The organism is Mediterraneibacter sp. HA8405 (assembly GCF_056148955.1).
In genome coordinates this window covers 173,015-403,700 of sequence record NZ_CM148758.1, presented here as the reverse complement: position 1 = coordinate 403,700, position 230,686 = coordinate 173,015, and the positions used below count along the sequence as shown (strand labels likewise).

The following is a 230,686-nucleotide window of genomic DNA, read 5'->3' as shown; positions in this document are numbered from 1 at the left end:
AGAGGTAATTGCCATGCTGAATCCCATGAAGAAAAAACTGCTCTGTGTACGGGGAAACTGTGACACAGAGGTGGATCAGATGGTGCTGGAATTTCCTATTCTGGCGGACTATTGTTTCCTGGAACTGGCAGACGGAGAGGGAAAGTCCGGCCCGGTTATATTCGCCACCCATGGGCATATATACAACCCCCATCATCTGCCGCCCCTTTCGGACGGAGATATTCTTCTGAACGGCCATACCCATATTCCGGCCTGTGAAGAAATTCTGGATATGGAGGGAAACCGGTATCAGTATCTGAATCCGGGATCTGTATCCATACCGAAGGAAGAATCTCAGCGCAGTTATATGGTTTATGAGAAAGGATGTTTTATCTGGAAAAATCTTGAGGGGGAGGAGTATCTGACATGGAAGACCGAATCGCGCTGCTGATTGACGCCGACAATGTATCGGCCAAATATATTAAGCCGATTCTGGACGAGCTGTCCAAATACGGCAATGTAACATATAAGAGGATTTATGGAGACTGGACAAGATCCAACAGCGCCGGATGGAAAGAAGAGCTGCTGCAGAATTCCATTACTCCGATTCAGCAGTTCAGTTATACCCATGGGAAAAATGCCACGGATTCCGCAATGATTATTGACGCTATGGATATGCTGTATACAAGCGAGCTGGAAGGATTCTGTCTGGTATCCAGCGACAGTGATTTTACAAAGCTTGCCAGCAGACTCAGAGAAAGCGGGAAACTGGTGATCGGGATGGGCGAGGATAAAACGCCGTCTCCATTTCGGAAAGCCTGTGATATTTTTACAGTGCTGGAACTTCTTCTTGAAGATAATACAATGGAGAAAGACGAGAAGAGCGGATCCCATCAGCAGCAGGATAAAGGACAGAAAAAAGAAACTGCGCCGACAAAAGACCAGATTGAAGAGGCAGTGGTCAAGATTATTACGGAAAATCAGAATAATGACAAAGAAACCGGGCTGGGAGAAGTGGGAAGCCGCCTGGTTAAGCTGTATCCGGACTTTGATGTGCGGCGGTACGGTTACAGTCTTCTGTCAAAATTTCTGGAAACACTGCCAAAACTGCGGCTGATACAGGAGGGAACCAAGGTCTGGGTAACTCTTTATGAGGATAAGAGCAGGAAAGAAAGACTGGAAGAATATATTATGCAGCAGATCAGAAGCAACGGAAGATATGGCATCTCACTGGGAGCTCTGGGCAACCGGATCCGGCTGAAATTCGGAGATTTCAAAGTCCGCGATTTCGGATATTCACAGTTCAAGCAGTATATTGAGAGCTTTCCGGATGTAGTGCTGGAAGATGACGGTGAGAGAACAAGAGCTGTGTATATGGCGGATAAATAAAAAAGTGATATTGCTATATGAGAAAAGGACGGGCAGCCGTCCTTTTCTCTTTTCCGGATCGGATAAGTGAATTGAACAATCTGTCAAAAAAATAACGAAAAGCTGTTAAATTTTTGTAAATTCATCTGTCTTGTCACATGTAAATTACAGTGATATACTGACCAGGATGGCGGAATATAAAACCGCAGGATAAAAATAAGCCTGTAATGTAAGAAAAAAGCAAAGCAGATATGCGCCTTTTACCGGCGGCTGCCTCTGCTTTGCAGGGAGAGGTATTGTGATATGACAGTCAGAGAAGAAATTGAACAGCTGAAAAAAGAAAAAAATGCAGTGATTCTGGCCCATTATTATGTACGGCCGGAGATTCAGGAGATTGCAGATTATACAGGGGATTCATTTTATCTCAGTAAAATTGCGGTGGGCCTGAAAGAGCAGATCATTGTTTTCTGCGGAGTTTCATTTATGGGAGAAAGCGCGAAAGTACTGAATCCGGAAAAGACCGTGCTGATGCCGGATGCGGCGGCAGACTGCCCCATGGCTCATATGGCTGATGCAGGAACCATTGAACGGATCCGCGGTACATACGAAGATCTGGCTGTTGTATGCTACATCAATTCCACGGCAGAGCTGAAGCGTTATTCAGATGTATGTGTAACGTCGGCAAATGCTGTGGAGATTGTAAAGGCGCTTCCAAATAAAAATATCTTTTTTATTCCGGACAGGAACCTGGCGCGGCATGTAGCTTCCCAGGTTCCGGAAAAGAATTTTATTTTCAATGAAGGCTTCTGTCCCGTTCATGAAAAGATGAGTATGGAGGAAATTCTGAAAGCAAAAACAGCCCATCCGGACGCGCTGGTTCTGACCCATCCGGAATGCCCGGATGCGGTATGCCGGATTTCCGACTATATCGGAAGTACATCCGGAATTATCCGCTATGCGGGAGAAAGCAGCGCCCGGGAGTTTATTGTCTGTACAGAAAGCGGAGTCCGGTATGAACTGGAGAAAAAATGTCCGGACAAAAAATTCTGGTTCCCGGAGACAGAACCATTGTGTATGGATATGAAAACCATAACTCTGGAAAAGGTACTTCATGTGCTGAAAACCGGAGAAAATGAAGTGCTTCTCGATGACAGCCTCCGGCTGGAATCAAAAAAGCCGCTGGAGCGGATGCTGGAACTGGCGAAATAGGAAACAGAATCAGGAAGACCGCAGAAAAGGAGAGAAAATATTATGGATATGTATGCAGATGTGGTAATAGCGGGAACCGGTGCAGGCGGACTGTTCAGCGCGCTGAGCCTGTCCGGAGACAGAAAGATTATTATGATCACAAAGTCTGATCTTGAGAGCAGCGATTCCTTTCTGGCGCAGGGCGGTATCTGTGTCCTGAGAAATGAGGAAGATTATGACAGTTATTTTGAAGACACCATGCGTGCCGGACACTATGAAAACAGGAAAGAATCCGTAGATATTATGATACGGAATTCCCAGGATATTATCCGACGTCTGATCGGATACGGCGTAGAGTTTCAGAAAGCCCCGGAAGAAGAGGATAGCGGGGATAAGGCGGAACTTCTGAAGGAATACGCATTTACCAGGGAGGGCGCCCACTCAAAACCCAGAATTCTTTTCCACGAGGATGTTACGGGGAAGGAAATTACGGGCAAACTTCTGGCCCAGGTAAAAAAACTTGAAAATGTTGCCATATATGAGTATACTGCAATGACAGACATCCTTGTAAAGGACGGAAAATGCGCGGGCATCCTGGCTTCGGGGCCGGACGGGGAGGAGATCCGGATTCATGCGGACGACACCATCTTTGCCACCGGCGGTATCGGTGGACGGTACCGGCATTCCACCAATTTTCCGCATCTTACGGGGGACGCCATTGACATAGCGAAGAAGCACGGCATACGGCTGGAGCATCTGGATTATGTCCAGATTCATCCGACCACACTGTATTCTGAAAAACCGGGGCGGAGATTCCTGATCTCGGAGTCCGTCAGAGGTGAGGGAGCCGTACTTCTGGATAAAAACATGAACCGGTTTGTCAATGAACTGCTTCCCCGGGATGTGGTAACAAAAGCGATAAAAAAACAGATGGAGAAGGACGGCACGGATCATGTGTGGCTTTCTATGAAAAATATAGACAGAGAAACAATTATGAAGCACTTTCCGAACATCTACAGCCACTGCCTGGAAGAGGGATATGATGTGACACGGGAATGTATCCCGGTAGTTCCGGCACAGCATTACTTTATGGGCGGAATCTGGGTGGATTCCGACAGCCGGACTTCCATGGATCATCTGTTTGCCGTGGGAGAAACCAGCTGCAACGGCGTTCACGGAGCCAACCGTCTGGCCAGCAACTCCCTTCTGGAGAGTCTGGTATTTGCAGAAAGAGCAGCACGGAAGATCGACAGCGGGTATGCCGGCGCTGAGACAGGGAAGGAAGCGTATGCCGGAAGCGTGCGTACGGCATAACCGGAATCTGTGTGCCGCGGGACAGCAGAGAAACAAAGCCGTTCCTGCCGGTACGCTTTGAAGGACAGATACAGGAAAAGAGAGGAAAAAATCATGAATAAAATTACAATGACGCTCCAGGCAGATCATCTGATCCGGGAGGCTTTAAAAGAAGATATATCCAGTGAGGACGTAAGCACCAACGCCGTAATGAAAGACTATGTGAAAGGGCAGGTAGACCTGATCTGCAAGCAGGACGGAATTATAGCCGGCCTGGATGTATTCCGCAGAGTATTTGAACTGCTGGATGAAAATACAGAGGCTGAATTTTTCTGTAAAGATGGAGATAAAGTAAAATGCGGACAGCTTATGGGCAGTGTAACAGGAGATATCCGCGTACTGCTGTCAGGAGAGAGGGTCGCGCTGAATTATCTCCAGAGAATGAGCGGTATTGCCACGTATACCCACTCTGTGGCGGAGCTTCTGAAGGGCAGCAGGACAAAGCTGCTGGATACAAGAAAAACGACGCCGAATATGCGGATATTTGAGAAATATGCTGTCCGGGTCGGGGGAGGATATAATCACAGATACAATCTGTCCGACGGCGTGCTTCTGAAAGATAACCATATCGGAGCGGCCGGAAGCGTTGCCAGAGCCGTTGCCCTGGCCAGAGAGTATGCCCCCTTTGTACGCAAGATTGAAATAGAAGTAGAGAATCTGGATATGGTAAAAGAGGCTGTGGAAGCCGGGGCGGATATTATTATGCTGGATAATATGACGCCGGATGAGATGAAAGAAGCTGTCCGGATCATAGACGGAAGAGCAGAGACAGAGTGCTCAGGCAATGTAACAAAGGAAAATATCGCCCGTCTGACAGAGATTGGCGTAGATTATATTTCCAGCGGAGCTCTGACACATTCTGCGCCCATACTTGACATTTCCATGAAAAACCTTCATGCTATAGGATGAGCATTGTCAGAGAAAGGATGAGACCGGATGACCGGAACGGAGAGAAGAGACGCCATTCTGAACAGGATAAAAAACAGCAAAACACCTGTGGCAGGCAGAACTCTTGCAGAGGCCTGTGACGTCAGCCGGCAGGTGATTGTACAGGATATTGCCCTTATCCGCGCTTCGGGATATGACATCATATCCACGAACAGAGGGTATATACTTAGTGAGCCATCCACTGTCAGCCGGACATTTAAGGTGCGGCATACAGACGCACAGCTGGAAGAAGAACTTAATTCCATTGTTGATCTGGGTGGAACGGTGAGAAATGTCATGGTGAATCACAAAGTTTACGGACAGATGGAGGCGCCGCTGAATATTACATCCCGCAGGAAAGCAGCAGAATTTATTGAGGATATCCGCAGCGGAAAATCCAGTCCGCTCAAAAATATTACCTCAGATTACCATTATCATACTGTTGATGCAGACAGTGAAGAAACGCTGGATATGATTGAAGATATGCTGTCGGAAAAGGGATTTCTTGTAAAGAAAATCTGAAAACAGGAATGAAGAAGAGAAAAATATATAAAAAGACAGAGGGGACTGCTTTGCAGCGTAATTTGTTCCGTGGGAAAATCCGGATGTAATTACAGGCATAAGCGGTCTTCTTACGTCTTGCTTTGCCTGAGATTTTGCTTTACAATGGAGACTGAATAAAAGCAGGCTGCCGGAAAAGCAGCCGTATATATGAGGAAGGAGCGAGGCGGATCAGGATCCGGGCGTGCTGGAAGGAGTCCTGTACGGACGCTGGACAAATTCGTTTTACAGAATATGGAAGAATTAATGAACGTGCTGGAGAGCACGCTGAATATAGACTTTATCCGCGGAACGATAAGCGGACCGCGGAACAGGGACGGTATTATAAAAGTAAAGATACGTCCGCTGGAGAAAAAGGGAGAACTGTATTTTCAGCTGGAATCATTTACAAAGACACAGGCATTCCACGAAAATGCCGGATGCGGAGAGGCAAAAGAGATAATTGCAGAATATATGAAAACTTTCCGCCAGATGCAGATTGAAACGGTAACGGAAAATATATCCGTTCTGACAAGCAAAAAGGGCAAGGTCACGATACAGAGGAAGAAACGGCAGACGCCGGGAAAGGCGGCGGATCTGTCTCACAACAGGAAGAAAAAATACATACTGGAGGAAGGAGTATATGTCCCGTTTCTTAAAGATCTGGGTGTCATGACGGAAGAGGGAAAGGTCATTGCATCCAAAATGGACAAATTCCGACAGATTAACAGATTTCTGGAGTTTATCCGGGATATTCTTCCGGAGCTTGACCGGGACCGGGAACTTACAATTCTGGATTTTGGCTGCGGGAAATCTTACCTTACTTTTGCAATGTATTATTATCTGCATGAATTGAAAAACTATGACATACAGATAATCGGACTGGATCTGAAAGAAGATGTGATCCGGCACTGCAGCAGTCTGGGAGAGAAATACGGGTATGAAAAACTGAAATTTCTTCAGGGGGATATTGCCGATTATGACGGGGTAAGTGCAGTTGATATGGTTGTGACACTGCACGCCTGCGATACGGCTACAGATTATGCCCTGGCCAAAGCCGTGGGCTGGAATGCAAAGATAATCCTGTCAGTGCCCTGCTGTCAGCATGAGCTGAATGGTCAGCTGTCAGCAGAAAAGGAAAGCGTTCCGGATGGAAACGGTCCGGATGGACGTTGTGTTCTGAGACCGGTTATGGATTACGGCCTTCTGAAAGAAAGATTTGCAGCTCTTCTGACAGACGGGCTTCGGGCAAAATATTTGGAAGACTGCGGGTATGAGACGCAGATTCTTGAGTTTATTGATATGGAGCATACTCCGAAAAATATTCTCATACGCGCAGTGAATAAGGGGGAAATAAACGGAAAAGCAGCACGGGAAATTAAGCAATGTGAAGAGTTTCTGCGGGTGAAGCCTGCGCTGGGCGCTTTGCTTGCGGGTCAAGGGGAGATGACACATAATGAAGAAAAAACTGATTAAGGCAGGGGTTCTGCTGGTTGTTTTTGCAGCGGCGCTGGTCGTCAGCAGCTTTATTATTAACAGGGGAAGCGAGGATCAGATTGCGGATATGGGAGCGCCCGCCATTCCACGGGTGTGGTTTACGGTAAACGGTCAAAAGGTGAATATCCTTTCCGGATATGTCAGAGATATGGATATTCCGGCGATGCGCGATACGATAACGCCTCTGGAGGCAGACGGCACACTGGATATGACAGTGGAAGAAGACGGGAATGCCATAAGCGGCGTGAAGTACACGGTCTATTCTATGGACGGGGAAGAAGTGTACGGTGAAGGAGAAGCTTCTGAACTTTCCGGTGAAGAAACCGTGACCTTGTCGCTGGCAGACAGTCTGGAGGAATCTGTGCGGGAAGCGGTACTGAAAATCGTACTGACAGTGGATGACAGAGAGGTGAGTTATTACACGCGGATTGAGCGGTCTGACAATATTAACGCGGCAGACTGTCTGGCGTATGCTCAGGACTTTCATACAAATGCTCTGGAAAAGACGAATGCAGAAGAGATGGAGCTTCGTCTTGAGCCGAATGAAGAGAGTGATAATACAACATATCAGACAGTAAATATTCATTCAGATATTACACATATTCAGTGGGGCAGTCTGGATCCCCAGCTGATAGGGGAAGTGGAATGGAGTATTAAAGAGAGCAACAGTGTGTATACATCCATTCTGGCAAAATATCAGGTTTCCTGCGCCGATGATAATGAAGAAACAGGCGTATATAATGTAAAAGAATTTTTCCGTGTGCGGAAAATGGGAGATACGATTTACCTTCTGGATTATAACAGAGATATGCAGAAAGTATTTTCCGGAAGCCCGGAGGCGATTGATGAAAATGGCGTTCTGCTGGGTATTGCTTCCGACGATCTTCAGTATGAGACAAATGCGGATGAAGATATTGTGGCTTTTGTACAGGAGCGGGATCTCTGGCTTTACAGCAGAAAGTCCGGGGAATTATATCAGGTATTCAGCTTTTCTGATGCCGAGGGAAGCGATGCGAGAAGCAGAAATGACCAGCATGCCGTCCGTATTATCAGTATGGATAACAGCGGTAATCTGGCATTTGCCGTATACGGATATATGAACCGGGGAACTCATGAAGGTGAAGTCGGCGTAGGTATTTATTATTTTAATGCTGCAGATAATGTAATTGAAGAAAAAGCATTTATTCCCAGTACAAAATCATTTGCAATCGCAGAAGATGAACTGGGGAAAATGGTATATTACAATCACAGTGAGAAGATGTTGTATGTTCTGGCGGAAGGAACTCTTTACCGGATCGATCTGGATAGAAACGAGCAGGAAGTTCTGGCGGGAAATCTGACGGAAGATCAGTATACCGTATCAGATGACGGACGCCAGATGGCATATCAGACGGATGATTCCGCGGCGGAGATTCAGGTAATGAATCTGGAAAGCGGAGACAGTTATCAGATTAAGGCAGAAAACCAGGAAACGGTACGTCCGCTGGGATTTATCAACAGCGATTTTATTTTCGGCAAGATAAAGGCGGAGGATGCAGGACAGACGGTATCCGGTGAAGCGGTTACTCCGATGTATGCGGTGGAAATCGTGAATTCAAAGAATGAACAGGTGGCGGAGTATTCATTTACGGATTCAGGAATTTACACGACAGATATTCTGATCGACGGCAATCTGCTGACGCTGAACCGGGTGCAGAAGGACGGCAGCGTATACAGTGCAACAGATCAGGAATATATTACCAACAACGAAGAGCGCCGGGAGACAACGGTCAGTCTGGCGGTTTACAGTACGGACAGGATGCAGAAACAGGTGCGCATTACTTTTGAAGATGCGGCAGATAACATGGATATAAAAGTAATGAAGCCGCACCAGTTGACGGCAGGAGAACCGCTGACGATTACACTGAGCGGTACAGACGATACAGAGAAATTTTACGTGTACGGAATGGGAGAACTGACAGCGGTTTATGACAAAGCAGCGTATGCAATCCAGAAGGCAGAGCAGGTGTCCGGAGTTGTTATTTCATCCAGTCAGGCTTATGTGTGGGAAAAGGGAAACAGGGATCTGGTATACTCTACTGGGGCAGAAGCATTCCGGCAGGGAAATGATGAGACATCGCTGGAGGCATGTGAGAATTATATGGAGCAGTACAATGCCCACAGGGTAGATCTGACAGGATGTAAACTGGATCAGATTCTGTATGTCATCAACAAAGGACTTCCGGTTATCGCTGTAACAGACGGAAACCATGCAGTGCTGCTGACCGGATATACAACCAGCGATATTACCTATATAGATCCGGAAAACGGCAGTGAAACAACGGTTTCCATCGGTCAGATGGAAAAAATGGCCGAACAGGGAGGAAATACTTTTATCGGATATATTTAGAAAGTTTTTTCGGAAGAAGCTGCATACAGTGAAAGAAAAAACAGAATAAGTCAAAAAGAAAAAGTGCACCGGTTTCGTACGGTGCACTTTTCTGCTACTGTTTTAAAAGTGTATCGATTAATTTTGAAGCTTCACTTCTGGTGATTGTGTCCGGATTCCATTCCACAGTAAGTTTCTTTTTATAAATAAGATTGTTTATAAAAGAAATCTGTTTTGGCGTTGCCGGCTGAGGCGGCTTTATTTTAAATATAAGCCGGGCCGGCACAAAAAGTTTTGGGGCGGTTGGTTCAAAGTAGTGCGCAAGTGTCTGATAGAGCTTTGCCGTGGCAAGAGCGTCGTGATAGGCGCGGTGAGCAGAGTTATTCAGGATCCCGTAATATTCGCACAGACTTTCCAGACTTTTGGAGCCGAGTCCGGGAAGAGCCTGGCGGGCAATTTTAAGGGTGTCTATTCCTTTTTTTTCAAAATCCATGCCGCTGGCGGCGGCGTCTGTTTTAACAAAGCTGTAATCAAATGAAATGTTGTGGCCGACCAGAACGTCATCCTCGCAGAAAGCAAGAAAGTCTCTGATCACATCTTTCCTGGGGCGGGCCTCGGCAACCATTGCATCAGTAATTCCGGTCAGCTCTGATACAAAGGAGGAAATAGAAGATGAAGGTCGGATGAATTCAATAAAACGTTCTGCTACCCGGCCTTCGCGGACTTTTAAAGCGCCGATTTCTATAATCTCGTCCTGAACCGGATTGAGTCCGGTAGTCTCAACGTCAAAAGCAATGTATGATTTTAACATGATCTGATCCTTTTAAACCTCACTTTCCGGCGGCCTGTCTGGTTTTACTGTTCCCGGCTGCTGCCGGATTTCCTTTGGGAATACAGCCGTTCAGCATCCGCCATACAAGGAAATTTTTATCCGTTCTGCAAACAAGCATATAGATTCCAACAGGAATCAGAATTAACAGGCTGATCCACTGGGAAGTTGATAAAATCCATACTCCCCGTGCAGAATCCCCTCTGAGAAATTCGAGAAAGAACCGTTCTGTTCCGTATATGATTGCATAGACTCCAAAATTCTGAAGAGGTTTTTTCAGCCTTTTGTCCAGCGCAAGAAGAAGGAAAAATACCAGCAGGTTCAACCCTGCTTCCGCCAGCTGTACAGGGAAAAGATTTACACCATCCGGCGCGCCCAGAGATTCTGTAAAGGTAACGGCCAGCGGTCCGTCGAATTTGATTCCGTAACAGCAGCCGGCCAGAAAGCATCCTATTCTGCCGCAGCAGTGAAAAAGCGGAATAATAAGGACAAAATTCTCAGCTTCAGCAACTCCGTTAATCCGGAAGAATTTTGCGTAGCAGAAGGCGCCGATACATCCGCCGATCAGCCCGCCGTAAAAGACGAAGCCCCCTCCCAGATAATTCAGAAAAGAGCTCCAGCTCTCAAATATTATGTCGGCATTTTCCCAGAGCTGGGGAAGATTCTGAATAAGATACAGAAGTTTGGCTCCCAGCAGTGTAAACATCAGAATAAAGGCTGTAAAATATAACTGATTATCTAACGGAATCTTCCGTTTCGGACAGCGGAGCAGAACAACGGCGATAGATAACAGCGATCCGATTACTACCATCATTCCATAGCTGGGGATTGCATATCCTGCTATATTAATAAAAGGCTGCATAAATGACTCTCCTTCCTCTTTCATTTTTCTGTCAGGTATTATAATTTTTGTACTGTCCGGCAGACGGTATAAAAAAGACTGCCGTTCTGCTTAAGACGGCAGTCTTTTTTAGTGTTGAATACTCTCTTCCTCTTAGTTGTTGAATGCTGTTTTTATAATGCTGCGCCTGCGCATGCAGCTCCGCCAACACATACGGTACATGCCAGTGTAACTGCACCGAATACTACAGCGAGAATGCTTAATACCAGACCTGCAGTAGCCAGTCCGCTTCCGCCATTGTTCTTTTTAGCTGTGGAAGCCATTACAAGACCGATAATACCAAGTATGCATCCAAGTCCATATAACCATCCTGTACAGATACCGACGATGCCGAGAACTAAGGAAGCAACTGCAGCACCGTTTGAATTGTTGTCCATGATGCTCTCCTCCTATGTAATTAAATAATTTCCAACGCTCTTCTATCACTCTTGGTAGGGCATGTCAAATGTTTTTATAGGATATTGCACTGCCGCGTCGCAGGAGCGCAACAGAAAAGCGAAAGATGGAGCAAAAGTCTGCGGGGATATAGATATTGCTTTTTCCGTCCTGCTACAATATAATAAAGCGGAACCGGAGCAATCCCGCCGAAACATTTTCTGAGCTTCCATGCGGGATGTTCACACAATATCGGAAACGGTTCGAAAGAACACAGAAAGGGGGAAATCATATGCTGACAGGAAAGACAGTTCTTCTGGGTGTGTCAGGAAGTATTGCGGCTTACAAGACAGCGTCTCTTGCCAGCGCGCTGAAAAAGCTCCATGCGGACGTTCATGTTCTGATGACGGAAAATGCGGTGAATTTTATCAATCCTATTACTTTTGAGACACTTACCGGAAATAAATGTCTGGTTGATACTTTTGACCGGAACTTTGAGTACAGTGTAGAGCATGTCTCATTGGCCAAGCAGGCGGACGTAGTGATGGTGGCGCCGGCCAGCGCCGATGTAATCGGAAAGATTGCTCACGGAATTGCGGATGACATGCTGACGACTACAATTATGGCGTGCAGGTGTAAAAAGATCGTTGCTCCGGCAATGAACACGAACATGTTTCAAAATCCCATTGTCCAGGATAATATGAAGATTCTGGAAAAGTACGGATATGAAGTGATCAGTCCGGCCTGCGGCTATCTGGCCTGCGGAGATATCGGGGAAGGGAAGATGCCGGAGCCGGAGCTGCTGCTGGAGTATATTTTACGGGAAATTGCCAGAGAAAAGGACATGCAGGGCATGAATGTGCTTGTCACAGCGGGACCGACTCAGGAGAGTATTGATCCGGTGCGTTATATCACCAATCACTCTACAGGGAAAATGGGTTACGCCGCTGCCAGAGTGTGCATGCAGAGAGGCGCCCGGGTCACTCTGGTAAGCGGCCCGGTAAATCTTCAGCCGCCGCAGTTTGTCACCGTAGTTCCGGTGAAGACTGCCAGAGAAATGTTTGAGGCCGTAACGGAGAGAAGTGCGGAGCAGGATATTATTATCAAGGCTGCCGCTGTGGCGGATTACAGGCCCGGACATATCAGCTCTGAAAAGGTGAAAAAACAGGACGGGGATCTTTCCATAGAACTGGAACGCACAGATGATATTCTTGCATATCTGGGCGCGAATAAAGGGCAGGATCAGTTCCTGTGCGGTTTTTCCATGGAAACGGAAAATATGCTTGAAAATTCCCGCAGAAAGCTTCAGAAGAAAAATCTGGATATGATTGTGGCAAATAATGTAAAGGTGGAAGGCGCCGGCTTCGGCGTGGACACCAATGTAGTGACCATAATTACCGGGGAAGAAGAAATATCTCTGGGAATGCTGTCCAAGGAAGAGACGGCGGCAAGGATACTGGATCAGATTCTGAAGATGAAGAACGGAAAAAAAGAAACTCATAAAAACATGTAATTTAAAAACTGAACAGAACCTTTTACCCGGTTCGCGCATATCTGACATGTGCCAAAAAGTATTGTATCTCTTGGAAAGAGAATGATAACTGAGGAGGAAAAACATGAAAACAAAGGTAAAAACAACACAGATAACTACGCTGGGACTTATGATGGCGATTTTGCTGCTGATGGCATATACGCCTCTGGGCTATCTGAATATCGGCCCTCTGGCAATCACATTTAATGTCATTCCGGTAGCGATAAGCGCAATTGCTCTTGGCCCGGCAGGAGGAGCGGCTGCAGGATCCATTTTCGGACTTACAAGCTTTCTACAGTGCGTTGGAATCGGCGGCCAGAGTCTTATGGGAGTCGCGCTTTTCAACATTAACCCGGTACTGGCCTTTATCCAGAGGTTCGTCCCCCGTCTTCTGGACGGTTTGCTGCTGGGGTATATTTTCAGAGGAATGAGGAAGAGAACCAACACTTATATTTCCTGCGCTGTTACAGGATTTTTTTCAGCATTTCTCAATACGGCGTTTTTTATGGCGGCTCTGGTTCTGCTTTTCGGAAATACAGAGTATATTCGGGAAATGATCGGAGGCAGAAATATAATTGTATTTATCTGCACATTTGTAGGAATTAATGCAGTGTGTGAGATGATCGTTTCAACTGTAGTTACGGCTGCGGTAGGAACACCGCTGTCCCGGTATGTATGTCCGCCTGAGCAGACATATACAAGAAGCGGACGGCATGCGGAATAAGAAACGGGAAATCAGATTTCAGAGTTAATGATGAGGAATTGTAAAAAATGATTCTGGCAATTGATATAGGAAATACGAATATTGTTCTGGGATGTATGGATCAGGGGAAATGTGTATTTGTGGAGCGCCTTTCTACAGTCCGTACCAAGACAGAACTGGAGTATGCAATTGATATTAAAAATGTTCTGGATATCTATCATATCAAACGGGAGAGCCTCCGGGGCGGAATAATCTCCTCTGTGGTGCCGCAGATTACAACGATTGTGAAACTTGCCGCGGAGAAGATACTCCGGGGAGAAGTCCTTGTGGTCGGAGCGGGAATACGGACAGGTCTTAATATTCGCATTGATAATCCCGCCCAGCTGGGCAGCGATCTGGTTGTGGATTCGGTGGCGGCAATTGCCGGGTATCCTGTTCCCATGCTTATATTTGATATGGGAACAGCAAATACAGTTTGTGTGATTGACAAGAATAAGAATTATATCGGCGGCATGATCTATCCCGGGGTAGGAGTATCGCTGGACTCTCTTACTGCGAATGCGTCCCAGCTGGGAGGAATCAGTCTGGAAGCTCCGGAGCATATGATCGGAAAAAATACGGTGGAATGTATGAAGAGCGGGATCATTTACAGCAGCGCCGCGGCCATAGACGGCATCATCGACCGGTTAAGTGAAGAACTGGAGGGGAATGTAACCGTCATTGCAACCGGCGGCCTGGCAAAGAAAATTATACCGTTCTGCAGAAGAGACATTATATTGGATGATAATCTTCTGTTGAAAGGACTGGAGATCATTTACTGTAAGAACCGGAAGTGAATTCGGATTTGTCGGAGAGCTGCGAGTGGAGAGGCGTCCGAAAACACCTGGATACCAGGAGATTGGATAATCGGATCTGGAAATGAGGGATGTGTGCTTTTGTTTCCGTTCCGCAGATAAAGAAAAACTAAAAAACCTGACGACAGGCTAAGAGCAAAATTTACAGCAGAAAACTCGCATTCGCTCAGACAATTCTGCTGTAAATTTTAACGCCTGCCGCCAGGTTTTCTGTTTTTCTAATATCTGCTCCAAAGTCACCAAAAGCACACATCCCTCATTTCCAAAAGTCGCATCCAATCGGCGGTATCCCGCTGTTTTCTGCGCACATCCAGTCAGCAGTATCCCCAACAATTCCGAATTTCAGAAAACAGGAAAAACCGGAGTTGTTCCGACTGCAGTTGCCCGGATATAAAGCATCACTACTGCCTGGATCACCTGCCGTCTTCGCCGTTAAAGCTCCCCGCTGTTTTTGTCTTATGAGGATCTGCGAAGGGAATTTCCGGACTGAGGAACAGAAAAACGGAAGTCCGGAGAGTTTTTGGATGTGCCTTTCAGAAGAGGGGGACAGGGAATTCTGATGACTCTGGAATGAGTTTAGAAAAATAGGAACCTGGGAATCAGCGTCAGGATTTACAGCGGGCTCTGTCCGAGCGCATGCGAGTTAGCCCGCTGTAAATCCTGACGCTGATTCCCAGGTTCCGTTATTTTTCTTAACTCATGGAACGGAAACAGAATTCCCTGTCCCCCTCTTCTGAATCCGTCTTATAAAAACTTCTTCGTCCTCTGTTTTCCTTTTTCAATACCGGAAGTTCACTTCGACAAATCCGAATTACAGTGTATCGCCGCGTTCTATGTATCCGGGTTTGTCCGGGGAAGCGATGATTCTCTTGCCGCGGATCAGTTTTGCGTGTTTGTCTACGACCAGATTTTCTGCGTGAACGCCCTTTCCGATTACAACGCCGGATGAGATGACGCAGTTTTTAATAACAGCGCCTTCCTTGATTACGCAGCCTCTTCCGATTACGGAATTCTCAATCCTGCCTTCGATCAGACATCCGTTGGATACAACAGAGGATTTTACAGAACTTCCTGTAAAATACTGAGTCGGACAGGAATCATTGGTACGTGTATAAATCGGCCAGTCATTTACGAAAAGATTTGTAGCGTTTTTCAGGTCGATCAATGACATGTTTGCATCGTAATAGCTCTTGAAATCCGTAATGGAAGCAAAGTATCCGCGGTGTGGTACGGCGCGTACATCCAGTTCCTGGCATGCCTCATCCACAATGTCAACAAGGGAATACATAGCGGACATCTTGTGAGCTTTGCTTACCAGGTCAAGGAAGAGCTCTTTTTTCATTACATATGTATCCATGAAAATATTTTTATTTTTCGCATTACCGCGGTTCGGCTGAATGGCATCTACGCCTTTCTGACGGTTGATGTCCAGTGTGTAGCAGCTTAAGAATTCCTCTTTTGCATTGTCCACGGAATGGTACATCAGAGTAATATCAGCACCGGATTCAATATGAGTTTTGAGAAGCGTGCTGTAGTCAGCGGTATAAACCATATAGCTTGGAGCGATTACTACATAAGGATAAGGTACGCTGTTAAGTATATCGATATTTTCGATGTAAGCGGCAATATCTGTATTGTAGATATCGCTGACCATGTTGGACTCTGTATATAATATATGAAGTTTTCCGCGTTTTGAGTTGATATTATAATGGCGTCCGGTTCCCAGATGCTCTGTGAGGGAACGCGGTTTCCTTCTGATATATACCTGGATTGTATCAATGCCGCTGTTGCTCATATTAGAGATCGGGAAATCAATTACGCGATATCTTCCGAGGAAAGAAAATGCTCCTACAGGACGATACGCCTGAAGGCCGTCCACCTGAATGTGGTTGCCGGCAAAATTAACAATTCCAAATGCCCTACTCATATTATTCTTCCCCCTTTACACGTTTTGCAACAAGTTCAATGTGTTCACTGTCCGGGCTTCCTACAACAGCGTTCTTGCCGATTTTAATATCGTCTGCTACAAGAGCGCGCTGGACAACTGCTCCTTCTTCCACCTCTGCTCCGGGCATCAGCACAGTATCAATGACTTTAGCTCCGGCTCCGACTTTAGCTCCGGTGAAAAGAACGGAATTTTTAACTTCTCCATCGATCTGGCATCCCTGTGTGATAAAAGCATTTTCGATATCAGCATCAGCGCCGATATACTGCGGAAGAGAAGTTACATCTTCCGTATAGATCTTCCAGGTGGGATCGTTAAGGTCAAGCTCATTATTCTTATCCAGAAGATCCATATTTGCTTCCCAGAGAGAATCAATAGTTCCAACGTCTTTCCAGTAACCTTTATATTTATATGCATACAGGCTCTTACCATCATTTAAAAGGGTAGGAATAATATCTTTTCCAAAGTCATGTGAAGAATCCGGATCCTTCATATCTGCCATGAGAAGTTTGCGAAGAAGCTTCCAGTTAAAAATATAGATTCCCATAGACGCCAGATTGCTCTTGGGTTTCTCGGGTTTCTCTTCGAATTCAACAATCCGGCCGGTATCATCTGTATTCATAATACCGAAGCGGCTTGCTTCTTTCATGGGAACCTCAATAACTGCAATTGTAGCATCTGCATTATGCTCTTTATGATAAGCAAGCATTTTTGCATAATTCATTTTATAGATGTGGTCTCCGGAAAGAATAAGGAGATATTCCGGAGAATATGTATCGATAAAATCAATGTTCTGTGAAATCGCATCAGCAGTTCCCCTGTAAACGTCAAGATTGGCGTCTGCCTTCTCGCGGGGCGGAAGTACATACACTCCACTGTCTTTTGCGTCAAGACCCCAGCGGCGTCCTGCGGCAACATAGCTGTTAAGGAGGATGGATTCGTATTGTGTAAGAACCCCGACAACATCAATACCACTGTTTGCACAGTTGCTGAGCGGGAAATCGATGATGCGGTATTTCCCGCCATATGAAACGGCAGGTTTAGCTACCTTTTTTGTCAGTTCATGCAGACGAGTTCCCCGACCACCAGCCAAAATCATAGCTAACATATTATTTTGCTTCATAGTGAGCCCTCTCTTTCATATTACTGCTCTATATTATACAATTTTTTGTTGGGTTTTTCCACATTTTTGTGCGAAAAAACCAGTAATATAGAAAGAATATGTTGTAATCCTTATGCAAAACATCCGGTTTTTTAAAATTTTTGTTAAGTTGTATTAAAGATGGGTACAGCTGGAGGCCGCTTTTCAGTACTGCGCGGCAGACAGCGCCATGTTTTATTTCATCGGGAAGAATTAAAAACATACTATATTTTGTTTTGGAAGGATTTTTTCTTTTGTGCATTTTGATGATTGACAATAATTTTAATTCTTTATACTATATTGTTAGTTACCGAACAAATTATATTTGAATGGGGAATACCTCTTGGATACGGCCTCCGGCGGATTTGCGGGCGGCACGGGCAGAACTGTCGGCATGGCAGGTACCCGCGCAGCAGTGAAAATGCCGGCGGCATTCTTTAAGTTTAGAAAGGATGTGCGGGAAGGATGTGCGTCAGTGAAAACACGGAGATTTTTGACAGCGGCCATGATGTGGGCAGGCTGATTAATACACTCTCCCATCAGTTGAAGCGGCGGTTATGTATTCAGAAGGGGGAGGACTGTCTGACCACAAATATGCAGAGACTGGTGCTGCATTATATTCTGTTTCAGTCCCCGGAGAGGGATATTTACCAGAAGGATGTGGAAAAAGAGTTTCAGATCCGGAGGTCTACGGCAACGGGGACGCTCCAGATTCTGGAAAAAAACGGCTTTATTATAAGAGAGCCGGTGAAACAGGATGCAAGGCTTAAAAAGCTGGTTCCTACAGAAAAAGCCATAGGAGTGAGACAGCATATACTGGGGAACATTCGTTATATTGAAGAGCTCCTTTCCAGGGGTATTCCGGAAGAAAAGCTTTCTATATGCAGGGAAGTGCTGGAGCAGATGTCTGTGAATTTGTCAGGTGATGAAAAAGGAGAGAGGAGATAACAGACCATGAATAGAAAATTACTTCGTTCTGTCAGAGAATACAAGCGGGAATCATTCCTGACACCTGTGCTGGTTTGTCTGGAAGTGCTGATGGAAGTACTGATTCCGCTGCTGATGGCAAGAATCATTGATGTGGGAATCATGGAAGGGGATATGGCCTACATCATAAAAATGGGCCTTCTGCTTATAGCTATGGCAATGCTGGCGCTTGTATTCGGGGCAAAGGCAGGACAGCTTGGCGCGATTGCGTCTTCGGGGTATGCGAAGAATCTGCGCCATGATATTTTTTACAAAGTACAGGATTTTTCATTTGGAAATATTGACCATTTTTCTACTTCCAGTCTTGTAACAAGAATGACTACAGATATTACAAATGTACAGATGGCATATATGTTTACCATCCGCCTGCTGGCACGAGCTCCGATCATGATTATACTTTCATTGATTATGACTCTGACGATCAATGTGACGATTGCTGTTATTATGCTGATCACTGTGCCTGTTCTGGGGGGCACGCTGATTTTTATCGCCAAGAAGGCTCACCCGCATTTTGTTCAGGTGTTTGATGAATATGATGTGCTCAATAATACAGTGCAGGAAAATGTAAACGCTGCAAGAGTGGTAAAGGCATACGTCCGTGCAGATCATGAAGTGGAGAAATTCGGCAAAGTTTCAACGATTGTATTTAAACTCTTTACAAAAGCGGAAAAAATTGTCGCATGGAATTCACCGGTCATGCAGTTTACGGTATATGCGGTTGTCATTATTATGGTGCTGATCGGCGGGGAAAATATTATCAGCGGTTCTATGCAGACCGGAGAGCTGACAAGTGTAATTGTTTATGCGCTTCAGATCCTTATGTCGCTGATGATGGTAACATTCGTGTTTACAATGATCATGATCGCGGAAGCATCTACAGACCGTATCACAGAAGTACTGGATGAAGTGCCGGAGATGGAAGATGCTGCGGATGCTGTTACCGAGGTGGCAAACGGAGATATTGATTTTGAACATGTGAATTTCAGCTATGCGGGGGAGGGCGGAAATCTTTCTCTGAAAGATGTAGACCTTCATATCAAAAGCGGTCAGATTGTGGGAATTATCGGAGGAACGGGAAGTGCCAAGTCTACGCTTGTACAGCTGATTCCCAGACTTTATGACGTGACAGAGGGCTGTGTGAAAGTCGGCGGCGTGGATGTCCGCAGATACAGCCTGGAATCTTTAAGAGACCAGGTGTCTATGGTGCTGCAGAAAAATGTACTCTTTACCGGAACTATTTATGAGAATGTCCGCTGGGGCGATGAAAACGCCAGCGATGAAGAAGTGCGGAGAGTATGTAAACTGGCACAGGCCGACGGATTTATTCGGGAGTTCCCGGCCGGATATAATACGATGATTGTGGAAGGTGGAAATAACGTGTCCGGAGGCCAGAAGCAGAGGCTCTGTATTGCAAGAGCGCTGCTGAAAAAACCGAAGATTCTGATTCTGGACGACTCCACCAGTGCTGTGGATACAAGGACAGATGCTCTGATCCGCCAGGCATTCCGCGAGGAAATTCCGGATACAACCAAAATTATTATTGCACAGAGAATTTCTTCCGTAGAAGACGCGGATGTAATTATTGTTATGGATAACGGAGAGATAAATGGAATCGGCACTTCCGGTGAGCTTCTTCAGACGAACAAGATCTACAGAGAAGTATATGAATCTCAGATGAAGGGAGGCGCTGAAAATGAGTGAACAGAAAAATAACAGCAATGCCCAGGCAAACAGACGTAATGATCAGACCAGGCCCGGCGGACAGAAAAAAGGCCAGGGCGGTCCGGCGGTTACCAGGGGAACCATTCAGACAGCAAAAAGGCTTCTGGGATATGTGACAAAAACATACAAGGTGCAGTTCATTGTCGTACTGTTCTGTATTCTGATCAGCTCTATCGCGTCAATTTCCGTATCGCTGTCGCTGAAATTCCTGCTGGATGATTTTATTATTCCGCTGATCGGACAGAAAAATCCGGATTATACAGAGCTGTACACAGCGCTGACTGTACTGGGAAGCATTTTCCTGTGCGGAGTTATTGCTACTTTTATATACAGCCGGATGATGGTTGTTATCGGCCAGGGGGTATTAAAGCGTGTCCGTGATGAAATGTTTGAGCATATGCAGACACTTCCGATCCGGTACTTTGATCAGAATACAAACGGTTCTATCATGAGCCTTTATACGAATGATACAGATACCCTGCGTCAGATGATTAATCAGTCCATTCCGCAGGTATTGATGTCGGCATTTACTATCGTGGTTACCTTCATCTCCATGCTGGTACTGAGCCCGATTCTGACAGCTCTGGCGGTGCTGATGATTCTGGTAATGATTCTGGTATCCAGGAAAGTAGCGGGCAACAGTGGAAAATATTTCATCCGCCAGCAGCTGGATCTGGCTGATATTACCGGATTTGTCGAGGAACGGATGAATGGGCAGAGAGTTATAAAGGTATTCAATCACGAAAAGATTTCTGAGCAGGAATTCGATGAACTGAATGAGAAATTGTTTACAAGCGCGTCAAACGCGCATACATTTGCCAGTATGATGGGACCGATTATCGGAAATCTGGGCAATCTTCAGTTTGTACTTACTGCTGTATTCGGAGGATTCCTTTCGGTAGTGGGAATCGGAAATATTACGCTGGGAGTTATGGCATCCTATCTGCAGTTCACAAAGAGCTTTACACAGCCTTTTATGCAGATTGCCCAGCAGTTTAACTCTATTATTATGGCTCTTGCCGGCGCTGAACGTATCTTCAATATGATGGATGAGGAACCGGAGGTTGACGATGGTTATGTAACTCTCGTTAATGCCAAAAAAGATGCCAATGGCAATCTTACAGAGTGTGAAGAGCGCACCGGTCTGTGGGCGTGGAAACACCCTCATCAGGCGGACGGTACAATCACTTATCAGGAGCTCAGAGGAGATGTGCGGTTTTATGATATGACATTCGGATACACTCCGGATCATATGGTGCTGCATGATCTGACTCTGTACGCGAAACCAGGACAGAAACTGGCCTTTGTCGGTTCTACCGGCGCAGGAAAAACTACAATTACCAACTTGATTAATCGTTTCTACGATGTGGCAGACGGAAAGATCCGGTATGATGATATTAATATTAATAAAATCAAGAAAGCCGACCTGAGACGTTCCCTGGGAATCGTGCTGCAGGATACTCATCTGTTTACCGGAACAATTAAGGAAAATATCCGGTACGGTAAGCTGGATGCTACAGACGAGGAAGTAATACAGGCGGCAAAACTTGCTCATGCAGACGGATTTATCCGTATGCTGCCTCAGGGATATGATACCCACTTAAGCGGCGATGGCGAAGAACTGTCACAGGGTCAGAGACAGCTGCTTGCCATTGCAAGAGCGGCCATTGCGGATCCGCCGGTACTGATTCTGGATGAAGCGACCTCGTCTATTGATACCCGGACAGAAAGCATTGTTCAGAAAGGTATGGATAACCTGATGAAAGGGCGTACCGTATTTGTTATCGCCCACAGACTGTCCACGATCCGCAACAGCGATGCAATCATGGTACTCGAACACGGACGTATCATAGAAAGAGGGACTCACGAAGAACTGCTCAAGCTGAAAGGAACATACTATCAGCTGTATACCGGAAAGCTGGAGCTGTCTTAAATTCAATTCGGATTTGTCGGAGAGCTGTGAGTGGAGAGACGTCCGAAAACACCTGGATACCAGGAGATTGGATAATCGGATCTGGAAATGAGGGATGTGTGCTTTTGTTTCCGTTCCGCAGATAAAGAAAAACTAAAAAACCTGACGACAGGCTAAGAGCAAAATTTACAGCAGAAAACTCGCATTCGCTCAGACAATTCTGCTGTAAATTTTAACGCCTGCCGCCAGGTTTTCTGTTTTTCTAATATCTGCTCCAAAGTCACCAAAAGCACACATCCCTCATTTCCAAAAGTCGCATCCAATCGGCGGTATCCCGCTGTTTTCTGCGCACATCCAGTCAGCAGTATCCCCGACAATTCCGAATTTCAGAAAACAGGAAAAAACCGGAGCTGTTCTGGCTGCAGTTGCCCGGATCTAAAGCATCACTACTGCCTGGATCACCTGCCGTCTCCGCCGTTAAAGCACCCCTTTCTTTTTTAGTTTATGAGGATCTGCGAAGGGAATTTCCGGACTGAGGAACAGAAAAACGGAAGTCCGGAGAGTTTTTGGATGCGCCTTTCAGAAGAGGGGGACAGGGAATTCTGATGACTTTGGAATGAGTTTAGAAAAATAGGAACCTGGGAATCAGCGTCAGGATTTACAGCGGGCTCTGTCCGAGCGCATGCGAGTTAGCCCGCTGTAAATCCTGTTTTTAGCTGATTCCCAGGTTCCGTTATTTTTCTTAACTCATGGAACGGAATCAGAATTCCCTGTCCCCCTCTTCTGAATCCGTCTTATAAAAACTTCCTTCCCTTCCGGTTTGTGTCTGCTGTCCGGAGATTCCCTTCGACAAATCCGAATTGATGAAACATTTCATGAAGTGTAAGTGTTTTTTCGCAGCCTCCGGTGGTATGCTTTTAGCAGAAAGCAATGAGGAGGTTTTTTTGATGGAACGTATTCTGGAGATAGAGGATTTAAGGAAATACTACGGCAGACAGCCGAATCAGACGAAAGCTCTGGACGGCATGAGTTTTCAGGTGCTTAAGGGAGAGTTCCTGGGGATTATGGGAAGCAGCGGCTCAGGTAAGTCTACACTGCTGAACTGCATAGCATCTGTGACGCGCCCTACAGGCGGGAGAATCGTTATGCGGGAGCAGGAAATCCAGCGGCTCAGAGGCGCCGCCCTGGCGCAGTACCGGGGCAGGAAGATCGGCTATCTTTTTCAGAATTTTGAACTGCTGGACAATCTGACCGGACGGGAAAATATTCTGCTTCCGCTGTCCATTCAGCGTGTGCCGGGGGCAGAGGGGGAAAAGAGACTGAGACGTCTGACAGAGTATCTGGAGATTACGGATGTGCTGGATAAATTTCCGGCCCAGATGTCCGGCGGCCAGAAACAGAGAACTGCGGCGGCCCGGGCGCTGATTCTGAATCCGGAAATCATTCTGTGCGATGAACCTACGGGCGCCCTGGATTCCAAAAACGCAAAGGGGCTTATGGAGAAACTGAAGGGCCTGAATGAAGAGGAAGAGGCCACGATTCTTATGGTAACTCATGATTCCAATGCGGCCAGCTACTGCAGCCGGATTCTGTTTATACAGGACGGAGCAATCTTCCATGAAATACGGAGAGATGCACCGGGGGAATCAAGGCGTGAGTTTTATGAGAGAATTCTGAAGGTAATGGCACAGCTGGGAGGGGGAAGTGAGTATGTTTTTTAAACTTGCATTCCGGAATGGCCGGAGAAGCAGAAAAGAGAACGGACTGTTTTTCAGCACTCTGCTGATCACGGTTATTGCCTTTTATATTATTCTGTCACTGCCGAATCAGGATGTTATGATTTTTCTGCAGCAGATGGAAAGTGATGCTGTAAAACGGCTGATTTCCATGCTGCCGCTGTTCTTTGGCGCAGCATTGGTGATTTTGTTTTTTCTTGTCTATTATGCGGGAAAATATCAGATGCAGAGACGCAGACATGAGTTCGGGCTGTATCTGATGATGGGGATGCGCCGCAGGACTTTGTTCCTGCTTTTGCTCGCTGAGGATCTGTACAGCAGTATCTTTCCTCTTATAATCGGGCTGCCTGTGGCTGTACTTCTCTCGGAGCTGATCAGCCTGGTTACGGCCAGAATTGCGGGGATGGGAGTGATTGGCCATCGGTTTTCGTTCTCTCCTGAAGCGGCGCTTCTGACAGCGGCGGGTTTTCTTCTGATCAAACTGGCGGCATTTCTTATCTTAAGCGGACGGGTTGCCCGGCAGGAAATCGGGAGTCTTCTTGTTGAAATGCCGGAGGGAGTGAAAAGACAGCTCCCCGGACCGGTGTATGGCGCAGCGGCGGCAGCAGGTCTGATCTGTCTGGGAGTTGTCTGGTGGATGGCGTCCACGGGCATATCCTGGTTGAATCTGAGAAGGATGGGTGTTACGCTCCTGCTGGGATTGTGTGGTACCTGGCTTCTCTTTTTCGGACTCCGGTTCGTTATGAACATTTTCGCGAAACGGGGAGACAAGGGGGGAAGGCTTCAGGTCTTCCATTTCCGTCAGCTGGAAGAGACGGTGATCCGCTGCTACGGTACACTGGCGGTCAGCTCTCTGCTGATTCTGGCTTCCCTGTGCTGTTTCGGAGCAGGGGCGGCAATTATGCGGTTTTACGGGGATTCGGAGCCTCATGTTCTGGACTATACATTTGACGGGGATATGCAGGATATTTCGGAAGTCGAAAAGAAACTGTCCGCTCAGAGACTGGATACTGCGTTTTTTTCTCTGTTTGAAATGAGAGTGGGGTATATTCGGACCACGGAGGATTATGATAATGCGTTTCGTATGGATTCAGTGCTGGAAGCCATATCCGGCATGGCGGATTCCGAAGAAAAGCAGCAGCTTGAAAATATATTGATGTATGCGGATTATCCTTATATTATTTCATTGAGCGGCTATAATCAGCTGCTGGAAGCGGCGGGACTTCCGCAGATTTCCCTTGAGAAAGGAGAAGCAGGGGTCTACATGGACGGAACGTTTGCCAGAGAGGAAGAGCGGAAGATTATGGATGAGCTTCTGGCGTCGGAACCGGCAGCAGATCTGGACGGGACGATGTACCGGCTGGCGGGAAATGTGCAGTCCGTAAATCTGGTTACAGATGATTCGATTACGCTTTCCTTTGCATTGATTTTGCCGGATGAAGACTTTGAGTACTATACACAGGGGGAATATACGGTATATCTGGACGGCGTTCTGAAGAAAGGAGAAGGGGAAAGCCTGATGTCGGCTATTATGGATATGAACAGCAGACTGGACCAGAACGGCATAATTTACGAAAGTTATCTTCAGAACATGGGACGGCAGATGTTCTATATAGCGGCAGCGGGATATATTACAATTTATCTGGCGGTTGTTTTCCTGATTATCGCAAATACCGTAATCGGAGTACAGTTCCTTATGAGCCAGAGGAGAACCGGCAGACGGTATCAGACGCTGAGCCGTCTGGGGGCATCCTACCGGGAACTCTGCCGGGCAGCCGGAAGGCAGGTAAACTGGTACTTCGGCATCCCGGCGTTCGTAGCGGCTGTCAGCAGTATGTTCGGTGTCCGCGCGCTTCTGATGGGAATTCTGTCATCCAGAACCCGTTCGGCTATCGGTGAAGTGATGTGGATATCTGTGCTTATGATTTTATTCCTTTGTGTGATAGAATGTATTTATATGGCTGTGGTGAAACGATCCTGCAACCGGTATCTGCTGGCCGTGATGGAGCCGGAGAGGGAAGAATAACCGGCATGCTGTAAGACCTGAGCGGGAGGCAGACCGGAGACAGGAGATACGGGAACAGATCCGGCAAAGGAGGGGTAACAGAGAATGAAACAGATTGCAATTGTAGAAGATGAGCCGCTGATGAGGGAAGAACTGGAGACAATGCTGAAAAAGGCGGGATATGAGACAATGGAAGTATGTGATTTTGAAACAGCGGCGGAACATCTGCTTCAGCTTTCCCCGGATCTGATTCTTCTGGATCTGAATCTGCCGGGCACCAGCGGGTTTCAGATCTGCAGGTTTGTAAAGCAGAAAAGCTCTATCCCCGTATTCGTGCTGACATCCCGGGAACAGATGAAGGATGAACTCTTTGCCCTGGAACTGGGGGCAGATGAGTATCTGACCAAGCCTTGCAGGAAAGAGCGGCTTCTGGCACGGATTTCCAATATACTGAAACGATACGAGGGCCGTTCGAATCTGCTGGAAGGCGACGGCTTTCTTCTGGACCGTCAGACATATACGCTGTATATTAACGGGCGGTCCGTTATTCTGCCGAAGAATCAGGGGAAAATTCTGGAGACTCTGCTGATACAGGACGGGAGGATGGCGACAAAGCAGGAACTATGCCGGGCGCTATGGGGAACGGAAGAGTATATTGATGAGAATGCTCTTCAGGTCAATCTGACACGGCTGAAGAAGACGATAGCGGGGCTGGATATGAATCTGCAGATCGAGACGGTCCGGGGTGTCGGGCACAGACTTGTACGGAAGGGAAAGGAGGCCGGTCATGAAGGGTAGCTGGAATATTGTGAAACAGTATGCGCCCTGGCTGGGGCTGCTGCTGTGTATTGACGGGTTTGCGGCGCTGCTGCTGTGGCTGGCGGATGTCCGGGCCTTCCGGGCCCTGACAGGAGTGATCCTGCTGGCAACTGTACTGGTAGCGGCGGGGGCGCTTGCGGCAGCCGGGTACCGTGCTTTCAGGCGGGAGCAGGCTTTTATGGAATTTCTGAATACTCCGGATGAGAAACATGAGGAAATGCTGGTAAAACTGGCAGGCCCGGCTCAGACAGTTTCTGTCAGAAGGCTGGGTGAAACCCTGCGGGACAGGGAGCGGCTCTGTGCCCGGGCCACTGCCCGCGCGGAAGACTATGAGGAATATGTTGAGACATGGGCGCACGAAATCAAGACGCCCCTTTCGCTTCTGACACTTCTTCTGGACAACCGGAGGGAGGAGTTTCCGGAGAGTGTGGGATATAAGCTGGATGTCATCCGGAACCGGATGCATGAATATGTGGAGCAGATGCTGTACTATGCCCGCCTGAAAAGTACTCATAAGGATTACCTCTTTGAACAGCTCGATATCCGGGAGTGTGTGGATGAGGTTCTGGAGGATTACAGGATTCTGCTGGATGAAAAGAAATTTGATGTTACATTTCCGGCGGCCGCCGGTCCGGCGGACGAAAAAGCTTATGTGGACCGAAGAGGGCTTTATTTTATTCTCTCTCAGATAATCAGCAATGCAGTGAAGTATAGCGGAGAAGATCCGACGCTGGAAATCAGTTTCTCCCGTTCAGGCTATGAATTGATGCTGCGGATCAGGAACAGCGGTATGGGAGTGCGGTCCTGTGATCTGCCCCATATTTTTGAAAAAGGGTTTACCGGAGGGACGGGAGATGGCAGGAAGAATGCTACCGGAATGGGTCTGTACCTGGCAAAGGGGGTCGCCGGAGAGATGAATCTGAAACTGGAAGCGGCATCAGAGTGGGGAAAAGGATTCGAAATACGGGTTTCATTTCCCGGTGTAGATTAATCGTTGCTTATGCCGCTGTGCCGGCGGAAAAGTAACGATTAATCTGCCGCCGGAATGGGAAATGTTTCAGTTATATTTCATTGTTTACGGAAGTTTCAACGGATTTGATAATATCCGGACTAAGCCCTGTCAGCCGGGAGATTAATTCCGGTTCTGCGCCATTTTCAAGCATTTTCCGGATAAGTAATTTTTTCTCTTCTTCTCTGCCCTGTTCTCTGCCCTGTTCTATCCCCTGCTCTATCCCCTGCTCTATTCCCTGTTTTCTGCCCTGTTCTATCCCCTGTTCAATTCCCTGCCGCAATCCCTGTCTGATGGCACTGTTCACCAAAGCATTATGATCCCGTATTGCTTTTTCCCGCGCTTCATACTCCAGCTTTGCCCGTTCGTCTGCGCTGAGTTTTTCCAGTTCCTTGTAGGCTTCATTGATATATGCGTCTGTTTTTGCCATGGCCTCAAACTCCCTTCGGGTTTTCCCGCCGAGGAAACGCATCCAGTTCAGAATATCGCTGTCGTTTTTCAGATTTTCCGGCAGTTTTCTGAGTTCCAGAATCTGTATTTCCATTAAATCGGTATATTTTCTGCCTGTTTTTTCATCGCAGAAGCAGATTGTACGGTGACATTTGTCATCCTCTTTAAAGTGAATAAAATCAAGAATGCTTACATGGATACATTTCTTCAGATTCTCATACGATTCGCCTTTTCTCAGCTGATCTGTAAAGATTCTGCTCAGATAGAACAGGACTCTTGCGTCCCAGTATTCGAAATAGGCTACCTGCATTTCCATGTCAATCTGAGTCCCGTTTTCCATTAATACGCGTACATCCAGAATCCCCAGCTTGTCATCCGGATAGTCCTGGTGAAGTATGGTGGGAAGCAGGGTTGTTTCTGCGATTGTTTCCGGATCGGCTTTTAAGAGCGCTGCAATAAATCCTTTTCGTACTATAGGATTGTTCATCAGCCCCTTAAAGCATACGTCCACGGTGGGAAGCATTATAAATCTGTTGTCTGTGTAACGGTTTTCTGTCTGGCTGCTCTCTGAGATTTTCATTGTATTTCTCCTTTCCTGTCAATGCAGGAAGGAAACGTGTCAGCCTTATAAGTTCAGTTTAACATATCCCGGTGAAGTGTCAAAGGCATAACCCGTATTTCCTGCATTTCTGTATTGTTCATTGTCGGGTTTATGCCTGGAGTTCAGGTTCCGAAAATGAGAAATGTACCGCATCTGCGGAGTTTATAGATACTTGGGACGATCAGAATGCCGTCCCGGTGAAAAAAGGATAGCATAAGTAAAGTGAAATGGCAATTCAGGATTTTGAAGTTATTATAATTGGAGATGAAGAACGGCTGCTACATTACGATGTTCTTACAATTTATGAGGAGACGATATTATTGGGTGTTAATATATTTATTTCTTAATAAATTATGATATAATGCGATTGCCACGCTGTAAAAGCAAAGCAGATATTAACAGGGCTAAGTCGCACAGTTTGTACGATGTTTATGCTTATGCATACGCCCGGGAATGAGAGGGAAAAAGAATGAAAAGAAAAATCGTGATGGTATTGGCAATGTCTCTGATGCTGGGAGTAACGGCATGCGGACAAAAGAACGCAGAGGAAAAACAAGAACCGGCGGCCGAAAAATCAGCAGAAGATGAGACGGAAGAAACGTCTGAGGGATCAGAAGACACAGCAGATGCTGAGGCGGAGGATGTGAAAAAAGGGAAAATGGACGAGGGATTTCTCGAAGAATACTGGGAGCCGTCAAAACAGGATGCTGAGACAGTAAGCCTGGGAGAGGAAGTAACGGTAGAGGACGGGATTTCTTTTGTGTTGGAAGATATTTATTGGGCAGCGGATCTTCTGCCTGAAAAAACAGACAGCAGTTATAATTATATAAAGGGAGCAGCGAATAAAGAGTATCTGATTTTAAAAGGAAAGGTGACAAATCTGTCATCGGATACCATTTTTTATAATTCTAGCCTGGGCGCTTTATGGGATGCAGTAGGAACCGTATTTTTGTTTGATGATTCCTATGCTTGGTACGGAGGCTGGTATGTAGGTACAGACAGTATATCATACAGACAAGAGCCTGGTGCGGAAGATACGTTATATGTTGCGGTACTTGTTCCTGAGGAACTGAAAGAAGAATGTCAGAAGGTTCAGATTCTTACCGGATTTTCGGATTTGCACGATGAGATTGACGGACAGAAGGCAGGGGAGAATGCCGGAATAGACTGGAGTACGGTTGCACATAAATATATATATGACGTGATGCTGCCATAAAGGAATAAATCAAAACCCAGGCAGCAATGCAGAAACTATGGATGAATTGCGGATTTACTCCTTTTGTGAAATATGCTAAAATAACACTGTTGAGCGCACAAAAGCCGGCGCACCGGCATGTCCGGGCAGCGGATCTGCCAGTGTGCGGGAGCGTGCGATTTGAGTATATGTCACTACAGAGCAAGGATTGAAGAAGGAGGATACACATGATCAAATTATATGACAACGGCGTCTATCTCTTAAACGGTGCCGAGATAGTGGAAGATACAGGAAATGTACAGGTTCCCCTTTCGAAGGAAGAAGCTGCGCGCAATACCATGGCCTACGGTATTTTAAAAGCGCATAATACCTCTGACAATATGGAGAACCTTCAGATTAAATTTGACAAACTTACATCTCATGACATTACATTCGTGGGAATTATTCAGACGGCAAGAGCTTCAGGCCTTGAGAAGTTCCCGGTGCCCTATGTGCTGACAAACTGTCATAACAGTCTCTGCGCGGTAGGCGGAACAATTAATGAAGATGACCACATGTTCGGACTTACCTGCGCAAAGAAATACGGCGGTGTCTATGTTCCGCCTCATCAGGCAGTTATCCATCAGTTCGCCCGCGAGATGCTGGCAGGCGGCGGCCGGATGATTCTCGGATCTGACAGCCATACCCGCTACGGCGCTCTTGGAACAATGGCCATGGGTGAAGGCGGACCGGAGCTGGTAAAACAGCTGCTGAACAAAACATATGATATTAAGATGCCGGGTGTAATTGCCATTTATCTGGACGGCGAGCCGATGAAAGGCGTCGGTCCCCAGGACGTTGCACTTGCTATTATCGGCGCGGTATTTAAAAACGGCTACGTAAATAATAAAGTAATGGAATTCGTGGGACCGGGCGTGAAGAAGCTGAGCGCCGATTTCCGTATCGGCGTTGATGTTATGACAACGGAGACTACATGCCTGTCCTCTATCTGGACGACAGATGAGAAGATCGAAGAGTTCTATGAGATCCACGGAAGAAAAGAGGACTACAAAGAACTGAATCCGGGTGCGGTTACATATTACGACGGCTGTGTATATGTAAACTTAAGCGAGATCAGACCTATGATCGCGATGCCTTTCCATCCAAGCAACGTGTATACAATCGATGAAGTAAATGCGAATTTAAAAGATATTCTTCATGATGTAGAGCAGAAAGCTCTCGTCAGCCTGGACGGCGCTGTAGAGTATTCTCTGCAGGATAAGATCAGAGACGGAAAACTGTATGTAGAGCAGGGGATTATTGCCGGCTGCGCAGGCGGAGGCTTTGAAAATATCTGCGCTGCCGCGGATATTATCAAGGGCAGAAATATCGGTTCTGACGCGTTTACATTCAGCGTTTATCCTGCAAGTATGCCGGTTTATATGGAACTGGTGAAAAACGGTGCGGTAGCTGACCTGATGGAGGCGGGAACTGTTGTGAAGACCGCATTCTGCGGACCCTGCTTCGGAGCGGGTGATACCCCGGCAAATAATGCGTTCTCCATCCGTCATACGACAAGAAACTTCCCGAACCGTGAGGGAAGCAAGCTCCAGAGCGGCCAGATTTCTTCTGTTGCTCTTATGGATGCCCGTTCCATTGCTGCGACTGCGGCAAACAAAGGATTCCTTACACCTGCCACAGCTGTGGATGTGGAATACAAAGGACAGAAATATCACTTTGACAGCAATATTTATGCAAACCGTGTATTTGACAGCCACGGCGTGGCTGATCCCAGTGTGGAGATTCAGTTCGGCCCGAATATCAAGGATTGGCCGGAGATGTCAGCGCTGCCGGAAAATCTGATTGTCAAAGTGGTTTCCGAGATCCATGATCCGGTTACTACGACAGACGAGCTGATCCCTTCCGGAGAGACTTCATCCTACCGTTCCAATCCGCTGGGACTTGCAGAGTTCGCGCTTTCAAGAAAGGATCCGGCATATGTGGGACGTGCAAAAGAAGTACAGAAGGCGCAGAAAGCGATCGAAGCCGGTACATGTCCGCTGGATGCGCTGGAAGAGCTGAAACCGGTGATGGAGACGATCCGGAAGACTTATCCGGAAGTGGGCGAAGGAAATATCGGTGTCGGCAGTACAATTTTTGCCGTGAAGCCGGGCGACGGTTCTGCCCGCGAGCAGGCGGCTTCCTGTCAGAAAGTGCTGGGCGGCTGGGCGAATATTGCCATTGAGTACGCTACAAAGCGGTACCGCTCCAATCTGATCAACTGGGGCATGCTGCCGTTCCTGACAGATGCGGATCATGAGAAGCTTCCGTTTAAAAACGGAGACTATATCTTTGTTCCGGATGTGAGAAGAGCGGTGGAAGAGAAAGCGGACGTGATCAAAGCTTACGTAGTGGGAGATGACCTGAAGGAAATCGATCTTCGTCTGGGTGATCTGACAGACGCAGAGAGACAGATCATTCTGGACGGATGTCTGATCAACTACTATAAAGCAGGAAGAAAATAATATAAAACAAGTAATATGACCATATCGGGAGGACAGATTCTGCATAAGGCCGGGTATCCGCGGATTACTTTTCCGCGGATAAAAAAAATGGGAGCCCGCCTTGCGGAAATTTCTGTCCTCCTTTTTTCTTTTACAGGAACTTCTCGCCTTTAGGAAAAGGACATCAGAAAACGCATTTTAATAAAGGAACAGAATAAAAATACAGAAATACAAAAAACGGCGCAACAAAAAGTATTTCCGATGGCTCTAATATATATCAGCAGGCTGATGTAAACCTGCATTTTGCAGGGAAATACGCGGGAGGAGGGGGAAAATGTATGATTATGAAAACAGTTCCGGTTCCGAGCTGATCCGGCGGGCAAAACGGGGAGATCCGAAAGCATTTTCCATGCTGTATTCCCGGAATTATACCGATATGTACAGGTTCGCTCTGTATATGCTGGGCAGCCCTCATGATGCAGAGGATGCGGTCAGTGATACGGTAATATCGGCATATGAGGGGATCGCCCGTCTGAGAAAGGACGAGTCATTTCGAAGCTGGATTTTTACCATTTTAAGCAACCGTTGTCTGAAGATTCTGCGGGGACGCAGCCGGGATGCGGCTGCATTGACGGCGGAAGATGTGCTGCAGGAAGGGAAAAGGAAGGAAAGAGCGAAGGAGTCAGAGCCTGACTTTGCCCAGAAATATGCACGGCATCAGGATGTAAGAGACGCTTTCTTAAAGCTTGAGGAAGAGGAACGGCTGATTGTTTCCTTTTCTGTATTCGGGGGATACAGCAGCGAGGAGATCGGCGGGATGTTGAAGATGAACGCGGCTACCGTACGATCAAGGAAAAGCCGGGCGCTTGGCAAGATGCGCAGGATGCTGGAAGAAGAACTGTAAAAGAGAGGAGGATGGATATGGAAGAAAGAGACAGCCGGGAAGAAGAGGAAAAACTCAGCCGGTCTGAAGAAGAGAAAATAGAAAAAACAATTCGGAGTATGACAGAAGATATAGAAGTGCCGGAAAGTCTGAAGCCGGAAAACGTGGAACAGATGCTGGCCGGAAAGCGGCATGCCGGGAAGAAGCGGATAAGGTGGAAATATGCGGCGGGCGCTGCCGCGGCGTGTATCTGTCTGATCGTGGGGATTGCCGCGGGATACGGGGCATTTTATACGGACAGGCAAGACAGACAGTCACCAGGCGCTTCAGTGACGGCAGAAACAGAAAAAACACCGCAGAAGGATGACAGAGCAGACATAGAGGGGCTTGTCGGCGCCGGAGATTATGATGAAATATACAGCTATATCAGGGCTGATTCACAGAAATTTAAATGGAATTCTGAAAATTTCGGGGCGATTATGGAAGACTCGGCTGCCTTGGCCGCACCGGGATCTGATATGGCGATGAAGGAAGAAAGTTCCGGGGATTATTCGGATACGAATGTCCGTGAGGAAGGTGTAGGAGAAGGAGATATTGTCAAGACAGACGGAAAATATCTGTATGTGATGAGTCAGCAGAAGATAAATATTGTAGGAATTGAAGCCGCCGGGATGGAGAAAACTGCGGAAATCATTCCGAACGGAGAGGGAGTTTTTTCTGAACTGTATGTGGAAGGAGACCTTCTGGCTGCGGTATACAGTACACAGTGCTATGCCATAGCGGAAGACAGCGCCGGTCAGAGCGGCACGGAAAGAGACGGCAATTCTGTCAGTGTACTTGTCTATGATGTAAGCGATCACGCGGATCCGCGTCAGATCGGAACGTTTACACAGAGCGGCTACTATAATACAATGCGCATCCATAACGGATATGTATATCTGATCAGCAATTTCTATGCGGGAATGCCGGCTGAGCCGACAGACAGGACAGCTTATATTCCCCGGGTTCAGGGTGAACTGGTGGAAGCCGGAGATATTTACATCCCGGCCGCTGACTCAGGAAGCGAGTATACGTTGATTTCGGCATTTCCGCTGGACAATCCGGACAAAGAGACAGACAGCGCGGCGGTGCTGGGAAACAGTGGTCTGTGTTATGTAAGCGAAGAAAATATTTACGTTACAGAAGGCATCTATGACGGAAGCGGCGGCGTAACACAGACTTCCATCCGCAGACTTTCCTACAGTGATGGAGAAATTGCGGTGGAAGCTCAGACGAAAGTGGAAGGAACACTGAAGGATTCCTTCTGTATCGACGAATATGAGGGATATCTGAGACTTGTTACAACTGTGTCGCCGGTCTATATTACCGGGGGCGGTGTGCAGCCCATGACGGGAACAGAAGAGATTCAGAATTCTTCTGCTGAAGAAGATACAAATTCGCTGTATGTGCTGGATGAGAACCTGGAAACTGTGGGTGAAATCCGTGATCTGGCGCCGGACGAATCGGTTTATTCGGCCAGATTTATGGGGGACGCGGGGTATTTTGTTACATTCCGTCAGATTGATCCGCTTTTCTCTGTAGATCTGTCAGATCCGGAGAACCCGAAAGTTATCGGAGAACTGAAAATACCGGGATTTTCCGAGTATCTCCATCCTTATGGGGACGGACGGCTGCTGGGAATCGGTATGGCTGTGGATGAGGAAGCCATTACCACAGACGGAGTGAAACTGTCTATGTTTGACATATCTGATCCGACGGATGTACAGGAGATGACCATTTACGTGATAGAGAATACGTATGGCACAGATGTGGCATCAAATTATAAAGCCGCCTTTGTGGATACAGAAAAGAATCTGTTCGGGTTCACGGCCTGGGCCGAAAATAAAAACTCGTATTATATCTTTACATTTGATGAGACAGAAGGCTTTCATAAGGTATTTGAAAGAGAGCTTTCCGACTGGGGGGAGACCCGGGGGCTGTACGCAGGAGACCGGTTCTATCTTATCTGCGGCAGTTCAGTGGAATCATATACATTGGACGGGTTCGAAAAGATTGACGATCTGGTACTGTAAAAAACAATGGCAAAGGATGCCGGGGGGAGCTGCGCGGCCATCTGAGCAGAAAAACGTTGAAATTTTCCGCTGATGGGCATAAAATGAAGAGTAACATTCCGGCAGAAAGAGAAGCCGTCAGGCTTCTCTTTTTCCGGCTTTAATGCAAGAGGTGAACAGAGTTTATGATTTTTGATACACATGCACATTATGATGATGAACAGTTTGACATCGACCGGGAAGAGCTGCTGGGAAAGATGGAAACAGAGGGGATCGGTATGATTGTAAACGCCGGTTCTACCATTGAATCCTGGGACAGGATAAAGAAACTGACGGAAGAATATTCTTTTATGTATGGATCTGTCGGCGTGCATCCGGATGAAGTGGGAACGCTGAATGAACAATCGTTTCAGAGAATGGGAGAACTGCTGGATTGTGAAAAAATCGTGGCTGTCGGAGAGATCGGTCTGGATTACTACTGGGACAAAGAAGGACATGATCTGCAGAGGCAGTGGTTTATCCGCCAGCTGGAACTGGCCCGTGAAAAAAATATGCCGGTGATCATCCACAGCAGAGAGGCTGCCGCAGATACTATGGAAATTATGAAGCAGTATGCCGGAGGCATGAAAGCCGTTATCCACTGCTACTCCTATTCTCCGGAGATGGCCCGGGAATATGTGAAAATGGGATATTATATCGGCGTGGGCGGCGTGGTTACCTTTAAAAACGCCCGCAGACTGAAAGATACTGTAAAAGAGATCCCTCTGGAGTCTATTGTACTGGAGACGGACTGTCCGTATCTGGCTCCGGAACCTTTCCGGGGAAAACGGAATTCTTCACTGAATCTTCCCTGTATAGCCAAAGAAATTGCAGAGATAAAAGAGATATCTTGCGAAAAAGTCGTACAACAGACAGAGATAAACGCAAGAAAACTGTATAATCTGGAAAAAGGGGACTGACCCTTTTTCAAAGGGGTCTGTCCCCCTTTTAAGGAGGAATGATATGAAACAGCCAACACTCGGCAATCCGCAGAATACGATTGCGGTTTTGCAGAAATATAATTTCACTTTTCAGAAGAAGTTCGGCCAGAATTTTCTGATTGATCCCCATGTGCTGGATAAAATTATCCGGGCGGCAGAGATCGGGCCGGAGGATTGTGTACTGGAGATCGGGCCGGGAATCGGAACTATGACTCAGTATCTGGCATGCGCTGCAGGGCGTGTGATCGCAGTGGAAATCGACCGTGCTCTGATTCCCATTCTGGAGGATACACTTGATGGTTATGAGAATGTGAAAATAATTAATGAAGATGTGCTGCGGCTGGATCTCGCGGCGCTTGCCCGGGAGGAAAACGGAGGAAAACCGCTGAAAGTAGTGGCAAATCTGCCGTATTATATTACCACGCCTATTATTATGGGCCTTTTCGAGAACCATGTTCCTGTTGCGAGTATCACAGTTATGGTTCAGAAAGAAGTAGCAGACCGGATGCAGGTGGGGCCGGGAACAAAAGAATACGGCGCCCTTTCCCTGGCGGTTCAGTATTATGCGAAACCGTATATTGTGGCAAATGTGCCGCCAAACTGTTTTATGCCCAGGCCGAAGGTCGGCTCTGCGGTGATTCGCCTGGACCGGTATGAGAGGCCTCCGGTGGAAGTAAAAGATGAAAAACTGATGTTCCGGATTATCAGGGCGTCCTTTAATCAGAGGCGGAAAACTCTTGTAAACGGGCTGAAAAATTCCGCTGATCTTTCGTTTTCAAAAGAGGAAATCGAATCAGCTGTTAAACTGTTGGGGAAAGATCTGAACGTAAGAGGAGAGGCTTTGACCCTGGAAGAATTCGCGTTTTTGTCAAATAAGCTGTGTTAATAAATATTTAATATTGAGTTCATTGTATATTATTTACATTTTTAGTATAATAAATAAGTCATACAGAAAAAAAGTGAAGAAAAAAGAGAGAAGGAGGAAGGTCAAATGGCAAAAGATATTGACAGCATTTTTTTCGATATTACTCCAGACATTGAAGAATTAGCTCTCAAATGTGAAAAGAATAATGCGATTGACAAGGAACTGTATACAAAGTATGAAGTAAAGAGAGGACTGCGTGATCTCAATGGAAAAGGGGTTCTTGCAGGACTGACAAACATCTCTGATGTCTGCGCTTCAAAGGTTGTAAATGGAGAGACTGTGCCGTGTGCGGGAAATCTCTATTACCGGGGATATAATATTAAGGATCTTGTAAAAGGCTTTCTGGATGCAAAACACCCGGGTTATGAAGAAACGGCATACCTTCTTCTTTTCGGCGAACTTCCCACTAAAGAAGAATTAAAGAATTTCCAGGAAATGATCGGAGAGCGGCGTACGCTTCCGCCGAATTTTGTACGTGATGTGATTCTGAAGGCGCCCAGCCGCGATATGATGAACAGTATCGCAAGGAGTATTCTGCAGCTGTATTCCTATGATGACAAGGCAGACGATACCAGCATACCAAATGTACTGCGTCAGTGCCTTAATCTGATCAGCCAGTTCCCTATGCTGATGGTATACGGCTATCATGCATATAATTACAGACGGGGAGAAGATTTGTATATTTATGCGCCGGATCCGAACCTTTCCACTGCAGAAAATATTCTTATGATGCTGCGTGAGGATCGGAAGTATACGAAACTTGAAGCAAAGATCCTGGATATGGCGCTTGTGCTCCATATGGATCACGGTGGCGGAAATAATTCTACGTTTACGACTCACGTCGTTACATCTTCAGGAACAGATACATATTCTACTATCGCGGCTGCTATGGCCTCATTGAAAGGACCGAAACACGGCGGAGCCAATATTAAGGTGACGCAGATGTTTGAAGATATGAAAGCGCATCTGACAGACTGGACAGATGATGACCAGATCAGAGCTTATCTGGAAGCGCTTCTGGATAAGAAAGCATTTGATAAAAAAGGCCTTATTTATGGAATGGGCCATGCTGTATATTCTATTTCCGACCCCCGTGCGGATATTTTCAAGAAATTTGTTAAGCAGCTTGCAAGAGAAAAGGGATGTCAGGAAGAATACGCACTGTACGAAAAAGTTGAGCATATGGCGCCGGAGATTATCGGACAAAAGCGCCGTATGTATAAAGGCGTTAATGCAAATGTTGATTTTTACAGCGGCCTGGTGTACAGCATGCTGGATCTTCCGTCATCACTGTACACGCCGATCTTTGCGGCAGCACGTATTGTAGGATGGAGCGCACACAGACTGGAAGAGCTCGAGAATGTAGATAAGATTATACGTCCGGCGTACAGACCTCTTGCTCCATACCGTGATTACATAAAATTAGATGACAGGTAAGGAAGTAACATGAGAGATGAGTTCTATTTCCCATCTAAGGATGGAAACACTGAGATTCATACGATAGAATGGAAGCCTGAGGGAGAAGTCAGGGCTGTTCTGCAGATCTGCCACGGAATGGTGGAATATATCAAAAGGTATGATGAGTTTGCACAGTTCCTTTGTGAAAAAGGATTTTATGTGGTGGGAAATGATCATCTCGGACATGGAAAATCTGTACAGTCCAAATCCGAATACGGTTTTTTTGAAAAAAAATACGGCAATGCATGCGTTCTGGGAGACATTCATACACTTCGCCAGCGAACTGTGAAAAAATACCCGGAGACGCCTTATTTTATGCTGGGACACAGCATGGGCTCTTCTCTGCTGCGTCAGTATATTCAGATGTATGGAAACGGACTCAGCGGTGTGGTGCTGATGGGTGTGGTTACAGATCACAGAAGATCTTCCCTGCTGTTTGTAAAACAGCTTTGCCGCCTGATGGCGGCGGTCCGGGGATGGCATTACCGAAGCCGGATGGTGGATGAGCTTGTGACGGGTTCCTTTAATAAGAAGTTTAAACCGTCAGTAACCCGGGCGGACTGGATTACCAGTGACAAAGAACATCTTGATGCATATGTAACGGATCCGCTTTGTTCCTTTATGTTTACAGTGAATGCCTATTACAGTATGATGGCCGGAATGCTGGGCATGCAGAAGAAAGAAAATATAAGTATGATTCCGAAAAGCCTGCCGGTCCTTTTCGTATCAGGTGCGGAGGATCCTGTGGGGAATTTCGGAAAAGGCGTACGTAAAGTCTGCGAAATCTATAAATCAGCGGGTCTGAGGGATGTCTCACTTAAATTATATGAGGGAGACAGGCACGAAATATTAAACGAGACAAACCGGGAGCAGGTGTATCAGGAACTGTATGAGTGGTTTGAGGAAAAATTAAGCAACAGAGATTAACAGAAACCCGTCAGTTTTTCAACTGACGGGTTTCTGCCGGTTTTATAAGTTATATCTAAAGGAATGAGAGTAAAGTGCGACGCTCTGAGCGTCTGAACTTTATGAGGGGGAGATAGTTGTTTATCAACTATCTGATACATAGTATAAAGAGAAAATGTGTCAGAAGTATGAGTGAAGTATAAAAGGATAAGAAAATTTATAAAGAGAAAATAAAACCGGCATTCCCGTTTCAGAAGAATAAGGAATACCGGTTCTGTCAGGCCCGGGTATTGGGGAGATAGGTCCTGCCGCCGTTTTACTGCCGGGGGATCAGCTGAATGTTAAGATCTGCTCTGCCCTCTATACCGGGGACGTCTCCTTCATTGGTATACTGCCAGAAATCAAAATGATAGGGTGTCTGGGGGTAAGGTTCATAGTCTGCATACCAGAGCGGATATTCTGACAGATATTCCAGATCCAGCTCAAAGGCTTCCCAGAGCATATTGGCGTAGATCATGGGAGAATAGCCTGCATTTGCCATGGCGGCACAGAATATCTGTGTATTCTTTGTAAACTGTTCGCCTGTAACATTATCTGTTCTTGCCTCATCATCCAGAATACTTTCCGGATCGTATACGACAGGAAGCTGCAGGCTGTATCCTGCCAGATTTTCAAGGACGAAGTCTGCTTCTTCCTGCGCTTCTTCTTCATTGACGGCCTGTGCGAAAAAATAGACTCCAACATCAAACCCTGCTGCCTGGGCGTTTTCCATATTCCGGTGGAATTCCTGATCAAGACGAATGTTGCCTTCCTGGCCGTAGCCGCGGTAGCCCAGCCGGATAAATGCAAAAGAGAAACCGCTGTCCTTTAACTGCTGCCAGTCCACATAACCCTGGTGTTCAGATACATCTACACCAAGGCGGTATGTATAATTGTCATCTCCGGTATAGGAGAGAAGATCGCCGCTGCGGATAAAACATTCATTTTTATAGTTGTGTTTTTCCACATTTGGATTAATTTTAACCTGATAGGGATTCTGGTATACATCTACAAAATGAAGAATTTCCGGTTTCTGCGTATCTTCTTCCGCCGCATCAGGTTCCGGATCTATTTCCAGATCAGCAGCTTCTTTGGCTTCCTCTTTTATTTTTTCTTCTGAAGCAGCCTCTGTACAGCCGGTCAGCAGAAACGCGGCCATTGCTGTCAGGACTATAAAATTCATTAAATATTTTTTCATAATTAACCGGCCTCTCTTACAAAGTCTTCATAGGTTCTCCAGGGATCGGCGTTGGAAAAACCACACATGCGGTAGAAGCATTCTGTCAGATAGCTTTTGCGAAGCTGATCTGCCTCATCCGTATAGTCGGGAAACAGAACCGTCATCTGCAGGATTACATCAGACTTTATTTTGGTCAGACAGTAAACCGTATTATCTGTGTGCTCGGAATCCCAGCCGGTTACGACAATTTTGCCGCTTCCGTTCTTGACGTTGTTCAGAATGACTTCTGCGGAAGTCAGACGTCCCATCTCAGATGTATAGACATAGTCGCTCATCTCCTCCAGATTCATGGAATCCGTGCGCTGAACAGCCTGAAAGATAAGCTGCGATCCGTCATCTGCGGAAAAGGAAATTTCTTCTATGTTTGTCCCGTAAGAAATTGTATCAAGCCGTGTGTTGTATGTAACATCATTATAAAAATCAGTCGGATACCAGAAGCTGAATTCATCTATGGAAGAAGAATAGAATTCATATTCAGAGGGGTCCAGAGCTGCTGTATAGTCGGCATCTGCATTTGGATCGATGTTAAAAGGCGTATCTTTTTTTGCGGTTTCTGTACTGCTGTCAGAAGAAGTTTTATCAGCACCTGTCTGTATATCGGATTCCGGATCCGCAGCTGTATTGTCTTCCGTTTCGCTTCCGGAAACGAGGGCATCCGGATTCTCCTGTGAATCATTGGAATCATTGTTTTCCCGTGCTACTGTCTGGGGCGTACCTTTTCCGGAAGAATTATTTGACAGATACCAGACAGTCAATCCGGTTCCCGCAGAGACGATCAGCACGGCGGCGACAGCAATGGCAACATAAAGAGCTGTCCTTGATTTTTTCGGAGCGTTGTCCGGAGACTGGGCCGGAAAAGTGTCCGTGTAGTTGATCGGGGCACTGTCCTGGAAGTTATTCTGAAAGTCCGGCTGATAATCCGGCTGAATATTTCCGTCGGGGCCGGGGGCAACGCGGGCGCCGCACTGTTCACAGAAAATGGCATTGTCCGGCAGCTGATAACCGCAGTTTTGACATATCATTTTTATTCCTCCCATATTGTAAAATACTGAATCAGTGGGTAATTGCTATCCAGAATTATTATATATTCAAAAAAGGGACACGTCCAGAGCAGATATGGTTTTACAGACAACAGAAACCCGTCAGCCGCGCGGCTGACGGGTTTCTGTTGTTTTATAAGTTATCTAAAGGAATGAGAGTAAAGTGCGACGCTCTGCAGCGTCTAAACTTTATGAGGGGGGAGATAGTTGTTTATCAACTATCTGATATATAGTATAGCCGGAAAATATGTCAAAAATATGAGTGAATTCTAAAAGAAAAAGAAAATATCTAAAACAGTAATAAAGAAAGTATAATGAAAATGAAAGGCCAGTTTTGTAATAAAAAAGTAGACAGAGTATGCAGTATATAAGAGATGGCAGATTTGGAGATATTAAGTTTTTCCCACATCTCACACTCCGGAGAGAGAAGGGATTCCAGTCTTCTGAAATGAACGATTGTTAAAAAAAACTGTTCTCTTAATTCACTGTCTATAATTAACCCCTTAATTAGTAAATCTTTAATAAATTATATATCGGTAAATTTTGTGTTTCAGAGAAAAATGTACGCATGAATGAAATGTTGAGGATACAGGGAAAACATTATATAATAAATAAAATAGTTCGGATGCTATTGAATGAAAGAAGGGAGAGAAAGGACGTGAGATAAAGTATGTTTTGCGGCAATTGCGGAAAAACAGCGTTATCAGAACGCGCTGGCGTCGGGTGACAGATATCTGGAAGAAATGGATTACGAGAAGGCAGAGGATGCCTATCTTGAAGCGATATCCATTGATCCGAAACAGAAAGAACCTTATCTGGGACTGGTCGATACATATGTTGCCATGGAAGATTATGACCGGGCAGTGGAGACGGCTGAAGAAGCAAAAGCAGTGCTTCCGGAGGAAGACCAGCAGGAGTTTGACGATATTATCCAAAAATGGAGTAATGTAATTGAATATACATGGGCAGTGGAGCCGGAGATAGAGGCGGAGGATATCACTTATATACAGTCAGGTGATTTGCTCAGTTTTTCTGCGAATGAAAGAGAAAAACAAAAAGATTCAGAGTATGCCGTTATCGTGCAGGACGGACTTTTTGGAATAATCCGCAGTGACGGTACTGTTGTGGTGGAACCGGAGTATACAGATATCAGTGAGTATTATGGCGGTGCGTATCTGATGCGCAGGGCGGTACCACAGTATGAGTCTTCTGTAAATTCCGACTGGGATTTGTATTTTTTTGATGAAAAAACAGAAGAAATTACGATGGCGGAAGGCCTGGGATCCGGTCCGGATCCGATGGGAGCCTATTATTACTGCGGCGGTCTTCATAATATAAATGAAGCGTATACATATCTGGACTATCAGTTTGAAGAACCGGATTTCCCCGTGCCGGTACAGCGGTCGGATGATATATTTGAAAGCTCTGACGGATATTATGGTTACTGGCTGCAGGGAATGTATGCGGTCTACAGCGACGGAGCTCTTACTACGGACTTTATTTATGAAGAATGCGGTTCTGAATCGAATGGTGTTCTGGCAGCGAAAAAGGACGGAAAATGGGGGTATATAGCGGCCGATGGAACAGAAGTTATCCCCTTTGAATATGATTCATCCTGGCAGATCTTCAGCGGAGATGAAGAGATTTCATATTGTTATGCTGCTTCGGAAGGCTATATTCCCCTGGTTAAAGACGGTATGTGGGAGATGCGGGATACTGCCGGCAATGTGGTGATTCCCGCAGGCGTATTTGAAGCCATACGTCCGGTAAACGAAGGAAAGTGCTGGGTTCAGAAGAATGGAAAATGGGGCGTAATACAGCTTGAAACGGGAGACGTCCGGACAGACGAACCGGAAGACGGCGCAGATGGTGAAGCTGATCAAGAACCCCGGACAGAGGCAAAGTCTGAAGAAGAACTGCGGGCAGTTCTAGAGGAGAACATCTCCGATCTGATTGTGAATTTTGAATATGATGATTATGACGGAGACGGGGTCAGCGAGGCTTTCGGAATTACCTCACCGGAAGATTATGATGAGCTGGGGCTCTGCGGAGACGTGGGAGTCTGGTTTATAGACTGTGAAGGAAACTGTACACAGCTTATGTCGGATACATACGGATATCTTCATCAGCAGAAGGTCACGGCAGGACAGCAGAAATTTATTGTGTGGGAAATGTCAGGAGGCGGCTCCGGAAGTCTGTCCTATATTTTCGGAATAAGGGACGGAAGTCCTTACGAACCGCTGATTTCAGGACAGTATATGCAGTTTGAAACCGCGAAATATGATGATGCGGTGTATGTAGGCCAGACGTCTGATTTCAGTATGGGTTACCACAATTACACAATTACCGAATTTGTGTTTGATTCTGACAGCGGGGAATTTATTGAAATGTAAATTTACAGATACATTTACAAATGAGGGGAAAATGAAGCGGTGAAATGAGATGTTTGAACCGAACAGCCGTCTGATATCTTAATATCAGGTTCTGCTTCAGCTCTTTTCGGGGGGGGAATAAAACAGCGAAAACCCGTCAACCTTTCAGCTGACGGGTTTCCGTTGTTTTTATAGTTATTAAAGGAATGAGAGTAAAGTGCGACATCCCGGTTCCCCCGGGATGCCTTTACTTTATGAGGGGGGAGATAGTTGTTTTATCAACTATCTGTGTCTCAGTATAATGAGAAAATGTGTCAAAAATATGATTAAACTCTAAAAGAAATCGAAAGAAAATTATGATTTTATTAAGATCAGTTTTCTTCAGGAATACGAATGGTCTCACCGGCATAGATTTGGTCCGGATTGGAAATATGGTTCAGTTCTGTCAGGACGGACACGTTTGTTTTAAATCTTGCCGCAATTCCGCTTAAAGTATCGCCGGGACGGATAACGTAGGTGACATAGTCGGATTCAGGGCGGGAAGAACCGATGGAAAGATGATTCAGGCCGGCTCTCCTGATCAGAGAAGGATAGTCTGTAAATCCGCGGTCCAGATCCACATCTCCCCGGATACCCGGTATCCGGCCCTGATTTGTGAACTGCCAGATACCGCAGTTTGTGCCGTCGAAGTTTTCGCTGTACCGGGCATACCAGAGTGCGTAGCGTTTCCGCAGGTCATTGCCCAGATAAGTATCTATAAAATTCCGGTTGCTGTAAAACATGGAGAAATATCCTCTATCTTCTATGCGGCCGCAGAAGCTTCGGACAAGACTTCGGGCAAGGGCGCCGGTAAAAGGAATACCCTGTCTGCGTATATAGTCGGCAGAGGCTTCCTCAATATCGTAACAGACCGGGTATTCCAGACGAAATGAGGAAATGGCTTTTACGCAGCTGTCGGCTTCTTCTGCGGCTTCGGAAGGAGAGGTGGCATAGCAGAACCAGTATACGCCGAAAGGGATTCCGACCCGGCTGCATTCAGACGCATTTCGCCGGAATCTCCGGTCTATAGTGCCGGAACCATATCCGGCCCGCAGCATGGCAAAACGGTAACCGGCGTTTTTTACACGTTCCCAGTCGATCTCGCCCTGGAATTCACTTACATCAAGACCTTGTGTGCTCATAGAAAAACTCCTTTTTTGAATAAACAGCATCACATTTGGAAAAAGATAGTGTATAATAATTAACGACGCAGCGTTCGGACTGCTATATTGGAAGAGATTACGCTGAAGATGCTGAATTTTTCTAATATATTATATTGTATGAAAATCAGAGGGGAAAGGTGATTATATGCGAAGATGGAAAATAATTCTGACGGCTGCGGCTCTGGCGCTGGCTGCGGCAGGCTGTTCTCCGGGAAATGAAAAAGAAGAGGAGCCGGTGAAAAAGGTAGAAGATCTTGTGATTGAAGTTGATCAGCCGGAAGCCGCACAGGAGACAGAGCAGGAAGAAGATAAGGAGAAAGAAGAGACGCCGGAGCAGAAGACAAGGACACAGACCGTTGTTCTTGATCCGGGGCATTCGTCGGTAGTGGCAAGCGGGACAGAACCGCTGGGACCCGGGTCTACGGAGAACAAAGCGGCGGATACATCCGGAACGTCAGGGACGGTCAGCGGACTCACCGAATATGAGCTGAATCTTACCGTCAGTCAGAAACTGAGAACGGAGCTTCAGAACCGGGGATATACGGTACTTATGACCAGGGAGTCAAATGATGTTCCGGTAAGCTGCATCGAAAGAGCAGATGTGGCGAATAATTCTGATGCAGACGCATTTGTCCGGATTCACGCGAACGGCTCAGAGGATTCTTCGGCAAAAGGAGCGATGACGATCTGTATTACATCGGATAATCCATTTTATCCGGCACTCTATGAACAGGCAAGGGCGCTGTCAGACTGCATTATCAATAATCTCAGCGAAGTGACAGGATGCGAGAACGATGGAGTGTGGGAGACGGATTCAATGAGCGGCAATAACTGGAGCCAGGTCCCGGCAACGATTGTTGAGATGGGATACATGACAAATCCGGATGAAGACGCGCTTATGGCCACAGATGATTACCAGAATAAAATTGTCAAGGGAATTGCGGATGGAATTGACCAGTATTTCGGCTACAGATAGCGTGGGAGACTGCCGCAGAAACACAATATATCCGGCGGATCCGGGAAATGAATAACGGCGAAAAAGGAGATAATCTGTCTGAAGCAGTTCAGAAAGAACATCTCCTTTTTTTAACTATGAGGAAAAGCCGCTATGTATAAAAAATCATAAAAACTCAGGAGTTTTTTCTATTGTCTGCCTTTTGATTTCCCCATATAATAATTGTTAACGGTATTTTTTTAAAATCAAAATTATAAAAAAGGAGGTATTTCATGTTAGAACAGACCTACTATGACAAGGCTGATGAAATTATTGCAGAACACGGGTCACAACAGGCAGCACTTATTCCTATTATTCAGGATATTCAGGCGGAATATCGGTACCTGCCTCCGGAACTTCTCAGTTATGTTGCTGAGAAACTGGGAATCAACGAGGCGAAAGCTTACAGTGTGGCTACTTTTTATGAGAATTTTTCCTTTGAGCCAAAGGGAAAATACATCATTAAAGTCTGTGACGGCACGGCCTGTCATGTGCGTAAGTCTATTCCGATTCTGGAAAGATTGTACAGTGAACTGGGCCTTTCTGAGGAAAAAGCGACCACGGATGATATGCTGTTTACGCTGGAGACAGTTTCCTGTCTGGGAGCCTGCGGGCTTGCGCCGGTTCTTACGGTAAATGACAAGGTATATCCGGCCATGACCCCGGACGCTGCAGCGGAGTTGATTCGAGAGTTGAGAGGAGCATAAGCGTATGGAGAGAATTGCAGACAGAGAAGCTCTCGGACAGGTACGGGAAGCTTCGAAAGCACAGGTTGCAGACAGCAGATGCAGGATTCTGATCTGTGCCGGGACAGGATGCCTGGCAGGCGGATCGGGCGAAATATATGAGAGAATGTGTGAACTGGTGAAAGATCATCCGGATGTGGAAGTACATTTCGGGCCGGAGATCGCCCATGGAAACGGGGAGATCAGCGTAAAAAAAAGCGGATGCCACGGATTCTGTGAGATGGGGCCTCTTATGCGGATTGAACCTCAGGGGATTCTGTACACGAAAGTACAGCCGGAAGACTGCGACGAGATCTTTCACAGAACTATAGAAAAAGGCGATATTATCCGTCATCTGCTGTTCAAGCAGGACGGAATCGAATACCAGAAGCAGGAAGAGATCCCTTTTTATAAAAAGCAGACCAGAAACGTGCTGAAAAACTGCGGACATATTGACGCAGAGCACATTCAGGAATACATATCAACCGGAGGATACCAGGCACTGGAAAAGGCGCTGTTTGAAATGACTCCGGAGGAAATCATTCAGGAGATTTCCGATTCCCGCTTAAGAGGAAGAGGCGGCGGCGGATTCCCCACCGGTTATAAATGGTCCCAGGTGGCAAGGCAGGCCGAGAAAAAACGATATGTTGTCTGTAACGGAGATGAGGGCGATCCGGGCGCGTTTATGGACCGGAGCATCATGGAGGGGGATCCTCACAAGATGATCGAGGGCATGATGATCGCGGCTTATGCGGTGGGAGCTCAGGAAGGCTATATTTATGTAAGGGCAGAGTATCCGCTGGCCATCAGCCGTCTGAAGCTGGCAATTGCCCAGGCGGAGGAGTGCGGACTTCTGGGAGATCATATTCTGGGAACAGATTTTTCTTTCCGGCTGCACATCAACCGGGGAGCCGGCGCGTTTGTGTGCGGGGAAGGAAGCGCTCTGACCGCGTCCATTGAAGGCAACCGGGGAATGCCCAGAGTCAAACCTCCGCGTACCGTGGAACAGGGTTTGTTCGGTAAGCCTACTGTTTTGAATAATGTGGAAACATTTGCCAATGTTCCCATGATTATCATGGACGGCGCGGAGTGGTTTAAGAGTATCGGACCGGAGAACAGCCCGGGGACAAAGGCATTTGCCCTGACGGGAAGCGTGAAGCATACCGGACTGATCGAAGTGCCTATGGGAACAACCCTGCGTGAAGTTATTTATGATATCGGCGGCGGCATCAAAGGAGACGGGAAATTTAAGGCAGTACAGATCGGAGGTCCGTCAGGAGGATGTCTTGTTACGCCTCATCTGGATGTAAGCCTTGATTTTGACTCTCTGAAAAAAATGGGAGCCATGATCGGTTCCGGCGGTCTGGTTGTTATGGACAATCATACCTGTATGGTTGAGGTTGCCCGGTTCTTTATGAATTTCACACAGAATGAAAGCTGCGGCAAATGTGTGCCCTGCCGGGAAGGCACAAAGCGGATGCTGGAGATTCTGGAACGGATTGTTGCCGGAAACGGAAAGGTGGAAGACCTGGATCTTCTGGAAGAACTGGCCAATACAATTACGGAGACAGCGCTGTGCGGTCTTGGAAAAAGCGCGGCTCTTCCGGTTATGAGTACACTGAAGCTGTTCCGGGATGAATATATGGAACATGTTGTGGACAAGAAATGCGCGTCCCACACCTGTACGGCGCTGCGGCGCTTTATCATAAGTCCGGAGCGGTGCAAGGGATGTTCCAAGTGCGCAAGGAACTGTCCGGTGGGAGCCATCAGCGGTCAGCTCAGGGAACCATATGTAATTGACACGGAAAAATGCATCAAGTGCGGCGCGTGCGAGAGCGCCTGTGCATTCGGCGCAATACATGTAGAAGGGTAGGAGGAGTCGAGCATGAGTTATATGACAATCAATAACCGCAGGGTTGCGTTTACAAACGAGAGAAATGTCCTTTCTGTAATCCGGAAATCAGGAATCGACCTGCCTACATTCTGCTATCACTCGGAACTGTCTACATACGGAGCCTGCCGTATGTGCGTAGTGGAGGACGAACGGGGAAGAATTTTCGCGTCATGTTCTGAGGTGCCCAGAGACGGCATGGTGATCTATACCAATACTCCCCGGCTGCAGCATCACAGAAGAATGATTATCGAGCTGCTGCTGGCTTCCCATTGCAGAGACTGTACGACCTGCGCGAAGAACGGCGTCTGTACGCTGCAGAAACTGTCCCGTCAGCTGGGTATTACCGAGGTCCGTTTTGAAAACAACAAGAAACAGCTTCCGCTGGATACCTCTTCGGAATGTGTTATCCGGGATCCGAACAAATGCATTCTGTGCGGAGACTGTGTGCGTACCTGTGAAGAGATTCAGGGACTGGGAATTCTGGATTTTGCCTTCCGCGGCTCCAGGATGCAGGTAATGCCGGCATTTAACAGGGATCTGGCGCAGACAGACTGTGTGGGCTGCGGACAGTGCCGTGCGGTCTGCCCTACCGGCGCAATCAGTATTAAACAGGATGTGGCTCCGGTGTGGGCGGCTCTGGCGGACAGAAATATCCGTGTAGTAGCCCAGATCGCTCCTGCGGTCCGTGTGGCAGTAGGAGACAAGTTCGGCATTAAGAAGGGCGAAAATACGCTGGGACGTCTGGCGGCTGCCCTTAGAAGAATCGGATTTGACGAAGTGTACGATACAAATTTCGGCGCCGACCTGACGGTAATGGAAGAGTCAAAAGAACTGGTAGAACGGCTGAAATCCGGAGAAAATCTGCCGCTGTTTACCTCCTGCTGTCCGGCCTGGGTGAAATTCTGCGAGAACCGGTATCCTCAGTTCCGGAAGAATATATCAAGCTGCAAATCGCCCCAGGAGATGTTCGGCGCTCTGATAAAAGAGGAAGCGCGGATGAATGCTGCGAAAGCGGCGGAAAACGGGGAAGAGAATGTGAAAAAGACCGTAGTGGTTTCCATCATGCCCTGTACGGCAAAGAAAGCCGAGATCCGCAGACCGGAACATTTTACCGAGGGTGAGCAGGACGTGGATTATGTTCTTACTACCACAGAGATTACCCGCATGATTCAGGAGGCAGGCATCGACCTGTCCCAGGTAAAGCCGGAGTCGCTGGATATGCCCTTCGGACTGGCGTCCGGAGCCGGAGCGATTTTCGGAGTAACCGGAGGCGTGACGGAAGCGGTGCTCCGCCGGCTTGTGGGCAGCAACCGGGAGGAAGATCTGGAAGCCATCAGTTTTACGGGAATCCGCGGCGTAGACGGAATCAAGGAGGCTCAGATTGAGCTTGGAGACCGGATCGTAAAGATTGCGGTTGTAAACGGACTGCACTGTGCAAAAATCATTCTGGACAGAATGGAGGCGGGAGAGGCACACTATGATTTCGTGGAGGTTATGGCCTGCAAGAGAGGCTGCATTGCCGGAGGCGGACAGCCTGTTCCCATCGGACCGAGGACGAAAAAAGCCAGACTGGAAGGGATCTATAAGATCGACAATATGGCCCAGATCCGGCTGTCCAATGAAAATCCCATTGTGGCCAGCGTATATGACGGCATCCTGAAAGGAAAGGAACACAAGCTTCTTCATAATGAATAAACAAAAAGACGGAACTGCCGCGGTGTGGAAGACGCCGCGGCATGAAAAGAGGGAGCCTATGAGATTTTCGCATGAGCTGATTGTTCCGGAGGAGGGACTGCCGTTCAAGCTTTTTCTGTTTGAAGGCTGGAACGGAAATTATTTTCGGGAGAAGCACTGGCACCGGTCTGTTGAGATATTTGCCGTATGCCGGGGAGAACTGGGATTTTTTGTTGACGACAGAATGTGGCGGCTGAAAGCAGATGAATTTATTATTGTAAATTCCAATGAAGTTCATTCGATTGACGCGCCCCGGCCCAATGAGACAATTGTACTTCAGATTCCCCTTAATATGTTTGAGGGATATTTCACGGAAGAGCAGTTTATCTGGTTTACCCATGAGCCCGGAAAAAAAGATGAACGATTTATGGAACTGATAAAAGAGCTGTTCCGGGTTTACACAGAGAAACAAATCGGCTATAATCTGAAAGTGAAAAGTATTTTCTATAATATCATGTATTTCCTTGTAAAAGAGTACAGGCTGACACAGATCGATCAGGATTCGGTAAGGAAGAACAGAAATCTGAACCGGCTGTCGTCCATTACTTCTTACATGAAGGATAATTATGCAGGAGAGCTGACGCTTGAGACTGTGGCCCGGGTGTTCGGGTATTCGCCGACCTATCTCTCCAGAATGTTCCAGAAGTATGCCGGGATTACATTCAAAAGTTATCTTCAGAGCATCCGGCTGGGATATGCGCTGAAAGATCTGGAGAGCGGGAAATACAGTATTACAGAGACTGCTCTTCGGAACGGATTTTCGGGAAGCAAAGGCCTGGCCCGGGCATTCCGCAAAAAATACGGAATGCTGCCGGGCGAATATCGTGAAAAGACAGGAAATGGGCATTAAATGGCTAATTTTTTGGTCGAAAAGATGCCCTTAAGTTGATAAAATGACCTCACAAACCTGCAGGTGCAGGAACGCGGACCTAAGTTGCCGGACAGGCAGCTCAGGAATAAAAACACCGTATACATAAGGAGGTCAGAAAATTGGAAATTAAACAGTTGACAGATGCGTCCTTTGGCAAGTACGGAAGAGTACTGACAGTGTTTCCTTTTGAGAAAATCTTAAAGGAGATGGAGCATACGCCGCTTCCGGAGGATGTTATCTATGTGGCCTCAGTGGAAGAGCTGGAAGCTCTGCCCGAGGCTGAGGCAGTAAGCCAGAAAGGTTTTGGCGGACTGCCAATCCAGATCGGTTACTGCAACGGAGATAACTACAGTCTGAATGCGGTGGAATACCACAGAAGTTCGGAGATCGACATCGCAGTCACGGATCTGATTCTTCTGCTTGGATGCCAGCAGGATATCCAGGAAGGGGACGTGTATGACACGTCGAAGATCGAAGCATTTTTCGTGCCTGCCGCGACAGCGGTGGAACTCTATGCGACGACCCTTCACTATGCGCCGTGCACGGCCCGGAAAGGCGGATTCCGCTGCGCGATTATCCTGCCGAAGGGAACCAATGACGCGCTTTCCTTTGAGACATCCAAAGAGGGAGAAAACCGTCTGCTTGCAGCGGTAAACAAGTGGCTGATTGCCCATGAGGAAGCAGGAATCGAAGGCGCTTTCTGCGGACTGCAGGGCGAGAATCCTCACGTATAGGCTGCCGGCAGAAGGAAAAGGCGGTTTTGCCGCCTTAAAAACAAAATAGGCAGAGCGGTTCAGAAAGAAAGCCGCAGGCAGGAAAGAAAGAGAGGATAAGAATTATGAACAATATGCCTGAATTAAAAATCGGAGTTGTTGCAGTGAGCAGAGACTGCTTCCCGGAGAGCCTGTCCGTAAACAGGAGAAAAGCGCTGATTGACGCGTACACAAAGAAATACGGCGAGGGAACAGTTTATGAATGTCCGATCTGTATTGTAGAAAGCGAGATCCATATGGTACAGGCTCTCGAGGACGTTAAGAAAGCTGGATGCAATGCACTGGTTGTATATCTTGGAAACTTCGGACCGGAGATTTCCGAGACTCTGCTTGCAAAGCACTTTGAAGGACCGAAGATGTTTATCGCAGCAGCTGAAGAGTCACAGAATGATCTTCTTGACGGACGTGGAGACGCATACTGCGGTATGCTCAACGCAAGCTACAACTTAAAACTCAGAGGCGTGAAGGCGTATATTCCGGAGTATCCGGTAGGAACAGCTGAGGAATGCGCAGATATGATCCATGAGTTCGAGCCCATCGCACGTGCGGTATATGCTCTGAACAACCTGAAGATCATCAGCTTCGGACCCCGCCCGCTGAACTTCCTCGCATGTAATGCACCGATTCAGCAGCTTTACAACATCGGCGTTGAAATTGAAGAGAACTCAGAGCTTGATCTTTTTGAGGCATTCAATAACCATGCTGGCGACGAGAGAATTCCGGAAGTTGTAAAAGAAATGGAAGCAGAGCTGGGAGAAGGCAACAAGAAACCGGAAGTTCTTACAAAACTTGCTCAGTATGAGCTGACTCTGAAAGACTGGGTAGAGGATCACAGAGGATACCGCAAATTCGTGGCAATCGCAGGAAAATGCTGGCCGGCATTCCAGACACAGTTCGGATTCGTTCCCTGCTATGTTAACAGCCGTCTGACAGCTCAGGGCATTCCGGTATCCTGCGAGGTTGATATTTACGGATGCTTAAGCGAGTTCATCGGAACAGTTGTAAGCCAGGATGCAGTAACGCTTCTTGACATCAACAACTCTGTACCGGCTGATATGTACAAAGAGAGCATTGAAGGCAAGTTCCCGTATACACATAAAGATACATTCATGGCATTCCACTGCGGAAATACAGCTTCCAGCAAGCTGACATCCTGTGAGATGAAATACCAGAAGATCATGGCAAGAACACTTCCGGAGGAAGTTACTCAGGGAACACTGGAAGGCGATATCAAACCTGGCGACATCACATTCTACCGTCTGCAGAGCACATCTGACAATGTACTGCGCGCATATGTTGCACAGGGCGAGATCCTTCCGGTTGCTACAAAATCTTTCGGTTCTATCGGTGTATTTGCGATTCCGGAGATGGGAAGATTCTACCGTCACGTGCTGATTGAGAAGAACTATCCGCACCACGGAGCAGTTGCTTTCGGTCACTACGGAAAAGCTCTGTTCGAAGTATTCAAATACATCGGAGTTTCGGTAGATGAGATCGGATACAATCAGCCGGCAGGCGTAAGATACCCGACAGAGAATCCGTGGGGATAATTCTGAAGGGAATTCTGCAGAGAGAATCTGCAGGAGACATTTAAAACAGAAAAATAAAAGATAAGAGGCCGGCCGCGTCAGCTTGAGAAGCGACGCGGCCGTTTCTGAGAAAACCGCGGGAGCGGTGAAAAAGCAGGAGGTAAGGCATGCTGTTTATAGGAGTTGATCTTGGCACATCGGCGGTAAAACTGCTGCTGATGGATGAAAATGGGAAAATATGTAAAATCGTATCCAGGGAGTACCCGTTGTATTTCCCGCATCCCGGATGGTCTGAGCAGAACCCGGAAGACTGGTTTGTTCAGAGCATGGAGGGAATCAGAGAACTGACCGCAGACTGTGATAAAAGCCAGGTGCAGGGGATCAGCTTCGGCGGGCAGATGCATGGCCTTGTTGCGCTGGATAATCAGGATCAGGTGATCCGTCCGGCTATTCTCTGGAATGACGGGCGTACCGGGAAGCAGACGGATTATCTCAATCAGGTGATCGGAAAAGATAAACTGTCCGAATATACGGCGAACATTGCGTTTGCAGGCTTTACTGCTCCGAAAATTCTCTGGATGAAGGAAAATGAGCCGGAAATTTTCGCGAAAATATGCAAAATCATGCTGCCGAAAGATTATCTCGCATATAAACTGTCAGGCTCTTTTTGCACAGAATATTCCGATGCGTCAGGTATGCTGCTTCTTGATGTGGAGCACAAATGCTGGTCGGAAGAAATGCTGGGAATCTGCGGTATTACAAAAGAACAGCTTCCGAAACTTTATGAGAGCTGGGAAGTTGTGGGTACACTGAAAAAGGAGATCGCGGAAGAGCTCGGGCTCCCGGAAAGCGTAAAAGTAATCGCCGGGGCGGGGGATAATGCGGCTGCCGCTGTGGGAACGGCTACCGTAGGAGACGGAGGCTGCAATATTTCCCTTGGTACATCAGGCACCCTGTTTATCTCCAGTAAAAAGTTCGGCGTGGATGAGAACAATGCGCTGCATTCCTTTGCCCATGCGGACGGAAACTATCACCTTATGGGATGCATGTTAAGCGCGGCATCCTGTAATAAATGGTGGATGGATGAGATTCTCAAAACAAAGGCTTACCAGGAGGAACAGGCGGGAATTACGAAACTCGGTGAGAACCGGGTATTCTATCTGCCCTATCTTATGGGAGAGCGTTCTCCGCATAATGATCCGGACGCGAGAGCAGCGTTTATCGGCATGAGCATGGACACAACCAGAGAAGATATGACTCAGGCGGTGCTGGAAGGCGTGGCATTCGGTCTGCGGGATTCCCTCGAAGTGGCCCGCAGCATCGGCGTCAGTCCGGAGCGTACCAAAATCTGCGGAGGCGGAGCAAAGAGTCCGCTTTGGAGAAAGATCATTGCAAATGTTATGAATATGAAAGTTGACATCATTGAAAGCGAAGAAGGACCGGGTTACGGCGCGGCTATTTTGGCGGCAGTCGGCTGCGGCGTATTCTCTTCTGTTGAAGAGGCGGCAAAAAAGCTGGTGAAAATCGTGGCGACAGAAGAGCCGGATCCGGAACTTACAGCAAAGTATGAAGAAAGATATCAGAAGTTCAGAAAGCTGTATCCGGCGCTGAAAGGGATGTTTTAAAAAAGTATAAATATATAGGATGACAGCGCTGCACGTATCAGGTGAAGCGCTGTTTTTCTGTCAAAACCGGATATTCAGACAACTTTGTCGAAAGGGGGCTGCCTCCTTTTGACAGAATCGTCTGAATATTCATAAAATCCTAAGATTTTCCCTGTTTCCCTCTTAAAATTTTCCCCATATCATGTATACTGTAAGGGAGGTGATGAGAATGTATAATATTTTAGTATGTGATGATGATAAAGAAATTGTTGAAGCGATTGAGATATATCTGTCCCAGGAAGGGTATCGTATTTTAAAAGCGTATGACGGTATGGAAGCCATAAAGATTCTGGAGTCTGAGGAAGTAAATCTGCTGGTTCTGGATGTAATGATGCCCCGGCTGGACGGGATCAGAACCACCCTTAAGATTCGCGAGAAGAACAGCATTCCCATAATTATTTTGTCTGCCAAGTCTGAGGATGCGGATAAGATTCTGGGGCTGAATGTAGGGGCGGATGATTATGTGACGAAGCCGTTCAGTCCGCTGGAGCTGGTAGCAAGAGTGAAATCTCAGCTCAGGCGCTATACTCAGCTTGGCGGAACCGCGCAGAAGGACGAGGACAAAGTATATGAGGTGGGCGGCCTGCGGATGAATGATGATCTGAAGAAGGTTACTGTTGACGGGGAACCGGTGAAGCTTACGCCGATCGAATATAATATTCTTCGTCTGCTTATGAAAAACCAGGGCAGGGTATTTTCAATTAACCAGATCTATGAATCAATATGGAATGAAGAGGCAATCGGCGCGGACAATACTGTTGCGGTACATATCCGCCACATCCGTGAGAAGATTGAGATTAACCCGAAAGATCCCAGATATCTGAAAGTAGTCTGGGGAGTAGGATATAAAATTGAGAAGCTGTAACCTCCGGCAGGGAGAACCGCTTCAGAGGGAAAGAGGACTTTTATGAAACGATGGTACAGAAAAACAGTGGTGAAAGTGATCGCTGTGATTGTGGGAATTGTAAGCGGCGCGGTATTTTCCGCGTCACTTCTGGCGTCAATTTCTCTTGCGGGAACGGTAAATCCGACAGATATCCGAAGGATTCTGACTCAGGCGTATGAAGATTCCGAAGACTTTAATATGACGGTGGAAAACAGTGTGTATGAGATTATGAACCGGATTCGTCTGGAGCAGATGTTTGAGACAGACGGGGCTTACAATCCGGATAAGCTTGTGGACATTATGGATTATTCCAGAAATCTGGTAATAACCGGGGCCAATCATTCCGGTGTGGCCTATACGCTGGATGAGCTGAAAGACTGGGGTGAAGACTTTTATGCGGGCGAGGGGCAGCTCTATGACGATAACAGTGTAATTGTCTGTGAACAGCCGGATGGAAATTATTATTACTACTATCTTGAAGACTTCCTGGCATTGTTTGACAGGGGAGAGCTCAGGATAGAGTTTGATAATAATGAAGAATATCAGATAACACAGGATGAGTATCTTCAGGAACTGGAGGACGGTACGCTTACAACTTCCGGTTTTTACCGGATGCGCATCACAGATCCGGAGGGGAATATCCTTTACACGGACTGCTGGAATTTCGGAGAATCTCTGCGCGAAAAATATGCTCCGGCCGGTGCGGACAATCTGCTTCAGGTGGTGAATGAGACGCCTCAGCTTAACGGAAAACTGTCGATTATATATGAAAATATTGCGTCCACGCTGAGCAGCCTGTATGATGAGCTGCTGGTATATGAAAATGGGTGGGAGTACCTGGAAGAAGGCAATACAAATCTTACTTATATTTATGCAAATGAAGCAACCAGAAAAGTTGTCACAAATAAAGAGGAGTACAGTAATTATGATGAATTGAAAAATAATATCCGGGAGATGAAATCCGGAGAATCTGTGCGGTATATGATCATCCATCCGAAGCTGAAGGATTTTGAAACAAACATGAATATCTCGGAATCCGGAGAATGGGATAAGGTACGGGCCTATGAGGGAGACCGGAAAATGGACAGTGTGGTGGCTGTTGCGGTAGATACCAGTTATCCTATAAATGATCAGTTCTATGAGGCGCGTATGTCTTACGGGGAAAATGTCCCGTTTCTGAAGGCCGCGCTTCGCTGCATGTTTATTTTCGGAATCCTGTTTCTTGTATCGGTTGTGTGGACTGCTATGGCAGCAGGAAGAAAACCGGAAGATAATGAAGTACACCTTACATCATTTGACAGATGCAAAACAGAGATCGCGGCGGTTCTGATTATCGGAATATGGCTGGGAGTGACTCTGCTGCTGCTGGGATTTACAACGACATTGTTCGGGATAGAAAACTGGAGCGTGACAGACAGCTGGGATACAGCCGAGCTCTCATATTATGGCGCCAGGTTTCTTGAGCAAACGGATATGAACGTTTATTCTACTCTGACCGGCACAACACTGCGGTTTTTGGATGTACTGGCGGCATTTTTCTACGGATTGTTTTCATTCGGATGTTTTTTTGCGGGATATGCCAGCTTTATAAAACGTCTTAAGGGGAAAACGCTCTGGAAAAACAGTCTGCTGCGCGCGGTACTGGTCTTTGGAAATGAAGCGTTTGAGGCAAAAGCGCTGCCCGCCAGAGCAGCGGTATTGCTTGCGGCATTTCTGCTGTGCCAGTGGGCGGCTATTGTCTGGCGTGGTCTGCCTCTGACTATTCTGGCAGCCGCGGCGGACGGGGCGGCAGTCTGGCTTGTGCTGAACCGTGCGGCTGTGAAGAAACGGATAAAGGAAGGAATCGAAGAAATCGCATCGGGCAATATGAGCTACCAGATCGACACAGACGGGATCCGCGGTGAAGATAAGGCACTGGCGGAAAAAGTGAATGACATCGGAAGCGGTCTGAACCGGGCTGTGGATGACGCAATGCGCAATGAACGCCTGAAAACAGATCTGATTACAAATGTGTCTCACGACATTAAAACACCGCTTACCTCTATTATCAATTATGTGGATATTTTAAAGCGGGAAAATATTCAGGATGAAAGAATCCGGGGATATCTGGATATTCTGGAATCCAAAGCCCAGCGTCTGAAGATACTGACGGAAGATGTGGTTGAAGCCTCCAAGGTCAGCAGCGGGAATATCAGTCTGGAATTTATGGACGTGAATTTTACCGAGATGATCCAGCAGACGGAAGGGGAATTTACAGAGAAATTTGCCGCAAGAAATCTGATGGTTGTAATGAATCTTCCGGAAGAACCTGCAATCATCCGCGTAGACGGACGCCGTATGTGGCGAGTACTGGAAAATATCTTTAACAATGCAGTGAAATATGCCATGTCGGGAACCCGGGTATATGCGGATCTTCGGATCGGAGATGATAAGGTTGAATTTTCTCTGAAAAATGTATCGGAACAGCAGCTCAATATTTCGGCGGATGAGCTGACGGAGCGGTTTATCAGAGGGGATCTTTCAAGAAGTACAGAGGGAAGCGGCCTGGGGCTGTCTATCGCCAAGAGCCTGACAGTGATGCAGGGCGGAACATTCGACCTCTATCTGGACGGCGACCTGTTCCGGGTAAATATATGTTTCCCGCGGGCAAAATAAAGAGCGCGATTGCAAAACTGCCTCTCAGATGATACCATAAGGACAGAACAGACAGAATCTGTTTTCTGTTTATGGAAAAGTTATTTTACAAATGAGAGGTGATAAAAATGAACAAGGGGGAAGAACAGCGCAGACGAAGTGCAGACGGTACGGGAACGCCCCGAAGAAGGATGAGCCGCGCGGAAAGGCGTCGGCTTGAGATGCAGAGGCGGCGGAGAAAAAGGCGCCTGCTGATTGCCGCGATGATTGGAGCGGTGATATGTATTGGTCTGATAATTGCGGGAATTGTAGTCCTGGTAAGACACTTTTCAGGAGGCGGCGAAGAAAGAGCCGATAAAACGCAGCAGCAGGCGCAGGATCTTACAATTTCCGGAGAAACAGAAGAAGAACAGAAGACAGAGGCGGAACAGCAGCCTCCGGTATCCATTACCATAAGCGCGGCGGGAGACTGCACTTTGGGGACGGATTCAAGTTTTAACCAGAGTACCAGTCTGAATGCCTATTATAACAGCAATGGGGCGGCTTATTTTCTGCAGAATGTAAAATCCATTTTTGAGGCAGATGATTTGACGATCGTAAACATGGAAGGGACACTGACGGACTCAGATTCCCGGCAGGACAAAACCTTTGCATTTAAAGGACCCGGTGACTTTACGCAGATTCTTACATCCGGAAGTGTAGAGACGGCCAATCTGGCAAACAATCACAGCCATGACTATGGGGATCAGAGCTATACGGACACGATCAATTATATGGAGGAGGCAGGTATAACTACTTTCGGATATGACCGCACCGCAGTAGTTGATGTAAACGGCGTGAAAGTGGGGCTGGTCGGAACCTACGAACTGGCCGACGGCATGGGCTGCGAGGCCGGGATGATTGAGAATATTAAGAAGGTGGAGTCCGAGGGAGCACAGGTTGTAATTGTCAGTTTCCACTGGGGAATGGAGAAAGAAAACTATCCGAACGACAACCAGAAGAGCCTGGCTCATTCCGCCATCGACAATGGGGCGGATCTGGTTCTGGGTCATCATCCCCATGTACTTCAGGGAATTGAGAAATACAAAGGGAAAAATATTGTTTACAGTCTGGGAAATTTCTGCTTTGGGGGAAATAGTAATCCGTCGGACAAAGATACAATGATTTTTCAGCAGACATTTACCATAGAAAACGGTCAGTTGGTGGAAGATGACGTAACAAATATCATTCCCTGTTCCGTATCGTCCGTTTCCGGCTATAACAACTATCAGCCTACGCCTCTGGAAGGCAGTGAGAAGGATCGGGTTATGCAGAAGATTGAGGAGTTCAGCAGCGGTCTGTAAAGGGAAAGAGCGGCATAGCGCATCTTGACGGTTGTCAGCAGAAAGAACAACGAAGTCAGATAATATTATAAACAGAAATTTCTTGAATTTACAGATATTGTGTGTTACCATAAGCTATGTATGGAAAGCAGGTATAGGGAAAGTTCTCCATGCAAATATTTTACGCGGCGTCAAGCTGCATTATTGATTGAGTTAGGAGCTCAAATTTTATAAGTTGGTTACTTTATAACCGGTGTGCATAGGGCATACGAAACTTGTGAAACGGTCAATAAGAGTAGTAAAAGTAAAAATATTTGCTATATAGACTCTAAGTCCAATATCTGTTTTATCTGAAAAGAATAAACTGCTGTCAGGTTTTGCTGAGAGGATAATAACGTGATATGAACACAGGCATGACGTATGTGCATGCCTGTGTTTTTTCGCATTTTACACGTGTCAGATAAAAGACCGGAATATGGGGAAGGAATTTGGTATGGGAAAATTATCACAGACAAGAGCGCCCATTTATGAAGCGCTGGAAAGATTCAGGAGGGACCGGGTCGTACCTTTTGATGTGCCCGGACATAAACACGGAAGAGGCAATCCGGAGCTGGTACAGCTTCTCGGAGAGCGGTGCGTCAGCATTGACGTCAACTCCATGAAGCCGCTGGATAATCTGTGTCATCCGGTGTCTGTAATCAAGGAGGCGGAGGAACTGGCTGCAGACGCGTTCGGGGCCAGCCATGCATTTCTTATGGTGGGAGGCACTACGTCAGCGGTTCAGACTATGATTCTGGCCTGCTGCAAGAAAGGAGACAAAATTATACTGCCCCGGAATGTGCACCGCAGCGCTATTAACGCAATGGTACTCTGCGGGGCAAAACCGGTGTACGTCAATCCGGATGTGGATCAGCGGCTTGGAATTTCTCTGGGAATGAAACGGGAGGATGTGATTCAGGCCATTGAGGATAATCCGGACGCAGTAGCTGTGTTTGTCAATAATCCCACGTATTACGGGATCTGTTCCGACCTGAAGGCGATTGTGAAGGCGGCTCATGCGAAAGGGATGAAAGTGCTGGCCGATGAGGCCCACGGCACTCATTTTTATTTCGGAAAGGATCTGCCGGTATCAGCAATGGAAGCAGGGGCGGATATTGCGTCGGTCAGCATGCATAAGTCCGGGGGAAGCCTGACCCAGAGTTCATTTCTTCTTACAGGAGAGGGAATGCAGCCGGGGTATGTCCGCCAGATCATCAATCTGACCCAGACGACCAGCGGATCCTATCTGCTGCTTTCAAGCCTGGATATATCCAGAAGGAATCTTGCGCTTCGGGGAGAGGAGTCTTTCCAGAGGGTGACGGCTCTGGCAGAGTACGCCAGAGGAGAGATTAACCAGATCGGCGATTACTATGCCTTCGGCCGGGAGATGATAAACGGAGACAGCATCTATGACTTCGATCCCACGAAACTGTCGATCCATACGCTGGATATCGGTCTTGCGGGGATTGAGGTTTACGATATTCTCAGGGACGAATATGACATTCAGATCGAATTCGGGGATCTTGGCAATATTCTGGCCTATCTGTCTATCGGCGACAGGATCCGGGAAGTGGAACGGCTTGTAACTGCCCTTGCGGACTTAAAGCGCCGTTACAAGAAAGATAAGACGGGAATGCTTTCCCAGGAATATATTTCGCCGAAGGTTGTCATGACGCCTCAGGATTCTTTCTACGCGGAGAAGGAATCTCTGCCGCTGGAACAGACGAGAGGACGCGTCTGCTCGGAATTTGTTATGTGCTATCCTCCGGGAATTCCGGTGCTGGCGCCCGGGGAGGAGATTACGGACGAGATCATACAGTATATTGTGTACGCAAAAGAAAAAGGATGTTCCATGACAGGACCGGAAGATGAGAAGATCGAGCGGCTCAATGTGCTGCGGGACAGATAGATTCCCGGCAGAGCTTATATAGAAGTATATATAGAAAACGGAAGCGCGCGGAAGGCGCGAAGCGGATTCTGCGGGCCTGATTGATAAAGGAGTGTGACAAAAGAGATGGAAATGTGGTTTTCAGATATTCATACAGACGGTGTGAAGCTGTCGATCCGCATTGAGGAGCAGCTGTTCAGTTCCCAGAGTGAAGTCCAGCGGATTGACGTGCTGGAGTCAAAAGATTTCGGGAAGATCCTGGTAGTGGACGGGGATCTGATGCTTACGGAGCGGGATGAATTTATTTATCACGAAATGATTACGCATGTTCCTATGGCGGTGCATCCCGATGTGAAAGAGGTTCTCGTCGTAGGCGGAGGAGACGGCGGCGTGGTCAGGGAGCTGATCAAATACGATACGATAGAAAAAATCGATGTGGTTGAACCGGATCCCCTTCTGGTTGAAGTGTGCAGAAAATACATTCCGGAGATTGCCGCCAGTCTGACCGATGAGAGGGTTCAGATCTTTCATGAGGACGGCGTAAAGTTTATCCGGTCCAAAGGGGACGCCTATGATCTGATTATTATAGATTCGCCGAATCCTTTCGGAGCGGGCGAAGGCCTTTTTACAAAGGAATTTTACGGAAACTGCTACAATGCCCTTCACGAAGACGGAATTATGATCAATCAGAATGAGAGTCCGTTTTATACAGAAGAGGCTTTCCAGTGCCAGAGGATGCACAAGAGAATCGTGGAGACGTTTCCGATCTGCCGGGTTTACCAGGCGCACATTCCTTCTTATCCGTCGGGACACTGGCTGTTCGGATTCGCCTCAAAGAAATATCATCCGCTGGATGATCTGGACAAAGTGGGATGGAAACTCCGGGGCATCCGTACAAAATACTATGAGCCCCGGCTCCATGCGGGAGTGTTCGCGCTTCCGGTCTATGTGGAAGAACTGCTTGAGGACGTAGAAGAGTAGAAGAACAGGAGAAGAAAAGATGCAGAAAAATGTAACCAATTTTATGGGATGTGACGCGGAATATGATGAGGCGGAGATCGTCCTCTTCGGCGCGCCTTTTGATTCCACCACATCCTTCCGGCCGGGAACCCGGTTCGCAGGTCAGAGCATGCGCAATGACTCTTACGGACTGGAGCTGTACAGCCCGTACCAGGACCTGGAACTGCCGGAAAACCTGGTCTGTGACTGCGGAGATCTGGAACTGGCCATCGGCAGTTCAGAGAAATCTCTGGAGGAGATAGAAGCCTGCGCGGCGCAGATTCTGAAGGACGGAAAACTGCCCTTCCTGATCGGAGGGGAGCATCTGGTCACTCTGGGAAGCATCCGGGCGGCCGCGGAGAAATATCCGGATCTGCATATGATCCATTTTGACGCCCATACGGATCTGCGCAGGGATTATCTGGGAGTAGAGCTCTCCCATGCCTGTGTAATCCGAAGATGCTGGGAAATACTGGGCGACGGGCGGATTCATCAGTTCGGTATCCGGTCCGGCGAGAAAGAGGAATTTGACTGGGCGAAAAGCGGACACACGGATTTCCATCCGTTTACCCTGGACGGTCTGGAACAGGTGCTGGATGAACTGAAAGGCAAACCGGTGTATTTTACCCTGGATCTGGATGTTATGGATCCTTCGGTATTCCCGGGAACGGGAACTCCGGAACCGGGAGGCGTGGATTTCCTGACGGCGATGAAGGGGGCTTCGGCTGTGTGCGGCCGGGCGGATATTATCGGCTGTGACGTAACCGAGCTGTGTCCGCCCTGTGATCCCACCGGAGCGTCCACGGCGGCGGCGTGCAAGATTGTAAGGGAAATGCTTATCGCGCTGGCCGGACAGAGAAAAAATATATAAAACAGAGAATAACAGAGAAAAGAGAAATAAATAAGGTACAGAAAGAAGTACATCCTGCGGGACGCGGGAGGAAGGAGACGAAAAAATGGGAAAAGTAATGGTAGTGGGCTGCGGAGGTGTGGCCGGTGTGGCAATTCATAAAATCTGTCAGAACAGTGATGTGTTTTCCGAGTTGTGTATTGCAAGCAGAACTGTGTCAAAATGTGACGCGCTGAAGGAGAAGCTTCAGGGAAAGACGAAAACAAAGATTACAACCGCGCAGGTGGACGCGGATGATACGGCAGTGCTGACTGTCCTGATCCGGAAAGAAAAGCCGGACGTGGTGCTGAATCTGGCGCTGCCCTATCAGGATCTGCTGATTATGGAAGCGTGTCTGGCAGCAGGCGTGCACTATATTGACACAGCCAACTATGAGCCGGAGGACACGGCGAAGTTTGAATACAAGTGGCAGTGGGAGTACCGGGAGCGCTTTGAGAAGGCCGGACTTACGGCGCTTCTGGGAAGCGGATTTGATCCGGGCGTGACAAATGTATTTACCGCTTACGCGCTGAAACATTATTTTGATGAAATAAACTATATCGACATCCTGGACTGCAATGCAGGAGACAACGGCTATCCCTTTGCTACAAATTTCAATCCGGAGATCAACATCCGCGAGGTATCTGCAAAGGGATCCTACTGGGAGAACGGACGCTGGGTTGAAACAGAGCCCATGGAGATCAAGCGTGTCTATAATTTCCCGGAGATCGGAAAGAAAGATATGTATCTTCTTCACCATGAGGAGATCGAGTCGCTTGCGCTGAATGTTCCGGGAATCCGGAGAATCCGTTTCTTCATGACATTCGGAGAGAGCTATCTGAACCATCTCCGCTGTCTGGAAGATGTGGGAATGACGTCCATTGAGCCTGTTATGTACGAGGGAAGACCCATCGTTCCGCTGCAGTTTTTAAAGACGCTCCTTCCGGATCCGGCTACGCTGGGACCGAGGACAAAAGGAAAGACAAATATCGGCTGTATCTTTATCGGAAAGAAAGACGGAAAAGAGAAGAAACTGTACATCTACAATACCTGTGACCATCAGGAGTGCTACCGGGAGGTAGAGTCCCAGGCGGTGGCTTATACAACAGGAGTTCCGGCAATGATCGGCGCCATGCTGGTGATGAACGGAACCTGGAGAAAGCCGGGCGTCTACAACATGGAAGAGTTTGATCCGGATCCGTTTATGGACGCGCTGAATAAGTGGGGGCTGCCCTGGAAGATCAGCGAGAATCCGGAACTGGTGGACTAAAGAGGGAAGAACGTGCGAAGAGAAGAACTGAGAACCCCCTGTTATGTAATACAGGAAGAGAAATTAAAAGAGAATCTACAGATATTAAAAGATCTCCGAGAGCGGACCGGATGCAGAATCCTGCTGGCCCAGAAGGCATTTTCCATGTACAGCGTCTATCCGCTGATCGGTGAGTATCTGGACGGAACCACTGCCAGCGGGCTGTACGAAGCGCGGCTGGGCTATGAGGAGATGGGCCGGGAAAATCACATCTTCTCTCCCGCTTACCGGGAAGAGGAGATGGAGGAAATCCTGAAATACTGCGGCCATGTGGTCTTTAATTCCCCGGCCCAGCTGAAGAAGTACAGGGAGCGGGCAAAACAGGCGGGAAGAAGCATCGGACTCCGGGTAAATCCGGAGCGCTCCACCCAGGAAGGCCATGCCATCTACGACCCCTGCGCGCCCTTTTCCCGACTCGGAACCACGGCGGAACAGTTCCGGCGGGAACTGACAGATGAGGAGATCCGGAGCCTGGACGGAATTCATTTTCACACCCTGTGCGAGCAGAACGCGGATGCACTGGCAGAGACACTGGAAGCAGTGGAAGAGAAGTTCGGTGATTATCTTTATCATATGAAGTGGGTAAACTTCGGCGGCGGCCATCATATAACACGGAAGGATTATGACAGAGCTCTTCTGGAGAAATGCATCCGCCATGTGAAGGAAACCTATGATGTGGAAGTATATCTGGAACCGGGGGAAGCCGTGGCGCTGGACGCCGGCATCCTGCTGACGCAGGTACTGGAGATTGTGGAAAACGGCATGAAGATCGCCATTCTGGATACCTCTGCGGCCTGCCATATGCCGGATGTTCTGGAGATGCCCTACCGTCCGCCGCTGAAAGACGCGGGAGAGCCGGAGAAAGGGGAGGCGGAAGGAGCGCCGGCCAGGGGAACGGCAGACAGGCCTTATGTATACCGGCTGGCCGGACCCACCTGTCTTGCCGGGGATGTGATCGGAGACTATACATTCAGACAACAGCTTCAGTCGGGAGACAGGCTGGAGTTCCAGGATATGGCCATTTACACAATGGTGAAAAATAATACTTTTAACGGAATGAAACTTCCGGATATTATACTGGAGCGGGAAAACGGAGACTGCCAGGCGATCCGGAAGTTCGGATATGAAGATTTCAGATGCAGGCTTTAAACCGAGTTTGCCCTGCATATCCGTAAAAGAGGAAAGGCGGCCGGAAATCCGGCAGACGCGGAAATCCGGCGGTTGACATTTCTCCGCGCCTGTGCTAACCTTTTTATCAGACCAGAACAGATCAGGATAGTTGGAAAAGCGACGACGAAGAGAGTAACCTGCCGGATATTCTACAGAGAAATCCCGGGGATATGAAGGCCATATCCCATGCTGCGAGGGATGGATGGAACGCAGGCGAAAATGGCTTCCGAGCAGCGCACCGAACTGCGAAGCGGACAGATGTGCAGGCGCGCATCTTGTGATAAACGTTCCGGACAAAAGGAACGGATGCTTGCAGTAAGGCTGCGATGGGTCCGCCCATTACAGCGGAGAAGTGCTGACAGGCACTTGCTGAGGTCTCTGCCGTGAGGTAGAGACGAAGAGAAGTGGTAACACGGTAATCACCCGTCTTCTTAATTACAGGAAGACGGGTTTTTATTTAGCAGAAAACTTTGTTTAGCAGAGATCCATGTCAGGATATGAAAATGGTCAGAAGGAACAAAAGCAGAAGAAAAGGACAGAGTAAATCAGAAACGGAGACGCGGTGAAAACGAAGCGGACGGCGTCCCGGAAGGAGGAAGAAATGAAAGAGAAGTATTATATTACAACGGCCATTGCCTATACTTCAGGCAAGCCCCACATCGGCAATACGTATGAGATTGTGCTGGCGGACGCAATTGCAAGATACAAGAGAAGCCAGGGATATGATGTGTTCTTTCAGACCGGCACAGACGAGCACGGCCAGAAGATCGAGCTGAAAGCGGAGGAGGCCGGAGTTACACCGAAGGAGTTTGTGGATAATGTATCTGCGGAGATTAAGAGAATCTGGGATCTGATGGATACATCCTACGATAAATTCATCCGCACCACAGACGAGGATCATGAGCGCCAGGTGCAGAAGATTTTCAAAAAACTGTATGACCAGGGCGACATTTATAAAGGATACTATGAAGGCCTGTACTGTACGCCATGTGAGTCATTCTTTACCGAGTCCCAGCTTGTGGACGGAAAATGTCCGGACTGCGGACGGGAAGTACAGCCGGCAAAAGAGGAGGCGTACTTCTTTAAAATGAGCAAATACGCAGACCGTCTGATTGAGTATATCAACGAGCACCCGGAGTTTATCCAGCCGGTTTCCAGGAAAAACGAGATGATGAACAATTTCCTTCTCCCGGGCCTGCAGGATCTGTGCGTGTCCAGAACTTCATTCAAATGGGGAATTCCCGTTGATTTTGACCCGAAACATGTCACATATGTGTGGCTTGACGCCCTTACCAACTATATTACCGGAATCGGTTATGACGCGGACGGAAACAGTACAGAGCAGTTTGAAAAGCTGTGGCCGGCAGACCTGCATCTGATCGGAAAGGATATTATCCGTTTCCATACGATTTACTGGCCGATTTTCCTGATGGCGCTCGGCCTGCCGCTTCCAAAGCAGGTGTTCGGCCATCCGTGGCTGCTCCAGGGTGATGGAAAAATGAGCAAATCAAAGGGAAATGTGCTCTACGCAGATGAGCTGGTAGATTTTTTCGGCGTTGACGCGGTGCGCTATTTCGTACTTCATGAGATGCCTTTTGAAAATGACGGAGTGATTACCTGGGAGCTGATGGTGGAGCGCCTGAATTCCGATCTGGCAAATACGCTGGGCAATCTGGTAAACCGTACGGTTTCCATGACAAATAAATATTTCGGCGGCACAGTGACAGACAAGAATGTGACAGAGGATGTAGACGCGGATCTGAAGGCTGTAGCGGAAAACACACCGAAGGCAGTAGAGGAGAAGATGGACCGCCTGAGAGTGGCGGATGCCATAACCGAGATCTTCAACCTGTTCAAACGCTGCAACAAATATATTGACGAGACAATGCCGTGGGTACTGGCAAAAGATGAGACGAAAAAGGATCGGCTTGAAACAGTGCTGTGGAATCTGATCCAGTCCATCTCCGTAGGCGCGGAGCTCCTGGCCTCCTTTATGCCTTCAACCAGCAAAAAGATTCTGGAGCAGCTGGGCGGCGGCCATGTAACAGATAAACCGGAGATTCTGTTCCAGAGACTGGATGTTGAAGAAGTTATGAAAAAAGTGGAAGAACTTCATCCGCATACAGAGGAAGTTTCCGGAGAAAACAAAGAGGAAGAACCGGTGATCGACATTGAGGCGAAACCGGAAATTACATTTGACCAGTTCGGCGCAATGCAGTTCCAGGTCGGAGAAATCATTGCCTGCGAGGAAGTGAAAAAGTCCAAAAAGCTTCTCTGCTCTCAGGTAAAGATCGGAAGCCAGGTAAAACAGATTGTATCCGGCATCAAGGCGCACTACACGCCGGAAGAGATGGTCGGCAAGAAAGTCATGGTGCTGGTGAACCTGAAACCGGCGAAACTGGCAGGAGTTCTTTCAGAGGGAATGCTTCTCTGCGCGGAAGACGACAAAGGCAATCTGGCTCTTGTTGTTCCGGAAAAAGATATGCCGGCAGGCGCCGAGATCTGCTGATGCAGGAGATTCCGGAACCAGATCAGTACAGATCAGTGAACGGTCAGTATGGAACGGAGAGAGGAAGACATAAACCGGGGAGGCAGTCAGAGTTTATCTGACCGCCTCCCCGGTTTATGTCTTCCTCTATTCCAGGACGGCTTTCAGCACGTCGTTTACTTTTTTCACCGGCACAATGGTCAGTTTTTCTTTTACTTCTTCTGCCACGTCTTCCAGATCCTCCACATTATCGTAAGGGATAAATACCCGCTTAATGCCTGCGCGCTGGGCAGCCATCAGTTTTTCGGGAAGACCGCCGATTGGCATTACGCCGCCCCGCAGGGAGACTTCTCCGGTCATGGCGCTGTCCGGATCCGCCGGCCTTCCGGTAATAAGAGAGGCAAGGGCGGTAACCAGAGTGATGCCTGCGGAGGGACCGTCTTTCGGTACGGCGCCTGCGGGAACGTGAATATGAAGATCATGGTCTTCGAATACTTTGCATTCCTTCGGGTAGAGGGACTTCACAAGCGTCAGGGCGATCTGCACCGATTCTTTCATCACATCTCCAAGCTGGCCGGTGATTGTCAGACGGCCTTTGCCTTTGGTGAGACGGCTCTCGATAAACAGAATCTCGCCGCCGGCCCGCGTCCAGGCAAGTCCGGTAACAACGCCGGGGGTGGCTGTGGTCAGCCGGCGTTCCCGGTGGAGGGCCGGCCGGCCAAGATACCCGGTAAGATTACTTTTGGTTATGGACACCGGAGATGCCGCGGATGATGCCGGGGCATCTGAATCAGTGCCGGGAGCGCTGCCTTTTACAAGCTGAACAGCGGCAGTGCGGCACAGTGTCTCAATGTTTTTCTTCAGATCACGGACGCCCGATTCCATGGTGTATTCTTCGATGATCCGGCGGAGTGCGCTGTCTGAGATTTTCAGCTGGTTTTTCTGAATGCCCATGGTTTCCATGGCTTTCGGAATCAGATGCTTCCTTGCGATCTGATATTTCTCAACTGCGGTATAGCCCGGGAAGGAAATGACTTCCATACGGTTAAGCAGAGCTTCCGGAATGGTATCCGTAGTGTTTGCCGTACATACGAAGAGCACATTGGACAGGTCGTAGGGCACATTCATATAATGGTCGGTGAAGGTGTTGTTCTGTTCCGGATCCAGTACTTCCAGAAGCGCGCTGGCCGGATCGCCGCCGTAGTCCCTGGCCAGTTTATCTACCTCATCCAGAACCATGACAGGATTGGAAACTCCGCTCCGTTTCATCCCCTCCATAATTCTTCCGGGCATGGCGCCGATATAGGTTCTGCGGTGACCGCGGATTTCCGCTTCATCCCGGATACCGCCCAGACTGATACGGACGTACTCCCTGCCGAGAGCCCGGGCAATGCTCTGGCCGATGCTGGTTTTTCCGGTTCCGGGCGCGCCTACGAAGAGCAGGATAGAACCGTACTGTTTTTTGTTCAGAGCCATAACGGCAAGCTGCTGGATGATCCTTTTCTTTACCTTTTTCAGGCCATAGTGGTCTTCGTCCAGAACCTCTTCGGCCCGGGTAAGATCAATGGCTTTATATTTCGGGGATTTCCAGGACAAGCTGGTTACAAAGTCCAGATAGTCGTAGAGCAGCCCGTACTCATGACTTTCTTTTCCCTCCTGGCGCATGCGGTTCAGAACTTTTTCCGCCTCTTTGCGGGCTTCTTCATTCATGCCGGACGCTTCGATCTTTTTCTCAAATTTTCGTACATCGGATATATTTTCCGGGTGCATGTCATCCAGCTCTTTCTGCAGATAGTCGATCTGCTTTTTCAGGGCAGCTTCCCGGTAAAGCTGTTCCTGATTGTTTTTCTGCGCGTCCTGTGCTTCCGCGGCAACTTTTGCCACTTCCATAAATTCCTGCACCGATTTCTCAATCAGGCGGTATCTGTTCTGTACTGAGTCGCATGCGAGAATCGCGTATTTTTCCTCTGCCGTCAGATTCAGATAGTCAGACAGGGAGGAGGCCAGATCAGACATTGTTTTCCGCTGCAGGATAAATCCTCTTGCCCAGAGGCCCCACTGATAGCCCTGGACAAACTTGAGGAGAGAGCCCCTCAGACGGGAAAATTCTTCTTTCTGCTGCTCTTCCGTCATATCTTCTATGTCCGGACGCAGGGAGACGGATGCACGGACCTCATCCTGATCCACTGTAATGTCAGTGAGGACGACACGGTGCAGCGTACGTACCTGTACGGCATCATCCTCGCCGATATTTTCTATCCTCGCAGAGAGCCCTATGGGGTAGAAATCTCCCGGCTGAAGGGAGGAATCCCCGATATCCTCCTTCACAAAGGCGAAAATGATATCTGTTCCCGCTTCCAGCTGTCCGCCGGCAGATTCGCTGAAAAAGTCTGCTTTAAAATAATATGTGACATCCGGAAGAAGCAGTATATTATAAATGGGACGTATAATCATGAAGTATTCCTCCTTTACTTTCTTGTCAGCACTCAAATCAAACGAGTGCTAATCTGACTGAAAAAACATAGCGAATAAATTGCTTTATTCGCTTTTCAGATTATCTGTTATAAATTCTTTCCATAAAAATTAGCACAAAAATAACCGCATGTCAAGATCCTGGAAGACTGCCGGCTATGACAGAAGGAAATTCAGTGAACCGGGAGGGTTGTCTGTGCCCTTTTCCAGCAGGGCAACCAGGCCTTTGATGGTTGACTCGATTTCATCCTGAGACGAGGGAACAATCGTATTGTCCATTTTCACAGTCAGCACAATCAGAACAATTTCAGCCAGCGCTTCCGGATTGCTGAAATGGATTTCGCCCGAATCAATTCCCTGCTGTATGATCTCAGCCAGAACGGGTTTGAACTCGGAGATCAGATGATTCATATATTTCTGATGGAGCAGCGCTTTCTCCGGGGCGCCTACGCCGGATTCCCGGCCGGACTTCAGGTATTCGGTAGAGGAGTTGCGGCATGCCTGAAAGATCATGGCCATGCGGGTGAAAGGCGGAATATCTGTCTGGGCAGAAAGATTTTTTGCCGTTGTCAGGGGTTTCTCATAATTGCGTTCTACCAGAGCTTCGAGAATGGCGTCTTTGGAAGGAAAGTAGTAGTAAATGCTTCCCTTGCCGATCCCTGCCGCCTGCGCGATCTCGCTTACGGAGATCGTCTGCAGTTTTTTATTCTCCAGAAGCTTCTGGAGTGAATCCAGAATAAGATTATATTTTGCCTGCTGTCTCTGCATGATTATCGCCTTCCTGATATAAAACTCTGCTGCATATAAAATGTATATGTTTCCCTCCGCATATCCTGTCGGACGTGTCCGGTGACCAGATTGACCGTCAGGAACTTACAACTCAGTATAGCACATCCGATATAAAAGAACCAGAAATAAAAACGCACAAAAAACAGGGAAATTATTGCAGTTATTTTGACAGCAACGACGATTGACCGTTGGTCGAAAAGATGCTAATCTAACAGGTGTAAGAACATGACCACTGGTCGAAAAAAGAACCGGAATGGTCGAAAAAGGAGGAGACTATGACCTACGCAGATATGTTTTCAAAGGTAAAGGGGATGCTGATAGAGGCGGATGTGAGCGACATACATGAACATCTGGCATATCAGTTCAATATTACCGGGGAGGCGGAAGGTATTTTTTACGCCGAAGTAAAAGACGGACAGCTTTTTGTTGAGCCGTATGAATATTTTGACCGGGATGCAATGTTTACCTGCAGCGCAGAGACATTGTTCAAAATCGCGGACGGAAAAACAGATCCGATTCTCGCGGTGACACTGGGAAAACTGAAAGTGGAAGGCAATATTGATAAGGCGCTGAAGCTCAAAGATCTGATTAACAGCAAGAAAAAGGAAGCCGGAAAGAAAAAGAAAAAATAAAAAGCAAAATGCTGATATAAGGCAACATGTTAACAGCAGAATAAAAAGCAGGTGAAAAAATGAGCAGGATATTAAAAGGAGCAGCGGCCGCCCTGGGACTGCTGGCTGCCGCGGAAGCAGGCGGTACCGCATATTTTTACAGACGGACCATGAAGAGGTATAACGCGAAGACCGAGCGGACTATGAAGATGTCCGGCGTGGACTGGGAAAAATATTTTCCGGTTATGCATGAGCGCAGCGGCTGGATGATGGAACAGCCGCATGAGGACGTGTGGATTACGTCCCATGACGGACTGAAACTTCACGGTACATATTTTGAGGGAGACGGAGGAAACAAAGCGGTGATCTGTTTCCACGGCTATACAAGTAAAGGCCTTAATGATTACGGAAGCCTTTCCTGGTATTATCTGAAACACGGATTCCGCATGCTGCTGATCGACGAGAGGGCTCACGGAGAGAGCGAGGGCACCTATATCGGATTCGGCACAATGGACCGCATTGACGGTATGAAATGGATTGAATGGATGACAGATAAAATCGGGGAGAACGCTCAGATTCTGCTCCACGGAAATTCCATGGGCGGAGCGACGGTCTGCATGATGAGCGGGCTGAAGCTTCCGGAGCAGGTAAAGGGAATCGTTTCCGACTGTGCGTTTACATCAGCCAAAGATGTGTTCACCCATGTACTCCACAGCATGTATCATCTTCCCGCGTTTCCCATGATCCAGATCGCGGACAGACTGAATAAGAGAAATGCCGGGTACGGGCTGGACGAGTGCAGCGCGGCAAGGGAAGTAAGAAAGGCGAAGGTTCCGATTTTGTTTATTCACGGAGAAAAGGACGTCTTCGTTCCCTGCTGGATGTGCGAAGAAATCTATAAAAACTGCGCTTCACCGAAAACGAAACTGATTGTCAAAGACGCGGGCCACGGAGAGAGTTATTACAAAGATACAGAAGGCTACGAGGCGGCCCTGGATTCATTTATCGGAGGAATAATGAAATGATGAGGACAAGAAAAGGACATAAAGTGTATCCGCTTACTGTAGCACAGAAATTTCATCTTTACTACGCGCCCCACTGCCCGAGCATGGCGGTTCTGAATATCGGAACAAGTCTGACAATCGAGGTGGATCTGGACTGGGATCAGCTGAAGAAATCAATCAATGAGGCCTATGCAAGAAATGAGGGCATGAGGATCCGTTTCGCTAAAGATAAGGAAGGGAACTGGTATCAGTATATAGTTGACCCGGAAGAGCAGGACATCGAATTTGTAGACTTCTCAAACGGTACGCTGGAAGAAGCAGAAGCAAAGATGCAGGAGTGGACCCGTGTTCCGTTCAAAATGCAGGATACTCAGATGTCCCGCGTAGTAATGATTAAAATGCCGGATGGATTTAACGGGGTTTATTTCCTCGGGCAGCATATGACGGTAGACGCGCAGTCTCTGATCTGTTTCCTGAAAGATATTATAGAACTTTACTGCAATGCAAAATACGAAGGAGTTCCTTATCCGAAAGAAATGTGCTCCTATATTGAACAGCTTCAGAAAGATCTGGCCTATGAGGCCGGAAGCAAGGCGCAGCAGAGAGACATCGCCTTCTTCCAGAAAGAGATCGAAAAGGGCGAGCCGATCTACAACGGCATTCACGGAACGGATAAACTGGAAGCCGCGAGGGAAATGTTTAAAAATCCGGAACTGCGCACTGCTTTTAATGCATCGGACGACACCACATCCGCTCTTGATATCTTCCATCTGGAGGAGGAACCTACAAAGCGGCTGATGGACTTCTGCGAGAAATATCATGTGTCGCTGGCATGCCTGCTTCTTATGGGTCTCCGTACCTATTACCAGAAGATGAACGGATTTGAGGATGTGTCTGTAAACAATGCCATCGCAAGGCGTGCGACTCTGAAAGAAAAGAAATCCGGCGGAACAAGAATCCATTCTTTCCCGATCCGTACGGTATTTTCCGAGGATATGAAATTTATTGACGGCGTCTACGCGATCCGGGACAAACAGAATGAAATATTCCGTCATGCGAATTATGATCCGACGGCATATTTCGCGTACCGTTCAAAACTGTATCCCCAGCCCCATGCCGGACTGACCTATGAGCCGATTTCCCTGACCTATCAGCCGCTCACGCTGAAAGAAAAAGGCCTGAATCAGCTTGGGGATATCCGTTATAAGACAAAATGGTATCCAAACGGCACCTGCCCTCAGGGGGTATATCTGACTGTCATGCACCGGCCGGAAGACAATGGACTGGACTTTAACTTTGAACATCAGATCAAGGCTTATTCCAGAGAGGAGCTGGAGTATATGTATTATTACCTCTGCAAGATCATGTTTAAGGGAGCCGAGAACCCGGACCTGACTATCGGAGAGATTATCAAGTTAGTATAGCCTGAGTAAGAGGCGGAATCAGGATAACATATGTGGGAAAAAATATAAAAGGAGAATGACCATGTTTGAAAAATTGGTAAATATCATCTGCAATTATGTTGAAGTAGAGCCGGAGAACATTCATCCGGAATCCCGTTTCATGGAAGATCTGGGATTTACTTCCTTTGATTTCATGAGCATGCTGGGAGAAATCGAGGATGAATTCGATGTGGAAGTTGAGCAGGCAGAAGCCGCCAATATCCGTACAGTTCAGGAAGCTGTTGATTACCTGGAGAAACTGACTGCTGAAAATTAGAACACCGGAAAATATTCCGGCAGGGACGAGAGAAGGACAGACCCTGCCGGAAGCGGTCCGGAAAAGTGGACCCTGTGCCGGCGGAGGCGCAGAGAAAGGAATGTGAAAAATATGCTTTGCAGCACAGTGCGTCAGATTCTGGTCAATACAGAGAAAAAGTATGGCCCGGAAGACGCGATACGCTATAAAATCGGTAAAAATGAGATAGAATCAAAAACCTATACCCAGTTAAAGGAAGACAGCGAGAGTTTTTCCAATGTACTTAAGGCGCTGGGGGAACAGGGAAACCATATTTCCGTTATCGGAATGACTTCCTATGAATGGCTGGTGACATATTTTGGCACGGTCAATAGTGGAAGTGTAATCGTGCCACTGGATGTGAATCTGCCGGCGGAGGATGTGTGCGATCTGATTGCCCGGTCAGATTCCACTATGCTTGTCTATGACGAGGTGAGAAAGGATGTAGCGGCAATTGCGAAAGAGCGGTGCCCGCAGCTGAAATATCTTGTATCCATGCAGCAGGAAGAGACGGATAGCCATGCGTACGCTTTCCGGAAGCTTCTGGAGGAGCACAGGGGAGGTTTCGATTATGAGCCTGAGCCGGATCAGCTCTGCACAATTATGTTTACCTCGGGAACGACGGGGAAGAGCAAGGGCGTTATGCTTACCCACAGAAATGTGGCGGAGAACGCTACCTGCCTGGATATGAAAATACCGGAACGCACGGTGATTATGACGGTTCTTCCGATCCATCACGCATACTGCCTGAGTATGGATATCCTGAAAGGCACGTCTCTGGGAGCGGTGATCTGTATTAACGATTCTCTGATCCGTGTGGCAAAGAATATCAAACTGTTCAAGCCGGAGATGATCCTGATGGTACCGCTGATGATTGAGACAATGGCGAAGAAGCTGGAGGAAGCGGCCCTTCTTCCGGCGAAGATCGTAAAAAGCCAGGTATTCGGGAAGCAGTTCCATACCATCTGCAGCGGAGGCGCTTACCTGGATCCGGGTTATATTGATCTGTTCAAAAAATATGATATTGTAATCCAGCAGGGATACGGCATGACCGAATGCGCTCCTGTCATCAGCGTCAATCAGAGCTGGAATATCCGCTCCGATTCGGTAGGACAGCTTCTGCCAAACTGCGAGGCAAAGACGGTGGAAGGCGAACTCTGGGTGAAAGGCAGCAGTGTCATGCAGGGATATTACAAGATGCCGGAAGAGACTGCCGAGACGCTGGAAGACGGCTGGCTGAAGACCGGCGATCTGGGATATGTGGACGAGGAAGGCTTCGTCTACCTGACCGGACGCAAGAAGAACCTGATCATCACGAAAAACGGAGAAAATGTATCGCCCGAAGAGCTGGAGAACGCTCTGAGCACCAACCGTCTTGTAGGAGAAGTGCTTGTCCGGGAGAACAACGGTGTGATCGAAGCCGAGATCTATCCGGATCAGGATTATGTGAAGAAGAAACGGATCAAAGACGTAAAGGCGAAGCTGCAGGAAGTGATCGATGAATACAATAAGACTGCGGCGCCGCAGAAGAAGATATACAGTCTGATTGTCAGAGATACCGAGTTTGAGAAGACGACAACAAGGAAGATCAAGAGATTTTAGGCAGGGAATATACCTGCGCGGATTATCCGCGCAGTATCTGATTTATCCAGGCCCTCTGACGGGAATGCAAAGATTCCCGCCGGAGGGCCTGTGCCTGCAGTAGGAGAAGCGGAAAAGGTTGACGGCGGCGCCGGATACTTGCTAATATAAGGAAAGTATAAAATGCGGATGGGAGGACAAAGTATGCTGCTTACGATTGATGTAGGAAATACGAATATTACTATGGGAGTGTTCCGGGGAGAGGAACTGCTTGGCATGTTCCGCATGACTACAAAACGTCCCCGCACATCGGATGAATACGGGATGACAATCTGCGGCATACTGGAACACAGGTCCATTGACCCGAAAGAGATTCAGGCGGTTATTATCGCTTCCGTTGTGCCGGATATCATGCATTCGCTGACAAGCGCCGTTATTAAATATCTGGACACGGTCCCTCTGATTGTTTCGCCGGAATCCGATACCGGGATCCGGGTGCTCACAGACAATCCTTCCAGAACCGGCCCTGACCGGATCGTCAACGCAGTAGCCGGATATGCCCGGGCAGGCGGATCCGCCATTGTGATTGATTTCGGAACGGCTACGACCTATGATCTGATCGGACCGGACGGTACGCTGGAAGCGTGCATTATCGCTCCGGGCATTGAGACAGCGGGAAGATCCCTGTGGGGCGGCGCAGCCATGCTCCCGGCGATCCAGATCAAAAAACCGGAGTCCATTCTTGCCCGGGATACCGTTTCCGGCATGCAGGGAGGTCTTGTGTTCGGCGCCATCGGACAGACCGAGTATATTGTAAGAAAGATGAAAGAAGAGTCCGGATATACGGATGCGTATGTGATCGCAACAGGAGGCCTGGGGAAGATTATAGCAAAAGAGACAGAATGCATTGATCTGTATGATCCGCAGCTGACCCTGAACGGGCTGCGGCTGATCTATGACAGGATGAAGAAGCAAACATTTTAGTATATTATGAGCCGGGGCTTTGTTATAATGAAGTAGAAAATGCAGGTTTTGTTTTTAGATAGGAGTTGCTTTTGTATGTGTGATGTAAAAAAATATGAACAGATATATGAAGATATTAAAAAGCTGAAGCCTGAGGATACCTTGCAGTTAGTTCTTGAAGCTGAGACAGAAGAACAGAGAAGTTTTTATGAAATGATTGGAGATTATCTGCTTCAAAAGGAACAAAAGAAGGCAATAAAGGGGAATTTGTTTTAGTGAAAAAGTATATACTGATTGCGGGAGTAAACGGAGCAGGAAAATCTACTCTTTATCAGACGCTGCATTCCCTGCATGAAATGATTCGTGTAAATACTGATGAAATAGTGAGAAGAATTGGTGATTGGAGAAGTATTGAGAGACAGATTGAAGCAGGGAAAATTGCAGTCTCTCAATTGAAAGAATGCTTCGAGAAGGGAGTAACCTTTAATCAGGAAACAACTCTATGTGGTAAATCAGTAATTAAGAATATCAAAAAAGCAAAAGAAAAAGGATACATTATTGAACTTCATTATGTAGGTGTAGATTCTGTTGAAATTGCGAAAAAACGTGTGAGGTATCGTGTGGAGCATGGCGGACATGGGATACCAGAGCGCATGATTGAAAAACGGTATAGTGAATCTCTGCAGAACCTGCAAAAAGTTCTTCCGCTGTGCGATCTTGCATTGATGTATGATAATACGGAAAGTTTCCAACGATTCGCTATTTATCGAAGAGGAACAGCAGCTCGGGTTTCTCATATTGTTCCTCTATGGTATGTAAAGTTAATCGAAGAAGAGAAGAAAATCAGAGTTACAGAACTATGAAACATTTAAAGATAGGAAATGTAGAACTTGAAAACCGATATATTCTGGGACCTATGGCAGGGGTGACGGACCTGCCATTTCGTCTGCTCTGCCGGGAGCAGGGGGCGGGCCTTCTCTGCATGGAGATGGTCAGCGCCAAGGCAATCTACTACAATAACCGGAATACAGAGAGCCTGCTGGAAATTCACCCGGACGAAAAGCCGGTGTCCCTGCAGCTCTTCGGCTCCGATCCGAAGATCATGAGCGAGATGGCGAAACGGATTGAAGAGCGTCCCTTTGCCATACTGGATATCAATATGGGCTGTCCGGTTCCGAAAGTGGTGAAAAACGGCGAAGGTTCTGCCCTGATGAAGAATCCGAAACTGGTGTACGAGATTGTCAGTGCTATTGTGAAGGCCATAGAGAAGCCGGTGACAGTAAAGATCCGCAAAGGTTTTGACGACGATCATGTAAATGCCGTGGAGATCGCCCGGATCGCGGAGGAGGCCGGCGCGTCGGCGGTGGCTGTCCACGGGCGGACAAGGGAGCAGTATTACAGCGGTAAGGCGGACTGGGATATTATCCGCCAGGTAAAAGAGGCGGTATCTATTCCGGTAATCGGAAACGGCGACATTACTTCCCCGGAAAAAGCCGAGGAACTGGTAAGGCAGACCGGGTGCGACGGCATTATGATCGCCCGGGGCGCCCAGGGGAATCCCTGGATCTTTTCAGAGATGGTGAAATGGGAGGAAACCGGAGAGCTTCCGCCCAGGCCGGACAAAGACGAAGTGCGCCGGATGATCCTCAGACATGCCCGCCTTCAGCTGGAGTATAAGGGCGGATTCTCAGGTATCCGGGAGATGAGAAAGCATGTGGCCTGGTACACGAAAGGCCTGAAGGGAGCGGCCCGTCTGCGGGAGCGTGTGAACGCTGTGGAGAGCCTGGAAGAGCTGGAAAATCTCTTGACATCATTATAGACTTTGGTTATAATATTGAAATTGCGAAATAGACTTAAATGACAGCATACAGGACAGGCATTCCTGTATAAGGCACATCAAAAAATAGAAAGAAAATCTGAGAAACAGAAAGGAAGCGTAACCAATGGCAGAGGCAAAGAAACGATTACTTACTTATGCCGGATTAAAGGCACTGGAAGATGAACTTGAGAATCTGAAAGTGGTGAAACGAAAGGAAGTCGCGGCCAAGATCAAAGAGGCGAGAGAACAGGGTGACCTTTCAGAGAATGCAGAGTATGATGCGGCCAAAGATGAACAGAGAGATATCGAGGCGCGGATCGAAGAGCTGGAAGGCATTCTGAAAAACGCAGAGGTTGTTGTAGAAGATGAAGTTGACTTTGATAAGATCAATGTGGGATGTACTGTGAAGGTGTACGACATCACATACGACGAGGAGATGGAGTTCAAAATCGTCGGCTCAACAGAGGCGAACAGCCTTGAGGGCAAGATCTCAAATGAGTCTCCGGTAGGGCAGGCGCTGATCGGCAAAAAGGTCGGCGAGACCGCTGACGTGGAGACGCAGGCGGGTGTGATCCAGTATAAAGTGCTTGAGATCAGCCGTTCAAAGTAAACATATGACTACGCGCCAGACCTCTTTTTTAAGGGGTCTGAATTCGCTTGTACGGGTATTATTATCCGCGGAAACTATGTAAGAAGAGAGGGACAGGCATCCAGGGAACGCCTGTGAGGAAGGAGAAGAAACAGTGGCACAGCAGCAGAAAAACGGACAGGAACCAGATCTGAATCAGTTGAGAAAGGTGCGCCGCGAGAAACTTGCGGAACTGCAGCAGAACGGAAAAGACCCGTTCGTAATCACAAAGTATGATCAGACACATCACAGCCAGGAGATCAAGGATCAGTTTGAGGAACTGGAAGGAAAGCGTGTATCAATCGCCGGACGTATGATGTCCAAACGTGTGATGGGAAAGGCTTCTTTCTGTAATGTTCAGGATCTGAAAGGAAATATTCAGTCCTATGTTGCGAGAGACAGTGTGGGAGAGGAAAACTACAAGGAGTTCAAAAAGCTGGATGTAGGCGATGTGATCGGCATTGAAGGTGAAGTATTCAGGACAAAGACCGGTGAGATTTCCATCCATGCGTCTCATGTTACGCTGCTTTCCAAGAGTCTTCAGATTCTTCCGGAGAAGTTCCACGGCCTGACCAACACAGATACCCGGTACCGTCAGAGATATGTGGATCTGATTATGAATCCGGAAGTAAAGGATACCTTTATCAAACGTTCCAGAATTATCAGCGCGATCCGTAAATATCTGGACGGCGAGGGCTTCATGGAGGTTGAGACCCCCATGCTGGTGGCCAACGCAGGAGGGGCAGCCGCAAGACCCTTCGAGACCCACTTCAATGCCCTGAACGAGGACCTGAAGCTTCGTATTTCACTGGAGCTCTACCTGAAGAGACTGATCGTAGGCGGTCTCGAGAAAGTATATGAGATCGGCCGCGTATTCAGAAATGAAGGCCTTGATACAAGACACAATCCGGAGTTCACTCTGATGGAACTCTATCAGGCATATACAGATTACAACGGTATGATGGATCTGACCGAGAACCTGTACCGCCATGTGGCGCAGGAAGTGCTGGGAACAACAAAGATCGTATACAACGGCATTGAGATGGATCTTGGCAAGCCCTTCGAGCGCATCACAATGGTGGACGCCGTGAAGAAGTATGCAGGAATTGACTGGAATGAAGTAGAGAATCTGGAGCAGGCAAGAGAGCTTGCAAAAGAGCATAACATTGAGTTTGAAGAGAGACATAAGAAAGGGGATATCCTGAACCTGTTCTTTGAGGAATATGTGGAGGAACATCTGGTTCAGCCGACATTCGTTATGGATCACCCCATCGAGATCTCACCGCTGACCAAGAAGAAACCGGAGAATCCGGACTATGTGGAGCGTTTTGAGTTCTTTATGAACGGCTGGGAGATGGCAAACGCTTACTCCGAGCTGAACGATCCGATTGACCAGAGAGAGCGTTTCGCTCAGCAGGACGCGAATGCGGCAGCAGGAGACGATGAGGCTGAGCACACAGACGAGGATTTCCTGAACGCGCTGGAAATCGGTATGCCGCCTACAGGCGGTATCGGATTCGGTATCGACAGAATGTGCATGCTGCTCACTGACAGCGCAGCGATCAGGGACGTGCTGCTGTTCCCGACGATGAAGAGCATCGGAGGAGCCGAAGGCAAGAAATCGGACAAGAAAGAGGAGTCCGAGCCGGCTGTGAAGATTGATTTTTCCAAGGTGAAAGTTGAGTCGCTGTTCGAGGATGCCGTTGATTTTGACACCTTCAGCAAGTCCGATTTCCGGGTTGTAAAGGTGGAGGCATGCGAGGCAGTTCCGAAGAGTAAAAAGCTCCTGAAGTTCACACTGAACGATGGAACAGACCGGAAACGTACGATTTTAAGCGGAATTCACGAGTATTACGAGCCGGAAGAGCTGGTCGGAAAGACCTGTGTGGCAATTACAAATCTGCCGCCGAGGAAGATGATGGGTATCGACTCCGAGGGTATGCTGATCAGTGCGGTGTACGAGTACGACGGACACGAAGGACTGAATCTGCTGATGCTGGATGACAGTATTCCGGCAGGAGCGAAGCTCTACTAAGGATAAGAAATGACCTTCAGATTTGACAGCAAAAATTCATTTTGACAACAATTTGACAACAATTTTCGAAATAACCACGAAGTATCACGAAGCGTGGTGAAGAGTTGTTATCTGCGAATCATATCGGAAAACCGATGATTTGAGCACTTTTTGAAAGAAAAAATTTCAAAGAGTGCTCTTTTTTTATTCCTCACGTATAAACAGCAGTAGTGGCCGCATTTAAGAAGGGAGACTGTTTTATGAGAACAGAAGATATGTACTATAATGAGCAGAAACGCAGTGAAGTTATGGAGGCGGCCCGGAGGCTTAGAAGAAAATTCCTTCGGTATCAGCAGGCAGAGATTGTATACAGTCTGTCTCATAAGAAATTAATGGAGTTAGCTAATGAGGCAGGAGCAATTTACAGAATGGATGGAATTGTATTGATTAACCGTGAAATTTTTGATGAATATCTTGAAAGGTTTCGTGAGACAAAAGATAATTCCGATCCAAAGGAGGAGGGCTAACATGCATGGAAAATCATATGAGGAAGTTCAGGTTCAGAAACTGCAGGTTCGGATCGAACTGTACCGGATGATCCATATGGAAGCTATGGAACCCAATGAGACAATAAGTACTATTTGGAGTAGAATAAAAGATATAAGAGAGGTCAGCGATGTTTTGGTTGTCAATCAGGGTGGGGAACTGTCCTGTTTTTATGTGAATGAGGAATATCCCCGGCGGATCACTGGATTTATCCGGCTGCAGACATCCGGGGCTGTGATTTCTCTCGATACAAGGGATTATATGATCGATGGATACGGCGGCAACTGGATGGCGGCAGATGCTGTGATTATTGATGGCAGACAGTTTTTCCTGATGGAGCATCAGGAATATCATCGGCAGGCAGCTATGGTGGTGCTGGACAGTTATGGAAGAAAAGTCGTAGAGTGTATTCACGGCTTTGACCGGGAAGTAAAACAGAAGATCCATGAATTTGTCCGGACACAGCACCAGGATACTCCATCTTTCTACAATTTGCGGAGACGTCTGGAGCCCTGGCAGAAATTTCTTATAAACGGGTTTTATGAAAGAAGTATGGAGACCGGGCTGGAAGTGAATTATGACGGAATTGACGGCTGTGTCAATCATCAGAAAGACCATCCCGGAAAAGCACTGCCAGTGAAGAAGGAAAAGGAAGCTCATTCTAAGAAAAAGACGTCCGTAATTCGGAAACTGAGGGAGAAGCAGATTGCGATTGCTAGGAGATCCGGAAAGCCGATACCAAAGTTTTTGGAGCAGCAGATAGAAAGAGAGAAATCCCGGAGATAAATGTGCAGGGGCAGGGATACTGTTGGTATTATTTTGGTGCATTCTTAGCAAAAACATGAAGTCGAAATGGGTCTTTTTGTACTTAAATATCAGTGGCAGATAGTTTCCCTAAGAAACGTCTGTTACTTACATTTTATCAGGTTGTAAGGGAGGGAGAATAGTGAGACTGACGAAATATGAAAAAGAGACCATCATTTTGTTCAATGAGGAAGATGAACTCGCAAGTATCTATACTTATCACAACCCAGGCAATAGAAAAAACAAATATCAAAATAAAAAACAATATTTTTCAAAAATGAAAATATGAAATTGCAATTTCCAAAATAGGAAATGACTTCCGCATCCAAGTATAGAAAAATGAAAATAATATAAGGTATTATGTAGTAAAAAGGGGAGGAGATGGGTATGCAGGTGCTTGTGATACCGGATATACATTTGAAACCATATATGTTCCGGATAGCAGAAGAATTGATAGAAAAGGGCTGTGCCGAACAGGCAGTATGTCTTATGGATATACCGGATGACTGGGATAAAGAATATAATATCGAATCTTATGTCGAGACTTTTGATGTTGCAATTGCATTCGCAAAGAAATATCCGAATACATTATGGGTATATGGAAATCATGATTTGAGTTATATCTGGAATGAGCGGGAGAGTGGATTTAGTGCAATGGCCGCATGGACGGTTCAGGAAAAACTACTGGAATTAAAAAGAACATTGCCGAAAGGCAATGAAATGAAATATATTCATATGATTGACAATGTGCTGTTTTGCCATGGAGGTGTTATGGATTACTTTGTGAAGACCATGTTACCGTCCGACATATATCACAATACTGATCAGGCGATTGATTTCATTAATGGATTGCATCATGATTCTATGTGGAATGACATATCGCCCATCTGGTGTCGACCTCAGTATTCGACAGGGAAGATGTATAAGTCCGACGAAATCCTGCAGATAGTCGGACACACTCCGGTTGAAAAAATATCCAGAATCGGAAATGTAATATCGTGTGATGTGTTTTCTACATACAGAAACGGGGAGCCGATTGGGACGCAGGAGTTTCTGGTGATTGACACTAAATCATGGAGATTCAATACATATAGAGGTGAAGATGTTTGAACAATATGATGAATACTTTGTCATACACTATAATTGAGCTGGAGAGGACGGGGAGAAAAAAGATGAAGTGTAGGAAACCTATAATATATGGCGGAGTTTCAGTTGTGGGTGCAGGCCTTGCAGTATTGTTCCTGATTGATGACAGGTGGATGAGAGATCCCAGATACTATATTGAGCAGATTCATGGATACGGATATAAGTTCAATATCGGTTTTCACTGGACAACATTGCTTGGGATGTTAGGGATTATTCTGTGCTTGACAGGGATATGCCTTCTGCTGGATCTGAAAAAATATGTTATTGAAATGGCGGCAATGTCTGTATTTCTGATCAATCTGTTGGCGTGGGATTTTTTCATCAGCACAAGTGATACATATTACAGACTCGTGATGGGATATGAAACAAATATTGTGATATGGAGTAATATACTGAAATATATTTCTGCTGTTTTTATGGTGGGACTTGTTATTGCTGTGATTCAGTCAAAAATGGATGGCTGCGAATCTGTATCTTGCCGTGTGCTTTCAGCTTTAGTGCTGGTATCAGCAACTGCAAGTTTGATGATAAAGACAGTATGCAATCAATGGTTTTTCTTTCAGACACTGTTGGCATTTATGGTAGTAATTCTGATCCATACAGGAAGAAAGCGGCATGAGACTATGCTGCTAAGAAAAAGGAGAGCGGGGTGGAAAGTATTATGAAATACTTATCATTGAGCGAGGTTCCCTGGCTTTATCTTAATAAAGAGGAACCTGAACAGGAATTTCCTATTGAGATAATTTGCCAGGAATATGTGGACGAAGACAGCGGTGAAAGTATGCAAAAATATTGTATTACTCTTCCGGAATATGGAGCGGACGAGTTAAGAACTGCAGAGAAACCGCTGGTTATAGGAAGAGGACCTGGGCTACGACTGCATATTTACAGGGCAGATCAATGGGAGGCATTTTTTGAGGTTCTTGAGACAAGCCATTCAGAAGATGAATTACAATTGCGAACGATCAAAAGATTCTTTTACGCAAATGCTTATGAATCTGAGATGATTGAGGGGAAAATATATATACCAGAACATTTAATGCGTCTTTTGAAGATAAGGGAACAGGCTGTTCTTTACAAATATAAGATAGCCGAAGAAACATATTATGCTGTCTGCTGATTTCTAAAATGAAACAAGTGGAATTATAATTACAGATCTAAAAGTGCCCATTGCAGATTTTATCGCATCACTTGCATAAGGTGATGCGATTTTTAACTCTTTTTGGACTATTATAATGACACGGAGGAGGGACGCAAAAGATGAAAACGGTTTATTTTCAGTTGCTGGCTGTACTGTTTCTTTTTATTATAAGCGTATTTCTATGTTTCTATCTGAGAAAAGAAAATGGGGAAGAGAGAACAGGAAAAAACATCTGGACAATCCGCTGCCGACGTACAGCACCGGTTTCTGGATTCGGATTGCGCCAGGTGCTCTTATTCCGCAGACAGATGGATGAAGCTTCATTACCGGAGGGGAACTTCTATCTGGGCAGTAACGTGTTGCTGGATGATATTGTATTGAACACAGAGAAAAGCATTCGGCTATATCTGAATGTAATGCCTGATAAAGTATTATTGACTGTACTGAAAGGGCAGGTGAAGATTAACGGATATATTTATCAGAAGGACCAAAACAGACAGATTGTAATCCATGATTATATGGAAGTCTTTGCAAATGAGGCGAGGCTCATATTCAGAAAAGGCAGGTGAATTGACGATGTTATTGCTGTATTTGGGATTTACAGCTGCTGTTGCCTGTTGGACGTTATGCAGCGGGCTTACCACAACAGAAGAAATGAAGCTTTTTTATCTCCTTACTTTGCTTGTATTGCTGGCAGCGGAAACAGTAATGACATTTGTCGGGAGAAAAAAGAGAAATTTATATTCCTGTGGAACAGCGGTGCTGATTCTTGCGAATGTGGGGGCATCGCTGGCATACCGAATGAATCAGGTGAAGACAGAAACTGCGGACGAGATATCACATTCAGAACAATATTTTGAAGATCTTATCCTGATGCTCATTGCATTTGGGTTTGTGTATTTTATAGTTCGTTTTACACGTATATATCGGTTAAAGACTGTGAACTTGATCATTATAGCGGCGCTTCCGGCGACCCTTTTTATCACAAGAATCAGCGGTGAAAAATCCGGCGGTGCATACATTTCCTTTTTCGGTATTCTTATATTTGCGGTTGTTTTAGCAGGGTATCCTTTTGCGGCGGCATATTTTTTGTCGAGAGAGGAGAACAGATATCTTCATGGCGGGGTCAGAAGTATGCCGATAAACCTGGCTTCATTTCTTGCATATACATTTATGCTTTACATAGGCTGTGTAATATGCAATGAGTTCGGATTGCTGTTGGTCGTAGGGATCACGTCAACGATGCTATTTTATATCAGGTCAAGAAATTTCCGAACCAAGCTGCTATATACAGCAGTCTGCGGGATGGGTGCGCTGCTGTCCTGTATTATGATCGGACATATACAGGAACGGATATATATTTGGATGCACCTGAGTGAGATAACGCCGGAAGATCCTCTGGCGGGAAAGGCAGAATCCGTTCTTTATGTTTTTCGAAACCTTCCGCGGACTGGATTCTGGGGGAACGGACTTGGAAGCATACCAGTGTCAATTTATCCTACACTGAATACGGATCATGCCTTTGTTGCGCTGATGCTGGAGTATTCACTTGTGTTTGCCGCGATAATCCTTTTGATCAGCATTTTGTACGTAAAAGCTCTGCTGGCGGGATGTCATGCTGATAATCTTTATGATTATATATTGAATCTCTGCTGTGCGCTGATTATTGGAACTATCATACTGATTCACATCGGATCAAATCTGGGCAGCAGCATTACGGCGGGCGTCGGCATGCCCTTCGTATCAGAGGGAAGCGCAGTAAATATAATGCTTGCTGCTCTCACTGCAGTCCACTGCGGAATATACGAAAGGGGGAGAAGACATGCTTTATCAGAAGAAAAAGAAATATATGAAAACTGAAAGAAGAATTTATGCCTTTGTCCTGCTGTTTATTATCGCATTATTTTTGATGAGAGTTTGCGAAGGAAATATTGGAGCAGCAGAGGATGCCGGTCTGCTGATCAGACTCTCGAATCAATATCAGATGGGCACAGTATATGACCGGAATGGAAATGCCATTGTCCGTGGAACAGATGGGGGTATGGAATGGACCGGAAATCAGGAGGAGCAGGAAGCAATGGCCGGTCTCTTTGGCCCTGCTCTGGAAGATACATATGCATCAAGGATGACGATATGGGGAATGGCTCCTGAATTGTTTGGCTACAATGATACTCGTCTGAATTTGAAAGATCTGCTGCGTCCGGCGAAGGCACGTGTGGGAGGCAGTATAGAGCTGACAATAGATAAAGAACTGCAGACATTTATCTGTTCCCTGCTAAAGCAAAAAGGAGTGGAAAATGCGGCGGTTGTAGTTTCAAACTGGAGGACAGGAGAGATATTGGCAGCCGTCTCGCTGCCAGCCGCCCTTCCTGGTGAAGCAGAAGAAAAGATAGGAAGTATATTCAGTCAACTTTACAGCCCGGGGTCAACAATAAAGATCATACTGGCCGCAGCTGCGCTGAGTATTGACCCGGATCTGGCAGCTTTTGAATATGACTGCACAGCGAAAAATCATATCTTTCATACAGAACAGGGAGATTATCGGGTATCCTGCGCCGGAAATGTATATCACGGAAGAGTGGATATGGCGGAAGCAATAGCGGATAGCTGTAACGGATACTTTATAAGTCTGCTTCAGCAGATTCCGGAAGATGAACTTGCTGAGGAACTGAAAAAGTGGGGATTTGATACAATTATAAGTTTTGACCAATTTTCATATTGGGACCAGACTTTCTCTGGTGAAGACGCATCGGAAATTGAATATCTGCTGGGTGCAATCGGTCAGGGGAACTGTAGTATTACTCCGATAGGATTGAATCTGTGCACAAATGTTCTGCTTAATTCAGGAAGGCTGCAGGAGCCGGTGGTAATACAGAAAAGATCGGCTTCTCCGGATGATGATATGAGAAGCTGCCTGAGTGGAAAATCGTATGAAGTCTGCAGTGAAATGACAGCCGATATGGTAAAGGAGATGATGCTTGGAGTAACCTCTTACGGAACGGGAACAAATTTTGGAATGAGTGGGTTTGCGGCAAAAACCGGAACTGCACAGAAGGCTGACGAGGATGGCAATCCTTCGGACTTCTATACAGTGTGGACCACAGGGGGACTGACTGATGAGGAAAGCCCGTATAGTGTAACAGTCTGTTTTGATAATGTAAGCAGCGATATTCGCAGCACATATGCAGGTCAGACGACAAAAGAGATTCTGGAGTACATGACAGGAGGAGAGAATTGATGAAAAAGATATCAAAAAAATGGCGTTCATGGCTGGATCCTTTTCTGATTAACGGGAAGTCAAAAATCTCATATCAGAAACTTTGTGACAGTGAAGGAAATCCATTGGAGGAAGAGGATATTCTCTTTGCTGATGAGAATCTGATGACAGGAAAACAGACACTGGAAGTATGGGGACTTGACAGCCGGAACGAGGAAAACTTTCTTACACTGGATATGGAAGGAGTAGTACCTGTATTTGACGAGGCAGGGAATTTCCCTATAGCGCTTAAAACCAGGGATGGACATCTGGCATATCTCAAGGTATCCCGCAAAACCAAAGAGGTTCTGCCAATCCATGCAGGTTGCTGTCCGGTATTAAGTGTAATTTTTGTAGGAGCTCCGTCAGCGGGAAAAACGGTCCATTTTCTGCAGCTTTGCGACCCTGCTTTCCACGACATGCTTGCCAGAAATACTACATGCAGCTTTGAAGATGATCTCCCGTCAGACGCAGTGCGGAGAAAGCGCTATGAAGAAGCACGAGCAGATATGAAAAATAAAAAAATCCTTCCTGAGCCAAACAGGAAAGGCGAGGTGATACTACCTTACTATTTCTATGTACAGCATCGTGAGGGAGAGGAGACAAGACGTGTTCTGTTAAGGCTGGACGATATTGACGGGGAGCAGTGTACAAATATGGAATGGGAGAGTAAAATCTTCCAAAGTAATATCTTTATTATTACAATTGGTGCTGATGAACTTCTGGCTGCAGAAAGAGGAGAGGAAGTGCAGTATACCAGAGTTGTAAAGCAGCTTCTCCCAAGACTGAAAGTCCTTCGTCAGGACGGGGAATATGAAGTAAGAGTAATGATCACGAAATGTGATCTGCTGGATTTTACGAATCCATATCTGGAACCGGCATCCGAGAATTCGATTGAACTTAAAGGTGGGAAGATTCGGCAGACGGCTCACGAAACCGGATTTGACTATCAGGTATTTAAGAAAAGAAGCAGGTGTATACAGAATTATCTGCGAAAAGAATGTTCGAATTTTTACAACAATCTTATAAATGCTATTCCTGCTGAAAAACTTGATTTCTGTATAGTTGCTTCAATCGGGGAAGAGTGTAAAGACCACAGGTATGAACATTTTAACCCAATGTTTATAGACGAACCTCTTCTCTCCATACTTGCAAAAGAGGGATTATATCCTGTTGAAGTTCCGCCGGAAAGACCGGAAGAGGAAGAGATAAAGTCTACGGTAAAGAGCGCAACACAGAAATTTTATGATGTAATCGACCGTTTCAAAGACTTTATGGGACTTCCGGATGAATATGATGAATGCATAGACGGAGATAAGGAGGATGATGAAGAGTGAAAAAGGAGCATTATTATCTGGCGTCGCGGATTCCGTCTAAGGGCGGGCTTAAGATTATCAGGACAGACGAAGATTTCCCGAAAAGTTATGAGGAATATATTGAGGGTAAATGTCTGGAAGTATTTGTCCCGGAATATGACCGCAATGCAGTTATGATCCATCCATTGGGAAGCGGGGATATTGTGACTGCACTGGCAAGAAAGGTAGAGAGCAGCAGATGGGAGTCTCGTGTTCATGAGAATATCCATGGATATGTGATGAATACAGGAACATTTTCCAGGCAGTTATTGCCGCTGCTGGCCGCTTCTGACAAGGTATTTGACAACTGCTTTTATGACTGGAATATTGAAGAGACGGAAAAGCTTGATGAGAGTAAGCTTCGGTTCCACCCGTCAGAAAGAAAGCCCAGAATAGAAAATAAGTTTCTTGACAGTATAGAAAACGAAGACAGAGAGGCTTTTTTCTATTCGGTTTATGGGGCAATCGCTGAAAATGAAAAAATCCATCTGATTGTTCCCCACGGATTAAGCAGAATGCTTCAGGCCGCATGTTATGAGATTCTTCCCTTTTATTGCAGAAACAGACTGTCTACCGTATCAGAGGGAGAAGTGCTGCAGTCAGACGCAAATATTATCCTTACGAACGACAGGGAACTCAAATATCAGAAAGCCGGCAGGTATAAGAGGATGGAGCTTGATGCTTTTATCCGCCGGGGGATGACGTTGAGACAAAAAGAAATTCCGTATTTAAAACAACTCTTAGCTGAAGAATCAGAAAATAGAGAGGAAATCTATGAGTATATTGCAAAAATCCTTGAACCCCTTTATGAAGACAAGGAATCAGAGCATATTCTGATGTCACTGGAACTCTATGACCTTCTGGCAGATATTATTATCAATACGGACGGAGGAAAATATTGCGATGAAAGGCTTCGTCGGAGGGTGGAGGGCATCAGGTATTTGAACGTGCAAAAAATTCTTAAATCATTCTTTCCGTGTTTGCGCAAAACAGAAGAAGAGATAAGGACAATTCAAACAGGAGAAGAGAGGATGGATAGTCAGATTGGAATGTGCCTGGAATACATAAAAAATGATTATCCGATGAGTCCTTTGTTCCAAGAGATTCGGGAATATTATTTTGGCCGGGAAAGAAAAAGAGAATGGGGTGTATTTCAGAATAAGCTGAGGCGTGAACTTGAACGTCTGCCTCTGCTTCCAAAGAGAAAAGAAAAATATGTAACATTACTTTTCTTGGCTTATGAAAATTACAGGGGAAAGACAAGGCGGTTTGACCAGAATGTGATTCCTGCTCCATATGATCTGGAAGGGATGATGTTGTTTTTGCGACAGAAGACAAAATCGGAGCGGGAATATAGGAAATATGTGGTGGAGGTGATAAGGCAGTATGATGTGGTATTTGAGGTATTTATGCCGATGAGAAAGTGCAGGAGTATCCTGCGACATATAAATGGGGTTGATTGATATTGCTATTTTAGAATTCATTTTTCAGCCATATTAGTGTGCTAACTCTAAAGGCTACGATTTTGTCATTAAATTCTCCGCTTGTACTCTTCATGCTGTTGCTGTAAAATATAACTGGCAGGATTCGTGTCATCAGTAAAACGTCGTTACTATATTATAATATTGCAAGGGAGAAGAAACTGTTAGTTTTGCGAGAATGATGAGATTGGTGCCAGAAGCATAAGGAGCATTTTCATTTGATATGTGTTTTATTCAGTGTAAAGAGAATGAGCTTATTTTATGCCTGAAAATAGAGGCTTCGGACAATCTCTGGGAGTAAGTATATTATCTCGAAAATTCTCCAAAAAGGAGGTTTTTATTAATTGTTATTTTTACTCGTCAGAGCTGTTGAATGGGGAAAACACATAAAGTTAAGATAGATGTATGCTATAATATAGAGTTACTGTAAAGTTATTGTTGCTTTACAATGGGAGAATACAGATGGTTAAATTATTACTAATTGATATGCCTTTTAGTGCTCCACTTATTCCTTCGATTGGTTTGGGTTGCATAGAGGCATGGTTAAAACAAAATAATAATGAAATCCAAGTTGATATATTTTATGCTAAGCTATTACTTCTTGAACAAATAGGAATGGATCTTTATGATGAAATTTTTTCTCGCGGTGGATTATCAATAAGTGTTTTAAACGCTATGTTTGAATTGAATCATAAAAATGATTTTGCAAAGCTAAATAAGTACTGTAAGCGGTATCCATTGCTTACTGGAGATTTGATTTTTTCTGATTATTTCTATGAAGAGCCAAGTAACGCATATGCATTTTTGGATGAAGAACAAAATAATAAAATATTTTTGATTAAAGAGCAACTCCCGTCCTTCTTTTCAAAATGCGAGCAATTTATATCCGAATATAATCCAGATATGGTAGGCTTTACAAGTATGTTCGAACAACATATGGCGTCTCTTTGCTTGGCAAAAAAAATTTCTGTTATGCTTCCTAACTGTCCGATAATATTCGGAGGAGCAAACTGCGATGGTGCAATGGGGAACTTTTGGGCTTTAAAGTATTCTTTCATACACACTGTAATTTCTGGAGAAGGCGAATATGCAATGGATATTCTCGTTAAAGAGTACCTATCCTGTGGAAACATTGAGAAATACAGAGGGGTATTAACAGGTGAAACTTTTAAGGATATGAATAGGTCCTTGCTTTGTAATTATGGCAGTTTTTTTAATCAATTAAATATGTACTATTCACAAATTGATCCTATATATACACCAATTATTCCAATAAATCTATCGAGAGGCTGTTGGTGGGGAGAAAAAAACAAGTGTACTTTTTGCGGTCAGAATGGTAGTACTACTCACTTTAGGTGTAAAAATGTGGATAAGTCTCTTTTTGAATTAGAGTATTATCACAAAAAATATAAAGATTATCCTATTATTCTAAGCGATAATATTTTGGATAATGAATTATTACGAACAGGTCTCAGTGGGCAATTGCAAAATGGCTTTGGTCATGTATTTTGCGAAATTAAAGCAAATCTTAGACGCTCAGACTTAATTTCTTTAAAAAATTGTGGGTTTGATATTATTCAACCTGGAATTGAGAGCCTAAGTTCTATATCTTTAAAACGCATGAACAAAGGTCTTACAATGCTACAAATAATTTCTTTTCTCAGAAATTGTGAAGAATTAAAAATACGTCCTATATGGAATTATTTATATGGGTTTCCGGGAGAAAAGAGTATCGAATACATAGATATGATTCCTATCATCAAAAAAATATATCATTTGAGACCTCCTTTAGGCGGTGGGATAATCGAATTACATAGATTTTCAGAGTATTATGATTTTTCTGAAAAATATGATATAAGTAATATACGACCTTATTTTATGTATCCTATCGTTTATCGAGATTATACATATGAGGAACTAAATGATATCGCATACTGTTTTGACTATGAAATGAGTAACCGTTTGTCTGAAGACGAATACCAATTGTTTGATCATATTTTATCCGAGTGGAAGTATGCGTATAAGCACTCTTATATGAAATACATCCCCGATAAACGCTTAATTATTGATGGTCGGTGTGAAAAAAATCGTACTATTTCATTAAAAGATATTCATGTTCAAATTCTTGATTGTTGCGATGAAATAGTATCTTTCCAAAAGATTATTGATACATTAGATGGTTTATATCAAAAAATAGATATTGATAAAGGCATTCAATACTTACTGTTTCATGATATTTTAATCTCCGAAAATAATAATGTAGTTTCGATTGTATGGAGGGAAAATGATGAATCATTCACATCTTAAGCGAGAGTTTATTAACGAACGTAAATTGATCATTTTGGCAGTAACAAAAAAATGTAACTTATCTTGTGAGTATTGCCGAAAACATTCTGGTGCAATGTATGATGTACTTTCAAAAAATTCAACAGAGTTACATCTTAAGAAAGAGTCTTGGCACAGAATTCTAGAAATTGCCAAATCAAATAATGCTGCGGAAGTTATGATTACCGGCGGTGAACCATTTGAGTATCCGTATTTAATTGAATTATGCAAATATTTAGTTGAAAATAATATACATGTTTCTATTCATACTAATGGTGTTAGTCCCATGTGTGAAAAAACATTAGATAAAATCGCTTTGGCAGGATTCGATATAGATTTCCACTTATCAACAGAATTATTTTCAGAATTACAGCAAGATTTACGTGGTTGCGAACTTCCAATTAAATTTATAAAAAAGGCGATTTCAATAAACAAGAACATTGAACTCAAGGTCACAATCACTTCGAAAATGCTGAATTACAAAGACATCTTATTGAAAACACTTCTCGAATGGGTTGATTTGGGAATTGTGTCCATTCGCTTTCAACCTGTAATTAAGGTAAATAGTGCCATGAGAGAGGGTATTGAATTAACAGAAGATTCTATTATTCTAATTGATATGATTGAAGAATTTATGGTTTCTGACTCTCGTCTTAAAGATGTAATACGAAATAAGCCAGCATCATTTGAAGCAACAAAAAGAGTCTTGCGAAACATTGAAATCAATCAAAGCATAATTGACCAGTGCTGTGCACAAGATGCTATCATATTTATACAGACAGACGAGAAAGTAGGAAACTGCAAAACAATTTGGAATAAGAATGAAAACGGTAATTGTATTGATTGTTTTGATATGGTCTGTTGTGGGTTTTTAGCCTAGTTTTAGTCATATTATTTGAAACATAGTTTCCTAATTAATTTTAGGTAGAAAGCCATAATCTCAAATAAACCAATACCAATATCGTTTCATATGAAAGTTTCAAAAAAATATAAGGAGGAAATAACAATGACACAAATGTTAAAAGGTATGGCCAATTATCTGGAAAATTGCGAAGGTATTACATTAGGGGAAAAGAAACTTGACTTTTTAATGTTAAACGTACCACCTGTATGTAATTATCGTTGCAAAAAATGCTTTACACAAGCGTATCACAGACGTCCAGAAAACTCTTTAAGTATTAACAAATTAAAATCCTTAGTAGATGAAGCTCGTGAATTAGGGGCACGAGTTGTATGTGTGCTTGGAGAAGGTGAACCTTTAGTTGATAAGGAAATTTACGAATTAACAAAGTATATTTCTGCAAACAATATGATTCCGCTGATTACCACTAACGGAAGTTTATTGACTAAAGAGAATATAGACAAATTACACGAGTTAAATGCTACTATTGTAGTTAGTTTGGATACCCTTGAGCCCGATGACTATAAAAACTATTGTGGTAAGAATACTGATTTACAGTTGGTGTTAGATAATATTGAATATGGCAGAAAGAAATATTCTGATAAAATTGAAACAATAAATGGAATTCAGGCTATGGCATTTGCGATTCATACTACTGTAACTGCTATGAATTTAGACCAGATTTATAAAATTCATGATTATTGTGGCGATGACATTTTCCATAGTGTCGAACACATAGCCAAAGTTGGAGAAGCAAATGCAAATCCGACTATTTATGGAGAAAGTGATGAATACAAAAAATGTAAAGAAACATGCCTTAGCATTATGGATCCGATGGTTTTATGCAAAACACCTAAAAATCAGCCTGCATGTTGCTTGTTCTATTATGGAATAGCAGTTGGATACGAAGGAGAAATCATGCTTGATACTCACGCAGTTGAGACAAGAGGGCACATTGGCTCCGTATTAACCGATTCATTAGAAAATTTAGTTAATAGAGCAAAAGAACTTAAGTCCGTATTCTTTGATCAGTTTCAAGGTTGCTATTGCTTAATTCGTGATGATCGTTATCCTGAGTTCTTAGAAATTCTTAGAGATAAATTTTAGGACGGTGATTTCATGAACAATATTAATTGTCTCAATATTCATATTACGAATGAATGCAATATGAGATGTTTACACTGCTTATACTCTTCTGGTGTTATCAAGCGTCAAGAAGTTAGTACAAATAGTATAAAGCAATTGATATCCGAGTTTTCGGATTATTGTCCAGAAGGAACAATTAATATTTTTGGTGGTGAGGCATTAATCAGAGAAGATATTTTTGAAATCTTTCAATATGTTAAAGAATGTGGGCTCTCTCTGGGTCTGACTACGAATGGAAAATGTGTTTCTCGGTTTTTTGATCAGATATTAGATATTGGATTTAGTAGAATATCCATCGACTTAGACGGCGGTAGTAGCAAATCGCATGATTGGCTTAGAAACGAAACCGGGCATTTCGATAAAACGATAAATTTAATAAAAAAACTAATATTAAACAATATAGAAGTATCTGTAACAACTGTATTGAACACCATTAATTATATTGAACTTGAAGCTATTTTAGAAATAGGATATAATCTAGGTATTTCTAGTCATGCATTTTATATGATGACACCTTTGGGCCGAGCAACAACTCTAACAGATTATATTTTGTCTGGTTCAAAATGGCTAGAAGCAAAAGAAAGTATTATTTCATGGTGTAAATTGCGTCAGCCTAGATATCCTATCATTTGGGAAAATGCTTATAGAGATGTTTCGTTAAGTACTAAAAATTTTTCTTTATGTTCTGCTCAAAATATTACTTCTTTGGATATAAGTTGCGAAGGAGACGTATACTATTGCGGACTATTAACATCAGTCCAAAAGCATGCCATTGGGAATATTGGCTCAACGAGTTTTTTGCAAATTCTTGCTAAAATTGAAGAAAATGAAATTAAAAAAAATGGATGTTCTGCCTTGGCTTTAGCAAATAATAGCTATGAAGCTGGGGTATTGCTTGATCCTCGAAAAATAGAAGGCACTATTATTCCAGCTTGCCCATATGATTGGGAGATTCTGAATACTATATTATAATCAGCTACAATCGGAATCTGGGCCTCAACAGTTGTATGGATTTCGATTTTTATATCTAATTTTCCGTTCAATAATGTGCGAATTAAGGAGGAGATAAAGCAAATGAATAAAAAGCTTACAGCAGTTTCGTGGATAATAACAAATAACTGTAACTTAAGGTGTAAACATTGTTATCCTAGCTCAGGATACGAATACAAACAGGAAAGAGTCCCCTCCGCTAATGAAATTTCTAGATTGTGTGAATCGGTCAAAACGATTAACCCTAATATTGTTATTTTTTCTGGCGGAGAACCAATGTTGTGTTCGCAAATTTATACATATATTTCAGAAATGAAAAAGAGGATTCAAGGAGAGGTATGGATGTGTACAAACGGTTTGTTTGTAGATAAAATCGCCGCAAAACAATTAGCAACAGCTGGTATTACTGGAGTATCTATTGGTATTACGCATCCTAATCCAGAAAAAGAAGACTCTTTCCGACATGGGAAAAATATACAAGATAAAATAAGAACCGCGGTCAAAGCATTTCATGATTATAATATCTTTGTTACACTCGATATGACCCTTACAACATTTAATGTTGATTATGTTAATGATTTTGTTGAACTGGCTAGTGATATGGGAGCTGATGTTATTATGTTTAAACGTTTTCGCCCAGTCGGAAGAGGAAATGAACATATTTCGCTTAAATTATCACCCAAGGAAAATATGTCTGCATTAAAACGTATTTATCAATTAGCTGTTAATAACCATGATTTGCAAATTAAAGTTGATGACCCTTTATACTCATTATTAGTAACAAGTGGTGACTATAGTCAATATCCTGATTATATGAAATACTCAGTATCAAATCAAAATACAATTATTCCTAATCGCACCAATAAAGATAAAGCTCTTGATGCAATGATGGATAATAGATATTGGGGATGTAAGGCTGGTATTGAATGGGTGGGCATTGATCATGAAGGAAACGTTAGCCCATGTCCATTATTAGGATATGCTGGTAAAACTATTGGTAATATATATGACAACAATCTTGATTCAATAATTGAACAATCTGAAGATATTAAGAAACTGAGATTAATTGATAAAAGCAGATGCTCAAAAGCGGGTATATGTGGTGGCTGTCGAACAGAGGCATATGTTGCAACGGGTAATATGTTCGCAAAGGATCCAATGTGTATCAACAGCTGCAAATAGGTAATAATATGATAGTATTAGGAATATATGAAGGTCATAATGCATCGGCATGTATTATGGAAAACGGAAAAATATTAGCAGCTGTTCAAGAGGAACGTCTTAGTCGAAAAAAAAATCAATATGGATTTCCTTTTAACGCTGTTTTTGAATGTTTATCAATATCACAAAAAAGCAAAAAGGATATTGATTACGTTGCTGTATCATCTTTCGATATACCATACGCTTTATCTAAAATAGAAATGCTATCATCATTTTCTGTAGAAGATTATATTTCGTTGCAAAAAAAATATTGGAAGCCTTATATCGAACAAGGAGTATGTAATAATATAGTTGAATTATTCCCTGATAAGGTGAAAACTGCAAATTTTCGGTATTCAGAAGTTAATCCGAGTGTCTGTGAAAATAATTTCTTCGACATAAGAATTCAATATATAATGAATCTATTAAAAGTTTCAAGGAAACAGATTATTGTTATAGATCACCATTACGGACATGCAATGTATGCGCTTTGGACAACGCCCTTCCTGCGGGATAACAGAAGGTTAGTAATTACTGCAGACCAAGAAGGCGATGGGATTTCCCTTACTGTTTACAAATATGAACATGAAGAACTTCAATTATTGTATAAGACCGATAGTTTTAGATTAGCTAAAATTTATTCAAACATTACGCTCCTCTTGGGTATGAAGCCAAATGAGCATGAATATAAATTGATGGGATTGGCACCTTATGGAAAATTATTTAGCGCACGTAAGGTTACACAGTTTTTGTCATCCCTTATTCATGTTGAGGGGCATAAATTTGTTGTTGATGTGGATCTTCCAGATTATTATCTATATTTTCGCAATCATTTAGAAGGATTTAGGTTTGATGACATTGCATTGGGTACACAAATGTTTATTGAAAATACTTTTACTGAATGGATTATCAATTTTGTAAATGAATTTAGTATTAATGACATCTCATTATCTGGAGGTTTTTTCATGAATACAAAATTAGTATACAAATTACAAAAGTGTTCTGCAATTAAAAACATTCATGTTCATTACGCCCCTAGTGATGAAAGCCTTTCTATTGGTTCATGCCTTGCAGTATTATCTTCCTATGATTTAACTGATTTTGCTATGGCTAGAAGTCCTTATCTCGGAAGACAATATTCAAAACAACAGATATGTGAATTGTTGAAGAACACACATTATCGTTTTAAAGAGTGTTCTATCCCTTCATTAGCTAGATATCTATATGAAGGCAAACCTATTGCGATTTTTACAGGGCGTTGCGAATTTGGACCACGTGCGTTAGGACATAGATCGATATTTGCGCGACTTGATACAGAGGGAATTGTTGATATAATCAATAATCAAGTTAAAAATCGTGATTTTTGGATGCCATTTGCCCCTATTATTTTAGAGGAAGATTTAGCGTGCTGCAGTTATAGTGATGATTTAGAACGCTTTAATAATCCAGAGTACATGACTACTTGTTTTGACATTCTTCCTGACTACAAAAGAAAGCTGTTAGCCGGAATTCATCCTAAAGACAGTACCGCACGAGTTCAAGTTATAAGTCAAGATTCAGATGAAAAGTTTTTGAAGATGCTTCTTAATGAATATAAGAAACTCAATGGTATTGGGGCGTTATTAAATACATCTTTCAATATTCATGGAGAACCCATAGTCTATTCACCCGAAGATGCTCTTGACGTTTTTGAACGTTCTGGTTTGAATTATATGTATATCGAGGGGTATATTATTGAAAAAGAATAACAGATTTTTATCGATAGATATGCAAAATGATTTTTGTTCCGAGGGAGGAATTTGTTATAATAAACATGACTCAGTTCTGTTTGTTATAAATAGAATCCTCCCAGAATTAAACAATTGTGGAATTAAGATTTCGGAAATTATTTCTGACTATCGTCAACCGAGATGTTTAGATGATTCTGAGTTATGTATTCCAGGTACATGGGGCTATAGTTCTGTCATCGACAAACATTGCGTTTATGGAAGTCCCTGGGTAAAGGCACACAATTCTCCCGTTTGGATTAGAGAACAAAACCATGTTGTGCAGCGTTGTGATAAGTTCGATGTTTGGTTAATAGAGCAAGATATTACTCCGGCTAGTTCTGTTTACATTTTTGGTTTAACTTTGGATTGTTGTGTACTATGTGTAGCGCAAGAATTGTATTTTCGCGGTATTCAGCCATATATAATTATTGAAGGAACAGATGTTTATTCTGGAAATTCAACTGAAAAAGAACAATTTCTAAAAATGGATTTCTGGAAAAACTGGATGAAAACTATCAAATGGTGTGATTTAAAAGAAAAATTATGACTAGTATACTATTTATACAACCTTATTTAGGGCCCGAGATGTCATTAGTAGTACCTTTGGGTATTGGTTATTTAGGTAAATATTTAAAGGACCGACATGTGGATGTTGACATTTTGGATTTAAATTTATTCCCCAATCCTTGGGATATATTAAAAAAGAAAATATCAAACTCTTCATATGATTATATATCTATCTCTTTAAGAAATATTGATTCATTAATGTGGGATTCATATGAAAATTACTATGAATTGTTTCGGAAATTAATTTGCATAATTTCTGAACGAAAAAGTAATGAAACACTTTTGATTGGTGGAGCTGGTTTCTCGATTTTTCCAACAGAGATAATGTCCGAATTTGATGTATTAAATTATGGAATGATTTCGGATGATTGTGAAACGCTATACAATTTAATAGTTCACAATTGCAATCGTGAATTATTACCTGGTATTGTATATCGTAAGAATAATCGCATTATTATTAATCCTTTGAAAGAAGAATATAATCTTTCAAAATTACCTAAAGATCCATGGAGCATTCTACCAATGAGTTCTTATGTAAAGAGCAGTTTTGCGGTAGGGGTAATCACTAAACTAGGTTGTGAATTGAATTGTTCATATTGCACATATCCTCATATTAGTGGTAGGCATTTCCGAAGTAGACCAGTTGATGATATAATCGATGATCTTGAATTGCTACAAAACAAATATCAAGCAAAAACAATATATTTAATAGACTCTGTATTTAATTACCCTCGTAATTATGCAGAAACAATATGCCACGAAATAATTAGAAGAAATGTTAGTATTCAATGGGCTTCTGCCTGGGATTTGTCTTCTTTTGACGAAGATTTATTAAATTTAGCATACAAATCAGGTTGTATTGCTTTTTCATTTTCACCGGATGGCTTTACAAATTCAACTATGAGAAAAATGGGTAAAAAATGTTCGGTAATTCATCTGAATGAAAATATTCGTTTATTTAAAAAATATCCTCAGATTCCTGTTTCCTACAATTTCTTTATGAATCCAATTGGGATAAAGAATATAGAATATGTATCTTTGCTTGTTTATTATCATAGAATAAAAAAAATGAAAAATGCCTCTTTTAATATTTGGCTTATGCGTATTTTGCCCCATACTCCATTATTCAAACATGCGCTAAAAAAACATTATTTAACTCCAAGTACATCCTTGATTCCAGAAACCGGAAAGCATGGATTGAATCACTTGTTTTGGCTTCACTTTGATAATTCCTTTTCAAAATATATTCATAATTTAATCTATACACACTTGAAGAATAGCGAATCAAAAAATTACTTAAGCAAAGAAAAATACAAAACCAGTATTAGCGTTGGGTTAAAATAACCTTCCCACAATGTTAAAAAAAGTGGTTGACATTTGTATACGGTAAACCATGAGTACTGGCCCATTTTTTGACCGCCGTTTCCGGCGGCCTGGTTTACAGCTCAGTTGTTTTTGACTTGCTCCGGCAGATCTCTGGTAACTGATCTGACCATGGATGAGTATTCCGGGTGATTTTACACCACGATTCCGGAGGATGGAAACCGGTATTCCGGAATAAAGGAAACCGTAATTCCGCTGTATAGAAACCGGCATTCCGACAACATGGGAACCGTAAGCTGCCTCAATTATAATGTATGTATGCATCTTCTGATGTAAATACATTATAAGGAGGTCAGCTGATATGACCAAATATCGCAAGATCATCAGGCTTGCCAGCCTGAATCTCAGTCAGACGAACATCGCGCTTAGCTGCGGTGTTTCCAAAAAAACGGTCAACAAGGTTTTAAAAGCTGCCAGAGAAAAAGGTATCTCCTGGCCGCTTGATCCCAACCAGACCGACGCTGTGATTGAGCAGCTGCTGTTCCCGAAGGAAAATCGCAAACAGTCTCAATCAACTAAGCGGATGCCGGATTACGCTCATATCCGGAAGGAACTTCTCCGCAACGGCGTGAACAAGAAACTCCTTTGGACAGAGTATCTTGAGGAATGCCGCCTTGCCGGTGATGATCCACTTATGTATTCCCAATTCTGCTATTACATCCAGCAGGATGAGCAGAAGCGCCGTGCCACCATGCATATCAACCGCAAACCTGCAGAGCAGGTTGAGGTAGATTGGGCTGGAGATCCGGCACATATCATTGATCCGGATACTGGCGAGATCCTGGACGCCCACATTTTCGTAGGAGTAATGACTTACAGCCAGTATCCATATGTGGAAGCATTCATGGACGAAAAGCAGCCATCGTGGATTGCTGCACATGTCCACATGTATGAGTACTTTGGCGGTGTCGCTAAGATCCTGGTGCCGGATAACTGCCGTACTGCCGTGGATCACAACAAGGGTTGGAAAGACCAGCGGATCAATGCTGTCTATCAGGAGATGGCAGAACACTATGGCACTGCTATCATTCCGGCTCGTGTCCGGGCCCCTCGCGACAAGGCAAATGTCGAGGGCAGTGTAGGTAATATCTCCACCTGGATCACGGCAGCCCTGCGTAATGAGCAGTTCTTCTCTCTCAGTGAGTTAAACCGGGCAATCCGTCAGAAGATGGAAGCTTTCAGTCGCCGTCCCTTCCAAAAGAAAGAGGGCAGCCGGTATGAGATCTTCCGCGACGAAGAACTGCCACTTTTGGCACCTTTACCCGCCACCCCTTATGAACTGGCGGAATGGAAACAAGCCACCGTTCAGTTCAATTATCACATATCCTTTGCCGGAATGCTATACTCAGTTCCGCATGAATACATAAAACGCAAAGTTGATGTAAGGGTTACAGATAAAACCATTGAAATTTTTTACAACCACAACCGGATCGCATCCCACCGCCGTTTATATGGCCGCAAGGGACAGTACAGCACGGTTACAGAGCACATGCCGGCTTCCCACCAGCAGTATCTGGAATGGAACGGTGACCGTTTCCGTAAATGGGCGGAGCGGATCGGTTCCTGTACCTGCCAGGTAGTTGATGCGATCCTTACCTCCAAGCGTGTAGAACAACAGTCCTACCGCAGCTGCATGGGGCTTCTGAAACTGGCCGATAAATATACTGCCGACCGTTTAGAAGCAGCCTGCCGGAAAGCGCTCTCCTTTACGCCTGCTCCCAGCTATAAGAGTATCAAAAACATCCTTGATACCGGGAGCGACCAGATGGAGATGCCGGACAAAAAGTCGGCAGCCAGCACGCATACAGAACCAGAAAAGAACAGCCACGCGCTTACAAGGGGCGCAGATTACTACAGGAGGTAAGGAGCTATGACTACACAAAGCACCATTGATAAACTCATTGAAATGGTAAACGTCAAATCTTTCGCTTCTTTCATAAATTTGCGCCGCTGTCATTAGCGGCGCTTGCTGTAGCACTCATTCGGCAGTTCTTTTGACCACGGCATGAGTGGCTCCAGATTCGTTTCGTCTATTATCCCGTTTTTATCTTTCAGCTTTAAAAGCTCCATCAACAAATAGCGTATGTAATAATAGACATTCAGATGGTTCACACGGGCTGTTTCCGTAATACTGTAGATGATTGCGCTTGCCTGAGCTCCCCGGGTTGTATTGATTGTTACCCAATTCTTCCGGCCGATTGTGAAATTTCTCAGTGCCCGTTCACTGGCGGAATCATCAATCGGAACTTCTCCATCCGTGAGAAATACTTTTAGATATTTTTCCTGATTCAGGCTGTAGTTTAAACCTTTTGCTGTTTCTCCCTGTGGGTACACGGTAAACCACTAGTACCGTGCTAGTTTTCTCTATCCATGAGATAATAACTCCAGAAAACTACAAGTTTTTTAAAGGAGTTGTCCCTATGGATAAGATCACACATCAGGTCCGTGCAGAGCACTGGACCAAAATCATGAATGAATGCATAAACAGCGGAATGTCTAAAACTGCCTGGTGCAGGGCAAATGGGATCTCAGAAAAGCAGTTCTTCTACTGGCAGAGGATCCTGCGCAGGGAAGCTTTTGAAAATTCCCGGAATGCCTCATTACCTGCAGTTGGCGGAACGGATCAGGAGCTGGTGCCTGTGACTCAGAGAACGGTCTCTTTTACTGAGCTTAAACTCCCATCATCTCCTCAGAACACAGCTCCGGTTTTCCATCCGGATCTCGTGATCCGGAAAGGAGATCTCATCCTGGAGATTTCGAATTCTGCATCGGATGAGCTTCTCTCCCGGATCGGAGGGCTCCTGGGTGCTGAATAATGCAGCCGGATTCCGAAAGATCTATATTGCTGCAGGATACACAGATCTACGCCGTGGGATTGATGGTCTGGCATCTATTATTAAATTCAACTTCCAGCTGGATCCATATGAAAAGGACATTCTTTTTCTCTTCTGCGGCAGGCGCAGTGACCGCATTAAGGGGCTTGTATGGGAAGGCGATGGATTCCTTCTCCTTTACAAAAGGCTGGAGCTTGGCGGTTTCAGCTGGCCCCGTACAAAGGAAGAAGCACTGGAGATCACACCGGAACAATACCAGGCGTTGATGCAGGGGCTGGAGATCGTCTCCAAACATCCGATCCGGGAAGTGCATCCCAGGGATCTTTTGTAAGGCATTGGGCAAAACGTAGAAAATAAAAAATCTTTTTGCGTTCGCCTCCCTGAGTGGATGGCAGTTATCCACATCCGGGCTTTCCCGCATTCATTCAATCAGGAAAGTACTTACCAGCAGCGGTCTGCTGTGTGGATAAGTACTCTGAAAAACTGAAAAAACTACTTGTTTTTTCGGCTTTTCAGAGTGTTTATCTTATGGTGAAAATGACGAACGGTCTTTTTTGTGCAGTTCGCTTTTTCTTTTGTTTTGCGGTACAATAGTTCCAGAAAAAACAAAGGAGTCCCGAACATGTCAAAGATCTACTCACCGGAAGAACTGAACAGCTTCAGCAAAGAAACACTCGTGGCAGTGATCCTGTCCATGCAGGACCAGCTGAGCCGGATGAATACGAACATGGAGCGCCTGATCGAGCAGATCGCTGACGCAAACAATAAACGCTATGGGCGTTCTTCTGAAAAGCTGGATGTCATTGCAGGCCAGCTTGAGCTGGAACTTATCTTTAATGAGGCAGAAGCTCTGACAGAAACTCTTTATGTGGTCGAGCCTGCCGAAGAAGATGTGATCCAGGTCAGACGCCGGAAGAGGAAAGGAAAACGTGAGGAAAATCTAAAGGATCTTCCGGTTGAAGTGATCCCTCATACTCTTTCGGACGAAAAACTGCAGGAGCTCTTCGGGAAAGACGGCTGGAAACAGCTTCCGGATGAAGTCTACAAAAGAGTCCGTGTCCAGCCAGCCGTGTATACGGTGGAAGAGCATCATGTAGCTGTATATGCCGGCAGGGACAATCAGACGATCGTTAAGGCAGATCGTCCCAAAGATCTGCTCCGAAACAGCATCCTGACACCATCCCTGGCCGCCAGTATCATGAATGCCAAGTATGTAAACGGGCTTCCTCTGTACCGGATCAGCCAGGAATTCCTGCGGAATGATATCCATATCTCAAAACAGGTGATGGCAAACTGGATGATCCAGTGCGCAGACCGGCATCTGGGTATCCTTTATGACCGCTTCCATAAAGAACTGTATCGTTTCCATGTGCTGCAGGCCGATGAAACTCCGGTCAAGGTATCTAAGGACGGGCGTCCCGCAAACAGTAAGAGCTATATGTGGATCTACCGTACCGGGAAGGGCTATAAAGATACCCCCATCGTCCTGTATGAATACCAGCGGACCCGGAAAGCAGACCACCCAAGGGAATTCCTCAAAGGCTTTACCGGCGTGGTTGTCTGTGACGGCTATTCCGCTTACAGGAAGCTGGACCGGGAAAATCCGGATATCATTTTTGCCGGATGCTGGACGCATTATCCCAGAAGTATTATTATTCCAGAAGAAATGCAGATCTCAGCTTAAAACCTGCATTTCTCAAAAGAGATCTGGAATAATAATGTTGTGAAATTACTTTAAAAAATCGGGTATATTTCTTTTTTCTCTATTGTCAGATCTGTCTGGATTTTCTTTGAAAAACCACCTGTCATTCCATGCTTTCAATTGGCGATTCATTGTTTCCTGAGAAATTTCCGTATAAATCTGAGTGGTTTGCAGGGATACGTGACCAAGAAAGTTTTTTACAACGATCAGCGGTACTCCCGCCTCAAGCATGTGTGTTGCCGTTGTATGTCGCATCGAGTGCGGCGTATAATTATTTCTGAACATTCCGGGATTTTCCTGCTTTGCTATGCGGATATACTTTGCATAAATTTCCTCAATGCAGGAAACTGTCATCTTTTCATGAATCTGACTTGAGAAAATATGCCGGTTCTTATCCTCAGATATTCCTCTGTGTGCAATATACTTTTTTACTATATCTGAGGCAGCTGCCGGTATGCCTATCCTTCGTATTTTTTGTCCTTTTCCATGAACATTTATACAGGCTTTATCCTGATAAAACTGAATATCGCCTACCGTCAGATCGCACACTTCCTGGGAACGCATTCCGCTGGCATACATAAAGCACAGGAGAGTTTTATTTCTCAATCCGATTTCCGTATTGGCATCTGGCAGTTTAAAAAGAATCTTCACTTCCTCTCTCGAAAAGGAACTTCGCAGAGACTGTGGGGCTTTTTTCTTTGGGACTTTTAATACATTATTTCTGAATATAGATGCTGCACCAAAATCTCTGTTTTGCGCATATATTGAGAATGCCGACAGTGCGGAAAGGCGCTGGTTTCTAGTCGCTATACTACATTTGCGCTCTGATTCCAGCCAGTCAAGGAACTCTGTGATCATCTGAGCATCCAATATTTCGAAATAAATCTTTTCAGCCGATATTCCTTTAACTGTATATATGAACTCTATTAGTATTCGGAAAGTTGCTTTATATGACGTAACAGTTGCTGTCGATAATCCTTTTGCTACCGGAAGATACGTGTTAAAATAGGCTTCAAGCAAGTCCAGAAATGAATTCTTCTTATGCTTCATAGTCCACCTCCGGCAACAGGTCATACATAAAATCACCAAAGTTTTCAACTGCTTCGGGGAACAACTCACTGCTGAATTTTAAGTACTTGGATGTTTCATCAAGGCTGTCATGGCCCAGATAGATAGAAAGATATGGTATCGCATCATCAATATGTCTGCCAGCCCTTTCTGCCTGTGCAAAAGATTTAAATGCAAAAACATGTCTCAGGCAGTGCAGGCATGGACCTCTTTCATGCTTCTTCCGATTAGCAAGGCGGATGTTATTATCTTTCAGTATTTTATCAAATCTGTTTTTTACCGATCTGCCTGAAATATGACTATCGGTTTTGGAGGAAGGGAAAAGCCATCCTTCTGTTTTTTCAAAAATCCCCATCGCTAAACAGTATTCCGTCAGTATCCGTGTCATTTCCAATGACATGGGAACTAAGCGTTGTTTGTCACCTTTCGTGTTTATTAATCTGAGAATGCCATTTTCAAGATCCGTATCTGCAAGGTTGATTCTGACCGTTTCTCCTATCCTTAATCCGCAGCTATATAATAATCGAAGAATCACCGGAAACTCGATCACCAGATAGGGATCCGCCTTTTTATCTGATAAGATGACATTATCTGCAGATTTAAAGATGAGTTCGAGTTCATTATCGCTGAATATATGCGGAACATAATCATCACGCACTTTTGGAATAATAGGGATAAAAGCAGGTTCACCGGACAATGTCAAATATTTTAAAAACTGCCGGATCGTGATAACTTCATTTTCAACAGACCCGCTTTTTCCGTTTAATGTACCGACCCATGCATTAATAAAACGTTCAGTGATCTGACCTGTTGAACGGATGTGCGCATTCAGATAATTATCAAATCTTTTCAGATAACACAATTCATGTTTCTGTGCACTTTCGCTTAATACTCCGCATCGTAGCTCGTAGTATTGTGATAGCTTATCTGAATAAATACTGTTAAACATGACGGACCACCTTCTTTCTGGAAAGGTAATCAGCAAATATTCCTTTGGGGCGAGGCGGATCCAGAGCACACAATCTTAAATTTTCAATGTCCACTTTTGCATAATGCTTTATAACATTTAAATCAGAATGTCCAAGTATTCTTCTCACCGTTTCATAAGAGACTCCGTCATTTACCATCGAGCTTGCAAGGGATGAACGGAAGGTATGGGGACCATGCTTTTTTCTACTTGTATCTATTCCGGCTTTATGAAAGTAACGGTCTGTGGCATGCCTTATAATGCTTGTTGTAATACGTCCATATGGAGCTGACATACCGTGAAAAACGTATTCATCACATCTTCCGGAAGATTTCGCACTCTCCAAGAAAGTAGTGATTGCAGCCATAACGGCCTCCGGCATCTGTAAAGACAGCGGAATCCCGGTTTTTTCCTGCCTCAGATGGATATATCCACTATTCAGATCCACTTCTGACCACTTCAGTTTTGCAATATCCCCAGAGCGCAACCCCATGCGAGTCGCAAGCAGGATGATTGCCCGATCCCTTTTGCCGGTATCTGTAGCCGTATCAATCGCATTTTCGACTTTCTTTATCTCTGAAGGAGTATAAGTGGTAGGTAAAACGCTACGTCTTTTATAATGGGGCACGATCCCAGAAAAATCTGTTTTGATTAACCCACTATCATAAAGATACCGCAGAAACTGGCGTATTCTCGCATAATTATCTTTGTTATCATATATAAGTAGTGCCTGGGATATCTTCCCTGCGTTAAGATCACCAATATCATTACATCCAATCTGTTTTATGTAATTCAGAAATCGTACACAAGTTTTCTTTTTGGCGAGAATAGTTGGTGATTTATTCCCTGTGTTTGAACATTCATTAAGATACTCATTCAGTATATTCGAAAAATCTTCAGGGACTTTTTCCAACTGGCTTCCATGATGACATCTGTAAGGTATGTCATCGATATAATCATTGAGCCTCCGTACCGCACAGGTATACGCACTAAAAGTCGATCTGCATACGTTTACTGAATCTAGAAACTGACGTCCAATTTCAGGAGTATATGTTTCTATACCAAGTTTTTTCATCAACGAGTAGATTCTGTTGTAAATCCGCCTGTAAACCATCAATGTGGAATCCATGTAATTCTGCTTTTTGAGCTGATTGATGACACAATCAGACAGCTTGTGAAAGTTTAACGTTTTCTCTGCCATAATTGACCTCCTTATAATAATCTGTGAGGTTAATTATACGCTATTGTTATTCGAGAAAACGACATGTACCATCAGGTTTTAAGCTGAGATCTGCATTTCTTCTGGAATAATAATACTTCTGGGATAATGGGTCTTATCTCAGAACTGGAATAAGACACATGCAAGACGCCATTTTACCAATGCGATCAAAGCAATTGGGAAAGGAAATGAAAAAGCCATCCGATCTTCTGTCGCATATCAGGCTCTTATAAGGATTGGCGGGATTTATAAGCTGGAAGGGACCGTGAAAAATCTGTCACCGGAGGAACGCCTGAAAGAACGCCGGGCTTCGATCAAACCACTGGTCGAGAAGTATTTTGCGTGGGTAAAAAAAGTTCTGGCAGAAACTCTTCCACAGGGGTATACGGTAAACCATGAGTACTGGCCCATTTTTTGACCGCCGTTTCCGGCGGCCTGGTTTACAGCTCAGTTGTTTTTGACTTGCTCCGGCAGATCTCTGGTAACTGATCTGACCATGGAAGCAGGTATTCTATAAAACGGTAATCCGTGTCATCCTGATGATCTTTTAACACTGTCAGGACATGGGTCAGATAACGGAACGGATTCAGGTGATTCGCCTTTGCTGTTTCCGTTATACTGTAGATGATCGCACTGGATTTTGCGCCATCGATACTATCGATCAGCTTCCATGCATGTTTATGCAGGCAGAGGCTGCGGAGCGCTCCTTCTGTTGCGTTGTTATCAAGAGGCACTTCACCGTCATCCAGGAACACTTTCAGTGCCTCTTCCTGATTGATACAGTAATGGATCCCTTCCAGTGTTTTCCCTTTGGGAAGACGGCCAGCGGACTCTACCTCTTTTGCCCACGCAAAAAAAGCCTCCACCAGAGGTCTGACTGTCATCTGACGCTGCTTTTTCCGGTCTTCCGGTTCCAGATCAGATAACGGATTGTCCAGATGATAGATGGCCCCTATCCGCTTCAGGGCTTCGTATGCAACGGTATCTTTCGCAGTTTTTTGTGCCGCTTTTGGGAGTGCTTTTAATGCATCTGCGAAATACCGCCTCGCATGCGCCTTATTCCAGTTCTGAGATAAGACCCATTATCCCAGAAGTATTATTATTCCAGAAGAAATGCAGATCTCAGCTTAAAACCTGATGGTACATGTCGTTTTCTCGAATAACAATAGCGTATAATTAACCTCACAGATTATTATAAGGAGGTCAATTATGGCAGAGAAAACGTTAAACTTTCACAAGCTGTCTGATTGTGTCATCAATCAGCTCAAAAAGCAGAATTACATGGATTCCACATTGATGGTTTACAGGCGGATTTACAACAGAATCTACTCGTTGATGAAAAAACTTGGTATAGAAACATATACTCCTGAAATTGGACGTCAGTTTCTAGATTCAGTAAACGTATGCAGATCGACTTTTAGTGCGTATACCTGTGCGGTACGGAGGCTCAATGATTATATCGATGACATACCTTACAGATGTCATCATGGAAGCCAGTTGGAAAAAGTCCCTGAAGATTTTTCGAATATACTGAATGAGTATCTTAATGAATGTTCAAACACAGGGAATAAATCACCAACTATTCTCGCCAAAAAGAAAACTTGTGTACGATTTCTGAATTACATAAAACAGATTGGATGTAATGATATTGGTGATCTTAACGCAGGGAAGATATCCCAGGCACTACTTATATATGATAACAAAGATAATTATGCGAGAATACGCCAGTTTCTGCGGTATCTTTATGATAGTGGGTTAATCAAAACAGATTTTTCTGGGATCGTGCCCCATTATAAAAGACGTAGCGTTTTACCTACCACTTATACTCCTTCAGAGATAAAGAAAGTCGAAAATGCGATTGATACGGCTACAGATACCGGCAAAAGGGATCGGGCAATCATCCTGCTTGCGACTCGCATGGGGTTGCGCTCTGGGGATATTGCAAAACTGAAGTGGTCAGAAGTGGATCTGAATAGTGGATATATCCATCTGAGGCAGGAAAAAACCGGGATTCCGCTGTCTTTACAGATGCCGGAGGCCGTTATGGCTGCAATCACTACTTTCTTGGAGAGTGCGAAATCTTCCGGAAGATGTGATGAATACGTTTTTCACGGTATGTCAGCTCCATATGGACGTATTACAACAAGCATTATAAGGCATGCCACAGACCGTTACTTTCATAAAGCCGGAATAGATACAAGTAGAAAAAAGCATGGTCCCCATACCTTCCGTTCATCCCTTGCAAGCTCGATGGTAAATGACGGAGTCTCTTATGAAACGGTGAGAAGAATACTTGGACATTCTGATTTAAATGTTATAAAGCATTATGCAAAAGTGGACATTGAAAATTTAAGATTGTGTGCTCTGGATCCGCCTCGCCCCAAAGGAATATTTGCTGATTACCTTTCCAGAAAGAAGGTGGTCCGTCATGTTTAACAGTATTTATTCAGATAAGCTATCACAATACTACGAGCTACGATGCGGAGTATTAAGCGAAAGTGCACAGAAACATGAATTGTGTTATCTGAAAAGATTTGATAATTATCTGAATGCGCACATCCGTTCAACAGGTCAGATCACTGAACGTTTTATTAATGCATGGGTCGGTACATTAAACGGAAAAAGCGGGTCTGTTGAAAATGAAGTTATCACGATCCGGCAGTTTTTAAAATATTTGACATTGTCCGGTGAACCTGCTTTTATCCCTATTATTCCAAAAGTGCGTGATGATTATGTTCCGCATATATTCAGCGATAATGAACTCGAACTCATCTTTAAATCTGCAGATAATGTCATCTTATCAGATAAAAAGGCGGATCCCTATCTGGTGATCGAGTTTCCGGTGATTCTTCGATTATTATATAGCTGCGGATTAAGGATAGGAGAAACGGTCAGAATCAACCTTGCAGATACGGATCTTGAAAATGGCATTCTCAGATTAATAAACACGAAAGGTGACAAACAACGCTTAGTTCCCATGTCATTGGAAATGACACGGATACTGACGGAATACTGTTTAGCGATGGGGATTTTTGAAAAAACAGAAGGATGGCTTTTCCCTTCCTCCAAAACCGATAGTCATATTTCAGGCAGATCGGTAAAAAACAGATTTGATAAAATACTGAAAGATAATAACATCCGCCTTGCTAATCGGAAGAAGCATGAAAGAGGTCCATGCCTGCACTGCCTGAGACATGTTTTTGCATTTAAATCTTTTGCACAGGCAGAAAGGGCTGGCAGACATATTGATGATGCGATACCATATCTTTCTATCTATCTGGGCCATGACAGCCTTGATGAAACATCCAAGTACTTAAAATTCAGCAGTGAGTTGTTCCCCGAAGCAGTTGAAAACTTTGGTGATTTTATGTATGACCTGTTGCCGGAGGTGGACTATGAAGCATAAGAAGAATTCATTTCTGGACTTGCTTGAAGCCTATTTTAACACGTATCTTCCGGTAGCAAAAGGATTATCGACAGCAACTGTTACGTCATATAAAGCAACTTTCCGAATACTAATAGAGTTCATATATACAGTTAAAGGAATATCGGCTGAAAAGATTTATTTCGAAATATTGGATGCTCAGATGATCACAGAGTTCCTTGACTGGCTGGAATCAGAGCGCAAATGTAGTATAGCGACTAGAAACCAGCGCCTTTCCGCACTGTCGGCATTCTCAATATATGCGCAAAACAGAGATTTTGGTGCAGCATCTATATTCAGAAATAATGTATTAAAAGTCCCAAAGAAAAAAGCCCCACAGTCTCTGCGAAGTTCCTTTTCGAGAGAGGAAGTGAAGATTCTTTTTAAACTGCCAGATGCCAATACGGAAATCGGATTGAGAAATAAAACTCTCCTGTGCTTTATGTATGCCAGCGGAATGCGTTCCCAGGAAGTGTGCGATCTGACGGTAGGCGATATTCAGTTTTATCAGGATAAAGCCTGTATAAATGTTCATGGAAAAGGACAAAAAATACGAAGGATAGGCATACCGGCAGCTGCCTCAGATATAGTAAAAAAGTATATTGCACACAGAGGAATATCTGAGGATAAGAACCGGCATATTTTCTCAAGTCAGATTCATGAAAAGATGACAGTTTCCTGCATTGAGGAAATTTATGCAAAGTATATCCGCATAGCAAAGCAGGAAAATCCCGGAATGTTCAGAAATAATTATACGCCGCACTCGATGCGACATACAACGGCAACACACATGCTTGAGGCGGGAGTACCGCTGATCGTTGTAAAAAACTTTCTTGGTCACGTATCCCTGCAAACCACTCAGATTTATACGGAAATTTCTCAGGAAACAATGAATCGCCAATTGAAAGCATGGAATGACAGGTGGTTTTTCAAAGAAAATCCAGACAGATCTGACAATAGAGAAAAAAGAAATATACCCGATTTTTTAAAGTAATTTCACAACATTATTATTCCAGATCTCTTTTGAGAAATGCAGGTTTTAAGCTGAGATCTGCATTTCTTCTGGAATAATAATACTTCTGGGATAATGCGTCTTATTCCAGTTCTGAGATAAGACACATGCAAGGCGCTATTTCTCAGACGCTGTAAATAACGGTGAATTAGTACCATCTGTACGGTCTAACTGTACCACTCTGCCGAAACAAGAGTACCGCCTTGCCGGTTGGCTGTACCGGTCGGCAACTGCACTTTGCCAACGATGCGAACCACTTTTCCGGTGAAGTGAACCATCCTTTCGGATGGTTGATCCACTCGATATTCGATTACTTTGCCTAAAGACGGTATCTGGCGAGAATGGAGCTTGCAATGGCTGTTATCGCCTCGCTGACGCAACTACGACATTGACAAGTGCCATCCTGCCAGATGAATGACAGCTAAACAAAGCAAACGCATTCCGTGCTGATGGAGCGTTGACTCCACAGCCGATGACCTGATGTTTTCAGGACATCTTACATAGAGTCATTCCAGCACATACGCTGATGACTATAGATTATTACCTTGACAACTTAATACCGGTCGTCATCCTGACCCTGGGCAATCCTTATCATGGAATCCACATGCTCCTTAAATGACATTGGATCTCCGCCATCATAGTAGATCCTCATGTACTCCTGGTACGCCAGGTTATCGTAATGCGGGGTATCCAGATCAGAAAGAATATCAGCTCCAGTGGTCCACTGATGTTCCGGATCAAGCTTCTGGCTCAATTCATATCTGGCCTTTACGGTCTCAGCTTTCAGATGCTGGATGTCTTTCACCATGGAGTCTACGAGTTCCAGGAAGGATTGGATCAGTTCGCAGTTATCAATATCGGGGCATTCGTCCCATGCGGTGTAATCATCCCGGATCATTTGCCATCACCATCCTCTCCGGATGTCTGGATCCCATGGCGTTTTCGCATGGAGACGTGGCCATCAATAAAAACGTCATAGGCGTTGTGGATGATCCTGTCCATGATCGCTTCGGAAATCGGGCTCCCTTCCGCTGATGCGGGGTCGAGCCTGCCATACCATTCGTCCGTATGATACTGGGAACAGAAGATCATGGATCCCTTCTGGCTTTTGATCCGTGCTTCCACAACCTCAAGCAGGTTATAGGATTCCTGCTGTACCAACGGGCGGATGAGCCATTCATCAAGGATGAGAAGATCCACTTTCAGGTAAGAAGCAATGGTTTTCCGGAATTCACCGGTGCCCTTAGCGACATTCAGTTCTTCCAGAAGCTCAGGAAGGCGTACGTAACGTACTTTTTTAAATTTTCTGCAGGCAGCATTGCCAAGTGCACATGCAATGTACGTCTTGCCGCTGCCGCAGGCACCACTCAGGATGATATGCCGCCCGTCATCGATATACTTGCAGGTAGAGAAGCGTGTCAGCTGCGTCTTGTCCAGCTTACGGTCCGGATGGTATTCGATCTCTTCCATACAAGCATTTGGCGCTGAAAATCCGGCATCACGGATGCATTTGGCGAGCTTATTGGCCTGGCGGCGGTTCCACTCTGCATCGACCAGGAGAGCGATCCGCTCCTCGAAGCCGAGACTGCTGTAGGTATCAGGATCGCTCAGCTGGGACTCCAGTTCTTTGGCCATGGCTGAGAACCGCATCTGCTTGAGGGTATCAATCGTTGACTGGTTGATCATATGTTTGCACCCCCTTTCCGGAAAGCATCAGCGCCTCGTGTGATCCCGTGGCGGGTGCCATTTTTCGGCACAGGTGCTTCAGCGGCTTGATTGAGGGGAATCCTATCCTGTCCGTTTTTGAGAATGGTGAGGATGCTCCTCAGCGCAGGTGTCGATGAAAAGGCTAATGCACGTTCACAGGCGGCATCCACACGAGCAAGGCCATATCTGTCTGCAGCCTTCATAAGGCTTACACAGTATTTATAGCCCTGCTCCGGCTCCTTCCCGGCTTCTAGGAATTGACGGATCACTGCGGAAACAGAGGAGCCTGCCGACTCAGCCCATGAGAGGAAAGCGTCTTTGTTGTAAGAGAGGTATCTGCGGTGTGCTTCCGGCATATGTCCCGGCACCATAACAGCATCGCGCTGGGCCTTTTTTAAGCGCACATGGGAAGCAACGCGTCCGCCACGGAAGAACACTTCCACGGTATCTCTTGTAGTGCGGATGTCTACGGTCTCGCCGATCAGGTCAAAGGGCACCGAATAACGATTGAGGCCATCGGTGATCGTATAGTCGTTGTGGATCTTCGCTGTGCTCCATGTAGCCAGCTCGTACGGTGCGGGAGGAAGCGGATGCATAAAACTGCGTTCTTCCTCTTCATATGCCGTGTGGCGGTTCCCTTTCCGGGTCTTGAAAGACTTATTGTTCAGAGCCTCAAGCTTCTCTTTTACGGTGGCATAAGCCTCTTCAAAAGAGAGGAAGTGATAATTCCTGATGGCGGCAAGGATCCAGGTCGTGGCAAACTTCACGGAACCCTCTGCATTTGGTTTGTCGTCAGGAGCCTTTGGCCGGGCCGGGACAATCGCCGTATCGTAATGATCGGCCATTTCCTGGTAGGCTCTGGGAATGACGGTTTCATAACGGGTATTCTTGGTTACTCCGGTCTTGAGGTTATCCGGCACAACCAAACGGGTTACGCCACCAAAGTACTCATAGGCATGGACATGGCAGAGGATAAAGTTCTCCGACTTCATATCCCGGCAGAGTTCCGCATATACAAGGCTGCTGCAAGACAATACTCCCACGAAGAGATAAGCCGGAGTGATTTCGCCGGTAACACTGTCGTGAATGTCAACGGTTGTACCAGCCCAGTCAACCTCGAAGGTCTCTCCAGGCTTTCGGGAAATACGCATGGTTGCCTTGCTGACTCTTGCCCATTTGCGGTAGAGGTCACCAAACTGTGTACTCATGTACGGCTGCTTCCCTGCGGCATAAGCCTGCTCGCAGTACTCTGTCCAAAGAAGTGTCATCGTAACGCCTTTCTTTGCAAGTTCCCTGTGAATCCACGGGAAGTCAATGGGCATACGGTTGGAATTCTTCTCTGCCCGGGCAGGGTACAGGAGTAACTTCAGGTCTGAGTTAGTAACATTTGCATCCAGAGGCCACTCGATCTTCAGCGCATTGGCTAAGTCGATTACTTCTTTGACAGTACTGCGGGAACTATGAACAGATGATGTGATCACCCGCTGTGAATACCCGAGATTATGAAGCCTCAGGATTTCTCGATAATCTACCATGATTATCGCCCTCCTTATAATAGTAGTCACACATTAGGTGTGCCACAATCATTATAAGGAGAACTTTAGCGGCTGGTACAGCCAACCGGTAAGATGGTACAGAATTAGCGGCAGGGTGGTACAGTTAAACCGTGCAGTGTGTCACGAGCGACCGTTATTTACAGACGCTTTAAAAGCCCTTCCGAAAGCAGCACAAAAAACTGCAAAAGATACCGTTGCGTATGAAGCTGTGAAGCGGATCGGGGCCATCTATCATCTGGACAATCAGTTGGCTGCTTTGGAACCGGATGACCGAAAGAAACAGCGGCAGATCACAGTCAAACCTCTGGTGGAGGCTTTCTTTGCGTGGGTAAAAGAGATTCAATCTTCCAATCGTCTTCCCAAAGGAAAAACACTGGAAGGGATCAACTACTGTATCAATCAGGAAGAGGCACTGAAAGTGTTCCTGAATGATGGGGAAGTTCCACTTGACAACAACGTAACAGAAGGAGCGCTCCGCAGCTTCTGCCTGCATAAACATGCGTGGAAACTGATCGACAGTATCGATGGTGCGAAATCCAGCGCGATCATCTACAGCATAACGGAAACAGCAAAGGCGAATAACCTGAATCCGTTCCGTTATCTGGACCATGTACTGACAGTTCTGAAAGACCATCAGGATGATACGGATTACAGCTTTATTGAGAAACTGCTTCCATGGTCAGATCAGTTGCCGGAGATCTGCCGGAGCAAGTCAAAAACAACCAATCTGTAAACACGGCCGCCGGAAACGGCGGTCAAAAAATGAGCCAGTACTCATGGTTTACCGTGTACGAACAGTTTAATGAAGAGACGGTTTCTAAAAATCTGTCTGCATTTATAGGAGAAAAAGCCGGGGAATACGTTCCCCATCATGTAACAGAGAATGAGTATCTGGAAAGGCTTGCTCCTATGGAGTTGGAAGAAATCAAGCAGGACCTGGTGTATCATCTGATCCGGAGACGATGCTTTGAGGATGCAAGATATAAGAAAAAATGGCTGATCATAGTGGATGGGACACAGCTATACTGCGGACAGAGAAAACTGAATGAGCATTGTCTGGAACGGTGCTGTAATAAGGGAACAGACAAAGAGATCACACTGTATCACCGGGATGTGCTGGAGGCGAAGATCTTCTTTGGAGAAAAGCTGGTAGCCAGTATAGGGAGTGAATTCATCGAGAATAACGGGGAAGACCGGAAACGCCAGGAAAAAATGAGTGCGGAGGAGATCAAACAGGATTGTGAGACCAAAGCATTTACCCGATTGGCAGGACGGATCAAGAAAAGATTTCCCCGGCTGCCGATCCTGCTGCTGGCAGACAGTCTGTATGCATCAAAACCGGTTATGGATCTGTGCAGGGAATATAAGTGGGAATTCCTGATCCGGTATAAAAAGGGAAGTATTCCGAGCATAGCGGAAGAATACGAAAAGATACCGGAAAAAGGGAAAACAGAGAAAGCCGAATTCGTGAATGATATTGATTATGATGGCAAACCGGTACACGTATTAAGATATCGGGAAGAAAAGGCTGGAGAAACAACAGAATTCCAATGGCTGAGCAGCATAAGGATTACCAAAGGGAATGCGGAAAAGATGGCGGAAACGGGAAGAAAGCGCTGGAAGATAGAGAATGAAGGATTTAACCGGCAGAAGAACTGGCAGGGAAGCATTACCCATACATGCAGCTGGGATGACCAGGCGCAGAAGAACCATTATCTAATGGCACAGATCTCGGATTTTGTGAAACAGTTGTATGAGTATTATTATCTGGAGAAGAATGGGATCAAAAAGAAGCAAAAAAATATATCTTCTGATTTGTTAGCCAGCTTTGGACGGCAACTAACAAAAGAAGATATATTCCCAGTTGATGAAAATACACAGTCATTCAACTGAGATAAGTATAGCAAAGGAAGTGGTGCCTGCCAAGAGGAAAATGAACTGAATTATCTACAAAAAGAGGAAATTCGGTCATCAGGGCCTTAAAAGTGAATAAGTTCGGAAGAAAAACCAGTGTTGTGGATAACTTATTTTTTCTTAGAAATTCATTGGCATATGGCAGGCAAATATATTTTTACCGTTTAAAACTGCTCAAGTATAGTTAGTGTATAATTATTATTGGCAAAGATAGGAATTATTCTTAAATAAAAAGAGGAAGCAGAGAAAATCCCTGCTTCCCAATCATACAGTTTTTCTTTATGATGTTAGTTGCGAACAAAACACGTAAAGGAGACTGTATGATGAAATCTATTGTAGAAGAAAACTTGGTATCTTTCAAGGTGCTGGAACAAAAAGTTTTTTCCTATGTCTGCGAATTGGGCAGGATGATCACCCAGATCATTCTGGAAAACTATGATGATGAACTGGCGAAAGAGAGGGATACAAAGTCTTACAGGGACAAAGGGAAACGGGAAACCTCGATCAAAACTGTATATGGGGAAGTAACCTATTCTCGGAGAGTTTATCGGACAGAGCAAGAGGATGGAAGGACCGCCCACATCTACCTTCTGGATCAGGCGATGCAGATGGAGAAGATCGGGCTGATCTCTACGAACCTTGCAGAGAAGATTGCTCTGACAGTAACGGAATCCCCTTATCGTGTCAGCGCAGATATAATAAGCGATACCTGTGGGCAGACGATCAGCCATGGGGGTGTCTGGAACCTGATCCAGCAGCTAGGAGAACGGATCTGCGAAGAGGAGAACCACGCAGTACAGCAGATGGAAGCAGACCAGGCAGAAGGGCAAAGAGCAGTCGGGATCCTTTTTGAGGAAATGGATGGTGTATGGCTGCGGATGCAGGATTCCCGCCATAAGAAGGCGCCGAAGCAGGAGATGAAGGTTTTTACGATGTATGAGGGATGGGATGCGGACAGCCCGAAAAGGAGCCGCCTTGTGAACAAGAAGATGCTGGCGGGGATGGAGAAAAGCGGCCAGTTCCATCAAAAACGGGAAGCGCTGATCGAAAAGGTTTATGATGCGGATGAGATTGGCCAGCGTATCCTAAACGGAGATGGAGGGAGCTGGATTAAAGAGGACTATGACCCAGAGGTTATCTTCCAACTGGACCGGTTCCATATTTATAGGGAGATCAAAAAGAAGATCCGGGATGTAGAAGCCCAGAAACGGATCAAAGAGCTCCTGGAGCAGAAGAAAGTAGAGGAGATGCTGGAATATATCCAGGTCTATGCAGACAGCATAGAGAGTGATGATCCGAAAGATAACGGGAGCAAAAACGCAAGGGAGCTATACAAATATCTGTGGAATAACCGGGAGGGGCTGATCCCATACCAGGAAAGGCGGATTAAGCTGCCTGACGCACCGGAAGGGATCATATATAAAAACATGGGAGTACAGGAGAACCAGAACTGTACAGCGGTCACAATGCGGATGAAGCATCGGCGGATGAGATGGTCCATACAAGGGGCGAATAACATGGCAAAAGCCCTGTACCGGAAAGAGAACAGGGAACTGGTCGATACAATTGAGCGGTATACGGACGGGCTGGTATTCACCATGCAGATGGAAGAGATCGTCAAAACGCTGAGTGCTGCGAAATCACCAAAGAAAGATGGGAAAGGGAATCCGTATATAGAGGCCATCACACATCATATGCCACTTCTGGATGCAATGCGGACAGCATCGAGAAAAGCCTTTGAAAGAGCCTTCTGCTAAAAGAGATAAAAGTGGGCGAAAGAAGTGCAGGGGAAATTATCTGAAAATAAAAGAAATAAACTGACATCAATAAATAAGAAAAAGTGCCAACGATTACTTGACACATACTCAAGTATCAGCTCTGACGAGCAAAAATAATTATTAATAAAAACCTCCCTTTTTCAGGAGAATTGCGAGATAATAAAGTTAGCCCAAAAACTTTTTTCTTCGCAAGCCCGAAAGAAGGGAGGTTTTTCCAGCAAAAACAAAAGAAAAAATCAAGAGAAAAGAATCAAGGGAACACCTGGCACGGTTTAACCTTGCCTGTGAATTGGTAAAAGTTATCCGCCACTTTTTCCCAGAACTTTTATCCTTGTTAAAGCGGGTGGAGGATCCAAGGCACCAAAGCTATATTATCTATAGCAACCACGTCTTACTGATGACACGGATCCTATCATCTATATTTTATATCAACAGCATGAGGAGTACAAGCGGAGAATTTAATGATGAAACTGTAATTGAAAATATTGGGATGTTGTGCGGAGAAGAACTAAGGGAGCTGCCTTATTGGGAAACGATCAACAATTATCTGAAACGGTTTTCATCGGATGAACTACAGAAAGTTGTATGTCGGCTGGTATACAGGCTGATCCGGAGCAGAGCTTTCGAGGATGCGCGGCTTCGAGGAAAGTACTGGCAGATTATTATAGATGGGACACAGTTGTATCGGAGCAGAAAAGATCTGGGGGAACACAGCCTGTTCTGTCGAAAGAAGAAAGGAACCGAGGAAGAATATACGGAGTACTACTATTATGTATTGGAAGCGAAGGTCGTTCTTCACGAAAAGATTCAGGTGAGCATCCTGACAGAGTTTATTGAGAATGAAAAGCGGGAAGTGGATAAGCAGGACTGTGAGCAGGAAGGTGCGAAGCGGCTGATGGAGCGTTTGAAACAGGAATTCCCGATGCTGCAGATATGTATCTGCGGGGACAGCTTGTATGCGAGTGAAGGATTTTTTAAAGAATGCCGCAGGAAGAAATGGAAATATATTTTACGGTATAAGGAAGGGAGCATCCCCAGTATTAACCAGGAGTATCAGGTATTAAAAAAGCGGGAAAAGAACCGGCAGGAAAAGCCGGAAGGAGTTTATGACTATGTTACAGGGATAGATTACCGCGGAGAGAGTATCAACGTAATAGAATACGAGAGAGAGGAAGAGAAGAAGAAATTTTTGTATGTAACGGATCTGAGTATTACGGGGAGAAATGTAAAAGAAACAGTGGAACGTGGAAGATGGAGATGGAAGATAGAAAACGAAGGGTTCAATACACAGAAAAAGCAGGGGTATTATCTGGAACACCGGTTCAGCCATGATTACCAGGGGATGAAGAACCATTATTATGTGATACAGATTGGACACATGATCGCGCAGATCATAGAAGCATGTGAGAGGTTGTGGAAGAAAGTAAAACAGAGCAGGACGCAAAAGCACCGGCTCCTGCTCAATGCATGGAAAAACCGACGGATAAAAGAAAACGAATCAGAATTGGAGAAAAAAATACAAGTGAGATTTGCGTGCAGCTAAAGAAAGGAAGTGATGAGGGGAGATAAGGGGAAAAGAAGGGTGCATAAAGGGAAAAGAGGGGAAGTTCCGGCTTTTAGAGAACGAACAGTCAGATGCAACGAGTAGAAAAGCCTAAAAGACGCGCTTTATATAAACGGAATATATTTTGCTCGTCAGAGCTGACTCAAGTATACAATTTGTTGACAAAAACCATAATCTATGTAATAATAATTTATATTTTGAGCTATGAACATATGTGAGTAAGGAAGGGGTAGCAGTTCAGAGACAGAGTGCCAGCGGCTGCAAGCATTCTGCGTGAATCTTCCTGAAGTTTCAGTATGGGAGCTTTCTGGCGAAAAGCATATTGCGTTAAGCTGGATGTCCGTGTAGCAGAAGATTACACAAAGTGAGTGCAGAGTAGTAAAAAAATACTCTGAAATAGGGTGGTACCGCGATCAACATCGTCCCTTGTTGAAATGATAGGGGCGGTGTTTTTTTATTCGGTAGAAAGCTCTTCGGGTGCAGTAGAATAAAAAGGTCTGAGACACAGAAAGGTCCCGCAGGCATACCCCCTGAATGAGAAAGGAGAAACGCAATGAAAGATAAAATTAACGGTATTTTATCAGAAGCAAGAAACAAGATTTCTGAATCGGCGAGTGAAGGCGAATTACAGAATGTGAAGAGCGCATATATCGGAAAGCAGGGCTCTCTGAGCCTTCTGATGAAAGAGATCCCGACGCTGGATGTGTCTCTTCGCCCTGAGATGGGAAAACTTCTGAATCAGGCAAAAAATGAGGTCAAGGAATTGATCGATGAAAAGAGGGTGGAGCTGAAGCTGAAAGCTTCGGAAGTATCCCCTGATTTTGACTGCTCTGTCCCGGGAATCATGCCGTCCGGCGGCGGACTTCATCCCATCACGCAGATGTGCTATGATCTGAACGATACATTCCGTTCCATGGGATTCGAGATCTTCGAGGAAGACGAGATCACAAGCGAGATGTATGCTTTTGATAATCTTAATTTCCCGCCGAACCATCCGGCCCGCGAGAGCATGGATACCTATTGGATAGAGGGACACGACAGCGGGAGCGCGAACGAAAAACTCTGCCTGCGTCCGCATCTGACCGGAGCAAGCGTCCGCTACATGCAGACACACAAACCTCCGTATCGTTTCGTGTATCCCGGACGTGTGTACAGGAATGAGACCACGGATTCACATCATGAGAGGGCTTTTTTCCAGTATGAAGCTCTTATTGTGGACAAAGATATTACATTTACATCGGGAAAGGTAATGATCAAGAGCATCCTGAGCAAAGTGTTCGGCAGAGATGTGCCGGTAAGGATGCGCTCCGGTTTCTTCCCCTTTGTGGAGCCGGGATTTGAGATTGATATGGAGTGTCAGGTATGCGGCGGAAAAGGCTGCAGCGTCTGCAAGCATGTGGGATGGATCGAGGTAATGCCGGGAGGTTCCCCGCATCCGAACGTGCTCAGAGCAGCAGGACTGGATCCGGATGAGTACACAGGATTCTATGTAAATATCGGTCTGGACAGACTTGTTATGATGCGTTACGGCGTGGATGATGTGAGACTGTTCCACAGCGCTGATTTAAGATTCCTGAAACAGTTTAGATAAGGAGAGGAAAAATGAAGTTATCATTATCATGGATCAAGGATTATGTGAATATTCCGGAGGATGCGGATCTGAAAAAACTGGCGTACGACCTGACTATGTCCACAGTGGAAGTGGAGGACGTGGAAGAACTTGCACGCCGATTTGACAATATGCTGGTGGGAGTCATCGAAAAGATCGAACCCCATCCCAATGCAGATAAATTAAGAGTATGTAAAACAGATATCGGCGGCGGAGAGATCAAGGATATCGTCTGCGGCGGCATCAACCTGAAAGAGGGGATGCGTGTCGCTGTATCCTGCCCGGGCGCGGTTGTCCGCTGGCACGGGGAAGGCGAACCGGTAGTAATCAAAAATTCCAAACTTCGCGGAGTTGAGTCATACGGTATGATCTGCGCTTCCGATGAGATCGGCCTGGGAGAGCTGTTCCCGGCAGAGCAGGAGGCAGAGATTCTGGATCTGTCTGCTTTTGACGTGCCGGCAGGTACTTCTCTTGCCGATGCGCTGGATATGAATGATATCCTTCTGGAGATCGATAATAAATCAATGACGAACAGACCGGATCTCTGGGGACATTACGGGATCGCGCGTGAGATCGCAGCGCTCTATGACCTGCCTCTCAAAGAGATCAAACCTTTTGAGACAGACGTTCAGTCTGATTTCCGGGTTGAGATCGAAGCGCCGGACAGATGTACAAGATACATCGGTGTTGAGATGTCCGGTGTGAGCGTGAAGCCTTCACCGTACAAAATGCAGAACCGGATCTGGAAAGCAGGAATGCGGCCGATCAACGCGCTTGTAGATATCACGAACTATGTCATGCTTGCAGTCGGAAATCCGACGCATGCATTTGATGCGGACAACATTACAGACCACATCGTGGTAAGACATGCGTCCGAAGGAGAGAAGCTGCTCCTCTTAAACGACAACGAACTCACACTCTGCGATGACGATCTTGTGATCACGGATTCCGAGGGACCGGTTGCGCTTGCAGGAGTTATGGGCGGAGCGAAGGATTCCATCCTTCCCAAGACAGAGAGGGTGATCCTGGAGGTTGCCAACTTCACAGCGGCCGGAATCCGGCGCACAGCGCTGCGCTATGATACACGTACAGAGGCGTCCTCCAGATATGAGAAAGCCATTGATCCGGAGAGATGTGATCAGGCCCTTGCCCTTTCCATGCACTATTTCAAGGAACTTTATCCGGAACTGAAGGTGACCGGATTCTGCGATAACTATGTGAAGAAACTGGAGAGAGCGCAGATTGACGTAAGTCTGACATGGCTTGAGAAGAGACTTGGAAAACATCTGACAGACAATGAAATCCGGGGCAAGCTTGAAAAACTCGGGTTCGAGGTCCAGATTAACGGCGACAACATGCATGTGACTGCTCCTACATGGCGTTCCACAGGCGATATCTCCATCAAGGATGATGTGATGGAGGAAGTTGCCAGAATGTACGGATATGACAACTTTGACGCCACAGCGTTCACGACTTCCTTTACCGGAGCGATCAACCAGAAGGATAAGAGCCTTGTCAGAAATATCAAGGAGTATCTCGCGATCCGCTGCGGTATGCAGGAGGTGTACACCTATCCGTGGATGAACGATGTGTTTGTAAACGCGGTCCTTCAGAACACGGACGGAATATTGAGGCTTTCCACTCCGCCGGCACCGGATCTGGGATATATCCGTTCTTCCCTGCTTCCGAACCTGTGCGAGGCGGTTGCGAAAAATGAGCGTTATTTCAATGACTTCTCCATTTTTGAGGAGGCTCAGGTATTCTTCGATAAAAATTACACATCTGTATACGACGAGAAAGAATCGCTTCCAGAGCAGCGCAGACATATCGGGGCGGCTTTCGCGAGCAGCGTGAAAGATATCAACACACTTTTCAGAGAGGCAAAAGGTGTTCTTGAGTATATGCCGCGCTATACGCATATGGAAGCGTATGAGTTCAGAAAAGAAGAGAAACCGGTGTGGGCTGACAACGTTGTCTGGCTCAATATCTATCTTGGCGATGAGAAGATCGGAGACATGGGGCTTGTGGCAAAGAAGGTTTCCATGGAGTGCGGCATCAAGAATCTGTCCGTTATGCTGTTCGAATTGGATGCAACGAAGCTGAGACCGCTGGCATCCAGAACGAACAAATTTACTCATCTGGCAGAGTACCCGGAGACAGATTATGATATCTCCATGCTCTTTGACGCGGATGCGTCATGGCATGATATTTATGACGCGGTCATGGGCAAGAAGAAGGCCAGCGCGCTTCTTAAGGATGCGTCCTTTGTGGACGAATACAGAGGAAAACAGATACCATCCGGAAAGAAATCCGTGACCATCAGACTTACGATCGGATCGGATGAGAAGACTCTGACGTCTCAGGAGATAGAAAATGCTGCGAATCAGGTGATGAAAAAGCTTGGCAAAAAAATGAATGCAGAGCTCAGAACACAGTAAAACAAAGTAACAGTTAAGGCGGGCCTTGTGTGGAATGCATACAGGGCTCGTTTGTCGAAGGGAATAGGTTTACAGTATGAAAACAAGTGATTTTTATTATGATCTGCCTCAGGAGCTGATCGCCCAGGATCCGCTGGAAGACCGTTCCGCCTCCAGACTTATGGTACTGGACAAGGTGACCGGTGAGATACGGCATCATGTGTTCCGCGAAATTATCAACTATTTAAATCCGGGAGACTGCCTCGTGATTAATGACACAAAAGTTATTCCTGCGAGGCTGATCGGAGCCAAGGAGGAGACCGGGGCTAAGGTCGAAGTTCTGCTTTTAAAGAGAGGCGCGGACGATGTGTGGGAGACTCTTGTAAAACCGGGACGCAAGGCGAAGCCGGGTACAAGGATCAGTTTTGGAGACGGGCTGCTCGTTGGTGAGGTCGTGGATATCGTAGATGAGGGAAACCGTCTGATCCATTTTGAATATGAAGGAATCTTCGAGGAGATACTGGATCAGCTGGGGCAGATGCCGCTGCCTCCGTACATCACGCATCAGCTTAAGGATAAGGACAGATATAATACGGTTTATGCGGAACATTCCGGATCAGCTGCTGCGCCGACTGCAGGGCTCCACTTCACGCCGGAGCTGTTAAAAGAAATCGAAGAAAGAGGCGTCGATATCGCGCGTGTCACTCTCCATGTAGGCTTGGGCACATTCCGCCCGGTCAAGGTGGACGACGTGGAGAACCATCATATGCATTCGGAATTTTATATGATAAATGAAGAAGCGGCGGAGAAGATCAACCGTGCCAAAGACGGCGGAGGACGTGTGATCTGCGTCGGCACGACGAGCTGCCGTACCATCGAGTCTGCGGCGGATGAAGACGGACATCTGAAAGCATGCAGTGGCTGGACGGAGATCTTCATCTATCCGGGATACCGCTTTAAGGTGCTGGACTGTCTGATCACAAACTTCCATTTGCCAGAATCCACGTTGATTATGCTTGTTTCTGCTCTTGCAGGAAAGGAAAATATACAAGCTTCTTACAAAGAGGCGGTTGAAAAGAGGTACCGATTTTTCAGCTTTGGAGATGCTATGTTAATATTATAGTTATGGGAGACTGTTGCTTATGAGGTTTTTTTTTCATGACACTTTTTCTGAAAAGAGAGCATTTGATCTTATCAGCAAATTAATTATTAACTCGGCACAAGAGTATTATAAAATGAATAGAGATTCCATCGTTTATAAGAGATTAAGATCAGAACTTAAAAGTATTAAAGAAAAAAAGATGTGTACTGAAGTATTAATATGTTACATTCTTTGTCAATTTTTATCTTTTAAAGGGGAAAAATATGTAATAGATGGAATATTTGGGGAATATTTGAGCGCTTATTTGCTTGGTATATCAGTGATAAATCCTTTGCCAAGGCATTATATATGTCCCAAATGCTATAATGTACAAGTTAATAAAAGAAAAAGAAAACGTGACGTTTTTATATATGATGATCAAGTGCAAGTATGCTCTATATGTAAAAGTAAAAAAGTACCAGAAGGAATGAATCTATTTTTTAAGGATATTAATGAATTTTTTCTAAGAGTAAATAATTTGAATATACTTGATTTAGATGAGATAAATAAGTTTATTTCTGAAAGTGTTTCAATACAAATGAACTTAAAACTGTTGGACAGACTTACTGTTGGAGAAGCGGGCGTTAGTGTCAAAGAGGACAAAAATGTTCGTTTTGTGGCATACAATTCGGGTAATGCTAGAGATAATATTTTTACTTTTCATCACAGGGTAGAAAAATATCATATTCATGTGAATGATGTTGATTTGGAAAAACAAATATCAGATTTAAAAAATACAATTACGATAAAAAAAGTTATTTATTATTGTATTGATGAAATAGAGGAGATGTTATATAGAAAAGGGGCAAAAGATTCGGAGATATATGATGTGACTTGTCATTTGTTGGGAACTAAAAAAATGTGTGAAACGTTAGAAAATAAATATGGTTTAGAGTATAAATATGGGATTGCGAAAAGTTTAGAATCTTTTTCATATCTTTGGAAGATAACTCAAGAAACATTTAGGACAGATAGATGGAAAAATGAATTTCAAAAATGAAATCCACCTTGCACTCATTCATATTTACAACCGATATATCCCTCCTTATAATGAATTCATAACCATTAATTATGAGAATCATTAAGAGGAGGGACTTTTTATGCCGGCAGATAATGAAAAGAAATGTACCCAGAAAACCACTACAGAACCCGTAAATGGTAACGGAGGCAATACAGTTGATGAGATCGATGAAATCAATGCAATTCAGAATAATATCAGAAAGAATCTTGAGTTTTTTAAAAAGAAACTGGATCTTTCTGATGATAAGGAACTTGCCTGTAAATTAGGAGTAACTCCTCCTGTCTATTCGCGTATTAAGAAGGGGGAGCAGCTGCCAAACCTGAATCCATTCCTCATTACACTGCATAAAAATAGATCCGAATTTCACTGCACAATAGATGATTTTTTGTTTACGGACCTGAGTGAGAAAGAAGATCCTTATCCTACAGATCTTCCCACTGCTATTTATATGAAATATGAAGGACTGTATCAGGTTTATTATTTCGATACGTCTGCTTACAAAGGTCAGGAGTTTACAGAGGATGCCGATGCATTAAAAAGTGGACTCATGTATATCTATCATGATGGAGAAGAAGGTGAAGTAAAAACTTACAATGTGATCGCGGTTCTGAATATGAGAAAAGAAGATACAGATGAACGCTATGCTGAGATTATGCGTAGACAGTGGCGTGGGGCAGACATAAAGAGTTACATTGCTGATCTTGGGGGAAGTACTCATGTTTACAAAGGGAAACTGGAACTCTCAGAGAAACATGTGTTTATTTCACTCCGTTATGAAAGCCTGAGGGACAAAGCTCAGATGATCTTCCACCGTCCATCCGGTAATTCAGATGAATATATTGGAGGACTGGGGATGTTGATTTCCGTGTCTAAGGGAAATAGTGCGTCGCCCTGTGTTCAATGTGTTGCACTTTCCAAGTGTTCGCTGGACGTATCCTCCGAGGAACTGGCTTCCCATCTGCTGATGGATTATCCTAATATTCAGGCAGGGGAAGAGATAGAAAAACTTGCCGATATGATGAATCAGCTGTATCGTAGCGGAAATAATCCGGATCTTCCACTTTCTGACGTTCACAAGAAGATGATCGTGCAGAACGAAATCGACAAAATTGTAAACGATGTGGTGACACATAATTTGTTCCGTATGGAGATGGTTACCGGTGAGGACGACAACAAGTTTTATCATTATCTGAAACGGGTAAGGAAAGCCAGTATGAGACGGGAGGGATGATCATGGGTGCGTCAGGTTCTACAGAGGAGAAGAGCAAGGAAAAAGAAAGGAAACCATTGACACAGGAAGAACGCGTGAAGATTGACCAGATGTTTTCAGAGCTTCTGAGAGAAATGAAAAAGCATGGTCTTCCGGATGTAGTTGCATTGCGTAATGCATACAATTTTGCTTTGAAGGTACACGGAGATACACGGCGTAAAACGGGTGATCCGTATATTACGCATCCTCTCTCAGTAGCAATGATTCTGGCGGAAATCGGACATGAGACGGACATTATTGTATCTGCAATTCTTCATGATGTGGTTGAGGACTGCAATGTCAGTGTCGAACAATTGGAAAAAGAATTCGGCCGCAACGTAGCTGATATGGTAAATACGGTGACAAAGGAAAGCCGCAGGCTATCAGGAAATCCGGAAATATCACCGGCGGATCTGGATGATCTTTCGGACCAGAAATTTCGTACGGAAATCCGAAAGAAGCACAATCGGAAAGCGGTATACGTTAAATGTGCCGATCGGATCCATAATCTTAGGACCATTTCAGTCTTTTCGGAAGAAAAACAGAGAAAGAAAGCTTACCATACCCGGACAGTAATCATACCTGTCGCCAGGGCGTTCCATATCCATAAGCTGGCAGACGAGCTTGCAAATCTCTGTTTTGAAATAGAAAATCCGGAAATGTTTCAGCGCGTTGGTGCGAAATATCGCAAAATTCTGAAACAGAATAGTGATACACTTTATGGAAAATATGGTCTGATTGAGACAACGAAAAGACTGGTATTTGATGGGGGAATTCAGAGTGACGATGTTGCTTCTTTTGAATTTATCGAACGCAGCGAGGATAATATTTTTTCAGAACTTCCGGAAATGATGGATACAGCGGCGGATCTTGAAAAGGTTTTGACGAAGAAGAATGTTCCACTTTTTGATGTATTTTTTATTATCAGTGATCTGTCTCAGCGCAATCCGGCAGATATTTTCTTTAGTTATTACAGCAATCTGCATACCAGCAGATATCATTATACGATTACCGGAATAGAATATCCGAAGTACCGGGAACAGTATTGTTACAGGTTGGAAGATGCGTATGGAACCAGATACAGACTGCATATTCAGTCTGAAACCCAGCATCTGGAATATGACCATGGCATTCTTGTGGCTGACGTGCAGGATTTCCGAAATGGTTTGTCTGGCGATACTTCAAATGATGATGGAACATTCGAAACGAAAATGATTCCGGTGTTTAAAAAAGACGGGACGTCTATGCTGATCGAAGATGGAGCCACTGTTCTTGATTTTGCTTTTGCAATTGACCGTAATATTGGCATTTGTGCAAAATATGCTTTGATTAACGGGAAAATGGAGAAAGAGTCGCTTCGTCGAAAACTCAGGGCAGGAGATCAGATAGAGGTTATCTCTGATCATGATAAACGCAGGCCCGAAAAAGATATTCCGCATGCGACAGTAAGATGGTTTGAATATGTATATACCAGAGAAGCAATCAGATTCCTCAGCAGATGGCTTGAAAAACATATGGATTCTGGTTCTCCGACAATGGTTGTACAGGACGGAGCGGGAAAGGAATATGATATCGAGATGGCGGCTACTGTCCTCGATTTTGCATTTGCGATAGATGAAGAGGTTGGTCTTCATTTGCAGAAAGCCTATGTGAATGGCTGTACAGAGCCGGCACAATTGGGAAAAACTTTACGTTATGGGGATAAAGTGATGTTTGAATACGATGTCCATGATAAAGAAACCCCGGTGTTTAACTGGCTGAATCTGGTCAAAACAAGAAAGGCCAGAGAACGGCTGGTCAGATATTTTAATGAAAATTACCATAAAGGATAAAGTGATGCAGTGCGAGGGAGGGCCATGAAATGACAAGACGGATCATGAAAAAAAAGAATGAGAAAAAGGCAGTCATTCAGTTAAACAGATTGTTTGAAAAGATGGATGCCCAGGAAGATATGATGAACAAAATTCTGGATAGTTTTGATACTCAGCAGGAGATATTGGAACGTTACTATCAGGAATATCAGGAATTAAAGCGAAAGAACCAGAAGCAATATCTTATGGGATATATCCGTCTGCGTGATGATATGCTGAAAGATGTGGACAGAATGAAGGAAAGTGGAAATATCGACGAGAATATGCTCAGGTTACTGGGAGGATATATCGATACTCTCACTATGGTGCTTGAGGATAATGGAGTTGATATTTATTGTTGCTATGCAAATGATGAATATGATCCGGAACTTCAGAAGCCACTGGAAAAAGTACATGTTTGTCGGGAAGAACTCGGGAACAAGATTGTCAAAGTATTCGGATGCGGATATCGATGGCATGGCATGATCCTGAAAAAGGTAAATGTTTCTGTAGGGATTTATAACCATTAAAATATATGAAAAGAAGGGCGAAGTGATGGCAAGATTTGAAAGTAAAATAATCGGTATTGATCTCGGTACAACGAATACTCTGGTAAGCTACTATGATGAGATCGCAAAACGCGGAGAGTGCTGTACAAGCAGAGAGGGAGGCAGTCTCACTCCCTCTGCCGTGTTTTTTGAAAATACTGATTCATATATTGTGGGAAGAGATGCAAAGGATTCGGCAATTCTCTATCCTGACCGCACAGCATTGTATTTTAAACGACTGATGGGAGAAACAAAAGAAGCGATTGATATCGGCGGAACAGTATATTCTCCACAGCAGCTTTCCGCCTTTGTATTAAAGAAAGTAGTTGAGGATGCAAATGAGGAGCTTGAGGAAGAAATTAAAGATGTAGTTATAACAGTTCCTGCATATTTCACTAGCGCAGCAAAGCAGGCCACGAAAGAGGCTGGTATTATTGCGGGATTAAATGTTAGGGATATTATTGATGAACCTTGTGCTGCTTTATATCATATCGACAGTATTAACGATTTGTCCGGAAAAACAGTGATGATTTTTGATCTTGGAGGAGGGACACTGGATCTTATTGCAGCTGAGGTAAAAGATAATGAGATTAATGAAATTGCGATAGGTGGAGATACAGAACTGGGCGGAAAAGACTGGGACAGAATGCTGCAGCAGCATATCAGGGACAGATATCTGGATGGAAGAACTTTGAGACCTGATGATGAACAGGATTTTGGAAATGATGTAGAGTATGTGAAAATATCGCTTACCGGAAAGATGGAAAGCAGGATGATCCTGAGGGATGATGCGGTGAAGATACCGGTTAAGATTACACGTTCAGAGTTTGAGACATGTACGAAGCCGTTGCTTGATAAAGTGCGTAAGACAGTACAGGGATTTATGGATGACCTTATAGACCGTGGAGTGGCCGGATTTGACAAGATCATCATGGTAGGAGGTGCCTCCAGAATGCCTCAGATCAGTGAGATGCTCCGGACAATTTTCCCTGATACAGAGCTGATTCAAAAAGATTGTGATGAAGCGGTGGCAAAGGGAGCGGCCGTATATGCAAAAAGGATTGCCCAGAAAGCGAAAAGATTCAGTGTAAGGCAGTCTTTTACCCCTAAACGGTTGAATCGGATCAGCGCCCGCAGTTATGGAATCGCAGCGTTGCTGGGAGATTATGGAGAAAAGAAGATTTGTAACATGATTTTTAAAAGTGCGGATCTTCCCGCCAGTGTATCAAAGAAATTTTACACTAGCATCGATAATCAGAAGAAAGTGAATATTTCTGTTTATGAAACGACAGCAACAGAGAGATATGCGGATATTGATGAGCGGACTCTCCTAGGCAATTGTGAGCTGATTATAGATGGAGATATTCCAAGAAAATCGGAAATTCTCGTGGATTTTAATTTGCGGCAGGATGGAACGCTGACAGTGGAGGGAAGAGAGCCTAAAGGACAGACAAGCGTAAGAGCTGTTATGGAATCCCGTGCATTATTAAATGCTGATGAATTAATTGCACAGAAAGATACTGTAAACAAACTTATCATGAAAGAATAGTTCTGTTGCATATTTGAAAATCAACTTTCAAAAGTTGCACAATAGTTGATTAAACATGACTTTAATCGAACGGATTTTTATTTACAATAAAGGTATACCTTGGCGGAGGTATGCCTTTATTTTTTAGATGACTGTAAATTAACAAAATAAAAGAAGGGGGCACAGAAGATGAGACAGTTTGGATGTAAAATTGTAGGAATTGATTTGGGAACCACAAATACGGTGCTTGCTTATTTCGATGGTATTTTGAAAAAGGGAGTCTGTTGTACAAATAGCGATGGAAGTTCGCTTACAGCATCGGCAGTTACATTCTTTTCAGAGGACAATGTCCTTGTTGGTAATGGGGCCAGGGACAGTGCTGTCGCATATCCGGACATCACGGCAACATTATTTAAACGAAAAATGGGGATTGAAACAGACGGTATTACAGTGAATGGGATTACCTATTCTCCCCAGCAGCTTTCAGCTCTTGTCTTAAAAAGTGTTATGAATGATGCGGAGGAGGAATTAGGAGAGAAAATTACAGACGCTGTCATAACTGTGCCGGCCTATTTCGGGACAAACCGCCGCCGGGCAACCATGGAAGCAGGGATGCTTGCCGGGCTCAATGTAAGAGGAATCCTGGATGAACCTGTTGCGGCGATATATAATGCTGACTCTATAGGAAAGCTGGAAGGGAAAAATTGTCTTGTGGTTGATCTCGGAGGCGGAACACTGGATATTGTGGTTGCCCATGTAACAGGAGAAAGTATTAATGAGCTTTTCATTGACGGAGATCTGAATCTTGGTGGGAGTGACTGGGATGCGGCTTTCAGGGAATATATCAGGGAAGAATATCTTGCAGGAAAACAGCTTGAAGTAGAGGATGAACAGGAACTGCTTATTAAAACAGAGATGGCAAAGAAACGGTTATCAGATAAAATGGAGACAAAATTCTCCGTCTCAACTTGTGAAGGCCGCTTTGAAATCTCACTGACCAGAAAAGAGTTTGAAAAGTGTACAGCCGGGCTCTTGGATCGTGTAAGACACGTGCTGAAGAGAGTGTGCCAGATGATGAGCAAAAAGACGGATAACAGAGAAATTGATCTGATCATTCTGGCAGGCGGTGCAACGAGAATGCCGCAGATCCGTACATTGTTAGATGAATTGTTCCCGGGAAAGAATGTGTCTGCAAAGGATGTTGATTGTGCGGTTGCCAAAGGAGCGGCAGTATATGCCCGGATGCTTCAGGCAGAAGAGCAGCGGGCAGTTGTAAAAATGTTTGACAATCCTGAAACGAAAAAGCTGAAAAGGATTGCGGGGAGAAGTTATGGTATTTCGGCGTATGTTGATGGAACAGATCATAGGAAAGTCTTTAATATGATCTATAAAAATTCAGTTCTGCCTGCAGAAGGCGACAATGTATTTTATACCAGATATGATAATCAGAAAACAGTAAGCCTAAAAATACATGAAAATAATGAGAGCACTTATGCATCAGAGCTTACAGTGTCTACACTGATAGGCGAGTGCGAATTGAAGGTTAATGGGAATCTCCCTGTCGGAACACCGATTTATACAATCCTGACACTGGACGAAAACGGAATGCTTTATGCAAAAGGCTATGAAAAAACAGGGCAGACTGAAATTGAAACTCATATTCAGACTGAAGCACTTCTTGAGGAAGGAGACCTTATCGCAGAACAGGAACAGATTGCGAATATGTTACAGGTGGTTTAAAGGAGAAGGTTGCTGAAATGCAGAGATATCTTACAAAACTGACGTGTGGATTTTATTTTCAGCTTCTGGATATAGATGAACAGCTGCTCTATAAAATGATCGGAGCAGCTGTTATAACAAAAACAGAAACGTTATATATAAGATATGCAGATAAAAACATATTCCATAAAGTATGTACTGCTCTCAGATATGACAATCCGGAATTCTTCTTCTGGGATTCAGAAACCAGCAGTATAACAGGGAATACAATTACACTAAAGTATAGGTTTGATAGTGTACAGGAAATTTTAAACATAAAGCAGAGGCTAAGAGAAATACGAAGGAGTATAGAAGAAATATGTTTATTTAATCAGGAATATTCAACGGAAACATGTATGGAAAATATGTATCGATTTCTGGTGAATAACGTGAAGTATGCTTATGAAGAGTTGCAGAAACCAGAGTGTACTAAGTGGATCTATGATATTGAGGGCTGCCTTGTAAAAAAACGTGCCGTATGTCTCGGTATTGCACAGACTGTTCAGTATATATGCAGGCAGTTGAGTATCACGAGCATTTTGGTTACCGGAGAAGCAGAATTAAATGGATGTAAGGTAAATCACGCATGGAACCTTGTGAAAATCGGAGGCAGATTCCGGCACCTAGATGCCACATGCGAGATATGTGAGAAGAAGGAAGTGTATCGATATTTTCTTATTCGGGACAACGATATATCAGAGAGAAATTGGAGAAAAGATATCTATCCGTCGGCACGATAGATACATGAATGGGTCATGCAGGATGAAGGGGTGATTTCCATATGAAAAAAAATGGGGTAAATGAAGAAAAAATCCAGGAAATACAGACAACTTTCTTTGCTATTAAAACTGAGAAAGTGGAGACTGGTCATACAATTTGTATAGAGTCCGAAGTCTATAATCTCCGGAAAAACTTACTGTATGAGTTTTATATCATCGATCAGGAGGATGAATGCCGTAGACTGAACTGCTGCCTTGAAATGATGCTTGCAAAACAGCTGGGCGAACCTTTGGAAGGGGAAAACTATTGTTTCTTCCTGGCGCTGGATGAAGAAACTGAGTTGTATCATGTCCAGTCCTATATTAAAACGTCAGACAAGCCCATTTTTCGAGAGTATCTGGAAAGTGCAGGTCATAATCCCGATAATAAGGTTCTTGTTGCTTTTTCAGGTATGACAGAAGAACAAAAAAAATCTCTCAAAAGACAGCTTGATTCGCCCGAATATGCAGAAGGAGAAAGGGATGAACGGCCTGCACCGATATTCAACACAGAAAGCGAACTGAAATGTAAATATGCGCTTGTCAAAGGTCATTACAGTCCCAAAAGTAGAGAATACATAGAGGGGAAATTTGCAGTTTTACAAAAGTCTTCGGATGGCAAAGAGAAATACCATGCAAAAGAATGTTTAAAATATTTTCTGACTATTAATTCGGGTGTTCAGAAAGGATTTTCTTTTTCGGCTGCTTGTCTGCGTAAAGAGATAAGCGCGAGCCTTTATGGAATGGAGACGGTAACAGAACGGATCATAGAGATACTCATGGCTGCCAGAAGAAGTGGAAACTCAAACTGTTGTATTCTTCTGGTAGGAAGTTCCGGAACAGGGAAAACAGAAGTGGTTCATGCTGTTTCCCGTGGGATAAACCGTCCTATTGTAACGATTGAAGGATCTGCTATGCGTTCCGGGCTCGATCTTATAGGAGAAGATAAAATCTACGATAAATCAGAACCGGGAGCGGCTACGCTTCAATTTTTCAGGGCGGGAACTACAGATGTGGTCTTGCTGATAGACGAGCTCGATAAGATGGGACGAGATGCGAGGGACGGCAACTGTTATAATGCTCTGCTGTCTCTTCTGGAAGGATATGATACCTATCTCGAAGGCTGTCTCGATTTGTCTTCCACATTGGTATTTGCTACGGCTAACTCACTGTATGGTATTCCGGATGCTGTGGTAAACAGGTTTGAAGTGATTCATATTCCGGATTTCGATTTTGAGAGAAAAATAAAGATTTCTAAAGAATACTCTGTCCCTAAACTGTTGAAAAAATACCATTTATCAGAAGGCGAACTAAAAATCAATAACGATGTCCTTGAAATGCTTGCCAGACAGTATTGTTCAGATGCGGGCATGAGAGATATGCAGAAATTTTTGGAAGTAATATTCCAGAGAGTGCTTGTAAAAAATGGTAAGGGACTTGTTTCTGTGAATACAGAAAATATCAAGGAATATCTTGCCGTGGAACCGGATAAGACAAATCTGAGAGTGCTTTATAATAATCAGTATCAGTATTACAGCGAGGAAGAGCGCCGGGAAATAGAGGGAATGTTTTCCACTATGGCAAGTCCGGCTGCAGATTCAAAAGAGAGGATGACTATCAGAAGGAAACTGGAATATCACATTTATATGAACCCTTATGAGGAAAATCGTGAGAAAGTAGGCATTGAATCATTTTATCGTACACTCGAAGAAAGTCACTTTGGGATGGAGGCTGTCAAAAGGCAGATTATTCGCTCTTATTATTCAGAAAAGCAGCCGAATTTCAGATTCCTCTTTTATGGTCCTGCAGGGACAGGTAAGACTAGCTTGATTAATGCAGTGGGCAAGGCTTTAGATATTCCAGTTGTTCGGATTAACTGTAATGGTCTTTATGATGTGTCGGTCTTAAAAGGTACGCCGGATCTCTATGGAAATGGGGACTGTGGTGCAGTAATAAGGGGAATGAGTAAAAAGAGAACAAGGAGGGTTTTGATACATCTGGATGAAATCGATAAAGGACTGAAACAGGGAGGATCAGGAAACATAGAATCGGTTTTAATGGAGTTGTTGGATGACAGCAGACTCTGGCACGATACTTTTCTGGATTTTCCGATAAATATGGATTCTGTCAGTTTTATTGCGACATGTAACAGTCTGAATGAAATCAGTCCGATTTTACTGGATCGTTTTCGTATGATTCCTGTTATGGGTTACGAGCCGTGGGAGAAGAAACAGATTGCCTCAGCTTATATTCTGCCAAGACTGATTCGCCGATCTGGATATGATAATCTGCAGATCCATATGGATGCGGCTGCTGTGGAATATCTTGTGGATTACTGCGCACCGGGAAGGGGTGTGAGAGGGTTGGAACATTGTCTGAGGACAGCTGTGGAGGCGTTGATTGAAGAATATTGCAGTTCGGGAAAAGAAGAATTAAGTATCAGCAAATATCTGCTGGAAAAAGAAATAGGATCAGCTGTCAACAAAGAAGATGAATGCCCTTGCAAAGATACAAAAGCGGTGGGAATAGCAAAAGGAATTGGAGTCTGCAATGGAATCGGAAGAATTATGACAGTAGAGGCAACAGTGCTAGACAGGAACGAGACTGTAATAACGGGCAGTGTGGAAGAGGATACAAGAGAGAGCGTTTTGGTAATCCGTACGCTGGTTGAGACAATGACATCAATATATGGGAAAGGCATGCATATACATTTTGGTACAATTGGCGAGCGAAAATGCGGTCCATCTGCAGGCCTCAGTGTTTTTGTCGCTGCATATTCGGCATATACCGGCTTGCCAGTTCCAATGGATCTGGCTCTTACCGGCGAGGTGACGTTGAAAGGATATGTAACAGGCGTCGGAGGTGTAGAAGAGAAGATCAGAGGAGCACAGAAATCGGGATGCGGTCTGATCTGTGTTCCGAAACAGAACTATACGGAAAAAGTGGAAGCATTATGTGAAAATTCAGAAACAAAGGTTCTTCCGATATATCATGTAAAAGAAGTTCTCAAACATGTTTTTGGAGAGGGGGAAGTAAAAGATGGAGGAATTATTTAAACAGCCGCTCGGGGTACAGCTTGTCAATCTTTACGCTATGCGCTTGAAGTGTTTAAGAGAAGGGAACGGGATGCATCAGGCAATATACTTGTTTCGGTATATTAAGATTTTAGCAATGCTCGGACTAATCCCTTATTCGGTATATAAAGAAATTAACTTAAGATATGGGTGGCGAGAAGAAAGCGCTAAGCTTTATTTTTGCATAGCCAGAGTGCTTTGGAACGAGCTTGGAGTGTACAAAAAAGATGCTGATATCCCTGATATAAAAGTCTTGAGCAATCAATTAAACCGTTATCCATCGATTCGGTACAATTGGCTGGAAAGAGCGTATCTTCGGAGAGATTCAGATATTTTAAGAATGGAGTTACGCGGAAATTATTACATTTTATTAGTCCGTCATCCCATTAAGGGGGAAAATAATCTCTTTATCATATCGGCAGACAAGGTGAATGCTGTTGAAAATATAGAAAAAAATATTTCAGAGATTTTGTGGAATAAGGATGAATTTGAGAAAATAGGCGGCCTGACATTAGCTGAAGGCATCAGGAAATTTCCCTGTATTCTTGAAGATTTTGAAGAAGATATTCTTTATTATGATCTTCCTGATCGTGATGATTATATTGCAGAATATAAAATGCTCACAGGAGAGGGGAAAACAGGTAAAATGAAAACTCCAAATCTTTTCTGGAGTCATACATTTTGGGGAAGATGTTTGGATAAATTTGCCTACTGGCACAAAAAGAAAGGGATTATTTATTATATAGAGGGGGAAGAACATAAGCTGGCGGATCTCCCAAATCATTGTGAAGTGGAGTGGAAGAAAAACAGAATTGAGCTTTGTTTTACTCATGAATCTGTCTTTTTTGAAAGGATTTTTTATGACCTGGAAGGGAATTGCCTTGCAAGTTCAAGGAGTGATCAGTTGGAAGATATGTGGTGGCTGATTGTCCAGCTGGTGATTCCACCGGGTTTCAGGATTATGACAGACCGAGATATTGATTTATTAAGACGATATCATGATAACTTCAGCATAAACTGGATCCGGCAGAAACTGAGTGAAAGAAATTTCTTGGCAAGTAAAAAGGAAAAGGCATTTCAGGATATCCTTACTCTTCTGGAGGAATGCGGCTGTGATGATGATAGAGATATTCTTTCGATACTCAGAATATTGGCTCACTATACATTCAGAGTTATTGAAGATGCCTTTGCTGTAAGATGTTACTTCTCAGAGCTCTTCTATAATGTGTTGATACAGGCAGTAGATTTTCATGAGAAAGACAAGTTCCTCAATATACTGGAATCGGATTCCGAAACAGCGTTTGCCCCATATTGTATCAGGACACAAGAAGAATGCGATGAAATGATGGATAAAGCGATGTTTTCATATGATAAAAATTAATCATGTATTGAAGGAGCGGGGAAAATGGCGAATAAGTATTTGAGCGATTTACATCTTGGACATGCACATATTTTGGAGATGTCGAAAAGAGGAGAAAGGTTTGCAGACGTTGAGGAAATGAACAGATATATCATACGAGTTTGGAATGAGTATGTAGATAATTCAGACGATGTATGGATCCCGGGAGATTTTTCTTATCGTTCCGGTGTTGCTGTAGGGACTTATCTCAATCAGATGAAAGGGCATAAACATCTGGTGATAGGAAATCACGATATCAAGTGGATGAAAAATATTCAGTTGAATAAATATTTTGAAAGTATATCACACATGGAAGTGATTAAAGATGGGAAAAAGACGATTACTATTTGCCATTATCCCATGATGGAATGGAGCCAGAGCAGATATGCGAAATGTAATCCAGATGGATGTTCATGGCTGATTCACGGTCACATTCATGATTCGACAACCTGTGCTGCATATCAGTATATTAAAGAATATCTCCCGTGTGCATTAAATGCATGTTTTGATATAAACGATCATCCCGTGACACTGGAAGAACTGATTGAAAACAACAGGAAATGGTATGGACGATAAAAGAGGTGAGTTTTTTATGACGTACGTAATGAGCGATATTCATGGTGATTATTCATCATTTTATAATATGCTTGTTAAAATAAATTTTTCGTCTTTTGATAAGTTATTTATCCTTGGAGATGTAGTCGATAAGGGACCAGACAATCTTTGTCTGCTTGGATTTATCAGATCTATGCCTAATATTTTTTTAATTAAAGGAAACCATGAATATCTTTTTGAGAGATATCTGCAGGGGACTGTCAGCGCTGAATTATGGGATGCTTGTGGAGGCAGTACAACTCGTAAAGAGGCTAAAGGACTTACAGAAGAGAAAAAAGCTGACATGTTTCAGTATCTAAGAAGTTTGCCCGTTTATGAAATCGTAACGGTCGGGGGCAATGAATATTTCCTCACGCATTCAGGCTACAATGCAGATTATGATGTATTCCATTCCGGAACGGGTCTGATTGATATTAAAGAGTCTGTAGATCAGGCAGTTAAGGCGGATCAGGAAAGGTATTTGTTTTCAAATGATATTCATTATATACCGGCTGTTCTAAAATTTGATAAGAAGATAATTGTGGGACATTATCCGACGGTTTTAATTCCGGGACACGAGATGTATTCCATATTTTATGGGGAGAAGTTCTTTGATATAGATACGGGAAATGAGCGTAGGGATGAAGGGGGAAGGTTGGCCTGTCTTCGCTTGGATGATGGGACGGAGTATTATGTATGATTTAATTAATTCCTGAATGGCTGAATTAGAGGGGAGTACCGATGAGAAGAGTAAGAAATTGTTTGGTTAAAGAAAGTGAGTTTAGTTGTGCCATATTTCCGATTGGAGTAATAGGATTAACATTAGTGTTGGGAATTATGTTGAAAAAGTACATATTAGGATATTATTTCTGGTTGGATGAAATTCACAATGGTACATTATTTTTTTATACATATATAATAGTCGGGAGTTTGAATGCATGGTTTGTGTCAGACAGATGTAGAAACAAGAGTCTTCTTAGAATGCTAACTGCTGGGTTGACGCCAATAGCAGTTGTAATGAGTTTGCGCTGGTTTTTCTCGGGATTTGTAACCGCGAGGTTACTAATGCTGTTTATGATAATATGTAGTATCTATATATTATTTCAAATAGTAACTAACTTTTTGCAAAAGAAAAAGTTCAGAATAATCAGTATAGGAATAAATAAATGGCTTTCGGTTTTGACAATGGTTTCTATGATTGGGATGTCCGGCTATTGCCTGACGGGAATGGATTTAGTTGATATACAAACTGTGGGGTCAATTGTTGCCTCTGATGATGGGCGTTCGTGGGATAGTAATCGTGATACTTTAAGACTTTGGAAAGAAAATATTTATACCGACCTATCAGATCAAGAAAAAAAGAGCCTTTTTCAGGACACTATCATTTTAGAATGTCTGTATTGGGGGATTGACTCTGTAATATTGGAAGTTGAGACTTATAAGTCGGAAACACTTATGGGCTATTATTCTGATCAGTATTATACTATCAGTATTAGAGAAGAAATGTTCGATATGCCGCGCGAGGAGGTATTGAACACGCTCCTTCATGAGACACACCATGCATATGTACATAAGGCTGTGCAAAGTGTCGATTGGAATGATAAAAATATAGAGGATAATAAAGAACTCAGACTCTATAAAGATTTGCAACTTTATAAACAGGGAATTGATAATTATATATCTGCTGATGTTGATCCGGATAGTTATTACAATAATCCGATAGAGGTGGCCGCCAGAGAATATGCAGAGGAATGGGGACCTAAGTATCTTCAATATGCTGACTCAATTTAAATAGCATAGATAGTTTACTTTTATGTCGGAATGATATATAATTACGACATAAAAGTAAATGAGGCGGTATTATGAAAAAAGATATTTTAAGGAAATTGTCAGATGAGAATAACGGGTATTTATTTACGGCAGAGGTACTCAGCCATAAGATTTCTAAAACTTATCTTTCAAAATTTGTAAAGGAAAACGGATATGAAAGAGTAGCTCATGGAATTTATGCAGCGCCGGATGTCTGGCCGGATGAACTGTATCTGCTGCAGAAAATGAATCCTAAGATTATTTTTTCCGGGGAAACAGCACTCTATATCCATGGGCTAACAGATCGGGAATACGGCAGAATTGAAGTGACTGTTCCTCAGGGGTATAATGCAGTTCATTTGAGAAAAAAGAAAATTCAGGTAAGATCGCTAAAGGAAGACTTGTATGAATTGGGAGAAACTGTGGCTGAATCCGTATACGGGAATCAGATTGTAGTCTATGATAAGGAACGGGCCATTTGTGATGCGGTAATTAATCGGAAAAAGATGGATGTGCAGATGTTTCAGACTGCAATGAAAGAATATATGACAGACTCAAGCAGAAGGTTACAGGTTCTGGTTCGCTATGCAGAAAAGTTGGGAATACGTGACGAGGTTATGAAATATGTGGAGGTGCTAGCATGATCCATACATCAAAACAGTTAAAAGATAAAGTGAGAAATATTTCTCATGGTGATAATCAGACCGCACAAATGCTGATCCGTAATTTTATTATGGAGCGCTTTCTGGAAAGAGTTTCGATATCCCCTTATCGGAATAATTTCATATTAAAAGGCGGTATGCTTGTTGCTTCGTTAGTTGGGATTGACACAAGAGCAACTATGGATATTGATTCGACGCTCAAGGCACTGCCCCTCAATGAAGAGGATGCTGTACGAATTGTAAACGAGATTATTCGTATCCATGTAGAAGACGGCATCAGCTTTGAGATTGTAAAAGCAGCAGAAATCATGGCTGACTTTGAATATCCGGGAGTCCGGCTGGTGCTGGAAGCCAGACTTGACCGTTTGAAACAGAGGATTAAGATAGATCTCTCTACTGATGATGTCATTACACCTTCAGCAATCCGTTACAGTTATCGTCTCATGTTTGAAGAAAGGAGCATCGAACTGATGACTTACACTCCAGAAACTCTTCTTGCAGAAAAGATCCAGACAATTCTGGCGAGGGGAATTACAACAACACGGATGCGAGATTATTATGATGTGTATGAGATTGTAGTCGGAAATAAAGTCAGTATCGATAAGGAGGTGCTGGCAGAAGCATTTACCGCAACTTGCATGAAACGAAAAACTATATTTGGTTCGGAGCAAATAGAAAAAATCGTGAACGAAATATCAGCAGATGAAGGATTATTGAATCTGTGGGATCTATATAAGAATGATAATTTCTATGTGGGCGATATAAAATGGACTGTGGTCTGCAAAGCTGTATGCGCCTACATAAGGAATAACATTTCAAAATGAATTAAAAAAATAAATTTTAGATCTTGTGAAATAAGCCTCTTTCTTATGGAGAAGTGAAGGGAACAATATTTTTCCCTATCTAATCTATAGAAAGGGGCTTTTTTATATGGGATATGCAAGAAAAGATGTAGAAGCGACGAAGAAGTATCAGAAGAAATTTGTCAGGTATCAGGAAGGAGCAGAGAAATACAGTCTGGGACTGACAAAATTTCAGGCTCTGGCTAAAGAAGCAAAAGCGGTATACAAGATTGACAAAGTCGCTCTCGTTAATTGCGAGATTTTTGAAAAATATCTTGAAACATTTAGAGAGTATTGATCAGCTTCAAAGAAGGACTCCGATAAGATATTGCCTGTTGACATACTGTCATACAAAAAGTATAATATGCAGTATAGGAGGTATGAAAGTAGCCATGGCTAAAATGGGAAGACCGAAATTACCAAATGCAAAAAAGAAAGTTCTAAGCATACGTGTGTCTGACCAGTTATATGCACAACTGCTGGCATACGCCGAAAAACACAAAATGACTACCACCGATGTTGTTTTACGTGGGGTGGAAACTTTTATTTCCAGGCAGGATTAAGAGAAGAGTCCTTCTTTCATTATGAGAGGAGGAATGCATCATGGCGAAGACAAGAAAAGACCTGCGAGGAAGGTCGTTAAGAAAAGGAGAGGTGCAGAGGCAGTCAGATAAGCGTTATATGTATACTTACAGAGATCCGCTTGGACGACGCAAATATATATACGCAATGGACTTGACTTCCCTGAGGGAAAAAGAAGCAAAGCTTATGAAAGATCAGCTTGATGGTCTTGACTTATATGTCGCTGGGAAGGCAAGTCTGAATGATACGTTTGATCGGTATATGTCGGCAAAATATAATCTTCGGGAATCTACCAGAAGCGCATATGAGTACACGTATGACCATTATATAAGGGATACATTTGGAAGAAAAAGAATTGCGGAAATAAAATATTCCGATGTCCTGCAGTTTTACTATTATCTTCTGAATCAGAAAGAGATATCTTTGGGAACATTGGATTCCATCCATTGTCTCCTTCATCCCACATTTCAGCTGGCAGTAAGAGATGAGATCATCCGCAAGAATCCGACAGATGGAGTGATGAAGGAAATCAGCCGTGAGTCTGGAAAAAACAGAGGTGTGCGGCATGCATTAACAGTACAGCAGCAGAGAGTATTTATGGAATATATCGTAAACCATCCGATCTATTTTCACTGGTGGCCAATGTTTACGATTTTACTTGGAACCGGCTGCCGTATTGGAGAGGCTCTCGGGTTACGCTGGCAGGATCTTGACTTTGAAAATAGGGTGATCAGTATTAATCACAGCTTGGTATATTATCAGACCAGAGACAGTAAAAAATGCATGCTTCGAGTATCACTGCCTAAGACGGAAGCGGGAATCAGAACAATCCCTATGCTTGATATCGTTAAAGACGCTTTTGAGATGCTCTATGAAGAGCAGGAAGAAAATGGATTTAATGAGACAGAGATAGATGGGATGACAGGATTTATTTTCTGCAACCGCTTTGGCGGTGTGCCTAATCCACAAACTGTCAATCATACGATCAAGCGTATATTAAATCAGTATAATGCCGATGAGGTGGTCAGAGCTAAGAAAGAGAGAAGGAAACCAATCATTCTTCCCGATTTCTCCTGCCATCATCTGAGACATACATTCTGCACAAGACTTTGCGAACATGAAACGAACCTGAAAGTTATCCAGGCCATCATGGGACATAAGAACATAGAAACCACGATGGACATCTACGCAGAAGCAACAGAGGAGAAAAAGCAGGAATCATTCGAGAATTTAGCAGCTAATTTAGATATCTTTTAAGAAGGGCTCATGAATTCGAGTTTGACAGCACTGCTTTGGTATTACAGCAAATTGACAACAAAATGAAGAAGAACATGAAGAATTGTATAGGGTTATAATTTCCTGAAATACGTTACAATGAGTTCAGACGGTGGGAAATAAGCGATGACGAAGTGATTTTGAAATATTTCCCCACAATGAAGTCACAGGGAGCGGCAAAGAACGCTGCGAATAACGAAGCGCAGGCTTCTGGTACCGCAGAAGAAGCGCCGGCTGTAAAACTGGATCTCTCCAAGGTAAAGGTTGAGCCGCTGTTTGAAGATTTCGTTGATTTCGACACATTCAGCAAGTCGGATTTCCGTGTGGTGAAGGTAAAAGAGTGCATCGCCGTACCGAAGTCAAAGAAACTGCTGCAGTTCACACTGGACGATGGAACAGGTACAGACCGCACGATTTTAAGCGGGATTCATGAGTATTACGAGCCGGAGGAGCTGGTTGGAAAGACCTGCATTGCAATTACGAACCTGCCGCCGAGGAAGATGATGGGAATTGATTCCTGCGGTATGCTGATCAGCGCGGTTTATGAGTATGACGGACATGAGGGGCTGAACCTGCTGATGGTGGATGATCAGATTCCGGCGGGAGCGAAGCTGTACTAAGATAATGGAATGAATGATGAGGACACTTTTCTGAAAGAAGGTCAGAAGGGTGTCCTTTTCCGTTATGAGTAGAATTTAAGAAAACTAAAAAACATGTTCAACAAAGTTTTATTTGACTCTAAAATTTGATTTTAGGTTTGTATTCTGGCAGAAAAATAGTCATTGTAAGGGTGATAGCGGTATGCTATACTCTCAGTACGGGAAACCAGAAAGCCGGGCGGCTTACCCTCTTTTACCGGAGGGGCTTACCCTCCAGACGAAAGAAAGGAGGGCGTTGCCAATGTATGTTACATATGCTGACTTAATTCAGCTTTTAATATTCATTGTTGCCCTTGTTGGTCTTATATATGAGATTTTCAAGGATAAACGAAAGTAGCCGCCATTACTGCGAATAATGACGGCTGACCTAAAATAGGTTAATGCATTAATGTTCGGGGTAAGCCGCTTGTCTGGCTTCCCTTTTCTATACACAATATAGCATATATTCCCTAACAGAACAAGAAAAAATTTTTAACCCGCAAATACAGTTCTCTGCTATCATATGCAGGACGTCTGGAAAAGAAACATCTATATCTGTCTGGTTCTAATATAAAGCAGTTTGTGCCTGTTTCAACAGTTCATTATAATTTGTGCCGGGACAGTCCTGCATTCCACGAAGCTGCATACCTGTGATATGCTGAATCCCACGCTCAATCTTACCAAAGTTTTCTATGTCGTATCTACAATGTTACAATGAGGCCAGACTGAGAGTTTTAAAAAATATTATTGATTATTCTAAGCTGACAGATGAGCGAATTATATATTCTTATCATCTGCAGATTTACGGAACCAACACAGTTCCCACACTACCTGAATAAGAAAAGAGGCATGCCATATGATTTATGTTATAAGCGATATCCATGGAGATTATCCCTCCTTTTATAAAATGTTGCTAAAGATAAATTTTTCATCCTCTGATTCTCTCTGCATCCTTGGAGATGTGGTGGATAAAGGATCGGATAATCTTTATCTGCTTGAGTTCATCCGCCATATGGAGAATGTATGTCTGATAAAAGGGAACCATGAGTATCTTTTCGAGAGATATCTTCAGGGCACAATAACCGCTTCACTGTGGGATACCTGCGGAGGCAGCGCGACCCGCAGCGAGGCGGACCGCCTTCCGGAAGAGAAGAAAAGGGAATTACTGGCATATCTGAAGACGCTTCCGATATATAAAATCATAACAGTAAAGGGAGAACAGTATTTTCTTACCCACTCAGGATATAACGTGGATTATGCTGTTCAGGATCCGGAGACAGGCCTGATTGATATCCGGAAGTCTGTGGACCAGGCAGCTGCGGCAGATATGGAAAGATATCTGTTTTCAGATGATATTCATTTTATCCCGGCATCTGTCCGGTTTGACAGGAAGATCATAGTAGGACATTACCCGGTGATTCTTCTGCCGGATCATGGAACAGCCCGGATATATCACGGAAGCAGATATACGGATATCGATACCGGAAACGAGCGCCGTGACGCAGGAGGAAGGCTTTCCTGCCTCAGGCTGGATGACGGCAGAGAATTCTATGTGTAGGCGGCGGAATCAGACGGATTAAGAGAAAGGGATCCGGAAAATTCAAAGAGAGGAAGAACCGGCACTTGACATATTGATCTTACAGTTGTAATCTGTGTACAGACAAATCTTACAGATGTAATACAAAAATAAGTGCTGTTACATTTTCAGAAAAGGACAGAATGCATATGAAAGAAAAAGGCGGAAGACAGCGCCGGAAAGTCGGGCCGGGGAAGCGTTATATCATAGATGTGCGGCGGGGGATAATTCTTATCCTGGTTCTTATGGCAGTCTGTATGGGCTGCAGTCCGGACCGGCATGAAGAAACAGATACAGAAAACAGGGAAAGCGGCGGCTCCGAACAGCAGGAGACAGCTGAAGAGTCGGAGAATCTGGCAGAAGGATACCGGGAGATTTATGAGCAGGCTGCAGAGCAGGGGCTGCTGGATTCGTCTGATCTGAAGCAGGATATTATAGAGTATCTTGGCGGAATGGGATATGCGGCGGTTGATGCGGAGAATCAGATAAATATGGCGAATTACAGGCAGGTGGAGGAGTTCTGTGTAAAAGCCGGTGAAGGGGAGAATACAGAGACCACGATTTTTGCGGTTATGGATAAAGGAGGTTTTGTCCGGTATGATATGGAAGCGGAAAACGGCGGAATCCATGTGACAGTCAGTACACTCCAATGGGAAGAAAACCGGCCCCGGGTCTGCTGGCATCATGAATTTGAGGCTTGCTCCTGGAAGTATACGGAAAAAGGATATCTCTTTATCGAGGAATACCATCCACAGGGCTTTGACGGCCCTCCGGGAGAGACTGCGTTCCGGGTAAAGCCGCTGGATCAGAAATGCAGGGAATTCAGCCGGAAATATGTATATCCTATAGGATATACCAGGAATAACATGCTGATTACGGACTGGAATGAGCAGGATTATTCAGAACTGGAGCTGTACGATCTGTATGAGATTTTCTATTATTTAAAATACGGAGAATATGTGCCGTATGAGACGTATGAAGGCGCGGAGTATGAAATACCGGCCGGTGAATTTGAAGAAATAATCCAGGAGCATTTTCATATAACCCGGGAACAGATCGCGGCAAATACTATTTATTATCCGGACAGAGATACATACCGGTACAGACCCCGGTGGCTGCACGATTCGGAAGAACCCTACGAACCCTATGCGGAGGTGGTTGACTTCCGGGAACAGGATGACGGCACAGTCAGGCTCTGGGTCGAAGCAGTATGGGAAGAAAAAATGACCGACCGCGCGGTGACCAGCGAACTTGTTGTCCGTCCGCTGGAAAACGGCGGTTTCATCTATGTGTCGAATCAGGTCATTTCATGGGATGAAAGTCTTGAATCATGCTGGTACTCGCCCCGGTTAACAGATGAAGAGTGGGAAAAATGGAATTGAGAAAAGAAATACTGACAGTATCGTCTATTCTGAAACTGCTGTCTGTAATATAATAATGGAAAGATACGGAGGGACGGAACAGTGAGTTATGAAAAGATCAGTAAGTATATGAGTATGATTTTAAGACACAGACCGGAAACGATCGGGATTACTCTGGATGAGCATGGCTGGGCGGATGTGGATGAACTGATCGAAGGAATTGCCGCAAAGAAAAAGTTTAACAGAGAAATCCTGGAGGAAATCGTAAGGACGGATAAGAAACAGCGGTATTCATTCAATGAAGACAAAACCAGAATCCGGGCAAATCAGGGACATTCCATTCCGGTTGATCTGGATCTGGAGCCGTCGGAGCCTCCGGAAATACTGTGGCATGGAACTGCGGAGAAATATGTGGCTTCGATTGACAGAACAGGGCTCAGACCGGGAAACCGCATGTATGTGCATCTGTCGGCGGATGAGCAGACCGCTGAACAGGTGGGACGGCGTCATGGCAGGCCGGTGATTTATCAGGTGAAAAGCGGGGAAATGTATCGGAAAGGATTCCGGTTTTACCGGTCGGTCAACGGAGTATGGCTTACAGTGATGGTGCCGGCAGAGTATCTGCGGAAATTGTGACATATATGAAACTTCAAGATTGAAATGGGTGAGATAAATTGATTGAAAATAGAAGAAAGGAAAAGCAGGAGGGAGCGTGTAATGAATATTTTTGATTTAAGGGATACGGTATGGTTTCATCTTGATAAAGAGTATCCTGTGCAGGAAGTATATATAGAAATTAGACATTTGGAACATATAGAAAAGAACAGTGGTAAAAGAGAATCGAGTTGTTGCATTGTTCTGCCGGAATGTGAGGCGGAGGAACTGAAAACAGCAAGAGGTCCTCTGGTTATAGGAAAAGGTTTGGGAGGTTTGATATATGTTTATCTTCCGGAACAATGGAAGCAATTTGTAGCAATTCTTGAGGAAAGCCATCCTGACGATAAATTGAAATGGAGAACAATTAAAAGATATTTTTATGGATGCACATGTGAATCGGAGGCAATCAATGGTGAAATATATCTTCCCGAATATTGGATACGTGTTTTTGAGCTGGGGAAAAGGGCCATTCTATTAAAATATAAAGTAAACGGTGAAACATATTATGCTATCCGGCAGGATTATTAGAATTAGACAAAATATAATTTAATAAATAATACATAATATTGAGAAAAGAAATACTGACGGCATAGTCTATCCTGAAACTGCAATCTGCGGCGTAAATAAAATGATTGGAGGAAAAGAATATGGCGAATAAGTATTTAAGTGATCTTCATCTCGGACATGCCCGCATTCTGGAGATGTCCCGACGAGGAGAAAGGTTTGCGGATGTCGAAGAAATGAATGAATAGATTATACGCCAGTGGAATCTGCCCTGCGCATTGAACGCCGGATTTGATATCAATGATCATCCGGTAACACTTGAAGAGCTGATGGAAAATAATTCAAGATGGTATGAGCGGGAGAACTGTCCGGATCAGGGTACATTGCCGTGATATAAGCTTTCAGTTCTCCCTGTCTCCATTTTGCTGTTCCAGACATCTGTCTCATCCAACACATCCAGGGCAATTTCCGCCGCGCTGCTTCCGGAAGCATTGCTTTCGGCATGGATATTCACTGCGAAAAAATATGTGTTATCAGCGGTCTCTGTGAAGCCCACAAACCAGCCGTTGACGTTTTGTCCGTCCACCTGCCCGGTTCCGGTCTTGCCGTAGAGGGTTCCGGCGGGAGAGGCGGACAGCCGCAGGCTGTCCTTTACAGCCCGGATATTTTCCGGGGCAAAATCAAACGTGTTGCGGTACAGGTCAGTCAGAAGCTTCACCTGTTCAATGGGTGAAATTTTCAGTCCGGATTCCATCCAGTAGGAGTCAGGGCTGCCGGATATATTTTCGTTCCCGTACCCGATTTCCCGGATACGGGAACGGATTACGTCTGTACCCATTTGCCTGTCCAGCTCCTGAAAATACCAGTTCGCGGAAACGGATAATGCGGATGCCAGTGTCTGATCCTGATTCCACGATTCAAAAGGATACAGGGTACCGTCCCAGGCAAGACCGGAAGCGTCCGGCGAGATAATGCCCTCCTCCAGAGCAAAGAGCGCATCGTATATTTTATAAGTAGAGTCCGGCGAGACCCGGACAGAGGCCTGCTCTTCGTTATAGATACTCCACCGGTTATTGTTCAGATCATAGAGCACGAAACTTCCGTCATAACCGTCAAAATATTCCGCCATATCAATGGAGAAAATGTTCTGACCGGAAGCGCTCCATTGATAATGCTCATCTTCCGAAGCGTGAGAGAATAATGCAGGTGCAAGTCCTGCCAGCAGAGCAGCGGTGAGGGAATAAACAGCAATATTTTTCATCATTTTCAGAGCAGACGGTTTCCGATAGGCGGCAATATTCAGAATCCGCCGTCTGATCTGCTTCGTGCTGCCGCCAAGTCCGGCCGAAAACGGGAAGACGGTATGGGAAAGCTTTTCCGCGAAATTGATCAGTGTAAAGCCGTAATCCCGATAATTTTCTTTGTCCAGCATGCGCAGCACGGAGGCGTCGCAGGCAATCTCCCGGTCTCCGCGGATTGCCGCGAACGCGGTCCAGACAAGGGGATTGAACCAGTAAAGGATACCGGCCAGAATCATCAGATAATTTACCAGATTATCTCTGTGCCGGTAGTGCTGCAGTTCGTGGAGCAGGATGTAGCGTATCTCTGACGGCTTACAGTCAGAGATCAGATGAATTGGCAGATAGATGCGGGGGCGGAAGTATCCTGTAATAACCGGAGATTCCAGAAAGGCAGTACTGTATACAGGGACAGATTTCGTCAGATTCATGTCTCTGAGACAGCCGGCGTAAATCGTCTGTACTTCCGGGTTCTGCAGGGGAAGCGCTGACTTCTTTATTCTGCGCAGGCGCATGGACGAGCGGATTACCAGCAGAATCATAATCAGAATACCGGCTGTCCATACGCCTGCCAGAACCAGTCCGAGTATGGAAGGTGTGCGGCTGCTGACGGAAATGGCAAAATCATTCATCCATCCCGCGGCCGTATCCGCGGAAGCTGCTCCGGAGGCAGTGCCGGTTCCGCCTCCGGAGCCGGAGAGGACCCCACGGACGTCGAAAGGAAGCCGCGCCAGGAAAGCGGCCGGATGCCTGGAAGAGACGGGAAGAAAGGGAACAGCCAGCAGGGCAAGAAGAAGAAACCACAGATTGTATTGCGTCCTGCCTGTCAGAGTATTCCGGAACAGTCTTTTTAACCCGAAGAGCAGGATGATAATAACGCCTATGAAAAGGTTGCATATCAGGAAATGGATGATAAAATCTGTCACAGGGGTGCCTCCTTATTTCACGTTTTCAGACAGAATGGCTCGCAGGTCCTCGATCTCTTCTTCCGACAGGTGGTGGTTTTCCAGATAGGAAGAAAGCATGGTGCTGATGTTGCCGTTATAAAACCGGTTTAAAAAGGCAGAGCTTTCCTGGCTTACATATTCGTTCTGCCCGACCAGGGGAGTATAGACAAAGACCCGGCCCTGTTTTTCGTAAGTCAGAGCTCCTTTTGTTACGAGCCGCTTGATCAGTGTCTGGATCGTTTTTGGACTCCAGGCGGTAGTCTTAAGCAAGCGCTCTGTAATCTCATTTGTGTTGATCGGCGCGTATTTCCATATGATTTTCATAACTTCAAATTCTGCTTCTGATATCTGGGGTAAATCCGGCATAACTGTCCCTCCTGAATCTTACATTTGTAATAAAAATATTATACAGCAGAATGAAAAGAACTGTCAAACGGAGAAGGGATTTTTATCAGTATAATTGCCGGATATCTATAAAGAAAAATACAAAGTCGACTGGTATGGCCGGGAGTGATAAACTGGATGCCGGACTGCAGAAAATAATTAATCAGGCGCTGAATGGCATACTGGATACAGACAGAGAAGATATTGCTCCTGTTACCAGTGAGGATATGGAGGAACTGACGTCTCTTGTTATTGACAGCGGCGATGATGTGGAGGATCTGGACGGGCTGCGCTATGCGGTTAATCTTACATCCCTGAGTGTTTACGGGGATATAGCAGGACTGGAGGAAATCGGGTATCTTGAAAAGCTGGAATCTCTGTCTGTCAACCAGAATTCCGGGCTGGAAACACTTTCTGTATTCGGGGATAAGCCGGCGCTTGAGGTGCTTGACTGCTCGGATAACAGGAAAGGCTATCAGGAAACAATCCGTTCACTGACGGGGCTCAGGACTCTTTATATGCCATACTGCGAAGTGACGGATGAAGATACAGGAATGTTCTCAGCGCTTGCGGACCTTGAAACGCTTGTTCTGAACATGAATAATATTACCAGTACGCAGTTCTGCGCTGATCTGCCGGAAACTATGCGGCAGCTGAGCCTTCATGGAAATAATATCAGCGATATGAGCAATATCAGCCGGTTTGCCGGTCTGACTCTGCTCGGGCTGGGCGACAATAATGTGACGGACTTTTCCTTTATCAGGGAACTGCCTGAATTGACGGCCGGTTCGTTGCGTCATGCGGAAGGAACACAAAGCTTCCCGGCGGTAGAAACTTACTATTATGGAAGCCGGAGTGAACCGGCTGAAACGGAAGATGGAAGGCTGGTATTTGAGAATCCGTATATCGGACCGGACGGAAGGCCGATTTCCTTTGCAGGCGCGGAAGTAAGCTCCAGTGACAGTGAAGACTGCCAGGTCAGCTATGACGAAGGGACAAATGAAATTATTCTTACTCAGGTGGAAGGAGCTGCGACAGTAACGTTGGCCTATGATCTGCCTGTAGGAACAGACGATTCCTATAAAGTCTGCAGTCTCAGGATACGGGTCTACGCAGAAGAAAATGAACAATATACGATCAATTATGACTGGGGTACAGAAGCTCCCGAAGGACAGCGGCTTCCGTCTGACACAAACGTATATGACAGCCTGGAGGCCGCGCAGGCAGCCGTAGATAAAACATTTACCAGGCAGACTGTCGTACAGGGCACAAAAGACGGCAAAGAGGGAACCTGGAAATTTTCCGGCTGGACCTTTTCTGCCGGAAACGGTGTTCTGCAGGTTACAGGATACTGGTCTTTCGAAGAACACCAGCATGTATGGGGGATTCCTTCCTATACATGGTCAGAAGATGGAAAAACCTGTACTGCCAGAAGAGTATGCGGGGAGAATGACAGACATGTGGAAGAAGAAACCGCGGACGTGACGGCGCGCGTTACGACAGAAGCCACATGTACCGCCATGGGCAGCACCACCTATACCGCGGTATTTGAAAGTGAATGGGCACAGAGTCAGACACTGATAAAGCAGGATATTGCGGTACTTCCGCATACGCCGGGATCGGACTGGCAGGGGTTTTCTGCGCGATGCGCCCGGAAAGCGGCGACCATGCCTGCAGAACAGACATTCGCCGGGCAGGCCAGTTAAGAGGATGAGAGATAATATTGTCTGTGATGATCGGCGTGTAATTATTGAAAAAAAACAGGCTGTATGATAAGGTTTAAAGATGAAAAGGCCGGCAGCCCATGCTGATTTGTCGACTGCCGGGAAAATCTGATGAAATGACAGGAGTGTACTATGCCAGTTTTTGATTTTAATAATTCGCCGGTTGATTCGAAAGAACCGGAGTGTACTTATGAAGTTTTTTATTCCAATGAGTCAGAGACGTCTGCCGCGCATCCGATTCTGATTCTCAGAAACCGCGCGGGGCGTCTGAAACATCATTCCAACGGTGTGTTTACAAATCCCATCCGGCGGACTGCTTTCGAGTTTAAAGACGGAGAGGAAAATTTCAGCGAAGATATTCTGCGGATTGACGCCCGGTTTGTCAGTCTTTTGAAATGGCTGGGGGAAAACCATATCAATGTGCGCCTTTCCGGAGCTGTGCGGGAGGACGGCTATGCCGTGTATAAGATCAGGGAGATTGCCTTCGGAGGCGGTGTGAAGCTTTCGGCCGAGGACGGTTTTCTGCAGTTTATGATTGAGCGGCTTCTCTCCAGTGACGCTCCGTCGGAAGAGATCCCGGATGAGGATGAGGAAGAGACCGGCGACAGCATGAAGCTGACCAGTATTCAGAGCATTACGGATTTTATAACCTGCGCGGGAAGAACCCTGCCGGATAATATCCGCCTCTGGGCAAGAAGGAATCTGGCGGTTGCCCGCTCTCATGAAGTGTCCGCGGAAGAACGGCGCCATGCCCAGAGAGCGCTTTCGATTATGATGAATATTCAGTGGAAAGGCCACTATTTCGAAGCTATTGATCCCCAGGAGGCACGGCGGATTCTGGATGAAGAGCTTTACGGCATGGAGCAGGTGAAGCAGAGGATTATTGAGACGATTATCCAGATTAACCGTACTCATACGCTGCCCGCCTACGGTCTGCTTCTGATCGGGCCCGCGGGCACGGGTAAGTCGCAGATCGCCTATGCGGTGGCCCGTATTTTAAAACTGCCGTGGACAACGCTGGATATGAGTTCCATCAACGATCCGGAACAGCTTACCGGCAGCTCCCGCATTTATGCCAACGCAAAGCCGGGAATTATTATGGACGCGTTCTCTGTGGCCGGAGAGTCCAATCTTGTATTTATTATTAACGAGCTGGACAAGGCGTCATCGGGAAAGGGAAACGGCAATCCGGCGGATGTCCTTCTGACGCTTCTGGATAATCTGGGATTTACGGATAATTATATCGAGTGCATGATCCCCACGGTGGGTGTATATCCCATTGCCACTGCCAACGATAAGGATCAGATCAGCGCGCCTCTCATGTCCAGGTTTGCCGTAATCGAGATTCCGGATTACACGGAAGAGGAAAAGAAGGTAATCTTTTCCCGGTATGCCCTTCCGAAAGTTCTGAAACGGATCGGTATGAAGGAAAATGAATGTATTCTGACTTCCGACGGGCTGGATGCTGTTATCGATCTGCACCGGGATACCAGCGGAATCCGTGATCTGGAGCAGGCGGCGGAGCATATCGCGGCCAATGCACTGTATCAGATTGAAGTGGATCATGTAGAGTCGGTATCATTTGACGGCGCGATGGTGCGGAAACTTCTTTCCTGACAGGCAGCCCTGTGGGAAAATGAGAAGAAGGAAAACAGGATGAGCGGATGGAAGAAAAGCGTGGCGCTGTTTCTGTGTCTGGCGCTTCTGGGCGGATGCGCTCCGTCAGACGGCGCCCGGTCTGATGCCGGTGAGGCAGGGGCGGATGCCGGAAGCGGAGTGGAAAAAGTTCCGGATGACTATGAGGTAAAGTATATTGATCTGAAGCAGGAAGAGAAAGAAGAAATCCGACAGCAGGTATCCTCTGTTATGGATGAATGCGCGGATATTTATGCCGCGGCTGCAGGAGGCAACAACAGAGACGCCGTACTGGAGGAAGAAATTGTTCATCATATGGCAGAAACGGCAGCGGCAGAGGGAATAGCGGTGACCTGCGGCAATTATGATTATAATATGCTGAATTATGAGGAAACAGACAGAGCGCTTCGGGAAGCGGCGGCCGGAAAAGAAGCGGAAACCTGCTTTTTTGTAATAACATCTGAAGGATATTTCCGGTATTTTTATCTTCAGTTTGCGGATGAAAAACTGACAGTCTCTTATGCGTCTGCCGTTTTTGATGAGGATGGCGGAAGCCGGATCCGGGAGATGGAAAAGTTTTCCGTATATGACTGGAAATATACAGAGAAAGGATGGCTGATCTGGGAAAAGGCCTTATCCAGAAATCAGGAAATGGATATGCATACTTTCGTGCGGATCCTGCCGCTGGATGACAAATGCAGGGAGCTGGGGAATGCTTATATTCTGCCGGTCAGTTATTTCTGCAATAATCTGTTCCTGACAGACTGGGATGAGAACAGCATGGAGAACATAGAGTTTAACGATCTGTTTGATTTCCTGTATGAGATGAAATACGGGGTAAAAATGGATGAGGAAAAATACCGGAACGGTATTCCGAAAGCGGAGTTCGAAGATGTTGTCCGGACATATTTTGACATTTCTGTGGAAAAGCTGGAGACATATGCCCGGTATGACCCGGAGAACGGGGTATATCCCTGGGAGCCCATCGGTCCCTGGAACCGGGTGCAGCAGTTTCAGCCATTTCCGGAAGTTGTGAAGTGTACGGAAAACGGCGACGGAACCCGGACGCTGTATGTGGAGGCTGTGTTTGTGGAAGAAGGCACAGACTGTTCTTTTAAGCATGAAGTGACGATGAGGGAAGCGGACGGAAGATGGATATATCTGGGGAATAAAACTGACCGGGAGGGTTCGCGCGATATTCCCGGATATAAGGCGAGACGGGAATTCTGACCGCGCAATGTAAAGAAACTGTGAAAATTTTGTTATTTTCTTAACCTGACTTGCCAGGATAAAGCGGTTACGATATATTAGTCGTAATAAATGAGACAGGAGGAACACAGCGTATGAGTGGATTTTATTCGCGTTCCAGCAGCAGAAGGCGTTATCCTGATCCGAATATGGGCGGAAAGCATTATAAAAAGAAAGGCTTGTTCGGAATGTTTCCCGGATTTGGAAGCTTCTCCGGTTCCGGAAGTTCCGGCAGATATGGAGCCTATCCGAATCAGGGCTATTCCGGAACGGGCTATCCGGGACAGGGGTATCCCGGGGCGGGCTATTCCGGACAGAATTATCCGAATCAGGGCTGGCAGGGGCAGACACAGTCAGGATATCAGCAGCCCCGGTCAGGCGGTCAGGCTCAGGCTTCATTCCAGCCGAATACACCGACAGTATCAGGACAAATCATCTGTCCGAAGTGCGGCACCGCAGTTCCGGCGGGATCTAAGTTCTGTCTGGAGTGCGGTGAGAAGATGTCTTCCGGCCCGACGGTATGTTCTAAATGCGGTAAACCGCTGCCGGAGGGGGCGAAGTTCTGTCTGGAGTGCGGAACTCCGGTTCAGGGCTGAATCCCGGGAAAGAAGATGAAAAAAGCGGGAGATTACACCGTAGAGTCCTGTATCGGAAAAGGGCGCTACGGTGTCTGTTTTCTTGCGCGTGATCCGGAAGGGAAAAAAGTAGTTCTGAAAAAATTCCGTCCCCGGATGCGCAGAAAAAACAGAAATGCAAATCATTATGAAGCGGTAATTCTGTCGGGGCTCAGTTATCCGGCGGTTCCCGGGCTGCTTGATGTGGTAAGCGGCCGCAGGGGATACTATTTTGTGCTGGAATATAAGGAAGGACGGACTTTAAAGGAATGGCTTTTTAAGGAGAAAAAAGTATTTACGCCGGGAGAAATTTTCCGGATCGGTTCTCAGCTGTTTGAAGTGCTGGCATATCTGCACGGGAGAAATGTTGTGCATGGAGATATAAGCACGTCAAATGTAGTTTATGACACGGAGCGGATATCCCTGTTGGATTTCGGTCTTGCCCGGTATGCGGACGGACAGTGTATCCGTTTCAGTCTCGACTATGCGCGGGCGGCAGATGTGCTGATCTATCTTCTCTACTCCGGATACGAAGGAAAAGGGAAGCGCCCGTGGCATGAGGAGCTGGCGCTTGATGAGGAACAGAAAAAATTCCTCAAAAATCTCATGGAACCGACGGAAATATATAAAAGCACTGAGGAGGTGCTGCGGCTATTTAAGGTGTATTTTACGCCGGAGAGTAAAGCGCGATGGTGACTGGACGGCTTCCGGCAATGTATTTATATGCAATACTATAGTAAGAAACAGGCATTCTGCATTTAAAATGCGGAGTGCTTTTTGTTTTGCGAAGAATCTTCGAAATTGTCCGAGGCTCGAAAAGATCCTCCTGATGGGGCGGCGTATATAGCGGTTCGGTTGTTTCTGCTGTATGGATGATTTCGAAAGCAAAACGAAAGCGGTTTTTGGAAGAAATATGCTAAAAACAGAAAAAATATATAAACGAAAGAAAACAAAAGTAGACAAAACAAAAACGAAATGATAATATAAAAATATCAAAAGGAAAAAGGAGGAAAACGAAATGAGAATTGCGGTTGGATGTGATCCCAATGCCCAGGAAGCCAAAGAAGAGATTATAAAGTATATTGAGGCAAAAGGCTATGGGGATGTAACGGATTTCGGCAGTGAGGACCCGATCTATGCCAATGTGGCAATCCGGGTGGGCGAGGCTGTTGCTTCAAAGGAATACGACAGGGGTATTCTGATCTGCGGAACGGGAATCGGTGTTTCCATTGCTGCAAATAAGGTGAAAGGTGCATATGCGGCGCTTTTATCTGATGTGTACTCGGCGCAGAGAGCAAGGCTCAGTAATGACGCGAATATTGCCTGCATGGGCGCGTTTACAACAGGGTGCAAAGAACGGGAACTGATGGTGGACGCCTTCCTTGGGAATGAATTCGTGCCGGGATGTTCTTCTCAGCCGAAAGTCGATGCGTTTGTAAAATATGACCAGAAAAGATAGGAATACCGGAAGAGTAGAACGTGCGGACGGGACAGCTGGAAGGCGAAATACATACAATAAAATATGACATTGAAAAACCTCCAACCAGAAAAAGACCAGAAGCCTCCGGCGGTAATTGCCGGAAGCTTCTGGTCTTTTCTGCTGTATTCAGCTGTATTGCCGCTGCGATCTGCAGCGTTTCTATGAATGGCTGGTTTTGTATGCGAGTACTGCGTCGCGGATCAGCTTGTTGAATTTGTCGGCCTGCCATGCCGCGCGGCCGGTGAAAAGTCCGTCGATAGAGGGCTGCACAATCAGTTCTTCGGCGTTCCCGGGATTTACGCTTCCGCCGTAAAGTACCGGAATATCAGCGCCGGCTTCTCCGAATATTTCCAGAAGACATTTTTTGATTACCTGATGCATTTCTTCGGCATACTCTGCTGACGCAGGGGTTCCGTTTACCCCGATGGACCAGACCGGTTCGTAGGCCACCCAGATATGTGGAACAGATGAGACGGGAACATCATGGAAACCGACTTTCAGCTGTGTGCGGAGGACTTCCGGGCTGATGCCGTAATTTTTCTCTTCCGCGGTTTCGCCGATGCACAGCAGGGTGGTGAACCCATGCTTTAAGGCTGCCTTTACTTTCAGATTCTCTTCCCGGTCGGTTTCGCCGAATACGTGGCGCCGTTCGGAATGGCCGATCATAACAAGATCCAGTCCCAGTTCTCTGAGCATAAGCGGAGAGATTTCGCCGGTAAACTGGCCTTCATCCTCCCAGCACATATTCTGAGCCCCCAGCTTGACAAAAGCACGGTCTGTTTTGCTGACAGCGCTTTCCAGGGTGGTGTAAGAGGGGATGATAAACAGTTCAATTTCTTCCCTGCTGATATCTTTTGTGTAAGAAACCAGGTCCTGAAGATAGCTTACAGTATCCTGAATATTCTTATACATTTTCAGGTTGCTTCCAAAATACAGTTTTTTTCCCATGTTTAAACTTCCTTTCTCTGTGTGAATTAAGGATCTTTATCCGGTCCGACGCAATGATGTTTAATTATAATGATTATATATGAAACGAAAGGAAAAAACAATATTTAAGGATCGAAAATGTAATAAAAATGATTATAAAACAAAAAAACAAAATAAAACGAAAAAACGCATCAAAAAACACGTATAATCTGCACAAAAACAACGTGCCAAAATATGTTAATCTACTGAAAATATAAAAAGATGTTGAAAAACACAAGACATGGCTATAAAATATAATCAATAAAAGAAAGCAAAACGAAAATAAAAAGAAAGGAATGGAAAAATGAGCGAAAAATTCAGACCAGTGACAGCAATTACTATGGGAGATCCGGCGGGTATCGGTCCGGAAATTGTTGTAGGGACAATGCTTGACAAAGAGATCCATGAATGCTGCCGTCCCTTTGTAATCGGAAGTGAGGCGATTATGGAAAGAGCGGCAAAGATTCTGGGCAAAGAGCTGAAGTACAACAAAATCAGTGATCCATCTGAAGCAAAGTACGAATATGGTGTGGTTGATATCCTGGAGACAGGAGATTACGATACGGATTCGATCGAATGGGGAAAGGAACAGAAGCTGGCCGGCCAGATGGCAATTGACTGGATTATGAAATCCATTGAGCTCGGCATGGCAAAGAAAATTGATGCGGTATCCACTGCCCCGATTCACAAGGGCGCGATTAAGCTGGTGGGTGTAAAAGAGCCGGGACATACAGAGATTTATCAGAACGCGACACATTCGCCCTATGCGCTGACCATGTTTTCCTGTCATAAGCTGCGTGTGTTCTTTGTGAGCCGCCATATGTCTCTGGTGGACGCGTGCCGCTATGCGACCAAAGACGTAATCCTGGAAGATGTAATCAATATTGACAAAGAGCTCAGAAAAGTGGGAATTGAGAATCCTCTGATCGCTGTTGCGGGGCTCAATCCACATAACGGAGATCACGGCCTGTTCGGAACAGAGGAGATTACAGATATCGGCCCGGCAGTGGAAGCGGCAAAAGAAAGAGGAATCAATGCAGTAGGACCGTGCCCGGCAGATTCAGTATTCCATATCGGAAAATCAGGAAAATATGACGCGATTCTGTCTCTCTACCATGATCAGGGCCATATCGCATGCAAAACACTGGACTTTGAGAAGTCGGTTACTCTTACGTTCGGACTTCCGTTTATCAGAAGTTCTGTGGATCACGGAACAGCATTTGACATTGCGGGAAAAGGAATTGCAGGCTGTGTCAGCCTGATTGAATCTACAAAAGTTGTAGCAGAGTACGCGGCAAAACAGCACGAAAGGGGAGAAAGATAATGCCATTAATCGGAGCAGTGGCAGATGACCTGACAGGCGCGACAACAACAGGTGTACTTCTTGCAAGGTCGAAAGCAAGAACAGCAGTATTTTTTAATGAAGAAGCAGCGGTGAAGGCCGAAGGCGTGGAAGATCTTGATGCAATTCTGATCAGCAGCAACAGCCGTCCTCTTCCGGCAAATGAGGCCTATGAGAAAGTAAAGTCCGCCACAGCCGCTCTGAAACGTATGGGCGTGAAGTACTTTTCGAAAAGAATTGACACAACTCTGCGGGGCGGCGTGGGAGTTGAGATTGACGCCATGATGGATGTGGTGGGAGACGATGCGGTAGCTGTCGTGGTTCCTGCCATGCCTCAGTCCCGGAGAATTCTGGTAGGAGGGTATTCCGTAATCGACGGCGTGGCGCTGATCAATACGCCGGTGGCTCAGGATGTGAGGACACCGGTTAAGGAGAACTATATTCCCAGACTTCTCGGACAGCAGACCAGAAGAAATGTAAACCTTGTAACACTTGACGAAGTTCTGGAAGGAGAAGAAGCCATCAGGGACGCTCTTGAAGCGGCAAGAGAGGCCGGCGGTGAAGTAATTATTGTAGATGCTATTACGATAGAAGATGTAGAAGAAATCGCGAAGGCCTGCATTGAACTCAAGTGGAATGTGATTGCGGTAGATCCCGGTCCATTCACATCCAAACTGGCGTATTACAGAGATCTGATCGGACAGGAAGAACCGAATATTCCGCCGGAAGCAGAGGAAGACGGCAGGACCGTGCTGATTGCGGCAGGAAGCGCGACACCGGTTACAAAGAAGCAGATGGAAGTCCTCTGTGAAGATCCAAGACATGTGCGGATCAGTGTGGATCCGGTGGCTCTGATTGAGGGCGGAGACGCCGCGCTGGATGAGGCGTTCCGGGCGGTACATAAGGCAGAGGATCTGCTGAATTCGGAAAATCCTCCCAGAGCGATTCTCTTTGAGACGGCTCTTCACGGAGAACTTCTGAATCTGGCTGAAGAGGACAGCAAGCGGCACTATGCGGAGGGCATGAGCGCAGACAGGATTAACGCCGGACTGGGTACAATTATTTCTCAGCTGTTGGAACTCTGCGGCAGGGAAAAAGTAGCGGGGCTTTATACAACGGGCGGTGACACAATGGTAAATGTGTGCTACCAGCTTGGCGTAGAGTGCATAGAAGTAATGGATTATGTAATCCCTCAGACCGACATAGGAAGACTTGTGGGAAGTTATGACGGACTTCCGATTGTAGGGAAAGGAGGGCTGACCGGAAATGACAGGACAGCCTGCGACATCGTGGACCGCCTGTTCCGGGAGGCAGCAAGAAAGCAGATGACTGGTTAATGTGATAGAAAGGTTTGGAGGAAGTGAAAAATGAGTGATAAGAAAACGGAAGTGAAAAAACAGTCAGAAGAGAAAAAACAGATGGATCTCGATCTTTTAGGGAAAATGAAAAAAATGCCCGGAGGCCTTGTTATTATCCCTCTTGTACTTGCAGTTCTGATTGCCACATTTTTCCCTCAGGCATATCAGATCGGCGGTTATGTAACCGCGCTGTTCTATGATGGAAATTCCTGTATGATGGGATTTTTCCTGATTGTCTGTGGATCGGCAATTAACATCAAGCAGGTGGGAATGCCGCTTTACAAAGGCGTCGCTCTGACAGGAATTAAATTTCTGCTGGGCGTGATTGTAGGTATGACGGTGAGCGCTCTGTGCGGGCCGGCAGGCTTTTTGGGGATTGCGCCCTTTGTATGGATTGCGACGATTACAAATTCAAACGGCTCTCTGTACATTTCTCTGTCTTCGCAGTTCGGAAATGCTACAGATACAGGCGCGATATCAATTCTGTCGCTGAATGACGGACCGTTCTTTACCCTGGTAGCTCTGGGCGCTACCGGACTTGCGTCAATCCCCTTTGATTCTCTGATCGCAGTACTCGTTCCGCTGCTGATCGGTTTTATCTGGGGTAATCTGGACGCAGGTTTCAGAAGGGCATGCGCGACAGCTCAGCCCATCGTTACCTTTTTTATGACGATTTCTATCGGAGCAAAGACAGATGTCAATACTATCATAACAGCCGGAGCGGCAGGCATCATCCTTGGTCTGATTTCCGCGGCTACAGCAGTGATTTTCTTCTTCGTATTCAATCTGCTTCTGCCGAAGAAAGAGAGAAACGCAATGGGCGCCGCGATCGGAACGACAGCTCTGAATTCAGCTATGACTCCCGCTGCAGTTGCAGAGGCAGATCCGTCCATGGCACAGTACACAGATATGGCAACCGCGCAGTGTGCGACAGCTTCTGTTGTAACTTTGTTCCTCTGTCCGTTTATTACAGCATTCTTTGATAAGTGGATGCAGAAGAAACAGAAGGGCATTTACTCACCGGAAGGATGGGCGCGCTATAAAGTGGATCCCAGCGTACCGGCTCCTGCGTCAGAGGCGTAAGTAACGGCAGACAGGAAAGGCGCAAAAGCAGTACTATGCAAACGTAAAATAAAGCAGAGAAAACAAAAGTAAAACAAAAATATACATAATTCATTACAAAAAAGTGAAAAAAGTCCTCTGATATGCTACAATAAACCTGTGCATATTAAGGGGACTTTCTTCAAATCGGAGAAAGGAGCTTAATATGGAAACAATCAGGGTGCAGATGACAAGGGAATTATTGTTTGATTTTCTTTTATATCACACCTATTCAAAAGCATCCGGCTTTCTTGTGAATATGCTGGGTCTTGGCGTGGCTGCGGTAGGAGGCGTTATGCAGGCTATGGGGCAGATTAAAACAGGCCAGCTTGCGCTGTATCTTCTTGCCGCCGCGGCATTTCTGCTGTACACGCCTCTGCTGCTGCGCCGCAGGGCGAAAAAGCAGATGCAGGTGAACCCGGAATACAGGGATCCCCGGGAATATGTCTTTTCAGAAGACGGGGTCCGCGTGGTGCAGAACGAAGAAGAGACCTTATATGACTGGAGCCGGATTGAACGAACTGTCACAACACCGAAAACCATAGGGATTTATTACGGAAAGGACAGGGCATTTATCATTCCGAAAACAGCTTTCGGAGACCGGTTTGTCCCTGTTATGCAGATGGTTGTACAGCATATCGGACTGAACAAGGTGCGGCTGACACAGTAGTTCATTATCTCCGAAAAGGAAATAAGGGGGCGGCTGTTATGGAAGAGCGCAGACAGGCAATATTACGGGAACTGGAAGAAAAAGGAAAGGTCCGTGTGGCGGATCTGAGCAAAGAGCTGGGGGTTTCTGAGGTGACCATCCGCAACGATATAAAAAGTATGAGCGCGGAGGGACTTCTGAAGCGGACCCACGGCGGCGCGGTCAGCCTGGAGCAGAATATGGCGAGAAAGTACAGGGCAGAGACGGTTTACCGGCATGTAGAGTGGAAAAAGGCGATTGCGGCGTGTGCTTATGAATATATTGCAGACCGGGATACGATTATTATCGATGATGCTTCCAGCAGTTTTTACCTGGCGCTTCATATTAAAAGTCATCCGGAAAAAAGAGTGGCAGTAGTGACAAATTCTCTCCTGGTTGGAAATGAACTGGCAGGAATTGATCATGTGGAGCTGTATATGATCGGCGGCTATGTGGGCGGCCATCTGGCGGCCAGTATGGGAGAGTCTGCGGTGGAGAATATGAAACACTTCCATGTGGACAAAGGGTTTATCGGCGTTCACGGTATTAACTTCGAAGCCGGGCTTACTTCCATTGCAACTCCGCAGATGCAGGTGAAAAAGGCGATTCTTAAAGCAGCGAAAGAGGTGTACGTACTGGCAGACAGCAGCAAGTTCGGCGGGGGATATCTTTCTGTCATCTGTCCCATTAATGCGGTTTATAAGATTATAACAGACAGTCATGTTTCAAAAGAAAATATTGCTATTGCAAAGGAAATGAAGGTTCCTCTTGTGATTGCAAAAGAATAGGCCGGAAATATAAGACTGACATTCAGGGAACAGCGATGTGCTGTTCCTTTTCTTTGTTTTAACATTTCTTTTTATAAATTTAATTCTGAATTCACAGAAAATCCATTAAGTTTTTAACAGTATTCCGTTACAATTCTTCCCTGAGTTTAAAGGGAAGGATTCGGAAATGGAAGAGAAAAAAATAACAAAAGACAGACTTTTACATATGCTGGTCCGGGCGCTGCCCATGATTATTGTCCTGGCTCTTCTGGCGGGAACTGCTCTGTGGATAAACCGGCCGAAGGAAGGAGAGACAGCTGCGGATTCCAGCCGGATGGTCTATGCGCCGGCACGGGTGACGGCGGTATTATCGGACAATGCGCAGGAGGATTTTGAGAATGCGGAGGGCCGGCGCGTGGGAGATCAGGAGCTGGAGATCCGGATTCTCTCAGGAGATCACAAGGATGAAATCATGACGGTAACCAACTATATGAGCGCGCTTTTTAATGTGGATGTGCAGCAGGGAGACCGGATCATTGTGCGGATTATGACAGACGAGGACGGTTCTTATTATGCGTCTGTGTTCAATTATGACAGGGGAATCGTTCTGGGCGGCTTCCTGCTCGTCTTCTTTATCCTGCTGGCGGCGCTGGGCGGAAAGAAGGGGCTGGGTGCCCTGGCAGGACTGCTGCTCACTCTGGGCTGCATCTGGTTTATCCTGATTCCCTGCCTGCTCCGGGGCGTTCCTGCAATACCGGTGACTATTGCTGTGTCGGCGGTATCAGCGGCAGCGGGGCTGATCTTCTTAAACGGATATTCGAAGAAAACATTCTGCGCGGTCTGCGGCTGTGTGGGCGGCGTTCTGGCAGCGGGAATTGCCGCGGCAGTGGCCGGAACTCTTTCTCCTATGAACGGCTTCAATATGCAGGAGGCGGAAAACCTGATCCTGTACGGAGCGGATGAGGGGCTGAAGGTAAGCGGCCTCCTTGTATGCGGCGTTCTGATCTCCGCGCTGGGTGCAGTGATGGATGTGGCCCTTGGCATTGCGTCATCGGTATGTGAGATGAAGAAACAGAATCCGGATGCTTCCGCAGGCAGTCTTTTCCGCTCGGGGATGCAGATAGGAAAGGATGCGATGGGAACTATGGCGAATACACTGATTCTGGCTTTTGCAGGTTCCTCTCTCAATATGCTGATTCTGGTGCAGACTTATGATATACCATTTCTTCAGCTGATCAATACGGATTCTATTGCTCTGGAAGTGGTACAGAGCGTGGCAGGATCTGTCGGAATTCTGCTGACCGTTCCTCTCGTGGCTTTTATCAGCGCAAGGCTTATGGCGCACGGAAAAAAAGCGGGAGTTTAATATAGATGGCGCCGGAAATAAAACGGCGCTGCAGCAACACATTTATTTTTCAGAACAGGAGGATGAAGATGAAAAAGAAAGGAAAACCGGCACTTGGCGCAAGACTGACTGCCCTGTGCATGGCGGCTCTGATGGCTGTGTCTATGCTGCCGGCGCAGATGGTTTCGGCGGCAGAGTCTTCCTTCGGGAAGATTGCCGCAGAGCGGGATTTTACCACGGGCCGTTATGTTATGGTGACAGATACCGGGTACGCGCCTCAGAAGTTTGACAATAACTGGCTTCCGGCGGCAGAGCTCGGAACAGATCCGGGAGATACGGTGTCCGCTCCGGCAGATGAGACTGTCTGGGAGATCGCGGTGACGGCAGATACTGCTACGATAAAAGATTCCGACGGGAAATTTATCGCGCCGTCAGGCGGAAATAATAACGGAATCACGATATCAGATACAGAATATCAGTGGAAGTGGGAATGTACGGACGGAAAGTTTACATTCAGCGGCCAGGGAGATGACACGGTTATCCTGGCAAGCAACAGAAGCAGCCAGAATAAATTCCGCGCTTACAAGACTACAACGGTAAGTGGAAATCCCAATGGATATCCTTCGGAATTCACACTGTACAAAGAAGAATCCGGCGGTACATCTGAAGGCACGGTAGCAGCGCCCCAGGCGGCTCCTCAGGCAGGAGATGTGGCTTCCGGAACAGAAATCACACTGACTACATCCACATCCGGAGCGCAGATTTATTTCACGCTGGACGGAAGCGATCCTGCAGATGAGACAAATGAGGCGCGGGAGCTCTACAGCGCGGACAATATGCCGGTCATTACCGAAGACTGTACGCTGAAAGCGGCGGCAGTGCTGGAAGGCGTGTACAGCGCGGTGCAGACACTGCAGTACACTGTTTCCGACAGCGGAGAAGAGGGAACCCTGCCTGAAGACGGTGACCAGGTTGTGATCTACGCGCCGGCATATAACAAAGCCCTTTCCGCTGACTATGGCGGCAGCTACTACAACCAGGGAACGGATGTGACAGTAAACAGCGATGGCACACTTTCCGGGTATACGGATATGGATGTCTGGACTGTAACAGATAACGGGGACGGAACTTACAGTTTTTCTCATGACGGTCAGAATATTGGCATGGGCGACACCTTCAGCAGCATGCCGCTGGGTGAAAAAAATGACAAGTGGGTTCTCGAGGACGCAGGCAGCGGACTTTATTATGTGAAAAATACAGTCCGTAATGCATATATGGAATGGTACGACAGCAACGGAAACTGGAGCGCGTACTACAATATCGCGGAAGGCAGTGAAGGCATGTTTGCGCTGGCTTTCTATAAAGTGACGGACGTTCCCGGAGGATCTGACGAGCCGGATGAGCCATCTGCAGTAGAAGGACTTGAGGTGGAAGCGTCTCCGAAGAGCGGCGCCAGCGTGGTGGAAGGACAGAAGATCACTCTGGAAGCTGCTGACGGCGCGGAGATCTACTATACAATGAATACAGACGGAACAGAGCCGGCAGATCCGGAGGCAGGAAACGCAGAGCAGCTCTACACAGAGCCCATGGAGATCGCGGCTACTCCGGAGAAGGATAAGCCGATTATTGTAAAGGCACTGGCCTATATTCCCCAGAACGGAGATACAGAGGCACAGACCGGGGAGATCTATACCTTTATCTATAAGGCGCCTATGATGATCGAGGACTATGGCCTGTATTTCGGACAGCTTCACGCTCACACGAATCTTTCCGACGGAACAGGAACGGTGGAGCAGGCGTTCGAGCACGCGGCCAATGTGGAAAATCTTGATTTCCTTGCGCTGACCGACCACTCCAACTCCTTTGAGGGACAGAGCGGACTTCCCAGTGCAGGCACAACTCATCTGGGCGATGAGAATGCCGAGGAAGTAAATGCTTCCTGGAGAGAGGGACGTGAAGGCGCAAGAGCCATCACAGCCCAGGAAGGCGATTTTGTAGGAATCTACGGATTTGAGATGACATGGTCCGGCGGAGCACCGGGACATATCAATACATTTAATTCTGAAGGATTTGAAAACAGAAACGCGGAGCCTTACAGAAAAGGCGACAACTATGAAGTGCTGGAAGCTTACTATAATACCCTGAATGAAAATCCGGAGACCATCTCCCAGTTCAACCATCCGGGAGATACATTCGGTGATTTCATGGATTTCGCCCTCTATGATCCGGTCATTGACAATCAGATGACGCTGATCGAGGTAGGAAACGGCGAGGGAGCCATCGGAAGCTCGGGATATTTCCCGTCCTACAGCTATTACACAAGAGCTCTTGACAAGGGATGGCATGTGGCGCCGACCAACAATCAGGACAACCACAAAGGCAACTGGGGTGATTCCAACACGGCGAGAAGTGTTGTGCTTTCTGACGGACTTTCTGAGGATGCGATTTACGACGCAATGAAGAATTACCGCGTATATGCCACAGAGGACAATGATCTGTCTATCCTGTATTCCCTGAACGGAAATGCAATGGGCTCAATCCTTGACGAGCAGGACGAGATCAATATAAAGGCGGAAATATCCGATCCGACAGACACCAGCGGAGAGACTAAAGTAGAGGTTATCGTAAACGGAGGACAGACGCTGGCGGAGAAGACATTTACCGGCGGCAGCGCGACGGTGGAATTTAATAATCTTTCCACAGGATACGGATATTATTACCTGAGAATTACCCAGGCCGACAAGCAGATCGCGGTGACCGCGCCGGTGTGGACGGGAGAGAGTGTAAACGCGGGAATCTCCAATACGTCCAGCGACGTGGCTATGCCGATCCGGGGAGACGAGATCAATATCTCCAGCCAGATCTTCAATAATCTGAGTGATGATATGACAGTAACATCACTGACTTACACTATGGAAGGACAGACAGAGCCGTTCCACACAGCGGATGTATCACAGATCGGTGATAACGGTGTGATCAGCGCGAGAGGCTCCTTTGCGTATTCTTTCCCGTACACAGCGGATCAGGCAGGCGGATTCAATATCAATGCTGAAATGAAAGCCCTGATCGGAGGAGAAGAATATACCTTTACGGATGTGCTCAAGCTGAGCGTTTCCGACCCGTCCATTGCCACAAAAGTGCTGATAGACGGAACGCATTACAATGACTATGTAAACGGATACTATTCCGGAAATATGACCAACTTTATCAATATGGGAACTTCGGACAATATCCAGGTGAAGATCGTACAGCCGGGCGAGAAAGTAACTTCGGAGATGCTGCAGGATGTATCTCTTTTCGTGATCTCCGCGCCGCTGAAATATACAAGCGATTATACCGGAGAGGCACAGCCCAGTGTATTCGAGGATGAATTTGTAAATGTAGTCAGCGATTATGTAAATGGCGGCGGAACCGTTGTAGTATGCGGCCTGGCAGATTATCAGGACGCCAACAGCGGACTGCCTTATACATCCTGCGAGCAGGCAAATAAACTGCTGGAAGGCATGGGATCCACCATGCGGATCAATGACGATGAGCTGATCGATCAGGATGAAAACGGCGGACAGCCGTACAGACTGTATTTTGACGATTTTAATTATGACAGCACGGATCCGGCAGTTCAGAGCATCCTGGAAGGCGTGGCGGAATCAGGACTTACTTACAGCTCCTACTCCGGATGTTCTGTCAGTGTAGGAGAGGGTGAAGCAATCGTATACGGACATGATACGACTTATTCAATCAACAGCAAGGCTCCGGCTCAGGGGCATGACAAACCGGTACTGAGCTACAGCGCACCCTACGATGCGTCCACGGCGGTTGTGCCGAAGGGCGAAGTTGTATCCATGGCTACAGAGGCGGTAGGCAGCGGACGTGTCTATGCGTGCGGCACTGTATTCTGCTCCAACTTTGAAGTGTCAGCGGAAGATCAGGTATCCTACGCAAACGGCATCATGGCGCAGAATCTTCTGAGTGATGTAAAAGTCGAACCTGAGATCAGCACCATTCAGGAGGCGCGTGCAGGTGAGGACGGAGAAGTGTTCACTGTAATCGGAACTGTGGCAAACGGAACAGCCGAGAGCGGAAACGCATTCTTTAACACCATCTACATTCAGGACGATGAAGGCAACGGAATCAACGTATTCCCAATTGACGACAGCAATATCCGCCGCGGAGATCAGGTACTGGTGACCGGATCTGTAAGCGAGTACATCGGGGACAAGCAGCTGTCAGCCATTTCCGTGACTGTACTGGAAGGAAGCAAGGACGTAGTGATTACGGACGTGACGACAAAAGAAGCAAATGACTATGACACTAACTTCGGAAAACTTGTGCGGGTGAAAGGAAAGGTTGTTGACTTTACACTTGCTGGAGGCATAGTAGAGAGCATTACGGTCCAGGATGACAGCGGCGAGAGCTGCCGGGTATTCATCGACGGCTATATCGGATATTCCGATGAGATGTCACAGGCTCTGGAAGAGTTCGTACAGGATGGAGCTTATATCAGCGCTGTAGGATTTGTTTCCCATGACGCGGAGGGCAACCGTCTGAGAGTACGTGATCGCTCCGAGATCCTTCCGGCAGAAGAAGAACAGCAGCCGGCGCCGGGCGGAGATGAGAATCAGCCGGACGGCAGCGAGCGGCCGGACGGAGAAGATCCTGCAGGAAATAACGGACAGCCGGATGGCAGTGTACAGGATGTGAACGACAGCCAGAATACGGATCCGCAGAACAACGCGCAGAATAATCAGAGCGCAGATTCCGGAAAAGCAGCTCAGACAGGGGATACGACTCCTGTAGGACTGTGGATTGCCGCTGCTGTAATGGCGGCGATGGCAGCAGGAGCTTCCGCGGTGGTTACGGTCAGAAAGAAAAGAAAATAAATTCTGCGGCATGGTAAGAACATAGCAGAATGATGGAAAAGGCGGCAGGCCGGGAACAGATCAGAAGTTCCCGGCCTGCCGTTTCCGGAGGTGGCCTGCTTTTCCGCGGAGTCACAGAAAAATATCCATTAATGGATATAAAAGGACGAAATCATATCTTGAAATATCCATATATTATTATATAATAGTAAAAAAGGAGAAAGGAGCGCGGAATATGGATATTTCTGATCTGAAAAGGATGAAAAAAGAAGCAGGGCTTACCAATGCCGATATTGCCGGACTCTCAGGGATTCCGGTGAGTACGGTCAATAAGATCTTTTCCGGAGCCACGAAAAACCCCCGTTACGCTACACTTCTGGCGATTGAGCAGGTGCTTGCAACAAAGGAAAAGATACCGTTTACCTACGACAGTCTGAAAGAAGAGCCGACCATTATGCGGGAAGAAACAGCGCCGTATATGTATTCAGCCAGAGAATATGATGTGAAAGATATTGAAAATCTGTCTGAATGGGCAAGGGCTGAGCTGATTAATGGAAAGCTGTATATGCTGTCAGCTCCGAACCGGCTTCATCAGTATTTTGTGAAAGGTCTGGTTTTTGAAATTGAGAGTTTTATCAGAAAGAATAAGGGCAAATGCCATGTCTATGCCTCACCGTTTGCCGTACGGCTTTTCGGAGATGACTCCACGATTGTCCAGCCGGATATTCTTGTTGTCTGCAACCGGGATATTCTGACGGAAAAAGGCTGCTCCGGCGCGCCGGACTGGGTGATTGAGATTGTATCCCGAAGCAATTCCTCCCATGATTATGTACGCAAACTTATGCAGTATCAGAAGGCGGGAGTAAGAGAATACTGGATTGTGGATCCTTTCCAGGAGCTGATCTCTGTGTTTAATTTTGAAGACGCCGGAAAGAGCGCGCAGTACGGCTACAGCGAGGCTGTGCCCTCCGGTGTGCTGGAGGGACTGAGGATCTGTTTCGGAGAAGTGATAGAAGGATATTAAATACTGCTTTGAAGCAAAATACCGGTATCATTACTTGTAAAATGCGTATAAAAGCACATATAATATATACAGTGCAGAGAATATGCCGGCAGTATATCTGATCTTAGGGAGACGGACATGCCGGTGAAGAAGGAGTGATGAGAGTATGAGATGTCAGTTTTGTGGAAAAGAGATACCGGACGATTCTGCATTCTGTCCGGAATGCGGAAATGTCCAGAACAGAGAGCAGGAGCCGGATCAGAGCGGGGAAATGCAGCTGTTCTGCGAGAACTGCGGCGCCAGGATTCAGCCCGGGGATACGTTCTGTACCGCCTGCGGCCGGAGGACGAAAAATACGGGATTCCGAACCGGATACGGACAGCAGGAACCGGGTTACGGAGAGCAGCCCTATGAGCCGTACGGTCAGGATTATCCGGGAAACGGCGGAAATGACAGCGCGCTATATAATAATGGTGATTTTGGCAGTACATACGGAAATGGTGCATATGAAGATGAATTTTATGGGAATGAGCCATATGATGAAGATCCTTTCGGAGAGGATCCGGATGAAGGGAAAAAAGGAAGCAGGGCGCCTCTGATTATTGCTATTGTTGCGGTTTGCGTCGTTCTGATTGCTGCGATAGCCATTGCGGTCAAGATATTTATATTTGACAGGAATGGGGATAATAATGAGGATGGAAGGTCCGCGGCCGTTCAGGATGACGGAGAGTCGGGAACAGACGGCGACAGTGTGGAAAGTGAGGAAAATCATCCGGATGCGGACGTTGATCTGACAGAGGAAGACTATCAGACTCTGACCGGCGAGATCAGGGACAGCTCTGATGAGGAGAAGAGGCTGGAACTTGACGAGGAAATCAGCATTTACGGACGGGACAGCCAGAACGGGGAAGAAGTTATGATGGAGAATGCGGACTACGCGGTAATTGATGAAAGTCTTCTCCCGGAGGGGATGATGGATGACGCGGTATATGAAACGGTATCCATGTCGGGAGAAATGACAGTCAGAGACGGCGTTCTTTACATCAGAGCAGATGCGGTTGAGGACAGTTCGGGAGAAGACCTGATTGCTGCTTATCAGGAAAAACAGGATGCGGAAGAAGGCGGCATTCACCGGTATGAGCTGATTGTCAAAGACTGCACATGGCAGGAAGCTTTTGAAGAATGCCAGGATAAAGGAGGATATCTTGCAAGGATCAACAGTCCGGAAGAAATGGAATACATTATAGACCAGATGTTTGACGAAGGCCTTGACGGAACCAATTTCTTCCTTGGAGGAAGACGGAATACGGACTCGAGAGAGTATTTCTGGGTAGATGAAGACAATCAGTGTTATGGACAGAAGCTGAATGACAGCAGTTACTCCTGCTATGATTACTGGATGATCGGAGAACCGAGCTTCCAGGACGGAGACATACAGGAATGCTACATGAATCTGTTCTATTATGAAGAAGAGGGAAGAACAGTGATCAATGATGTGCCAAATGATGTGATTTCTGTTGTCCCATATTATTCCGGAAAAGTGGGATATATATGTGAATATGAAGATTAAGCGCTGTGGTTTGGCCTATATCGGATGAAATAAACAGATTACCCGCGGATTTCTGTCGGACAGACGGAAATCCGCGGGTAATCTGTTTATTTCATCACAGCCTGCAGTTATGGCTGCGGACGAAGTATTATACAGCAGTCTGGGCCGCTGTATTCAGTCGGCGGTAAATGTCATAGATAAGAGCTCATCTCCGGAAGAATTTACATAACGGACGACAACAGCCGGATTTTCAACATCAGCGATTGCAGGCAGCATAGCCGCAATACCTTCATAGACGTCAGATTCGGCTTCCAGACTGGCTCTGACAGTATCAATATCAACTACTTCGGCAACTGCGTCATTTTCGATTACGAAATTGTAGACGAGAGTGTCTCCCTCGGCAAGGATCTCGGCACGTATGCCTGTTCCTTCCAGTTCGGTATTGTATGAGTCAATCTGATCTTTCAGAATATCAGAGTCTATAAATTCTTCGAGTGTATTGTAGGCGCTGAAACTGCCGGAATCATCTGTATCCAGACCGCCGGAATCAATAATGTCTTCGTCTGGTACGATCTCATCGCTTATATCGGCGTCCGGAGTGTCCGGTTCCCCGGCATCTTCATTGTTTGTAGCAGACTGCTCTTCGGTCCGTATTTCATTAAGACGATCGATTATGAGAAATTTTACCGCTGCGCCGGCTCCGCCCAGAGCAATAACACAGATAAGTACAATCGCAACGATCAGGCCGGTTTTGCTGCCTTTTCCGGATGAACGGGGCGCCGGCGATGACGCGGAATATGCAGGAGGTGTCTGTGCTGCTTCCGCTGTATAAAAAAAGTCCGGCTGTATATTCCCGGTTGTAGTGCCGCGGCCTCCGGCTGCATTGCTTTTGGTGACGGGTTTTCCGCAGTTCGCGCAGAATGAGCGGCCGGGTTCCAGCTTTGCGCCGCAGTTGTCACAGAATTTTTTTACGGGTCCGGTGCTTTCATGTGCCGGAGATGTATCACGTTTTTTTCCGCAATTCGGACAGAATGAGGAATTGTCCGGGATTTCACTGTTACAGTACTGGCATTTCATATTCTTGCTCCTTTTTTATTTTATCGCTAATTTGAAGAAAAAGCTGCTCTCAGACTGATAGTCAGATGCTGAGGCAGCTTTTGGGCATTTTTATTCGGCCGGGAATTCCCTGGAAGTAATTTCGGTACCGGTATTATCCAGATAGCGTACTACAACAGCAGGATTTTCTATTCCTTCTACAGCGTCCGGAAGTGAAGCGGCAACGCCTGCAAAGATATCTGCCTGTTCTTCCAGGCTGCTGTCAAGGCTCTCTTTAAGAACGCTCATGTCGACTGATGAAGTAAGAGAGTCGTCCACAAGAGTATAGCTGTAAACGAGTTTATCACCTTCTGCGGTAATTTCACAGGAAATACCGGACTCTTCCAGCGCTGCAACCTGTTCTTCGAGTTGATCCTGCATAATACTGGAGTTTATAAAATCATCCAGTGTATTGAATTTTCCATTCTCATTCAGACCGGGAAGATCATAATCTTCATCCCCTGAGGTGTCGGCATTCTCGTCGGAAGTATCCTCTTCCGGTGTTGTTTCTTCTGCTTCCGTTTTATCTTTTGTGTCATCGGAATTACCGGAACCGCAGGCAGTCATGGCAGCGGCCAGCATAAACGCGCATAAAAGCAGAAGACCTTTTCTTAATAAGTTTTTCATAGTGTTTTTCCTCCTTTTTTCCTGACAACATTGTGACATATCTGCCGGTATAAGTCAACTGTGATAAAAAGTTTGTAAAATTTAAGAATATAACAGACATTCCGCAGATAAACGGCGCGGTCTGAGCGGTTATATTTTATGTTTGGCTCTGGCTGCCGGCGCCGATCAGTGTACGCCGGATTTCAGATTCTATTTTAAGCAGCTCCTGTTCAGCGGCAGCCCGTTTTTCGTGTCCTTCCTTCTGAATGCGGACTGCTTCATTTATGGTGGATATCAGATTCTGATTTGCTTTTTTCAGAGTTTCAATATCTACGATGCCGCGCTCGGATTCCTTTGCCACATCAAGCGTGTTCTGCTTCAGTTTTTCCGAGTTCTTCAGCAGCATGGCGTTTGTGGTTTCTGTTACATTTCGCTGCAGCCGTAACGCCTCCTGCTGGCGGTACAGTCCCAGGGCCATAACCATCTGGCTCTTCCAGAGAGGAATCGTTTCCTGTATTGCTGTCTGGATCTTATCGGCCAGAAGTTTGTCGTTGTTCTGAATCAGCCGGATCTGCGGCGCGGTCTGAATGGCGATGGTTTTGCTTGTTTTAAGGTCATAAAGCTTTTTCTCGAACTGGTTTACCAGGTCTTCAAAGTCTCTGACAAGCTGGGCATGCATGGGGGCGCCGCTTTTTTCAGCCTCCGCGCGGAGCGAAGGGATGGTTTTCTCCCTCAGTTCATCCAGCTTTTCCTGGCCGGCGGTGATGTAGACCTGAAGCTGGCGGAAGTAGTTCAGATTCTTTTCATAGAGTGAGTCCAGGATGCCGATATCTTTGAGCATTTCCATGCGGGCCTCCTCCAGTTTCCCTTCAATCCGGCCGACCTGCAATTCCAGCTTTTCGTACTGGGCCAGAAAGCGTTTTACTTTTGCCTCCAGTTTCTGGAACAATCCCAGGATACCGTTTCCTTTTTCGAGTGAGTCAAAGTCCAGTTTTTCCACATTTGTCACAAGATCAGTCATAAGAGCGCCTACGTATCCGGAATCTTTTGCGCGGATATTTTTCAGGATATTTTCGGAAAAGTCCGCAATATTCTGTCTGGCTCCCGCGCCGAACTGCATTACCATCTGGGAATCCCGCACATCGATCTGTTCGCGGATTTCGTCGGCCTGACGCCGTTCTTCGGGAGTCAGGACGCTGATCTGAGCCGAGATTTCTTCCGGCGTGGTTTCTGAGGGAACTTCCGCGGCAGCGGAACTGGTTTTAATCAGGTCAGAGAGTGTAATTTCTGACATAAAATATCTCCTTTCGTAATACCGGATGCTTCCTGCGGAAAAAGGAATGTAGATGATATCCGCAGAAAGCAGTACTTACTGCAGTGATTCGATAATAATTTTCATTGTATCGTATGAGGGGACAGGAGTGACCTGGCTGATGGAGGCTGCTACTCCGTCTGCCGCCAGGGAATCCGGATCGGACAGCGTTCCGTAATTTCCGGTGCGGAATCCGTGCCGTTTCCATGCGATTTCCTGGATGTCGTCATCCAGAAGAGCATCGAGAAAATCCTGCCCTTTTTCGTCCAGGGCGATAAGAATATGAGAGGACCATACCGTGGGCGAAGGATAGAGCATGACAATATCATCTTTTATCTTTTCGTATTCTTCCGGGTGAATGGAGGCATATTCGATAAGCTGGCTTTCATAGCCGGCAATGATTGGTTTTGCTCCGACGCCCATCCGGAGAAACTGGCTGAACAGATCCGAGGATGAGGTTTCCATATATCCCAGCTTCCCGAATATGGCCTGAAGTTCAGGCACAATTTCTGCCGCGTCATTCTCTGTAAGAGTCTGGCCGCCGTTCAGGACATTTGCCAGCAGCGCCGCGAACATATTTCCGGAGTTGGATTTTGCCGGATCCGTGGTGTCCACTGACACATTGCCGTAAAGTTCCGGAAGTCCGATGTCCGACCATCTGGTATCATTCTGAATCAGCTCTACCAGACGGGTCATGTCGATGCTGTATGCATTTCCATTTCTGGTGATCAGCCCCTGACTGTCAAAAGCGTCAAGGACGGATCTGTGTGTGTACAGGACGATAGGAGTATTCAGTATGATTTCGCTCTGTACCGGATCGCCGTACAGGTCTGTATAGTATTCCTCAGCAATACTGCTGGAAGGAAAGAGATAGTTTTTGCCGTTCAGGTCAGCGGTCATCATATCCAGAGAGCCCGCTTTGGAATAGTCCGTTTTAAGGTGATAGCGGTTCTGAAGAATATCCTGTACTTCTTCATCTTCCAGTAATTCTGTCTTTTCACCGCCGATATATCCGCTGACGGAAATAAGTCCGGGGGTGCCGGCCTCGTTTCTGCTCTCTGTGAACAGATAGATGCCTCCGATTGCCCCCATTATGATAACCAGGAGTATGAGTCCTGCGATTTTCTTTTTCATTCCTGTTCAAGACCTTTCTTTTTTTCTGGTTCCCTGTAGCCTTCCGAGCGCAGAGTCTGTTTTAAAAGCTTCAGATCGGCTTCCATATCCATAAGTTCGTCCTGCATCAGTTTTTCGAACTGCATCTGAAATGCCTGCTTCAGAGTGGATACGGTCTCCCGTGTGCCGGAAAGAATCCGCTCTGACTCGCTGGTGGAAAGCCCGCTTCCCTTAAGTTCAGTATAGTGTTCCAGCACATTTGCCGCTGTTTCCTGATAATAGTCGATATACCGGCGGGCAGCAGGAATTTTTTCCGGATTGGCTGTCAGATATTTTAAAATATTTCCGGCAAGGGTGAGAAGTCCGCCGCACTCTGTATGCAGGGGTTCTTCCGTTATCTGCGCGGCTGCTCTGCGCATGCGGATGTAGTCGGAACTGGCTTCGGTCAGCCGTTCGTTCAGAAATTCTCCGTTCTCCAGAGAATCGATCTCCACTTTTCCGATCCGCGGCACCGGCCGGAGCAGCAGGCTGAGAGCCAGGTAGACGCCGGCGGTAAGGAGCATGCACAGAAACAGATTCCATTTCAGGCAGAAAAGCAGGATGCAGAACAGAACAAGGGCCAGCAGGGCGGAAACAAGAATGGAAAGTATTTCTTTCTGATTGTTGTGCTTCATGTCTGTTTTCGGTCCTTTCCCGGCTGCTGTGCCGTATCTTTCGTACCGGGCGCAGCCGGATTCCATAGATTTCAGTTATATCCCTTTACGCCGCGGAATGCTTCCGTCAGATCTTCCGTCCCGTCAAATACCCGGGCGCCGGTCATCTCTGCCAGCTCTTCCAGCTGGTCGGGATCCGCGTCTCCAAATGTAATGGAAAATACAGGGATATCATTGCCGTATGTTTCCACGGCGCTGTCAAATACTTCTTTATTGTAACTGGATACCCCATCGCTCATCAGAATGACGGCGGGAGTATAATCATTTAAATCATAGCCGGAAGCAATCTCATATGCCCGGGCTGCGGCAGTATAGATATCTGTACCGCCGCCGGGAGATTCCGCGGCGATCTGGTCATAGAGCTTCTGAAGCGCCTCATCGGAATATCCGTCGGCAGACAGGATATTTCTAATGCCGTCGCTAAACAGAATCGCAATATTGACTTCTCCTTCATTTGCCTGGAGCAGATTTTTCCGCGCATTTTCCTGAATGAGGATCTGGGACATGGCCTCTTTGAGCTGCGACTCGCCGGTTCCGCGCATACTGCCGGAAAAATCAAGACAGTAAATATTCAGAGAAGGCTTTTTAAAGCTGGTCTGATATACATTCAGGGCCTCCATCAGAACATCGGCGGAGGGCATCTGGATCGGTGAAAGGATCCGCTCTGTGTCAATTCCCCAGCTGCTGTTAAACACATCTTTATTTTCGTCAGAAACTCCATTGGCAGTGATCCGGCGTCCGGTTGCCTCGATCGCGCTCTGGCTTTCTCCGGAGAGGAGATTCTCCTGGAAGGCGAGAAAAGCTTCCTCTTTGGTTTCATCTCCGTGATCCACATATCCCAGCGGAGAGTCCGCGATAGAGAGTCCGTCATAGGGATATACCACGAAGAGGGGCTCTTTTCCTTCCGCTTCCAGCTGTTCGTTGGCATCGATAATCAGACATTCGTAATTGACCATGGCGTCATAGTCTCCGGAAAGGAAAAGGTCTTTCAGCCAGTCGGAGCTTCCGGAACTCCGGTCCACGCCGCCCAGAAGCGCCCGGATGTTTTCCCGGAGCGTTTCATTCCGGAGATCTTCCGCAGTGAGCCCCTCCTGTTTGCCGAGCAGCGCATAGAGGAATCCGATATATGCGCTGGCCCCCGAATTGGACTGTGTGGCGCTTGTCATGCAGAAGGTCATCTTTTTATCTGTGATAGCGTTCAGAATATCCTGTACCGATACATCCCGGCCGGTAAATCCAAGCTCTTCCGCAAGACTCCGGCGGATGCCGAATACCACAGGAGTAATGGAAACGGACTGGCTGTGCTTGATCATATGGTTCTTATCTCCGAGGGAAATCCATATGCTGCTGGCAGGCCATACAGCGTCGTATCCTTCTGCGCCGGTTTCCAGTTCCCGCATAATATCCACGGATCCTTTATAATCCATCTCTACCCGTATACCCGCATTCCGGGCACTGTCCTGGATAATATTTTCCAGTTCCTGGTTCTCCGATCCGGACAGAATACGCAGGGTTGTCTCATCCGCGGAATTCCCGGTCTGTGACGCCGGGCCGCTTATGCCGCAGCCGGCGGCCAGGACCGTGAAAAGTACTGCTGTGAACAGTGAAAGCAGCCGTTTTCCCATATTCCTTTTCCTCCTTTATTGCATATCTTCCTTTTATTGTCAGGTAATCTGAAGATTCCCGCTATCCGAAGAAGGTGAAAAGTAAGTAAAATATGTGTTAAGATCAGGGTGAGATAATTTTCGGGATAAGAGATGTGCCGTATAAGACGCTGCGGCTCAATGCCGGTAGCATTGAGCCGCAGTTTTTTCGATGAATCTGCTGATAAAACGGCTGTTATTCCCGTCCTGTGCCGCCGCAGAATTCGCAGATATTTGTGCCGTTGCAGCTGGAACAATAGACATAGGTTCCTGCAGTGTCTGTATAACTTGGGATATAGGTATAAGTATTTCCATAGCAGACGTGGCATGTTCTGGTTCCGTTGCAGGCTGAGCACACTCCGCTGCCGTTCTGTACACTGCCGCCGCCGGAACCGTCCAGATTATAAAAGCAGTTCTGGCAGATCTTTCCATCACCGTTGCAGCGCGGGCATGACGAATACCCGGCTGTTCCGCTGCCGGAACAGTATCCGCAGTCCACAAGCCTTAATTCTTTGCCGCAGTTCTGACACATGGCTGTATTTCCCGCTGAACCGCTGCTGTTCTGTGCGGGATCATCGCCGGACGGAAGGGAAGAAGAGCGTTGGGTGTCTGAAGTCCGGCTGTCATCCGAACTTTCCAGTAATTTCTGGTCAGCCGCTTTTCTGCGCTCTTTTCCTGAATCAATATTCTTCTGCCGGCGCTCGTTTATTTTTTCACGATTCTCCCTCGCTTCTTCCTGTTTCCTTTCTTCGGCACTTTCCCTGGCATTCTCTTTTGCCTCATCCTGTTCTGTAATATCATCTTTTATACCCTGAATATCAATATCCGGGCTGCTTTCAGATGAACCGCAGCTGCTGAAAGAGAAAAGACATATGGCCGCAGAAAAGAATACTGCAAAAATTTTTCTCTTCATAAAACATTCCCCCATGTGTTTTTAAGTTAAATTCATTGTGACATATATGCGTCTGCAAGTCAATCGGGGCCATACGAACCGGATAGAATACAGAAAACCGGAAAGCCCGGAAAAACAGGAAGAACAGAGAAAAAGGCCAGAACAGGAGGCGGGGAAAACAGAATAAATGGCTGTAAAAAAGAGCGGCCTTTAATCAGCCGCTCTCCTTTTTCTGCTTCATTCTCTTGATGACTTTCAGTCTTGTGAACTCTTCCCTGTCTTTTTCTTCCAGGGCATTGGTAATCGTATACACAAGAGAAGAGTACATCGGAATTGTAATATTCTGAAGCGCATTGGCGCGCTTCTGAGTTTTTTTGATGTTGCTTGCCAGACGGTAGGCAGCATTTTCCACCATGGAAAGTTTGATGGTCAGATCCTTTACCTTCCGGAACGCCTCCCTTGCTTTGTCAATAGACTCATGGGTGGTGCTGAAAGCATAGGTGGGAGTTCCTGCGTCAGGAATGTATTTGACATGGGGAATCTCAGTCCCCATAATGCTTCGCGTCTGTATGGTGATGGAATTCTCAATCGGCACTGTGTAGGCCAGAAGCTCCACATTGCTGATGCCGTTTTCGATATTGGCGCTCTGGAGGCAGCGGTACGCGTAGGTAAAGGTTGTGTCGATCTCTTCCTGAATCGTCCGCGCTTCGTCGATCAGATCCATCAGTTCCCGGATCAGGATATTTCTTTTCCGGTCCATCAGGTCATACCCCTGTTTTGCCAGTGCAAGAGAGTTCTTGGCCAGCATCAGGTTTCCCTTTGTAGGAAATGTACGTGGATCCATGAAATTCCTCCTTTTTATTCCTGCGGGCAACGAGCCGGGCGGACATGCCGGCATGTCCATTTGGAGGCTGCCGCACAGATGTTATTTATACCTCAATATAGTACAGACAGATATCCTCATAGTGTCCGTCCTTCATCCGGAATCCGCCGGGGATTGTGCCCAGCGGATGAAAGCCGATTCTCTCATACAGATGACGGGCATGGGTATTTGAGGACACAACCGCATTAAACTGGAGAATCTGAAATCCGATCCTGCGGGCCTGTGTCATGCAGTCGAGAACCAGTTTTTCCCCGATATGAAGTCCCCGGCTCGCAGACGATACCGCATAGCTGGCATTGCATATATGGCCGCATCTTCCTACATTGTTTGGATGTAGGATATAAAGCCCCAGGATCCGGCCGGAATCGTCGACCGCCACGCCGCAGTAACTCTGTTCCGCGAAAAAGTCCGGAGCGGTTTCCCTGTTCAGAAACTCCTCCTGAGGGAAAGCAATACCTTCTTCTATGACTTCATTCCAGATTGCGATCATGGAATCCATATCGTCATCGGTATATTCTCTGACGGTAACGGACATCATGAGTTTTCCTCCATCGGTTTATAATATTTATCCAGAATCTTTGTATCAACACGGTCAAGTTCTTCTCTTGGAAGCCTGCCTAAGAGCTCCCAGCCCAGATCCAGTGTTTCGATTATGCTTCGGTTTTCTTCCTGCCCCTGTCCGATATAGCGTTCTTCGAATTCTTTTCCGAATTCCAGATACTTCTTGTCAATCGGGGAAAGTTCGTCTTCACCGATAACAGAAGCCAGGTTCCGGGCATCGCCTACCTTGGCGTAAGCGGAGAACAGCTGGTTGGCCAGATCCTGATGATCCTCCCGGGTATATCCCTCTCCGATGCCGTCCTTCATCAGACGGGAAAGGGAGGGGAGGATATTAATGGGCGGATAGATGGACTGTCCGTGAAGAGGACGGTCCAGAACGATCTGTCCCTCTGTAATATATCCTGTCAGGTCAGGAATCGGGTGGGTAATATCGTCATTGGGCATGGTCAGAATCGGAAGCTGTGTTACCGAGCCGTCCACGCCTTCCACGATGCCCGCGCGTTCGTAGATTGTGGCAAGTTCACTGTAAAGATATCCCGGGTATCCTTTCCGGCTGGGGATTTCTCCTTTGGAGGATGAAACCTCCCGCATTGCCTCCGCAAAGGAAGTCATATCCGTCAGGATTACAAGGATGTGCATGTGCTGCTCAAAAGCCAGATATTCTGCCACGGTAAGCGCTACTTTGGGGGTGATCAGACGTTCTACCACCGGGTCGTTTGCAAGGTTCAGAAACATGGCAACGTGATCTGCAACGCCGCTTTCCTCAAAGGTATGCCGGAAGAAATCAGCAACGTCATGTTTGACGCCCATAGCGGCAAATACAACGGCAAACTGTTCGTCGGAATCCTCACCGAGGGAAGCCTGTTTTACAATCTGTGCCGCCAGCTGGTCGTGGGGCAGACCATTTCCGGAAAAGATCGGAAGTTTCTGTCCGCGGATCAGTGTGGTGAGTCCGTCTATAGCTGAAATACCGGTATGGATATAGTTCCTCGGGTATTCTCTGCGGACCGGATTCAAGGGAAGACCGTTTACATCTCTTTTCAGTGTGGAGATAATCGGCCCCAGGTCATCGATGGGCTGCCCGATTCCGTTAAAAGTACGTCCCAGCATATCCGGGGAAAGGGCAATTTCCATGGGATGGCCGGTCAGTTTTGTGTGTGTATTTTTCAGGGACATGTTTTCCGACCCCTCAAATACCTGTATGACGGCCCTGTCCTCATAGATTTCTACAATGCGGCCGATTTTTCTCTCTGTGCCGTTTATGACGAATTCCACGATTTCGTCGTAGAAAGCGTCCTGTACGCCCTCCAGTGCAATCAGAGGACCGTTGATACTGCTTAAGCCTAAATATTCTATTGACATAGATCCGCTCCCTCCTTATGCATTCTTCTCAAGCACGCGCTGGTAGAATGTGTCTATATCTCTGTGATACTGGGCAAACATTTCAAGTTTGTCATTGGGAACATCATATTTGATGGAGATGATCCGGTCAAAAATATTTTCCGCCTTAAGTACGGACATGGGATGCCCCATTGTAACCAGGGTACGCGCCTGCTTGTACAGGTATAAAATAGTGTCCATCATCAGGAACTGCTTTTCCAGGCTTACACAGGTATCATCCTTGTGAAATGCGTTCTGCTGAAGAAATCCCAGACGGATGACACGGGCAATCTCGAGCACCAGCTTCTGATCATCGGGAAGTACATCGCTTCCTATCAGCTTGACGATTTCCAGAAGACTGCTTTCCTGGTTGAGAAGCGCCATCAGACGATTGCGGTAATCTACAAATTTCTGCGAGACATTGTCCTGATACCAGTGGCTCAGATCATTTAAGTACTCGCTGTAACTGGTCAGCCAGTGGATGGCCGGAAAATGTCTGGAGTAGGCCAGACTTTTGTCCAGTCCCCAGAAGCAGCGGACGAAACGCTTGGTGTTCTGGGTTACCGGCTCGGAGAAATCGCCTCCCTGAGGAGAAACCGCGCCGATAATTGTTACAGAACCGTCTGTCCCGTTGAGATTGTGCATCATGCCGGCTCTTTCGTAAAATGCGGACAGCCGGGATGCCAGATAGGCAGGGAAACCTTCCTCTGCCGGCATTTCCTCCAGACGTCCGGAGAGCTCACGCAAAGCTTCAGCCCAGCGGGAAGTGGAGTCCGCCATAATAGCTACGTCATAGCCCATATCCCGGTAGTACTCGGCAAGAGTCAGTCCGGTATAAATGCTTGCCTCACGGGCAGCCACGGGCATATTTGAAGTATTCGCGATTAAGGTGGTGCGGTCCATCAACGGGTTGCCGGTACGGGGATCGGTCAGTTCACCGAACTCCTCCAGTACCTGTGTCATCTCATTTCCACGTTCGCCACACCCGATATAGATGATAATATCAGCGTCCGCCCATTTGGCAATCTGATGCTGGGTCATGGTTTTTCCGGTTCCGAATCCTCCCGGGATAGCGGCAGTGCCTCCCTTCGCGATTGGAAACATAGTATCGATAATACGCTGGCCTGTGATCAGCGGCACAGACGCGGGAAAACGGTGGTGTACCGGTCTGGGTACCCGGATCGGCCATTTCTGGGTCATTGTAAGCTGTTTTTCTGTACCGTCCTGGAGCTGAAGCGTAATCAGGGCTTCATCAATGGTGTAGCTTCCGTCAGGTACGGTGTCAATAACAGTTCCCTCCATATCGGGAGGCACCATACATTTGTGGACAATAGCGTGTGTCTCCGGCACCTCGGCAATAATATCTCCGCCGTGGAGATACTGACCTTTGGAAACCGTAATATGGGTATCCCATTTTTTTTGTCTGTCCAGGGAATCCACGCTGACACCGCGGGTAATAAATGCCCCGGCAGAGTCTGCGATCCGTTCCAGAGGACGTTCGATACCGTCGAAAATATTATTCAGAATACCGGGGGCCAGAGTTACAGAAACCGCGCCGCCGCTGGCTGTAACTTCTTCTCCGGGACGAAGCCCGGATGTCTCCTCATACACCTGAACTGTGGTCAGATCTTTGTCGAGGGCGATTACTTCGCCTACCAGTTTCTGCTTCCCGACATAGACCATCTCAGACATGGAAAATCCGGTGTTCCCTTTCAGGTAAATGACGGGCCCGTTAATTCCGTAGATTGTTGCTGTCTTAAGCAATGCCGTCACCTCCTAAAAACAAAAATTTATCATATTCATTGCGCAGCTGCGTTCTAAAGGAATTGTCAATCAGAACATTCCGGCTTCGGATGACCGCGCGAATGCCGCCGATAAAATCCTCCGCGCTGACAGTAAGGGTAACGCGCGCGGCATTTTCAAGAGCAGAACGTTTTTTCTCATCAGACGGATTGATATAGATGATTATCTCATCTTCTCCGGCAAAGTTTTTGGCCTGGCGGATGCAGCGGATGAGAAAATCTTCATACGCTTCGGTTTTCATATAATCTTCAACAAGACTTAACGCCTCTTTAAATATTTTATCTTTCAGTTCCTGCTGGACCGTTCCCTGCCGGCGTTTGATTTCAAGCTGCGATTTTGCTGAGGCCTGGTTCAGCGCAAGCCGGGCATTCCGCGTTTCGGCTTTGATGCGTGTCTCAGACTGGTGCAGCGCCTCTGCTTTATGGTCCTCAAAGACTTTCTCAAGCGCTTCTCTGTGGGAATCTATGATCGCGTTGCCCTCTGCCCGGGCCTGTTCCATAGATGTAGTCTGCAGGTGTGAGATTTTTTCTTCCAGAGTCAAGAGGAATCCCTCCTTATGTTTGTTTTTCGTAGTTCGGGCCGGGGTTACAGCTTCAGCCCGATTGCCTCGGTGATATAGGACGTGATAAAATCTTTCCTTCGTCCGGTTCCGTGTCTGTCAGGGATCTCCACAAGAAGGGGCATTTTCCGTTCCAGGCGGAAGGTATCTATAATATCGGGAAATTCCCGGCCGAACTTCTCTGTGAGGAGAACGATACCCACGGTTTTGTCTGACAGCACGTTTTCCAGAGCGTCCCTGAGTTCGTCGCGCTCATGTACGACCACGCCGTCCACTCCGGCCAGCCGCATCCCTGTATAGGTATCGACATTATCACTGATCAGAAACATTTTCATAGTATGTCACTCCTGTTTTATATCTGGATCATTTCAGTATCCGTCAATTCGTGTATCTTACAGGTTTCCGAGAATCATGAAGGAGATAATCAGTCCGTACAGGCATACACCTTCTGCAAGACCTACGAAGATCAGAGACTTACCAAGTACGCTGGAGTCCTCGCTGATTGCGCCGAGAGCAGCGCTTGCCGCACTTGCTACGGCGATACCGCCGCCAATGCAGGACAGTCCGGTAACAAGAGCAGCAGCCAGATAACCAAGGCCTGTGGCGAATCCCGGATCAGAAGCCGCGCTTTCTGCCGCCTGTACATCTCCGCCGCCGAGCATCATAATAGAAGCAACGACAAAGCATCCGAAGAAGAAGAACGCATTTACGCCAATGGAACGTTTGTAGCGCTTTTTGTTTTTCTCGCCGATCAGGTAGTAGCCGAACGGAATAATAATACTTAAAATCAGTGCTGCGATTAAAATGATTTTTGTTGCTAATGTCATGGTGGAATCCTCCTACTTTTTATTCGTTTTCTTTTTTGTATATGGATCAAATGCATGGCCGCTGCCTTTGTAGAAACGGCTGAACATTTCGTAATATTCCAGACGCAGTACCTGGATGCCGACGATCAGTCCTTCAAATCCGCATACGAACAGATTGCCGAAGATTACGCCGATCCAGTTCGGGTGGCCGCTCTCAGCGCCGGCAAGCTGCAGCACTACTTCCATAATGGCTGCGTGGCTGACAGCGAAAGCGCCGATACGGATGAAGGAGATTGTGTTGGAAAAGTAGCTCAGCAGTGTTTCGAACATCTCGAAAAATCCCTGCACAAGGAACATTCCCTTTCCTACTTCCATTTTGTCTGCGCGTTTCTGGATGGCCCGCGTAATGGGTTCTTTAAATAAAATCAGAATCAGCGGAACGCCGAACATAACTGCCATTACAATTCCGCCGGGCAGCGGTCTGTTTGTCAGAAACAGCACAATTGTGACAACAACTGCAATATAAAAAACCAGTCCTGCCACGCCGTTCGCGTCAAACCAGGCGTTCTCGATATCTTTGCTCTTCAGGGCGTTGATGATGTGGAGTACCATCGCTACCATGATCAGGAGCATACCGAAAGCTACGGCCACAATAAATACCGTATTCAGCTTGCCCAGGAAGGGAAGCGTTGTCATATGGTCAATCGGCCTGATCCACAGAGGCTGTAAGACATCTTCAAATCCGAAAATACTTCCGAACATAAAACCGAATATAGTGGAAAATACACCTGCCGTCGCAATAATGCCTGCCAGCGGAGCTTTCTTAAAGTGATAGATCAGGAATCCTCCGATCAGAAGAAGAAGTCCCTGCCCCACATCTCCGAACATTACGCCGAAGATGAAGGAGTAGGTCAGCCCGACAAATATTGTGGGATCCATCTCATTGTGAGCGGGAAGACCGTACATCTGGACGAACATTTCAAATGGTTTGAAAAGCTTCGGGTTTTCCAGTTTTGTAGGAGGTTCGCCAAAGTAGGCGTCATGGTCATCTTCCACAACGACAAATACTTTATCATCGTCCCTGACCTCTTCGAGGAACTTTTCTACATCATCATCGGCCATCCAGCCGCACAGGATATAGTAGTCTTCCTTATTGTCTTCCATTCTTGCAGCCAGTTTACGGACATCAAAGTTATTGGCCAGTTCTTCCAGCCGGTTTTTTGCGGCTATAAGCTGAGGAGCGCGGTCGGCGAGCATCTCTCCGGCTTCCTTGTCCAGATCTTCAATCTCCAGATTGACACGGGCAATTTCACGCTCCAGCGACTGGTAAGCGTAAGCCGGAGTTCCCTCGAACTCGTCTCTGAGTTCAATCCGTTCAAAATGAAGGGAACGGAATACTGCGTCTACTTTCTGCGCCTCTCCGGGAGAAACGAAATATGCACCGTATACGAAGCTTTCGTCCCGGTCGCCCTCTACAAAGATAGCGTTCAGATCATCCATAAGATATTTCTGCATCTTGTGGTAGAACTCCACGGCGATCCGTCCGAAACGGTATGTGATGTATCTGTAGTGAAGCACCTTGTGCAGGTCGCAGTTGAGCGGACGGAAGGGAGCGATAACCTGCTGTTTCGCACGCAGTTCTTCTGTCTTTTTCTTCAGTTTTTCTTTCTTTTCCTGAAGAGACTGATAGTCTTCATTGGCCTTTCGGACAACTTCGAACATGTCATCCAGTCCAAGAGAAGTGTCGGGAGTAACGTCATCCACATTGGGCAGATAACCTACGAACTGAACCGCTTTGTTCAGAGCGTCTCTGTAAGGATTGATTTCTACGAAAGGCCGAAGGTTATCCACAGTCTTAAGCTCTGACAGCGCGGATTCCAGCTGTATCTCATAACGGGAGAGATACAGATCCGTAACACGGTCAATATCATTGCGCGGACCGGATATGTTGATAAATTTCATTTTTACAATCATCGGGTCTTACCTCCAATGTATGCCAGCGTCTCGCCGGGGCTCAGACTGTATCTTACGCACTCCATGGCGGTCGTCAGCTTTTTCAGTTCTTCTTCCTTTAAAAAGAAGTATGTGTTGATTTCGGCCAGAGAGTATGGGTTATGCCGTAAATCAACAGTATAAAGGTGGTGCAGACAGTCGGCGTAGATCTGTTCAATGTTAAAAGTGTCTATCTTCTGCCGGAACTGGTAATGTTTTGCGTATACTGTCCGGTTGACTGCATTCTGCATCTCTTCCAGGCCGGGCGCTTCTACCATTTCCTTGATCTGATCCGTGGAAATTTTGTAATGAATCGGAATTAGCAGAAGATAAATATCCGCCGGCTTCATGTTATAATATTTTTTTGCCCTGTAGATCCACTGCAGATTCAGCAGATCAATTTTCGATCCCCGTTCATGGATGAAAAGTTCCAGATCTTTTTTCTTGAGCAACTTTTTCTGCTCTTTCCATGTGGAGGTATAAAAATAGAGGTCCAGAGTCAGGTTGTAATCATAAAGCGTGACATTCTGGGCGTCTTTAAGTTTTTTCAGCGGGGCGTAATATTCCGTGTCTTTCAGATTCTCCACCAGCTCGTCTGTTGTACGGGAGGTGATCAGCTTTTCGATTGATATCTGAGAATATCTGTCAAAAAAGGGACGCTTATAATTGATATCAAACGGCTGTTTGTACCTGTTGATGACAATACGCAGACAGTAGTTAATCAGATCAATCTCATAGTTCTTAACAAGCAGTTTCATAAAACGCCGCTGCTTCTGCCCGCAGAACCGGTAGATTTTGGTGTAATCGTGATACAGGGACTGAGTCAGCACCTTCTCAATATTTCCGCGGTGGAGCTGATCTTCCTCCAGCATTTCAAGAACGTCCGCATAGGCTGTGTTCTTTTTGAGATAATCCACAATTTCCAGGACACTGCCGAGGCCGGCGATTTCCTCAAATTGTTTCGGTGTAAGAAGTTTCGCCCGCATCGCACGGATCTTTGTCACGATTCCGCTGTATTCCAGTAAATTTCCCATAGGCTACACCTCGGTAATACGTTTCAAAATCTCGCGGGCATATTCTGTGTGCCGCTGATCGTATTCTTTCTGAAGAGCATCAATCGCCGCGTCACTCTGGCCGTTCTGACTGTCAAGTATCTGAGATGTGTTCTGCTCCAGCTCTTCCCGGATGGAACGGATACGGGCCTGAGTCCTGGCTTCCAGATCTGCGTCAAACGCTTTGCGTTTCTCCTCATACTCTCTGTTAAGCTCTTCCTTCTGATCTTCGGCATGCTGCACAATGGCAGATGCGGCATCTTCTATTTCTGTCAGTCTGTTTACAATAGAGTCCATGAAAAGCCTCCTTAATTTATGATTTTTTAATAAATCACAATATACTTAATCATACACCTTTTTACCGAAAATGCAAGCCGGGAAAAGGCAGAATTTGAACAGATTAGACGGATAAAAAATCCCCTGATAAACAGTCTGATACCCTCCGAAAAAGAAGTCTGAATTCTTGCGTGAAAAATGTCAGATGACTTACAACAGGTCAGGTTCTTCATCTTATGCCGCAGGCATGTTATTATAATTAAGAAGAAATGAGGAGAAGTCTGTGACTTAACAGTGAAAAGGACTGCACTTTGCGGAGTGATCTGATATAATGAACTGATGACAGGAGGATGGCAAATGAGACTGAGAAATATACCACGGGCGGAGGGCGTAATCCGGGAGCACCGCTTTGTAATAAAAAGACCGGAAGATCAGAAAGGCTGCTGGAGGCAGGTTTTTGGAAATAAGAATCCGATTTATATTGAGATCGGCATGGGGAAAGGCCGGTTTCTGCTTAATATGGCAAAGGCTCATCCGGATATTAATTTTGTGGGGATTGAACGGTATTCCAGCGTGCTTTTGCGTGCGATAGAAAAATTTGATACAGAGGAATTCTGTGAACTGAAGAATGTCCGCTTTGTCTGTATGGACGCCAGAAATGTGGCGGATGTTTTTGCGCAGGATGAAGTGAACCGGATTTATCTTAATTTTTCAGATCCGTGGCCAAAAGCACGGCATGCCAGAAGGAGGCTGACTTCGGTGGAATTTCTGGCGCGGTATGAGAAGATTCTCTGTGAGGGCGGACTGTTGGAATTTAAGACAGATAATACAGAATTATTCCGTTTTTCTCTGGAACAGCTGGAGGAGGCCGGATGGCCGCTGAAATGTTTTACATTTGATCTGCATCACAATGAAGTTATGAGTCAGGGAAATGTAATGACAGAGTATGAGGAAAAGTTTTCTTCAAAAGGAAACCCGGTAAATAAATTCATAGCGGTAAGAAAATAGCTGAAAATATAATATATGAAAAGGGTATATGAAAGAACCCTTTGCATGCGCCCGGCATATAATACATTATATGTATAAAGTGCCGGGTGATTGTTTATGAAAAGGAAAGATTGCTGGAAAAGATGCATCAGAGAACAGATTTACTGCAGACCTAAATTGAACAGAAAACTGCTCTGTATGCGCGCTTCTTTTGACGATGTGTGTAAAATTCTCAATTCCACGGGCTGTCATGACCACGATCACAGGAAGAAATAACTCAGCGGCACAACAGAACAAAAAGCCGTAAAACCGGAAAACATGCTGTATACAAAAAAGAAATACGCATAAAGGAGGGGGCTGTGATGATAGTAAAAGTAACAGAAAAAAATTTCAGAAAGAGGTATATGACTGCCATGGAGCGGTACTGGTAGAATTTTACGCGTCATGGTGCCCGAAATGCGCAATGATGGAAGATGTTCTGAAAAAATTTTCCGAAGATCATCCTGAAATCAGAGTATGTCAGGTCAATACCGGGGAAGAAATCCGTCTGTCAGACCAGTACGGAATAGAAAAAGTTCCCTCTTTTATAGCGTTCGACAGTGGAAAACCAATAGGAGCAGTGGTAGGCGTTGTTCCTGCAGAAGTCCTGCTGGAATTGTTCTCATCTGCAAAATGACATGGATACGTGCATTAATTGACGGAAAATGCAAAAAAACAAAAAAACTTCTTGCATTCCTCCGAAAACTGTTATATAATATCTCTTGCGTTACGAAAAGTAATATAAAAACGTAAAATGCGCGATTAGCTCAGCTGGCAGAGCACCTGACTCTTAATCAGGGTGTCCAGGGTTCGAACCCCTGATCGCGCACTTAGAAATCGCTGTTTTTGCGGACATTGCGAGCCGCGGGGACGGCGGTTTTTTTGCGTGAAGCAATGAGCAGCGCGGGAGATATCCGACAGGGCTGCGGAATGCTTGCATTCCGGCAGACATTGGCGGATTATCTCACATGCGGCGAATGCCGCGACTGAGATGAAGCGCGGAGCGCGGAATCGAAGTGCGCGCTGCGAATGGAAGCAGAGAAAGAGCGCAGAGAAGATTTTCCCCGTAAATATCAGGAATGTCTTACGGAAAAGTCTGGATAGAACCCCCTCAGCGCGTTCATGATGAGCTTAAATGTAAGTTCGGCCATATGCTGGGGACTTACGGAAGATCCATCTGACAGCCAGGCCTTGACCAGGCCAATACAGCCGGAGAGACAGAAGGCGTAGTAGTATGTCAGATCATCCATTTTCTCCGGAAATGTTTCTTTCAGGGCGTTCAGGCTGTGCTCGGAGAGGATATTCTCAATCCGGTGCAGAAAAGAGATATCACCGTTGGGACCCAGGAGAGCGGCGCAGATATCCCGGTTTTCCGCGAGGATGGAAAAAATATCCTCGATGAACGGAAAGCTGTTTTCGTTGAACGGACTTACCGGATGGGTATGGATCAGATCTTCGATGTCTCCGGTCAGTTCGTTTTCAATCTTTTCCATCATGTCATAGATATCCGCATAGTGCAGATAGAAAGTGGAACGGTTGATGTCCACTTTTTCTACGAGTTCTTTGACCGTGATCTCTTTTAAACTCTTTTCTTTCAGAAGTTCGGCCAGTCCCTGACGGAGCTGGGCTCTTGTCTTGCGAACCCGCCGGTCTATATTTTTTGACATGAAATATTTCCTCCTTTAAAAATAATAGACACCACATTGTTTGATTATCCATTAACAGACAGAGCAGTGTTAGATTAATGGTTGTATCTTTTTTATGATTTTACTATAATTCATGATGCTTAAAAAATCAACACGATATCTATTAATAGGATTAATGTTGCAAAAAGAAAGGGGACAGTAGACAATGATGAGACAGGAATGGCACAGGCTGTTCAAAAATAAGATTTTACTGATTGTTACAGTAGCGGTCATCGCGATCCCGACAATCTATACCACACTTTTCCTTGGATCCATGTGGGACCCATACGGGAATATCGATAAACTTCCGGTGGCGGTCATCAACCATGACGTGCCGGTCACCTATGAAGATCAGAAACTGGACATCGGCGGAACGTTGATGGAGGAACTGAAAAAGAACGATTCTCTGGACTTTCAGTTTCCGTCAGAGACGGAGGCGCGGAAGGGCCTTGAGGACGGCACGTACTATATGGTTATCACCATACCGGAGGACTTTTCGGCCCATGCCTCAACGTTGACAGACGCGCATCCGGAGAAGATGACGCTGGCTTATGAAACGAATCCGGGAACGAACTACATCGCGTCCAAGATGAGCGAGACGGCGATGAAAGAACTGGAGAGCTCGGTACGGGAAGAGGTTACAAAAACGTATACAGAAGTTCTGTTCGGCAAGCTTGCGGAATTGGGTGACGGAATGCAGGAAGCGGCGGATGGTTCGGGTGAACTGAAAACCGGAACGGATCAGCTGGCCGACGGAAATCAGATGATTACCGACAATCTGCAGGCCCTTTCAGACAGCGCCTTAGTATTTGTGGACGGAAGCCGGGAGCTGGAAGTGGGGATTGGCCGGTATACAGACGGAGCCAGTGCGGTTGCAGCAGGGGCAGAAGAGCTGCAAAGGGGCGCAAATGCACTGGACAGTGGTGTAAATGGCGCGCAGAAAGGAGGTTCTGATCTGGCAGCTGGCGCGGTGGATGTAGATGATAACATGACTATGCTCAATGCCGGACTGTCCGAACTGAATGCGGCGGCGACGGCCCTTCCCGATGCGGCGGATGCGCTGAATGACGGCGCGGCTTCATTAGGTGACAGCGCGCAACAGCTCTCGGACGGGATTGCATCTCTGTCTGAAGGGGCGGCCGGCCTGAAGACCGGTGCAGATGCGCTTAGTTCCGGCCTGCAGTCTGTTGCTTCCAGTTCCCAGTCGCTGCGCGACGGGGCGGCCGAGATCAGTCAGGCGCTTTCGGCCCTCGCCGGAGAGGAAGGCGTGCCGGAGGAAGTGCGGGCACAGATCGCGGCAGTTCAGCAGCAGGCGGACACATTTTCCGCAAGCGTTTCCGCCTACACATACGGTGTCGATGAAGCGGCGGACGGGAGCGCGCAGATTGCATCGGAGATCCCGGATCTTCAGAACGGCATTTCCGCGGTACAGAGTGGTGCAGATTCCCTTAAGAACGGGATAGGGCGGCTTCAGACCGGTACTTCCGCATTGGCGGAACAGGCGCCGGCGCTGGCGGGTGGAATTTCCAATGCTGCATCAGGGGCGGATCTGCTTCAGAAGCAGGGAACATCGGCGCTCCGGAAAGGAGCTGCGGATCTGGACAGCGGTCTGGGAGAGCTGGCACAGGGAAGCGCGAAGCTGAAAGATGGAACGGATACGCTTGTCTCCGGAACCGGACAGCTTACCTTGAACAGCAAAGCGTTGACGGAAGGCGCGGCGAAACTAACAGATGGAGCCGGCCAGATCAGCAGCGGTGCGGGACAACTCGCTGACGGCAGCGGAGAACTAGGCGATGGGATCAGGCAGGTTTCGGAAGGCGCGGAGACGCTGTCAAAGGAACTGGGAAGCGGAGCGGAGCAGATCCTGGAGACGAACACATCGGATCAGGCGGCGGATATGTTTGCCGCACCGATAGATGCGGAAGAGACACAGATTACGGAGGTGGCCGACAACGGCCATGCTATGGCGCCGTATATGATGTCCGTAGGCTTGTGGGTCGGCTGTATCTCGTTCAGTCTGATGTATCCGCTGACCAGTTATGCCGGGCAGATGAAATCCGGTTTCCGCTGGTGGATCAGCAAGGCGTCCGTGCTCTATCTGACGGCAGTGCTCCAGGCAGCAGTTATGATCGGCGCACTGCATATATTCGATGGTTTTACACCTGTGGAAATGGGAAAGACAGTCCTGGCAGCGTGCGCGGCGTCCCTTGCATTCATGTCGGTGATGTACTTCTTCACCAGCCTGCTGGGGCGCGTTGGAAGCTTCCTGATGCTGATCTTCATGGTGATCCAGCTGGCAGGTTCCGTGGGGACATACCCCTATGAACTGTCCGGCTCCTTTGTGCCGTATCTTCACGACTGGGTACCGTTTACCTATACGGTGAAAGCGTTCCGCAGTGCCATAAGCGGCGGGGGAAGTATCCGGGGCTGCCTCATTTTCCTGCTGATCCTGTTCCTCGTATTTACAGGACTTACGATCCTGGAGTTCACTGTGCGGGCACGGAAAATTCAGGAAGGGAAGAACACCTGGATGGTATGGCTGGAAGGGCACGGACTGGCATAATGGATGAAGTGTCTCTTAATCAGGGTGTCCAGAGTCCGAACTCCTGATCGCGCACTTTGAAAGCGCTGTTTTTGCGGACACTGCGCGCTGTGTCCCCGGATATTTATTTCCTGTGTTTCATAGCCTGTATCAGATTTCTGATACAGGTTTTTTCTTCCTCTGTCAATCCCGACAGATCCAGTCCGGCAGGAGTCTCCAGGCCCAGAAGATAATCTGTGCTGACGTGAAAAAGCTTTGCAATCTGAATGAGGACATCATACGAAGGAAGCCGAAGAGCATTTTCGTAGGCGCTGATAACCGATTTTGTCAGATTCAGTTTTTTGCCAGGTCTGCCTGGGTCATATTGTTTGTGGTTCGTAAACGTTTCAGTTTATTCCCTAATTCCTTCATGTAGTATTCCTCCATAGATATATTACAATGAATATAGTTCACAAAAGGTTGATAAAATTTTCGATTAGTTGACATTGCTCGGCGGTTGATATGAATTAGAAATCATAGAATTATTTGGTGAATGATAAACTGAAAAAATGGAAAAAAGATTGAAATTCTTGACTTTACAAAGGAAAAGAGGTGGGACAGATGTTTTATTACTGTGAGAAATGCGCCGATATCAAAAATGCCGGAGCAAAAGCAGGACAGGATGTGACCTGTGAAGTATGCGGCACAGCCATGAAACCGGTGCTTCAGGAATATCTGATGCCGGGCGGCAGCTTCTTCAAATCACAGGCAGTCAGACAGCAGTTTGATATGGGGATTATCACAAAGGAAGAGAAAAACGCGAAAATAGCGGCGCTTACACAGTAATAAAATATAAGAAGATTTCTCTGAATGCAGAAGATGCGGCAGCCATGCATCTTCTGCCTTTTTTATTAAGCGAATTATCTGCCTTGACATTCTCTTCCGGCAGCTTATAATATATAGAAGATAATTTGAATTCAAATTATTTCAACTCAAATCATCTTGCGATGATGACAGTCTGAAAGGAGCAGATCTTATGTCGAATTCATTTCATTATCTGGTAATGGCGGAACATTCCATGTTCCAGAAGGACCTGCAGGCCAGGCTGAAAGGGTCAGGCCTGACTATAGGACAACCGAAGGTTCTGGATTATCTGAAGGATCATGACGGCGCGGAGCAGAAAGATATCGCCCGGGGATGTCATATTGAGCCGGGAACGCTTACCACGCTTTTAAACCGTATGGAAGAAAGCGGGCTTGTGGAGCGGCGTATGCTGAATGGAAACCGCCGCAGCTTTTTTATCTTTCTGACGGAAAAAGGGAAGAGACAGCTGAAGCTGGTGACGCAGGCGTTTACAGAGATTGAAGAGAAAGCATTCCGGGGAATTCCGGAAGCAGACAGGGAGAGATTTATGGACATGTTTTCCTGTATTTATGAGAATACAATGTCCTGAAAATCAGATACGGGAGAACAGAAATTATTATTAAGAACAATGAATTGCAGCAGACGGTGCGCGGGGCGTACCGTCTGTCATTTGCAGTGGAGATATGCCGGAGTCCGGGCCTGTACGGGACCCTGGCGACCACTAACAATCCCGGAAATTATATCTCATCTCTGGCCTATCTTCTGGCGGGATGCGTAATTCTGGGATTTGGCGTGTATACAGAGGTACTTGCGATAGAAACAGCCGGTTTTGAAGAATGATTCAAAACCGGCTGTTTCGGGTTATTTCAGCTGACTGCCGTCGGAAAATGCTGCTCCGCATTTCTGATCAGACATGTATCCATCTGCCTTCTTCTGAAGCGCTTTTGCAGACTGCGCTGCAGAGACGGACGATTTCCGCTCCTTCCCGGAACGACGGGCAGGCGGGAAGCGAATCATCCGTATTTTCTTCATAAAAACTCTGGATCAGTCGACGGAAGGAGTCGTTGAAGCCGTTTCCGAATCCGTCGCTTTCTACGGTTTTCTGCCCGTTTCCGGCGCTGAAATATACAGAGTTGTTATCCTGGGAGTTCCATCCGGCGGTCATCCGGTCTCCTGTGATCTCATAGGCAAGATAATTGGAGTATCCGTGGGAGACTTCCGAGAGGACTACAGAGCCTATGGCGCCGCCCTGCATGCGGAATGTAATCAGCGCCGCGTCCTCGGAAGTTACAGTGACGGCATTGCCTTCTTCAGAAGAACCGGCGGGATACATAATACCGTCCCGTACAATTCTTTCCGGCTGAAAATTTCCGAACAGAGCGGATACATCTGTGATTTTTTCTCCTGTTACATACTGAATAATGTCGAACCAGTGGGTGCCGATCTCGGTTACTGCCCTCATGGGGCCGGCAATTTCCGGAATATACCGCCATCCGTAAGGACAGGGCAGCAGATGGAACTGCTGGAGATACTGTCCGTGGACAAGGCGTATGAAACCGAAATTGCTGCTCTGAACAAGATTTTTCATCCGGTCGGACATTTGGTGGAAACGGACATTTAGGTTTATGCCGCATTTTACATTAAGTGAGGCTGACAGGTTTTCCAGATCGGCGGCTTCCTTCAGATCAAGGCAGAGAGGCTTTTCGCACAGTACGTTTTTCCCGGCCTTTAAAAGCTTTCTGACAATCCTGTAATGCGTGTGGGGCGGCGTACAGATATGAACGGAAGTGATCTCTTTAGAAAATAGCAGATCTTCCGAAGTACCGTATTTTTCAATACCCCATTTTTCGGCAAACGCTGCGGCGCTTTTTTCTGAGCTGTCCACAACAGCACAGATTCTGATTCCGCAGTATCTGAGGGCTTCCGCATGTGAGTGGGAGATAAAACCGGCTCCCAGGATAGCGGCGCCCTGATTCATATTATTCTGCATGAAATACCTCCTGATATTGTTAAATACAAAAACATTTCCATAAAAATAAAGAACCGGACAAAACCGGTTTACCGCCTGTTCAGCGGTAAACCAGCCGGCCGGTCACTTTTTTAATCTCCTCTTCATGGTCCGGAAAACGGCGAATCAGAGCCTCCCGGTCTGCCTGGATGAAATCTTCTTCCAGATAGGAGGGGGACATGGTAGTTCCCATAAGGGCAAAACCGAATTTCCCCCCGGGAAGCAGCCGGGCACCCTGCCAGGAATTCTTCTCGACAAGAATCTGAGGACGTTCTCCGTTTCGGATATTTGTCCCCAGAACAGAGACGTTTTTCCGGCCGTCCCGGTCCCGGATCTGGATCAGTTCTACCGGATCTCCGTAATAAAAATGCCAGATTTCATCTGCTGAGAGCATGTGAAGATGAGAAAAGGCATCTCTGGTCAGCAGATAATAAATGGCGGAACCGCACCGGCGGTTTTCATAGATTTCTTCGCTTGTATAAGTTTCGGCCACCATACCGCCCTCTCCGGTGAGAGGAGACAGATGAAGGGTCTGTATGATTTCTTCCGGAGACAGATTTTCTGTCTCCGGAAGAGCGTTCTTTCTGACTGTCATATTATCGTTTTCCTTTATCATAAATTTCACCCAGCGCTTTCGGCGAATGGTTGTATTTGGAGAAGAAGATCAGAAGCAGCAGGGTCAGAAGGTAAGGAAGAATCATTACCAGGTCTGAATAACTGCTGGGCTTCTCCAGGATCTGAACCAGCTGGTAGCCTGCGGAACGGGCAAACCCGAAGATAAGGCAGGCTCCCAGTGTGGGGAGTATTTTCCAGTTTCCGAAGATCAGAGCCGCAATTGCCAGATAGCCGTACCCGACGTAAATATTGTCGGAAAAGTTGGCGGAAATGGAGTAGGCAAAGCACATGCCGCCGATTCCTGAGAATGCGCCGGAGAACATAACTGCTACAGTGCGGATCTGTCCTACATTGCGTCCTGCCGCATCTACCGCGTGAGGATTATCTCCGCAGGCACGGAGGTGGAGTCCGAAGCGTGTCTTATACAGCAGAAACCATGCGATTACAGCGACAACAATGATAATAATTTCAAAGGGATACAGATTGGTAAAAAATGCGCCCAGTACAGGGATGTCCGACAGTCCGGGGATGGAGAATCTTGTTGATACTCCAAGCTGAAACTTGTCCGAAGGAGCGCCGAATACACTTTTATTAATCTGTTTAGTTAAAAAGGCAGTCAGGGCCATCGCGAGAATATTTACAACGACGCCGCTGATCACCTGGTTTGCCTTAAATTTTACACAGAGCAGGGCGTGCAGCAGAGCGTATGCCATACCGCCCAGGGTTGCGAACAGAAACGACAGATAAAAGATTGTCTGAGAGTCAGTGCCCTGTGTTCCGGATGTAAGTACAACGAACAGAGCGCCCACAAAAGCTCCGAAGCCCTGAAGACCTTCGATTGCCAGGTTGGTAACGCCGCTTCTCTCGCTGTAGATTCCGCCGATCGCCATGATAAACAGAGGCAGGGCAAAAGACATACCGTCAATAATAATCGTATTCATCAGCGCGCCTCCTTTCCGGCTTTTTCAGCTTTTTCTTCTGTTTCTTCCAGTTCGGCTTTCCATTTCTTTACTTCGTAGCGGACAAATGCTCCGCAGGCGCTGAACAGGAGGAACAGGCCCGTAATAACCGAGCCGATTTCTGTTTCAATACCGGATGCTGAATTCATGTAGCTGCTTCCCTTTGTTACTCCTGTGATCAGGAAGGACGAGAAGATGATGCCTACCGGATTGCTGTTTCCCAGAAGGGCAACGGCAATCGCGTCAAATCCGGTGGATGCCAGCACCTTCGGCTGGATGGACTGAAGATACCCAAGATAATAGGTTACGCCTGCCAGTCCTGCCAGAGCGCCGGAGATCATCATAGAGAGGATCATCGTTTTGCCTACATTGATTCCCGCATAGCGGGCCGCGTTCCGGCTGGCTCCCACGGCCTTGATTTCAAATCCCAGACGTGTCCGGTCCAGAAGAAATTTCATAACCACAGCCACAAGTACAGCAAGGATAATACACAGCGGGATGTCCACTCTCAGTCCGCCGATGGGTACTTCCATAATCGTCAGCCTGGAATTGTCGCTGATGGCCAGTGACTGACGGGAGATTTCGTCCATATACCGGGTGTTGATGAAAAAGCTTGTCAGATACTGGACAATGTAGTTAATCATAATCGAAGACACTACTTCGTTAATATTAAACTTATATTTGAGGAAACCGATCAGGCCGCCCACTGCCATGCCTGCAGCTATACCGATCAGCAGCACAAGGGGCTTCGCGATGGGAGCCGCCAGAGTGGAGTATCCTACGGTGATAGTTGCGATAAAACCTGCCGCCAGCATCTGACCGGATACGCCGATATTGAACAGTCCGGCTTTAAGAGCCACTGCTACGGCCAGAGCTGCGAACAGCATGGGAGTCATCATGTTCAGAAAGCTGGTAAAGTCCGTAAGCATGCCCTGATAGGCTGAATACTGAGGCTTCGGAAGAAGACCGCTTCCCTGAAGCAGATTTGCGTATGCCGTCAGAGGATATTTCCCCAGAGCGGCGATGACAATCATGCCGACAATGAGGCTTAAAAGGATAGAAAACAGAGGAATGGCGATATTCTGGGTTCTCTCATTTCCGAGGATTTTTACAAAGAATTTTTTCATTTCTGCTTCACCCCCATCATAAATTCGCCAACCTGATTGGTTGTCAGCGTGTCTGCCGGAGCAATTTTATCTATGGCGCCGTTGTAAATAACTCCTATAGTGTCTGCACAGTTCATAATTTCGTCCAGTTCCAGGGAAATCAGAAGGATGGCTTTCCCTTTGTCGCGCTCGGCAATAATCTGCCGGTGGATATTTTCAATCGCTCCGATATCCAGGCCGCGGGTGGGCTGTACGAAGATCATAAGATCGGACTGCAGTTCGATCTCGCGGCCCACGATAGCTTTCTGCTGATTGCCGCCGCTCATGGAACGGACCTGGGTTACGCTGCCCTGGCCGCTTCTGATATCATATTCCTGGATAAGTTTTTTCGCGTATGTTTCAAATTCTTCCGTTTTGAGCACACCGTTTTTCCCGGAAAACGGCTCTTTGTAATAGGATTTCAGAGCAAGGTTGTCCCGGAGGGAAAAGTCCAGGATCAGGCCGTATTCCTGGCGGTCCTCGGGAATATAGGAAATCCCGGCTTCCGTACGTTTGCGGATGGATTCATTGGTAATATCCTTTCCGTTAAGGAATATCTTTCCGGAAGATATCTTCATCAGACCGGCAATGGCGTCCGCCAATTCTACCTGTCCGTTTCCGGATACGCCGGCGATCGCGAATATTTCGCCCTGGTGTACTTCAAAGGAGACATTTTTTACGACTTCAAAATGATCCTGATTGTGTACACTTACATTTTCCACTTTCAGCACTGTTCTGCCAAAACGGGGAGCGCTTTTTTCTACATTAAAGGAAACATCGCGCCCTACCATCAGATTTGCCATCTTTTTCGTGGACGTTGTGGCTACATCCAGTACGTCTACGATTTTTCCGCGGTTTAAAATAGCGCAGCGGTCGGCCACCTGCTTGATCTCCTCCAGTTTGTGGGTGATCAGGATAATGGTCTTTCCGCTGTCCCGGAGATTGCGGATGATCTGCAGAAGAAATTCAATCTCCTGGGGAGTGAGTACTGCGGTGGGTTCGTCAAAGATCAGAATTTCTGCCTCGCGGTAAAGCATTTTCAGAATTTCCACTCTCTGACGTATGGAGACGTTTACTTTTTCAATAACCTGTTCCGGGTCAACTTCCAGTCCGTAATCCTCAGACAGTTTGCGGATGTCCCGGTTTGCTTTTTTAATATCAACCTGGGGGAACAGACCGAGAAATTTTTTCACAGGTTCCATTCCCATGATAATATTTTCCGCCACCGTATAGTTGGACACCAGTTTGAAATGCTGGTGAACCATTCCGATATTCAGTTTTGTCGCGTAATTGGGTGATGTGATACGGACCTTTTTCCCTTTCACAAAGATCTCGCCTTCATCTGGTTCGTACATTCCGAACAGCATGCTCATCAAAGTGGATTTCCCGGCGCCGTTTTCTCCCAGAAGAGCATAGATCTCGCCCTTTTTGATCTGGATACTTACGTCGTCATTAGCCACAATGCCCGGGAATTTCTTTGTGATATGCCGCATTTCAATAATATATTCTTCCGACATTGGTAACTCCTGTTCTTGTTGAAAAAAAGAAAGGGAATGGACAGCATCACCTGTCAGTGAACCGTCCATCCCTCTTAAAAATCAGCGGTTAGTCGTTCAGCCCCGGAAAATCTTCAGGAGTGCTGTCCCCTGCACTTGAAGGAGGAACGATTGTTCCGTCTTTAACCAGTGCAAATGCCTCGTCAAGTTTTGTGATTGTGTCGTCAGAAAGCTGCTGTCTGCCTTCTTCCTTTACATATCCTGTGGAATCTGTGTCTGCCATCAGCGTGATGTTCTGGCCAGTGAAAGATCCGTCCGCAATTGCGTTAAGCTGTCTTTCTACATTGATGCTCATGCATTTTAATACAGAAGTAAGCATAATGTTTGAATCGCCGTTTGCGCCGTCGTCGTACTGGTCAACGTCACATCCGATTACTTTTACATTTCCTGCTTCTTTTGCTGCTGTGAAAACACCGTTTCCGGAAGCGCCCGCTGCAACAAAGATAATGTCGCAGCCTTCCTTAATCAGCGCCTCGCCGATTACCTTGCCGGTTGCCTCGTCAGAGAAGTTCCCGGTATAGTTTCCGCCAATATTTTCATCATTGTATACGCCTGCATAGGAGCTGAGCTCAACGCACGCTGCTGTTGTGCCGTATTTTGCATTCGCGTAATTTACGCCGGCCTCAAAACCATACTGATAATTTACATTAGACGGGAAAGGCTGTCCGTTTACAACTGCGACTTTGCCGCTCTGGGTCTCAAGCGCTGCAGCCATACCTGCAAAGAATCCGCTTTCCTGCTCCGCGAAAAGCATTGCATATACGTTGTCCAGCTCTACTGTATTGCCCTCAGCGTCTGTGGGATAACTGTCCACCAGGATAAAATCTACATCCGGATTGTCCTGTGCAACCTGTCCGATGCCTGCGCACTGATATCCCAGACATACAACTACATCATAGCTTCCTGCGATTTCGGTAATCCGTTCAACAACAGTGGAAGGAACACCTGTCTCCTCGCGGATTGGCGTAACTTTTGCATCCGGATGCTCTTCGATATAAGCAAGAACACCATTGTAGTTATCCTCGTTAAATGATCCGTCGTCCACTCCGTTCGGGCTGGATACGATCGCGATGTTCAGAGCGTCCGAAGATTCTTCAGTGGATGCTCCGCCGCCGGAAGTCTCTTCATTGCTTCCGCAGCCCATAAAAAGTGAGGCGGTCATTGTGGCGCAAAGAACTGCGGCCAGAAGTTTCTTTTTCATAAGTATCACTCCTCCTTTTTGATAAATAATAAGCAAAGCTTATATGATTTGCCTGACTTATTAAGATGTATTATAACATTTCCCCGTTAATCAGGCAACGCGCCCATCTTCTTTTTTTGGAAAATCTCTTTCAGACTTTTCTCATAGGGCGCCCGGGCAATTCCGTATTCTGTTATGATGGCTGTGATCAGTCCGGCCGGCGTGACGTCGAAAGCCGGATTATAACAGGGAATTTCCTTCAGAGCCATGGACTCTGTGTAAAACTTTGACCGGATTTCTTCCGGGTCTCTGAGCTCGATCCTGATATCTTCGCCGGTGGGGCAGTTCATATCAATAGTGGATGTGGGGCCAAGTACATAAAACGGGATCTTGTAATAGTTCGCCAGAACAGCAACTACACTGGTGCCGATTTTATTGGCTGTATCTCCGTTTGCGGCGATCCGGTCACATCCCACAAGGCAGGCCTGTATCCAGCCGTTTTTCATAACGATTCCTGCCATGTTGTCGCAGATCAGAGTTACATCGATTCCTCCTTTGTAAAGCTCATAGGAGGTAAGACGGGCTCCCTGAAGGAGCGGCCGTGTCTCATCTGCAAAGACATGAAATTCCATCCCCCGTTCTTTCCCCAGGAAAAGGGGCCCAAGAGCCGTGCCGTATCTGGATGTGGCCAGCGGTCCGGCGTTGCAGTGGGTCAGAATGCCGTCTCCGTCTTTGAGCAGGCTCAGTCCGTATTCGGAAATGGCCCGGCACATCTGCATGTCCTCTTCCTGAATACTGCGGCTTTCAGCCAGAAGTGCTGCCTTGATCTGCTCTACGGATTCTTTCTGATGTTTCAGAACAGTCTGCTCCATCCGGTTTAAAGCCCAGCTCAAATTTACTGCGGTAGGTCGGGAAGAGTTCAGATATTCTTTATATTTCCGAAAGTTCTCTAAGAATATACTGTAGTCTTCCGTTTCGATCTGAGAAGCCAGAACACAGATGCCGTATGCGGCACATATACCGATAGCCGGCGCTCCTCTTACCTTCAGTTCAAAAATTGCGTCGTAGAAATCTTCTGCTGTTCTGAGTGTAAGATATTCTGCTGCATTTGGAAGTTTTGTCTGATCAATGATTACCACGCTTTTTTCGTCCCCGCCAAGCCGTACATTGTCTATGTGTGTTACTGCTTTCAGGTCTGCCGCCCGGTTGTTCATTTCGATCCTCCTTTCCTTTTTGTAAAATCATGTGATATGATAATTATACCCTGTTTAAGGGTGTTTGTACACAGGAGATAAGGAGGGTTTTTATGTTTGATTTTCTTGTGAATGCAGAGGGCGGCCTTACGGCTGCCGGATATGGGGTGTGTATTGCTGCCGGAATTGTGCTGTTTATTACAGCACTGATTTTCGCAGGCAGGGTGTCGGAGAAAAAGCGGATGGGTACAAAACAGCTGGTATTCTGCGCTATGGCTCTGGCGCTTGCTTTTATTACTTCCTATATCAAATTGTTTAATATGCCCTGGGGCGGAAGCGTAACGCTGTGCAGTATGCTTTTTATCGTGCTTACGGCAAACTGGTACGGGCCGAAGACAGGTATTCTTGTGGGTCTGGTATACGGAATCCTGCAGTTTATTCAGGAACCGTACGTGCTGTCTTTCTTCCAGGTATGCTGCGACTATATTCTTGCTTTTGCAGCGCTGGGAGCGGCAGGATTTTTTTCGAAGAAAAAGCGCGGGCTGATTACAGGATATATTGTGGCGGTAATTGCAAGAGGAGCGTTTCACGCTTTGGGCGGTTATCTCTACTGGATGGACTACATGCCGGACAATTTCCCCCAGTCTCTGAGAAGTCTGTATCCGATTCTGTATAATTACAGTTATCTTCTGGCTGAGGGTGTTATTACAGTAATTATTCTCTGCATACCGGCAGTGATAAAGGGACTGAACCGGGTAAAGCGGATTGCGCTGGATTAGTTCCCGGTCAGATTTACAACAGCTGCGCGCCGTGATAGAATACAGGGAAAGAATGCGGAAGATAATCTGCTGTTGAAAGGGCAATTGCAATGAAGAAAAGTCTGAGTCTGAAAGAGACGGTTTTTGTAGCCAGTATGCTGTTCGGTATGTTTTTTGGCGCTGGCAATCTGATTTTCCCTGTTTCCATGGGGCAGCTTGCAGGGAGAAATATGTGGCCGGCGGCGGCCGGTTTTCTGATTACAGGAGTAGGGCTGCCTCTTCTGGGAGTCGCGGCTCTGGGGATCAGCCGGAAGGCGGGGCTGCTGGAACTGAGCAGTATGGCAGGCAGAAAGTACGGCATGGTTTTTACCTGTGCTCTCTATCTGACGATCGGACCGTTTTTCGCAATTCCCAGATGCGCTACGGTTTCTTTTACCGTTGGACTTGAACGTCTGCTTCCGGGCGGGGAACATGCTCCGGCCCTGCCGGTCTTTTCTTTTATCTTTTTTGCGGCTGTTCTTTTCTTCTCTCTGCGCCCGGGACAGATTCTTACCTGGATCGGAAAGGTGCTCAATCCTCTGTTCTTATGTTTTCTGGGAATTCTGGTTATCCGTGCACTGCTCTCTCCGATGGGAGAAATCGGAGGCGGGGTTCCGGAGGGTGCTTATGCCGCGCAGCCTTTTGTTACAGGATTCCTGGAAGGATACAATACAATGGATGCCCTGGCGGGACTGGCGTTCGGCATTGTGATTGTAAATGTGATCCGCGGACTGGGAGTGGAACAGGAAAGCGCGGTGGCGGGAAATACGGTGCGGGCAGGGATATTCAGTTCGATTCTTATGGCAGGGATTTATCTTCTCGTTACCGTGGTGGGCGCGCAGAGCAGAGGCGTTTTTCCTGCGGGAAGCAACGGAGGAGAAGCGCTGGCTCAGATCGCGGAGCACTATTTCGGATCTGCAGGAGCTGTGATTCTGGCTGTGATTGTTACCATTGCATGCCTGAAAACGGCAGTGGGACTGATTACAAGCTGCGGAGCTACATTTGAGAGAATGTTTCCGGGCAGCCTGTCTTACCGGATCTGGTCTGTGGTATTCTGCCTGGTGTCGTTTATCCTTGCTAATCTGGGGCTGGATGCGATTATCCGTTATTCCCAGCCTGTGCTGATGCTTCTGTATCCTCTGGCAGTCACACTGATTCTGCTCACTTTGTCCGGCAGATTTTTTGAATATGATAAAGTTGTATATCAATGGGTGACAGCATTTACAGCTGTGGCCGCTGCGGTGGATTTTTTCAATGCTCTTCCTGACGGGGCGGCATCCGCTCTGCATGTGGATCGGGCCGCACAGGCTGCGGCGCGGTTTCTGCCGTTCTCCGGCCAGGGGTTCGGATGGGTCTGCCCGGCGGCGCTGGGACTGATTGCGGGCCTGGTGGTAAGAGCAGTGAAAAAACGGGGCCGGCAGCATCCGGACACAGTGTAATGCAGAAAAGAAAGGATTGACACAGGCCGCAAACCGGATTATTGTATTAATAGAATAATACAAAAGGAGGCTGCGCCTATGTATGAACAGATCTTTTCTATTGCGGCCATTTGTCTGATTGCTGCGGCAGGCGCCTGTTGGTCTGCCGTCAGAAAGAGGAGCCTGAAGAGACAGAGACTTCATGAAAAATACGGAAAAATACCGGAAACAGGCGACTGGGACAAAGAGGAGCAGGTAAAAAATTATTATGAATGGATGAAGAAGAAAGAGTCCGGAGACTGGGTGGACGACATTACATGGAGTGATCTGTCTATGAATCTGATCTTCCAGAGAATCAATGTCTGCGATACGTCGGCCGGCGAGGAGATTTTATACTGGCGGCTGAGGAAAAACAGTGTGGCGCCCGGCGAGGGGCAGGAGCTGGAACAGCGGATCCGCACTTTTTCAGACAATGAACAGGAAAGAGAAGATGTGGAAAAGCTGCTGTGCAGAATCGGGAAAAGCGCTTCTTCCTATTATATACCTGCCTATATGGAGACGGTGGAAGAGTATAAAATCGGTTTTCAGTGGCTGTTCCGGGGACTGCAGATACTATTGGCCGCGTGTGCGGTCCTTGCGCTGGTTCTGACCGACAGCCGGTTCGGATTTGCCATGCTTGGCGTGGCGGCGGTAAATCTGCTGGTCTATACGTATTTTAAACTGAAGTTCGAGATTGAGATCGGTATGTCCGGCACTGCGGTGAGCATGCTGGAGTGGGGCCGGGAGATCGCGGGCCGGAAGGAGATACAGGCGCTGTATCCGGATCTGAAAAAGGAGATAAGTTATTTCAGAGACGTTCTGCGGGGATCACGTTTCCTTCAGGCGAACAGGATATCTATGGCTACAGGCGATATGACAGGGGTGATTCTTGATTATCTGCTTGGAACTACTTTGTGCAGACTTACTTCATACAACAAAATGATTGACAGAATGAGCCGGAAATCCGGCAGGTATATGGAAATCTACCGGCAGATCGGAGAGCTGGACGCGGCCGTCAGCATCGCGTCCTTCCGGGCAAGTCTTCCGGTATACTGTGTGCCTGAGTTCGGGGATGGGAAGCATATCTATATGGAGGAAGTCTGCCATCCGCTGATCGGGAGTCCGGTGGGAAATACGCTGGATCTGAAGAGGAGCTGTCTGATCACAGGCTCCAATGCTTCCGGCAAATCTACATTTATCAAAGCGGTGGCGGTGAATGCCATTCTGGCTCAGAGTATTTATACCTGTGAGGCGCGCAGGTTTGTTATGCCTCAGTCCCGGGTAATTACGTCCATGGCTGTGAAGGACGATCTTGTGGCGGGAGAAAGTTATTTCATCCGGGAAATCCGGTATCTGCGCAGAATCCTGGACAGCCTGGATGAAGAAAAAATGACGCTGTGCGCCATTGATGAGATCCTCAGAGGAACGAATACCGGAGAGCGGATCCGGGCTTCCCGAGCGATTCTTGAGTATCTGAAAGACAGAAACTGTCTTGCTCTTGTAGCAACTCACGACAGGGAGCTGACAGAACTGCTGGAAAAGGATTATGATAATTATCATTTCAGCGAGGAGATGGGTGAGGACGATATCTGTTTCACCTATCAGATTCTGCCCGGACCGGCGACTTCACATAATGCCATAAAGCTGCTGGAATTTGCAGGGTTCCCGGAGGAGATTATCGACGCGGCGAAAGAAGACAGCGAGTGAAGAAAACCGTGAATAAAGAAACAGTGAATAAAAAAACGCGAATAAAGAAAACCGACAGGGAGTGACAGAGATTATGCGGACAGAAATTGAGAAAAAAATGAAGGAGACTGCAGATTTTATTTTCCGGCATCCGGAGCTGTCTCTGCATGAAAAGGAATCCTCGGCCGGACTGGCGGAATTTCTGGAGAGCGAAGGATTTGCAGTGAGCTGGAATCTGGCCGGATTTGAGACGGCCTTTGTGGCGGAGTGGGGCGGCGGGAAGCCTGCAATCGGTTTCCTCGCGGAATATGACGCGCTTCCCGGCCTGGGACAGAAGCCGGAATGTACCTGTGCGCCCACAGGAGGACCGGGACACGGATGCGGACACAACCTGCTTGGAACAGCCTGCGCCGGAGCCGCCTGCGCACTGAAAGACCGAATGGAAGAGGAGGGGCTGGCCGGAACAATCCGGGTATACGGCTGCCCGGCAGAAGAGATTGTAATCGGAAAGATCCGGATGAATCAGGAAGGAATTTTTGACGATCTGTCTGTGGCGGTTACCTGGCATCCCTTTGACCGGAACCGGGTCAGCTATGATATATGGCAGGCCCAGGATATTAAGAACTACAAGTTCTACGGAACCGCGGCCCACGCCTCCAAACATCCGGAAGCCGGGCGGAGCGCGCTGGACGCGGCGGAACTGATGAATGTGGGCGTAAATTATCTGCGGGAACATGTGGCTGACGATGTGCGGATGCACTATACGTATACCAATACAGACGGTCCGGCCAATATTGTGCCTGCCTACGCTTCCACCAATTATTTTATCCGTTCAAATAAATGGGAGCGGACAGAGGACGCTTCTGAGAGGGTGGATAACTGCGCCCGGGGAGCGGCGCTTATGACCGGCACCCGTGTGGAGATTGAGCGGGTAACCTGCAATAAGGAGATGAAAGTCAACCGGACCCTGTCAGAAACGTTTTATGAAGAAATGCAGAAGATTCCCGTCCCTGTTTACACAGACGACGAGATGAAATTTGCAGAAAAGATATCCGAAGAGGCAGGGCTGGAAAACAACGGGGAATATTTCACCGGGCTGGAGCCTCTGGAGGACGCGCCTGTTCCTCTTGCAATTGGTACGGACGTGTCGGATGTAAGCCATACGGTTCCTACTGTTATGCTGAGCGCGGCGGCCATGTGCAGGGGAACGCCGCTTCACCACTGGGCTGCCACAGCCCAGGCCGGCATGAGTATCGGACAGAAAGGCATGTTCTATGCGGCGGAGTGTATGGCGGCGGGAGCGCTCCGGCTTGTAAAAGAACCGGAAATTCTGGAAAAAGCATGGAAGGAAATGAAATGAAGAAGAAAATAATACTGGGATCCGCATCTCCCCGGCGGAGGGAACTGCTTTCTCAGATCGGCGTGGAATTTGAAGTCCGGGTCAGCGGGAAAGAAGAAGTCTATCACAGCAGCGTCCCGGAGGAAATCGTAAAAGAACTGGCGCTTATGAAAGCGGAAAATGTCGCTTCGGAATTAACAGAAGCAGAGAAAAAGGATCTGGCCGTACTGGGAGCAGATACCATTGTCGTGTACGGCGGCAGAATTCTGGGAAAGCCTGCCGACCCGGAAGAGGCCCGGCAGATGCTTACCGCTCTTCAGGGAAATACCCATCAGGTCTATACCGGCACGGCTCTTCTGATCTATGACAGTGAGGGAAACCGAAGCGTGATAAATCACGCGGTGGAGACAAAAGTAATAGTACACAGGATGTCTCAGGAGGAAATCCGCGCATACATTGCCACCGGAGAACCTATGGACAAGGCAGGCGCCTACGGAATACAGGGCAGATTCGCCGCGTATATCGACGGGATAGAAGGAGATTACTACAACGTAGTGGGGCTGCCGGTGTCCTATATCTATCAGGAGCTGAAGAAATCCGGATTTGCCGGGGAACTGTGAGAGGAAAAACGTCCGAAAACACCTGAATACCGTATGATTGGATGACCGGATTTGGAAATGAGGGATGTGTGCTTTTGCTTCCGTTCCGCAGATGAAGAAAAACGAGAAAACCTGACGACAGGCTAAGAACAAAATTTACAGCAGAAAACTCGCATTCGCTCAGACAGTTCTGCTGTAAATTTTAACGCCTGCCCCCTCTTCTGAATCCGTCTTATAAAAACTTCCTTCCCTTCCGGTTTCTGCCTGCTTTCCGGAAATTCCCTTCGACAAATCCGAATCCGTCTGCCTCAAAGCGTCCCGCCGTTTTCTTTCAGCCACTGTTTCCACTTCCTGTAATCCGGCATTACGGATTCGACGATGGCGTAAAATGCTTTTGAGTGGTTCATTTCTTTCCGGTGGGCCAGTTCGTGCACAACCACGTAATCCAGCACTTCCGGCGGGGCGAAGATGAGTCGCCAGTTAAAGTTCAGATTCCCTTTGCTGCTGCAGCTTCCCCAGCGGGTTTTTTGCTCCCGGATGGAGATACGTCCGTAAGTAACGCCCATAATACGGGCATACCATGCTGCTTTCCGGGTAAAAATATCCCGTGCAAGTTCGATGTACCGTCTGCGCTCTGCGTCAGAAAATTCCCGGCGGGGAGCCGAGGCGGCTTTTCCGGCAGCTTCCAGATGAGTTGTGAGCCACTGCTGTTTTTCGGAGAGAAAAGACTCTATGACAGAGCGGGGACAGCTGTAGGGAGCGCGCACCTTTACACAGCCTTCCAGGGTAATCTGGATGGCAATTGACTTGCGGCGGCTGTATATTATATCATAGGAAAAAGGATAAACCATAAAGACACCTCGTATGATTACAGTGATTATTCAAAGTATAGCAAAAGGAAGAATGGCATACAAGTGCGGACGGAATGGAGGACAGTATGGAAGAAAACAACAAGAAGAAAAAAAGATGGCTGAAAAATCTGGGTGAAGCTCTTCACATGGAACTGAGGGAGCACAAAAGCTCCTTCATTGTATATTTTACGCTTCGTTTTCTTGTAATTGTAATGATGATTCTTCAGCTTATGAACCGAAATTATGAGAATGTATTTCTCTGTGTACTTACACTGATGCTTCTTGTAATACCAAGTCTGGTGCAGATTACTTTTAAGGTAGAGCTTCCTACGGTTCTGGAAATTGTTATACTCGTTTTTATATTTGCCGCGGAGATTCTGGGAGAAATCAGTGAATTTTATCTGCTGTTTCCATTCTGGGATACGGTGCTGCATACAATTAACGGATTTCTTGCGGCTGCTATCGGGTTTTCTCTTGTGGACCTGCTGAACAGAAGCGAGAAAGCGGTATTCAGTCTGTCACCGCTGTTTATGGCGATTGTGGCCTTCTGTTTTTCCATGACCATTGGAGTGATCTGGGAATTTTTTGAATTCGGCATGGATCAGATTGCAGGCTTTGATATGCAGAAAGACACGGTTATCCATACCATTCGGTCTGTAACTCTGGATCCGGAGGGACGAAATGTGCCCTATGTAATCGACGGCATTACAAGTACTGCAGTAAACGGGACGGAACTGGGACTTGGAGGTTATCTGGATATTGGCCTGATTGATACCATGCAGGATCTGATTGTCAATTTTATCGGAGCGTTCATTTTTTCTGTGATCGGATTCTTCTTTGTGAAAAACAGAGGAAAGGGAAAGGTGGCCAGCGGATTTATCCCCCGGAGAAAAGATGAGGACAGGGATTTTCTGCGCATTGCCATGGAGATGGATGAAAAAAGTGAAGACAGGACGGCTCTGAAAGCAGCGGAAGAGGATGCAGAGGTTACGGAAGATTCCGATTCCGTTTTTGACGGGAAGAAATCAGATGAAAAATCCCGTTCCAGATGAGACAGAGGAGAAAGGCACCGAATACAGTGGAGGCTGCGTAGATGAGTATGGAGGGAAGATTGCCGGTACGGACGGCAATATCCCGAAAGACAATCTGCTGCATGGGATAGTCCGGATTGATATAAAACATGTTGATCGTACCGTATTTATCCAGAGACAGATTAATTCCTACTGCGATCAGGCAGCAGGCCAGGTAAAGGGCTGTTGCGCCTGCAAATGCATGCAGAGAAAGGAGCAGCCGGGGATGCCGGGAAAACGGACGGGATGAGGCGGTCCGGGGCTGTTCCCGGAAGAAGACAATGCCTGAAAAGACGGCTGTACCGATCATCACAAAGTGCCACAGATAGGAATGCACTGTCAGGGGCGCATAGCTGTAGTGCAGGCCGCTGGTGTCGGCGAATACGATAGTTCCTCCCAGAAGGGCGTAGCACATAATAAAACAGAGAAGCGCCCTGCGGACTTTTCCCGGGCGCGCGAAGGGAAGGACAAGGAAAACATACATGGGGATGCTGCAGAGCTGAAACGGAAAGTACCACAGATTATAGACGCCGTGTCCCACAAGAAAGGTAAGCGTCAGCTGTTTCCAGATCTCACTGCACAGCATAAGAAGTCCGAATGTGAAAAAAAGTTTGTCTGCAGGGCGGCTGAAATATTTTTTCCTGTTCGTGGAAATGGCATTCATGGGTCTGCCTCCATTATCTTATAGTCAGTAAAATGATATAATGAATAAAGAAGGGATCGTATCATCCCTTCTTTATATTATAACTCGAAAATCCGGAAATACTAAAGTTCTTCGCACAATTTCCGAAAATCATCACAGTAATCCCGGTCACAGTGATAGACTTTCCCGTCTATTACTATAATATCTGAGGAAAGAGTGAGACGGGATCGCTCTCCATCTGTGAAATATAAGTCAATATTAAGGCCGCCGTCTCCAATATCCGGCAGAGTTCTGGTCAGGTGCATTTCTTTCAGCAGTGAGAGCACCTTATCTTTGTCTTCCGGCCTGGAAAATACATTTTCGGTGTCGCCGGGATGGTAAATAATAATTTCCGCAATGTCGTCGCTGCTTATGTCATCAAACGGATGCGCGTTTCTGAGCCAGATAAAAAGGAAAATCAGAATAACGAAAATACATAATAAAATAGCGATTCTTCTTTTTTTCACAAATATCCCCCTGACTAAAAGTGATTTTTCGTAGAATGTATAAAATGCAGATTTAACTGTTACTCTACTTATATAGTAACAGACCGGGGGAGTTTTGCAATATTTCAGGATAAAAATATATAATATTCAGAAAATTATAATGGCAATATAAAATCAGGTAAAATCATGAAGAACAGAGGGGGAAATCTATTGCGGGAATTAGTGGTATCTGCCAGGATTGTTAAAAAATAAACATTTCTGCGCATGGATCCTACAAAAAAATAAAAAATAAAATGAAAAAATTTAAAGGTTTGAGATCGGAGACAGGGCGGAATCTGTAAATTATAAAAAAAGAATAAAAAAATGCACAAAAATGAAGAAAAACAAAAAAGAAAAGAGGGCAAAATGAAGTAAAAAAACGTGTGGACTCAGTTTAAAAAGTAAAAATTCAAATTGTTGACAAATAAAAAAAACGGGCGTAATATTTAGTCAACTTTTCAGAAAAACAGTACAAAAAATAATCTGAAAAGGGGTATTATACAGCGGGTTCGAGGGAGAACGGCTCTCTCGCTTTTTTTGTGCAAAAATACAGGAAAACGTCTGGATAATACGTATGAAAAAGGAAGAAAAAAGGAGGGAGCGATACGGGAAATCTTACGGAAACACTGATGGAAGAGCTGAACTGTGAGACGGTTTTTACTCTTCCGGTTCTGGGAGGAATTTCAGAATCTGTGGTTGTGACATGGATTATTATGGCCGTTCTTGTACTTGCGTCCATACTTCTTGTGCGCAACCTGAAGGTTGAAAATCCGGGAAAGGTACAGCTGGCGCTGGAGTCGGCCATAAGCTGGGCAAGTGATTTCTTTGAGGGGATTATCGGAAAAGAAAACAGAAGATATATCCCATATCTGATCACGGTGCTTCTTTTTCTCGGGGTGTCCAACACCATCGCGCTGCTGGGATTTAAACCTCCCACAAAAGATCTGAATGTGACGGCAGCGCTGGCGATCATGAGTATGTGCCTGATTGAGTTCTCAGGAATACGGAAAAACGGACTGAAGCACTGGGTAAAGCACTTTGCCAGTCCGGTACCGGTTGTGGCGCCGATCATGATTCTGGAGGTTGTAATCCGGCCTCTGTCGCTGTGTATGCGGCTTTTTGGAAATATGCTTGCGGGGTTTGTGGTTATGGAGCTTCTGAAAACACTTGTACCGCTCCTGATTCCCATCCCGGTCAGCTTTTACTTTGACATTTTTGACGGTCTGCTTCAGGCGTATGTATTTGTATTTCTGACAGCGCTGTTTATGAATGAAGAGATGGAGTAAATGTCAGGGAATTTATGAGAAAACAGATCTGAACAGTCTGTTTTGCAAAAACAACAATTAAGAAAATAAAAGGAGACTAAAATTATGGAAACATTAATCGCAATTGGAGCAGGTATCGCAGTATTGACAGGTATTGGAGCAGGTATCGGTATCGGACTGGCAACAGCTAAGGCAACAGAAGCAATCGCAAGACAGCCTGAGGCAGAGGGCAAGATCAGCAAAACTCTGATTCTCGGATGTGCGCTTGCCGAGGCAACTGCTATCTATGGTTTTATCATCGGCCTTCTGATCATTTTCTTCCTCTAATAAGCGGGACGGTATAAGGAGAGAAGTGTTCCGGAAAAACCGGAACGGGTATGAAAGAGAAAGGCGGGTGTGAAAAGGTGCTGAGATTAGACATGAATCTTGTCTATGAGATGATAAACCTTGTTGTCCTTTATCTTCTGCTCAGACATTTTCTGATCCGTCCTGTGACACAGATCATGGAGAAGAGAAGAAAGGTCATTGAAGAGGGGCTGAAGAACGCGCGGACCGCGCAGGATGATGCCATGAAAATGAAGCAGGAATATCAGGATGCGCTCAAAGGCGCCAGAGAAGAGTCAGCTGCGCTGATCGAGCGGGCCCGGAAGGACGCGAAGGTGGAATATGAGCGTATTGTAGGCGAAGCCGGAGAAAAAGCCGGAAATCTGATCGAGTCTGCGAAAGAGACTGTAAAGGCAGAAAGAGAAAAGACCATGAAAGAACTGCAGTCTGAGATCGCGGGGCTGGCGGTTGCTTCTGCAGAAAAGATTGTAAGCGCAGAAGGCGGAAACCAGGGAATTTACGATCAGTTTCTGAAAGAAGTAGGTGAAAACCATGAAGACGCAGATAAATAACAGGCACAGACACCTTTCTGAAGCGGCCCGGAGATATGCTCAGGTGCTCTATGAACTGAAGATTCCGGCGGATGCCGTGAAGGAATCTGAACGGATTTTTTCGGAGACACCGGAACTGGGCGAGGTGCTCTGCAGTCCGGTTGTCAGCCAGGAAAAGAAGTTCAGTCTGATTGACCGGATATTTCCGGCGGAGATCCGGAACTTCCTTAAGACAGCCTGCAGGCATCACAGGCTGGATATCGCAGAGGATATTTTCTGTGCATATGAAGAATACTGCCGGGAACAGGAACATATTGTAAGTGCGGTGCTTTCCTGTACTGAGCCGCCTTCAGAGGAGCAGCTTGAGAAGATGGAAGCATTTTTGTGCGGCAGATACGGCGCCGTGAAGGCAAAGATCCAGGTGTGCCGGGATGAAAGCCTGCTGGGAGGATTTATCCTCCGCGTGGGAAACGACGAGTATGACTGGAGCATAAAAGGACGTCTTGACAGACTGAAACAAAAGTTAACCTGGAGGTGAGCAAGGTGAGTTCAATCAATTCAGATGAGATAATCTCCATACTGAAAGAAGAAATAGAAAATTTTGACGATATGAGCAAGGACAGTGAAGTAGGCACTGTCATCTCCGTAGGAGACGGAATCGCTACCATATATGGGATTGATCACGCGATGTACGGAGAGATCGTGACTTTTGAAACAGGCCTGAAGGGAATGGTTCAGGATATCCGGAAAAATGAGATCGGATGTATCCTGTTCGGAAGTGACACACAGATCCGTGAGGGCACAAAAGTAACCCGCACGGGAAAAAGAGCCGGCGTGCCGGTGGGCAGCGGTTTTGTGGGCAGAGTTGTCAATGCCCTGGGAGAGCCCATTGACGGCCGCGGCGAAATTAAAGAAGAAGATTATTATCCGGTTGAGAGAGAGGCTCCGGGTATTATCGACAGAAAATCTGTCGGTGTGCCGATGGAGACAGGAATTCTTTCAATTGACGCTATGTTCCCCATCGGACGCGGACAGAGAGAGCTGATTATCGGCGACAGACAGACCGGAAAGACATCCATTGCCCTGGATACGATTATGAACCAGAAGGGCAAGGATGTGATCTGTGTCTATGTTGCCATCGGACAGAAGGCCTCTACTGTAGCGAAAGTGGTAAATTCTCTGAAAAACTACGGAGCGCTGGATTATACAATTATAATGTCCTCTACAGCAAGCGACTGTGCTCCGCTTCAGTATATCGCGCCTTATGCGGGAACTGCTATGGCAGAATACTTTATGTATCAGGGAAAAGATGTGCTGATCGTGTATGATGATCTGTCAAAACATGCGGTGGCATACCGTGCCCTGTCACTTCTGCTTGGACGGTCCCCGGGACGTGAGGCATATCCGGGAGATGTATTTTATCTTCACTCAAGACTTCTGGAGAGATCCAGCCGCTTAAGCGAAGAGAAGGGCGGCGGTTCCATTACAGCCCTTCCGATTATCGAGACACAGGCCGGAGATGTATCTGCTTATATTCCGACCAATGTAATTTCCATTACTGACGGACAGATTTTCCTTGAGAGCGGCCTGTTCGCGTCCGGTATGCGTCCGGCTGTAAACGTGGGACTTTCTGTTTCCCGTGTGGGCGGCGCGGCACAGACTAAGGCGATGAAGAAAGCGTCCGGAAGTATCCGTATCGATCTGGCACAGTACAGAGAGATGGAAGTATTTACCCAGTTCAGTTCTGATCTGGACGCTGCGACCAAGGAACAGCTGGAATATGGAAGCGGCCTGATGGAGCTGTTAAAGCAGCCTCTGGGACAGCCTCTGAGCCTTCATGAAAAAGTAATTACGCTGTGCGCGGCTACCCACAAAGTTCTGCTGGGAGTTGAGAAAACACAGATTAAGAAATTCCAGGGAGATATGCTTCGCTTCTTTGATCTGAACTATCCGGAAATCGGACAGGAGATCGAGCAGCAGAAAGTACTGTCCGATGAGATGATCGACAGGATTGTGGAAAAAGCCCGTGAATTTAAGGAAGGATTTTAAAAAGAGCAGGTGATACTATGGCAAATATCAGAGAGATACAGAGCAGAATCAACAGTGTCAAAGACACAATGAAGATTACCAATGCCATGTATATGATTTCCTCTTCCAAGATGACGCACGCAAGAAAAAAGCTGGCTGATACAGAGCCGTATTTCTATGCGCTGCAGGGAGAGATATCAAGAATTCTGAGGCACGTGCCGGATCTGGAGCATCCTTTCTTTGACATGCGGGAAAAGATTCCGGCAGAAGAAAGAAAGATCGGTACAATTGTTGTAACCGCAGATAAGGGACTGGCCGGAGCATACAATCACAATGTAGTGAAACTGGCGGAGGAGATTCTGGCAAGGCCGGGGCAGCACAAACTGTATATCGTGGGAGAACTGGGACGCCATTATTTTAAGAAGCATGGAGTCGAAATAGAGAACAGTTTTCAGTACACGGTGCAGAAACCGACCATGCACAGAGCCAGGGATATCTCAGGAGTACTGATTGACGAATTCCGGCATGGCAGGCTGGACGAGATTCATATTGTTTATACACGGATGGAGAGTTCCGTGCAGGCAGACGCTGAGACACTGAGACTTCTTCCTCTCGAGAAAAGTTCTTTCAATGAGATGAAAATGCCTCTCAATGTGCACCGTGAAGCCATTGCTCTTTATCCGTCGGTGGAAGCCGTAATGAAGGCAATCGTGCCGAATTATATTACCGGTATGATCTACGGCTGCCTTGTGGAAGCATACGCCAGCGAGCACAATGCCCGTATGATGGCTATGAAATCGGCCACAGACAGTGCCGAGAGTCTGATCAGCGAGCTGTCCATCGTATACAACAGAGCGAGACAGGCTGCGATTACGCAGGAGATTACAGAGGTCTGCGGCGGTGCAAGAGCGCAGCAGAAAAAGAGCTGAAGAAAGTGAGAGATAAGTATGAATAAAGGACGAATCACACAGGTTATGGGGCCTGTTGTTGACGTAGTATTTGAAGACGGCGATCTCCCTTTTATCAAAGATGCACTGGAAGTTGTGAATAACGGGAAAACGTGCATTATGGAGGTTGCCCAGCACCTCGGAAATAATGAGGTGCGCTGCCTGATGCTGTCTGCCAGTGAAGGCCTGTGCAAGGATATGGAAGTGACAGCTACAGGAGCAGGGATTCAGGTTCCTGTAGGTGAGCAGACGCTGGGCAGGCTGTTTAACGTGCTCGGCGAAACTATTGATGATGGAAACCCTATTGATGATGATACAGAAAAATGGGTTATCCACAGAACTCCGCCTACATTTGAGGATCAGAGTCCGGTAGTAGAGATTCTGGAAACAGGAATCAAGGTTATCGATCTTCTGGCTCCCTACGCAAAGGGCGGAAAGATCGGTCTTTTCGGCGGCGCCGGCGTGGGGAAAACCGTTCTGATTCAGGAGCTGATCCGCAACATTGCCACAGAGCACGGCGGATATTCCATTTTTACCGGAGTCGGCGAACGTTCCCGTGAAGGAAATGACCTTTGGACGGAAATGAAAGAATCCGGAGTTCTGGAGAAAACAGCCCTGGTGTTCGGACAGATGAACGAGCCCCCCGGAGCGCGTATGCGTGTGGCTGAGACAGGACTTACCATGGCAGAATATTTCCGTGATGAACAGCATCAGAATGTCCTGCTGTTTATTGATAATATTTTCCGTTTTACTCAGGCGGGTTCCGAGGTGTCCGCTCTGCTGGGACGTATGCCGTCAGCAGTAGGATACCAGCCCACTCTGGCAACAGAAATGGGTGAGCTGCAGGAGAGAATCGCATCTACAAGGAACGGTTCTGTTACCAGTGTGCAGGCCGTATACGTTCCGGCAGACGACCTGACAGACCCGGCTCCCGCGACAACATTTGCTCATCTGGATGCCACCACGGTACTTTCCAGAAAGATCGTAGAGCAGGGTATTTACCCGGCGGTAGATCCGCTGGAGTCCAGTTCCCGTATCCTGGAGGCGGATGTAGTCGGCGAGGAACACTATGAGGTCGCGAACAAAGTAATCGCAATTCTCCAGAAATATAAAGAACTGCAGGATATTATCGCGATTCTGGGTATGGAAGAGCTTTCCGACGAGGATAAGGCTACGGTAATGCGCGCGAGAAAGATTCAGCGTTTTCTGTCACAGCCTTTCTTCGTGGCAGAGACATTTACCGGTATTCCGGGAAAATATGTGCCGCTGAAAGAGACCATCCGTGGATTTAAGATGATTATTGACGGAGAGATGGATGAATATCCGGAATCTGCTTTCTTCAATGTGGGTACGATTGATGATGTCATTGCAAAGGCGAAGGCAGAGCAGGCAGAAGCATAGCGGGAGTTGGTGTAAATGGATACATTTGGTCTGAAAATAATTGCAAGCGATAAGGTTTTTTATGAAGGAAGATGCCGCAATCTGATTATTCCGGCGCCGGATGGAGAGATAGGACTTCTTCCCCATCATGAAAATATGGTGATCGCCATTGAAGTTGGAATAGCCCGTATGGAAGTGGAAGCAGGCAAATGGAATGAGATCGCTGTAGGAACAGGATTCGCGGAGATTGTGAACAATCGTGTGACGCTTCTGGTAGATACGGCCGAAAGACCCGAGGATATCGACGTCCGCCGGGCTCAGGAACAGAAAGAGCGGGCGGAAGAACAGATGCGCCAGAAACGAAGCATACAGCAGTATTATCACACACAGGCTTCCCTGGCCAGAGCCATGAACCGTCTCCGCCTCGCCCAGGACAAGAAGTGGAATCTGTGATAAGAGAAGGAAACCGGAGATTTCTCGAAGACGTATTTGGAGCCGGACTTCCCCGCCGGCCGTCTCCAAAAGCCGCATCCAGAAAACTGCAGTTACCTGACCGATTTTTTCCGGCCGGGATGTGTCGGAAACGGAGGGGAGAAACTGCAGAAAAGAGATGGGCAGAAGTTTAGGCGAAAGTGTAAGAGATGAGCGGTATGGGAAGCAGGCGACTTTGAAGAAAGCTTAGAAAAAGTTAAGTCTCCGGAATCTGATGCTAAGACTGAAAATGATTCTGTCTGAGCCAAAGGCGAGTTAATCATTTTCAGTCTTGTCTTGCGTCAGATTCCGGAGGCTTTAATTTTTCTTAGCTTTCGGAACGGAGTCTGCTTCCCATACCGCTCATCTCGACCCCCTTCGCGAGAAACTCTGAATATTCTTTTTCAGATAGTTCTCCCCTCCGTTCCCTACACATCCGCCTTACTTAAGGAGAAGATGAACTCTGTGCCTACTCCTTCTGTACTTACTACATTGATATGTTCATCATGCGCCTGGATAATCTCTTTTACAATGGAAAGTCCCAGTCCGGTGCCCTTTTTATCTTTGCCCCTGGACAGATCTGATTTATAGAAACGTTCCCATATTTTGTTCAGCTCTTTTTTGGGAATTCCCATTCCCCGGTCTTTTACGGAGACAAATACTTTTTCATTCTTTTCAGCCACTTCGACTGTGATCGTAGATTCGTTTCCGCTGAATTTAACCGCATTATCAATCAGATTATAAAGCACCTGCTGAATTTTCCGCATATCAGCATTTACCGCAACAGAGCCCGGAAGAAGCAGCAGCTGGATAGAAATATGCTTTGGAGTACATACGCCTTCGAAAGAGGCGGCCGTGCTTTTTATGACATCCTGGATGTCGAAACGGGTCTTATCCAGCAGAAGTTCTTTTGTATCAAACTCGTTGAGCGTGAGGAGATCTTTTGTCAGATCGGTCAGGCGCTCTGTTTCAAAGAGAATGATGTTCAGATATTTCTGATACATTTCCGGCGGAATGGTGCCGTCTGCCATGGCGGTCAGATATCCTTTGATGGAAGTCAGAGGAGAACGGAAGTCATGAGAGACATTTGCCACAATTTTCTTCTGATAATCATCCATATCTTTAAGCTGAACTGCCATGTAATTCAGAGATGCGGACAGATACCCCATCTCATCATGGGTGTACACAGGAATCTCATAGTCCAGATTGCCTGAGGCATACTGTTTTGCCGCTTCAGATATCTGCTTAAGAGGATTATATACAAAAAACTGAAATCCCAGCAGAAAGATGAAGGACAATAGAAAAATCACGCCCAGACAAATGTATATAGAAACCATAATTTCAGAACAGCTCTCTTCGATTGATGACAGAGGAGAATGGATCAGAAGATAGCCTTTTGTGGAAAATCCCTGAGTAACCGGGGCCATAACCGTGATCATATCCTCGTCAAAATATCCGTGGTAAGTTCCTGTAATGTACTGACTGCTGCCGATTTCCGCCGGATCGAAGTTTTCAATTGCGTCAGGAGAAGATGTACCCTCCAGATTGGAAGACGTAATCATGGTTCCGTCACTGGAAACAAACCACAGCGAAGAGTCCAGGTACAGTCTCATGGCCGCAAGCTGAGCCTGAACAGACTGGACGGAAGAAGAATCTGTAAAATAAGAAGGCAGATAATCGCTTGCAATCAGCGTGGCCTCCCGGTAAAGAGTCTGGGAGGTATCATCTTCCAGCTGGGTCTGAATCAGTTCTTCAGCCAGCATAGCGGTTGTAAAAACGCACAGAAATCCGAATATAATATAAAGTACAATAAATTTTAAGTGCAGAATGCTTTTCATTAGTTAATACTCCGGTGTTATTTCGTCTCAAATTTATAGCCGATGCCCCATACAGTGCTCAGTTTCCAGCCGGGATGATCTTTGATCTTTTCTCTGAGCCGCTTGATGTGGACGTCTACAGTTCTTGTATCGCCGATATACTCATAGCCCCAGATACGGTCAAGAAGCTGCTCGCGGGTAAAGACCTGATTCGGTGAGGAAGCCAGACAGTAGAGCAGTTCCAGCTCTTTCGGGGGCATTTCAACCTGTCTGCCGTCACACATGACAGAATAGTTGGTCAGATTGATAACCAGCCCGTCATATTCTGCATATTTGGCTTTTTCCGCAGGAGCTTCCGCTGCTTTGGCAGGCTGATAGCGTCGCAGTACGGCCCGGACCCTTGCAACCATTTCCTTGGAGTCGAATGGTTTCATAATATAATCGTCAGCGCCCAGCTCCAGGCCCAGCACCTTGTCAAACACTTCACCTTTCGCAGAAAGCATAATAATCGGAGTGGTGGATTTTGCCCGGATTTCCCGGCATACCTGGTAGCCGTCAATACCGGGAAGCATCAGATCCAGAAGGATCAGATTCGGATTGTATGTTTCGAACGCGGACAGCGCGTCCTCTCCATTGTGTACGATTTTTGTATCAAAACACTCTTTCGTAAGATAGAGTGAAATCAGTTCGGCAATATTTTCATCGTCATCGACAATCAGGATTTTCTGTTTCCCTATCATAGTGGTTTTCCCTCCTTTTATCCCAGTTCTACAATTGTAACGCCGGCATCCCCTTCGCCGAATTCGGCCAGCCGGTAGGATTTTACATGTTTCTGGCGCCGCAGGTATTCATGAATGCCTTTGCGGAGAGCGCCGGTTCCTTTTCCGTGAACGACACGCACGGTATTCAGATGTGAGAGGAGTGCGTCGTCCAGATATTTGTCCAGTTCTGCTACAGCTTCGTCTACTGTTTTGCCGAGGAGATTGATCTCAGGGCTTACAGAGAGGGATTTCCCCATTTTCATACTGCTTTTGGAAGTGCGGCTGAATTTTTTCGCAGCGTACGGCACCGGTTCTTCTATGATTTCCAGATCAGAAATATTTACCTGGGAGCGAAGAATACCCATCTGTACGGTTACGTTTCCTTTTGAGTCGGGGAGAGAATGGATTGTTCCGGTCAGATTCATGCTCAGAACTTTTACAGATTCTCCCAGTTTGAAGTCGCTTGCTTTGTACTTTTTCTTCTGCTTTGCAGCTTTAACCGCAGCGTCAGCCTGCGTGGTTTTTATTTTCTGTCTGAGACGCTCCCGCTCTTTTTCCATTTCGGCGGCTGAAATATTTTCTTTGCCGAATTTGTGGAAGTTGCGGATCGTCTCATCTGCTACTTCTTTGGCTTCCCGCAGGATGGCATTGGCTTTTTCGTTTGCCTCCCGGATAATCCGGTTCCGCTGTTCTTCCAGCTTTTCCTGCCGCTGCTGTGCCTGGGCTTTCAGCGCTTCTGTTTCTTTCCGGTATGCCTGGATTTCCGCACGTTCCTGTTCGATTGTGCGGCGGCTGGTTTCCAGATCAGTAAGCAGGTCTTCAAAGGAAATATCCTGCTCACTCAGCCGCTTCCTGGCGTCTTTGATAATAAACTCAGGAAGCCCCAGCTTTCCGGAAATGGCAAATGCATTACTCTTTCCGGGAATGCCGATGAGCAGACGGTAAGTAGGACGCAGACTTTCTACGTCAAATTCGCAGCAGGCGTTTTCTACGCCTTCTGTGGAGAGTGCGTATACTTTCAGTTCGCTGTAATGGGTGGTTGCCATTGTGCGGATTCCCCTTTTGTGAAGATAGGACAGAATCGCAATGGCGAGAGCGGCTCCCTCCGTCGGGTCTGTTCCCGCGCCCAGCTCGTCGAACAGTACAAGGGACTGTTCATCTACCTTTTTCAGAAAAGAGACAATATTTGTCATATGAGACGAAAAGGTGCTCAGACTCTGTTCAATGCTCTGTTCATCTCCGATATCCGCGTAAACCTGATAAAAAACGGCAAGTTCCGAACGGTCTCCCGCGGGAATGTGCAGTCCGGCCTGCCCCATCAGCGTAAACAGCCCTACAGTTTTCAGGGACACGGTTTTTCCGCCTGTATTGGGTCCTGTAATAATCAGAAGAGTAAAATCTTCTCCCAGAGAAACTGTGATGGGGACTACGGTACGGGGATCCAGAAGCGGATGCCGCCCTTCCCGGATGCGGATGCGGCCTTCCTGATTGAATACCGGCCGGCTGGCCTGCATGGACAGAGCCAGCGCGCCCCGGGCAAATATAAAGTCCAGATCTGTCATGGCCCTGTAGTCCTGCCGGATTTCTTCCACATAAGAGGCGGCCTGGCTGCTCAGATCCGCAAGGATGGCCTGGATCTCTTCCTGCTCTTTTGCATAAAGTTCTTTGAGATCATTATTCAGTTTTACAACAGCCATCGGCTCAATAAATAATGTAGAGCCGGTGGAAGATTGATCATGGATCAGCCCCTGTACCTGTCCTCTGTATTCCGCTTTTACCGGAAGACAGTAACGGTCCCCGCGCATAGTAATAATCGGATCCTGAAGATAAGAGCGCCAGGAGCCGTTTACCAGTCCGCTGAGAGTGGCGTGAACCCGGTCGTTAATCGTACTCATATTCCGCCGGATCCGTTTCAGTTCACTGCTGGCGTCGTCCGCGATCTCCTCCTCGGAGATAATACAGCGGTCGATTTCATTTGACAGCGGACTCAGGGGTTCCAGAAGGTTAAAATAGTCGTCCAGGCAGTCGGCAGCGTCCTCCTGAGTGTCGTGCCTGCCGTAGGATTTGGCCCGGGCGGCGTTTTTCAGGAGCCGGCAGATGCGCAGAAGTTCGGAAATGCTTAAGGCCCCTCCTATTTCCAGTCGTTTCATGGACTCCTCTATGGGTGCGGCGTCGCCGAAGGAAAAACGGCCTTTCCGGATAATTCTTGTAAATGCGGCAGCCGTCTGTTCCTGAAAAGTATTGATTTTATTCAGATCAGTCATGGGCTTAAGCCTCCGGCAGAGCTGGCGCCCGCGGAAGGAAGAGGCTTCCTCTTCCAGAAGCCCGATGATTTTATCATATTCCAGTTTTGTCAGAGTTTTCTGATTCATAAATTCACCTGTCTGTTATTTTCTAAGTTTTTCTGTTTATATATTATGTCCGGTTTTCTCTCCGGCTGTAATCATTTTACCCCATTCCTTTTTCCATGACAAGAGCGCAGCGTCCTTTCCATGGCAGGCATGGCTGAGCTGCCGCAAATTTCAGGCCGCGCCGGACAGTTACGATTGAACAATCCAAATGAATCGGTTATACTATAATCTGAAGGAGAAATTATGCCTATGCTGCACAGGAAGAATCGGAATCCGGATCAGGAGGAGACTCCGGAAACCACCGTTGATAAGCAGAAAGAAAATCCGCAGAAAGAAAGCGCACATTTGGATGCGGCTCAGACAGAAAACTCTTCGGCAGGCAGTACAGCGGAAGAAGAGCAGAAGCCGGAGAAATACTCCTTTCTGCAGGAGACCATAAAACCCGAGCCCTTAAGCAGGGAAAGACTTTTCAGGCAGACTGCCAGAATTGCTCTGTACGGTGTGATTCTGGGAATTTTTGCCTGTATTGGTTTTTTTGCGCTCAAACCCTGGGCAGAGCGGACATTTAAGGGAGAACCTGAGACCGTAACCATTCCGGAAGATGAGGAACCATCGGAAGAAGAGCAGAAAGCGGAGGAGGAAAAGACCAGGGAAACAGAACAGAAGCTGGATTCACTGAGTTATGAAGAAATGCTTGCATCCATGTATAGTCTGGCAGATGAAGCAAAGAGAAGTGTTGCCACTGTGAGTCGGGTATCCGGAGGAACGGACTGGACAGACGAGACAACAGGAATTGAAGATTCGGCGGCCGGAATTGTTACTGCGGACAATGGGCAGGAACTGCTGATATTTGCCCCGGACTCTGTATGCAGCGACGCGGAAAGCTGGATTGTTACATTTGCAGATGGATCCCGGTATGGGGCTTCTTTGAAAATGCGTGACCGCAACCGCTGTCTGGCGGTATTCAGCGTCCGGCGAAGAGAAATTTCCACTTCTACATGGAGTTCTGTAAAAGTTGCCGTTCTGGGAAATTCCAATCTGACGCAGCAGGGAGATCCGGTGATTGCTCTGGGAAATACTTTCAGTTACGCAGACGGAATCAGTTATGGAATTATCAGTTCTACTGATTACAAAGAAACTTTTTACGACGGAGAGTGCGATATCCTTGCAACCGACATTTCCGCTGCTTCGGGCGGGTCCGGGGTATTGTTTAATATGCAGGGCGAGGTTGTGGGTCTGATTATGGCTTCGATCTGGGAAGATGAAGGGACAAATACGGCAAACGCTTATGCCATATCAGATCTGAAGTCTGTGATCGAGCTTATGGCGAACGGGCAGAACGTGCCGTATATCGGTGTATACGCAACAACAGTTACCTCCCGGCTGAAAGAAGATCAGGGAATGCCGGCAGGCATTTATGTAATTGACGTGGATCCTGATTCTCCGGCCATGGCGGCAGGAATACAAAGCGGTGATATTATCTGTGAAATAAACGGGGAAACGGTGACCAATCTGGTGACATTCGAGAAGGC

The 230,686-nt window shown here is 46.1% G+C and carries 198 protein-coding genes, 1 tRNA gene and 3 pseudogenes (2 of these 202 cut by a window edge); 147 read left to right on the top strand and 55 right to left on the bottom strand.

The genetic code is table 11. The features are described from left to right. From yfcE to AC0QUU_RS01815, 8 genes are all read left to right on the top strand, one after another. Nucleotides 1–430: the 3' portion of a phosphodiesterase gene (gene yfcE, locus AC0QUU_RS01850; RefSeq protein WP_474544349.1), read on the top strand. Its footprint begins 158 nt before the window's first position; the window shows 430 of its 588 coding nt (coding positions 159–588); its start codon lies beyond the left edge, outside the window; the stop codon is at nt 428–430. Further along, nucleotides 406–1,368, top strand: a complete 963-nt coding sequence (locus tag AC0QUU_RS01845; protein WP_474544347.1) for an NYN domain-containing protein — start codon at nt 406–408, stop codon at nt 1,366–1,368. Before yfcE ends, AC0QUU_RS01845 begins: the two co-directional genes overlap by 25 nt. A gap of 282 nt (nt 1,369–1,650) precedes the next feature. Beyond that, a complete protein-coding gene (nadA, locus tag AC0QUU_RS01840; protein WP_474544345.1) occupies nt 1,651–2,556 on the top strand; it encodes a quinolinate synthase NadA in 906 nt (301 codons plus the stop codon). Between the two features lie 42 nt (nt 2,557–2,598). Further along, entirely contained in the window at nt 2,599–3,849 is a 1,251-nt protein-coding gene (locus tag AC0QUU_RS01835) for an L-aspartate oxidase (RefSeq protein ID WP_474544343.1), read from the top strand. Nucleotides 3,850–3,942: 93 nt separating this feature from the next. Then, complete coding sequence (gene nadC / locus AC0QUU_RS01830) at nt 3,943–4,797, top strand: carboxylating nicotinate-nucleotide diphosphorylase (RefSeq protein ID WP_474544341.1); 855 nt, start codon at nt 3,943–3,945, stop codon at nt 4,795–4,797. 27 nt (nt 4,798–4,824) lie between these two features. Continuing rightward, complete coding sequence (locus AC0QUU_RS01825; protein WP_474544339.1) at nt 4,825–5,337, top strand: 3H domain-containing protein; 513 nt, start codon at nt 4,825–4,827, stop codon at nt 5,335–5,337. A gap of 273 nt (nt 5,338–5,610) precedes the next feature. Next, the gene (locus AC0QUU_RS01820; protein ID WP_474544337.1) at nt 5,611–6,831 is read left to right on the top strand and encodes a class I SAM-dependent methyltransferase; all 1,221 of its coding nucleotides are present in this window, start codon (nt 5,611–5,613) and stop codon (nt 6,829–6,831) included. Beyond that, nucleotides 6,812–9,241, top strand: coding sequence for a C39 family peptidase (locus tag AC0QUU_RS01815; RefSeq protein ID WP_474544334.1), 2,430 nt, complete (start codon nt 6,812–6,814; stop codon nt 9,239–9,241). The genes AC0QUU_RS01820 and AC0QUU_RS01815 overlap by 20 nt, the downstream gene beginning before the upstream one ends. A 94-nt stretch (nt 9,242–9,335) precedes the next feature. Here AC0QUU_RS01815 and AC0QUU_RS01810 read toward each other — a convergent pair whose 3' ends face one another. From AC0QUU_RS01810 to AC0QUU_RS01800, 3 genes are all read right to left on the bottom strand, one after another. Then, on the bottom strand, nt 9,336–10,031 hold the full coding sequence (locus AC0QUU_RS01810) for a 3'-5' exonuclease (RefSeq protein ID WP_474544332.1): 696 nt from the start codon (nt 10,029–10,031) through the stop codon (nt 9,336–9,338). Nucleotides 10,032–10,050: 19 nt separating this feature from the next. Beyond that, complete coding sequence (locus AC0QUU_RS01805; RefSeq protein ID WP_474544330.1) at nt 10,051–10,911, bottom strand: prolipoprotein diacylglyceryl transferase; 861 nt, start codon at nt 10,909–10,911, stop codon at nt 10,051–10,053. 152 nt (nt 10,912–11,063) lie between these two features. Then, nucleotides 11,064–11,327, bottom strand: coding sequence for a hypothetical protein (locus AC0QUU_RS01800; protein WP_474544328.1), 264 nt, complete (start codon nt 11,325–11,327; stop codon nt 11,064–11,066). A 290-nt stretch (nt 11,328–11,617) separates the two neighbouring features. Here AC0QUU_RS01800 and coaBC point away from each other — a divergent pair, with 290 nt between their 5' ends. The 3 genes from coaBC to AC0QUU_RS01785 all read left to right on the top strand — a co-directional run bounded on the left by coaBC (nt 11,618) and on the right by AC0QUU_RS01785 (nt 14,395). Further along, nucleotides 11,618–12,838 (top strand): bifunctional phosphopantothenoylcysteine decarboxylase/phosphopantothenate--cysteine ligase CoaBC, encoded by a 1,221-nt coding sequence (coaBC, locus tag AC0QUU_RS01795; RefSeq protein ID WP_474544326.1) that lies wholly within the window; start codon nt 11,618–11,620, stop codon nt 12,836–12,838. Nucleotides 12,839–12,941: 103 nt separating this feature from the next. Beyond that, entirely contained in the window at nt 12,942–13,580 is a 639-nt protein-coding gene (locus tag AC0QUU_RS01790) for an ECF transporter S component (RefSeq protein WP_474544324.1), read from the top strand. 47 nt (nt 13,581–13,627) lie between these two features. Beyond that, complete coding sequence (locus tag AC0QUU_RS01785; RefSeq protein WP_474544322.1) at nt 13,628–14,395, top strand: type III pantothenate kinase; 768 nt, start codon at nt 13,628–13,630, stop codon at nt 14,393–14,395. Nucleotides 14,396–15,224: 829 nt separating this feature from the next. Here the strand turns inward: AC0QUU_RS01785 and glgD are convergent. Together glgD and AC0QUU_RS01775 are read right to left on the bottom strand one after the other, a co-directional pair. After that, complete coding sequence (gene glgD, locus AC0QUU_RS01780; protein WP_474544320.1) at nt 15,225–16,340, bottom strand: glucose-1-phosphate adenylyltransferase subunit GlgD; 1,116 nt, start codon at nt 16,338–16,340, stop codon at nt 15,225–15,227. A gap of 1 nt (nt 16,341) precedes the next feature. Next, nucleotides 16,342–17,481 carry a glucose-1-phosphate adenylyltransferase gene (locus AC0QUU_RS01775; protein ID WP_474544318.1) on the bottom strand — a complete coding sequence of 380 codons (1,140 nt, stop codon included), beginning with the start codon at nt 17,479–17,481 and terminating at the stop codon, nt 16,342–16,344. Between the two features lie 483 nt (nt 17,482–17,964). On the opposite strand from AC0QUU_RS01775, the gene AC0QUU_RS01770 reads away from it, so the two are divergent. From AC0QUU_RS01770 to AC0QUU_RS01740, 7 genes are all read left to right on the top strand, one after another. After that, nucleotides 17,965–18,447, top strand: coding sequence for a MarR family winged helix-turn-helix transcriptional regulator (locus AC0QUU_RS01770; protein WP_474544316.1), 483 nt, complete (start codon nt 17,965–17,967; stop codon nt 18,445–18,447). A 6-nt stretch (nt 18,448–18,453) separates the two neighbouring features. Next, nucleotides 18,454–20,187, top strand: a complete 1,734-nt coding sequence (locus AC0QUU_RS01765) for an ABC transporter ATP-binding protein (protein ID WP_474544314.1) — start codon at nt 18,454–18,456, stop codon at nt 20,185–20,187. Further along, entirely contained in the window at nt 20,180–22,141 is a 1,962-nt protein-coding gene (locus tag AC0QUU_RS01760) for an ABC transporter ATP-binding protein (RefSeq protein WP_474544312.1), read from the top strand. Before AC0QUU_RS01765 ends, AC0QUU_RS01760 begins: the two co-directional genes overlap by 8 nt. Nucleotides 22,142–23,067: 926 nt before the next feature. Continuing rightward, nucleotides 23,068–23,841 carry an ABC transporter ATP-binding protein gene (locus AC0QUU_RS01755; protein WP_474544310.1) on the top strand — a complete coding sequence of 258 codons (774 nt, stop codon included), beginning with the start codon at nt 23,068–23,070 and terminating at the stop codon, nt 23,839–23,841. Then, entirely contained in the window at nt 23,831–25,882 is a 2,052-nt protein-coding gene (locus tag AC0QUU_RS01750) for an ABC transporter permease (protein WP_474544308.1), read from the top strand. Before AC0QUU_RS01755 ends, AC0QUU_RS01750 begins: the two co-directional genes overlap by 11 nt. An 84-nt stretch (nt 25,883–25,966) precedes the next feature. Next, nucleotides 25,967–26,659: a response regulator transcription factor gene (locus AC0QUU_RS01745; protein WP_474544306.1), complete on the top strand. Its 693-nt coding sequence runs from the start codon at nt 25,967–25,969 to the stop codon at nt 26,657–26,659. Continuing rightward, nucleotides 26,649–27,671, top strand: a complete 1,023-nt coding sequence (locus tag AC0QUU_RS01740) for a sensor histidine kinase (RefSeq protein ID WP_474544304.1) — start codon at nt 26,649–26,651, stop codon at nt 27,669–27,671. Before AC0QUU_RS01745 ends, AC0QUU_RS01740 begins: the two co-directional genes overlap by 11 nt. Nucleotides 27,672–27,741: 70 nt before the next feature. Here the strand turns inward: AC0QUU_RS01740 and AC0QUU_RS01735 are convergent, their stop codons facing one another. After that, on the bottom strand, nt 27,742–28,719 hold the full coding sequence (locus AC0QUU_RS01735; protein WP_474544302.1) for an Rpn family recombination-promoting nuclease/putative transposase: 978 nt from the start codon (nt 28,717–28,719) through the stop codon (nt 27,742–27,744). A 490-nt stretch (nt 28,720–29,209) separates the two neighbouring features. On the opposite strand from AC0QUU_RS01735, the gene AC0QUU_RS01730 reads away from it, so the two are divergent. The 8 genes from AC0QUU_RS01730 to AC0QUU_RS01695 all read left to right on the top strand — a co-directional run bounded on the left by AC0QUU_RS01730 (nt 29,210) and on the right by AC0QUU_RS01695 (nt 39,642). Beyond that, nucleotides 29,210–29,956, top strand: coding sequence for an LptM family lipoprotein (locus AC0QUU_RS01730; protein WP_474544300.1), 747 nt, complete (start codon nt 29,210–29,212; stop codon nt 29,954–29,956). Nucleotides 29,957–30,162: 206 nt separating this feature from the next. Further along, nucleotides 30,163–32,439, top strand: coding sequence for a hydratase (locus AC0QUU_RS01725; RefSeq protein WP_474544298.1), 2,277 nt, complete (start codon nt 30,163–30,165; stop codon nt 32,437–32,439). Between the two features lie 313 nt (nt 32,440–32,752). Next, complete coding sequence (locus tag AC0QUU_RS01720) at nt 32,753–33,322, top strand: RNA polymerase sigma factor (RefSeq protein ID WP_474544296.1); 570 nt, start codon at nt 32,753–32,755, stop codon at nt 33,320–33,322. 17 nt (nt 33,323–33,339) lie between these two features. Next, complete coding sequence (locus AC0QUU_RS01715; protein WP_474544294.1) at nt 33,340–35,373, top strand: beta-propeller domain-containing protein; 2,034 nt, start codon at nt 33,340–33,342, stop codon at nt 35,371–35,373. A 164-nt stretch (nt 35,374–35,537) separates the two neighbouring features. Beyond that, a complete protein-coding gene (locus AC0QUU_RS01710) occupies nt 35,538–36,311 on the top strand; it encodes a TatD family hydrolase (protein WP_474544292.1) in 774 nt (257 codons plus the stop codon). 43 nt (nt 36,312–36,354) lie between these two features. Continuing rightward, nucleotides 36,355–37,218 carry a 16S rRNA (adenine(1518)-N(6)/adenine(1519)-N(6))-dimethyltransferase RsmA gene (rsmA, locus tag AC0QUU_RS01705; protein WP_474544290.1) on the top strand — a complete coding sequence of 288 codons (864 nt, stop codon included), beginning with the start codon at nt 36,355–36,357 and terminating at the stop codon, nt 37,216–37,218. 105 nt (nt 37,219–37,323) lie between these two features. After that, nucleotides 37,324–38,694 carry a citrate/2-methylcitrate synthase gene (locus AC0QUU_RS01700; protein ID WP_474544288.1) on the top strand — a complete coding sequence of 457 codons (1,371 nt, stop codon included), beginning with the start codon at nt 37,324–37,326 and terminating at the stop codon, nt 38,692–38,694. Nucleotides 38,695–38,703: 9 nt separating this feature from the next. Beyond that, complete coding sequence (locus AC0QUU_RS01695; protein ID WP_474544286.1) at nt 38,704–39,642, top strand: alpha/beta fold hydrolase; 939 nt, start codon at nt 38,704–38,706, stop codon at nt 39,640–39,642. Nucleotides 39,643–39,937: 295 nt separating this feature from the next. On the opposite strand, the gene AC0QUU_RS01690 is transcribed toward AC0QUU_RS01695, so the two are convergent. Together AC0QUU_RS01690 and AC0QUU_RS01685 are read right to left on the bottom strand one after the other, a co-directional pair. Beyond that, nucleotides 39,938–40,858, bottom strand: coding sequence for a glycoside hydrolase family 25 protein (locus AC0QUU_RS01690; RefSeq protein WP_474544284.1), 921 nt, complete (start codon nt 40,856–40,858; stop codon nt 39,938–39,940). Nucleotides 40,859–40,860: 2 nt separating this feature from the next. Continuing rightward, on the bottom strand, nt 40,861–41,922 hold the full coding sequence (locus AC0QUU_RS01685) for a zinc ribbon domain-containing protein (protein WP_474544282.1): 1,062 nt from the start codon (nt 41,920–41,922) through the stop codon (nt 40,861–40,863). Between the two features lie 761 nt (nt 41,923–42,683). Between AC0QUU_RS01685 and AC0QUU_RS01680 the strand changes: the two genes are divergently transcribed. Then, nucleotides 42,684–44,333 carry a WG repeat-containing protein gene (locus AC0QUU_RS01680; RefSeq protein WP_474544280.1) on the top strand — a complete coding sequence of 550 codons (1,650 nt, stop codon included), beginning with the start codon at nt 42,684–42,686 and terminating at the stop codon, nt 44,331–44,333. A 350-nt stretch (nt 44,334–44,683) separates the two neighbouring features. On the opposite strand, the gene AC0QUU_RS01675 is transcribed toward AC0QUU_RS01680, so the two are convergent. Next, on the bottom strand, nt 44,684–45,493 hold the full coding sequence (locus AC0QUU_RS01675; RefSeq protein ID WP_474544278.1) for a GH25 family lysozyme: 810 nt from the start codon (nt 45,491–45,493) through the stop codon (nt 44,684–44,686). A gap of 166 nt (nt 45,494–45,659) precedes the next feature. Between AC0QUU_RS01675 and AC0QUU_RS01670 the strand changes: the two genes are divergently transcribed. The 17 genes from AC0QUU_RS01670 to metG all read left to right on the top strand — a co-directional run bounded on the left by AC0QUU_RS01670 (nt 45,660) and on the right by metG (nt 69,343). After that, nucleotides 45,660–46,490: an N-acetylmuramoyl-L-alanine amidase family protein gene (locus tag AC0QUU_RS01670; protein WP_474544276.1), complete on the top strand. Its 831-nt coding sequence runs from the start codon at nt 45,660–45,662 to the stop codon at nt 46,488–46,490. 251 nt (nt 46,491–46,741) lie between these two features. Then, nucleotides 46,742–47,215 (top strand): complex I 24 kDa subunit family protein, encoded by a 474-nt coding sequence (locus tag AC0QUU_RS01665; protein WP_474544274.1) that lies wholly within the window; start codon nt 46,742–46,744, stop codon nt 47,213–47,215. Nucleotides 47,216–47,219: 4 nt separating this feature from the next. Beyond that, nucleotides 47,220–49,106, top strand: a complete 1,887-nt coding sequence (nuoF, locus tag AC0QUU_RS01660; RefSeq protein ID WP_474544272.1) for an NADH-quinone oxidoreductase subunit NuoF — start codon at nt 47,220–47,222, stop codon at nt 49,104–49,106. Between the two features lie 12 nt (nt 49,107–49,118). Then, nucleotides 49,119–50,822: a [FeFe] hydrogenase, group A gene (locus AC0QUU_RS01655; protein ID WP_474544270.1), complete on the top strand. Its 1,704-nt coding sequence runs from the start codon at nt 49,119–49,121 to the stop codon at nt 50,820–50,822. 58 nt (nt 50,823–50,880) lie between these two features. Then, the gene (locus AC0QUU_RS01650) at nt 50,881–51,711 is read left to right on the top strand and encodes an AraC family transcriptional regulator (RefSeq protein WP_474545503.1); all 831 of its coding nucleotides are present in this window, start codon (nt 50,881–50,883) and stop codon (nt 51,709–51,711) included. A gap of 140 nt (nt 51,712–51,851) precedes the next feature. Beyond that, nucleotides 51,852–52,466, top strand: coding sequence for a DUF4867 family protein (locus tag AC0QUU_RS01645; protein WP_474544268.1), 615 nt, complete (start codon nt 51,852–51,854; stop codon nt 52,464–52,466). A gap of 104 nt (nt 52,467–52,570) precedes the next feature. After that, the gene (locus AC0QUU_RS01640; RefSeq protein ID WP_474544266.1) at nt 52,571–54,055 is read left to right on the top strand and encodes an L-fucose/L-arabinose isomerase family protein; all 1,485 of its coding nucleotides are present in this window, start codon (nt 52,571–52,573) and stop codon (nt 54,053–54,055) included. 146 nt (nt 54,056–54,201) lie between these two features. Continuing rightward, nucleotides 54,202–55,659 (top strand): xylulokinase, encoded by a 1,458-nt coding sequence (gene xylB, locus AC0QUU_RS01635; protein ID WP_474544263.1) that lies wholly within the window; start codon nt 54,202–54,204, stop codon nt 55,657–55,659. A gap of 208 nt (nt 55,660–55,867) precedes the next feature. Beyond that, on the top strand, nt 55,868–56,563 hold the full coding sequence (locus tag AC0QUU_RS01630; RefSeq protein WP_474544261.1) for a response regulator transcription factor: 696 nt from the start codon (nt 55,868–55,870) through the stop codon (nt 56,561–56,563). 42 nt (nt 56,564–56,605) lie between these two features. After that, nucleotides 56,606–59,239, top strand: coding sequence for a sensor histidine kinase (locus AC0QUU_RS01625; protein WP_474544259.1), 2,634 nt, complete (start codon nt 56,606–56,608; stop codon nt 59,237–59,239). 107 nt (nt 59,240–59,346) lie between these two features. Beyond that, nucleotides 59,347–60,561, top strand: coding sequence for a CapA family protein (locus AC0QUU_RS01620; RefSeq protein WP_474544257.1), 1,215 nt, complete (start codon nt 59,347–59,349; stop codon nt 60,559–60,561). A 472-nt stretch (nt 60,562–61,033) separates the two neighbouring features. Then, nucleotides 61,034–62,488, top strand: coding sequence for an aminotransferase class I/II-fold pyridoxal phosphate-dependent enzyme (locus tag AC0QUU_RS01615; RefSeq protein WP_474544255.1), 1,455 nt, complete (start codon nt 61,034–61,036; stop codon nt 62,486–62,488). Nucleotides 62,489–62,593: 105 nt separating this feature from the next. Then, the gene (speE, locus tag AC0QUU_RS01610) at nt 62,594–63,448 is read left to right on the top strand and encodes a polyamine aminopropyltransferase (protein WP_474545502.1); all 855 of its coding nucleotides are present in this window, start codon (nt 62,594–62,596) and stop codon (nt 63,446–63,448) included. Nucleotides 63,449–63,467: 19 nt separating this feature from the next. Further along, nucleotides 63,468–64,337 carry an agmatinase gene (gene speB / locus AC0QUU_RS01605; RefSeq protein ID WP_474544253.1) on the top strand — a complete coding sequence of 290 codons (870 nt, stop codon included), beginning with the start codon at nt 63,468–63,470 and terminating at the stop codon, nt 64,335–64,337. Nucleotides 64,338–64,422: 85 nt separating this feature from the next. Further along, nucleotides 64,423–65,625 carry a saccharopine dehydrogenase family protein gene (locus tag AC0QUU_RS01600; protein WP_474544251.1) on the top strand — a complete coding sequence of 401 codons (1,203 nt, stop codon included), beginning with the start codon at nt 64,423–64,425 and terminating at the stop codon, nt 65,623–65,625. A 12-nt stretch (nt 65,626–65,637) separates the two neighbouring features. Next, entirely contained in the window at nt 65,638–66,813 is a 1,176-nt protein-coding gene (gene nspC / locus AC0QUU_RS01595; protein WP_474544249.1) for a carboxynorspermidine decarboxylase, read from the top strand. A gap of 583 nt (nt 66,814–67,396) precedes the next feature. After that, entirely contained in the window at nt 67,397–69,343 is a 1,947-nt protein-coding gene (gene metG / locus AC0QUU_RS01590; protein WP_474544247.1) for a methionine--tRNA ligase, read from the top strand. A gap of 126 nt (nt 69,344–69,469) precedes the next feature. Here the strand turns inward: metG and lon are convergent, their stop codons facing one another. Then, nucleotides 69,470–71,776, bottom strand: a complete 2,307-nt coding sequence (gene lon / locus AC0QUU_RS01585) for an endopeptidase La (protein ID WP_474544245.1) — start codon at nt 71,774–71,776, stop codon at nt 69,470–69,472. Between the two features lie 174 nt (nt 71,777–71,950). Then, nucleotides 71,951–72,562 (bottom strand): TetR/AcrR family transcriptional regulator, encoded by a 612-nt coding sequence (locus AC0QUU_RS01580; protein WP_474544243.1) that lies wholly within the window; start codon nt 72,560–72,562, stop codon nt 71,951–71,953. Nucleotides 72,563–72,858: 296 nt separating this feature from the next. Here AC0QUU_RS01580 and AC0QUU_RS01575 point away from each other — a divergent pair, with 296 nt between their 5' ends. The 30 genes from AC0QUU_RS01575 to istA (AC0QUU_RS01430) all read left to right on the top strand — a co-directional run bounded on the left by AC0QUU_RS01575 (nt 72,859) and on the right by istA (AC0QUU_RS01430) (nt 104,814). After that, complete coding sequence (locus AC0QUU_RS01575) at nt 72,859–73,215, top strand: SCP2 sterol-binding domain-containing protein (protein WP_474544241.1); 357 nt, start codon at nt 72,859–72,861, stop codon at nt 73,213–73,215. A 59-nt stretch (nt 73,216–73,274) separates the two neighbouring features. Further along, nucleotides 73,275–74,219: an alpha/beta hydrolase gene (locus AC0QUU_RS01570; protein WP_474544239.1), complete on the top strand. Its 945-nt coding sequence runs from the start codon at nt 73,275–73,277 to the stop codon at nt 74,217–74,219. Beyond that, the gene (locus AC0QUU_RS01565) at nt 74,219–75,622 is read left to right on the top strand and encodes a condensation domain-containing protein (protein ID WP_474545501.1); all 1,404 of its coding nucleotides are present in this window, start codon (nt 74,219–74,221) and stop codon (nt 75,620–75,622) included. The genes AC0QUU_RS01570 and AC0QUU_RS01565 overlap by 1 nt, the downstream gene beginning before the upstream one ends. Before the next feature lie 61 nt (nt 75,623–75,683). Next, on the top strand, nt 75,684–75,917 hold the full coding sequence (locus tag AC0QUU_RS01560; protein WP_474544237.1) for an acyl carrier protein: 234 nt from the start codon (nt 75,684–75,686) through the stop codon (nt 75,915–75,917). A 111-nt stretch (nt 75,918–76,028) separates the two neighbouring features. Then, nucleotides 76,029–77,537: an AMP-binding protein gene (locus tag AC0QUU_RS01555; RefSeq protein ID WP_474544235.1), complete on the top strand. Its 1,509-nt coding sequence runs from the start codon at nt 76,029–76,031 to the stop codon at nt 77,535–77,537. Between the two features lie 183 nt (nt 77,538–77,720). Next, on the top strand, nt 77,721–78,500 hold the full coding sequence (locus tag AC0QUU_RS01550; protein WP_474544233.1) for a type III pantothenate kinase: 780 nt from the start codon (nt 77,721–77,723) through the stop codon (nt 78,498–78,500). Nucleotides 78,501–78,575: 75 nt separating this feature from the next. Further along, complete coding sequence (locus tag AC0QUU_RS01545; protein ID WP_474544231.1) at nt 78,576–78,755, top strand: hypothetical protein; 180 nt, start codon at nt 78,576–78,578, stop codon at nt 78,753–78,755. Further along, nucleotides 78,755–79,342, top strand: a complete 588-nt coding sequence (locus AC0QUU_RS01540) for an ATPase (protein ID WP_474544229.1) — start codon at nt 78,755–78,757, stop codon at nt 79,340–79,342. Before AC0QUU_RS01545 ends, AC0QUU_RS01540 begins: the two co-directional genes overlap by 1 nt. Beyond that, on the top strand, nt 79,339–80,298 hold the full coding sequence (gene dusB / locus AC0QUU_RS01535) for a tRNA dihydrouridine synthase DusB (protein WP_474544227.1): 960 nt from the start codon (nt 79,339–79,341) through the stop codon (nt 80,296–80,298). The genes AC0QUU_RS01540 and dusB overlap by 4 nt, the downstream gene beginning before the upstream one ends. A gap of 124 nt (nt 80,299–80,422) precedes the next feature. Continuing rightward, entirely contained in the window at nt 80,423–80,908 is a 486-nt protein-coding gene (gene greA, locus AC0QUU_RS01530; protein WP_474544225.1) for a transcription elongation factor GreA, read from the top strand. Nucleotides 80,909–81,041: 133 nt separating this feature from the next. Beyond that, the gene (lysS, locus tag AC0QUU_RS01525; protein ID WP_474544223.1) at nt 81,042–82,961 is read left to right on the top strand and encodes a lysine--tRNA ligase; all 1,920 of its coding nucleotides are present in this window, start codon (nt 81,042–81,044) and stop codon (nt 82,959–82,961) included. A gap of 239 nt (nt 82,962–83,200) precedes the next feature. Next, nucleotides 83,201–83,467 carry a DUF6462 family protein gene (locus tag AC0QUU_RS01520; RefSeq protein WP_205156408.1) on the top strand — a complete coding sequence of 89 codons (267 nt, stop codon included), beginning with the start codon at nt 83,201–83,203 and terminating at the stop codon, nt 83,465–83,467. 1 nt (nt 83,468) lies between these two features. Further along, nucleotides 83,469–84,272: a hypothetical protein gene (locus AC0QUU_RS01515; RefSeq protein WP_474544221.1), complete on the top strand. Its 804-nt coding sequence runs from the start codon at nt 83,469–83,471 to the stop codon at nt 84,270–84,272. 405 nt (nt 84,273–84,677) lie between these two features. Next, nucleotides 84,678–85,400, top strand: a complete 723-nt coding sequence (locus AC0QUU_RS01510) for a metallophosphoesterase (protein WP_474544219.1) — start codon at nt 84,678–84,680, stop codon at nt 85,398–85,400. Between the two features lie 62 nt (nt 85,401–85,462). After that, nucleotides 85,463–86,101 carry a hypothetical protein gene (locus tag AC0QUU_RS01505; protein WP_474544217.1) on the top strand — a complete coding sequence of 213 codons (639 nt, stop codon included), beginning with the start codon at nt 85,463–85,465 and terminating at the stop codon, nt 86,099–86,101. Further along, nucleotides 86,098–86,556, top strand: coding sequence for a hypothetical protein (locus AC0QUU_RS01500; RefSeq protein WP_474544215.1), 459 nt, complete (start codon nt 86,098–86,100; stop codon nt 86,554–86,556). Before AC0QUU_RS01505 ends, AC0QUU_RS01500 begins: the two co-directional genes overlap by 4 nt. A gap of 140 nt (nt 86,557–86,696) precedes the next feature. Then, a complete protein-coding gene (locus tag AC0QUU_RS01495) occupies nt 86,697–87,146 on the top strand; it encodes a hypothetical protein (RefSeq protein ID WP_474544213.1) in 450 nt (149 codons plus the stop codon). A gap of 7 nt (nt 87,147–87,153) precedes the next feature. Continuing rightward, nucleotides 87,154–88,437: an FtsW/RodA/SpoVE family cell cycle protein gene (locus tag AC0QUU_RS01490; protein ID WP_474544211.1), complete on the top strand. Its 1,284-nt coding sequence runs from the start codon at nt 87,154–87,156 to the stop codon at nt 88,435–88,437. After that, on the top strand, nt 88,427–89,815 hold the full coding sequence (locus AC0QUU_RS01485; protein ID WP_474544209.1) for a penicillin-binding transpeptidase domain-containing protein: 1,389 nt from the start codon (nt 88,427–88,429) through the stop codon (nt 89,813–89,815). Before AC0QUU_RS01490 ends, AC0QUU_RS01485 begins: the two co-directional genes overlap by 11 nt. Continuing rightward, nucleotides 89,815–91,170, top strand: coding sequence for a hypothetical protein (locus AC0QUU_RS01480; protein ID WP_474544207.1), 1,356 nt, complete (start codon nt 89,815–89,817; stop codon nt 91,168–91,170). Before AC0QUU_RS01485 ends, AC0QUU_RS01480 begins: the two co-directional genes overlap by 1 nt. Further along, entirely contained in the window at nt 91,167–92,651 is a 1,485-nt protein-coding gene (locus AC0QUU_RS01475) for a hypothetical protein (protein ID WP_474544205.1), read from the top strand. The genes AC0QUU_RS01480 and AC0QUU_RS01475 overlap by 4 nt, the downstream gene beginning before the upstream one ends. A gap of 480 nt (nt 92,652–93,131) precedes the next feature. Continuing rightward, entirely contained in the window at nt 93,132–94,976 is a 1,845-nt protein-coding gene (locus AC0QUU_RS01470) for a RiPP maturation radical SAM C-methyltransferase (RefSeq protein ID WP_474544203.1), read from the top strand. Beyond that, nucleotides 94,954–95,874: a radical SAM protein gene (locus AC0QUU_RS01465; protein ID WP_474544201.1), complete on the top strand. Its 921-nt coding sequence runs from the start codon at nt 94,954–94,956 to the stop codon at nt 95,872–95,874. The genes AC0QUU_RS01470 and AC0QUU_RS01465 overlap by 23 nt, the downstream gene beginning before the upstream one ends. Before the next feature lie 126 nt (nt 95,875–96,000). Continuing rightward, nucleotides 96,001–97,002, top strand: coding sequence for a radical SAM protein (locus AC0QUU_RS01460; protein ID WP_474544198.1), 1,002 nt, complete (start codon nt 96,001–96,003; stop codon nt 97,000–97,002). 12 nt (nt 97,003–97,014) lie between these two features. After that, entirely contained in the window at nt 97,015–98,013 is a 999-nt protein-coding gene (locus AC0QUU_RS01455; RefSeq protein WP_474544195.1) for a radical SAM/SPASM domain-containing protein, read from the top strand. 102 nt (nt 98,014–98,115) lie between these two features. Beyond that, complete coding sequence (locus AC0QUU_RS01450) at nt 98,116–99,213, top strand: radical SAM protein (protein ID WP_474544193.1); 1,098 nt, start codon at nt 98,116–98,118, stop codon at nt 99,211–99,213. A gap of 8 nt (nt 99,214–99,221) precedes the next feature. After that, nucleotides 99,222–100,979 (top strand): carbamoyltransferase C-terminal domain-containing protein, encoded by a 1,758-nt coding sequence (locus AC0QUU_RS01445; protein ID WP_474544191.1) that lies wholly within the window; start codon nt 99,222–99,224, stop codon nt 100,977–100,979. Next, the gene (locus AC0QUU_RS01440; RefSeq protein WP_474544189.1) at nt 100,966–101,547 is read left to right on the top strand and encodes a cysteine hydrolase family protein; all 582 of its coding nucleotides are present in this window, start codon (nt 100,966–100,968) and stop codon (nt 101,545–101,547) included. The genes AC0QUU_RS01445 and AC0QUU_RS01440 overlap by 14 nt, the downstream gene beginning before the upstream one ends. Nucleotides 101,548–101,585: 38 nt before the next feature. Beyond that, nucleotides 101,586–102,911: a B12-binding domain-containing radical SAM protein gene (locus AC0QUU_RS01435; protein WP_474544187.1), complete on the top strand. Its 1,326-nt coding sequence runs from the start codon at nt 101,586–101,588 to the stop codon at nt 102,909–102,911. Between the two features lie 340 nt (nt 102,912–103,251). Beyond that, nucleotides 103,252–104,814 (top strand): IS21 family transposase, encoded by a 1,563-nt coding sequence (gene istA / locus AC0QUU_RS01430; RefSeq protein WP_474544185.1) that lies wholly within the window; start codon nt 103,252–103,254, stop codon nt 104,812–104,814. A gap of 92 nt (nt 104,815–104,906) precedes the next feature. Here istA (AC0QUU_RS01430) and AC0QUU_RS01425 read toward each other — a convergent pair whose 3' ends face one another. Next, nucleotides 104,907–105,284, bottom strand: coding sequence for an IS66 family transposase (locus tag AC0QUU_RS01425; RefSeq protein ID WP_474544183.1), 378 nt, complete (start codon nt 105,282–105,284; stop codon nt 104,907–104,909). 86 nt (nt 105,285–105,370) lie between these two features. Between AC0QUU_RS01425 and tnpA the strand changes: the two genes are divergently transcribed. The 3 genes from tnpA to tnpC all read left to right on the top strand — a co-directional run bounded on the left by tnpA (nt 105,371) and on the right by tnpC (nt 107,468). Then, entirely contained in the window at nt 105,371–105,766 is a 396-nt protein-coding gene (tnpA, locus tag AC0QUU_RS01420) for an IS66 family insertion sequence element accessory protein TnpA (RefSeq protein WP_474544181.1), read from the top strand. After that, nucleotides 105,756–106,115, top strand: coding sequence for an IS66 family insertion sequence element accessory protein TnpB (gene tnpB, locus AC0QUU_RS01415; protein ID WP_474544179.1), 360 nt, complete (start codon nt 105,756–105,758; stop codon nt 106,113–106,115). Before tnpA ends, tnpB begins: the two co-directional genes overlap by 11 nt. A gap of 291 nt (nt 106,116–106,406) precedes the next feature. After that, nucleotides 106,407–107,468: an IS66 family transposase gene (gene tnpC, locus AC0QUU_RS01410; protein WP_474544177.1), complete on the top strand. Its 1,062-nt coding sequence runs from the start codon at nt 106,407–106,409 to the stop codon at nt 107,466–107,468. A gap of 45 nt (nt 107,469–107,513) precedes the next feature. Here tnpC and AC0QUU_RS01405 read toward each other — a convergent pair whose 3' ends face one another. From AC0QUU_RS01405 to AC0QUU_RS01395, 3 genes are read right to left on the bottom strand one after another with little or no spacing between them, the layout of a single operon-like run. After that, nucleotides 107,514–108,536, bottom strand: a complete 1,023-nt coding sequence (locus AC0QUU_RS01405) for a tyrosine-type recombinase/integrase (protein ID WP_474057136.1) — start codon at nt 108,534–108,536, stop codon at nt 107,514–107,516. Continuing rightward, nucleotides 108,526–109,503 (bottom strand): tyrosine-type recombinase/integrase, encoded by a 978-nt coding sequence (locus AC0QUU_RS01400; RefSeq protein ID WP_474544173.1) that lies wholly within the window; start codon nt 109,501–109,503, stop codon nt 108,526–108,528. The genes AC0QUU_RS01405 and AC0QUU_RS01400 overlap by 11 nt, the downstream gene beginning before the upstream one ends. Continuing rightward, on the bottom strand, nt 109,496–110,722 hold the full coding sequence (locus AC0QUU_RS01395) for a tyrosine-type recombinase/integrase (RefSeq protein WP_474544175.1): 1,227 nt from the start codon (nt 110,720–110,722) through the stop codon (nt 109,496–109,498). Before AC0QUU_RS01395 ends, AC0QUU_RS01400 begins: the two co-directional genes overlap by 8 nt. Nucleotides 110,723–110,888: 166 nt before the next feature. On the opposite strand from AC0QUU_RS01395, the pseudogene AC0QUU_RS01390 reads away from it, so the two are divergent. Beyond that, nucleotides 110,889–111,158 (top strand): annotated as a pseudogene (locus tag AC0QUU_RS01390) (IS66 family transposase); the annotation flags it as partial. Nucleotides 111,159–111,180: 22 nt separating this feature from the next. Here the strand turns inward: AC0QUU_RS01390 and AC0QUU_RS01385 are convergent. Continuing rightward, nucleotides 111,181–111,357 carry a transposase domain-containing protein gene (locus AC0QUU_RS01385; protein WP_474545500.1) on the bottom strand — a complete coding sequence of 59 codons (177 nt, stop codon included), beginning with the start codon at nt 111,355–111,357 and terminating at the stop codon, nt 111,181–111,183. 33 nt (nt 111,358–111,390) lie between these two features. Then, nucleotides 111,391–111,783, bottom strand: a pseudogene (locus tag AC0QUU_RS01380) (IS66 family transposase); the annotation flags it as partial. 166 nt (nt 111,784–111,949) lie between these two features. Between AC0QUU_RS01380 and AC0QUU_RS01375 the strand changes: the two are divergent. Genes AC0QUU_RS01375 through AC0QUU_RS01365 form a run of 3 tightly spaced genes read left to right on the top strand, consistent with a single transcriptional unit; the run spans nt 111,950 to nt 115,158 of the window. After that, nucleotides 111,950–113,176, top strand: coding sequence for a tyrosine-type recombinase/integrase (locus tag AC0QUU_RS01375; protein ID WP_474544175.1), 1,227 nt, complete (start codon nt 111,950–111,952; stop codon nt 113,174–113,176). After that, nucleotides 113,169–114,146, top strand: a complete 978-nt coding sequence (locus AC0QUU_RS01370) for a tyrosine-type recombinase/integrase (RefSeq protein ID WP_474544173.1) — start codon at nt 113,169–113,171, stop codon at nt 114,144–114,146. Before AC0QUU_RS01375 ends, AC0QUU_RS01370 begins: the two co-directional genes overlap by 8 nt. Beyond that, nucleotides 114,112–115,158, top strand: a complete 1,047-nt coding sequence (locus AC0QUU_RS01365; RefSeq protein WP_474544171.1) for a tyrosine-type recombinase/integrase — start codon at nt 114,112–114,114, stop codon at nt 115,156–115,158. The genes AC0QUU_RS01370 and AC0QUU_RS01365 overlap by 35 nt, the downstream gene beginning before the upstream one ends. Nucleotides 115,159–115,729: 571 nt before the next feature. Here AC0QUU_RS01365 and AC0QUU_RS01360 read toward each other — a convergent pair. From AC0QUU_RS01360 to istA (AC0QUU_RS01350), 3 genes are read right to left on the bottom strand one after another with little or no spacing between them, the layout of a single operon-like run. Further along, nucleotides 115,730–116,074 carry a hypothetical protein gene (locus AC0QUU_RS01360; protein WP_474542313.1) on the bottom strand — a complete coding sequence of 115 codons (345 nt, stop codon included), beginning with the start codon at nt 116,072–116,074 and terminating at the stop codon, nt 115,730–115,732. Then, entirely contained in the window at nt 116,071–116,862 is a 792-nt protein-coding gene (locus AC0QUU_RS01355; protein ID WP_033125733.1) for an ATP-binding protein, read from the bottom strand. The genes AC0QUU_RS01360 and AC0QUU_RS01355 overlap by 4 nt, the downstream gene beginning before the upstream one ends. Next, on the bottom strand, nt 116,859–118,418 hold the full coding sequence (gene istA / locus AC0QUU_RS01350; protein ID WP_474542316.1) for an IS21 family transposase: 1,560 nt from the start codon (nt 118,416–118,418) through the stop codon (nt 116,859–116,861). The genes AC0QUU_RS01355 and istA (AC0QUU_RS01350) overlap by 4 nt, the downstream gene beginning before the upstream one ends. 115 nt (nt 118,419–118,533) lie before the next feature. Between istA (AC0QUU_RS01350) and AC0QUU_RS01345 the strand changes: the two genes are divergently transcribed. The 29 genes and pseudogenes from AC0QUU_RS01345 to AC0QUU_RS01205 all read left to right on the top strand — a co-directional run bounded on the left by AC0QUU_RS01345 (nt 118,534) and on the right by AC0QUU_RS01205 (nt 152,571). After that, entirely contained in the window at nt 118,534–119,172 is a 639-nt protein-coding gene (locus AC0QUU_RS01345) for an IS66 family transposase (protein WP_474544169.1), read from the top strand. A gap of 29 nt (nt 119,173–119,201) precedes the next feature. Next, nucleotides 119,202–120,332 (top strand): transposase, encoded by a 1,131-nt coding sequence (locus tag AC0QUU_RS01340; RefSeq protein WP_474544167.1) that lies wholly within the window; start codon nt 119,202–119,204, stop codon nt 120,330–120,332. A gap of 341 nt (nt 120,333–120,673) precedes the next feature. Further along, complete coding sequence (locus AC0QUU_RS01335; protein WP_474544165.1) at nt 120,674–122,110, top strand: ISLre2 family transposase; 1,437 nt, start codon at nt 120,674–120,676, stop codon at nt 122,108–122,110. Between the two features lie 457 nt (nt 122,111–122,567). Further along, nucleotides 122,568–123,674, top strand: coding sequence for a transposase (locus AC0QUU_RS01330; protein WP_070087463.1), 1,107 nt, complete (start codon nt 122,568–122,570; stop codon nt 123,672–123,674). Between the two features lie 574 nt (nt 123,675–124,248). Continuing rightward, complete coding sequence (locus AC0QUU_RS01325; protein WP_474544162.1) at nt 124,249–125,286, top strand: phenylalanine--tRNA ligase subunit alpha; 1,038 nt, start codon at nt 124,249–124,251, stop codon at nt 125,284–125,286. A gap of 11 nt (nt 125,287–125,297) precedes the next feature. Beyond that, nucleotides 125,298–127,742 carry a phenylalanine--tRNA ligase subunit beta gene (pheT, locus tag AC0QUU_RS01320; protein WP_474544160.1) on the top strand — a complete coding sequence of 815 codons (2,445 nt, stop codon included), beginning with the start codon at nt 125,298–125,300 and terminating at the stop codon, nt 127,740–127,742. A 76-nt stretch (nt 127,743–127,818) separates the two neighbouring features. Continuing rightward, complete coding sequence (gene queA, locus AC0QUU_RS01315; protein WP_474544158.1) at nt 127,819–128,844, top strand: tRNA preQ1(34) S-adenosylmethionine ribosyltransferase-isomerase QueA; 1,026 nt, start codon at nt 127,819–127,821, stop codon at nt 128,842–128,844. Nucleotides 128,845–128,863: 19 nt separating this feature from the next. Then, a complete protein-coding gene (locus tag AC0QUU_RS01310; RefSeq protein WP_474544156.1) occupies nt 128,864–129,862 on the top strand; it encodes a hypothetical protein in 999 nt (332 codons plus the stop codon). A gap of 100 nt (nt 129,863–129,962) precedes the next feature. Continuing rightward, nucleotides 129,963–131,114, top strand: coding sequence for a hypothetical protein (locus AC0QUU_RS01305; RefSeq protein ID WP_474544154.1), 1,152 nt, complete (start codon nt 129,963–129,965; stop codon nt 131,112–131,114). 2 nt (nt 131,115–131,116) lie between these two features. Next, entirely contained in the window at nt 131,117–132,964 is a 1,848-nt protein-coding gene (locus tag AC0QUU_RS01300) for an HD domain-containing protein (protein WP_474544152.1), read from the top strand. Nucleotides 132,965–132,993: 29 nt separating this feature from the next. Next, nucleotides 132,994–133,512 carry a nucleotide exchange factor GrpE gene (gene grpE / locus AC0QUU_RS01295; RefSeq protein WP_474544150.1) on the top strand — a complete coding sequence of 173 codons (519 nt, stop codon included), beginning with the start codon at nt 132,994–132,996 and terminating at the stop codon, nt 133,510–133,512. 25 nt (nt 133,513–133,537) lie between these two features. Beyond that, nucleotides 133,538–135,079: an Hsp70 family protein gene (locus AC0QUU_RS01290; protein ID WP_474544148.1), complete on the top strand. Its 1,542-nt coding sequence runs from the start codon at nt 133,538–133,540 to the stop codon at nt 135,077–135,079. Between the two features lie 168 nt (nt 135,080–135,247). Further along, on the top strand, nt 135,248–136,798 hold the full coding sequence (locus AC0QUU_RS01285; RefSeq protein ID WP_474544146.1) for an Hsp70 family protein: 1,551 nt from the start codon (nt 135,248–135,250) through the stop codon (nt 136,796–136,798). Nucleotides 136,799–136,815: 17 nt separating this feature from the next. Continuing rightward, nucleotides 136,816–137,556, top strand: a complete 741-nt coding sequence (locus AC0QUU_RS01280; protein ID WP_474544144.1) for a transglutaminase domain-containing protein — start codon at nt 136,816–136,818, stop codon at nt 137,554–137,556. A 41-nt stretch (nt 137,557–137,597) separates the two neighbouring features. After that, nucleotides 137,598–140,630: an AAA family ATPase gene (locus AC0QUU_RS01275; protein WP_474544142.1), complete on the top strand. Its 3,033-nt coding sequence runs from the start codon at nt 137,598–137,600 to the stop codon at nt 140,628–140,630. After that, nucleotides 140,614–142,029, top strand: coding sequence for a hypothetical protein (locus AC0QUU_RS01270; RefSeq protein WP_474544140.1), 1,416 nt, complete (start codon nt 140,614–140,616; stop codon nt 142,027–142,029). Before AC0QUU_RS01275 ends, AC0QUU_RS01270 begins: the two co-directional genes overlap by 17 nt. A gap of 24 nt (nt 142,030–142,053) precedes the next feature. Continuing rightward, nucleotides 142,054–142,623: a hydrolase gene (locus tag AC0QUU_RS01265; protein ID WP_474544138.1), complete on the top strand. Its 570-nt coding sequence runs from the start codon at nt 142,054–142,056 to the stop codon at nt 142,621–142,623. Continuing rightward, nucleotides 142,613–143,341 (top strand): metallophosphoesterase, encoded by a 729-nt coding sequence (locus tag AC0QUU_RS01260; protein ID WP_474544136.1) that lies wholly within the window; start codon nt 142,613–142,615, stop codon nt 143,339–143,341. The genes AC0QUU_RS01265 and AC0QUU_RS01260 overlap by 11 nt, the downstream gene beginning before the upstream one ends. A 41-nt stretch (nt 143,342–143,382) precedes the next feature. Then, on the top strand, nt 143,383–144,432 hold the full coding sequence (locus AC0QUU_RS01255) for a hypothetical protein (RefSeq protein ID WP_474544135.1): 1,050 nt from the start codon (nt 143,383–143,385) through the stop codon (nt 144,430–144,432). A gap of 71 nt (nt 144,433–144,503) precedes the next feature. Beyond that, nucleotides 144,504–145,094: a type IV toxin-antitoxin system AbiEi family antitoxin domain-containing protein gene (locus AC0QUU_RS01250; RefSeq protein ID WP_474544133.1), complete on the top strand. Its 591-nt coding sequence runs from the start codon at nt 144,504–144,506 to the stop codon at nt 145,092–145,094. Next, a complete protein-coding gene (locus tag AC0QUU_RS01245) occupies nt 145,091–145,936 on the top strand; it encodes a nucleotidyl transferase AbiEii/AbiGii toxin family protein (protein ID WP_474544131.1) in 846 nt (281 codons plus the stop codon). Before AC0QUU_RS01250 ends, AC0QUU_RS01245 begins: the two co-directional genes overlap by 4 nt. Nucleotides 145,937–146,042: 106 nt before the next feature. Continuing rightward, complete coding sequence (locus tag AC0QUU_RS01240) at nt 146,043–146,252, top strand: DUF6462 family protein (protein WP_191432932.1); 210 nt, start codon at nt 146,043–146,045, stop codon at nt 146,250–146,252. Nucleotides 146,253–146,334: 82 nt separating this feature from the next. Beyond that, a complete protein-coding gene (locus AC0QUU_RS01235) occupies nt 146,335–146,517 on the top strand; it encodes a hypothetical protein (RefSeq protein ID WP_474544128.1) in 183 nt (60 codons plus the stop codon). A 40-nt stretch (nt 146,518–146,557) separates the two neighbouring features. Continuing rightward, nucleotides 146,558–147,793 carry a tyrosine-type recombinase/integrase gene (locus AC0QUU_RS01230; protein WP_474544126.1) on the top strand — a complete coding sequence of 412 codons (1,236 nt, stop codon included), beginning with the start codon at nt 146,558–146,560 and terminating at the stop codon, nt 147,791–147,793. A gap of 167 nt (nt 147,794–147,960) precedes the next feature. Next, nucleotides 147,961–148,431, top strand: a pseudogene (locus tag AC0QUU_RS01225) (lysine--tRNA ligase); the annotation flags it as partial. 874 nt (nt 148,432–149,305) lie between these two features. Next, nucleotides 149,306–150,007, top strand: a complete 702-nt coding sequence (locus tag AC0QUU_RS01220) for a metallophosphoesterase (protein ID WP_474544124.1) — start codon at nt 149,306–149,308, stop codon at nt 150,005–150,007. A gap of 167 nt (nt 150,008–150,174) precedes the next feature. Continuing rightward, a complete protein-coding gene (locus tag AC0QUU_RS01215) occupies nt 150,175–151,407 on the top strand; it encodes a DUF6070 family protein (RefSeq protein ID WP_474544122.1) in 1,233 nt (410 codons plus the stop codon). Nucleotides 151,408–151,488: 81 nt separating this feature from the next. Further along, entirely contained in the window at nt 151,489–152,022 is a 534-nt protein-coding gene (locus AC0QUU_RS01210) for an RNA 2'-phosphotransferase (protein WP_474544120.1), read from the top strand. Nucleotides 152,023–152,103: 81 nt separating this feature from the next. Next, nucleotides 152,104–152,571: a hypothetical protein gene (locus AC0QUU_RS01205; RefSeq protein ID WP_474544118.1), complete on the top strand. Its 468-nt coding sequence runs from the start codon at nt 152,104–152,106 to the stop codon at nt 152,569–152,571. 349 nt (nt 152,572–152,920) lie between these two features. Here AC0QUU_RS01205 and AC0QUU_RS01200 read toward each other — a convergent pair whose 3' ends face one another. Both AC0QUU_RS01200 and AC0QUU_RS01195 read right to left on the bottom strand, forming a co-directional pair. Then, on the bottom strand, nt 152,921–154,771 hold the full coding sequence (locus AC0QUU_RS01200) for a BlaR1 family beta-lactam sensor/signal transducer (RefSeq protein ID WP_474544116.1): 1,851 nt from the start codon (nt 154,769–154,771) through the stop codon (nt 152,921–152,923). A 12-nt stretch (nt 154,772–154,783) separates the two neighbouring features. Next, nucleotides 154,784–155,158 carry a BlaI/MecI/CopY family transcriptional regulator gene (locus AC0QUU_RS01195; RefSeq protein WP_474544114.1) on the bottom strand — a complete coding sequence of 125 codons (375 nt, stop codon included), beginning with the start codon at nt 155,156–155,158 and terminating at the stop codon, nt 154,784–154,786. Between the two features lie 134 nt (nt 155,159–155,292). On the opposite strand from AC0QUU_RS01195, the gene AC0QUU_RS01190 reads away from it, so the two are divergent. The 6 genes from AC0QUU_RS01190 (at nt 155,293) to AC0QUU_RS01165 (ending at nt 161,856) form a co-directional block, all read left to right on the top strand. Beyond that, nucleotides 155,293–156,882: an SHIRT domain-containing protein gene (locus AC0QUU_RS01190; RefSeq protein ID WP_474544112.1), complete on the top strand. Its 1,590-nt coding sequence runs from the start codon at nt 155,293–155,295 to the stop codon at nt 156,880–156,882. Nucleotides 156,883–157,032: 150 nt separating this feature from the next. Next, the gene (locus AC0QUU_RS01185) at nt 157,033–158,517 is read left to right on the top strand and encodes an AAA family ATPase (RefSeq protein WP_474544110.1); all 1,485 of its coding nucleotides are present in this window, start codon (nt 157,033–157,035) and stop codon (nt 158,515–158,517) included. 39 nt (nt 158,518–158,556) lie between these two features. Beyond that, nucleotides 158,557–159,765: a DUF6070 family protein gene (locus AC0QUU_RS01180; RefSeq protein ID WP_474544109.1), complete on the top strand. Its 1,209-nt coding sequence runs from the start codon at nt 158,557–158,559 to the stop codon at nt 159,763–159,765. Between the two features lie 113 nt (nt 159,766–159,878). After that, nucleotides 159,879–160,379 carry a zinc ribbon domain-containing protein gene (locus AC0QUU_RS01175; protein ID WP_474544107.1) on the top strand — a complete coding sequence of 167 codons (501 nt, stop codon included), beginning with the start codon at nt 159,879–159,881 and terminating at the stop codon, nt 160,377–160,379. Nucleotides 160,380–160,394: 15 nt separating this feature from the next. Next, nucleotides 160,395–161,093: a serine/threonine protein kinase gene (locus tag AC0QUU_RS01170; protein WP_474544105.1), complete on the top strand. Its 699-nt coding sequence runs from the start codon at nt 160,395–160,397 to the stop codon at nt 161,091–161,093. Between the two features lie 322 nt (nt 161,094–161,415). After that, the gene (locus AC0QUU_RS01165) at nt 161,416–161,856 is read left to right on the top strand and encodes an RpiB/LacA/LacB family sugar-phosphate isomerase (protein ID WP_474544103.1); all 441 of its coding nucleotides are present in this window, start codon (nt 161,416–161,418) and stop codon (nt 161,854–161,856) included. Nucleotides 161,857–162,036: 180 nt separating this feature from the next. Here AC0QUU_RS01165 and AC0QUU_RS01160 read toward each other — a convergent pair whose 3' ends face one another. Next, the gene (locus AC0QUU_RS01160) at nt 162,037–162,825 is read right to left on the bottom strand and encodes a triose-phosphate isomerase (RefSeq protein ID WP_474544101.1); all 789 of its coding nucleotides are present in this window, start codon (nt 162,823–162,825) and stop codon (nt 162,037–162,039) included. A 322-nt stretch (nt 162,826–163,147) separates the two neighbouring features. Here AC0QUU_RS01160 and pdxA point away from each other — a divergent pair, with 322 nt between their 5' ends. The 9 genes from pdxA (at nt 163,148) to AC0QUU_RS01115 (ending at nt 176,876) form a co-directional block, all read left to right on the top strand. Continuing rightward, nucleotides 163,148–164,167: a 4-hydroxythreonine-4-phosphate dehydrogenase PdxA gene (pdxA, locus tag AC0QUU_RS01155; protein WP_474544098.1), complete on the top strand. Its 1,020-nt coding sequence runs from the start codon at nt 163,148–163,150 to the stop codon at nt 164,165–164,167. Further along, nucleotides 164,167–165,522 carry a four-carbon acid sugar kinase family protein gene (locus tag AC0QUU_RS01150; protein WP_474544096.1) on the top strand — a complete coding sequence of 452 codons (1,356 nt, stop codon included), beginning with the start codon at nt 164,167–164,169 and terminating at the stop codon, nt 165,520–165,522. Before pdxA ends, AC0QUU_RS01150 begins: the two co-directional genes overlap by 1 nt. 30 nt (nt 165,523–165,552) lie before the next feature. Further along, nucleotides 165,553–166,626: a 2-keto-3-deoxygluconate permease gene (locus AC0QUU_RS01145; protein WP_474544094.1), complete on the top strand. Its 1,074-nt coding sequence runs from the start codon at nt 165,553–165,555 to the stop codon at nt 166,624–166,626. A gap of 184 nt (nt 166,627–166,810) precedes the next feature. After that, nucleotides 166,811–167,314, top strand: coding sequence for a YcxB family protein (locus AC0QUU_RS01140; RefSeq protein WP_474544092.1), 504 nt, complete (start codon nt 166,811–166,813; stop codon nt 167,312–167,314). A gap of 38 nt (nt 167,315–167,352) precedes the next feature. After that, entirely contained in the window at nt 167,353–168,120 is a 768-nt protein-coding gene (locus AC0QUU_RS01135; RefSeq protein ID WP_474544091.1) for a DeoR/GlpR family DNA-binding transcription regulator, read from the top strand. Nucleotides 168,121–168,286: 166 nt separating this feature from the next. After that, nucleotides 168,287–169,465, top strand: coding sequence for a YibE/F family protein (locus tag AC0QUU_RS01130; protein WP_474544089.1), 1,179 nt, complete (start codon nt 168,287–168,289; stop codon nt 169,463–169,465). Nucleotides 169,466–169,533: 68 nt separating this feature from the next. Continuing rightward, nucleotides 169,534–174,324 (top strand): CehA/McbA family metallohydrolase, encoded by a 4,791-nt coding sequence (locus tag AC0QUU_RS01125; RefSeq protein ID WP_474544087.1) that lies wholly within the window; start codon nt 169,534–169,536, stop codon nt 174,322–174,324. Between the two features lie 214 nt (nt 174,325–174,538). Then, nucleotides 174,539–175,327 carry a Uma2 family endonuclease gene (locus AC0QUU_RS01120; RefSeq protein ID WP_474544085.1) on the top strand — a complete coding sequence of 263 codons (789 nt, stop codon included), beginning with the start codon at nt 174,539–174,541 and terminating at the stop codon, nt 175,325–175,327. 145 nt (nt 175,328–175,472) lie between these two features. Then, nucleotides 175,473–176,876 carry a zinc-ribbon domain-containing protein gene (locus AC0QUU_RS01115; RefSeq protein WP_474544083.1) on the top strand — a complete coding sequence of 468 codons (1,404 nt, stop codon included), beginning with the start codon at nt 175,473–175,475 and terminating at the stop codon, nt 176,874–176,876. Between the two features lie 153 nt (nt 176,877–177,029). On the opposite strand, the gene AC0QUU_RS01110 is transcribed toward AC0QUU_RS01115, so the two are convergent. The 17 genes from AC0QUU_RS01110 to AC0QUU_RS01030 all read right to left on the bottom strand — a co-directional run bounded on the left by AC0QUU_RS01110 (nt 177,030) and on the right by AC0QUU_RS01030 (nt 193,562). After that, nucleotides 177,030–177,932 (bottom strand): DUF4854 domain-containing protein, encoded by a 903-nt coding sequence (locus AC0QUU_RS01110; protein ID WP_474544081.1) that lies wholly within the window; start codon nt 177,930–177,932, stop codon nt 177,030–177,032. A gap of 90 nt (nt 177,933–178,022) precedes the next feature. Beyond that, complete coding sequence (locus AC0QUU_RS01105; protein WP_474544079.1) at nt 178,023–178,577, bottom strand: DUF4854 domain-containing protein; 555 nt, start codon at nt 178,575–178,577, stop codon at nt 178,023–178,025. Between the two features lie 136 nt (nt 178,578–178,713). Further along, on the bottom strand, nt 178,714–179,850 hold the full coding sequence (locus AC0QUU_RS01100; RefSeq protein WP_474544077.1) for a toxic anion resistance protein: 1,137 nt from the start codon (nt 179,848–179,850) through the stop codon (nt 178,714–178,716). A gap of 75 nt (nt 179,851–179,925) precedes the next feature. Continuing rightward, nucleotides 179,926–181,002: a hypothetical protein gene (locus AC0QUU_RS01095; RefSeq protein ID WP_474544075.1), complete on the bottom strand. Its 1,077-nt coding sequence runs from the start codon at nt 181,000–181,002 to the stop codon at nt 179,926–179,928. Beyond that, the gene (locus AC0QUU_RS01090; protein ID WP_474544074.1) at nt 180,999–181,721 is read right to left on the bottom strand and encodes a 5-bromo-4-chloroindolyl phosphate hydrolysis family protein; all 723 of its coding nucleotides are present in this window, start codon (nt 181,719–181,721) and stop codon (nt 180,999–181,001) included. The genes AC0QUU_RS01095 and AC0QUU_RS01090 overlap by 4 nt, the downstream gene beginning before the upstream one ends. A 5-nt stretch (nt 181,722–181,726) precedes the next feature. Then, nucleotides 181,727–183,319, bottom strand: coding sequence for a substrate-binding and vWA domain-containing protein (locus AC0QUU_RS01085; protein WP_474544073.1), 1,593 nt, complete (start codon nt 183,317–183,319; stop codon nt 181,727–181,729). Between the two features lie 214 nt (nt 183,320–183,533). Beyond that, complete coding sequence (locus tag AC0QUU_RS01080; protein WP_474544071.1) at nt 183,534–184,250, bottom strand: hypothetical protein; 717 nt, start codon at nt 184,248–184,250, stop codon at nt 183,534–183,536. A 193-nt stretch (nt 184,251–184,443) separates the two neighbouring features. Beyond that, complete coding sequence (locus tag AC0QUU_RS01075) at nt 184,444–185,073, bottom strand: V-type ATP synthase subunit D (RefSeq protein WP_474544069.1); 630 nt, start codon at nt 185,071–185,073, stop codon at nt 184,444–184,446. An 85-nt stretch (nt 185,074–185,158) separates the two neighbouring features. Beyond that, nucleotides 185,159–185,647 (bottom strand): N-acetyltransferase family protein, encoded by a 489-nt coding sequence (locus tag AC0QUU_RS01070; protein ID WP_474545499.1) that lies wholly within the window; start codon nt 185,645–185,647, stop codon nt 185,159–185,161. Beyond that, nucleotides 185,647–187,035: a V-type ATP synthase subunit B gene (locus AC0QUU_RS01065; RefSeq protein WP_474544067.1), complete on the bottom strand. Its 1,389-nt coding sequence runs from the start codon at nt 187,033–187,035 to the stop codon at nt 185,647–185,649. Before AC0QUU_RS01065 ends, AC0QUU_RS01070 begins: the two co-directional genes overlap by 1 nt. A gap of 15 nt (nt 187,036–187,050) precedes the next feature. Further along, complete coding sequence (locus AC0QUU_RS01060; protein ID WP_474544066.1) at nt 187,051–188,817, bottom strand: V-type ATP synthase subunit A; 1,767 nt, start codon at nt 188,815–188,817, stop codon at nt 187,051–187,053. Next, nucleotides 188,810–189,397 carry a V-type ATP synthase subunit E gene (locus AC0QUU_RS01055; RefSeq protein WP_474544064.1) on the bottom strand — a complete coding sequence of 196 codons (588 nt, stop codon included), beginning with the start codon at nt 189,395–189,397 and terminating at the stop codon, nt 188,810–188,812. The genes AC0QUU_RS01060 and AC0QUU_RS01055 overlap by 8 nt, the downstream gene beginning before the upstream one ends. A 44-nt stretch (nt 189,398–189,441) precedes the next feature. Continuing rightward, a complete protein-coding gene (locus AC0QUU_RS01050) occupies nt 189,442–189,750 on the bottom strand; it encodes a V-type ATP synthase subunit F (protein ID WP_474544062.1) in 309 nt (102 codons plus the stop codon). A 57-nt stretch (nt 189,751–189,807) separates the two neighbouring features. Next, nucleotides 189,808–190,242 (bottom strand): ATP synthase subunit C, encoded by a 435-nt coding sequence (locus tag AC0QUU_RS01045; protein WP_474544060.1) that lies wholly within the window; start codon nt 190,240–190,242, stop codon nt 189,808–189,810. Between the two features lie 12 nt (nt 190,243–190,254). Then, the gene (locus AC0QUU_RS01040; RefSeq protein ID WP_474544058.1) at nt 190,255–192,195 is read right to left on the bottom strand and encodes a V-type ATP synthase subunit I; all 1,941 of its coding nucleotides are present in this window, start codon (nt 192,193–192,195) and stop codon (nt 190,255–190,257) included. Next, nucleotides 192,192–193,247, bottom strand: a complete 1,056-nt coding sequence (locus AC0QUU_RS01035; RefSeq protein WP_474544056.1) for a V0D/AC39 family V-type ATPase subunit — start codon at nt 193,245–193,247, stop codon at nt 192,192–192,194. The genes AC0QUU_RS01040 and AC0QUU_RS01035 overlap by 4 nt, the downstream gene beginning before the upstream one ends. Before the next feature lie 3 nt (nt 193,248–193,250). Beyond that, a complete protein-coding gene (locus AC0QUU_RS01030) occupies nt 193,251–193,562 on the bottom strand; it encodes a hypothetical protein (protein ID WP_474544054.1) in 312 nt (103 codons plus the stop codon). A gap of 336 nt (nt 193,563–193,898) precedes the next feature. Here AC0QUU_RS01030 and trmB point away from each other — a divergent pair, with 336 nt between their 5' ends. The 3 genes from trmB (at nt 193,899) to AC0QUU_RS01015 (ending at nt 195,396) form a co-directional block, all read left to right on the top strand. Then, a complete protein-coding gene (trmB, locus tag AC0QUU_RS01025; RefSeq protein WP_474544052.1) occupies nt 193,899–194,549 on the top strand; it encodes a tRNA (guanosine(46)-N7)-methyltransferase TrmB in 651 nt (216 codons plus the stop codon). Nucleotides 194,550–194,853: 304 nt separating this feature from the next. Further along, nucleotides 194,854–195,204 (top strand): thioredoxin family protein, encoded by a 351-nt coding sequence (locus tag AC0QUU_RS01020; RefSeq protein WP_474545498.1) that lies wholly within the window; start codon nt 194,854–194,856, stop codon nt 195,202–195,204. Between the two features lie 119 nt (nt 195,205–195,323). Then, a tRNA-Lys gene (locus AC0QUU_RS01015) sits at nt 195,324–195,396 on the top strand. A gap of 244 nt (nt 195,397–195,640) precedes the next feature. Here the strand turns inward: AC0QUU_RS01015 and AC0QUU_RS01010 are convergent. Beyond that, complete coding sequence (locus AC0QUU_RS01010; protein ID WP_474544050.1) at nt 195,641–196,234, bottom strand: TetR/AcrR family transcriptional regulator; 594 nt, start codon at nt 196,232–196,234, stop codon at nt 195,641–195,643. Nucleotides 196,235–196,418: 184 nt separating this feature from the next. Here AC0QUU_RS01010 and AC0QUU_RS01005 point away from each other — a divergent pair, with 184 nt between their 5' ends. Beyond that, entirely contained in the window at nt 196,419–198,815 is a 2,397-nt protein-coding gene (locus AC0QUU_RS01005; RefSeq protein ID WP_474544048.1) for a YhgE/Pip family protein, read from the top strand. Between the two features lie 103 nt (nt 198,816–198,918). Here the strand turns inward: AC0QUU_RS01005 and AC0QUU_RS01000 are convergent, their stop codons facing one another. Continuing rightward, complete coding sequence (locus AC0QUU_RS01000; RefSeq protein ID WP_474545497.1) at nt 198,919–199,110, bottom strand: helix-turn-helix domain-containing protein; 192 nt, start codon at nt 199,108–199,110, stop codon at nt 198,919–198,921. A 284-nt stretch (nt 199,111–199,394) separates the two neighbouring features. On the opposite strand from AC0QUU_RS01000, the gene AC0QUU_RS00995 reads away from it, so the two are divergent. The 3 genes from AC0QUU_RS00995 (at nt 199,395) to AC0QUU_RS00985 (ending at nt 200,477) form a co-directional block, all read left to right on the top strand. After that, nucleotides 199,395–199,619 (top strand): hypothetical protein, encoded by a 225-nt coding sequence (locus AC0QUU_RS00995; RefSeq protein ID WP_474544046.1) that lies wholly within the window; start codon nt 199,395–199,397, stop codon nt 199,617–199,619. Nucleotides 199,620–199,809: 190 nt separating this feature from the next. Next, nucleotides 199,810–200,226: a MarR family winged helix-turn-helix transcriptional regulator gene (locus AC0QUU_RS00990; protein ID WP_474544044.1), complete on the top strand. Its 417-nt coding sequence runs from the start codon at nt 199,810–199,812 to the stop codon at nt 200,224–200,226. A gap of 44 nt (nt 200,227–200,270) precedes the next feature. After that, entirely contained in the window at nt 200,271–200,477 is a 207-nt protein-coding gene (locus tag AC0QUU_RS00985) for a hypothetical protein (protein ID WP_474544042.1), read from the top strand. Nucleotides 200,478–200,544: 67 nt separating this feature from the next. On the opposite strand, the gene AC0QUU_RS00980 is transcribed toward AC0QUU_RS00985, so the two are convergent. The 7 genes from AC0QUU_RS00980 to mtnA form a co-directional block, all read right to left on the bottom strand. Beyond that, nucleotides 200,545–201,627 carry a Gfo/Idh/MocA family protein gene (locus tag AC0QUU_RS00980; RefSeq protein ID WP_474544040.1) on the bottom strand — a complete coding sequence of 361 codons (1,083 nt, stop codon included), beginning with the start codon at nt 201,625–201,627 and terminating at the stop codon, nt 200,545–200,547. A 79-nt stretch (nt 201,628–201,706) separates the two neighbouring features. Then, on the bottom strand, nt 201,707–202,240 hold the full coding sequence (locus AC0QUU_RS00975) for a cupin domain-containing protein (protein WP_474544038.1): 534 nt from the start codon (nt 202,238–202,240) through the stop codon (nt 201,707–201,709). Nucleotide 202,241: 1 nt separating this feature from the next. After that, nucleotides 202,242–203,201 (bottom strand): ABC transporter permease, encoded by a 960-nt coding sequence (locus AC0QUU_RS00970; protein ID WP_474544036.1) that lies wholly within the window; start codon nt 203,199–203,201, stop codon nt 202,242–202,244. Further along, the gene (locus AC0QUU_RS00965) at nt 203,201–204,346 is read right to left on the bottom strand and encodes an ABC transporter permease (RefSeq protein ID WP_474544034.1); all 1,146 of its coding nucleotides are present in this window, start codon (nt 204,344–204,346) and stop codon (nt 203,201–203,203) included. The genes AC0QUU_RS00970 and AC0QUU_RS00965 overlap by 1 nt, the downstream gene beginning before the upstream one ends. Further along, entirely contained in the window at nt 204,343–205,881 is a 1,539-nt protein-coding gene (locus tag AC0QUU_RS00960; RefSeq protein ID WP_474544032.1) for an ABC transporter ATP-binding protein, read from the bottom strand. Before AC0QUU_RS00960 ends, AC0QUU_RS00965 begins: the two co-directional genes overlap by 4 nt. Before the next feature lie 88 nt (nt 205,882–205,969). After that, a complete protein-coding gene (locus tag AC0QUU_RS00955) occupies nt 205,970–207,121 on the bottom strand; it encodes a BMP family lipoprotein (protein ID WP_474544030.1) in 1,152 nt (383 codons plus the stop codon). 86 nt (nt 207,122–207,207) lie between these two features. Further along, nucleotides 207,208–208,314 carry an S-methyl-5-thioribose-1-phosphate isomerase gene (gene mtnA / locus AC0QUU_RS00950; RefSeq protein ID WP_474544028.1) on the bottom strand — a complete coding sequence of 369 codons (1,107 nt, stop codon included), beginning with the start codon at nt 208,312–208,314 and terminating at the stop codon, nt 207,208–207,210. Between the two features lie 92 nt (nt 208,315–208,406). Here mtnA and AC0QUU_RS00945 point away from each other — a divergent pair, with 92 nt between their 5' ends. The 5 genes from AC0QUU_RS00945 (at nt 208,407) to AC0QUU_RS00925 (ending at nt 214,192) form a co-directional block, all read left to right on the top strand. Continuing rightward, on the top strand, nt 208,407–209,072 hold the full coding sequence (locus AC0QUU_RS00945; RefSeq protein ID WP_474544026.1) for an energy-coupled thiamine transporter ThiT: 666 nt from the start codon (nt 208,407–208,409) through the stop codon (nt 209,070–209,072). Between the two features lie 89 nt (nt 209,073–209,161). Next, nucleotides 209,162–210,529: a branched-chain amino acid transport system II carrier protein gene (brnQ, locus tag AC0QUU_RS00940; RefSeq protein ID WP_474544024.1), complete on the top strand. Its 1,368-nt coding sequence runs from the start codon at nt 209,162–209,164 to the stop codon at nt 210,527–210,529. 78 nt (nt 210,530–210,607) lie between these two features. After that, nucleotides 210,608–212,254 carry a MutS-related protein gene (locus AC0QUU_RS00935; protein ID WP_474544022.1) on the top strand — a complete coding sequence of 549 codons (1,647 nt, stop codon included), beginning with the start codon at nt 210,608–210,610 and terminating at the stop codon, nt 212,252–212,254. Between the two features lie 73 nt (nt 212,255–212,327). Beyond that, nucleotides 212,328–213,593, top strand: a complete 1,266-nt coding sequence (locus AC0QUU_RS00930) for an amidohydrolase (RefSeq protein WP_474544020.1) — start codon at nt 212,328–212,330, stop codon at nt 213,591–213,593. After that, the gene (locus AC0QUU_RS00925; protein ID WP_474544018.1) at nt 213,590–214,192 is read left to right on the top strand and encodes a Maf family protein; all 603 of its coding nucleotides are present in this window, start codon (nt 213,590–213,592) and stop codon (nt 214,190–214,192) included. The genes AC0QUU_RS00930 and AC0QUU_RS00925 overlap by 4 nt, the downstream gene beginning before the upstream one ends. A 287-nt stretch (nt 214,193–214,479) precedes the next feature. On the opposite strand, the gene AC0QUU_RS00920 is transcribed toward AC0QUU_RS00925, so the two are convergent. Beyond that, complete coding sequence (locus AC0QUU_RS00920) at nt 214,480–215,022, bottom strand: M48 family metallopeptidase (protein ID WP_474544016.1); 543 nt, start codon at nt 215,020–215,022, stop codon at nt 214,480–214,482. Between the two features lie 86 nt (nt 215,023–215,108). On the opposite strand from AC0QUU_RS00920, the gene AC0QUU_RS00915 reads away from it, so the two are divergent. After that, nucleotides 215,109–216,074, top strand: coding sequence for a DUF2238 domain-containing protein (locus tag AC0QUU_RS00915; RefSeq protein WP_474544013.1), 966 nt, complete (start codon nt 215,109–215,111; stop codon nt 216,072–216,074). Here the strand turns inward: AC0QUU_RS00915 and AC0QUU_RS00910 are convergent. Together AC0QUU_RS00910 and AC0QUU_RS00905 are read right to left on the bottom strand one after the other, a co-directional pair. Continuing rightward, the gene (locus tag AC0QUU_RS00910) at nt 216,010–216,756 is read right to left on the bottom strand and encodes a hypothetical protein (protein ID WP_474544011.1); all 747 of its coding nucleotides are present in this window, start codon (nt 216,754–216,756) and stop codon (nt 216,010–216,012) included. The genes AC0QUU_RS00915 and AC0QUU_RS00910 overlap by 65 nt on opposite strands. Nucleotides 216,757–216,857: 101 nt before the next feature. Further along, nucleotides 216,858–217,241, bottom strand: coding sequence for a hypothetical protein (locus AC0QUU_RS00905; protein ID WP_474544010.1), 384 nt, complete (start codon nt 217,239–217,241; stop codon nt 216,858–216,860). A gap of 647 nt (nt 217,242–217,888) precedes the next feature. Here AC0QUU_RS00905 and AC0QUU_RS00900 point away from each other — a divergent pair. The 8 genes from AC0QUU_RS00900 to atpC all read left to right on the top strand — a co-directional run bounded on the left by AC0QUU_RS00900 (nt 217,889) and on the right by atpC (nt 224,207). Next, nucleotides 217,889–218,545 carry a F0F1 ATP synthase subunit A gene (locus AC0QUU_RS00900; protein ID WP_474544008.1) on the top strand — a complete coding sequence of 219 codons (657 nt, stop codon included), beginning with the start codon at nt 217,889–217,891 and terminating at the stop codon, nt 218,543–218,545. Nucleotides 218,546–218,629: 84 nt separating this feature from the next. Further along, on the top strand, nt 218,630–218,851 hold the full coding sequence (gene atpE, locus AC0QUU_RS00895) for an ATP synthase F0 subunit C (RefSeq protein WP_474544006.1): 222 nt from the start codon (nt 218,630–218,632) through the stop codon (nt 218,849–218,851). Nucleotides 218,852–218,901: 50 nt separating this feature from the next. Continuing rightward, complete coding sequence (gene atpF / locus AC0QUU_RS00890; RefSeq protein ID WP_474544004.1) at nt 218,902–219,420, top strand: F0F1 ATP synthase subunit B; 519 nt, start codon at nt 218,902–218,904, stop codon at nt 219,418–219,420. Beyond that, the gene (gene atpH, locus AC0QUU_RS00885; RefSeq protein WP_474544002.1) at nt 219,401–219,937 is read left to right on the top strand and encodes an ATP synthase F1 subunit delta; all 537 of its coding nucleotides are present in this window, start codon (nt 219,401–219,403) and stop codon (nt 219,935–219,937) included. The genes atpF and atpH overlap by 20 nt, the downstream gene beginning before the upstream one ends. A gap of 5 nt (nt 219,938–219,942) precedes the next feature. Further along, a complete protein-coding gene (atpA, locus tag AC0QUU_RS00880) occupies nt 219,943–221,448 on the top strand; it encodes a F0F1 ATP synthase subunit alpha (RefSeq protein ID WP_474544000.1) in 1,506 nt (501 codons plus the stop codon). A 17-nt stretch (nt 221,449–221,465) separates the two neighbouring features. Then, complete coding sequence (atpG, locus tag AC0QUU_RS00875; protein ID WP_474543998.1) at nt 221,466–222,356, top strand: ATP synthase F1 subunit gamma; 891 nt, start codon at nt 221,466–221,468, stop codon at nt 222,354–222,356. Between the two features lie 18 nt (nt 222,357–222,374). Beyond that, a complete protein-coding gene (gene atpD, locus AC0QUU_RS00870; RefSeq protein WP_474543996.1) occupies nt 222,375–223,775 on the top strand; it encodes a F0F1 ATP synthase subunit beta in 1,401 nt (466 codons plus the stop codon). A 15-nt stretch (nt 223,776–223,790) separates the two neighbouring features. Continuing rightward, nucleotides 223,791–224,207: an ATP synthase F1 subunit epsilon gene (atpC, locus tag AC0QUU_RS00865; RefSeq protein ID WP_474543995.1), complete on the top strand. Its 417-nt coding sequence runs from the start codon at nt 223,791–223,793 to the stop codon at nt 224,205–224,207. Nucleotides 224,208–224,653: 446 nt separating this feature from the next. Here the strand turns inward: atpC and AC0QUU_RS00860 are convergent, their stop codons facing one another. Genes AC0QUU_RS00860 through AC0QUU_RS00850 form a run of 3 tightly spaced genes read right to left on the bottom strand, consistent with a single transcriptional unit; the run spans nt 224,654 to nt 229,175 of the window. Further along, nucleotides 224,654–226,063 carry a HAMP domain-containing sensor histidine kinase gene (locus tag AC0QUU_RS00860; RefSeq protein ID WP_474543993.1) on the bottom strand — a complete coding sequence of 470 codons (1,410 nt, stop codon included), beginning with the start codon at nt 226,061–226,063 and terminating at the stop codon, nt 224,654–224,656. Nucleotides 226,064–226,080: 17 nt separating this feature from the next. Continuing rightward, nucleotides 226,081–226,782: a response regulator gene (locus AC0QUU_RS00855; protein ID WP_474543992.1), complete on the bottom strand. Its 702-nt coding sequence runs from the start codon at nt 226,780–226,782 to the stop codon at nt 226,081–226,083. 17 nt (nt 226,783–226,799) lie between these two features. Continuing rightward, nucleotides 226,800–229,175: an endonuclease MutS2 gene (locus AC0QUU_RS00850; protein WP_474543990.1), complete on the bottom strand. Its 2,376-nt coding sequence runs from the start codon at nt 229,173–229,175 to the stop codon at nt 226,800–226,802. Between the two features lie 228 nt (nt 229,176–229,403). Here AC0QUU_RS00850 and AC0QUU_RS00845 point away from each other — a divergent pair, with 228 nt between their 5' ends. Further along, a protein-coding gene (locus AC0QUU_RS00845; protein ID WP_474543988.1) for a S1C family serine protease crosses the window boundary here: on the top strand, nt 229,404–230,686 show its 5' portion. Its footprint extends 106 nt past the window's final position; only the first 1,283 of its 1,389 coding nucleotides appear in the window; the start codon lies at nt 229,404–229,406; the stop codon falls past the right edge of the window.

Bases quoted from the DNA above. Each gene is read 5' to 3' on its own strand.
- AC0QUU_RS00915 (WP_474544013.1), top strand. From the start codon at position 215,109: ATGGAAGAAAACAACAAGAAGAAAAAAAGATGGCTGAAAAATCTGGGT.
- AC0QUU_RS01180 (WP_474544109.1), top strand. From the start codon at position 158,557: ATGAGCGGATGGAAGAAAAGCGTGGCGCTGTTTCTGTGTCTGGCGCTT.
- tnpC (WP_474544177.1), top strand. From the start codon at position 106,407: ATGTCAAAGATCTACTCACCGGAAGAACTGAACAGCTTCAGCAAAGAA.
- AC0QUU_RS01630 (WP_474544261.1), top strand. From the start codon at position 55,868: ATGTATAATATTTTAGTATGTGATGATGATAAAGAAATTGTTGAAGCG.
- AC0QUU_RS01690 (WP_474544284.1), bottom strand. From the start codon at position 40,858: ATGAAAAAATATTTAATGAATTTTATAGTCCTGACAGCAATGGCCGCG.
- AC0QUU_RS01220 (WP_474544124.1), top strand. From the start codon at position 149,306: ATGATTTATGTTATAAGCGATATCCATGGAGATTATCCCTCCTTTTAT.
- atpG (WP_474543998.1), top strand. From the start codon at position 221,466: ATGGCAAATATCAGAGAGATACAGAGCAGAATCAACAGTGTCAAAGAC.
- nuoF (WP_474544272.1), top strand. From the start codon at position 47,220: ATGGAGAGAATTGCAGACAGAGAAGCTCTCGGACAGGTACGGGAAGCT.
- AC0QUU_RS01665 (WP_474544274.1), top strand. From the start codon at position 46,742: ATGTTAGAACAGACCTACTATGACAAGGCTGATGAAATTATTGCAGAA.
- AC0QUU_RS01285 (WP_474544146.1), top strand. From the start codon at position 135,248: ATGAGACAGTTTGGATGTAAAATTGTAGGAATTGATTTGGGAACCACA.
- AC0QUU_RS01470 (WP_474544203.1), top strand. From the start codon at position 93,132: ATGGTTAAATTATTACTAATTGATATGCCTTTTAGTGCTCCACTTATT.
- AC0QUU_RS01140 (WP_474544092.1), top strand. From the start codon at position 166,811: ATGGAAACAATCAGGGTGCAGATGACAAGGGAATTATTGTTTGATTTT.
- AC0QUU_RS01765 (WP_474544314.1), top strand. From the start codon at position 18,454: ATGAATAGAAAATTACTTCGTTCTGTCAGAGAATACAAGCGGGAATCA.
- AC0QUU_RS01035 (WP_474544056.1), bottom strand. From the start codon at position 193,247: ATGGGAAATTTACTGGAATACAGCGGAATCGTGACAAAGATCCGTGCG.
- AC0QUU_RS01515 (WP_474544221.1), top strand. From the start codon at position 83,469: ATGCATGGAAAATCATATGAGGAAGTTCAGGTTCAGAAACTGCAGGTT.
- AC0QUU_RS01835 (WP_474544343.1), top strand. From the start codon at position 2,599: ATGGATATGTATGCAGATGTGGTAATAGCGGGAACCGGTGCAGGCGGA.
- AC0QUU_RS00955 (WP_474544030.1), bottom strand. From the start codon at position 207,121: ATGAAAAAGAAACTTCTGGCCGCAGTTCTTTGCGCCACAATGACCGCC.
- lon (WP_474544245.1), bottom strand. From the start codon at position 71,776: ATGATTATACGTCCCATTTATAATATACTGCTTCTTCCGGATGTCACA.
- tnpA (WP_474544181.1), top strand. From the start codon at position 105,371: ATGGATAAGATCACACATCAGGTCCGTGCAGAGCACTGGACCAAAATC.
- AC0QUU_RS01290 (WP_474544148.1), top strand. From the start codon at position 133,538: ATGGCAAGATTTGAAAGTAAAATAATCGGTATTGATCTCGGTACAACG.
- AC0QUU_RS01230 (WP_474544126.1), top strand. From the start codon at position 146,558: ATGGCGAAGACAAGAAAAGACCTGCGAGGAAGGTCGTTAAGAAAAGGA.
- AC0QUU_RS01560 (WP_474544237.1), top strand. From the start codon at position 75,684: ATGTTTGAAAAATTGGTAAATATCATCTGCAATTATGTTGAAGTAGAG.
- atpC (WP_474543995.1), top strand. From the start codon at position 223,791: ATGGATACATTTGGTCTGAAAATAATTGCAAGCGATAAGGTTTTTTAT.
- queA (WP_474544158.1), top strand. From the start codon at position 127,819: ATGAAAACAAGTGATTTTTATTATGATCTGCCTCAGGAGCTGATCGCC.
- AC0QUU_RS01160 (WP_474544101.1), bottom strand. From the start codon at position 162,825: ATGGGAAAAAAACTGTATTTTGGAAGCAACCTGAAAATGTATAAGAAT.
- pheT (WP_474544160.1), top strand. From the start codon at position 125,298: ATGAAGTTATCATTATCATGGATCAAGGATTATGTGAATATTCCGGAG.
- AC0QUU_RS01215 (WP_474544122.1), top strand. From the start codon at position 150,175: ATGAAAGAAAAAGGCGGAAGACAGCGCCGGAAAGTCGGGCCGGGGAAG.
- AC0QUU_RS01405 (WP_474057136.1), bottom strand. From the start codon at position 108,536: ATGAAGCATAAGAAGAATTCATTTCTGGACTTGCTTGAAGCCTATTTT.
- atpD (WP_474543996.1), top strand. From the start codon at position 222,375: ATGAATAAAGGACGAATCACACAGGTTATGGGGCCTGTTGTTGACGTA.
- AC0QUU_RS01725 (WP_474544298.1), top strand. From the start codon at position 30,163: ATGATCAAATTATATGACAACGGCGTCTATCTCTTAAACGGTGCCGAG.
- AC0QUU_RS01045 (WP_474544060.1), bottom strand. From the start codon at position 190,242: ATGACATTAGCAACAAAAATCATTTTAATCGCAGCACTGATTTTAAGT.
- AC0QUU_RS01750 (WP_474544308.1), top strand. From the start codon at position 23,831: ATGTTTTTTAAACTTGCATTCCGGAATGGCCGGAGAAGCAGAAAAGAG.
- AC0QUU_RS01120 (WP_474544085.1), top strand. From the start codon at position 174,539: ATGGATATTTCTGATCTGAAAAGGATGAAAAAAGAAGCAGGGCTTACC.
- AC0QUU_RS01400 (WP_474544173.1), bottom strand. From the start codon at position 109,503: ATGTTTAACAGTATTTATTCAGATAAGCTATCACAATACTACGAGCTA.
- AC0QUU_RS01810 (WP_474544332.1), bottom strand. From the start codon at position 10,031: ATGTTAAAATCATACATTGCTTTTGACGTTGAGACTACCGGACTCAAT.
- AC0QUU_RS01695 (WP_474544286.1), top strand. From the start codon at position 38,704: ATGAGAGATGAGTTCTATTTCCCATCTAAGGATGGAAACACTGAGATT.
- AC0QUU_RS01260 (WP_474544136.1), top strand. From the start codon at position 142,613: ATGGACGATAAAAGAGGTGAGTTTTTTATGACGTACGTAATGAGCGAT.
- speB (WP_474544253.1), top strand. From the start codon at position 63,468: ATGCAGAAAAATGTAACCAATTTTATGGGATGTGACGCGGAATATGAT.
- AC0QUU_RS01675 (WP_474544278.1), bottom strand. From the start codon at position 45,493: ATGAGCACACAAGGTCTTGATGTAAGTGAATTCCAGGGCGAGATCGAC.
- AC0QUU_RS01460 (WP_474544198.1), top strand. From the start codon at position 96,001: ATGACACAAATGTTAAAAGGTATGGCCAATTATCTGGAAAATTGCGAA.
- xylB (WP_474544263.1), top strand. From the start codon at position 54,202: ATGCTGTTTATAGGAGTTGATCTTGGCACATCGGCGGTAAAACTGCTG.
- istA (WP_474542316.1), bottom strand. From the start codon at position 118,418: ATGGTAGATTATCGAGAAATCCTGAGGCTTCATAATCTCGGGTATTCA.
- AC0QUU_RS01845 (WP_474544347.1), top strand. From the start codon at position 406: ATGGAAGACCGAATCGCGCTGCTGATTGACGCCGACAATGTATCGGCC.
- AC0QUU_RS01615 (WP_474544255.1), top strand. From the start codon at position 61,034: ATGGGAAAATTATCACAGACAAGAGCGCCCATTTATGAAGCGCTGGAA.
- AC0QUU_RS01680 (WP_474544280.1), top strand. From the start codon at position 42,684: ATGGATTACGAGAAGGCAGAGGATGCCTATCTTGAAGCGATATCCATT.
- AC0QUU_RS01770 (WP_474544316.1), top strand. From the start codon at position 17,965: ATGTGCGTCAGTGAAAACACGGAGATTTTTGACAGCGGCCATGATGTG.
- AC0QUU_RS01305 (WP_474544154.1), top strand. From the start codon at position 129,963: ATGCCGGCAGATAATGAAAAGAAATGTACCCAGAAAACCACTACAGAA.
- AC0QUU_RS01090 (WP_474544074.1), bottom strand. From the start codon at position 181,721: ATGGAATCCGGCTGCGCCCGGTACGAAAGATACGGCACAGCAGCCGGG.
- AC0QUU_RS01710 (WP_474544292.1), top strand. From the start codon at position 35,538: ATGATTTTTGATACACATGCACATTATGATGATGAACAGTTTGACATC.
- AC0QUU_RS01670 (WP_474544276.1), top strand. From the start codon at position 45,660: ATGCGAAGATGGAAAATAATTCTGACGGCTGCGGCTCTGGCGCTGGCT.
- AC0QUU_RS01170 (WP_474544105.1), top strand. From the start codon at position 160,395: ATGAAAAAAGCGGGAGATTACACCGTAGAGTCCTGTATCGGAAAAGGG.
- brnQ (WP_474544024.1), top strand. From the start codon at position 209,162: ATGAAGAAAAGTCTGAGTCTGAAAGAGACGGTTTTTGTAGCCAGTATG.
- AC0QUU_RS01325 (WP_474544162.1), top strand. From the start codon at position 124,249: ATGAAAGATAAAATTAACGGTATTTTATCAGAAGCAAGAAACAAGATT.
- AC0QUU_RS01655 (WP_474544270.1), top strand. From the start codon at position 49,119: ATGAGTTATATGACAATCAATAACCGCAGGGTTGCGTTTACAAACGAG.
- AC0QUU_RS01505 (WP_474544217.1), top strand. From the start codon at position 85,463: ATGAAGTGTAGGAAACCTATAATATATGGCGGAGTTTCAGTTGTGGGT.
- AC0QUU_RS01195 (WP_474544114.1), bottom strand. From the start codon at position 155,158: ATGCCGGATTTACCCCAGATATCAGAAGCAGAATTTGAAGTTATGAAA.
- AC0QUU_RS01500 (WP_474544215.1), top strand. From the start codon at position 86,098: ATGAAATACTTATCATTGAGCGAGGTTCCCTGGCTTTATCTTAATAAA.
- AC0QUU_RS01550 (WP_474544233.1), top strand. From the start codon at position 77,721: ATGCTGCTTACGATTGATGTAGGAAATACGAATATTACTATGGGAGTG.
- AC0QUU_RS01040 (WP_474544058.1), bottom strand. From the start codon at position 192,195: ATGATTGTAAAAATGAAATTTATCAACATATCCGGTCCGCGCAATGAT.
- AC0QUU_RS01825 (WP_474544339.1), top strand. From the start codon at position 4,825: ATGACCGGAACGGAGAGAAGAGACGCCATTCTGAACAGGATAAAAAAC.
- AC0QUU_RS00925 (WP_474544018.1), top strand. From the start codon at position 213,590: ATGAAGAAGAAAATAATACTGGGATCCGCATCTCCCCGGCGGAGGGAA.
- AC0QUU_RS00910 (WP_474544011.1), bottom strand. From the start codon at position 216,756: ATGAATGCCATTTCCACGAACAGGAAAAAATATTTCAGCCGCCCTGCA.
- AC0QUU_RS01370 (WP_474544173.1), top strand. From the start codon at position 113,169: ATGTTTAACAGTATTTATTCAGATAAGCTATCACAATACTACGAGCTA.
- AC0QUU_RS00990 (WP_474544044.1), top strand. From the start codon at position 199,810: ATGTCGAATTCATTTCATTATCTGGTAATGGCGGAACATTCCATGTTC.
- AC0QUU_RS01740 (WP_474544304.1), top strand. From the start codon at position 26,649: ATGAAGGGTAGCTGGAATATTGTGAAACAGTATGCGCCCTGGCTGGGG.
- AC0QUU_RS01620 (WP_474544257.1), top strand. From the start codon at position 59,347: ATGAACAAGGGGGAAGAACAGCGCAGACGAAGTGCAGACGGTACGGGA.
- AC0QUU_RS01815 (WP_474544334.1), top strand. From the start codon at position 6,812: ATGAAGAAAAAACTGATTAAGGCAGGGGTTCTGCTGGTTGTTTTTGCA.
- AC0QUU_RS01235 (WP_474544128.1), top strand. From the start codon at position 146,335: ATGAAAGTAGCCATGGCTAAAATGGGAAGACCGAAATTACCAAATGCA.
- AC0QUU_RS01360 (WP_474542313.1), bottom strand. From the start codon at position 116,074: ATGATCCGGGATGATTACACCGCATGGGACGAATGCCCCGATATTGAT.
- AC0QUU_RS00960 (WP_474544032.1), bottom strand. From the start codon at position 205,881: ATGTCGGAAGAATATATTATTGAAATGCGGCATATCACAAAGAAATTC.
- AC0QUU_RS01730 (WP_474544300.1), top strand. From the start codon at position 29,210: ATGAAAAGAAAAATCGTGATGGTATTGGCAATGTCTCTGATGCTGGGA.
- AC0QUU_RS01520 (WP_205156408.1), top strand. From the start codon at position 83,201: ATGAGAACAGAAGATATGTACTATAATGAGCAGAAACGCAGTGAAGTT.
- AC0QUU_RS01355 (WP_033125733.1), bottom strand. From the start codon at position 116,862: ATGATCAACCAGTCAACGATTGATACCCTCAAGCAGATGCGGTTCTCA.
- AC0QUU_RS01190 (WP_474544112.1), top strand. From the start codon at position 155,293: ATGGCCGGGAGTGATAAACTGGATGCCGGACTGCAGAAAATAATTAAT.
- AC0QUU_RS01100 (WP_474544077.1), bottom strand. From the start codon at position 179,850: ATGTCAGAAATTACACTCTCTGACCTGATTAAAACCAGTTCCGCTGCC.
- AC0QUU_RS01050 (WP_474544062.1), bottom strand. From the start codon at position 189,750: ATGAAAATGTTTCTGATCAGTGATAATGTCGATACCTATACAGGGATG.
- AC0QUU_RS01600 (WP_474544251.1), top strand. From the start codon at position 64,423: ATGGGAAAAGTAATGGTAGTGGGCTGCGGAGGTGTGGCCGGTGTGGCA.
- AC0QUU_RS01805 (WP_474544330.1), bottom strand. From the start codon at position 10,911: ATGCAGCCTTTTATTAATATAGCAGGATATGCAATCCCCAGCTATGGA.
- AC0QUU_RS00920 (WP_474544016.1), bottom strand. From the start codon at position 215,022: ATGGTTTATCCTTTTTCCTATGATATAATATACAGCCGCCGCAAGTCA.
- AC0QUU_RS01580 (WP_474544243.1), bottom strand. From the start codon at position 72,562: ATGCAGAGACAGCAGGCAAAATATAATCTTATTCTGGATTCACTCCAG.
- AC0QUU_RS01005 (WP_474544048.1), top strand. From the start codon at position 196,419: ATGATGAGACAGGAATGGCACAGGCTGTTCAAAAATAAGATTTTACTG.
- AC0QUU_RS01265 (WP_474544138.1), top strand. From the start codon at position 142,054: ATGGCGAATAAGTATTTGAGCGATTTACATCTTGGACATGCACATATT.
- AC0QUU_RS01625 (WP_474544259.1), top strand. From the start codon at position 56,606: ATGAAACGATGGTACAGAAAAACAGTGGTGAAAGTGATCGCTGTGATT.
- AC0QUU_RS01300 (WP_474544152.1), top strand. From the start codon at position 131,117: ATGGGTGCGTCAGGTTCTACAGAGGAGAAGAGCAAGGAAAAAGAAAGG.
- AC0QUU_RS01365 (WP_474544171.1), top strand. From the start codon at position 114,112: ATGACCTGTTGCCGGAGGTGGACTATGAAGCATAAGAAGAATTCATTT.
- AC0QUU_RS00900 (WP_474544008.1), top strand. From the start codon at position 217,889: ATGGAAGAGCTGAACTGTGAGACGGTTTTTACTCTTCCGGTTCTGGGA.
- AC0QUU_RS01135 (WP_474544091.1), top strand. From the start codon at position 167,353: ATGGAAGAGCGCAGACAGGCAATATTACGGGAACTGGAAGAAAAAGGA.
- AC0QUU_RS01335 (WP_474544165.1), top strand. From the start codon at position 120,674: ATGATGAAATCTATTGTAGAAGAAAACTTGGTATCTTTCAAGGTGCTG.
- AC0QUU_RS01065 (WP_474544067.1), bottom strand. From the start codon at position 187,035: ATGTCAATAGAATATTTAGGCTTAAGCAGTATCAACGGTCCTCTGATT.
- AC0QUU_RS01495 (WP_474544213.1), top strand. From the start codon at position 86,697: ATGAAAACGGTTTATTTTCAGTTGCTGGCTGTACTGTTTCTTTTTATT.
- AC0QUU_RS01570 (WP_474544239.1), top strand. From the start codon at position 73,275: ATGAGCAGGATATTAAAAGGAGCAGCGGCCGCCCTGGGACTGCTGGCT.
- AC0QUU_RS00965 (WP_474544034.1), bottom strand. From the start codon at position 204,346: ATGAAAAAATTCTTTGTAAAAATCCTCGGAAATGAGAGAACCCAGAAT.
- AC0QUU_RS00980 (WP_474544040.1), bottom strand. From the start codon at position 201,627: ATGCAGAATAATATGAATCAGGGCGCCGCTATCCTGGGAGCCGGTTTT.
- glgD (WP_474544320.1), bottom strand. From the start codon at position 16,340: ATGAGTAGGGCATTTGGAATTGTTAATTTTGCCGGCAACCACATTCAG.
- AC0QUU_RS01075 (WP_474544069.1), bottom strand. From the start codon at position 185,073: ATGGATCCACGTACATTTCCTACAAAGGGAAACCTGATGCTGGCCAAG.
- AC0QUU_RS01720 (WP_474544296.1), top strand. From the start codon at position 32,753: ATGTATGATTATGAAAACAGTTCCGGTTCCGAGCTGATCCGGCGGGCA.
- atpH (WP_474544002.1), top strand. From the start codon at position 219,401: ATGAAGACGCAGATAAATAACAGGCACAGACACCTTTCTGAAGCGGCC.
- AC0QUU_RS00970 (WP_474544036.1), bottom strand. From the start codon at position 203,201: ATGAATACGATTATTATTGACGGTATGTCTTTTGCCCTGCCTCTGTTT.
- AC0QUU_RS01455 (WP_474544195.1), top strand. From the start codon at position 97,015: ATGAACAATATTAATTGTCTCAATATTCATATTACGAATGAATGCAAT.
- AC0QUU_RS01185 (WP_474544110.1), top strand. From the start codon at position 157,033: ATGCCAGTTTTTGATTTTAATAATTCGCCGGTTGATTCGAAAGAACCG.
- AC0QUU_RS00930 (WP_474544020.1), top strand. From the start codon at position 212,328: ATGCGGACAGAAATTGAGAAAAAAATGAAGGAGACTGCAGATTTTATT.
- AC0QUU_RS00975 (WP_474544038.1), bottom strand. From the start codon at position 202,240: ATGACAGTCAGAAAGAACGCTCTTCCGGAGACAGAAAATCTGTCTCCG.
- AC0QUU_RS01700 (WP_474544288.1), top strand. From the start codon at position 37,324: ATGGCAAAAGATATTGACAGCATTTTTTTCGATATTACTCCAGACATT.
- AC0QUU_RS01485 (WP_474544209.1), top strand. From the start codon at position 88,427: ATGAAAACTGAAAGAAGAATTTATGCCTTTGTCCTGCTGTTTATTATC.
- AC0QUU_RS01640 (WP_474544266.1), top strand. From the start codon at position 52,571: ATGAACAATATGCCTGAATTAAAAATCGGAGTTGTTGCAGTGAGCAGA.
- AC0QUU_RS01205 (WP_474544118.1), top strand. From the start codon at position 152,104: ATGAATATTTTTGATTTAAGGGATACGGTATGGTTTCATCTTGATAAA.
- AC0QUU_RS01110 (WP_474544081.1), bottom strand. From the start codon at position 177,932: ATGAAATGCCAGTACTGTAACAGTGAAATCCCGGACAATTCCTCATTC.
- AC0QUU_RS01115 (WP_474544083.1), top strand. From the start codon at position 175,473: ATGAGATGTCAGTTTTGTGGAAAAGAGATACCGGACGATTCTGCATTC.
- AC0QUU_RS00995 (WP_474544046.1), top strand. From the start codon at position 199,395: ATGTTTTATTACTGTGAGAAATGCGCCGATATCAAAAATGCCGGAGCA.
- AC0QUU_RS00860 (WP_474543993.1), bottom strand. From the start codon at position 226,063: ATGAAAAGCATTCTGCACTTAAAATTTATTGTACTTTATATTATATTC.
- mtnA (WP_474544028.1), bottom strand. From the start codon at position 208,314: ATGAACAACCGGGCGGCAGACCTGAAAGCAGTAACACACATAGACAAT.
- AC0QUU_RS01755 (WP_474544310.1), top strand. From the start codon at position 23,068: ATGGAACGTATTCTGGAGATAGAGGATTTAAGGAAATACTACGGCAGA.
- AC0QUU_RS01395 (WP_474544175.1), bottom strand. From the start codon at position 110,722: ATGGCAGAGAAAACGTTAAACTTTCACAAGCTGTCTGATTGTGTCATC.
- dusB (WP_474544227.1), top strand. From the start codon at position 79,339: ATGAAACATTTAAAGATAGGAAATGTAGAACTTGAAAACCGATATATT.
- AC0QUU_RS01800 (WP_474544328.1), bottom strand. From the start codon at position 11,327: ATGGACAACAATTCAAACGGTGCTGCAGTTGCTTCCTTAGTTCTCGGC.
- AC0QUU_RS01255 (WP_474544135.1), top strand. From the start codon at position 143,383: ATGAGAAGAGTAAGAAATTGTTTGGTTAAAGAAAGTGAGTTTAGTTGT.
- AC0QUU_RS01270 (WP_474544140.1), top strand. From the start codon at position 140,614: ATGGAGGAATTATTTAAACAGCCGCTCGGGGTACAGCTTGTCAATCTT.
- AC0QUU_RS01070 (WP_474545499.1), bottom strand. From the start codon at position 185,647: ATGTCCGTTACCGTCAGAGAATATACCGATGACGATATGGATTCCATG.
- AC0QUU_RS01250 (WP_474544133.1), top strand. From the start codon at position 144,504: ATGAAAAAAGATATTTTAAGGAAATTGTCAGATGAGAATAACGGGTAT.
- AC0QUU_RS00945 (WP_474544026.1), top strand. From the start codon at position 208,407: ATGTTTGATTTTCTTGTGAATGCAGAGGGCGGCCTTACGGCTGCCGGA.
- nadC (WP_474544341.1), top strand. From the start codon at position 3,943: ATGAATAAAATTACAATGACGCTCCAGGCAGATCATCTGATCCGGGAG.
- AC0QUU_RS01480 (WP_474544207.1), top strand. From the start codon at position 89,815: ATGAAAAAGATATCAAAAAAATGGCGTTCATGGCTGGATCCTTTTCTG.
- AC0QUU_RS01435 (WP_474544187.1), top strand. From the start codon at position 101,586: ATGTCATTAGTAGTACCTTTGGGTATTGGTTATTTAGGTAAATATTTA.
- AC0QUU_RS01095 (WP_474544075.1), bottom strand. From the start codon at position 181,002: ATGAAAAAGAAAATCGCAGGACTCATACTCCTGGTTATCATAATGGGG.
- AC0QUU_RS01280 (WP_474544144.1), top strand. From the start codon at position 136,816: ATGCAGAGATATCTTACAAAACTGACGTGTGGATTTTATTTTCAGCTT.
- AC0QUU_RS01650 (WP_474545503.1), top strand. From the start codon at position 50,881: ATGAGATTTTCGCATGAGCTGATTGTTCCGGAGGAGGGACTGCCGTTC.
- AC0QUU_RS01375 (WP_474544175.1), top strand. From the start codon at position 111,950: ATGGCAGAGAAAACGTTAAACTTTCACAAGCTGTCTGATTGTGTCATC.
- AC0QUU_RS01150 (WP_474544096.1), top strand. From the start codon at position 164,167: ATGCCATTAATCGGAGCAGTGGCAGATGACCTGACAGGCGCGACAACA.
- AC0QUU_RS01715 (WP_474544294.1), top strand. From the start codon at position 33,340: ATGGAAGAAAGAGACAGCCGGGAAGAAGAGGAAAAACTCAGCCGGTCT.
- coaBC (WP_474544326.1), top strand. From the start codon at position 11,618: ATGCTGACAGGAAAGACAGTTCTTCTGGGTGTGTCAGGAAGTATTGCG.
- AC0QUU_RS01080 (WP_474544071.1), bottom strand. From the start codon at position 184,250: ATGAAGAGAAAAATTTTTGCAGTATTCTTTTCTGCGGCCATATGTCTT.
- AC0QUU_RS01555 (WP_474544235.1), top strand. From the start codon at position 76,029: ATGCTTTGCAGCACAGTGCGTCAGATTCTGGTCAATACAGAGAAAAAG.
- AC0QUU_RS01165 (WP_474544103.1), top strand. From the start codon at position 161,416: ATGAGAATTGCGGTTGGATGTGATCCCAATGCCCAGGAAGCCAAAGAA.
- AC0QUU_RS00855 (WP_474543992.1), bottom strand. From the start codon at position 226,782: ATGATAGGGAAACAGAAAATCCTGATTGTCGATGACGATGAAAATATT.
- AC0QUU_RS01450 (WP_474544193.1), top strand. From the start codon at position 98,116: ATGAATAAAAAGCTTACAGCAGTTTCGTGGATAATAACAAATAACTGT.
- atpE (WP_474544006.1), top strand. From the start codon at position 218,630: ATGGAAACATTAATCGCAATTGGAGCAGGTATCGCAGTATTGACAGGT.
- AC0QUU_RS01445 (WP_474544191.1), top strand. From the start codon at position 99,222: ATGATAGTATTAGGAATATATGAAGGTCATAATGCATCGGCATGTATT.
- AC0QUU_RS00850 (WP_474543990.1), bottom strand. From the start codon at position 229,175: ATGAATCAGAAAACTCTGACAAAACTGGAATATGATAAAATCATCGGG.
- greA (WP_474544225.1), top strand. From the start codon at position 80,423: ATGGCAGAGGCAAAGAAACGATTACTTACTTATGCCGGATTAAAGGCA.
- AC0QUU_RS01125 (WP_474544087.1), top strand. From the start codon at position 169,534: ATGAAAAAGAAAGGAAAACCGGCACTTGGCGCAAGACTGACTGCCCTG.
- AC0QUU_RS01105 (WP_474544079.1), bottom strand. From the start codon at position 178,577: ATGAAAAACTTATTAAGAAAAGGTCTTCTGCTTTTATGCGCGTTTATG.
- grpE (WP_474544150.1), top strand. From the start codon at position 132,994: ATGACAAGACGGATCATGAAAAAAAAGAATGAGAAAAAGGCAGTCATT.
- AC0QUU_RS01340 (WP_474544167.1), top strand. From the start codon at position 119,202: ATGAGCCAGTACTCATGGTTTACCGTGTACGAACAGTTTAATGAAGAG.
- pdxA (WP_474544098.1), top strand. From the start codon at position 163,148: ATGAGCGAAAAATTCAGACCAGTGACAGCAATTACTATGGGAGATCCG.
- AC0QUU_RS01545 (WP_474544231.1), top strand. From the start codon at position 78,576: ATGTGTGATGTAAAAAAATATGAACAGATATATGAAGATATTAAAAAG.
- AC0QUU_RS00935 (WP_474544022.1), top strand. From the start codon at position 210,608: ATGTATGAACAGATCTTTTCTATTGCGGCCATTTGTCTGATTGCTGCG.
- AC0QUU_RS01790 (WP_474544324.1), top strand. From the start codon at position 12,942: ATGAAAACAAAGGTAAAAACAACACAGATAACTACGCTGGGACTTATG.
- atpF (WP_474544004.1), top strand. From the start codon at position 218,902: ATGAAAGAGAAAGGCGGGTGTGAAAAGGTGCTGAGATTAGACATGAAT.
- AC0QUU_RS01490 (WP_474544211.1), top strand. From the start codon at position 87,154: ATGTTATTGCTGTATTTGGGATTTACAGCTGCTGTTGCCTGTTGGACG.
- trmB (WP_474544052.1), top strand. From the start codon at position 193,899: ATGAGACTGAGAAATATACCACGGGCGGAGGGCGTAATCCGGGAGCAC.
- AC0QUU_RS01010 (WP_474544050.1), bottom strand. From the start codon at position 196,234: ATGTCAAAAAATATAGACCGGCGGGTTCGCAAGACAAGAGCCCAGCTC.
- AC0QUU_RS01245 (WP_474544131.1), top strand. From the start codon at position 145,091: ATGATCCATACATCAAAACAGTTAAAAGATAAAGTGAGAAATATTTCT.
- istA (WP_474544185.1), top strand. From the start codon at position 103,252: ATGACCAAATATCGCAAGATCATCAGGCTTGCCAGCCTGAATCTCAGT.
- AC0QUU_RS01030 (WP_474544054.1), bottom strand. From the start codon at position 193,562: ATGGACTCTATTGTAAACAGACTGACAGAAATAGAAGATGCCGCATCT.
- AC0QUU_RS01240 (WP_191432932.1), top strand. From the start codon at position 146,043: ATGGGATATGCAAGAAAAGATGTAGAAGCGACGAAGAAGTATCAGAAG.
- AC0QUU_RS01145 (WP_474544094.1), top strand. From the start codon at position 165,553: ATGAGTGATAAGAAAACGGAAGTGAAAAAACAGTCAGAAGAGAAAAAA.
- AC0QUU_RS01820 (WP_474544337.1), top strand. From the start codon at position 5,611: ATGGAAGAATTAATGAACGTGCTGGAGAGCACGCTGAATATAGACTTT.
- nadA (WP_474544345.1), top strand. From the start codon at position 1,651: ATGACAGTCAGAGAAGAAATTGAACAGCTGAAAAAAGAAAAAAATGCA.
- AC0QUU_RS01275 (WP_474544142.1), top strand. From the start codon at position 137,598: ATGAAAAAAAATGGGGTAAATGAAGAAAAAATCCAGGAAATACAGACA.
- AC0QUU_RS01745 (WP_474544306.1), top strand. From the start codon at position 25,967: ATGAAACAGATTGCAATTGTAGAAGATGAGCCGCTGATGAGGGAAGAA.
- AC0QUU_RS01685 (WP_474544282.1), bottom strand. From the start codon at position 41,922: ATGATATGTCAAAACTGCGGTTATCAGCTGCCGGACAATGCCATTTTC.
- speE (WP_474545502.1), top strand. From the start codon at position 62,594: ATGGAAATGTGGTTTTCAGATATTCATACAGACGGTGTGAAGCTGTCG.
- rsmA (WP_474544290.1), top strand. From the start codon at position 36,355: ATGAAACAGCCAACACTCGGCAATCCGCAGAATACGATTGCGGTTTTG.
- AC0QUU_RS01465 (WP_474544201.1), top strand. From the start codon at position 94,954: ATGATGAATCATTCACATCTTAAGCGAGAGTTTATTAACGAACGTAAA.
- AC0QUU_RS01175 (WP_474544107.1), top strand. From the start codon at position 159,879: ATGAGTGGATTTTATTCGCGTTCCAGCAGCAGAAGGCGTTATCCTGAT.
- AC0QUU_RS01310 (WP_474544156.1), top strand. From the start codon at position 128,864: ATGAGGTTTTTTTTTCATGACACTTTTTCTGAAAAGAGAGCATTTGAT.
- AC0QUU_RS01510 (WP_474544219.1), top strand. From the start codon at position 84,678: ATGCAGGTGCTTGTGATACCGGATATACATTTGAAACCATATATGTTC.
- AC0QUU_RS01085 (WP_474544073.1), bottom strand. From the start codon at position 183,319: ATGGGAAAACGGCTGCTTTCACTGTTCACAGCAGTACTTTTCACGGTC.
- AC0QUU_RS01760 (WP_474544312.1), top strand. From the start codon at position 20,180: ATGAGTGAACAGAAAAATAACAGCAATGCCCAGGCAAACAGACGTAAT.
- AC0QUU_RS01130 (WP_474544089.1), top strand. From the start codon at position 168,287: ATGGAAGAGAAAAAAATAACAAAAGACAGACTTTTACATATGCTGGTC.
- AC0QUU_RS01775 (WP_474544318.1), bottom strand. From the start codon at position 17,481: ATGAAGCAAAATAATATGTTAGCTATGATTTTGGCTGGTGGTCGGGGA.
- AC0QUU_RS01565 (WP_474545501.1), top strand. From the start codon at position 74,219: ATGAGGACAAGAAAAGGACATAAAGTGTATCCGCTTACTGTAGCACAG.
- AC0QUU_RS01575 (WP_474544241.1), top strand. From the start codon at position 72,859: ATGACCTACGCAGATATGTTTTCAAAGGTAAAGGGGATGCTGATAGAG.
- AC0QUU_RS01785 (WP_474544322.1), top strand. From the start codon at position 13,628: ATGATTCTGGCAATTGATATAGGAAATACGAATATTGTTCTGGGATGT.
- AC0QUU_RS01330 (WP_070087463.1), top strand. From the start codon at position 122,568: ATGAGGAGTACAAGCGGAGAATTTAATGATGAAACTGTAATTGAAAAT.
- AC0QUU_RS01735 (WP_474544302.1), bottom strand. From the start codon at position 28,719: ATGAAAATCTCAGAGAGCAGCCAGACAGAAAACCGTTACACAGACAAC.